Source organism: Cyclobacterium sp. L-R (assembly GCF_056859355.1).
In genome coordinates this window covers 1-230,686 of the sequence record NZ_JBSXOH010000095.1, presented here as the reverse complement: position 1 = coordinate 230,686, position 230,686 = coordinate 1, and the positions used below count along the sequence as shown (strand labels likewise).

Sequence of the window (230,686 nt, the reverse complement as noted above, 5' to 3'; positions counted from 1 at the left end):
TTGAAAGTAGACCTGATAATATTATTGGCCGAAAATGATTATCCTCCTGTGGACAGGGATGAGGTATACAAAGAGATCTTTGAGCAGGCGGAGAATTTTAAGAAGTATCAGAGGTGAGCCTAAATTGGGTATTATAAAACAGTGTTAAAAACAATCTCAAATATCAAAGGCCAATATTTCCTCCATATTATATCATTCCCTCATTCCAAAGAAACCCGATAGCGGTAAATGACATTGTAATCTTTTTCTGATGTTTCTTTTCAAAAATGCTAAGCCTTTTCAAACCTTTTCAATTTTGGGTTGTTTCGCTCGAATTCTTTGATGGCTAGCGCCATGTCATATTTGTGCTGCATTTTAGTCCATATTTCGGCGCTTCCACCAAATACGGTCTGAATTCGGAGTGCGATATTGGGTGAGATGCCGCTTTTTTCATTAACAATTTTTGGTGTAAAAAACTTATATAAACGGCATGGAACATCTAAAATCAAGGAAATTTTTGTTTACCAATGATCCTAACTATTCTGACCTGATCCTCTACTGTGAAGTATATGGTATGTGAGCTATGAACACAATATCTATAACCTTTACGAATTGAAGTTAAAGGGTACATTTCAGGATTTTCGGAAATCCTAATAAACGTATTCTCTAGCGATCCATGATATTTTTCAGCTTGGGTTGGACCAAAAACTGCTTGACCATAAAGATAAATTTGAATAAGGTCTTCTTCTGCTTGGCGGGTAAGAATACAATTCATTGGCCATTTTTTACTCTTTGTTTAGCCTCTGCAAGAATTTCAGCCATAGATTTATTGGATATGCCACTATTTTCACCCTTTATAAGCTCATTCCTTAACCATAATCGCTCTTCTTCTTGTTCTCTTTGTCTACGAATAAGGTCGTTGATCAATTCACTTTTACTGGAGAATTCATTCTCTTCAATTTTTTGTTTCATCCAACGGTCGTTCGGTTCATTAACAGAGATAGTTTGTCTAGCCATTTTTTTTGTGTGTTTATGGTGTAATAATACACCATATTTAACGAGTATACAAAGCATCTTGTTTATTTTGTACGGGTTTATTGCAATGGCATATTATATCATTCCCTCATTCCAAAGAAACCCGAAAGCGGTAAAAGACATTGTAATCTTTTTCTGATGTTTCTTCTCAAAAATGCTATGCTTTTTCAAACCTTTTCAATTTTGGGTTGTTTCGCTCGAATTCTTTGATGGCTAGCGCCATGTCATATTTGTGCTGCATTTTAGTCCACATTTCGGCGCTTCCACCAAAAACGGTCTGAATTCGGAGTGCGATATTGGGTGAGATGCCGCTTTTTTCATTAACAATTTTTGATACTGTTAGCCTCGAAACCTGCAAGAGTTCTGCGACTTCACCAAGTTTTAGGTGATTTGGTTTAATTACCTCCTCTAAGAAAATTCTTCCTGGGTGAATGTATGTTGCAATATGTCTTTCCATTTTACTTAAATTTTAGTGATAATCTTCTAAATCCAAATCGTATGCAGCACCAGTTTGATTGTTGTAGTTGAATGTAATACGCCAATTACCTGAAATCTCAAGGGACCAATCTCCTTTTCTATTTCCTTTTAGTGGGTGAGGTTTTAATTCAGGGAATGGGTATAGGTCATCAGGTACCTTTTCGATACTATCGATAATCTCCATTACCATCTCAATTTTCCGGCTCATGGTTGACGGAAGTTTACTTCTATCACCCTTGACCCAATAGTTTTTTAGGGCTTTATTCTTGATACTTTTTATCATTAGTACATGTATAGTGTAAATATACAGTATACGTTTTTGAAAATCAACCTACATTTTAAAAATCAATTTATTTTGATTAATGGCTCCAATTTTAATTGCTCTAGAATCCCGAACATTTAAACATGTCTTATTGCCGTTAAAATTGGGTCGATTATGTCTGGTAAAACCTTTCTTGAAATAGATATAAAAAAAGTGAATCAGGTAATTACCCATTTGCTAAGGAAGGCATATCCACCATCAACCTTTACTTTTCCATAATCGAACGCAGGTTCTCTAAAAATATTTTGATCTGCCGAATAGACAAAAGGAATTTCTGAAACCTGAAATTCCTTTTTCCAAAAGTCCTTCTATTAAAAGAGACCAAAATAGTTTTGATTTTAAAAATCTATACCTAGGTTTGTGCCACAATCATGTCAAAGGCTTTCAAAATAGACGCCTTGATTTATAAAGAAGTAGCGAGAGACTGGCTCTATGACCTACTGGCAACCTTCATCAAATGAAAAGGTGCCAATTCCAGACTCTTAAATAAGAGGACTATAAAACAGACGTAATGAAAACAATTCAAAGCCCCATCATTTACACCTTTTCAAAGGAACTTTTTCGCCACAAGACGATTCATTTGTGTTGCTGTTTGCAGCATAATAGGGATAAGTCTATGTCTGGCCGCATGTAAATTTCATTTTCCAATTTCCGATACTAAGACGATTCAGTCTATGGAGTGATTGCTTCAGCATCACCCTATATAACCCTATTTATTATTTATTAACTTTTAATTTAAATAACCATGTCAGAATTAGTACAGCGAACATTTCAAGGAATTATTGAAGCTACCAACAAAGATGCGAGCCTTATAAAAGGAGTTTTTAGAGTCACTTCCGAAATGGATGAGCATGTCCGAGTTAAAAATACGGCGAGAGATTTTGAGTTTATCGCAGATGAACCAGAAGCTTTGGCAGGAACAAATTTAGGTCCTAATCCTGTAGAGTATTTACTGGCCTCTCTAGGCTCTTGCCAGGTGATTACCTATCAAGTTGTCGCTTCCTTAAAAGGGATTCAGTTAAACAATGTCAAGGTAGAAACCAAAGGGAATATAGACTGGAGGGGATTCCTTGGAATAGACGAAAATGTCCGTCCTGGATACCATAAAATAGAAGTGGAAACGATTATCGATTCTGACGAAAGTCCTGAAAGGATACAGGAACTTATTAAAGAGGTAGAGGCCCGTTGCCCTGTATTGGACAACCTGGTAAATACTGTAAAAGTAGAAAGCCAAATCTCTATTGTTAATGAGAAAAACCCTGTTGTCTAAATTCAGCAGCCATTAACCAAGCAATTGTATCCGGCGATGGGAGGAAAACAGCAAGGTTTTTTAATCCATTTTGAAAAGCGCTGCAGCCCTGGTCCGGATATAATTTTTTAATTTAAGGATTAGGAGAGGGTAAGAAGTTGAGTAGGTTGATGCTTTTTTCTACAACAATGTTGAAAAGGTCCTTAAATGCTTTTTCAATCGAGTGGTGCTTCTTTTCTGACTATATAGGTCTAAAATTTAAAGTCAATCACCGCAAAACCCAATTCATCTTCGACATTGACATAGGACCAGAGCTTGCCGTCTTTCCAAAAATAGCTTCCCGGAGCTTGTTTTAAGCCTTCAATTTTGGTTTCGCCCAAAACATTGAAGTCTTGGTCATAAGCGAAAAGAAAAACCTCCTAAGTAGATGGATCTCTTTTTTCCTGGCCCAAAAAATAATGCTTTGTATTGATGATCCAGTCTAGCTCTAATTCCTCTCAGGTATTGTGCTATTCAAATTGTTCAGCGGAGTAAGTTATTTAATAAATAAAAAATGTGGATTGCTTACCTTTTAATTGGAAGGGTAAAATAAAAAGTGCTTCCTTTTCCGGGTGCTGAGGTGACACCAATGGTGCCGCCATGTACTTCCACAATTCTTTTACAAGAGGAAAGGCCTATGCCTGTTCCCGATATTGCCTTAGAAGTATTCAGCCGCTCCATAAAACCGAAAATTTTATTTTCTTCTTTTTGCTCAAAGCCCATACCATTGTCTTTAATTCTGAAGGTGTAATAAGTATCCTTTTTTTCCCAAGAAACGGTTACAATTGGGTCTGCTTCTGATCGGTATTTTATCGCATTGGAAAATAAATTCTGGAATAGTCGTATCAACTGAATTTTTATTCCCGCTACCTCAGGAAGTTCCGGAATGTTGAATATTGCCTGATTTTTGCGCACCGCTTCATCCAAAGTTCCAAGAGCTTCCAAGCAAATTTCATTCAGATGAACCGGTTCAAATTTGCTTGAAGTATCCTCTATGCTGGAATATTCTAGCAAATCATTGATCATCATTTTCATGCGGTTGGTATTCACCGTAATTAAAGAAAATAACTCATCCCTATCCCCATCCGGCTCTACTAAATTTTCGTCTTTAATTAAGGCAACAATACTTTCAATTGTATTCAAAGGAGCTTTCAGGTCGTGAGAAGCAATATAAGCAAACCTTTCCAGGTCTATATTGATTCGTTTCAGTCGGTTAGCATTTTCTTCCGCTTCTTTTCTGGCTTTAATTAATTCCTTTTCAAAATTTTTCCGCTGAGTAATGTCAAGTACAGAAATTCTGTAAACGAGGGCATCGGTAGGTTTTCTCTGGATCTTTTTAAAATTGATTAATGCAGGAAAGCGCACGGTTCTTTTTCCTTTTAATTCAAGGTTGATTTCGGAAACCTCTCCCTGGATTTGCAATAATGGCAATACACGCGATTCAAAGAATATTTTTCCACCTACTCCCAATAAATCCTGAAAAAACATGGTTTTTAAGGCCTCATCCCGCTTAAAATTCAACCAGTTTAATAAGGTGTTATTAATATTGATAATTTCACCGGTTACCAAAATGGTTAAATAGCCGAAAGGAGCATTTTGATAAAGATCCTCGGTCTGCTCTGTATAATTATGCTGTTCCAATACTAAGACTTAAGGTACGATTTTATGGCCGCTATTGTTTTTTCAGGTGATGTAAGGTGTGGGCAATGACCGGAAGCTTCAAGCAGTATATAATCGCCATTTTGTAAGTTATCATATACATACTTGCCTACTCTCACGGGTGAAATACTATCTGGGTGACATTGAATAACTAACCCTGGAATGCTCATTTTGTTTAGATCCAGGCGATTATCTCCTAAAAAAGTTACCTTAGCAAAATGTTTGGCAATATCAGGATTCATGCTACAAAAACTATTGTGAAGTTCCTTTGAAAATTCAGGCTTATCAGGGTTTCCTACAATTATTGGCGTAATAAAACTCGACCAGCCAAGATAGTTGCTTTCAAGTGTTTCGATAAGTTCATCAATGTCACTTTTTGAAAACCCTCCAAAGTACACTTCATCATTAATATAACAAGGGGAAGGGCCGATCATTACCATGGATTTGAATAGATCAGGACGCTGCGTTGCTGCAAGTAATCCGATAATGCTACTTACAGAATGGCCTACAAAAATCACCTTTTCAAGCTCCAGGTTTTCAATCAATGAAATGACATCTTCGGCATACCCATTGAGAGAATTGTATTTTTGATAATCATAATGACTTTCATCGGAATTACCGGATCCAACATGATCAAAAAGTACTATGTCATATTCTTCTTCAAAGGCTGGAGTTATAAATCGCCACATATTCTGGTCGCAACCATATCCATGAGCAAATAATATGGTTTGGCTACCATTCCCCATTCGTTTTACGTTGTTCCTTTTAATTATGTCTTTTTCCATCTACCATTTAGTTACGAAAATCGGGCTATTTTATCCATTTAGGCCTATTTTGATAAAATAAATCTTTCTAACTTTATCAAAGAAAACGGACAAGTCTAAGGTGTTGGTTTTCCTAAGAAATTAGTAATTTAGCTACCTTCTTGAAAATCACCATCTATACAGCATTAATGGTTACTTAAGTACCTTAAATAAATTCTATTATTATTTACCGTTCCAATGAAAGCATGTTCAGATTGTCCTTGGATTTAGTGCTTAAGGAATTTCTTGCCTTACTTATGTCCGCCTAAAAAAGGGCATTTTGCCCCTACAATAAACAACCCGAAACCCACAACTAAATGCTTGAAGGCTGAGATAAATTTGGGTGTAAATAAAGCAAGAAAGATAAGGGACTATCTACCTCATAGAAGTAGCTTTTAATGATCAACTTAATAATTGTCCGGACTTAGGCTGTATATAATAGGCAAGACTTCAACAAGAAAATGAAATCCATGGAGTAATCGCTTTTACCTAAGTAATAATGGTTTTTAGAATGTACTTAAACATTATAAAAATAATCATAAATTATTGAAAATAAGCATTATAAATATTTTTATATAAAGTAAATTTGATGTATTTTTTTCGGTCTCTTCAATATACAATTTGTTATTTATTTGAATACTTAAATTGAAAATATTTACTTGAATACATTAAACTAAAGGAAAATTGTTGGCAAGCTTTTTAATCAAATGCCAAAATAAGGCAAAACCTTTTCCTCTATTTTAGCAATTGCCTCACTTACCGGAGTTTCTGATTTGCGCAAATGCAATGCCATATGATCCACGCCGATTTCTTCGTAGGTTTTAAGCAACTCCGTTAAATGATTCACACCAACCCCACCACCAAACCGATGTGGTCTAAATTCAGCATTGTCATCTTTTAATAGGTTTAAGTGGAATGCCGAAATGTATGGCTTGCAAGCTTGATCGGTATCATACAAAGCTTCGCACCATTTCTTTTGATTTAGATAGGTTTCTTCAGGTGTCCTGGGATAATTAAACCAACCATTCGCATTTTTGGCAATCCACTCCATACTTTGTCCCGAATGCCCTGCTATTACCATAGGAATTTTGTTTTTTGGTTTAGGGTAAACAGCTACATCTTGTTTTAAAAACGGATAAAATTGGGATAAATCACTTTCTGTTTTCCAAGCTTCTTGCATTATTTTCAGATGTGCTTTAAACAACTTTGGTCGCTCCTGGTAATTGATTCCATACATAGGAAACTCCACAGGTCTGTCTCCCAAACCTAATCCTAACAATAGTCTGCCATCACTTAAATTTTCGATGGTGGCAGCGGCTTTTGCTAATTTTATAGGTTGTTGTAATGGCAATACTATGGCAGCCGTACCCAACAAAATGTTTTTGGTAGCAGCAGCTAAATAACCCAAGTACGGTAAGGTGTCAAACAGCTGTGCACCATCACCAAAATTAGGGTCGTACACAGGAACATCACGCATCCATAAGGCTGCGAACCCTGCTTCGTCAATTTGTTGTGCTAAGGCTAAATGATTGGAGATATCTGGCACGCCAAAAGGTCTGTTGTCTTCCAAACGTTTGCGATTGCCTTCGGTTGACCAATCGTTATCTAAAGGAAACTCTATACCAAGTGTCATTTTACCTGGTTTGTATAGTTTATCAAATGGATTCATAGTGTGTGTTTAAATTCATCAGGTATCCGCTAAGACACCTGATGAATAGTGTGATTAAGCATTCCAGATACTATCTGTAGTGTATGGTCCGTTGTCAACTTCCCAAAATTTACCGTCAATAAAGCGGTGTGCTTTGTCTAAATCTTTCAACAACACCATATCTTCTTCGGTAAGCGTATGGTTTAATGTCTCTAAATTCTGAAGCAATCTCGCTTCATTTATAGATTTAGGAATTACCGCAATGCCTCGTTGCATCGTATACGCCAATGCTACTTGTGCAGGCGACATATGTCTTGCTTTGGCAATGTTTTTTATCGTATCATTTTCCAACAACCGTAGTGTGGAATTTTCATCAATAAGCGAACCTAAAGGTGCGTATGCAGTTAGTAGAATATTGTTTTGTACGCAGAATGATTGTAATGCGGCTTGCTGTAAAAACGGATGCATTTCCACCTGATTCATCTCTGGTTGATGCACTGCAGTCGCCATTATTTCTTTCAAGTGATTTTCATTGAAATTGCTCACGCCAATATGTTTTGCAAGTCCTTGCTCTAAAGCAGCTTCCATCCCTTTCCAAGTATTGGTTAAAAGCACCTCTGATAATGGAATAAAATCTGATGCTTTTTCTGGCATTTCCGTTCCTTTTTTAAGAGCCACAGGCCAGTGGATTAGATACAGGTCTAGGTAATCTAGTTGCAAATCTTCTAAAGTTTGATTCAACGCAGGAATCACATTCTCTTCACCGTGAGAAGCATTCCATAATTTGGAAGTAACCCATAAATCTTCACGCGTAACCAAACCTTGTTGTATAGCATCGGCAATTGCGTTACCTACTTCTTTTTCGTTTCCGTAAGCTGCAGCACAATCTATATGTCTGTATCCTATTTTAATAGCCGAAAGTATAGCATTGTACACTTCATTTGGTTCAGAACGAAACGTTCCTAAACCTAAAATTGGCATTTCGTCGTTATTTCTAAATTTTAATGCAGTCATTAATTATATTTTTTCTTTTTTAAATAGGACAAGTGTCAATAAGAACCCTACGATTACTAGAATACCACCTACCCAAGGAGTAGCTTCAATACCTAGGCTCGATTCTACAACTATTCCGCCTACATAAGCACCAATAGCAATCCCTACATTAAAAGCGGCAATATTTAAAGCAGAAGCTACATCTTCGGTTCCGGGCAAGTACTTTTCCGCCATTTTTACTACATATAATTGCAATGCAGGCACGTTTGAAAACGCTAATATTCCCATAAAAAACAAGGTTACTATGGCAAAAATCTGACTGGAAGCCGTGAAGTATAACACAAACAACACTATGGCTTGTAAAGCAAACATTACCAATAAGGCTTTGCCTGGTTTGTTGTTAGAGACTTTACCACCTATGATATTCCCAATCGCGATGGCAATACCATAAATTAAAAGGAATACACTAGTCATGTTTGAAGAGAAACCGGTTACTTCTTCCAACAAAGGTGTTAAGTAGGTAAAGGTGACAAATGTACCACCATAACCAAATGCGGTAATGGCCAATACCAATAAAATAGACGGATTTTTAATCACCTTTAATTGGTCTATTAGTCGTAATGGAGCCGATTGTTTGATGTTTTTAGGAACCAAAGCTAAACTAGCTACTGCACCTACTAATCCTAAAAGGGCAACACCTATAAAAGTAGCTCTCCATCCAAAATTTTGACCGATATATGTTCCTAAAGGCACACCGGTTACAATGGCAACCGTTAGACCTGCAAACATTATAGAAATAGCTGTTGCTCGCTTATCTTTTGGAACCAAACTAGCCGCAATGGTAGACCCGATAGAAAAGAATACACCGTGAGCAAAACCTGTTACCACTCTTGATAATAGCAACAACTCAAAACTTGGTGCAATTGCTGCTAATCCGTTACCAATTATAAATAGTAACATTATACCCATTAGTAATTGTTTTCTAGGAATTTTACCTGTTAAGGCAGTTAAAATGGGTGCACCAATGGCAACACCAATGGCGTACAGACTTACTAATAATCCTGCTGATGTTAATGAGGTGCCTAGGTCGTTTGCAACTGTAGACAATAAACCTACAATTACAAACTCTGTAGTACCTATGGCAAATGCACTTATAGTCAATGCCCATAATGCTGCTGGTAGACTCTTCTTTTTTGCTACCGTAGTATCTCTATGTATTGTTGATGTTTCCATAGTTTCTAATCGTTTTTTGTTGTTGTTATTTAATGGCAACAGGGTTTATTTGTACTTGCGTAGAGCCTTCATATAAAGGATGACCTAATACAAAAAGGAATTCCCAAGCTTTATCCTCAACCAACTCATCTACAAGGATATTTTCTAATACTTGCACACCGTATTCAGTTGCCATCATTTGATTTACAGGGAAAGACAATGTGCTATTTTCGTGTGGCACTGCTTCAAAAGACCAGTTGTCTGCACCTGCTGCTACAATTCCTTTTTTACCTAAATAATGTGCAGCTTCAGTACCAATTCCAGGTCCGCCAGCTAAATAGCGTTTATCATCTTTACCCATTAATTTGGTCCATCCTGTATAAAACAAAACCACATCTCCTTTACGGATTTCAACACCTTGTTTTTTGGCTACTTTTTCAATGTCTTCCACTGTAAAAACAGTACCTTCTTTTACAATATCTTGATTGTAATACGAGCGCATATCTAGCACAATACCTCTAGTTACGATTGGAGGTAATTTTTCTAGCCCTAATTTTTTTACACCAGAAACGGTTAAAAAATCTTCAACTTTATGTCCGTTATAATGCACATTGTCTCTACCGTAATGTGCCAATCCGTTTATTTGAGACCCAACACCTGTCCAACCAATTAATTGGTCATCTACGTAGGTGAATTTATTAGAACCTGCAGCAGCAGTTTCTGGTTGTAAAGTTTCAATATGAAAGTATCTGTGACGGAAAGCTGCGGTTTCTGCATTAACCACCATTCCTAAGCGGTATACTTTTCCTTTTTTAACCAATTTTACGGCATCTAAAACCGTTTCTTCATTTAAAAGGTTTAGTGCGCCAATTTCATCATCTGCACCATAAGGTGACGTTGGGACTTGTTGTGCGTTTGTATTTAAAGCAGTAAAAAGTGTAGCTGCTAACGCCATTGTTTTTAATGTATTTACTATTGTTTTCATTTTAATATGTTTTTTAATTTCTGATACAAATTTCCGATTAAAGCTAGGTGTGTGCGAGGATGTACATCACCATTTTAAAGTGATGAATGTCACATTCAACACTGCTCATACATCACCTTATTATTAATTTTATTTAATCTTGAAGCTTCATTTTTAATACCAAATAAGGCGGTTTACTAGCATCTTTTCCTTCATTTAACAAAGGCAGATTATGAAGCTGATTTGCTACGATGTACAAGTAGTTTCCGTGTATGGCAACCCCATCGGGCCAAGACAGGTCTTTTTTTGATTGCGCAATGGTTTTCATTCCAGAAGGTGTGCTTTCTACGATGGCTGAATTTTCAACATCGGTGACATACAATTTACCGTTTGTACCCACTTTAAATCCGTCAGATTTTGGTTTATTGGCATAAAACTCGATGTACTTATTAAGGTCGCTATCTTGCTTACTTTCATCTGCTAATACGGCAGACGGAATACGGTAAATTTTGGTATTTCCCATTGCACCATAGTAGATATACTTGTTTTCGTCATCTATGGAAATTGGGTTTAACGGATATCTTGGCTCAATGGTAGTACCGTTTTTTCTTTTGTGGGATACTAATCTACCGTGAATTTTCACTGGTTCATCTGCAGACAAAAATGAAGCATTCCCTTCTAGAACTCGTCTTATATAACCTGTTTCTAAGTTTATTACTACAAAAGCTGGCGCAATTGGCGGATTTAAAGCATCGGTCATATCTGCAATGACAGCAGTATTGTTCTTAACATCAATCACAAAATCCTGTAAAAAAGGTTTTGATGACAATACCGTATTTGGAATAGGAAAAACCTTTGTGACATTACTGGTAACCAAATCAAACCCAACTAATTTTGGAGCTTGATTTTGTTTTACATTACCCATATCCAAGACCCAAAGAATTCCATTAGCATCGGCTTGAATTCCGATGGTTGAATTGATACCTTTTATGCTTCCATTTTCAGGTTTTACTATCCACTCTTTATCTCCAAACGGAATGGCTTCTCCATTAGGCAAAATTTCTTTCACCATATATTTAGAAGCACTTAAGGCACTCATTGTTACAAATATTCTTCCGTCGTTTGACACCGTTATATTCCCTGGTCTTGATTCTGGAAATGTTGCTATAGTTTCTAATTGTGTTTGTGCTAATAGTGTAAAATTCATTACAAATGCGAACAAGGCTGTTTTTATAATTATTATAGTTTTCATAATTATTGTTTTTTAAAATTGAATGTGATTTGATTAGTTGCCTAAAAATTTCTTTTGCATTGTAGGGTCTACCCAGATTACATCGCTTGGGTCTCTAGCAATGGCATCAAAAACGAGTACATCTAACGGACCTTCTAAAATTTTTCCGTTTCCGTGTGCTGTGCCTTTACCCCAAAATAATAGGTCGCCTTTTCCTGCAACAACAGGACCTTTATCGGCTACATAAAATTCTGCTTTGCCATTTAAAATGTAGAGGTAGGCATCAGACTTTGCGTGGTAGTGCATAGGCACTTCGTCGTACAACCTAAAAATTCTAACACCTGCCTGTTCGCGATCTAATAATCTGATGTCTTTAATGATTCCCTTATGATTTTTAGGGAGTAGCGTTAGGTATTCATCAATATTGATAATACCGTAGGAGTTACCCATTAACGGTCTCTTTTCTTCTTGCGCATAGGCGTTAAAACCAATAGCAATTACCGTAAATAATAGAAAAAGTGTTCTTGTAGTTTTCATAGTACATTGTATTTAATTGTTCGATACAAAATTCTATGAAAACCGAGAGGTGTGCGAGGACATACATCACCAATTTAATGTGATGTAGATCAATTTTAATTAGGGATAGGATTTACGCTTAATTATTAAAGCGACTTAAAGTTTCTCGGGAAACGCCCAAATAAGCAGCGATTAATTTTTTAGGAACCCGTTGAACCAATTGGGGTAGTTTATTTAATAGGTAAGCATACCTGCTTTCGGCAGTCATGGTAAGCAAAGAAAGGATCCTTTGTTGCAAGTTAATATAACCATGGTTTGATTTAATCCTGAAAAAATTGGCCATTGCGGGCACTTTAAAGCAAATCTTTTCCCTATTCTCTAAAGACAAACAGAAGAACTCAGAATCTTCAAGACAATCCACAAAAATAGTCCCCGGTTCTTGATGCTGAAAAGCGCAATGATCACTTACCCAATAGTTTTCCATGGCAAATTGAAGAATATGCTCTTTGCCTTTATCGTCTATGGAATATGCTTTTACCAAACCTTTTATAATCCAATACTCAAAATCTACCGCCTGTCCTGCTTGGATTAAAAACTGATGCTTTTTATAGCTTTTAAATTCAAAATGAGATTTGACAAAATGCCATTCCTCATCAGTTATCGAGACAATTTCTTCAATATGTTGCCTTAAAAGGGAGTACTTGTCTTGCATTGGGTAAAATTATACAAAAATATCAAAGGAAGGAGCCTTAAGATTGAAGGTTTTTATGAATTGTCAATGACTATGAATCAATCAAGCAAATCAAATTTAGGGTATTTGCTAGTTTAAAACCATTATTTAAGACAATAGTTAAATTGGGTTTCCAAAATACGCAAGATAGAACGGTGAGGGTTTACTTATAGGCATCTTAACAGGCAGAGTATTACTAGTGCTGAAATAAAAATTTAATTTCAAAAGTTAAAAAATAAATAGGTATTTGAGTTTAATAAACTGATAAATAGAAGCATGAGTCTGTAGGTTTAAACTCCTAAAACGATAGAAGCTTCAATATCAAGTTTTCGGCTTATCTCACGAGCCACTTTTAGTGTAGGTTCACTTTTTCCATTGAGATATTCGCTAATTCTTGAACTGCTTATGCCTAAGAAATTAGAAAGGGCTTTTTGGTTTAAGCCACGCTCATGCATTCTTAATTTAATGGCTTCTGCAAGGTTAGGTGGTGATACAGGAAAATTCGCTTCTTCATAATCTGCAACTAAATCTGAGAGTATATTTAATTTAATAAACCCCTTAGCTTCAGTATTTTCTATATTATCTGGATTAGAAAGCAATTCTTCAATTCTTTCTAATATGGCATTGTATTCTTTTTTTGATTTGATCATACTTAGATATTTTGGATGTCTTTAATTTTGTCATATTCTGTATGGATGGTTAAAGTAATCTCAAAAAAAAATCATGAAAATTTGTTAATTAGATGTTTAAATATATATGATTAAAGTGATTTTAAACTTAATTTAACCTTACTTCCCAATACAGTAAGTGTTAACTATTTTAAATTCAGTGTTTTTAAGGGGGAAGTTTTACAGGAGTTGTACAAAATAGAATCTTATAAGGTCAATTAAATCAATTCTTTACAATTTCGATTGATATTTTAATAATCTCCTTAAATTTTACGGTTTTCTCCCTATTAATATACGATGATTATTAAAGGATTGGTTAGTTACTTAATCTGCCTTAATATCACGATCACGGGTATGTCCTTTTAGCTCAGTTCGTACAAATTCTTTACCCGCATTTTTTTCACCTTTCCAAAATAGGTTTCTCTTATGCTTTCGTAAATGTTTGGCCCATTCACCGGAAACAGTTAGATGTCCTTTTTTCTTATGTGCCATAGTCTTGAGTTTTAGAATTCTGTTTTAATTGACTATCCCAATCAAGTACGGTTCCTATTCAGTACACTGATCACCAATTTTTCACCGTATCCATTTCCTCTGGTTTGCTTGATGCAATAAACAAAGTTAAACTGGCTAAGGCATCATTACTGATGATCGGGTTGCCGCCTCTGTTATGAAGCAGCTTATTTTGCTGCAAAAAGAGAAGAAAGCAGGCTGCGGCAATTCTTTTATTGCCATCCACAAATCCATGGTTTTTCACAATCAGGTAAAGAAGGGTAGCGGCTTTTTCTTCCAGGGTAGGGTAGAAGTCTTCTTTTCCGAAGCCTTTACTGATTTGTGCGATTGCATTCTCAAAGCTTCCGTCTTTTTCTTTACCAAATACACCAGATTCAAAATCTGATCTCATGGATTTTATTACCTCTTGATAATCTGATAATTCAGGGTAGGTTGCTTTTCTATTTCTTAGTCCTTTTTTATCCAGGTTTTCATGATCATAATCATCAAGCAATTCCAAACCTTTTGCAAAGTAATTCAGCCATTCAAAATCCAAGTATTGTCTTTCTTCTTTTTGCTGAATTGCTCTGCTTAAAATTCGTATTCCATCTTTTAGGGTTTGTACTTCTTTTTGCTTCTGGGCAAGTCTATTTTCATTGTTTGCATAGCCTTGAATTAGGTAGTCCTTTAACCGTTTTGTTGCCCATTGTCGGAATTGAACACCTCTTTTGGAATTGACTCTATAACCAATTGAGATAATTGCATCTAGGTTATAGAATTTTATTGTCCGCTTGACCTTTCGTTTGCCTTCTATTCAACTACCGAGGAATCCTCGGTAGTTGAAATTTCATCCAATTCTTCATCTTTGTAAATATTTTTTAAGTGGAGACTGATGGTGTCTGAATCTTTATCAAAAAGTTCAGCCATTTGCTTTTGGTTCAGCCAAACAGTGTCCTGTTCAAACTTTACCTCAATTTGAGTCTGACCGTCAGTTCCTTGGTATATTTCAATTTGGTTTTCCATTCTAAACTCTAAAATTTACTATTACTCGCATTTTTGCATTCTCGACTCACCATCATCTTCTTTTATTTAACTAGCTTACTATCTTTTTCACCAATGGGTGTCAATATATACCCAAACAGGCTTAATACCTGATTTATCTTTGACAAGTTTAGATTTTCTATGCCTTGCTCGATTTTTCTGATCACAGTAAGCGCTACTCCGGCTTTGTCAGCAAATTCTTCTTGAGTTAAGCCTAGTTGCTTTTTTTTGGCTGTTACAAATTCAACTATATGGTTCATTTTGTGTGCATTTTCATATAAAATATATAATTTATATGCTTTTTTCATACTTAATATTCAATTGAAATTAAAATGTTTTTTTTCAAATGTTGTGGCAGAATTGAAATATGAGCTATAGCATGTTATTCTATAACTCATTTATTTCGTATTATTGAGCTATAGAATAAAGTTTTATAACTTATGAAATGGGTTTGGGAGAGACCGAATTGGCCAAATTTCACATTTGACGCATCGGCATTCATACATTTGGAACGCGAATTTCATCGAAATACGGGTTTGATTTTAGGTGCTCTTAGTTCAGTGTCGAATATAGATTCAGCCGAACTACAAGTGACACTTTTGAGTAATGAAGCGCTGGATACCTCAAAAATTGAAGGAGAAATATTGGACAGAGATTCTGTTCAGTCATCCATCCGGGGTCAGCTAGGATTAAAAACTGATGGAAGAAGGATAGGTCCCAAAGAAACAGGAGCTTCCCGAATGATGGTGGATCTCTACAAAAGTTACAGTGAACCACTTGAAAAAGAGCGTTTATTTACCTGGCATCAAATGATTATGAACGGGAGGATCGATTTGGAAATTGTTGGAGGTTACCGAATTCATGAAGATCCGATGCAGATTGTATCTGGGAGATTGGATTTGCCCAAAGTTTTCTATGAGGCTCCACCATCTCACAGGGTGCCAAACGAAATGAAAAATTATCTTCTTTGGTTCAATCGAGCTTTTAGCGAAGAAATGCCTACGCTGATTCATGCAGGTTTGGCACATCTGTATTTTGAATTAATTCACCCTTTTGAAGACGGAAATGGGCGAATAGGGCGCGCCATTGCAGAAAAAGCCTTGGCTATGGGAGCCAAACATTCCTTGATCACTTCACTGTCCAGTACTATAGAGCGAAAGAAAAAGGCTTATTATCAGGCATTGGAGCGTGCCAATGGCTCTTTGGAGGTTACAGACTGGTTAGTTTATTTTTCTGAAGAGGTATTGGAAGCCCAAACCAATGTGCAGAAGTTAATTCTATTTATCGTGGAAAAAGCCAGATACTTTGAGCACTTCCGAAATAAACTGAATGAGCGTCAGTCCAAAGTGGCATTACGGTTGTTTCAAGAAGGACCGGAGGGTTTCAAAGGGGGGCTAAGTGCCCAGAACTACATTCGTATTAGCAAAACTTCTGCCGCTACTGCAACCAGGGATTTAGCAGAAATGGTCACCCTCGGAGCCCTAAAAAAGACTGGAAAATTGAGGCACACACGCTACTATCTCCCGATGGTGGAAATCTCACATTGATTTTATTTCACTATATATTTCTTGCCGTCTGCCTCCAGCTGTTTCAAAATTGAAATGGTCAATTCTAATTCTTTTGACTTGTAGCTATTATTTATGTATTTAACTACAGCAGGTTGTTGAACATCAAAAATTAAAGCCTAATAGTGCGCATCAAAACTAACATTCTCTACTTTAAACCTCACCTCAATCTGAATCTTGCCCTTTTTTCATTGATATATTTCGCTTATCCTACTTTACTGAAAAACAAGGTATTTTGAAAAGAAAGAAAGAGCTTTGGTTTCAAAGTGTTCGGCAATGCGGTTGAGGTGGTAACCTTCGTAGCTTTCATACAGGTGCTCGATCTGGTAAGCACCAATACCACATGCAGCTTTTTGGTGCTTAGCTATAACACTATCCTCTCTGCCGGCATTCATTCCTATGGCATTTAGCTTTTTCAGGTTTGGGATATATTGATCAATTGTGGTGAGTGTTCGATTTGCGATGATCTTATAGATAATTTCCTGCCTGGGCAAGTACAGGGAAGTTTCTGTCAGGATCCGTTTGATAAGAAGCAGGGAGATAGACTGTCACATCTCGGTCTGCAGGATCACCGATCAGGTTTCCCTCTAGTGCGCGACTATGTACTTTGACTCGTTCTTTGTTTCCTTTTTGTGTCTGGGTCTCAGTAAATCCAAGGCATAGGAGTAGGGTAAATAAATTTAGTGTTTTTCATAAGTTAATGGGTTTAGGTTATTTGTGAAAATAGGTCAAAATGAGTTGTTGCCTAACCAATCCAAGAAAAATTAAGCTTCAATTGGCATGACACTAGCCACTTTTGAAAGTTTAAGTTGTAACCTGGTATATTGCTTTAAAAAATGCGATTTGTCACCTTAAGTCCTTACTTCCCGATACAAAACTTGCTAAAAATATTCGCAAGTAAATCGTCTGTGGTGATTTCTCCGGTGATCTCACCAAGGAAATGTAAAGAACGACGGATGTCCATGGCCAAGAAATCATTGGTTACTTCTTCGTCAAGTCCTGTCAAAACATCCAGTAGGGATTGGCGGGTTCTAGTCAATGAATCGTAGTGGCGAATATTGGTGACAATGGTGTTTCCCGTCCTGAACTTGTCCAGATTTACCAGTTCCAGTATCCGGCTCGTTAAGCTTTCCAAGTTTTCTTTTTTTCCTGCAGAAATGAAAATAGTGTCCGGGTAAGCCTTCTTTAATTCATTGATAAATAATGGATTGGCCTTGTCTACTTTATTGGCTACTTTAAGGAAAGGGATTCCTAGATTTTCTAATTTATTAATGTCTTTGCTGATTTCCACCATGTCCGTATCTCCCAAATCAAATAGATAGAGGATCAGTGATGCGGCTTTCATCTTCTCATGCGTTCGACTTACACCCATGGCTTCAAGCACATCAGTGGTTTCTCGGATTCCGGCAGTATCTGTAAACCTAAAAATCACGCCGCCAATATTGATTTCGTCTTCGATAAAGTCACGAGTGGTTCCGGCTATATCCGAAACAATGGCTTTTTCTTCTTTGAGTAAAGCGTTGAGTAGGGTGGACTTACCTGCATTTGGTTTTCCTGCAATTACGGTTGGTACCCCATTTTTTATCACATTTCCCAAGTCAAAGCTGCTGATCAATTGCTCCACAACACGGAGTAATTTTTCTACAAGAATTCGCAAATCATCTCTGCTGGCAAATTCTACATCCTCCTCTGTGAAGTCCAGTTCCAATTCTATCATAGAAGCAAAATGAATCAACTCTGTACGAAGACTGGCAATTTCACCAGAAAACCCACCACGCATTTGATTCATGGCAGCTTGGTGAGAAGCTTCGGAATCACTGTGAATTAAATCTGCTACCGCTTCTGCCTGTGCCAGGTCAAACTGTCCATTTAAAAAAGCCCTTTGCGTAAATTCACCCGGTAGGGCAGGGCGGGCCCCCTTTCTGACCAGCAATTTTATTACTTGGTTGATAATATAAGAAGAGCCGTGAGTAGAGATTTCTACCACGTTTTCTTTGGTAAAAGACTTAGGCGCAACAAATAAGGAAACTAGCACTTCATCGATTACTCGCTTTTCATCCCGAATGGTTCCAAAATGAATGGTGTGACTTTCCTGCTTCTCCAGGTCCTTGCCATAAAAAACCTGATTGGCCATTTTTATGGCATTGTTTCCGGAAAGGCGGATAACTGCGATTGCACCTACACCTTGAGGTGTGGCCAAAGCGATGATGGTATCTTCTTTTTGACTAAAATGCAAGGCCATTAATGATCGAAATTTTCGAGTAAAATTTTAAGTGAGCTGATAAAATTATCCGGTTCCCTATAGCCGGGAAGCTGAGTGATATTTTCCATGGCAGCATCCATAACTACAAAATTTGGATAAGACCTTACCCTCATATTATAAGCCATCATTTGTTCGGTGTATTCTTTTCCTTTGAATTCAAACTTCCTTTTCCTGTCTTCAGCATTTAGCTTAACAGCATAAAAGTTTTCGTTGACGTATTCGATGACTTTGGAATCAGTAAAAGTATTTCTATCCATTTTTTTGCACCAGCCACACCAATCGGTGTAAACATCCACTAAAACCATTTTTGGTTTTTCGGCTGTCTTTTCTATTGCCTCCTCAAAGCTGTACCAAGTGATCTCATTTTTTTGTGCGGTAGCTAGTTGTTGAACAAAAACCAGCAACACCAGAAGTCCTACTACTTTTTTCATGTCTGTGTTTTATAATATTTTCTTAAAGCTGTTCATTTCAGATTGACAAAAATTAATAAATTTTATCAAGTAAACCTTGTTGTTAATTTGAGGTCTTTATTACTATAGTTAATTTTCAAGTCAAGATTTTAAAGAACCTTTTAATTTTCAAATCGGTTCCATTCCATTAAAGAGGATGAAGCATTACCTGAATATTGGCAGCGACTTCCTTAGATACAAACACCTTTTTCTGATTGTCAATAAATAATTCCAGAGAACCATCGTAGTCTACTTTTTCCAAGACAAGAACTTTTGCACCTATATAGATACCTACCTTGTCAAGGTATTTTAAAAAGGCAGCACTTGTGTCACTTACCGAAACAATTTTCCCACTTTGTCCTACAGGAACTTCCTGAAGGATTATTCTTGGCTTGGTGCTTAACTCCCCAAATTCATCCGGGATAGGATCTCCATGTGGATCAAATTTGGGAAATCCCAGGTATTCATCCAGGCGACGGACGAGAAGGGGAGCCTTTACATGTTCCAATTCTTCTGCAATTGCATTGACCTCATCCCAGCTAAATTTTAATTTGTCTACCAAAAATACTTGCCATAAGCGGTGCCTTCTTATGATATGAAGTGCTGTTTTTCTACCCTCATCAGTTAAGCTTACACCATAGTATTTCCTATAATCAATCAATTGTTTTTCCGCCAATTTTTTTAGCATATCGCTCACTGAGGCGGCCTTCGTATTGACCGCTGCAGCAATCTCATTTGTGGATACTTTCTCCAGACCTTCCGCTACAAGGTTGTAAATGGTTCGCAAATAATTCTCTTCCGCTTGACTCAGGCTTATCATAAAAACTAAATTTCTGCAAATTTATAATTTAGACTGGTCTAAAAAAATATTTAATTTATGTCTAAATCAACTGTGGATAACTGTGTTCTTATCTTTTTCGTTAATTTAGTTTACCCAATAAATTAATTTAGACAGGTCTAAAAAATTGATAAAGCATTGTTTATCAATGATTTACAAATACAAATTTTAATAAATTTGAAAAATTAGACCTTAAAAAGGTATATTGGAAAAGTACAAATGGGGAGTTTTGCTCAGGTTATTGACCCGCTAATTCACCTATTAATTGTTGGAATTTTATTCCTTCTATTGACCAATCAACGTTTTCATCGGGTAAAAACCGGTAAAAATCAATGCTTAAGAGCGTTTTCCACACCATAAAAGCATTCTCAATAGCTAAAAAATCTACACACATTCCTGCCGGATACTTATCCACAATCTCTTTCCACACTGGATTATCGGTAATTAAAATCACTTTCTGATGGGCTATTCCTTCATAAAGTTTGGTTGGAACCTTATCCTTTATACTTGGTAGCAAATGATAGGGCAATAACAGCACATCTGCCTGGTCTATCTTCTCTTGAATAAAGACTGCTGGTAAGGGGCTTGAAGAAAGAAATAGATTTACCCCTGCTTTTGATTGGTAACGTGTTTGTAATTCATTTGAAAAGCTTTCCATAGGACAATGGCCAACAATGGTTAACTTTGCATGAGGGAGTTGTTCTTGTAGCTTTAGGAACCATTTAATGGCCTCTAGCACGCCGTAAACGGGTGTGATGGTGCCACTGATTATAAAATGAACCGCATTGGCATTGGTTATTCTAAAAGAGCCCTTTGTTATTGGAGGAATTGAAGCCTTATTTTCTACTATTGTGTAGTTCTTAATGGCAGACATTTCCTTGGCGTAACATTTCTCCGCAAAAATATAGTGATCAATGGCTGGCTGACTGAATTTTTCAGCAGTTTTGACCAAGAGAATAGCTAAATTTCGAACCAAAAAGGGTAATGTTTGGTTGCAGGATATATTTTTGGAATAGTTTTCCTGAACATCATAGATCAAGCGGTAGCCAAGCATCCATTTCCCTATTGTAGCCATTGGTAGTAATTCGTAGGTGGTGACAATGACTATTGCAGGTTTAATTTTGAAAAGCTGCTGAAGGAACCTAAATGGGACAAATAGTCGGGAAATATGAGTTCGTGGGCCAGAAAAAATCTCTATTAGGCGTATATTTTTGACCTTAGGCGTTTTTTTTGTTGAAAACCCTATGATGTTAAGGTCGTATTTATTTGTTTCACGAATTGAAAATCCCAGCTTATACAACACTCTGGAATCATCCACTGGTTTGAGGACAGAAGCGAATATAATGGGGATTTTTTGAGGCATAAAATTGAAAAATCAAACTAAGCTAATATTAAATTTATGGATTTACAGCATATTATTGAAAAAGCCTGGGACAACAGGGAGCAATTGAATGAAAAAGATGTCCAAATCGCGATTAAAACTGTTATAGCGGACCTTGACAATGGTAAACTTAGGGTGGCTGAGCCTGAAGGCGATGGTACTTGGAAGGTAAATGATTGGGTAAAGAAAGCTGTAATCCTTTATTTTCCCATTCAAAAAATGAGAACTATTGAGGTTGGACCTTTTGAATTTCATGATAAAATGGCGCTTAAAACCAATTATGCCAAGCAAGGAATCAGAGTAGTTCCTCATGCTGTGGCAAGATATGGCGCGTTTCTTGCTAGTGGTGTAGTGATGATGCCTTCTTATGTCAATATCGGTGCTTATGTAGACAGTGGAACCATGGTTGATACTTGGGCTACTGTAGGATCATGTGCACAGATAGGAAAGAACGTTCACCTTAGTGGTGGAGTAGGCATAGGAGGCGTTTTGGAACCCATTCAAGCAGCACCTGTCATTGTTGAAGATGGTGCTTTTATAGGATCCAGAGCTATCATAGTAGAGGGAGTAAGAATTGGTAAAGAGGCCGTTATTGGTGCAGGTGTTACTCTTACTGCAAGTTCTAAAATCATCGATGTAACTGGCGATAAACCAGTAGAGTACAAAGGGTATGTTCCTGATAGATCAGTAGTTATACCAGGAACATTAAATAAAAAGTTTAATGCTGGTGAATACCAGGTTCCTTGTGCACTTATCATCGGTCAAAGAAAAGCTTCGACAGATTTAAAGACTTCTCTCAATGATGCTCTCAGAGATAACAGTGTAGCAGTCTAATTTCAATTTAATATATGATTTCAATTAAAAACCTATTAAGCATATTTCTATTGGCTTCCTTTTTTGTGGCTTGTGGAAACAATTCGTCCAATAAAGGGGATGCCTTTTACAGTGAAGGACAGTACAAAGAAGCAATTATGGCTTATGCCAGTTACCTGGAAAATAAGCCTAATCATGTTAAAGTTCTTTACAATAAAGGAAGGGCACATGAAGAGTTGGATGAATTTAAATTGGCAGAGCAAAGTTTTAAGCAGGCCTTGAAACATGATTCAAAGAATACTCAGATCTTGCTTAGCCTTTCAAATTTGTACCATAACAATGGAAAACCTGAATTGGCGCTAATGTATGCCGACAATGCAGTATCTGTCTCCGGTGCACCAGCAATGGCTTATTTTCTAAAGGCCAGGTCCATGCATAGTTTAGGCAATGTAAAGGAAGCACTGAGAGAATACAATACAGCTATAAAAATGAGTCCTACCAATGGTCAGGCCTATTATTACAGAGGAATGCTGTATGCAGCTACTGATCAGATAGGAAATGCTTGTAAGGATTTTAAAGCGGCAGTAAAGAATGATTATGCTCCTGCAAAGGAATCGATTAAAAAGTATTGTAAATAATAAGAGTTTGTCTCTTACTTATATGATTTAAAAGGCCTGATTAATTCAGGCCTTTTTTTATACCCAAAAAACGATTCTATTGATTGTAGCTAAATTTAGGTCAACTGAATTAAATTGTATTTAATTATAGACAATGTAATATTTATCAATGAGTTATGATAGTTGATATTCTTCTTCAATAATCTTTTTTAGCCTAATACTTGAACTGGTATTAATCGACCTTGGACTATTATTGGCAGCTCTCCGCTTAAGAATATTGAAAATGCTAAAGCTCTTTTACTAAGGTCTGAAAAATGAACTCTTAAATAATTATATGGTAGTAACCGTGGATAGCCCTAGGCTTGAATAGTTTCTCTTTTAATGATAGTTGAATCATTATTCTGACTCAAGTTTAATTAAACTGAATTGTAGTTAGATGTTTACTAATGTTTGGTATTCAGTTGTTTAAGGTTGTTTTGAATCTAGCTTACCATTTGCTTTCGGATTATTTGACCAAGTTTATTTCTTCTAAGGGAAAAGAAGTTTATTCCTGAGTTATGCTTTACTTATTTATCTGGTAGATGCTAAAAGTATCTGTTGCTCTTAAAAGAATTTGTTACTTAATCTTTAAATTACGTCAAAAGGAATTATTGAACTTTATTCAGTTAGATTGACCTTAAGTTGGTGTGTGGTAACGCTTTGTAATTAAGTAAGTTATAGTTTAATATTAGATTCAATCCTCAAGCCTATAACATGGAATTTTAAAAGTCTAATGTTCCTGTGCTAACAAGAATTATTGTTTCAGGTTTATCTTGTTAATCTAAAAACCTAAGCAATAGAGATAAATGAAATTGCTATCAAAATTGCCTTATTACACTTTCCCAAGAAGGGGGAAGGATTCAAGATAATTGTTTGTTTCTGTTAAATATTGTTCAAATAAATTAAACTTCAACCAATGTTACGGAAAAACTTGGTTATCATTAATATAGCTTAATTTATTTAACCCGGATTAAGTAATAGGATTTCTCCGCCCTGACAATGGTCAGGGGTGAAGCCTGTCCCGTGTTTACGGGAAGTGTTGCAATCGCAAGAAAATCAGGCTGTTTGGAGATTTTAGGATAGCACCGCTATGGTGAAATTGAAAACAGCAACGAAGTGGCTGATTTTAAAGCTATTTCAGCACGTAGTAGAATGTCTATTGCATATTTCGGGTTTAAGCCTTCTCTTTAGCAAAACATCAAAAAGTTACACCCTTTAGAAAGAGGAACTCTTAATACTTACTTAGATAAAAATGCATTGTTTAACCCTTAATGATAAATTCAATAAGGCAAGTTTGAAAGAGGGGTAAATAAGGGATTACTTTTCAGGAGCAGTGTGGTCGCATAATTCTTCTGTCAGGATATGTCCCGAACCTTCACATACCAGGCAAAAATCAGTTTCCACTAAAGTGCCATGACAAGATGTACAGGTTAGTCTCCCTTTGCCGGAGCATCGCTCGCATTCAAAGTATTCTACTATATTAAAGACATTCTTTTTGGTGACAAGACCATCTCCAGCACATCTGCTACAGCCAATGACACCTCTACCTCTACAAAGGGAGCAGGATTGCTCTGATTTACCTTCTCCATGACAGGTGGTGCAAGTACCATATCTATAACCTCTGGCATCACAATACTCGCAAGAAGCGATTTCTTCCAAAGGATGGGCCAATTCAGCTTGTAAAGCTTTTGCCTGTCTGTAATAACTACCTTTAAAACCATTGAGATCAAGGTATTTGTTAACAAAGCTTTGTGCGTTGTGGTATTGCCTTAATTCAAATAGTGTTTTAGAAAACAAATAAGGCATTTCAGGTGGAATGGGCTGGTTGCTTTCGATGATATCTCTAAAAATCCCATTGGCTTTTTTAAAGTCTCCATTGTCCATTGCAGACGAGGCCTTTTCTAACATGGCTGAGGTAGTACCTAAATTAGGGCTTATTTGTGCATAGGAGCTAAAGGAATGAAATAGACCAAAGGATAAAAACAGGAGTAAAAGTAAGAGATAAGGGCGTTTTTTCATTTTTATTGATTCTTCTGGATGGCAAAGTAAATACCTTTCAGGAAATATTCAATTATCATTGAAAACTTTAATGTTTTTTAACCAAGATTCTATGGCAACCGCCAAATGTTAATTTTTAGCCTATAATTTCTTACAAATAAACAGCTATACCCAAGTTGAATTTTAAATTGTACCGCCCAAAGTATATCTTTTTTTTAAGTGGAAGGGAATTAGAAGCCCTAAGGCATTTTAATTTCACAATTTTTTTTTGTAAATTTTAAAAGGAATTAGGCGAGATAGGAAAGTTTTTAAAGCCATAAAAATGCAGTATATAAGGTTATATCAAAGATTTATGTGGAAATTTGGTTCAAAATTGTACTATTTTAGGTTTAATAATTAGGTATTTATCATTTTTGATTTAAACAAGATAATTCATTGCTTTAAAATAGTATTATTTCGTTTGGATTATGTTGAAAAAATAAATTACGTTATTAGGTCTATGCTATTCTAACCTATATTTAGTTGAATTATATTGTGCTCAGATTAGTAAGTAGTAAATATCCTAATTATGCGTTTACAATTTAAATAAAAATGATTTTATGAGAGATTTTACCTATTAACGGCTTGAATTGTACCATTTTCTGCCTTTTATCAATCAATAATGTTTATAAAGTGGAACGGTTATTGTTTACTGAAGAAAATGAAATAAGAATCGTTTTATTTAAGTATATGAAATATTAACTGGTAGTTATTCAATAACTGCTTACAAAAATTACCTTTATTTTTGAAGTACGAAATAAACTTATAAATTACAGATTCAAATACTAATCCATATAAAAATAATTCATATGATTTCATCACTATTAGAAAACCTGTCTCCAGAATTGATTTCAGGCTTGACAGAAAAGTTTGGTCTTGATCAAAGTAAGGCTTCAGAAGCAGTAAGTACCACTAAAAGTAGTTTGTTTGAAAGTTTGACAAAAGAGGCAGCTGGAGGAAATTTTGATGGAATTCTTGGTATGCTGAATACTGGAAGTGGACTAACCTCAAATCCCTTGTTTAAAAGCATCTTAGGGAACCTTACTGGTAGTTATGCTTCTAAGCTAGGACTCTCTCCAGAAATGGCGATGTCTATTGCTTCCTTTGTTTTGCCTAAAATCATATCTGCTATTTCTGGCTCAAAAAGTGGGAACATAGAAAAAACGGATTTGGTCAAAATGTTGGGTCAATCTTCAGGAAAAGCAATTGCTGATAAGGCCTCAGACTTACTTAAAGGTGGTCTAGGGGGTTTGTTCAAATAATACTTTAATTCATTAAACTTAATTATATCAAAATGTCAAATTCTATTAGTAAAATTGAGGGAATAGGCCCTGTAAACAAAGAAAAACTATCAGCAGCAGGTATAGTAACCGTTGAGAATTTACTCGAAAAAGGTGCAGGTAAAAGCGGTAGAAAAGAAATAGCTGCTGCAAGTGGTATTGACGAGAAAGTAATTTTGGACTGGGTCAATATGGCTGATTTGTTCAGAATCAAAGGTATAGCCAGTCAATTTGCTGAGTTGCTTAAGGCAGCAGGGGTGGATACTGTTAAAGAATTGAGGACTAGAAATGCAGAGAATTTGCATCAGGCCCTTATTGCTACCAATGAAGCGAAAAACCTGACCAATGCTGTGCCGGCGCTTTCTAAGGTTACAGATTTTATAGAACAAGCTAAAAACCTGGATCCTGTAGTGACCCACTAATACATAAAAATTTATTCTTTTATTAGAAGGTAAGACTACAATTAGCAGCCTTGGTTGCCAATTGTGTAATAATGACACGCTTTATAGGAAAGAAATATGCAAATTCTACATGATTTGTAATAACTTACATCAGCGAAAAAAAAGTACTTACTTCTCTTAAGGTTAAGGCCTTAATGTAATCCATGGGATTGCATTAAGGTTTTTTTATATTAATGACAAATTGATGGAACATTCAGATAAGTTCAAAGAGCATATAAACCTTGGCTATACCTTTAAAAAGGATTCCTTTATCATAGGTACAGGTATGCTTGAAAAAGAAGCCCTTACTGGGGCTCAGGTAAAAATTCCTTTAAAAACTCTTAATAGGCATGGGCTGATTGCTGGTTCCACAGGGACGGGTAAAACCAAAACCCTTCAGGTCATTGCAGAGCAACTTTCATTGAAAGGCATACCATCAGTTCTTATGGACCTTAAAGGTGATCTGACTGGACTTGCTTGTCCAGGAACCAATAATGAACACATTGAAAAAAGGTCTGCGAGTATTGGTATTCCTTATGAAGCTACAGGCCTGCCCGTGGAATTAATGTCTATCAGTCAGGAGAAAGGCGTCAAACTAAAAGCCACCGTTTCCGAATTTGGACCTGTATTGATGGCACAAATTTTAGACTTAAATGATACGCAGTCTGGGATCTTGTCTTTGGTTTTTAGGTATTGCGATATGAAACATCTTCCTTTATTGGACTTGATGGACCTTAGGAGTATTCTGAAATATGTCATTAACGAAGGTAAAGCCGAAATAACTAAGGAGTTTGGGGCTGTTTCCTCAAGTTCCGTCAATACCATTCTCCGCAAGATTATTGAGCTAGAACAGCAAGGAGCGGAAAATTTTTATGGTGAACGCTCTTTTGAGGTTGAAGATTTTGTTAGGCAAGAATCCGGTAGAGGAGTAATATCTATTATAAGACTTACAGATATTCAGAACCGGCCCAAGCTTTTCAGTACTTTTATGCTGAGTCTGCTGTCTGAAATCTATGAAACATTTCCTGAACAAGGTGATCAGGATGTTCCTAAGCTTTGTCTTTTCATCGATGAAGCACATTTGGTTTTTTCAAATGCCAGCAAGGACCTTTTAGAAAAAATTGAGGCAATCGTTAAACTTATACGGTCTAAAGGTGTAGGTATCTTTTTCTGTACCCAAAGTCCAACAGATGTGCCCGATGAGATTTTGGGGCAATTGGGTTTAAAAGTTCAACATTCATTGCGTGCCTTTACGGCCAAGGACCGAAAAGCCATTAAAAAAGCGGCTGAAAATTATCCAATATCACCATTTTATGATACCTCAGAAGTTTTGACAGCCATGGGTATAGGTGAGGCATTGATAACCGTATTGAATGAAAAAGGTATCCCAACCCCTCTTGTTCATACGCTTTTAAGAGCGCCGGTTTCCAGAATGGGTATTTTAAGTACTGAAGAAATTGACTTACAGGTAGGAAAGTCCAATTTGACAAAAAAATACAATGAACCTATCAATAGAGAAAGTGCTTTTGAAATTTTAGAAGAAAAAATCAACAATGCGGCTCCTGAAAAGGAAGAAATGGAGGCCCCTTCTAAAAGTCAAAGGAAAGCTTCGGCTGCTAAAGATGTTGGATTTTTTGAATCGTTGAGTAAGAATACCATGGTACGACAACTAGGAAGAACATTTTTCAGGGAATTGACCAGAGGAATTATGGGTTCATTGACCAATAAAAAAAGATAAACAGGAGGCTGAATTAATATAGTGAGAAAATTACAGGTTGGAATAATAGGAGGAGGTGCCTCTGGTTTTTTTGCTGCAATTCAGGCAGCTAAAAATGGTGCAGAAGTTTTTTTATTTGAGAAAAGCAATAAAGTACTGTCTAAAGTATTGATTTCAGGGGGAGGAAGGTGCAATGTTACCAATGGCACCAGCTCTCCTTCTGAGTTTCTGAAAGGTTACCCCAGAGGCAATAAGTTCATGAAAAAAGTGTTCAAAAGCTTTAATCCTAAAGATACTTTGTCCTGGTTTGAAGGTAGAGATGTTCCTTTAAAAATGGAGCAAGATGGTCGTGTGTTTCCTGTAAGTGACAAGTCTACCAGTATCGCCAATGTTTTACAAAAGGAGGCTCATTCTTTTGGAGTTAAAGTGCTCTACCAATCTGGAATACAAGAAGTAAAACAGGTTGATGGGAAGTTTTTTCTTAAGAGTGCTGATAACAATTGGTCAGTAGATAGATTGATTATCTGTACAGGAGGAAAACCTAAAAAAGAAGGGTACACCTTGGTAGAACAACTTGGTCACAGTATTCAGCCACCTATACCTTCTCTTTTTACTTTCAATTCTCCCTCTTCTCAAATAATAGAACTCAAAGGTTTAAGTGTTCCAAATGGGCACATTCGTTTTGAAGGAAGTCAGCTACAATATTCAGGTCCTATATTGATTACGCATTGGGGTATTAGTGGTCCTGCTGTTTTAAAATTATCCGCCTTCGGTGCAAAATGGTTACATGAAAAGGAATATGAAGCTGTAGCATTAATAAAATGGCAAGCCGATTTCACGGAAGAAGGATTAAGGACTGAATTGCTGGCTTATAAAAAAGAACACCCACTTAAGAAAATTTCTCGAAACCCGCTTTATGGTTTGCCCGCTAGACTATGGGAATTTTTGACAGATAAAGCTGAAATCGAACATGAATTAAGATGGGAGGCTGTTAATAAGAAAAAAATTAATAAATTAATCGAAAAATTATTTAAATTTTCCTTAATAGTCTCAGGAAAAACTATCTTTAAGGAAGAATTTGTAACTGCTGGTGGAGTAGAATTAAATGAGATTGATGCCAACACCATGGAGAGCAAATTGGTTAAGGGGCTTTATTTTGCAGGAGAGGTTATTGATGTAGATGGAATAACAGGAGGATACAATTTCCAGGCAGCTTGGAGTACAGGTTTTTTGGCCGGAAATGCTTCAACTAATTGACAAATATGGAAGGTAATTTAGAAAATATAGATTTTATTAAGATTGAAGAAATGGTAGAGGATGATTTGGACTTCCGAAACCAATTATTGGATGCAATAGAAATTGCTGTTGAAGAATTAGAGAGTGTCTATCTAAAAGGTATTGATGCAGAAGATCTAGAATTAATTAAGCAAGCCAGGCATAAAATTAAACCAACCTTAGCACTTTTTGGACTGAAACGTATTTCTCATATATTGGCCTTGGGCAAGGGTAAGATGCTAGATGATGGTTTTGGCCCTTGGATAGAGGCTCATAGACTTGAATTTAAGGAAGCTGCCTTAGCTATCCTTACTGAGGTAAGAAACTACCGATAAAATTTATATTGGAACATAACTTTTTAGTTATTCCCCTAAATTGGCAATTGACCTTCTCAAATTGATGGAATAGTGTCTGTTTGAAGATCTCACCCTAGTGGAGCTAGTTTAACCCGAAATATGCAATAGACAATCTATTACGTGCTGAAATCTCCAAACAGCCTGATTTTCTTGCGATTGCAACACTTCCCGTAAACACGGGACAGGCTTCACCCCTGACTATTATCAGGACGGAGAAATGATATTACATAATCCGGCTTTAAAATCCCCAAACAAAATTGTTTTTGATTTTTAGCTTTTAGATAGAAATTGAGCTAGCTTACCTCTAAACCCAATACTTTAACCGATTTAAACTTTTTGTAAGGCAATCTCGCTGATTTTATCTGCTATGGAAAGTGCACTTGTGGCTGCTGGAGATGGAGCATTGATTACATGCACCGCTTTAGCTGTTTCCTGGATTGCAAAGTCATCCAATAATCCTCCATCTTTGTCACATGCTTGGGCCCGAACACCTGCACCACCCGATACTAGATCTGAGGAAGTAATGTCTGGAATTAATTCTTGCAAAGCAGTAGTGAAGGCTGCCTTAAAAAAGGACCTTTTGTATTCTCCTAATCCTGTTTTCCAAAATTTACCTGCCACTTTCTGTAAGCCTGGCCAAGTAACGGCATCCATAAACTCTTTGAGGTCAAAATCAGTTTTTTTGTAGCCCTCTTTTTTAAATGCCAATACAGCATTTGGACCAGCTTCCACACCTCCCTTTTTCATCCTGGTAAAGTGGACGCCCAGGAAGGGGAAGTTTGGGTCGGGAACTGGATATATTAAATTCTTAACCAGGTATTCTCTTTCTTTTTTGATCTTAAAATATTCTCCTCTGAAGGGGATTATCCTTATTGGTAGAGGGTCCTTTTCAAGCATGCCTGCTACCTTGTCTGCATACAGTCCAGCACAATTAATTACGATTTTAGTGCTGATTTCCTCGCTTGAAGTGTTAATGGTGATGGTATTGTTTAAATCTTTAATATTCAATACCTTATGTTTGGACAAAACTACTCCTCCAAGAGCTTTAAAGTTTTTTTCATAGGCCAAAGCAACTCGCTTATAATCAACAATTCCGGTTTGGGGAACATGCAATGCGCCGAGACCTTGGCAGTAGGGCTCAAGTTCCTTAAGCTCTTCCATGCTTATGGATCGAACACCTTCAAGCCCATTTTGTAAACCTCTTTCAAGTAATCGATAAAGTTGTGGAAGTTGATCCTCTTTGGTAGCGACAACCACCTTTCCTGTTATTTCAAAAGGTATTTCGTTTTCTTCACAGAATTTCACCAATTGATGGTAACCATTGATACAATTTTTAGCTTTGAGACTTCCGGGTGCATAATACAATCCAGAGTGGATGACCCCACTATTATTTCCCGTTTGGTGGCTGGCCACTTCGGCTTCCTTTTCCAAAACAACCACCTTTAGTTCTGGTCTTTGTGTTTTTATCTTTAACCCAGTGGCCAATCCAACGATTCCACCTCCAATAATTGTAATATCGTAAAGCATATTTCTATTTTCTAATGCAACAAATATACACAGTAGATTGATAAATTTTTTCCTGTAAGGTCTTTACTTTTACCAAAAGTCTGCCTTCATGCTTTCTAAATTATAGAGCCATTTTGTCAATTTCAGTTAAAGAAAGTAAGGATTATAGCTTATTGTGGCAGATGGTTTCAGAAGAAAAATAATGGTTATTCTCTATTTCGGATTCTGCTTACCAATCGTCATTGTCTTCTTGTTCTGGACTTTCAATGTCGATATAACTTGAAAAATAATCTGGATATTTTTCTTCAATGACCAAGTTTGAGCATTGGAGGAAATCATTGATCTTTAGCAGTTTTTCATATCCGGGTTCCTGAACATGCTGGGGCACCTTGTACAATCTTGGGTCGTCTTTTTTAAAGCTTCCTTCTGCTGAAAACAGAAAAGGCCATAAGGTTTTGGAGCAGGAATAAGCAATATAATCTATGGGATAATTATTGAGGTATTGGGAAATTTTATTGTTGATATCTTCAAAGAACTTTTCCGAAGCACCGAGTCTTACCCTTGAACCAGCCCGTGATTTTCCTTTGGTTTTCAAATATTTAATCTGGCTTTTGCCTTGTTTTTTTCTCACCATATAGGCCCGGAATACTTTATGCTCCGTATTAATGCCTTCTTCAAAATAACCCACTGCAGCAGTTCCTGCTCTGACCAACAAGACAATCCAGTTCTTTTCTGCCTTGGTGACTTTATTGGCTATTGGGTCAAAGCTAAGGTTGAAAGGAAGCCATAAATCGCCTATTATTTCTTCTTTATCATGTATCCTCAACTTATGCTTTGAAGCAATATAGCTCAGGCTAAGTTGTTTAGTAAGAACCCAGTCTAAAAATTTTTCAATATTGTTAATAACCATTTATTGGAATTTGCAAATCTGTATTTTACCAAATCATATCTCGTATAAATTATAAATAAAGATTACTTATAAGGTTTATTATGTTCAGTGATTTTGGTACATTTAGTATTTTAAAACACGAATATACAATTGGTTTGCCATTGTTTCCGGCACCGAATGACTTCATTATAACTTATTGTTGATTTAACCCAAAATAGATACTATGAATATTGCTATGCTTGGTTCAGGCTTCATCGCCCGTTTTTATGCAGATACATTACATGCCCAACGCAGATTGGACAGAATAATTAGCGTTTATTCCAGGAATGCTGATAATGCAGAAAGATTTGCTCAGGATTATGGGCTGGATAGCTTTAGTACGTCCATGGAGGAAACAATCAACAGCGAAAAGGTGGATGTAGTGATTATTTCCATGCCCAATCATTTACATGAAGAAGCTGTTATGGCTTGTGCGGAAGCCGGAAAAGCTGTGCTATGTACCAAGCCATTAGGGAGAACAGCAGCAGAAGCCAAAAGAATGCTTGATGCTGTAGAGAGTGCAGGGATCTTTGCCGGCTATTTGGAGGACCTTTGTTATACTCCGAAATTTTTAAAGTCCGTCGAAAGTGTCAATGCCGGAAGTCTAGGTAAAATTTTATGGACCAAGTCCAGGGAGGCGCATCCTGGTCCGCACAGTGATTGGTTTTGGGACAAGGAGCAGTCCGGAGGAGGAGCCATTATTGACCTTGGCTGTCATTGTGTAGAGATTGGGAGAAATTTTATAGGCAAATCCGTTCGTCCTGTGGAAGTAATGTGTTGGGCGGATACCCAAGTTCATCCCATAGATGCTGAAGATCATGCCATTGCTTTGGTGAAATATGAAAATGGAGCCATAGGGCAATTTGAGGTGAGTTGGACCTTTAGGGGAGGGATGGATTTAAGAGATGAAGTAATGGGTACAGAAGGAACGATTTGGTTGAATAGCTTTCTTCGGACTGGTTTTGATATGTTTACTACAGGAAAAGGAGCAAAATATGTAGCAGAAAAAGCAGAGTCAGATTCAGGCTGGTTGTTCCCAGTAGGTGATGAAGCCCATGAATTGGGTTATCCACATATGTTTACGGATATGTTTGATGCCATGGACAAAGGCAAGGAGCCCAGAGAGACTTTTTACGATGGATACATTGTCAACGCAATTTTGGATGCGGCCTTTTTATCAGCCGAAAGTAAATTATGGGAACCAATAAAAATCGATGATTGGAGGGGGGATCATATCAGCGAAAAAGAAACAAATTACATTAGTCATGATGCTGAATACTATCTTATAAAGAAAGAGACCTTACCCAACGGGGATGAAAAGCTAATTTTGAAAAGCAAGGCAACTGGTAAGGTGATTCAAAAAACAACAAGGAACTAACCATTTATAAACTCATTTCGCAATCGGTATAATCATCAGGGGTAAATGAAAAAAACACCCCAGTTATATCCTAGTTTTTATATAATTTAAGTTATTATTGCGCTTTAAATTAATTATTTTATTTATTACCTGTCAAAGGCTCTATTTTTAGTTTTGGCGGTAAGGTGAATTTGTCATGCGGAAAAGTATAGTTTTATTATTAGTGACCCTTCTCGCCATTCCTGGAATGGCTCAAAAGATCAATGAAGATTACAGGTTAAATATAAAGAGAGCCAGTTCTCCAGTTTTGATTGATGGTATTGTGGATGAGCAGGCTTGGGCTGATGCCGATGTAGCCAAAGACTTCTTTATGATTCTTCCTATGGACACCAGCTATGCTGATGTGAAGACGGAAGTGATGATGACTTATGATGATAAACAAATTTATCTTTTGGTAATCAATCATCATGGGGAAGAAGGTCCCTATTATGTAGAGTCTTTGCGACGTGACTTTGCATTCGGTAAGAATGATAATTTTCTACTTTTCATGGATCCCTTTGATGACCAAACCAATGGTTTTTCTTTTGGTGCCAATGCTGCCGGAGCCCAATGGGATGGAATCATGTACGGCGGAGGAAGTGTGGATTTAAGTTGGGACAACAAATGGGTTTCCAAGGTTCAGAATTATCCAGACAAATGGGTTTTTGAGGCAGCCATTCCTTTTAAGTCTATAAGATATAAAAAAGGAATCAAGGAATGGGGCATTAACTTTAGCCGTAAAGACCTAAAGTCAACTGAAAAATCATCCTGGGCACCTGTTCCCAGACAATTTCCTTCAGCCTCATTGGCTTATACTGGTACCTTGGTTTGGGATGAAGCTCCACCAGAGGCAGGAATGAATGTTTCTGTGATTCCCTATGTGATGGGAGGTATGGTAAAAGACAATGACAGGGAGTTGCCTTCAGATTATCAAAACAGGGTAGGTGTGGATGCTAAAATAGCCGTTAGCTCCTCTTTGAATCTTGATTTGACAGTTAATCCAGACTTCTCCCAAGTAGAAGTTGATAGGCAGATTACCAATCTAGACCGCTTTGAATTGTTCTATCCTGAAAGACGACAGTTTTTCCTGGAAAATGGTGACCTCTTTGCAAGTTTTGGATACGAAACCATTCGTCCTTTCTTTTCAAGAAGAATCGGATTGAATGCCCCCATACAATTTGGTGCAAGATTGAGTGGTAAAATCAATAAGGATTGGCGAATTGGCGCCATGAATATGCAGACTGGAAAAGTAAATGAAACCAATACTCCTGCACAAAATTTCACCGTTTTGGCCGGACAAAGAAGGGTAGGTCAAAGGTCAAATATCGGAGTGATTTTTGTCAATAGAACAAATGTTGGTTCAATGCCTTTAGATGGAGATAACCCTGGAGACCCGATTTTTAGCTATAACAGAAACGCAGGTGTTGAATATAATTTGGCTTCTTCCAATGGAAAATGGGCAGGTAAAGCTTTTGTTCTTAAATCCTTTAGTCCTTTAAAAGAAAATGAAAGCATGGTCCATGCGGCCAATATCAGGTACTTGGGTGGTAATTTGATTTGGGAATGGAAACATGAGTATGTTGCCCCAAATTACTTGGCAGAAGTAGGTTATGTGCCTAGAAATGGCTATTACAGAATTAACCCTAATGCTTCTTATTTGTTTTTCCCTAAGAGTAGACTGATCCTGAACCATGGGCCTACGGTCAACACTTCCTTATTTTACGATATGGAAATGGAACAAACTGATAATATCACTGAATTTTCCTATGGCTTGAAGTTTAGAAGTCAAAGTATTTTGACTGCAAAATATGCTTACAACCATATTATACTACAAAGGCCTTTTGACCCTACCAATTACAGCCAGTTTACCCTTGATGCATTTACAGAACATCAGTGGAACTCCTTTGGACTAGAATACATTTCCAAACCTCAAAGTTTATTTACCTACACGCTTTCTTCTCAATATGGAGGGTATTTTGCTGAAGGCGAACGTTTCAATCTGAATGGTGAGGTAGGTTATCGCTTCCAACCTTACGTTGGATTATCTATTACAGGTAATTACAATCAAATCGATTTACCTGAGCCTTGGGGGAACAATAAATTCTGGCTTGTTGGGCCTAGAGTTGATGTTACATTTACCAATACCCTGTTCTTTACTGCCTTTGGCCAGTACAATGAGCAAATAAACAATATTAACCTAAATACCAGGTTCCAATGGAGGTTTAAACCAGCCTCTGACCTTTACTTGGTTTATACAGACAATTATTTGCCTGCACCATTCTATGTGAAAAACAGAACATTGGCACTAAAATTCACCTATTGGTGGACTTTATAAATCCTTTTGGGGCTTACCAAGAAGTAAGTCCCAAAAGTTTTTTTCCCAGAGGACTGAGTTCAGCCTGTGGGTATTTTATTTGTTCCCATTTTCTTGGGTCTCCGGGAAAAGCATAGCCTTCGGGAGCAATTTTATTTTTCCAGGATGATATCCTCCAGTTTCTCATTTCCTCATTGTCTTCTTCAGCCGGCATCATGGATATATATTGAGCCATACGGACTTTGTTTTCGCTGAGGTTTGGTCGTATACCATGAGGAAGTTTACTATTGAAAATCAATAAATCTCCCTCCTGTAATTTTACTTTTGTCAATTCAAAACCACTGATGTCAGGTTTAAAATGATCTCGGTCTATTGGTTGGCTTTTCTTCCAGGTAGCATAGGTTCGGTAGAGTTCAGGGATACATTGAAATCCACCAACAGCTGTGTCAAGCTGGTCATTTAATGCCACAAACCCCTGAACATTTTGAGGATTTGTCTCGGGATCATAATCCCAATGGATAAACCCCTTAAATTCAAAACCCGGTCTTGAAGGAAGGTTAAGGTTTGCCCTGTCAATGGTCACCCATAAATTTTCCAAGCCCCAAATATCTGAGAATGCTTCATACACTTTTGGATGCTGTCGGATATTCCACAGGTACTGGTGGTTGTAAATCTCCACCATTCCACTGTTGGTAAGTTCCTTCATTTCCATTTCTTTGGATTCCTTAGCGTACCATGTGGAAATATCATTGGGATCTTTCTCTTCAAATTCCCATAACAAATTGGATAATCTTGAAGTCATGGATTTTGGAACTGCTTGTCTAATGATCACATAACCATTTTCTTTCCAGAAGTTCCAATCTGAGTCTGACATTACTTTTAAAGGTAAGCCATTGGACCTATCGTTCAATGTAAATTTGCTCGAATAAGCGGTCGAAGGATTGCCTGGAATGTCTTTGTGGTTTTTATTAACGGCCATTTTGGATTTATTTACTTTACAGACCTTTATAAGTTACTATTTTAAATTAAATTCTACAAAACCCTAACTGAGGGAATTAAATTCTTAGGCTTGTCTGCCTATATTTCCATTAATATAATTTAGTTTTAGGTTAATTATCACAATGCTTACTTTTAACTATGACACCTAAATTAACCAAGCGAATCTACCAAGTCTTTATAAGTACATGTTTGTTTTTACTGGTTCTGGTATTTTCCTATCTTCCCCTACATGCCCAAAGTAGTGCAGAAATCTACCATGGGCTTTTGAAACTTAAAGAAACCAAAAGGGTGCTTTATGTAGCAGCGCACCCTGACGATGAAAACACTAGATTAATAGCCTATTTGGCCAATGAAGAAATGGCTGAAGTCGCTTACCTTTCACTCACCAGAGGAGATGGAGGACAGAATCTTATAGGTAAAGAACTGGGCATTGAACTTGGGATGATACGAACCCAAGAATTATTAAAAGCGAGAGAAACTGATGGAGGAAAGCAGTTTTTTTCCAGGGCCATCGACTTTGGCTACAGTAGAAACCCTACCGAAACACTTAATAACTGGGATCGACAAAAACTATTGTCCGATGCGGTTTGGGTGATCCGTAATTTTCAGCCGGATATCATAATCACCAGATTCAATACCATACCTGGAATTACCCATGGACACCATACTACTTCTGCTATTATAGCCAGTGAAGCCTTTAAAATATCCGGAGATCCCACTGTCTTTCCCGAGCAATTGTCTCAGGTAAAACCCTGGTCTGCAAAAAGGATCTTCTGGAATGCATATAACTGGGGCGGGGTGTACGAACCAAAGCCTGATAAACAGTACCATGAATTCCAAGTTGGGAAGTTCAATCCAATACTAGGAATGAGCTATTCCCAAATAGCAGCCAATAGTCGTACAATGCATAAATCCCAAGGTTTTGGGTCTACTGCAGCAATAGGAGAAGGTACAGATTTTATTGAGTTTGTGGATGGACAGACTTACAGTGAATCTCCATTTGAGGATTTGAAGAATCGATGGACACTTTTGCCTAATGGTAAAGTGATAAGTAGTAAAATTGATGCCTTGATTGCAAGTTTTGATTTCGTAAAGCCAGCCAATAATATTGGTAAACTGATTGAAATCAGAAAAGAATTAAATAAAGTCCAAGGAAATTTACCTTGGGTCAATGATAAGAAATCGCTTATCAATCAATTGATTATGAAAACGATAGGGTGGAAGGCATTGTTTCTATCTGATACGGAACTGAATTACCCTTCATCCAGTATTCAAGGTAAGGTTATCCTTAACCAGGTTACTGAAAACCCCATTAAGCTTGTTTCCTTTAGGGTATTCGATAAAACCTTGGATTTTGACACAAACCTGGCTAACAATAAGTCTGTCCAGAAGGAAATCGTCTTTGCAATTCCTTCCAACCATTTGAATTCTCAACCTTATTGGCTTAGAAATGAACCTGAAAACAACCTGTATACTGTAAAGGATCAAGCCATGATCGGAAAACCATACAATGCACCTACTGTTGAAGGAACATTGTCGTTTTCTTTAGAAGGAGAACATTTTGAATTGGCAATGCCCCTACAATACCGATACAACGATCCGGTCAATGGAGAAATTATCCAGCCTTTTAAAGTAGTTCCTGAGATTTCTGTGAGTGTGTCCCAAAGCAATGTCTTTTTGTTAAACAATATCCCGGCAAACTTGGATGCGGAAGTGTACTTCGGCAAAGAAATAAGGGAAGGGAAGCTAAAAATTGAAAGCCTAAAGGAAAGTGAGTTTTCTATTGTAGGTCAATCTATCGACGAGAAAAATAAAACGATTCGATACCAAATTCAACTTAAAAATTCGAATGGAGAGGAAAAATCAGCTCACAAGGTGTATTATGAAACGGCGGATGGTGAAATCTTTCAAGAGAATACCAAACGCATTTTGTACCCACATATTCCTAATCTCACCTATTTTCCTGAAGCCTCCTTTAACCTGATCAGGCTTAATATGAAATTGAGCAATCAAACCATAGGATATATTTCTGGGGCTGGAGATGATATTCCCGGAATATTGAATAACCTTGGTTATTCTGTTGAGCGTATTGAGGAGGTACAGTTGGGGGCGGATTTATCAAAATATTCCACCATTATTACTGGGATTAGGGCTTTCAATGTAAACCAGGGATTGGCTTCTCATACCGATGCTTTGATGGAATATGTGAACAATGGCGGAAACCTTATAGTACAATACAATACAAGTTCATCCCTTCTGAGTAAAGAATTTGGCCCTTATCCATTGACTTTGTCCAGAGACAGGGTCACCGTTGAAAACTCCCCGGTAAAGGTTTTGCTTGAAAATCACCCAGTGCTTAATCAACCTAATAAAATCAGTGCAAAGGATTTTGATGGATGGGTACAGGAGAGAGGCTTGTATTTTCCTGGTGAATGGGACCCACATTATAAAACACCACTATTAATGCAGGACCCAGGTGAATCTGCCTCAAAAGGAAGTCTCCTGGTAACCAATTACGGTAATGGAACTTATACCTATTCAGGTATATCATGGTTTCGTTTACTACCTGCTGGTGTCCCAGGTGCGATCAAACTTTTTGTTAATTTAATTGAACAAGGAAATGAAGAATAGCAAAGAGTATGAAAATTGGAACCGATTGTATTGGCTTCAAATAATTGTTTTAGGGATTTTAATAGGTCTATTGTATTGGCTAACTAAGTATTATTCATGAGTTACCTGGATTGGACTATTTTATTTGGAACCCTGTTGGTCATAGCAGGATATGGAATTTATAAAACTTATGGGCCTAAGGATATGGACAAATATATCCGTGGTGGCAATGACATGAATTGGCTGACCATTGGCTTGTCCATAATGGCTACGCAAGCTTCTGCCATTACCTTCTTGAGTACGCCTGGTCAGGCTTATTCTGATGGCATGCGCTTCATTCAATTTTATTTTGGTCTACCCGTGGCCATGATATTTATATGCGTTTTTTTCCTACCAATATACTACAAGCTAAAGGTTTATACAGCCTATGAGTTTCTCGAACAAAGATTTGACCTAAAGACAAGAACTTTGACTGCTGGTCTATTCTTGATTCAGAGAGGTTTGGCTGCAGGTATCACCATTTATGCTCCAGCCATAATATTGTCAACCCTATTGGGCTGGAACCTGACTTTTACGAATATTTTTATAGGAGTAATAGTAGTGATCTATACCGTTTCCGGAGGTACTAAAGCTGTTTCAGTTACCCAAAAGCAGCAAATGACAGTAATGATGGGAGGGATGATTTTGGCAGGAATTATTGTGGTACAAATGATACCAGTCAGTTTTACGGAAGCATTGCATGTGGCAGGTAAAATGGACAAGCTCAATATTGTCAATTTTGAATTTGATTTATCTGATAGGTATAACTTTTGGTCAGGATTTACTGGGGCATTGTTTCTTTTCCTTTCTTATTTTGGCACGGATCAATCCCAGGTACAACGTTACCTCAGTGGTAAGACCTTGACTGAGAGTAGAATGGGCTTAATGATGAACGGATTCCTAAAAGTACCCATGCAGTTTATCATCCTTTTTATAGGGGTGATGGTATTTGTCTTTTACCAATTTTATCAACCTCCAGTTTTCTTTAATACCATTCAGCTCGATAAATTGAAAGAGAGTGAATACTTGCATGATTTTAATGATCTGGAACAAACGTATACCAATATTTTTGAAAGTAAGGGAGAAAGTATAAATGGGCTATTGGGAGCCATCGAAAATGAAGATCAAGAAGCCATAGACCAGTATAAATCTGCTATCAGTGACCATACCAAGGCACAGGAAGATGTAAGGGACCAGGTAAAAGAACTGATTGTAAAAAATGATCCATTGGCAGAAACCAGGGATACGGATTATGTGTTTATGCGCTTTGTGATGGACTACCTTCCACAAGGAGTCATTGGGTTGCTCTTCGCTGTTATATTTAGTGCGGCCATGTCATCTACCGCCTCAGAGTTGAATGCATTGTCTTCCACTACCACGATTGACATTTACAGGAGATCAATAAATAAGGAACAAAGTTCAAATCATTATATGAAATCATCCAGGTGGTTTACTGTATTGTGGGGAGTATTTGCCATTCTTTTTGCCACTTATGCGACGCTGTTTGAAAACCTTATACAGGCCGTTAATTTGTTAGGTTCCTTGTTTTATGGAAGTATATTGGGAATATTTATGGTAGCGTTTTTTATGAAGTGGGTAGGAGGGAAAGCTGTTTTCTTGGCAGCCATAGTTACTGAAATACTTATCCTTACCCTTCACTATTACAATGGCAAAACTATTGGAGATTTAAGTATTGACATTGGCTTTTTATGGTACAATGCCATAGGCTGTTTATTGGTAATGGCAATTTCGGCATTGCTTAGCCTATTTATCCCTAAGCCTAAAAAGCCAACAGTAAGCAAAGGCTAGCACTTCTCAAAATGGGAAAAAAGCTAAGGAATTTGAATTAAATATAAAAATCCGAAATAGGTAAAATTTATAAGTTGCCTATTTCGGATTTTTATTTACTAAGGCCCTTATTTTTTGATTGCGTTAATTAATCGCTGATTTAGGGCTACATAGTCAGGGTTTCCGGCTTCTTCGGCCATTTCCATTGATTTCTGAGCCGCTGCGATGGCTTCACTTGTATTACCCAATGCAGCTTGAATTTTTGCTTGGAGGTGAACCGTGTAATATTTGGGATCTGTTTCAACTGATTTTGCTACCCATTCACTTGCTAAACTAAGGTCTTTACCTTGGGTATAGTAATAATTGGCAGCCTGAAATAACAATCCCGGATCATTGCTTTCTTTATCGATAAGCAGGCTTCTTATTTGACTCATAACCACACGATCCACTTCCATTTCTATTTTGAAGCTTACTGTGGTCTTGTCCCATGAGAGATTAAATTGAGCTCCGGAATCTGTCAGGTCAGAAAAATGAATTTCCATTGACTCAACAGGCTTTTTAAGCTTATTAACTTGGACATTTATTCTCAGTGCATCATCAGATGGATCATACCCCATAGCACCCCATAATTCTGTATTGTTAGAAAAGATAATTGTCCACTCTTTTTTCTCAGGAATGGAGTAAATGGCATATTTACCAGCTTTCAATGTTCTTCCATTTACCTTAATATCCTTATCAAATTCTAGTGTGGTAGGATTATTTGCTCCTGTTCTCCATACCTTACCAAAGGGGACCAATTCCCCAAATATCTTTCTGTCTTTCTTACTTGGACGAGAATATTCGAGATGTAGTGTAGTGAGTCCTACTTGCTGAGTTATTTCACTATTTGGGCTTGCCTGAGGCATTTTTATCTGAGCAAAAAGATTCAAATTAACAAGCGAAAAAAGTCCAATTAGACAAATGATATTCTTTGTTTTCATAGATATTATAATTAGATTGTACTAAAGCTTATCTGTGAGTAAAAAGGGCTTACTGAACAGGTAATAATTTTATTTAAGCGGTTAAATCACCTATTTGTAAAGATAAGGAATTTGTTAGGAAATATTTATCAACCCCCATTATGTTGCTTGGCGTATCCACCTCCTGATACATCATATACAAAGCGTATATAAAAGCATTAGTTAAATTCAACAATCCAAAACCAATTAACTCTTTATATGGCATTAGCAATTGTTGCGCCAAATAAATCTGCAAAAGAGCTTAATGCCTGGAAGGGCATTTTTCTTGAACTAGCACCAGATATCGATCTTCAAATTTATCCAGAGATAAAAGACAAGGCGCTTGTGGAAGTAGTTGTATTGTGGCAACATCCTAAAAATATTCTCAAGGAATTTCCAAACCTAAAATTAATTTGTTCAATGGGTTCCGGTGTAGATCATATCATGTCGGATTATTTCCCTGAAAATGTTCCTATTACAAGAATTGTTGATCCCCGACTTACCTTTTCCATGACCAATTATGTAGTGATGGGAATTCTCAACTATCACCGGCAATTTAAAAGATACTTGATAGATAAAAAGACCAAGACCTGGGACATGACCCAACCGGAAATTCCCATTTCGGTGGGAGTAATGGGAGTAGGTGAACTGGGAGGCGATGTGTTGGATAAGGTCAATGCTCTTGGGTTTCCATGTTTTGGATATGGTAATTCACCCAAAGCATCTTTTAGGTATCCCTACTACTATGGGGACCAAATTCAGGATTTTTTGGATCAGGTAAATATCGTCGTTTGCCTTTTGCCTCTTACATCGAAAACAGAAGGGTTTTTGAATGCGGATCTTTTTGCCAAGTTTAAAGAAGGTACTTACCTTATTAATGTGGCAAGAGGGAGTCATCTGGTGGAAGAGGATTTAATCCCTGCCATTAAATCAGGACGTATCTCAGGTGTTTTACTGGATGTTTTCAGGAAAGAGCCTTTGGATAAAAATCACCCATTTTGGGAACAAGATGAGATCATGATCACTCCCCATATTGCCAGCATTACTAATTATAAAGCTGCTGCTCCTCAGATAATTACCAATTATAGAAACCTAAGTAAAAATATGCCTTTAATTAATGAGGTAAGTGCAGAACAAGGTTATTAAAATTAATTTTTGACTATGAAAAATTATACCATTCTTTGTCCAATAGACTTTTCAGAATCTGCCTTAAACGCAATTGAATATTCGGCCAAATTAGGAGAGAAGTTGGGCGCAGAATTAATTATCTTCCACGTCCCTGACAAGGAAGATTATCAAAAATTATTTCCATCCAAAGCACTTGAAGACAGCTTGCCTGCTGCAAGAAAAAAACTTGAAAACCTGGTTAAAGTTGTACAGGAAGAAAGTATTGACAAGGGCTTAGTTTCTTGTCGATCACTTATTATGGAAGGAAAAACTGTAAAAACCATCCTTGATTATTCAGAAAACAATAAAATAGACCTCATAGTAATGGGGACAGAGGGGATCAATGAATTCAAGAATAATTTCATTGGAACCAATTCCAGCAGGGTAGTACAAAATGCCAGTTGTGATGTGTTTATTATTCCTAGAAAGGTTTTCTTTAAACCTCCCAGAAAACTTGTGTACGCCACTGATTATCTGGAAGAAGATAAGCTAGCTATACAGAAAGTAGTACAAATTGCTCAGTGTTATTCTGCCGAAATTGACGTGGTCCACGTAAGCTCGAAATCAAATATAATAGACAAAGCCCAATACGAGTATTTAAAGGAAGAATTGGCTCCTTTTATCAGTTATGAAAAGGTGAATTATGTTTTAAAATCCTACCGTGATGAACCTGCATTGGGCTTGGAAAATTATTTGATTACTTCCAGAGGAAATATATTATTTACCCTAAGCAAAAAGAAAAGTTGGTTTGAGAAACTCTTCACCAATAATCTTTCGAAAAAAATGTCCTATTTTATTAATAAACCCCTTTATGTAATCAAGAGCGTTTAAATTTTGTCTTTATAAAAGATATAAACTCAGCTCTGGTTTCTTTATCTGTAAATACGTTTGTTAATACCTTAAAATAGGCTTTTAAGTTGAGCCCTTCTTGTTTTTTAACTGGCTCTTCGATAGTGTTTTGCGGAGCATTATCAATTTTGGGAAGCGCCGATTCATTGCTTTCAGGGGCTTGGTAACCAGTAAGTTTGTCTGCTATGGAATAACTTTGCTTGGATTGCTCTTTATACCCAAGTTTTTCTTCTACAATTCCTTTATTGTTATGCGCCACGGCATCTTCTGGATCTAGTTCTATGGCTTTTTCATAGTCGGCTATTGCTCCGTTGAGATCGCCAATTCTATCCCTAAAATAGGCCCTGCTTGAATAGCGGTAGGGATTGTTTGGATCAAGGTTTAAGGCCTGGTCAAACGCTTCCTTGGCTTCATGGTTGCGATCCAATAAGTGTAATACTACTGCTTTATCTGAAATATAGGTGGTATTGTAAGTGTCTAATTCAAGCAGTGTATCAAAATCCATTAAAGCTTCTTCCAAAGCACCAAGTCTGGATTGAATACGCGCTCGGTAATGCAGGTAGGCAGGAACTTTCCCTTCCTTTACGATTAGCTGGTTAAATACAGCCAAGGCTGCGTCAAATTTTCCTTCCTTGTAGAATGAGATGCCTGTTTCTATAGTTTCCACCTTAAATTTGCTTTAGTGACATAATACATACAAAAGTAATGAAGGTATTGTTTCAATCAACAGTTAATAATCCTTTATTCTTTTTATATTTGGCCTGTTTTAGTTTCATTTTTAAACCAGGTATGCCCAGTAAACCGGAAAGTATTTTAAAAGATCTGGAAGCAAATAAATTTGCACCTATTTATTTCCTTCAGGGTGAAGAGCCTTATTTCATTGATAAAATTACGGGTTTTATTGAAAACAACGCTTTGGCTCCTCAAGATCGTAGTTTTAACCAAACGATAATGTATGGAAAAGATGCTACAGTAGCATCCATTCTCAATAATGCCAAGCGCTTTCCTATGATGGCTGATAGGCAGGTCGTAATCGTTAAAGAAGCCCAAAACATTCCAGACCTTGGAAAAGAACTAGGGGATCAGCAGTTAATCGCCTATATTAAAAATCCGTTACCTAGTACAATTCTGGTTTTTGCCCATAAATACAAAGTTCTGGACGGACGTAAAGCCCTTGCAAAAGAGCTGGACAAAAAAGCCATTCTGGTAAAGTCAGATAAAATCCCTGAATACAAATTGGCTCCTTATATAGACCAATATGTGAAATCAAAGGGACATACCATCGAAACCAAGGCTTGCCAGATTCTAGCCGAATCCATTGGGAACAATATGGAGGTACTGACCAATGAAATTGATAAAATGATTATTAATTTTAATGAACCTGAGAAAATTAACGCAGGGCACATTCAGCAATTCATTGGCATTAGCAAAGACTTTAATAATTTCGAGTTGACAAAAGCCATTAGCTATAAAGACATATTGAAGGCGAATACCATCATTAACTATTTTGGTCAAAACACCAAGTCCCATCCCTTAATACCCATACTGTCACTTCTTTACATCCATTTTTCCCGACTTTTATTAGTCAAAGCCAATAAAAACTTAGGTGAACGGGAGCTTGCAGGAGTTATTAAGGTAAACCCTTATTTTGTTAAAGAATACACCATTGCAGCTAAAAATTATTCTTTAGGCAAGATTATTGATGTTATTGGATACCTTAAGGAGGCGGACTTACGTTCCAAAGGGGTAACGACTACCAACTCTGTCGATGATAGTCAGATATTAAAAGAACTAATTTTTAAAATTCTTCATTGAGCGCAAATTGAGAATGAGAAAAACATTTCTATTTTATGGTTTAACCTTACTAATGATAGGTCAGGTTTATTCCCAATCCAGTTTATATCAAACCAGTCTGGAAGCTAAATTTCAGGATGCACTTGAACTGTTTCAAAAGGACCAATTTTCCTCCTCTAGAGAAGCTTTTGACAGGTTGTCTACGCATCCGGATATCAATGAGAATAGCCGGGCAGTAGCTGTTGCCTATTATAAAGCTTTGTCCTCACTTCGAGGGGATTTTCCTGAAGGTACCTCTCTGATGGATGCTTTTATCCTTGACTATCCCAATGAATCTCTAAGAAATGAAGCAGCTTGGATTCTAGGAAATCATTATTTTGTCAATAGGAATTACAAAAAAGCCATTAGCAATTTTGACTTGCTACGCAATGTGCCGCTTACCACAGATCGACATCCTGAATTTTTTTTTAAGACAGGGTACAGTTATTTTCAGTTAAAGAATTACACCCAAGCTAAAAGTTATTTTGAACGGGCAAAAACCTATAGGAGTCCCTTTTTGGCCAGTGCTTATTTCTATGCAGGATACAGTTCATTTGAACAAGGCGATTTTGAAGCGGCAGCCAAAGACTTTAAGGAAGCAGAAAAATCCAGTGAGTACAGTCTGAAAGTACCTTATATGTTGGCTGGTATTTATTACAGACAACAAAAACTAGATACCTTGATTGAATATGCAGCACCTATAATTAATAATAAGGGGCTCGAAAACAGCGAACAAATTCACCTGCTATTGGCAGAAGCCTATTACGACAAAAATAACTTTAGTCAGGCAGCAGTTCACTACATGGCTTTTTGGACTGCCAAGAAAGGAAAGCTATCTAGAGACCAACAATATAAGGCTGGTGTTGCCCATTATGAAAATAAACAATTCGCTGAAGCAAGCCAGTTTTTTAAAGAAGTGGCTTTAGTAAACGATGAATTGGGACATCTTGCCAGTTACTTTTTGGGCTATGCCTATATTCAGCAGAAAAACTTACCCTTCGCTGCCAATAGTTTTAATGCGGCTTATAAATTAGACTTTAGACCTGAAATTAAGGAAGAAGCCTTGTTTAATTATGCCAAAGTAAGTTTGGAACTAGGTAAATTTCAGGAAGCGATTACAGCTTTGGATACCTACCTGAATGAATACCCTCAGGGTAGTCAAAAAACAGCCGCTGAGAATTTACTTAGTGATGCCTTAGTCAATACCAATAATTATCTCCGTGCAATAAGTCACATGGAGAAAATGAATAATAAATCGGATAGGATTAAATCTGCTTACCAGAAAGTCACCTTTTATCAGGCAATGACCTATTATAGGGACAATAACCTCAATGGGACACTTAGGTTATTAGACAAGTCACTTCAATACCCCATAGACAAGTCCTTGCAATACCAGGCGCAATACTGGAAAGGTGAAGCCAATGCAGCTAGTAATAAGGATAAAGTAGCGATTCAAGCTTATGAAAAGTTGATTAGCATGAATCCACCTTCTATGGACCCAAGTCTTATCCGAACTCATTATGGATTAGGCTATGCCTATTTCAATGACGGCCAATATGACAAAGCTGAAAGACAATTCAAGAGCTATACTGACAAATTAAAGAATAGTAGTGACAAGCAGCATTATGATGATGCTTTTATAAGACTTGGAGATACTTATTACGTGCAGAAAAAATTCACTGATGCTGCCAACGTTTTCCGAAGAGCGGTAGCTGAAAATAATGCTTACAGCGATTATGCCTATTTCAGAGGAGGAGTAGTGGCAAATTTTCAGAACAATAACCGAGAGGCAATCAGGCAATTGGATCAAGTGATAAACAATTTTCCAAATAGCTTGTACATGGAAGATGCCTTGTACCAAAAGGCTCAAATTCACATGGAAGAGTTGAATTATAGCCAAGGTAGAGATGTCTTTTCAAAACTAATTAGTAATAAACCTAACAGTCCTTTCATACCTTTTGCCTTGGAAGGGAGAGCCGTTGCTAATTATTCTCTAAAAGACTACGACAAAGCCATAGAAGATTATAAAATGATCTTGGATAAATATCCGAATGCTGAGAATGGAGAAACCGCCTTGGTTGGTTTGCAGGAAAGTTTGTCCTTACAAGGAAGGTCACAAGAGTTTTCCACCTATTTGTCGGGATACCGCAAGTCCAACCCTAGTAATAATAACCTACAAAATGTAGAGTTTGAAGCTGCAAAAAGTTTGGTATTCAATCAGTCATACAGTCAAGCACTTACTGCCTTACAAAATTTCATCAGGAACTATCCCAACTCAGCTCAACTTCCTGAAGCCAAGTATTATTTAGGCGATGCTTATTTTAGACTGGGAGACAATGCCAAGGCCTTGTCTATTTACTACGAGTTAGAAAATACTAGTGATAACAACCTAAAAAGTAGGGTATTCCAAAAGCTTGCGCATATTGAATTTGGCAATGGCAACTATTCCAAAGCCATACCTTATTATCAGTTTACGGCCCAAAATGCCCGAAGTAAAGCGGAGGAATACGAGGCTACCTTCGGATTGATGCAAGCTTATTTTGAAACCAAAGCTTATAAGGAAGCCATCAGGAGTGCAGACAAGATTCTTGAATTAGGGAACATCACTGTTGATTCTGAATCCAATGCTTTATTGATCAAAGCTAAATCCCTTGAAAACACCAATGCAGTTGACAAGGCCATGCTGGTGTACAAGCAGCTGATGGAAAACCATAAAACTGAACAAGGAGCAGAAGCACTTTATAAATTGGCTTTGAGACACCATGAAAAGGGTGAATTTTCGCTCTCTAATGAGTTGATTTTTAATAATTCACAACCTTTTACCCAATACGCCTATTGGTATGGAAAGCAGTTTATTGTGCTAGCTCAAAATTACATTTCCATGAATGAAAAATTTCAAGCAAAAGCTACTTTAGAATCCATTATAGAAAATGCTACGGATGACACTGTCAAGCAGGAAGCAGAATCTTTATTAAAAACCATCAACTTAGCCAATTAATGAAGCCTATAAAATATTTATTAACTGGATTGATGATAATTTCTGGGGCTGTCCAGGGAATTTCTCAAGAAACCGCAGCGCCCCAAAGAGGTGAAATCAGGGACACTGAATTTATTATCAGGAAAGACAGGGTATTAAGCCTACCTCGTCAATTGAGGGTATTTGAAAAAAGTCCTGCACTTCCTCCTGTATCTACTTCAATCAATTACAATTATCAGGTTAAAAACTTTGATGCCACATTGGCTCCAGTTGACATCAAATTTCAACCATATGAGAAATCTTTTCCTAAGCCAAATAATGACCAAACCCAGGCAATAGTAAAACTAGGTTATGGAAATTATTCTTCACCATTGATTCAGGCAGATTACCATAACATGAGCAATGATGATTATACCTATGGGGCTCATTTTAAACATCAGGGATTCTATACAGGCCCTGTAGATGGTATCAATTCAGCGGAAGACCATACGGATCTATTACTTAATGGAAGTCTTTACAGGGATGATTTTGAGGTTTATGGTAGGTTGGGTTATGAACGAGACATGCATCATTTTTATGGGTATACAGTAGATCCAGAAAATTTGGTAATGCAAGATTCTATCCGTCAGGTTTTTGGGACAATCAAAGCCATGGCAGGTTTAAGAAGAGTGGAAAGGACTGAGCCTTTCGATTATGAGGCCAATGTTGCATTGCGCTTGTTCAATGACCGGTTTGATGCCAAAGAAAGTGAAGTAGTTGTAAGAGCAAATGCAGGTTTTAGGGCCAACGATTTTCTTAAGGGAGGGATAAACAGTCTATTGGCATTTACTTCTCCAAGTGATATTTATTATGATGATATTCAAAGAAATTACTTTAAGCTTCAGCCGTATGTGCAATATGCCAAAGATGCTTTTAAGATTAAAGTAGGAGCCAATGTTATCCAGGAAAACGATATAGTTCCTAATAAAACCAAGGAATTTCATGTTTATCCTTTATTGAACTTGTCCTATCATGTTGTTCCTGAGTTGGGGATTTATGGTTCTTATGAAGGAGATGTTATAAGAAATACCTATTACGATTTTATTCAAGAAAATCCATTTTTGGGGCCTTCTGAAAACCTGAAGAACACAATTAAGAATTTTCAGATTGATGCAGGGATTACAGGAAAAGCCAATGACCAGGCCAATTATAAGGTAGGGTTTAAATATGGAGACTTTACGAATATGCATTTCTATGGCAACAATGAAATGGACAGTACGAGGTTTCAACTTATTTATGACAATAATTCCAAAGTATTGGAATACCATGCCTCTCTCGATTATACTTTTGATGAGTGGTATCAACTTGATGCTTCTGCGCATTTTTACCAGTATACTTTGGATGAAATTGATGCAGCATGGCACCGTCCTGAGTGGGAGGCCAAGTTAAACAACACCTTTACACCGGATGAGAAGTGGCTTATTCATGCGAATATTAATGCAATGGGTGGAATAGATGTAATAAATTTAGCTTCGGATAGCCAAAGAAAACTTGGAACAATAGTGGATCTTCAAATAGGAGCAGACTATTCGTTTACCAATAGGATTTCTTCTTTTATTTATGGCAATAATTTACTCAATCAGAAATACCAGCGATTTAACAACTATCAAGTACGTGCCATTCAAGTAATAGGCGGCGTTGGGTTTAAATTTTAAAAAATGGTAAAAACCAATAAGAAAATATTGGTGCTAGATTTTGAAATTTTATAAAAGGATTGGCGGAATTATTGGTAGCAATATTGGCGATTTGCTGGTTTTGCTTTAGCTTAGTGGATTAAAATAACAATTTTTAAGATGTCTGAGAAAAATTCCAAGGATCAAAATAGCCAATCCGATAATGATGAGGACTTTGGACTGCCTCCGGTCAATGTAACGCCATTGGAAGGTGGTGCAGCTGCGAAGGCTGGTTCAGGTACAGTTGGTCAAAAACCTGCAGGTGAATCAAAAAATAATCCACCTGCAGAAAAGGAAAAAGACAACACCCTGCCTGTCTTTCTTATCATTCTTTTGTTTATACTTGGTTTAGGTTTTGGCCTTTATTATTACGGCGTATTTGATACCTTTAATAAAGAGGCTACTCCTCAAAAAGCAAAAACTGAATTGCCCACTAATCCTGTACCAGTCATGCCCGAACCTGAGGCGGAAGCTGTAGTCGAGGAACCGGTGGCAGAACAGGAAAATACCCCTACACTTTTGGAGATCAACTCCAGAGAAAACGCACCGAGATATTTTTTGGTTGTTGGAAGCTTTATAGATGATGATCTAGCAAGAGATTATTCCAATAAACTCAATAAAGATGGAAAGAGTACGTTTCTCATACATCCCTATGGAAAGATCCATTATTATCGACTGGCAGTAGGTCAGTTTGAAAATGTAGACCTTGCTTTAGAAGCTATGGAGGAGGTCCAGGGAAATTATGAAGAAAACTTATGGGTTTTGAAATACTAATATGATCTTACTACAAACTTTGTCAACTAATGACGGCCTTCAGGCTGTAGATTCTCTTGCCCTCATGGAAGGGGCAGGTACCAACGATATTGGTCTGTTGGATTTAATGATCAAGGGTGGCTATATGATGATCCCCCTTTATTTACTTTTTATCCTAGCCATTTTTATCTTTATTGAACGGATGATCACCCTAAAAAAGGCTTCAAAAACGCCTAAAGGGATGATAGATCAGGTGAAAATGATGGTACAGAGTGGCAATATAGAACAAGCCAAAATGGTTTGTCAGGGTGAAGAAACACCTGTTGCCCACATGATCTCAAAAGGTTTGGAAAGGATAGGTAGTCCGCTCAAAAATATAGAGGTGGCCATAGAAAATGTAGGGAAAATTGAAATATATAAACTGGAGAAAAACCTTAGCCTAATGGCTACCGTATCTGGAGCTGCACCTATGATAGGTTTCTTAGGTACTGTAGCAGGTATGATTCGGGCATTTATTGGAGTGGCTCAAGAGGAGGGAATGGTTTCACCAAAACTTCTTTCTACCGGTATTTATGAAGCCATGATTACCACTGCCACAGGTTTAGTGGTAGGTATAATTGCTTACCTAGGTTATAATTACCTGGTTACTAGGGTTTCAAAACTCATCCATAATATGGAGTATACCACAATTGAGTTTATAGATCTTTTACAGGATAAAAAATAATATGGCACTGCAGTCTAAAAATAAAATAGAAGCTAGTTTCAGCATGTCCTCCATGACTGATATTATATTTCTGTTGCTTATATTTTTTATGCTTACTTCTTCTTTTATTACGCCATCGGGGCTTCCTGTTAACCTACCTTCCAGCGAAAGCTCAGACATAGTAATGCAGGAAGTTACTGTAAGTGTAACTAAGGATCTCAGGTTTGCAGTAAATGACAAGCAAGTTTCTAGGGATGCCATTAAAGGTGAATTGACTGCCTTATTGAAGGAAAACAAGGGGTATGTTGTTCTGCATATAGACAAAGAAGTACCTGTGGAATATTTGGTGGAAATAGGAGGCATTGCTGCCAGCCTTGATGCCAATGTAACCATAGCAACACAACCGTTTAAGTAAGCGATGGAAATTTGGGAAGACCATAAAGCAACAGCTGAAAATAATCGAAAAGCAATACTCATTACGCTTATTATTAATGTGTTGCTTTTGATTGGTTTCTATTTTATTATGGTGTGGAAGCAGCCAGTACCTCCCATGTCTCAATTTGGGCTTGAATTGAATCTTGGTTTTTCTGACGTTGGTTCGGATTCGAAGCAGACCGAAACGCCACCTTCTCCAAGTCAAGAGCAAACTACTGAGGCAGCAGCACCAGGTGATCCTGCACCGCAAGTGACTGAAAATGTAGCACCTGTAACACCTCCAAAGTCCAATCCTGCACCCTCTGAACCCAAAAAGACACAGCCTAAGATTGAGGCAGTTGCCAAAACACCCAGTCCTGTAAAAGCAGAGAAAAAAGTGGTGGAGAAGGTAGAAAGTCCCAAAGAAACAACGCCAAAGGAGACTGTACCTGTTAAGAGTCAGCCTGAAAAAGAACCAAAGCCTGAAAAGGTAGAAAAACCTCAACCTACAGTAGACCCTAGAGCCATTTTTGGTGCAGGAGGTACTAAAGGGACAGCCCAGCAACCTAATGCAGGGAGTAGTCAAGGAAATAGCTCACAGGCTGGGGATGAAGGCAATCCACAAGGCACCATAGATGGAAGGTCTATTTTGCAGTCAGGTAAAGGCAATACCGGTGATGGTGGTGGATATAATCTGGACCTCGCAGGTTGGGATTTTGCTTCCAAACCCAATATCCAGGATAGGCTTTCCAATAGAAATGGGAGAATCGTTTTTAGAATCACAGTGAACGACAATGGCAGAATTGTGCAAGCCATTCCCCTTGAATACAATGTAAGCAACGAAGTGCTAAATTATTACCGAACGGTAGTGAATGGATTGTCCTTCAAGCGTCAAAGTGGTAACTCTACCGCAGAATATTCTCAAGGAAGAATCACCTTTATCATCCGAGTAGATTAATTGACTTCAATGAACTATCAGTCCTCTCTGGAATTTTTGTTTCAGGCTCTTCCTATGTTTCAGCGTGTTGGTGCTTCTGCTTTTAAAAAAGACCTCAGCAATACCTTAAAGCTTTGTGCACACCTTGGCAATCCTCAAAATAAATTCAAAAGCATTCATATAGCAGGTACCAATGGTAAAGGAAGTACAGCTCATGCCTTGGCTTCCGTTTTGCAAGAAGCGAGGTATGTTACGGGTTTATATACTTCACCACATCTAAAATCATTTAGGGAAAGGATAAAAATAAATGGTATAGAAATACCTGAAAGTGAGATCGTAAATTTCGTAAAGGCCCATAAAGACTATTTGTTGGAATTGAAGCCTAGTTTTTTTGAAATGACTGTAGCACTTTCTTTTGATTATTTTGCCAGGATGGGCATTGATTATGCAGTGATTGAAACCGGAATGGGAGGAAGGTTCGATAGTACCAATGTCATAAATCCCATTTTGAGCATCATTACCAATATTGGATTTGATCATGAACAGTTTCTAGGTGATAGCCTTGACAAAATTGCATTTGAGAAAGCAGGGATAATTAAAGAAAAGGTTCCCGTAATAATTGGACAAAGTCAGGCCGCTACCACAGAAGTATTTCAGAATAAAGCATTGGAAAAAGTAGCTCCTATCACCTTTGCTGATCAATCTATTCATGCCCGGTTCAATGGATACAGCGAGGATTCAGATGGGAAAAATCGGGTAGTTTATGAGATTGAAGGGACTTCTTCCTATATTAAAAAAGTACATTTGGATCTGTTAGGAAATTATCAATCCAAAAACTTGCCAGGTATATTGGCTTCCATAAACATTTTGAAATCACAGGGTTTGCTCATTGATCAAAAACAGCTGTTTGCTGGCTTGGCCAACATTGTCGCCAATACGGGATTAAAAGGAAGATGGCAAACCTTGTCCACAAATCCATTAACGATCTGTGATACAGGTCATAATATAGATGGGATCCAAGACATTGTTGCACAATTATTGACATTGAAAAATGATCAGCAACTTTATATGGTCCTCGGAATGGTTAAAGACAAAGCCCATGATAAAGTTTTTGAAAAATTACCGAAAGAGGCAAGGTATGTATTTTGCGAAGCCGATCAACCTCGATCAATGCCTGCAGAAGCGCTAAAAAACCTAGCTGCTGGTTTTGGATTAAAAGGAACGGTGGTAAAAGAGGTCAATGCAGCATTGGCTTATGCTAGAGGAAAAGCAAAACCAGAGGATCTAATTTTTATTGGAGGAAGCACCTTTGTGGTTGCGGAAATAAACGAATTATAGAAAATGGGAAGAAATAAACTTGAACGGTTCAGGCAAATCGAAGAAAACACCAATGTGATTCAGCCTGGCAAAGAAATCTTTGAAAAAATCAAGGGGAATTGGAAAGCTGTTCAGTTTCAAAATGAAGCACCTTTGGTGGTTGAGTTGGCCTGTGGCCGTGGGGAATTTACGGTAGGTCAGGCCAGGGTTGAGCCTGAAAAAAATTATGTAGGAGTAGATATCAAAGGAGGTAGAATCTGGAAAGGCAGTAGTATAGCCATTGCCGAAGGTTTGAAAAATGTGGCCTTTTTGAGGACTCAGATAGAACTGATTGAGGCTTCTTTCGAAGTAGATGAAATTGACGAACTATGGATTACCTTTCCTGATCCCAGGCCAAAAGATAGGGATGAGAGAAAAAGGCTTACCGCACCGAAATTTTTGGAAATGTATAAAAAAATCATGACCCCGGGAGGCCATGTTCATTTCAAAACGGACAATACTGGTTTATATGAATATACTTTTGAGCTTTTGAATAGCAGAGAGGACATAGTCATTTTCAAAAACACCAGGGACTTTTACATGTCAGAATGGAAAGAAGATCACCACGGCATCATGACTCGTTATGAGAAAATGTTTATGGAGAAAGGGGAGACCATCAAGTACATTGAGTTTGGTTTTAAATAATGCTATCCCTCCAATTCGAGGGTTTCTAAAATATCGGCCAACTCATCAAAATCCTTTATTCCTGGCCTGATTTCATGCCCGGCTTTCATACTTATACCTTTCAAAGGTGTACTGTCTAATAACTGCTCAATGTTTTTGTCATCAAAACCAAAACCAAGTAGTAGCTCACATTTTGCAGCTATATTTTTGATCTTTTCTTGGACCACAGGGGTGATTTCCATTGCTGATTCTGCCTCAAGATTAAGCATTACATTGTTTTCTTTTAAGGTAATGGCATAGTCAAGAAGCTCATCCAGTTCATCCTCATTTGTTAAGGTATATTTATAAATTAAAGCGTAACTGGTATTTTTAAGCATAGGAAGGTGAAGGCGTTCTTCTATTTGGATAAAAGAAAACCCTTCGTATTGTGCCAAAGTTTCTAAAATTTGAGCGGGATGACTATTTGAGAATTCAGCAACATATTCCAAGCCTGATAGCCAATCTGTAATTTCTTTAAAAGCTGTTGGGTTGACATAATATTCATTGTCCTTTTCAAGGGAGAAACCCATAAGGTTTACATACATTCCAGAACAATAGCGAGCATCGCTCAAGTTGTTGACATTACTTATCTTTACAAAAGTTTTTAAAGCCATTTTATTTTAGTGGATTATTTGCGTAATTTTCAATTGAATTCAAAGATAGAAAATGAAAATTTTTAATAAAAGGTATTGGCTGCTACCTCTCCTTATTTTTATGGGTAGCTGTGCAGAAGAGCGGGAAGATCCTGAATTGATTACTTCAACTTATTACCCCTTGCTTATTGGGAATTACTGGGATTACAGTGTTGATGAGACGATCTATTTCGGAGAAGAAGATTTTGAGACAGGAAATTATTTTTTCAGAGATGAAATAGCTGACTTCTACCTGAATGATGCCAAAGAACTGGTTTATCTGGTTCATAGGAAAAAATCTACAGATAGAAATGCCTGGGAAAATGAACAGGTTTATACGCTTACCCTTAGTAATAACCGCATCATTAAAAATTTCAATAACCAGCAAAAAATATTGCTTGTTTATCCATTAAGTCAGGATTTTAGCTGGAATGGAAATGCATTAAATAACGAAGTAGAAGAAAGTTTTTTCGTTGAGAGTACCGGGAGCTATATATTGGATCAATTTGCTTTCCCAGATGCAGTAAAGGTTAGAATCAATGAAGAAGATGATCTAATTACCATCAGGGACAACAGGTACGAGGTATATGCAAATAATATTGGCCTGGTTGAAAGTTATTATGAAGTATTTCGTTATTGCTCAAGAAATGATTGTTTAGGTGAACAAATTATTCAGGAAGGGCGTTTTACTCATTTGAGGCTTATAAACTATGGTAAATTATAGTGCTGCAATAGCTTTTGTGTTTTGTTTAATTGCAGCCAATGTAATTGCTCAAGACAGGTATGCCATTCATTACAAATACAAAGCTGATACCACCTATAGCTTGGATCAGCCTGAAAAATTGCTTTCCCAAAAATCGCTCAACCGAAGAAGTAGGGACCAAATTTCCCTTGACAGTACTGATTTTCCTGTTTCAGAAAAGTACATAGAGTCCATCAGACCATATGTTAATAATTTTATTTATCATTCAAAATGGCTCAATGCGTCCATTGTCCAGGCCTCTTCAGAGGAAATAAAAGATATTGCCTCCTTTGATTTTGTGAGTGAAATTGTACTGGTAGCCAAAGGTGGGCCAAGTCAATTGGAAAATAGTACCAAAGGGTACCAATTAAAAAGAAAGAAAAAGCGTTCTAAGAAAGCCAAAGGAAGTGCCAACTTCACATTTCAAAACAGCCTCATAGGTATTTCAGATATGCATGATGCTGGGTACACTGGAGATGGGGTAGTGGTTGCTATTTTTGATGCTGGGTTTTTAAATGCAGACAAAATCCCAGCCTTTGATCATTTATTTAAAGGAACAGGTATATTGGCTACCAGAGATTTTGTATTGCCTGGTTCCGGCTCTGTTTATCGGTCAGATACACATGGGACGGGTACTTTATCCCTGATGGCTGCTTATGATCCTGAGCAACTCATCGCTGGCGCATATGGTGCTGATTATATTTTATGCATCACAGAGGATGTGGATTCAGAATATAGGATTGAGGAATACAATTGGGTCAGAGCTGCCGAATTTGCGGATAGTCTTGGTGTAGATATAATTAACAGTTCACTAGGGTATAATTTTTTTGATGACTCCGAAATGAATTATACCAAGGAGGATTTGGATGGTCAAACAGCTGTAATCACTAAAGGAGCCAATATGGCTGCAGAGAAAGGGATTATAGTGGTCAGTAGTGCTGGAAATGAAGGAAACATTAGCTGGAAGACGATCACCGTACCAGCGGATGCTAATGGTATTATAGCTGTAGGGGCTGTAAACAGTGAATTTAAAAAAGCGGGCTTTAGTTCTGTGGGGCCTAGTACCGATGACAGGATAAAGCCAGAGTTGGTTGCCTATGGAACAAGTGTTACTTTATGGCGACAAGAACAAGGAACAAGTAATTCTAGTGGGACTTCTTTTTCAGCTCCACAAATCGCTGCTTTGGCGGCAGGCTTAAGAGAAGCCAACCCTGAATGGACAAGTAAAGAATTAAGAGATCAATTAATATTTAGTGGTTCTCAATACAATGAACCTGACAATGAACTAGGCTATGGAATTCCGGATTTCACTAGAGCGATGTTTGGTATAATTGACAAGGAAAAAGATCCAGAAAAGGTTAATATTGCCCGAATCTATCCCAATCCTTTGATTGAAAATCAGTTACTCATAGAATTTGGTGACAGTACAAATTGTACATTAAGCTTGTACTCAAGCGATGGCAAGGTGGTAGGAGTCCATGATTTAGAGCGGATAGGAAATAATTACCCTTACAGCATTAGCATGGAATTATTGAATCCCGGAATATATCTTGTTGAATTACAAGATAATTGGTCCGCGACAAAGGTGAAGTTGTGGAAGAAATAAGGAATTGACCTTAAAATTCGCTTTTTTTGTATATCTATCAACTATTAATTTTAACCTAAACCCCATTCCTTATGAATCCATTAATAGCGCCCTCAATTTTGGCAGCCGATTTTGCTAATCTTCAGAAGGAAGTAGAAATGATTAATGATTCTGTTGCCGATTACATTCATGTAGACATCATGGATGGCGTCTTTGTGCCAAATATATCATTTGGTCTACCAGTGGTAGAGGCTGTAAATAGGCATGCGAAAAAGCCACTGGACGTACATTTGATGATTGTAGAACCAGACAAGTACTTAGAAGCATTTCATAAGGCAGGTGCTTCTCAGATTACCGTACACCTAGAAGCTTGTCCTCATTTACACCGAACGATTCAAGCGATCAAGGCATTGGATTGTAAGGCAGGAGTAGCCGTAAATCCGCACACACCTGTCAGGCATTTACAAGATATCATCAGAGAGGTTGACACCGTTTTAATTATGTCTGTTAATCCAGGTTTTGGTGGACAGGAATTTATAGAAAACACTTACAAAAAGATTCAGGCATTAGGAGAGTTGATTGTAGAAACGGGATCCCATGCGAAAATTGAAATTGATGGTGGTGTGAGTATTGGCAATGCCAAAAAGCTTTTTGAAGCTGGGGCAAATGTTCTGGTTGCAGGGAATTTTGTGTTTTCCTCTGAAAATCCTATAGAAACAATTAATAACCTTAAATTTATTGTTTAAATTCAATAATTATTCCTTTCCTATAATTTTTAGCATATTTTTTGATCCATTGTTTGTTAAATTGGTTGATTCTGATTTAATTCGAGGGTAGATAGCGTTTAATAAATTGAGAAAAAATTATGAAAAAATTATTTGGATTGACCTTTTTAATCTTTGGTTTAATAGGTTTTACTGCACAAGCACAAGATGAAGCTGCAGAAGAAATTACTGATGAAGAAATTGCAAAATTTGCTGCAATGGAAGATTCTGTGATGGCTTTTTATGAACAAAAGAATGTAGAGTTAGTGTCCATGATTAAGGACAATGAGGTCATAGATGGCGCTGGTCGATACAATGAAATAAAAGGCGCATGGGACGATGAAGCCAAGCTTGCTGAAATTGAAATCACAGATGATGAAAAAGCAGCTTACGAGGAAATTTTGGAATTTATGGGTTCATTGAGCACAGAAGTTAGAGAATTGAAAATCGGCCTAATCAAAAATGATGACGTTTTAGGAATTGCTACTTACAATAAGGTAAACAAGGCAATGAAAGCAAATCCTGAGGTCAAAGAAAAAGTAGATAGCTTAATGGCTGAGTTAAAAGAAAAAAGAACTCCAGATGAAGACGAAAGTGCTTCTGATAACGGTTAATAGCTGATTTCTTAAGAGATAAGAAAAAAAACCCTCATAATTTGAGGGTTTTTTTGTTTTATTGCGTTAATAAATAAAAGACTATCCAAAATATGGAATTGAAGAAGCGATTGGCGTGTTTGACCTGTCTGTTTGCAGTCCTAATGTTAAGTATTACTTATCAAAGTAAGGCACAAGAGGATATTTTTGGTATTGACAGGAAAATTAAGAGCAAAAAAAGCGATAGTGAAGTAGGGAACGCGTTTAGAAATGCAGTGAGTAATTTTTCATTTGAGATAGCCACTGGTTCAAGTTACCATGCACACCGGCTTACTTTCAATAGTGAAATGCCTGAAAACTATCCGATCACAGACCTGAGTACAAATCAAGCTGCAGATATTTCCGAAATGGACACGATCCAGTTTAAAAACTCAAATTTCGCCTATCCTGTAAACCTGGGGGTTCGGTTGAAATTATTTGATTTAATTATTGTAGGTGCAGGTTATGGAAGAGAATGGGGTAAGTTTGATAAATTCTATGGAGAAGGAAATAGCTATACATTTACAATGGAAGAAGAACGCTATACCTATGATAAACTTTATGGAACAGTAGGTTTGGTACTTTGGGATGCCAATAAAAGAAATGCTTTTTTGAGATGGAGGTATAGAAAATATTCAGAGACCAACCTATCCATTCAAAACCAACTGAAACAAAGGGCTAGAATGCATTATCCCTGGAGAGTGGTGGTAGAGGGAGAGTTTGGCTCAATGAAATTAAAGAAATCTTTAGATCCGAATATTTCTACAAATACAGGGTATTATGGAGTGGGATTTAGAGTTGAAAGAGATTTATCAGAATATTCTAAATTTTTTATCAAACCCTCAGCAGAGTTTAGACCCTATGAGTATAATATGGCGAACCCTATAGAGGTCCAGACCATTGAGCAAACCTTATACACTCTACAGGTAGGAGTGTCTATGAGTCTTCCAGGCTCAAAAAGATGTAAAATAGCAGGTTGTAAGGTAGTAATGAAGCATTTACATAATGGAGTTGAATACCGAGGTAGTTCTATTTGGAAAAGGCAGAATAGAAAAGTAGGGCAGTGGTATGGCAACTGATTTTAGGGTTTTTTAGGCTTCTTTTCCAAATAAATTCCTGTAAAATTAAAAATTAACTCCATGAATATAAAAAGGATACCTAATTATTGAATTGTAAGAAATATAATATTTTTCTAAACCTTTACTTTTTGCTATCTTGCAGGTTATAAGCGAGAAAATTTAAATATGGCTCAAGGAGAAAACGAGAACATCATCCCGATTAATATTGAGGACGAAATGCGTGGAGCTTACATCGATTATTCGATGTCGGTAATTGTTTCCAGGGCATTGCCGGACGTAAGAGACGGTTTAAAGCCTGTACACCGCAGAATCCTTTATGGAATGCAGGAATTGGGGGTTTCCCACAACAAGCCTTATAAAAAATCTGCCAGAATAGTTGGGGAAGTATTGGGTAAATACCATCCACATGGTGATTCGGCTGTCTATGAAACTTTGGTTAGAATGGCTCAAACATGGTCATTGCGGTATCCATTGGTAGATCCACAAGGAAACTTTGGATCAATTGATGGTGATAACCCTGCAGCCATGAGGTATACAGAAGCCAGGTTGAGAAGGATTGCTGAAGAATTGTTGACAGATATCAATAAGGAAACCGTCGACTTTCAGTTAAATTTTGATGATACCTTAAAGGAACCTATTGTTTTACCTGCTAAAATACCGGCCTTGCTACTTAATGGTGCTTCTGGTATAGCAGTAGGTATGGCTACCAATATGGCTCCTCACAACTTAGGAGAGGTGATTGATGGGATTCATGCCTACATTGATAACAATGACATTACCATTCCGGAATTAATGGAGCACATTGTGGCGCCTGATTTTCCAACAGGAGGTATCATTTATGGATACAATGGGGTTAAAGCCGCCTTCGAAACAGGAAGAGGAAGAGTCATTCTTAGAGGTAAAGCTACCATTGAGACCAAGTCCTCAGGAAAGGAAATGATCATTATCAATGAAATTCCTTACCAAGTCAACAAAGCTTCCATGGTTGAGAAAACAGCTCAATTGATAAATGAGAAGAAAATTGATGGAATTTCTGCCATTAGGGATGAATCTGATAGGCAAGGTATGCGCATTGTATATGAGCTGAAAAAAGATGCCGTTCCAAATGTAGTGCTAAATAACCTTTACAAGCATACACAACTTCAAACTTCCTTTAGTGTTAACAATGTGGCCCTGGTTAAGGGCAGACCTTATACATTGAACCTGAAAGACCTTATTCTGCACTATGTGAACCATAGGCATGAAGTGGTGGTCAGAAGAACAGAGTATGAACTAAGAGAAGCGGAGAAAAGAGCCCATATCCTCGAAGGATATCTGGTTGCTTTGGATAATATTGATGCAGTTATCCAATTAATTCGAGATTCAAGAGATCCGGAAACAGCCAGAAATGGTTTGATGGAGAAATTTGATCTGACCGAAATACAGGCAAGAGCAATTCTTGACATGAGGCTGCAACGTCTTACTGGCATGGAAAGGGCCAAGATTCAGCAGGAATATGATGAGCTGATGAAACTTATCGAAGAATTAAAAGATATTCTTGCAGATAAGGACAGAAGAATGCAAATCATTAAGGACGAATTGCAAGAAATAAAAACCCGCTACAATGACGATAGAAGAACAACTATCGAGCATAATGCTGAAGATTTCAACTATGAGGACATGATTCCTAATGAGGAAGTGGTAATTACCGTTTCCAATCAGGGATATATTAAGAGAACTGTACTTACAGAGTACAAATCGCAAAGTAGAGGAGGAGTAGGTTCAAGAGGAGTAAGTACCAAGGAGGATGATTATACCGTCTATCTATTTACTGCCTTAACGCATAACTATTTGTTGATCTTTACTGATCAAGGTAAATTATTCTGGCTTAAAACTTACGCCATTCCTGAAGGTAGTAAAACATCCAAAGGCAGACCTATCCAAAATCTCATTAATATTGAAAGTAGTGACCGTATTAGGTCTATTATTCAGGTCAAAGACCTGGGAGATATAGACTATATCAATAACAACAATATCGTGATGGTGACTAAAAAAGGCATCATCAAGAAAACCACCTTGGAGCAATACTCTAGACCAAGAACAAATGGTATCATTGCCTTGAATATCAGAGAAGATGACCAACTCTTGAATGTAGAATTGACCAATGGTGATGCCAACATCGTAATCGCGTCAAGCTCTGGTAGGGCAGTTCATTTCCATGAATCCACTGTTAGACCTATGGGGCGAACAGCTACTGGAGTTAAAGCCATTAACCTTGGCGGAGACGAAAATCACGTTATTGGCATGGTTTGTGTTCAAAGAGAAGATGCCACCCTACTTGTCGTAACAGACAAAGGGTATGGTAAACGTTCTTACTTGTCTGAATACAGGATCACCAATAGAGGTGGAAAAGGAGTGAAAGCGATGAATATTACCGAGAAAACCGGTGGATTAGTCGCAATTAAAGAAGTGGTTGATACTGATGATTTGATGATTATCAACCGTTCTGGTATTACCATTCGAACTCCAGCTGAGGGAATCAGAGTAATGGGTCGAGCTACCCAGGGTGTAAGGTTAATTAGATTAAATGAAACTGACGAAATTTCATCAGTTGAGAAAATTGAAAACCTTGAAGGAGACGAACCAGAAAATACCACAGAAGAAACAGACACTCCAATAGATCCTGAAAATGATCAGACGGAGGACAATAAAGAAAATCCTAAAAACGAATAGTAATTGAAACCAATAAAGAACCGCACTAGTAACATGAAAAAGTTAATTTTATCGTTGGCTTTGGTGGGCATCGCCTCAACTGTTGCCTTTGGCCAGAAAAAGGTAGTTAAATCTGCTGAAAAAAACTTTAGTAGAGGAAATCTCGAGGAAGCATACACCGAAATAAAATCCGCTCTAGCGGATGAGGAAACAGGAGCACAATCTGAAACTTATTTTATCAAAGGTAAAATAGAAACACAGATGTTTGAATCTGATTCTTCCAATACGGAAAACACTGTAGCTTTAGGGCGACAAGCTCAAGAAAGTTTTACCAAAACCTTTGAGATGGAGAGCAATGACTCTACTTCTAAAGTAAGTAAAGACTTATTTAAGGAAGTTCTTCCTGACATGCCTGCCAACTTTCAGGGACAAGGTGTTTATAGGTTAAAGAATGCTTCTTTCAACAAAGCAATTGCAAAATATGAAGAGGAAGATATGGAGTTGTCTCATGAATTCTTCTCATTGGCAGCTGACCTTGATCCTAATGATACTTCCATCGTTTTCAATGCTGGCTATACTGCCAATATGGTCGGCAATACAGAAGCTGCAAAAAAATATTTCACCAATTTGCTAGATGTACCAGAATATAATAAGTTGAATGCTTATTATTTCTTAATACAAATAGCTAGTGCTGAAGACAATGACCCGGAAGAAGCTTACCGTGTAGTGACGGAAGCTAGAGAAGAGTATCCTGATGACAAAGGTTTAGCAGAATTCGAAATTCAATTGTTACTTCAATTGGATAAAATGGAGGAAGCTATGACTTCAATCGAAAAAGCTTTGGTTACCGATCCAAATAATCCAGCAATTAGATTGAGATATGGATACTTGAAAGAAAAATCCGGAGACATGGAAGGTGCTTTGCAAGAATACATTAAAACTGTTGAAGCTGATCCAGAATTTTTTGAAGGTAACTATTATGCCGGAGCGATTTATCTTGATAAAGCCAGAAACATTATTACAGAAGTAAACAACCTTTCTGATGATGAGTGGGAAGCTAAATCTGATTCCATGTTAAAAGAAGCAGATGGTTTGTATGAAGATGCTTTACCGTACTTTACCAAAGCTTCTGATTTGAAACCTGACAATACTGATATCATGGAAATTTTATTCCAAGTGCATACCAGGTTGAAAAATGAAGCTAAAGCAGAAGAATACAACAAGAAATTATCTGATAAACTTGGTCCAAATTGGTTGGAAAGGTAATATTGTAAAGAACATATAATTGAAAAGATCCAGGCTAATTGTCTGGGTCTTTTTTTTTGCTATTTATAAACCTTGTAGGCCAATAGTATTTATTCCACGATAATTTTTTCAATGGAAACTAAGCAAGCCATCTCTTATCTTCTTATAAGTAGGTGTTAACCTATTATACAAATATTAAAGTCAGTATTCTTTGTTCTCTAATAAGATATTGATGTGTGTGACCTACAACATTCTCAAAGCTAAGACTGGCTGGGTTATTATCAATTGGATTGTTTATTCCATTGTTAATTTTGATTAGATTTAGTTTGATTCCTGAAGGAACATATTAGGGGTAGTAATTATAAAATGCTGAAAAACAACTTATTGACTTAGGTTTAATAAAATTGACTTTAATTTAAAACTTCCTTTTTGATTAATCTTCATCAGTTTCTGTCATTTTATCTCCATTCATCAGGGAAATTCATCAAATTAAAATCCCATACAAAAGGAAGGTAGAAGAAGGTAACTAGAAGTATCAGTGCAATGGAAAGTAGATTAAGGAAAAAACCTGCCCTCATCATTACTGGGATAGTAAGATAGCCTGAGCCAAAAACTACAGCATTTGGAGGGGTAGCTACAGGAAGCATAAAAGCACATGAGGCGGCCATGGTTGCGCCTATCATTAATCCAAATGGATGTACGCCCATTGCCAAAGCCACAGCTGAGAGGATAGGCAGCAACATGGAAGCAGTGGCCACATTAGATGTAATTTCTGTTAGGAAGTTTACAGCAGCTATTATAATCAATAAAAACAGCCAAAAAGGCACATTTTTCAGTAAGACAAATTGTTCTCCTATCCAGCTTGCAAGACCAGTATCCTTAAAGCCTTCTGCCAAGGCCAATCCACCACCGAATAAAATTAGAATGCCCCAGGGAATTTTTTCAGCCACTTTCCAATCCAGCAATTGTTCTTTTCGCTCATTTCCAGCGGGAATTACAAATAGAAGCAAAACGCCCATTAAGGCAATAATCGTGTCATTAAGAACAGGAATATAGGGCTGGATTAAGAAACTACGGGTGATCCAGGAGAAACTTACCCCAATAAAAACCCACATGACTTTCTTTTCTTGTAAGCTCATTCTTCCTAAAGCTTGAAGCTGACGGCTGATCTCCTCTTTTCCACCGGCCAGCTGTAAAGTTTTTGGAAATTTAAAGGCATAATTTACCAGGTAGTACCAACACATAATTAACAATGCAGAAGCTATGGGAAGACCAACAAGCATCCATTCTCCAAAGCTAATTTCTACCCCATAAATATTTTTTACCACAGCGGTCAAAATAATATTGGTAGGCGTTCCAATTATTGTTGCCATCCCTCCAATGGATGCACTATAGGCTATACCAAGCATTAGCGATGGACCTAACGTTTTCTTAATGCCTTTGTTGGAATTTGACATTTGAACGACTACTGCTATGGCAATGGGCAACATCATAAGAGAAGTAGCAGTATTTGAGATCCACATGGATAGAAATGCTGTAGCTACCATAAAACCTAGAATTATACGCTTTAGGTCAGTGCCAAGGTATGAAATGATCTTTAGTGCAATGCGTTTGTGAAGATTCCATTTTTCAATGCTTACTGCGATCATAAATCCACCCATATACAATAAAACCATAGGATCTGAATAGGGTATAGAGGTAGATTTCAAATCCATGACACCGGTTAGTGGAAAGAGAACCAAAGGAAGTAAGGCGGTGGCAGCAATAGGAATGGCTTCAGTGATCCACCAAATAGCTATCCAAAAAGTAACAGCCAATAAGGAAACACCTTCGGAGGACAATCCTTCAGGAGAAATGCCGAAATATAAACCAAGAAAAACGATGGGGCCTAAGAATAGACCTATTTTTTGTGTACGCATAAATTCAAATAAAACTTAAGATTAATTAAAATTGAGCGAATACGAAAGCTTTCTTAACAGTAATGGTTGTAGGGAGTATATAATTTTTGTGTTCCAGATTTTATAAATAACCTTTTATATACCTTTCTTACTGATTAAATCAGTTTCAAGATGTTTATGTACAATTGTTAAAAAAAAATGAAAAAAATTACTAATATTGAGATTGGCCAATTGTCAATTGACGTAAATAATCATTACTAGCGTGTTAGAAATGAAAATATAACCCTATGATCCAATCCAAGTCTAAATTTATGAATAGAATTAAAACCCAATTACTAATAGGGGTGCTGGCATTTTTTGCCTTTCAATGTGGTCAGGATGGCCCAAGATTAACCTTAAATAAAGGTGATCATATCATTTTGATCGGTAATAACCTGGGATCAAGAATGATGAATTATGGATATTTTGAAACTGAAATGCATGTTCGGTATCCGGATTCTTTGTTATATATAAGGAACATGAGTGATGGTGGAGACACACCAGGCTTTAGACCTCATGCAGGTAGAGTTTCACCTTGGGCTTTCCCTGGAGCTGAAGAATTTCAGGATGAATTGGCGACCAATTCAGGAAGTGAAGGACATTTTGAGACTCCTGATGAATGGATCAAACGTCACGAAGCAGATATAATCATTGCCTTTTTTGGTTATAATGAGTCTTTCGAAGGTGAAGAAGGGCTAGAAATGTATAAACAAGAACTTGAAGCTTTTATCAAGCATACCAAAAACACTATTTACAATGGGGAAGCGCCGCCACAATTGGCTCTTGTATCGCCTATTGCTTTCGAAAATCTAAGTGGAGATTTTGATTTACCCAATGGAGAAAAGGAAAATAAGAACCTGAAAATGTACACTGCTGCTATGAAAGAAATTGCAGAAAGAAATCAGGTGTTTTTTGTAGATGCTTTCGAACCTTCTTCTTCGTGGTTTTCTTCTGCCGATGAATACCTTACTATCGATGGGTTTCAATTGACAGATGATGGTTACAAGAAGTTTTCAACTTTTATCACTGATAAAATTTTCGGTAATGACCAGGCGGTAGCTGAAGAGAACAGAGCAGCCATCCATGCGGCTGTAAAGGAAAAGAACTGGATGTGGCACAATGACTACAAAATACCAAATGGTGTACATGTCTTTGGTCGTAGGTACAATCCATTTGGCCCTGACAATTATCCTTTTGAATTGAAAAAAATCCGCCAAATGACGGACAATAGGGATCAGGCTATCTGGAAAGCCAATAAAGGCGAGCAATTTGATCTGGCTAAAGCTGATAAAAGCACCATTGAATTGCCACAAGTGGAAACCAATTATAATCCAGAAAAGAATGGAGATTTGGAATACCTCTATGGTCAGGACGCTCTAGATAAATTTGAAGTAGCGGAAGGTTATAAAGTTGAATTATTTGCTTCAGAAAAGGAGTTTCCTGACCTGGCCAATCCTGTTCAAATGACTTTTGATACCAAAGGAAGACTATGGGTATCCGTAATGCCTAGTTATCCTCATTATAAACCTGGAGATCCCAAACCAAATGATAAAATCCTTATTCTGGAAGATACCGATAATGATGGGAAAGCAGACAAGCAGATTGTTTTTGCGGATAGCCTTCATCTTCCTATTGGCATGGAAATTACTCCTGAAGGCGTGTACCTTTCACAAGGTACTAATTTCATCATTTTGAAAGATGAAGATGGAGATGACTATGCAGAAAAGAGAGAAATTTTATTAAGTGGTTTTGATGACCATGATACCCACCATAATATCTCCGCATTTGTAGCTGATCCATCGGGAGCCATGTATATGGGCGAAGGTGTTTTCCTTCATACCAATGTGGAAACCCCATATGGACCTGTTAGGGCAACAAATGGAGGCTTTTATAGGTACAATCCAGCCAGAAGAAGACTGGAAAGAACAGCTCAGCTTCCTATTCCGAATCCTTGGGGAATTGCCTTTGACGATTGGGGACAAAATTTCTTCGCTGAGACTTCCGGTCCAGACGTACGTTGGATGATGCCTGGTTCTGTAAAATCCAGGTATGGTGAAGGAAATCACAAAGGACCAAACTTGATTGAAGATGCCCATAGGGTAAGACCTACTTCAGGCTTGGAGTTTGTCTCTAGTAGACATTTTCCTGAAGAAGTGCAAGGTGATTTGTTGATCAACAATACCATTGGTTTTTTAGGGATGAAAATGCACAGGATGGTAGAAGATGGAACTGGTTATGACAGTGAACACAGAGTTGACTTAATCAGAAGTGATGATCGTAATTTCCGACCTGTAGACATGGAATTTGCACCTGATGGCTCACTTTATTTTGTGGATTGGCACAATATATTGGTAGGTCACATGCAACACAATGCCAGGGATCCACTAAGGGATCACGTACATGGAAGGATATATAGAATCACTTATCCATCTAGACCACTTGTCACTCCTCCAACCATCGATGGCGCTTCAATTGAAACCTTGTTGGACAATTTGAAATTACCTGAATTCAGGGCAAGGTATGCAACTAGAACCGAATTGAGAGGCAGAGACAAAAATGAAGTATTGTCTAAAATGAAAATCTGGATGGCTAATCTTGATAAAAACGATCCAAGGTATGAGCATCATCTATTGGAAGGTTTATGGGTTAGCTGGGGACTTAATGCAGTAGACCAAGAATTGTTGAAAAAACTAATGGATTCTGAAGACCACAGGGTGAGAGCCGCTGTGGCTAGGATATTGCGCTATACAGGTCATCAGATTCCTGATCAGGTAGACTTACTTAAAAAAGCTGCTGCTGATCCGCACGGACGTGTAAGGTTGGAGGCCATTGTTGCTGCTTCTTGGCTTAATAAAGAAGATGGCTTGGCCATTTTAGAGGTTGCCAATGAACATCCAAAAGATGACTGGATGCAAAAACCATTTGAAACTTCTTTGGCTCATTTGAATGGAATGTCTGTTAAGAATATGGTGGTCAACCCTGATGGAAGTGTTGTTTTCCAGGAAGCAGCTAAGGAAGCGAAGGCTTCAAATTCCAGATTAAAAGGGGAAGAATTGACACTGTTTCAAATGGGTAAAGCCATATATAGCAGAGAAGGATTTTGTATCACTTGTCACCAACCTGATGGTAAAGGACTAAGTGCTTCAGGCTTCCCACCTTTGGCTGGTACCAAATGGGTCAATGGCAATGAAGAAAGGTTTATAAAAATTGTTCTGAATGGCTTGATGGGTCCGATAGAAGTATTAGGCAAAGACTATCCAGGACAGGTTCCTATGACTCCTTATGGAGGAATGCTCAATGACAAGGAAGTTGCAGCAGTGATCACCTATGTAAGAAATAGCTTTGGAAATGAATCCTCGGCAGTAAGTCCCGATAAGGTAAAAGCAGTAAGGGCTGCTATCAAGGACAAAACAGGATTCTATTCTCCAACAGAGTTGTTACAAGAGCATCCTATGGAAGAATAGAAATAATTTGAAGATAGATTTGGAATTATAAGAGCCAGATATTACTCCAAATTAAATAAATATTAAAAGGCCAGTTCATTGTTTATGGACTGGCCTTTTTTGTCCTACTGAAGATAAAATGCCAAAGGTAAAGGCCGAAAAAGCAACTTATGCTAATTTCAAATCTGGATTAAACCCGAAATATGCAATAGACAAATCTATTATGTGCTAAAATAACTTCAAAATCAGTTACTTCGTTGCTGTTTTCAATCCTGCCTGTCCGCAGACAGAGTCACCATAGCGATGCTATGCTAAAGTTTCCAAGCAGACTGATTTTCTAATGATGGCAACACTTCCCATAAATACACGACAGGATTTACCCTTGTCAAAAGTCAGGCCGGAGAACTACTATTACAAAATCCGGGTAAAAAGATATAATTAGGCTTGAAAAGCTAGATTAAAAATAAATTTTACTCTAATTATTCTTACTTTAGTATTGTGTAAGTAACAAGAACATTCTCTAGGGACTATTTTAACTTTGGGGCTTAATTTTATTGGTTGTCAATTGAGAACTATTACCTACCTCTTAACTATAAATGGGTCAATAAATCATTAGGAAATTAAGGATAGGGATCGATAAAGTAGATTTAATAATAAATTAAATACGAGTAATGTTAATTGCAATTTTTATATAGTTTCATTGTTTTTTGGTCTTTTTCTATAATAAAGGTAGTCAGGTTATTTTAGTTTTTGAATTGTAATTTTTACGGTAAATCCATTATGAGTAAATATTTATGTGTAATACCAGCAAGGGGAGGAAGTAAAAGAATTCCACAAAAAAATATTAAAGATTTTTTAGGTAAACCAATAATATCCTATAGCATTAAAACCTCAATTTCATCTGATTTATTCGATGAAATAATGGTTTCAACAGAAGATCCTGAAATTGCAGAAGTGGCAAAATCCTATGGAGCAAAAGTACCGTTCCTGCGTTCTGTAATAAATTCAGATGACTTTTCCCCTACCGTTGATGTGTTGTTGGAGGTAATAGAACAATATGAGAAAATTGGGAAACGATTTGATTATTTATGCTGTATTTATCCCACAGCACCTCTTATCTCTTTAGACAATTTAAAATTAGGTAAGGAGAAATTAATAGCCGAAAAAAGAACTAGTGTCTTTCCAGTAGTTGGCTTTAATTATCCAATATGGAGAGGATTACGAGAAACAGAAAAAGGAACAGTTGAATTGGTTTGGCCAGAACACGTCCATACCCGCTCCCAAGATTTAGAAGAAATTTATCATGATGCCGGTCAATGGTATTGGTGTAATGTTAGTGATTTAAAAAGAGATAAAAAATTGTTCTCTGAAAACACCGCTGTAATCAAATTAAATCAAACTGAGGTGCAGGACATTGATAATTTAACTGATTGGGAAATGGCTAAATTAAAATATGAACTTCTTCAGGGCAATAAATAAATAGAAAAATTGAAGAAATTTATCTATTTTCAAAACTATGAGTTTTACAAAAAATCAGCATAGGACAAGCTCACGGGGATAAGATGATCTTCAATTTGTACCTGATGTCGTTCTACCTTATTGATTCGGTTTTTGTTGACCACAAAGGACCTGTGGGTACGCACAAAATAGGAGGGAAGTAGCCTTTCCAGTTCTTTCAAGGTCATTCTGCTGATTACTTTATCATTTTCCAACTGTAGGGTCACGTAGTTGCCGGTTGCTTCACAGTACAGGAGCTCAGTGAAATTTACACGTTGTTGGCTGTCGGTAGTTTTGATAAAAATAAATTCTGGTTCCTCTGATGGTTGCAAAGCTTTCCAATCACGTGCTTTTTGACAAGCTTTCAAAAATCGGCTCAAGGGAAATGGCTTTAATAGGTAATCCAGTGCATTGAGTTCAAAACCTTTCACCGCATATTCAGAATAAGCGGTGGTGAAAATTACCATGGTAGATGCTGGAAGCATGGCCATCAGGTCAATGCCTGAAATATCAGGCATGTTGATGTCCAGGAAAATAAGGTCTACCGGTTGTTGGCTTTGGAATTCAAGCCCTTGTATGCCATCAGAAAAAACGGCTTCTAAAGAAATAAACGGAACCTTGGAAGCGTGGGACTTAATCACCTCCAAGGCCATTCGCTCATCATCAATTGCTATTGCTTTTAACATAAAGTTAAATTTGTACTAAGTAAAAGAAGGTCTTCAGGTTCAATCAATCTAATTGTAAGGAGAAATGTACGAAATATTCGCTTTCATTCGAAATAGTAGATAAACTGTATTTTCCAGGATAGTAGTGTTCCAGTCTATTGCGTACATTATGCAGTCCAATTCCGGATTCGTCTTTAGGGTCATCCGTCAGCTTTTTGGGGTGAATGCTATTGACCAGATCAAGGTGCACTGTTCCTTTCATGCAGCGTAAGTTGATCCTTATCCAAGACTTGTTTTTGGTGCTAATTCCATGCTTAAAGGCATTTTCCACAAAAGGTATCAGCAACATGGGGGCTATATTTCCATCACATTCAGTAGTAGGAAGCTTAAAATCCACTGATAGGTTCTCCTCATTCTCAAAGCGTAGCATTTGCAGGTCCAGGTAATTATTAACATATTCAATTTCTCGTTTTAAAGGGATTTTATCCTGTTGGTTTTCATGAATCATAAAGCGCATCATGTCTCCAAGTTTTTGAATCCCATCGGCCGTTTTCTCTGCATTTTCCATCAATGCAGTACCGTAAAGGGTATTCAGGGCATTGAACAAAAAATGCGGATTGATTTGAGATTTCAGGAAGCTTAAATTGGCCGAGCCTACTTCTACTCTGTGACTCAGGTTTTTAATTTGACCTACCATCCCAAGATATTTATCAAAAGAAAGGTTGGATATGGGGATGATTACCAATTGGATAAGCAATCCAATACCCAGGCCAATCAAGAGGGGAATCTCATCTCCTTCCGCCATGGCTATAAGTAGGAAAAAACCTGGAAAGAGTACCATTAAAAGTACATTATAAAAATTGGCCAACTTCGACTTGCCAGATAGCCGCTTTTTATAGATTAGAAAGTAATTGTAAATCAATACCAAAAGGATGGAAGGCAAAGCAAACGCCAATATAAAGGCAATACTCCTGTGGACCAATTGATCAATTTGAAGTAGAAATAAGGTCAGGAAAAAGAAAATGCTACCCAAACGGATTGAGTTGTAGGATTGATAATCCTTCATTTTGGGTGGAGTTAGTACCTGCTTTAAAAAAATCACCCAAACCAAATAGCCCATATAAATGGCCATAATTTTTAAATAAAATGCTGTGAATGGGGATTCTGTTATTTTGGAACCAATAGAAAATAAGGTAATGATGACATAAGAGAAAATGGCAATAAGTAAGCTTAAAAAAATTAAGGGGCCTATTTTTCTATTCTTTAGGTATTTTGGAATCAGTAAAATATGAAAAAGGTAAAACACCAAAAATAGAATAAGAGGGATAAATATTTTAGCAAAATAGCCAACCATTTCATGATTTGCTCCACGGTGGTTTATATTACCTGCGCTAAGAATATTGACCAAAACGATGATCAGGAAGACCAGGGTAACGATCCACCATTCTATTTGTCGAAATGTTAATGATTTGGTTTTCATAAAGTGTTCAAGTTAAAAATTAAAGTTTAAACCGAATACCTTCCACTCGGTTTGTGTTGGATGATTGGGGTTAATTATATAAAATGAATGACATTCTAAGTAGATATTGTATAGCAAACCTGCCAGGGTAAGGACAATATAAGTTCTTCTGTTAGCTTTGGTCATGGTCATTCAATGTTGATAGCATCCGGAATTTCCCTTAGCTGCTTGGCTTTTATCGGACTGATAAATATTTACACAAGAATATCGCTGAGGAGGCTTTCAATCAAATTAATGTGACGAAATGGGGGAATGGAGGGATGGAAATGTTCCATAACGCTCTGTGCTTTTCTTTCGGGGGCTATTGGCTTTTATACCGGTGGCAGAGCCTGTCGAAGCCATAGGGTAACGGGCTCAGCAATATCTACTCTTTCGGCACTGCAGGAGATCCGGATGAAATGCCAGTCAAAAGGGAGTTAGGACAAACTGAGTGAGCTGTCTAAAATGATCAAACTCAGGTAATATCTTTATTTTCAATGTTTTTCTTTTGTATTAAAGCAGGGTTGAAAGGACTGATTAACAATATTCGGCGTGTTACACTCACCCTAGCTAAACCTACTTCCATCTGGTTTAGATGAGCAAATAATACCAAAATTAAATTGTTAAATGCTGCATTCTCTTTCTTTTTGTCTTGAAACAAAAAGAAACAAAAAATTCAAGACAAAAAAATCCTTCTCCCCACAATCCCTACGCCCCCTCGGTTTTTTGTCAGCCTGCCCGCTTTTTAAAATCCAATACTTAAGAACTATGGTAACGATTCTTAATAACTAAGAGTAATAAACTGTGGACGGTAAAATACTTACATTCCTAACCATAAGGTAACTATTATCTAATCCTTAAAAGTGAGTAGTTTATGAAAAACTGATTTATTTCCGTAGAGTTCAAGCAGTAGATTATGGCGAAATTTTTATAGTCTCGGGATATTCATCAATGATTTTCCCGTTTTCATTGATCATCAGGAAATGCTGATGTGGACCATGTAAAGTGGTGATAATGGCTGAGTTTTCTTCTGCAGATTTGGACAAATACCAGACTTCTTCGGGAGTTTTGGGTTTCTTTTTTTCTACGCCCCAGGAACCATCACCCAGGTACACAACTCCATTGGGGTGAATGGCATTGTTTTTCAAAGGATGACTTCGCTTATAGGTATGGTCATCATTCTCAAAAGCCACGCGAACACCATATTTTTCAAAAAGAGGGATCCAATTGTCCAAAACTTCTTCAGACCAGAATTGAATGCGCTTTCCTCCTGGCTCAACTCTACCGGAAGGGTAGCCCGGTTTGTGGTAAACAGGGATAACATGAGGGATTTCTGTACGATTGAACAACTGCTTTTCTAACCATTTTGTCTGCGTACCACTGATGAGGTTGCTATGGGAACTGTCCAATATAAGCAGGCTTAGGTAATCCCCAAAATCCAGAACGCTATATCCAGGTTGTCCCGGAAAAGCAAATAGAGGGTAAAAGAAGGGAGCTTTTGCCAATCGCATTTCGTCCGTTGGCTCTTCCATTTCACCTTTCTTTACCTTTGAAATAAAAGTCGGCATTCCGATCCGTTTGTTGATATTGGTTTCGGAAGCAGGGTAGTGGTGGTTGATCACATCATGATTGCCAATGCCAAGTACCAGTGGAATCACTCGGCCTTCAGGCGTGATCAGGTCCCTTTTGATACCATCAAACCATTGGTGCCAGAGACCTACATTCTCTTTTAGACCATTGGCATAGGCCAGGTCACCACCCCAAACAATAAAATCAAGGTCGTACCGCATGACAGCACGGTTCATTTTCCCAAACATTTCTCCATGTGAAGTGTCTCCACCAGCGGCAAAACGGATAGGTTTATCATTCTTTTTAGGCATGGTACGAAAAGAGTAAGTACGGGTAAATTCCCCTACATTAAATTCATAGTTTGAATTTGGTTCTAATCTTGTGATCTCTACTCTTTGTATTTTTCGGTCAGAATAGGGAAATTCATGTTCTGTGGCATAAACCTCCAGCCATATTGGTTCACCTTTTTTTCTGAAATTTAATTTATGATCAGCTTTATCTGATGGCAAGGTATGCCAGTCAATCGTCATGGTGGTAGTAGGATCCTGTTGCCAGGTAAGGAGAATACCGGCAGGTTCTGTTTGGGCAAGAGCTGCTGCAAATAAGCAGAGTGCCAGTACTTGTGTAAAAAATAGGCGTAGGTAAATGTTGGATGAATAGCTGCTTGTCATTTCTTTCTGGTTTTATTAAATATACCAGAATTTTTTAAAAAGGTCTATTGATAGCTTAGTAAGGACGCTAAACTTTGGTTCAGGAGCGAAGAGTAAGAATTGACCAAACTCAGGGACAAATTTAATCTATTTAACATAATATAAATTATATAACATACAGAGTGATTTTCGGTCAGACGCGCAGCGGATGAATAAAATAACATCAGTTTTAGAATGGAGTTCTATAACTGATGTTATTTTAAAAGAAATCACGGTTAGCTTTTACAATAGTTAGTGATTTGTACGCAATCCTGCAACAATAAGTGCTTCTAATAAATAGCTGCGCAAAGTTTTCCAATAGTCAGGTCAGGCACGCAAACCTTTGCGCAGCTATTTTTAATTTTCTCACCAGTTTTCCTATTGACTTTTGGAAAGTTGCAATCTGAATCTGGAGGTTTATCAGCAGCCTAGCAATGCTCGGTTTTATCTAAAATTAGAGATACTCAGCGATTAGAAATTAACCAGTGCAACTCTCACTCACTAAGCACTTTGTCCAAGCGTTGGTTGATAAGTGAATAATAAATAAAAACCCAGCTAGCTATTTATAGGTCTTCCCTGACATTTTCAAAACATACCGTACCAAACTTATTCCACCGCCTACAGCCATTCCTGTGCTGATCCAAAATGTAAGCTGGCTATTCATGTCTATTTTTAGGATGCCAAGCATGGTGATGCCTATGCTTAAACCAATGGCGATACCAATAGCGGTTCCTATGGCTACTCCTATTGTTGTTCCGATTTGTATATTTCTGTCTGTTGTCATTGGATTACTATTTAATTGATGGATGGATTGTACTTTATTGGTTAAAATTAATCTTTTAGGTCTTTATATTCCTCTGGATCTAAAATTTCATGCCTATGTAGATATTGGGTTCAAAGAGGAAATAATTTCTCCATTTGTCATCCAGGGCCTTAAAATCTTCCGGCGTATTGGTGTCAAATACCCAAAACTGGGAATGTACCTGAGGTTCTATAAAGAAGCGTTTGCTTTTACCAAATCCAATATGATAGCCAAGGTGAAAAGAATTGTACAGCTTAAAGCCATTGTCAATTTTTTCATTGTTCTCATCCAGATAGGTTTTGAACTGAGGCAAAACTTCTACTGTGGCAAACAGTCCTTTCCATAACATGCGCTGATAGCTAAACCCTATGCCGGTTTCTCGCACATGTCCGGGATAAAATTCGCTTCCCGAATCCACCTTGTCCAAAAGCCCGTCCCACCACAATATGCCCATAGGTTGAAACAATCTCCAGCTGGCTAGCTTTAGGCCAATGATGTTTTTGTTGTCTAAGTTGCGTTTAACATGAAGTTCTATATGTTGCGTATGAGTTTGATCGGTCCAGGAATCCTGTACCAATTGAGGTAAAATAATTCCGGGAAGACTTACCCGATATTTATATTTTACTGCGGATCCTATGGCTTTTTCATTGTTGGTCTGAGCAAAGCTGGTAAAAATTTGAAAGCTGAAAACGAGAATAAGTAACTTTTTCATGATTAAGATGGTTAAATTTTTGAATATTTTTTTTTTTGATTATCAGTGGACATTTGTGCCTATTGACAGTTCAAAATTGTTAAAGAAAACAAGGTCAATCGTCCTGATATGAAATTCTGGACGCTTTGGTGAATTTCCGTACTTTTAAATCCGGATTATGTAATAGGATTTGTGATGAGTGTTGCAATCGCAAGAAAATCAGTCTGTTTGAAGATTTTAGCATAGCACCACTATGGTGAAATTGAAAACAGCAATGATTGGGTATTTTGAAGCGATTTCAACACGTAATAGATTGTCTATTGCATATTTCGGGTTAATACTATGCTTCGGATTTGACTTTATCCAATAGAGAACAAAGCCGTAATAATGATGATATCCTGCAAAAAATGGATTAGCCAGGCCCAAAAGATGCCTTTAGTCTCAAGCATGGATTTGGCCAGAAACCAACCAAGAAACCCAGAGACAATGGCTCCTGTAAAACCTCCCGGTGTGCCAAAATAATGCACTGATCCAAACAGCAATCCGGAGACAATGGCGATTTTTCCATCCTCATAGACTCCTTTTAAGGCGACAATTACCCCTACTCTACAGATACTTTCTTCCACAAATGAATTCACCAATGCTACCAATATGGACAAAGGAAGTACTTCAACAATTCCTACTAATGAGGGGGTTGACTTCTCCCCGAAAAGCTGGAAATAGATCACAATTATAGTTACCAAGGAAATGACCACAGCCCATTCTATTCCGGCTTTTTTCCAGGTTTCATCCGGCTTTGGCTTGATTCCGAAATATGGAGCTGGTTGGAATCTTTTATTCGAATCTCCCTTTTGGAAATAAGTTTTGAATACCTTTTTCCTTGAGTAGCTATAGACCATCAGCATCACCACAGCGAGCAAGAGTGTCACCAATTGATAGCTTAGCTGCTGGTTGATAATTGGGGAAAAATTTTGCAATAATTCAATCCCTCGCAGATGAAAGGCAATGGTTGGTAAGGCCAAAGTGGCCAGGATGGTTTGAAGCAATAACCAATAGTTTTTCGCGTGTTTCATAGATTTTAGGTGTTAATTTCCATGAATAAGACTTTGATATATAGCGGATTAACGCTTTTACATTCCATTAAAACTTTTACCATCAACATTACCGCATCTTTTGAAGCCTCCAATTGATTGAGGGTACCCACCAAATACATATTCAGATCCGGACAATAATACATTGATGTACCATTCATTCCTGAGTGTCCGATGACCTCCCAATTGGGTAAGATGGGAAAGAGTTGTTTAAAGGAAATTTTCCGTAAACCATAGCCATAGGTCATGCCTTTGGTTTCTTTGACCCACTTTTGCATCTCTTTAAAAGTTTCGGCAGAGAGCAAATCTCCTTCTCTTAGGGCTATTTGAAAACGGATCAAATCTTTACCTGTAGAAACAATGGCACCGCCGGCCCAATCTGCACTTAAACTTTTAATAGTGCTAATTTCGTGTGTTCCGGCATACATTTCAGCCATCTGCGTGGTAGGTTGAATGGGTTTAGACCTTAAATTGAGGTAGGTATGATCCATCTGTAGGGGTGTAAAAATATGCTTAAGGAAAAACTCGTGAAGCTTCATTGCTCCTATTTTTTCAATAATTAAACCCAGTAAAACGTATTCTGTATCAGTGTAATTATAGTCAGTGCCCGGAGCAAAAGTAGGTTTAAAATGGTCCTTTGAAAAGCCAACTAATTCTTCCGGTTCCCAAAAGCGGTTGGGCTCAGTTAAAATCAAATCAAGTATGCTCGGTGAACCGTCTATGGGGTCCTCAAGATAATCGGGAATTCCGGAGGTATGTTGCAGCAAATGCGAAACCTTGATTGAATTCCCATAATCTACTCCGTCCATAATATGCAAACCTTTCATTAATTCAGGAGATAAATATTTCGCTATTGGATCTTCAAAGCTAATTTTTCCTTGATCTACCAGTATCCCGATGGCAGTTGCCGTAAAGGTTTTGCCAATGCTGGCTGTATAAAAAGGGTTTTGAATGCTCACTTCCCTCCCATCCTTAAATGTTCCTTTGGCCACATGCCATTCAAAATCATCTGTAGGAGAATAAAGGGAGAGGAAAACATTGTGTACATTTTTCTTTTTCAATTCCTTTTCCAATAATCGGTCAATCCTTTGAATTACCTTGTCCTGATTTTCTTGTGCCAGCAAGGCAATGGCACTTGTCAAGTAAATAAGTATTGTAGCTAACTTTTTCATTTTCTTTTGATTTTGTACGCTACAAAGGTCTTCTCCACTTGAGGGAATATCGTTCTGAATGTCTCTTCCGGTGAAATCCCGCACTTATTCAGCCTTAATAATTGAAAATAATTACTAAAATTCTTGTTGAGGGCTCTAACATTCTTTTTTGACATCATTGAAGCCCTGAAATAGTCCTGAATTTCATAAGCCGGTCCCATTATACATTTTGAGACGATCGTAACACCCCTTCCGGCTAATTTTGAATCATCTTAAAACTTTGAAAACAAAACGAAATGACAATGCTAATGGGAAAATTAAAAGTAATGCTGGCAATGGCCTTCTTGATAAGTTTAGCTTCTTGTATTGAGGAGGATGGTAACACTCCTACCGATGCTAATTCTGAATATGATTCTGCGGAAGCCTATTTGGAAGAATTAGGATTTACGGGAAGTGTATTGATCAGCAAAGGAGATGAATATTTATTGAAAAGGGGATTTGGCATGGCTGATCAATCCTATAATATCCCAAATGATCCCGAGCTTATCTACCGCATAGGCTCTATTACCAAATCCTTTACCGCCGCAGCGGTGGTAAAGCTCAAAAGGGATGGCTATATCAATAGTTTGGATCAACCTTTAAGTGATTTTGCAGCGGATATCCCTTATGGAGACCAAATAACAATCAAACATCTTATGAATCATCAGTCCGGTATTCCTGATTATGTGGGGCCGGTTGAGGACTATGCTGAAGAAAACAATTACCACTTTGACCCCGAGGAAATTTTTGAGATCATCATTGAATCCATTGAAGAGGATGGCTTGGACTTTACCCCAGGTGAATTCTTCGCTTACTCCAACTCCAACTATTTGATTCTGGGTCTACTTATAGAAGAACTTACAGACCTGTCTTACCAGGAGTATTTGAACCAAAATATTTATATGCCACTTAATTTAAACCATACGGGCAAAGGTCCTGATACCATAAGTGGAGAAGAAAGGGCCAAAGGCTATGACAATGGGCAGGAAGTAGGTCCATATCAAATGCAGATTGCCTACAGTGCAGGAGAGATAGAAAGCAATATTGAGGACCTTGAAAAATGGGGAAAAGCATTGCTTTCCGATTTTTTTACCCAAGGTGAAAAGGAATTAATATTTGCTCCGCCACTGGAGCAAAACGATATCAATGTCCCCGGGGCTGGATTTTTTACCCTAAAAATTAATGATCAGGTCATTTATCACCATGGAGGAGACATCGCCGGGTTTACCAGTCTGTTGGTATTGATACCGGAGTCTGAGGGATTGATTATCCTGCTTAGCAATGAACAAGATAAAAGCGAAGAACGCTACCAAATCATGGAGGCCATTATCAAAAATGAATTTTAATCCGGAGGATGTAATAGGATTTACTAAACCATACCAAAATTAAAGAGGTACTTAGGGTAACCTCTTTAATTTTACTCCAAAAATAAATTCTCGTTTATCTCTTTATGGTTTTTTAAGTTAACCCGATGAAAATCAAAAAAGCCTTTGTTTCCTCCAAACCACTCTAGAACTTCGGCTTTATCCAATTTCGTATTCTTCTCCATTTCGCAATATGATTGGTAAGTAGCATATGGATAATTTTCCTCATAGGCTTTGTTTCCAGGTTAAAAGGTCCTAAACTTTCCAATACCATAGTCATTAAAGCATCACTATCGGGAGTAGTGCAGTGGCCTGCCAGAGAACGAGGCAGCGACCAGCCTTGCAGGGAGGAGATTTCTGCTGGCTTGATTTTTCTTTGCTTTGTTTCTTTTTATCTAACCTGCCCTGAAGTAAAGCAACTCAGGGGAAAAAGAAATGAAGAGGCTAAAAGATCTTTTGCCGAACAATAGCAAAATTTTCACCTTCCAATTAAGTTAGCCCAATTTTATTTAACTTATTGTAATATTCAGGTTGATGGTTATTAAAGTAATCCAATCAAACTTAATTGATCCGCTAAGGTGTTCAGGGAGTACTTGATGAGAAAACGAGTCAAAAAAATCAAGGCGGTCAAACCTTATTTATTATGAGGGGTTTACTAAAACCTAATGCCAACCCTTCACCTCACTACTCCTCCGATTTCCCGACTCATCTACCCAATAGATATACCAAAGTTTGGCATCTGAAGGTACAGTGACCTTGCCTTTCGCTTTATCAAGTGGTATCAAATCCCATTTTCTTTCAGGACTACGTTTGGTATCGGCAGTGTAAGCCAGGTAAACCTCTTCCGAAGCATGGGAAATGGAATACTTCGCCTTATCCCCTTTTTCCTTTAATTTAATTGAACTAATAAATTTGGACTTGTTTTCTAATGTAGTACTGATAAATCGGTAAATCTCACCGGGTGCTGCGCCATGAAGGTGGCTGTGTTTCATTTCATGGATTAGCGTAAACTGTGTATGCTTGGCCAGATTGGCTGTTTTTTGCCAGTTTTCAACGAAATAAGCAAAATCATTGGTGCCGTTAACAAATAGCATAGATGCTGCTGCATTTCCCACATAACTGGAAGGGTCCCAAAGTTTTACCCAACGTTCGGTTTCAGCGACCCCAAGGGAATCAAATTGTTTGTCCCAGGCACTGCCTTCTTGTAAAAAGCCACAGCCATATACAGGCACTGCCGCAGCAAAGCGCTGGTCCACTCCTGCTACCAGATTAGTCAGGTACCCACCCCAACTAATACCTGTAATGGCTGTCCTTTTGGAATCTACATCAGGAAAAGACCGGATAAGAGAATGTGCGCGGATAATATTGGATACTGAATGGTATTGCCATTGTTCCGTAAAATCTTCACCTAGCTTATAAAACTTGTAAACGTCGTTCTGTTTGGGGCCGCCAGTTTCCATGGGGCTGCGCTTCGAACCCCATGGATTGTCTTGTTGATCTGTGGGCAAAGGCTGGTCTCCACCAAGATCCATGGCGATGGCCGCATAGCCTCTTTCAGCCCATTCCAGTGCCCAAATTCGAAAAGCCGTTCCTCCCCCACCGTGCACCAGTACAATTCCCGGAAAGTCCCCAGATCCTACATTCTCCGCTTCAATTGTAGCCGGACTGGCATAGTAAGCAAATACTTGGGTCACCTGGCCTTCATATTCCTCACCGGTATAGGTCAAGGACCAAACAGAATCCGATTGGTCCAACCATTCAAAGTCGGGCGCTTGGGATAATACCTTTAAATCCCAGGGAATTTCTCCCTCCAGTGCCGGAGGCAGAGAAAGTCCCGTTTGTGCCATAACAAGCCCTTGTAAAAAAATTAGCGCTAACCCTATTAAAATAGTTTTTTTCATGCCGATGGTTTTTGGAATATTTTGTTCCAAAATAAGAATAATATTGCTGAAATCATGAAGAACCTAAATTCCGCACCCTATTTATTTAATTAATTAGTTTTTATAGCGATAAAACCTTCCAGGTTTAAATTGCCGAATTTTAACATCAGACTGATTTTCAACAAAACCTGGAAGGTTTGTGGATTTAAGGAAGAATTATTATGGGTTTTTCCACTCCTACAAAGTTTAATTTTAAAATATTAACCAATGATAAATAGAAAGATTTTTTCGTTTTCATTCAAAACGATATCTTTAGAAAAGGAACAGCGATGAAGAATTGATTGAATTAAGTAAACATTGAAATAACATGGCGATTTTTAGACAATTCACAGCGAATAGCATTTCTATGAAACCCTACCCTTTCTGGAAGGAATTGGCTATGGAGGCTTATTTTTTGGAGAATGAGGATATTTTAAAGTTGGATGAGCAAAATTTCTCAGAAGTAGAAGTCTTGGATGCAGAAATAGCTTTAAAAAGTGGAAGAAAAACAGGAGACGGACGAATAGATATTCTTGCTAAATACGGTGGAGAGTATTTGGGAATTGTGGAAATCAAATTGAATGAAATCGATGAGTTAAGTCTTAATCAACTTGAAGATTACCTTTCGGTTCGTGCCCAGATATTGAATTTGGGAGAATACTGGCAGGAAGATGCAGAACCAAAATGGGTTGGGCTTCTTGTGGGATCTTCTATAAGTGCCGGGCTACAGGAGCGTTTATCCCAAGGTTATCAATTTCATAGAATCCCAATAGCTGGAATGACAGTTAAGCGATTTCGCAGTGAAAAAAATGAGGTTTTTGTGATTTCAGATACCTATTTCAATTTTTCTTACTCTAACAAGGATTTTTCAAAATTCATTTTCAACGGAAAAGAATATAATAAAGGCAGGCTTGTGAATGCAGTGGTTAGAGCGCATGTAGAAAGGAATCCTAAAATCACTTATTCAGAATTAAAACATGATTTCCCTGATTATATTCAAGGAAGCTTCGGAGTAGTGGATTTGACGAGTAATGCTGAAGATATATATCAACGTTGGGGGCATAAGAGACATTATATTAAGGAAGATGAGGTGATCCAGCTTCAGGATCAGGCTATTTCAACCTGTAACCAATGGCATCTTGAAAATATCAAGTCATTCATAAAACAGGCCGAGAAATTAGAATGGAGGATAGAGTTAAAATAAGTTATCTCGGAGTCTAAAATTTCGATAAGTGATTTTGTCAGTATTGTTGCAGAAAAAAATGGCAACAATACCGCCAAAATCGTGTTGTTCTCATTGTTTTACCATGGCCTGACGGCCATGGCTATAAATATTTCACCCCTTTAGGGTGTTTTGGATTTAAAAGCTTCACAATTATCATCATCATAGGGAATTAAATTAAACTATAAAGAATTAGATGGAATTCTAAGACATTGGGAAAAATGTAACGTAAGACAGCTAACTTGAATTTACTATATTTTTTTTCCGGCCTTATGCAAATTAGTAAAATGGATTGCTCAATGGCGTTAAGAACAAAAAAACTGTCTGACGCCTTTTCGGCGGAGTTTTTTTTTGTTTAGCCAGTGAGTATTCATTTTGCGTTAAGATTTACATACAGCCTTGACTTTTTTGGTTCGTTTTTGTGTCAAGACAAAAATGAACAAGAAGAGATAAGGATAACCAGTAGCTTAAACTTTTAAAGCATATTAGGCGGTTAATTTATACCTATTATTTTATGAGTTAGATGAAATTCTAAGACATGCGCAATACCTATTATCCTACAATCTTTCCCCAATTAAACCTCTAATACAACCCCGCCCTAAGGTAATTTGTAAAAGGTTGTTGTTGCAATAGCTCTGAATACGAGAGATAATCAATATAGGCCATGTAGATTTCCTTTTTTATGCGGGCAACCATACTTTTTGATTTGATCAAACTTCCTCTTAGTTTGATCATGGTAATGGGATTACTGTCTTCTATTTTTTGAAGATTGGAGGCTAGCGCTGGAATATTTAAACTGTCCAAGCGATTTTGTAAGTTATTGTAGCGTATGGATAAGTTTTGCAAATTTTTCTTTACCATTTCCACCCCAACTTGTTGTTCAGTTTTTGCTACCAATAGATCGTTTTCTGCCTCTATGATTTCCAGCTTTCTTTTGGTCATATTGTCTTTATTGGGATTGGTAATAGGAATGGCTATCCCAACCCCTATACTCCATGGCTTTCTTTCCTGTTCTATGCGGTAGCCCTGGTACTGGGCTTTTACATAGCCTATGTTGATATTTGATTTGTCTAGTTTCCATTCCGATAAGGCCAAATCAATTTTCTTCTGTCGATAGGCCAATTCGCCTACTCTACTAAAGATGGGTTTGCTGCTAACCAAATACTGAATTTGCTCAATGGGGATTAACTCACTGAGTGTCCAGGAAATAGTCTGATTTCTAGCCAAAGGATACAGTGCTTCGATATTGCTTCGCTGTGCATCTTCTCCAAAGGTTAACTCTTCTAACTCCACCATTTTTTCTATCTGCTCAATTTTTAGATCCGCATAATCATTGGCATCAAAATAACTCGAAAACTTCTGAGCTGCTAAAATATCAATTGAGGTTTTTATTATTTCTTGTTCTTCCTTTTTTAACTTTTTTAATTCGTCCAGGTAGGCCCAATTGATGATCGTTTCATAATGGATCTTCATGACTTCTTTTAATTCACGCTGCCGATCCAGTTGTAATAGCTGCTGGTAATTTTTAAAATATTCGTTGTTGCGTTTCACTTCCCAGGGGTTGGCAGGGTTTAACCTTACGGTATAATCCTGACGGTCATTGTCGAGCTGATTGCTTTCGGTGCGAAACTCCAGGCCACGAATTAAGGAGAGTTTATAAGGGTTTTCGTCCAAAAAATCATCCTGGGTGTCAAATACCTTCACGGCAGATGACTGTAAGGCCGATTGTAGAAAATCTTCCATGGTCAACTGGGCATAGCCCATAAAAGGCAAGAACAGGAAACAACTAATAATTAATATCCGCATGGCTTATCGTATCAAAACTTTTTCCCCATTAGAAAATGTGTTTTCAGCAGGGATCTCAATAAACACTTGTTGGCCAAAGGCTTGATTGGCCGTAGACTTTTGCAGGATTTCAGGCAATTTACTGACCGAACCATAGCCAATTATCTCCCCCTGAACGGAGTTTCTAAGCTGGTCATAAGAGGAGACGCCGACGATTTTCCCAATATTAAACTGAGTGGATTTCTTTCCTATAAGGTAAGCTACTACGGTGGTCGGATGTAAGGGATTTATCTCCAATAGAGAGCTAAAGGACTCCACTTGTTCTCCAGCTTTTACATAAACATTTTTTACTACCCCAGAAGCAGTAGCATATTTATTCAAGTTGCTCTTTTGGGTTTCTAACAGCTTCAATTCACTTTCCCAAAGGTTAATTTGATTTTCAAGCAACTGCAACTCGGTGGTGCTTTCCTGCTTTACATCCTCAATTTTAATGTTTAAAGCTTCGATATGCTTTTGCTTTTGTTGTTGCAGTGACCTAATTCTGAAAGCCATGGGAGAACTGGCATCAGCCGATGCTTCAATGGAAAATTCTTTTGTAATTCCTTCATTCATCTTCATCTCACTTTCCATTTCAAGAATCTTTGCATCAAGCTCTTCGATATCGATTCCCACCTGGGCTTTGATATAGGATATCTCAGCATTGACAAGCTTTGCTTTTTCCGCTCGTTCTGATTTACGAATGGTTATCTGGTTCCTGAGTTTGGTGATGTCAATTTCCAATTCATCGCTGGTAAGTTCCACCAAAAGCTCTCCAGCCTTCACCTCCATCCCAGGTACAATGTGAATGGCCTTCACCAAAGCTGCTTTTTCTATTTTTACCTTGTATTCAGCCGTTTGGGCGATTCCGACGGAGGACTCCCCGCTCCCTTTAAAATACCTTCCACTGATAAACAACATCGCAACCAGCATTATTGCTATCAATACATAAAACCAATTCAAATTTTTAGCCATTAGTCTGGAAGGTTTTCGTTAGAAGACAACTTAATTTGTGATATACCTTCGATTGCTTTGATGTCATTAATGAAATCATCTTTTAATACACCATTATTTAAGGTTATTGCATATTGATACCGGGTTGCCATTTCTTTATTGACTTGTATGGTCAACATGCGAAAGCCCTGACAATGGTTTTCAAAAAGCCCGGTAATGCTTTTGAGCTTATCGCTATCCTCTATGGTAAAATGCAATTGATTGTGGTACTTGAAACTTCGGAAGGGTGAGGCGTGAAGCAGTAAAGCCACCAGGCAAAAAAGAATAGCCCCAACAAAAGAGATGGTGAAGCCATAAACCCCAATGGCCAAACCGGTACTTAAAGCAGCGAACAGGAACAATACATCCCTTGGATCATCGATGCGGGTACGAAAGCGAATGATGGCCATCGCGCCAAAAACCCCTAAGCCTCGGGCCAGACTGTCTCCTATTGCCATCATCACCAAAGAGGTTACGAGGGCTCCTAAAATCAATGACTGGAAAAAGTTTTTAGGATAAACATCACCCGTAAATGTGAGTTTATGGGTGATAGCGATCAAGGAAGACAAGACAAATGCCCATATAAAAGAGTAGGTAATGTTTACCAATTGTGGGTATTCATAAACCGGTTGATCAGGAAATAATTCAAACATATTTTCAGTTGATTAATTATTGGTTTGGCCAGGTGTCGGGTTTTCCATTGCTGCCCAAGTAGTACCACCATCTATGGTTCTTCCCCAGGATATATCTTTTTCCTGGGCCTCGAAAGTATAGGTATCTATGGTTCGTCCATCGATATAGAATAAGCCAATGTCTTCCCCATCTGCACTCAAACTGAAATTAAGATGCAGCACACCTTCATCGGTTGATCCATCGGCCCAAAGCACCAGGTATCCACCAGCGGGAATAGTGGTGGCATCAGCATCATCAGAGGAAATTTTATCCGCAAATGGGTGCTCTTTATTGTCTGAAAGATACATTCCTGCAATGTTTACAGCAGTAGTTCCAGTATTGTGAATTTCTATCCAATCGTCAAACTCTTCTTCCCCACTATCGGTATCTGGACAGCAAGTGGTATTGCTGGCCATAAACTCGTTGATGACGAGTTGTGGTAAAGGATCTGTATTTAATAAGTAGTCTTCCAAGTTTTCCGGTGCAGTTGCTGGCTTAAAGGTCGAAAGCCCATTGCTACCCACTGCTTCAACATAATAGGCCACCGTTCCTACAGTACTCATTCCTGGGATAGTTCCGGTATAAGCAGTTCCACTTTTGTACGACATGGTAACTTCTGAAAAGGCACCACCATTGAATTGGTAAAACAAGCTTACGGAGGCAACACCAGCAGTTGAAATCAGTTCGGCGGTTACAATTACCTCCTCATTCAGTGCCGGAACGGAGGGAGTACGTGATAGGGAATTAATGGCAGGAGCGCTATCGTCCCCATTGGACTCCCCTTGGGAGGTAGTACCAGTAATTTCCCAAAAATCGGAACCGTCAGGAAATCTTGAGTAGGACTGTCCATTGTCAAGGTTTGGGTAGGCAATATTGTCGATAAGTGTACCAGCTGCGCTCTCCAATGAAATGACTTCCCCATCTCCCGACAGTTTAAAATTGGTATTAAGTCCTGATCCTAAATCATTGCAAAGCAGCACGAGAAAGCCAGAACCGGGAATGGTAGTACCAGCAGGAAGGCTGTAAGCATTGCTTTCATCGGAAATGACATAGCCCCCTATATCCTGACTGCTTGCTAATGCATTGTACAGTTCGATCCAATCTTCACCGGAAGCAAATATTTCATTGATAAAAATACCTTTAGCTTGGGGGACTATTTCTTCCTCTTCCTCACATGCAGCGGTAAATAGCAGGCCAAATAAGAGACATGAAAAAGGATTGAAATTCCTTTTTCTAAAGGGTGCAAATTTTCTAAATAGTGCCATAAAATGCTTTTTTCAATATCAGGTGATTAAGAGAACAACCTATTGTCTCAATTTTAAGATTAGACGAGATACCGCTATAAATCCCTCGCTGTAGATCAAAAATAATTTCAATTATTAGGTTGAAGGGTGTGTTTATGAACCATTCTGGTTTCTTTTTGATTAACCATTTTAGGTTATATGTGTTAGTATTCTGATACTTGGGGGTAATAATTGATAGGTGATCCTGATTGGAAAAAAAACTAAAATTATTCACCTATTTCCTTAAAAATATGAGAAGTTAGGATTTACTTAATACCAAGGAATTTTATTTTTGTGTAATAAATCACCTATCGTATTTACAGAAGATCATTCTTTGAATTTTAGAAATTACAGCTTATTACTTCACTGTATTCATCTAAAAATTAAGTTTTCTTACTCAAAAGATTTTTTCGTTTTCAATCAAAACGATATATTTAGAAAAGGAATTGTACCTGAAATTTTTCTTATGAATAAAAGGCCGAGTTAAAGAGGTTTTTGTACCCTGACTATCGTGAAAGGGTGATTAAAATATTCAATACAAATTTCGCCACTAAGTGTTTTAAAATTTAAATCCATCCTAATAAAAAATTAAAATTCAAATATCAATAATAAGTATTGGCAATACAACTCATGTAGTTGCTATCAAATTATTTGATAAAATTGAACCAAATTGTAAACCTTAAGGTTGACACTATGAGAATTGTTAGTATATTTGAGCATAGAAAGAATTGTCTCTACGCAGTATTGTATGAAGACAACGACTTTGATGCGCTGGAAATACTACAGGAACAATGGTCTGATCCAGAGGAATTACGAAAAGTATTCAAACAATTTAATAAGGATTATGAAGCCTTTTATGGTAAAACAAAAATTAGCCTAATCGTAGAAAAAGCAATTGAGGATGCTGACCTTCTATTTGAAAAGTTATTTGAATTGGCCGAAGATGAATCAGGAAAAAATCTAAACGAATTTTTCAAACCCCTTTACAATAAGGAAGCTGGGAATCTATATGATTTACAGCAACTAAAAGGGTATGGAATGCTTTGGAATTCATTTTTGAGGATTTATGCCATTCGATATGGGAAATCTTATGTGATTACAGGTGGTGCCATTAAGTTGACCGAAAAAATGAATGATAGGTCTCATACTAAAACCGAGTTATATAAATTGAATTTGGTGAGAGACTACCTAAAAGAATTTGGAGAAGAAGCAGAGTTCGTTTTTTTAGATATATAAAGTTATGAACAAGACAGAAGAAAAATTAAAATCCCAGGCAGCTAAAAGCCCTGCTTCCAACTGGAAGGAGAAAGTTGCTTTTAGAAAAGAAAATAAAGCTTGGCTCAAGAAGTCAACAAGGGTTGCATTGCGTGTGTTAGATGCGCTGGAGGAAAAAGGGTGGAGCCAATCTGATTTGGCAAGAGAATTGGGAGTTACCAGACAGCAAGTAAGCAAACTAGTAAAAGGGCAAAGTGATTTTAAACTTTCTACTGTTTCCCAGTTGGAGAAAGTTTTAAATATCCAATTACAAGTGATATTATTGGATAATGAGGAAGTGATGACAGAGGAATTGATTCAAGAAAGACTTAACGAAGAAATTATTGATTATCATCGTAAATGGGCCTATACCCAACAATATTTAAAATTAAAAAATAAAAGTACCAATCCTCAAGTGGTGATGGCTATAGATGTACCCTTAGAGAAAGATTTCCCAATGGCAGGATGAAAGCAAAATTTTCACCATTACAATTACTGGACTTCAAGCTTTTGGAGTCACACTTTGAATTTCTTGCACCTGAATCTAGTGATATTGACCACAAAAAATTGTTTTTTTCATATCCTGTTGAAATAGATTTTGATATAAATTCTACAGAGGATAATAAAGAAATCCAGTTGATTACCAGAATTAAAGTAAATGCAGACGAGGAGTATAAACTCCGGGGCTATAAAATTTTAGTAGAAGGTGGTGGAACTTTTAGCATTAACGAATCCGAGAAAATGGATGAAGGATTGAAGACTAATTTATTGAAGTTTTCTCCCTTGAACATGATGATTAATAATCTTCGAAATATAATGTATCAAATTACTAACTTAGGGCCGCTGGGTGGGTATTTATTGCCTCCAATAGATATATCGAAACTACTTCAGGACAAAATTGAAGAGCAGGAAGCCAATTAAGTCATCCGTTTGGGTTTTGATAAAATTTCAGTCAAACCAATTTCCGATTCATCTCAATAATCATCTCCCTAATCCTTATATCCGACGCATAAACCACTCCCTGCTGATTCATAAAGGTAGTTTCAGGAGAATTTAGGTGTAAATTTTCTCTTTTACCATTGGTTACAGGAAATGCCAATTCTTCAAAAATCAACCGTGTGGCTGCAAAATCCCAAATGCTGCCCCCTCCTTTTTCCTTTCTTGGGAATTTAAAATAGCAGGCATTACTATGGGACAAAACGGACATGGCATTCCGCACTGCTCCATAACCAACATGGTAAAACACATTGGTATAATTCTGACCTTCTGCCCATTGTTGTGTCCTGTCTTTTAGTTCTTTAAAATAACTCGCGCCCTGCATGCTTCTGTCCATGTAGACATGTAATGAATCATCATCGGCAGGGTTGGTAAGGCTAAAAGATTCACCATTTAGAGAAATGCCTTCCCCTTTGACAGCACTGTAACATAAATCCTCATCAGGTATATAGACAGCTCCGACCACAGGATCTCCAGATCGAGAAATAAGGGCAATGGAAACCGCATAACCCGGACGCTGCTCGGTAAAAGGCAAAGTGCCATCCAAGGGGTCAATGCACCAGAAATAATCATTAATTAAGCGGGATTCATCATCTGCAGCTTCCTCTGTGAGTAAACCCAGATCATGCTTGGCTATACTGGGAGCCAAATGTTTTAATATAATGGCCTGGGCCTTGAAATCAACTTCGGTCACTACCTGAGAAGCCTTGGAATACCCTCCCTTCTTTCTTTGTTGACTGTAAGCTTGATCTACCTGGGATTGAATCAATTTCCCGGCTTCTATGCTTGCGTTTATGGCGCTTTGGCAAAGTGTGGTTAGGCTGTTTTTGTTGAGCATTTATACGTAATTTAATTCTTTCAATACGGACTGAGTAAGTCTCTTGCTGTACCCATGCATCTTCCAGTGACCATCACTCCATCCATCGAGGAAGCGGTAAAGGTCCGCCCATGCATATTTATAAAGTGCCGACCATTCTTGTTTAACCAATTGGAAATCAATTGGGTTAGCCATCGCTAATTCAAGTTCATTAAAATAATGTCTTAACAGCTCCTCCTCGTAGTGTTGGCAGTCTTCCTCTGCAAAACAACTGCTAATAAAGTAAGCTACATCCTTTATGCCACATCCTCTGCCCACATATTGAAAATCCACAGCTGCCACCTGATTTTCGGAACCAAAACAGAAATTCGCCACCTTGGCATCTCCGTGTAACAAGGTCTGAAACTTGGCTTCATTAAGCCTCCGATCAATGGCTGAAGCCATCTGCTTTAGGGATTTGTTTTTCATTTTTGCCAACTCATCTGGCCTTGTATCCAGGTACCAATAACTGCCTATTTCCCAAAGTCCATTTGATTGAACCTGCATAAATTTCCCATGGAAATGTGCCAGCCAGGTCAAGCAATTTTTGGCAGCCGAAATTGAAACGGTTTCTGGCGTTAGTCGGATAGGAAAACCTGAAACATTGAGGTCTTCCATTATAAGCAATCGCATGCTTCCTTCAGCTTCCGCATGTAGCAGTTGTGGCACACGGCAATTCGGATTGGTTAAAGGAGCATAATGTTGGTACCAGTAACTTTCCACTGCATAGGATCTGACTTTTCGCTGATGGGACAAATCCGTATTCCACCCTCTGGGATGCTTGCCGGATTCGGGAAGTAAAATATGCTTCACAATAACGGACCTGTGCTTCCCTCCTTCTAATGTATAGCGTTTAATGGTGCCATAACCACTCCATAAGGTTTGCACATGTGCAGCATTTTCAATGGCTTTGGCTTCTGTACATTGGAGGATTTGGTATTCGATTGAAGGCATGGACTGTATAGGATTTTAAATTTATGGAGTTGTTGTACTTTTGAAAAATGAGCGAGCTGTCTTCTACTAGATTAACATAGGCTATGGAAAACCAAATTACCGAAATTTTCTTCTTATAGGCGAATTCTGTTTGGAATTATACATGTCTGGTATATTCTCTTCATACGGACACAAATCCCTCCTTTAAGGAGGAAAAAGGGATTTTCGTAAATGGCTATCTTATGCTTATTTCCTATTATTCATCGGGCTGATAAAGTTAGCAAGTAGACCGCATCCGCTAAATATAACGTGCACAAATCCCCCTTAAGGGGGCAGGGGGATTTTTTTCAATTAAATCACTAATAAAATAGCCGGAGGATTTTCCAACAAAATAGAGTTGTCAATGCATTTTAACAAGGTGAAATCCACTACTGGAACGACTAAAATCTCCATCCCCCATAAAAGATTGTATAAAAATGGCAAGACTGATGCCGATTTTTAGGTTCAGTAAGGTTAAATTACCCCTTCAAAATGCTAACAACCTTTTAAAGACTAAACAAACCATGTCCCGCTTACAAAGATTACCCAAATTAGTTTATACGAATTTTTCCACTTGCTATAGGCATTGGAATTACATCATCTTCATCGTTTTACTAATCAGCTTTTCTTGTGAAAATAAGCAAGATAAATTGCCTGCTGGTGACCTAGATAATGGTGGATTAATCATTCCGGGGGGATTTGAAGCCTTGGTGGTCATCGACAGTGTGGGGCCAACGCGTCATATCACAGTCAACGACAATGGGGACATTTATGCTAAACTTCGCTTTTCCAGGGACAAACAGGGAGGCACCATTGGACTTCGAGACCTCGATGGGGATGGAAAAGCAGATTCCGTAGTCCGCTTCGGTGACTATGAAAGTGTAGGCGGTTCTGCTGTCGGGGTTACCATACATAATGGCTATCTTTATACCAGTACTGTAAATCAGGTTTTAAGAAATAAACTAAGTCCTGGGGAATTAGTACCCAGCAGCAGAACGGAAATTATTCTCACAGATACGCATCCCAATGTTGCCAGAAATTGGCACACCACTAAACCTGCAGCTTTTGACGGGAAAGGAAATATGTATATCCCATTCGGGTCTCCTTCTGATGCAGGACAAGATATTGAGGTATATGGACCAACGGGTACTCCTGAAGGAAAGGGCTTGGACCCCAGTCCGGAACGCGAGATGAATGCAGGCGTCTGGAAGTTTGACGCTAATAAGGAGGGGCAATTCCAATCAGACGGTGTTAAATATGCCACCGGCCTACGTAGCATTGTCGGCATGACCTGGAGTCCACTGGATGACCAACTTTATGGAGTAGTCAATGGAATAGACAATTTTCACACCCTCTATCCAAAGCTTTATTCCTCCTGGCAGGCAGCAGTACTACCATCTGAAAAATTGGTGAAAATAACCGATGGAGCTGATTTTGGTTGGCCATACGCCTATTATGATCAGTTACAAGCCAAAAATGTCTTATCGCCCGGATACGGTGGTGATGGCAAGATCATCGGCAGAGCAGCCGATTTTGATAATCCAGTGGTTGGGTTTCCTGGTCATTGGGCCCCAATGGATTTGCATTTTTACCAAGGAAGCCAATTTCCAGAAAGATACAAGCAAGGTGTATTCATTGCTTTTCACGGTTCCACGGATCGATCTCCCTATCCACAAGCTGGATTCATCGTCTGCTTTGTTCCTTTAGAGGATGGGATAGCTGGTGATTGGGAAGTCTTTGCAGATGGGTTTGCCGGAATAGATACAGTAGAAAACACTGGTGATGCCAAGTACAGGCCTATGGGATTGGCCGAAGGCCCAGATGGCTCCCTTTATATATCCGATTCAAACAAAGGAAAAATTTGGAGGGTCATGTACAAGGGGAACAAAAAGGTATTTGGAGAAAAGCAATTGGATGAAATGAACCAATTGACCACGAACAAAACCTATATCAAAACACCGGTAGAGGGAGTTGACAATTTGGATAAAGGCTCATTGCTTGAAGGAGGAATCCTTTACAATACTTATTGTGCTACCTGCCATCAAAGAAATGGGCAAGGAGACAACAACAGGTTTCCTCCCCTAGCCCAATCTGAGCGCGTTGTTGGGGATCCTGAAATACTTGTTGAATCAATTCTAAACGGCATTCAAGGCGAGATTACTGTTCGGGGAAAAGCATTCAATGGGTATATGCCACCACACGCCAATATCCTGGATGATCTTGCGGTAGCTTCTATAACCACTTATATTCGAAGCAGGTGGGGAAATAAAGCCAGTGCCATCACTCCAAGTGAAGTGACCAAAATCAGGGCAAAAGTGGTAAAGTAACCTAGAAAACCCTCCTCAATCGTAATATTATTGATTTACAAGTTGTTCATGCTATTTAACTGTAATATGAAAGATATCATCTTAAAAAAGGCCAAAAAACAAAGAGGCTTGTTAACCTATGGAATGATACTCTGTATCCCCCTTCTATTAGGGAATGGAAGCTGTTCCGAAAAGCAGGATATCTATTCCAATTGGGGAATTTACAAAGCAGACGGGGAAAGCACTAGCTATTCTCCTCTTGATCAAATCAACAAGGAAAACGTATCTAAACTTGCTCTGGCATGGGTTTTTGAACCGAATGATACCATTGCAGGGGCCAGACCACAAAATAGCGAAAGCAACCCGATTATTATTGAAGATGTACTATACACCACCTCTGCCCGCGGACGGCTATTCGCAGTAGATGCAGGAACAGGCGCATTGAAGTGGAGTTTTGACCCTTTTAACGGGGAACGAGGAGGTGGAATCAAACGGGGAGTAACGTACTGGGAGGACGGTTTGGACAAACGCATTCTGTTTACCGGGGGCGATAAACTTTTTGCCATTGATGCATCCACCGGAATGCCAATCCCTGAATTTGGAAACGTAGGTAAGGTGGACTTAAACGAAGGCATGCGTGGCGATCCAGATAAAATCTCGGTAATACCCACTTCACCAGGAATTATTTTCGAAGATTTGTTGATTTTGGGTACAGAGGTTTCCGAGCTTTATGGTGCAGAACCAGGTCACATAAGGGCTTATAATGTGCGTACAGGAGAATTAACCTGGACTTTCCACACTATCCCTTTGCCAGGCGAAGTGGGTTATGAATCATGGCCAAAGGATGCATGGAAGTATGCTGGAGGTGCCAACAGTTGGGGAGGATTTAGTTTGGATGCATCTCGGGGAGTGGTCTATTTTTCTACAGGATCCCCTGCCTACGATTATTATGGTGCAGACCGCAAAGGAATGAACCTATTTGGCAACTCTGTAGTAGCGGTGAATGCCCGAACCGGAGCGTACATCTGGCACTTTCAAACTGTACATCACGACCTATGGGATTATGATTTGCCTGCGCCACCAAACCTGGTTACGGTAGAACACGAAGGTCGAAAAATTGATGCTGTAGCCCAAACTTCCAAAGTAGGATTTATTTATTTATTGGATAGAGAAACGGGGGAACCATTGTTTCCCATTGAAGAAAGACCTGTTCCCCCCTCGGATATACCTGGCGAAGAGGCTTGGCCAACCCAGCCTTTTCCGCTAAAACCCGCTCCCTATGCCAGGCAATATTTAGACGAATCTGACCTAGCACATTACTCTCCTGAATCTCGGGATTCTCTGATACAGGTATTTCGCTCTCTTCGCTATGAAGGGATTTTCACTCCGCCTTCCGTAAAGGGAACCTTGCAGTTTCCCGGTTCACGCGGAGGATCAAGCTGGGGAGGTGCTGCCTTCGATGCGGCTACTGGTCTCCTTTATGTGAGGTCAAATGATTCACCAGAAATCATGCGCATGAAAAAAGTGGAGCCTGAAAATGCCATCACCAACCTATCCGTTTTCAAACAGGGAGAGTCGATCTATTCCACTTATTGTGTTAGCTGTCATGGGCGGGACAAAAATGGAGACGAACAGGGTAATCCTTCCCTGGTTGGATTAAAAGGCAGAATTAGTGAAGGAGATGTGCTAACCAAAATTAAACAAGGAGGAGGTAAAATGCCAAGCTTTTCCAGTGTCATTAATGACAAAGCAAAGGAAGAAGCTATTCTGGCCTACCTCTTCGAGAATAAAAGTATAGGAAGCCCGCAGCAGGAAAAATCTTTGTTGGATGAAATCAATAACAATCAAAATGCATCTATAGAGACCCAAGCCGTAGAAGGACTAAATCGATACCTGAACCTTACCGCTTATGGATATTTCAGGGACTCAAAAGGAAGACCGGGAATTAAACCTCCCTGGAGTTTGCTTCATGCTATCAATTTAAATACAGGTGAATATGCCTGGAGCGTGCCATTAGGAAATAAGCCTGAGTTGCAGGAAGGGATGCAGGAGACTGGCGATACGGGTTCCGCCGGACCCACGGTTACCGCAGGCGGACTGGTTTTTATAGCTGGCACTCGAGACAATAAATTTAGGGCCTTTGACAAGGATACAGGAGAAAAGCACTGGGAAATTGATTTACCGGGATTTGCCAATGCCAACCCAAGTACCTATAAAGTAAATGGCAAGCAATACATAGTACTTTCTGTGGGAGGGAATTCGGAAAATACGGCCGGATCGGTAATGGCGTTTTCATTGCCGGATTAATGCCCCTCAATAAACCTTTGTAGGCCTATCCGTTTAATTGAAATTAAAGGGTTACAAAGTAAATTGGGTGGTATTTTTGCTTTTTTTTCTGCAAGAATACCACCCAATTCTCTATCTCAATAGGTTTCAAGACTTTTAAAGAAATTGTAGTGTAGGGATAAAAAGTTTATTGGTTTTCTACTAGAAAAAACTTTCACTCCGGTACATAAATAATTTCACCATTGTCTAATTCATAGGCTGTTCCTACTCTTTTGCCTTTATTTCCCTCACTCTTGGAATCCTTATTGGACTTGTAGCGGGTGATCTCCTCCCCTTTTTTGGTGATAATTTCCATGTTCTCTTTTCCCGGGTTTTTTACCATAGTAAAATCTTCCTGTGTAAATATTTCGGACATATTAAAGCGAGTAACCAAGGCCACCATCAGTGCTACAGCAAATACCATGGCAACGTCAAAAAGGTTGGCGACCAAGGAAACGAGATCATCGCCTGCTTTTTGATTTAAAAAACTATTTCTTCTCTGTCTCATTCTCTTCTGTGATTAGATCTGAAATATAAATGAGTTGGGATAGGTCTTTGGCAAACCAACGCTGTTTCACTTCAGTTAGCAGAAAGCCAATAGCCCCTACGATTAGTCCTACAACTGTTGTAGAAAAAGCTACTTGCATGTTTTCTGCCATGGAGGCAATATCACCGGAAGCCAAACCTACCAAAGCAGGTCCCATAGGTATTAATGTCCCCATTAAACCTAATACAGGTCCCAACTTGGACATGGTCTTTGTTGTCCACAATTGTTTGGTCATCTCCAACTCAAAATCTGCTAAGGTTTTTTCACGGTTTACCGCAGAATGCCTTGAGGCAAGCAGGTTTTTTAAATAGACAAATTGACGTAATTTACCTTCAGGAATGACTTTCCCCTCAAGACTTGTAGTCGCTACTTCATTGATAAAAGGAGTCAATGTATTAAAGGCCTTTAATCGAGCAACATAGTCTCCATAAAATCCACCGAGGGCAAGCAAGGATTTTAAAAACAAAAAGAGCAAAACGACGATTACCGGAAGCATGAGTCCGGTAGAAATCCAGTACAATAGTTTATTTAGTATTTCCATTTATTTTTTATTTGTTCTCCTAAACGGGACCATATCCAGCCCAGAAAGACCATTAAAGTGGCCGAGGCTAAAACGATCAGAAAGGAAGTTAAATCATAATTGTTTTGTTGGGGTTTATAAGGCAAATCCTGGCAGAATATGGTGATGATGATGCTGCCGAGAATTTGCCCAAAGCTTAAGATATAGCGCAATTCCAACCTAAGATAATGCTCAGGAAGAATGGATTTTATTGTAATAGGAACCGCTATAAAACAAGCTATCAAACCAAGGGAGAAATAGATGGCCAATGTTTCAAAGTCAATTCCTGAAAAGAAATAGAAACTGACCATTTGGGTATGCAACACCGCTGAAATCCAAAAAAGACCGGGAAAATAGCTTGCATATTTTAGGTATCTGTTTACCGGCTGACCAAAATGTCTTTTTAATATCGATAAGTCGATGCCGATAAACAGCAACGATTCCATTACCTGAATAACTGCTAAATTCTGCATAATTATAGGGTTTTGCATCCATGTATTCAATTGCTCTTTACTTTGGGCAACCGTCCATGGGTACAGGAGATAAGCAATTAATCCTATAGCAAATGCCACAAGCAAAATCCCTGGTGTTTTCCATTGACTAATCTGAAATAGGACGTTTAGCAAAGCCAATGCAAAAAGCAACTGAAGGACTAAATCCATTTTAATCTTGTTTTCTTCTTTTGATAATCAATGCCATAAATACCAGGAATATTAGTCCAATAAGTCCGTATACAATTAAGGTTCTGTCTTCATTTAAGGATTCTTCTTCTGCACGTTCAGCGATTGTTTCTTTTTCCATTACCATTCCCTCTTCCATCTCCTGAGCTGTTTTCACCGATTGTAGAGCGGCTTCATATTCAGCCGTGTCTTCTTTCGAAAGGCTTTCTGTGATGAAGGCCTGTAAGGCTTCATTATTACATACAAATCCACTGCATCCGGCTTTGTATTCGCTGATCAACTCGGTATGGAGCCTAATGAGTGATTCAAGTTGCTCTTCGGAAGCATTCCAATATCCTTTTCGAATGGTTTCTAGCATCACAGCCGTCATTTCTTGTAAAGCATAGGGGTTTTCACGTTCAAAAAAGTCTTGTACGTTCAATTCCAACTCGTCCTTGATATATACGTCATGAAGATTGTTCCAAAGGGCATCGTCAACGTCTGCGGGCTTCATCACATTCCATCCGTAAGTATTCCGAAATGTTTCTGCAAATGTCTCTGCAGAACTTGCTCCTCCTTTCATGTATTCCCTTATGTACTTGGGATTGAGAAGCGTAGATCTTGCTTCTACCCAAATGGCTTCCTTTAAACCTTGAACTTTTGCCTTTGAAGGGTTCCTGAAATCGTTAAAATAAGCATCTGGGTCATTTCCGGTTACAGACCTGACGGCCATACTTAAACCTCCCATAAATTCATACACATGGTCTAGGCTAAGGCCTCCCCATGTATTGCTTTCCCGAGGTTGCACCACCACGTCTGTATTTTGTAAAGCAGCTTCAAAAACCCCTTTCTGAAAGGCACCCCAATTTTCTCCTTCATCGTAAATGGCACCCATATTGTTAATATAGGTATCTGCAACTTGCTGCTCGTCATCCCAAACATTGCCCTGTTCTACCATTCCCATGATATTGGTGCCATAGTTACCATTCACGCCACCAAATACCCGTTGTGTTGACCATTCGCGTGCTTGTTTTGGAGACATGCCTTTCTCTTTCATGACTTGCTCTGCAGCGAGCACACCTGCTTTCACGTAGTTTTGTTCGGAGTCTTCCGCTCCAGCTGCCATTTTTACCGCTTTATTGATCAGAAACATTCTTGAAGCAGCCAAATCACGAAACTGGCCTGAGGTCTGAACAATAACATCAATTCTGGGCCTTCCGAGTTCTTCCAAAGGAATCAATCGAATATCAACCACCCGTTTGAAGGGATCCCTCACTGGCTCAACACCTAATAAATAAAATATTTGTGCGACCATGGCTCCCTCAGTATCGATGAAATCTCCTGACCAGAGTGTAAAGCTTACTTTTTGTGGAAATTTACCATGCTTTTCCTGATGCGCCTCCAACAAGGTTTTGGCTAATCCAACACCTAGGTTCCAGACTTCAGGGGAAGGTGTTTTTTCCGCATCAATGGAAAATAAATTGCGCCCCGTGGGAACGGTTGAAGGGTTGGTTATAGGATCCCCTCCGGGAGAGGGAGCAATATAGCCACCCTTTAAACCTGTAAGGATTGCTTGTAATTCAGCACTTGTACTTTCTGTAAGCTCCTTATGGTAGTTTCCAACCGAACGAACAGCCTGTTCAATATTCAATACTGCCCTGGCATATTCTTCTTCATGCCTATCCCTTGCCAAAAGCTCCAATTCCAGCTTGTCCATTGTACCCCTTAGATTGTCTTCAAAGTCTGCTTGGGACCAGTATGAAATCAATTCTTCCGGCTTTTTCTCTTTTATCAGTTGCCAATTTTCTAAGTAAGTTTTCAACTGTATCAGATGGGTTTGAAGCACGTTACGAGATGATTTTTTTAATTCATAGGTTTTGGTAACTAGCTTCAATGAATTGATGTAATCCTTTTTCGTTAGCTGAGCAATACGATCATTATCAGCACGCTCCTTTTCTATGGCTACCTGTTCGGCAAGTCCATCGTCTTGAAGAAGTTCAAAGGTCAATTGCCTTAGTTCTTCTTTTTGCATCAATTTGAGCAAAGCATAGACCTCCTCTTTTTGCCCTATCTCCAAAGCTTTTGCCATAGCAGGTATTGCCTTAGCTATTGTTTTGGCTTTTTCCAGACTTTGTGGATCCAGTATGGAAGAACTTTGCTTAAACTGTTTGTCGGAAGTTAAATTCATGATGAAATCTACCCGATCCGGATGCGGCGAAATGGCTATTACCAAGCGCTGAAGCTCTTTCATCTCTTTTTCAGTAGGCCCTTTTGCATCACTTTTCCCTTTATATCCAGGATTTCCTTTGCTGGTTTTTTCGTCCACCATACTTATAAAATCCTTCACAATGTCAGCATCAGACATACCTTGGTTTCCGTTTTTCCAGGCCTTTGCTAAAGCCAAATCACTTGGTTTAACCAAGCTTGCCAAAACCTCGTCCACCTCATGATTATTGCGCAATTTAGCTATTACAGCTTTTGCGCGTTTGCGGTAGTTTTGGTCAAAAAACAACTGATTATCAAGTTGTTTTTGGCTTACTTTACCATTTAGCTTGTCTAAAAAGGACAAACTATAAGCAATTGGATCCAGGGCCATCAATTCTGTGGTATTGTCCAATTGTTCAGTGGTATAGCTTTTACCAATGGTGTACAATCCACCAGTGACTTTGGAATTTCGCACCTCCTCTATATGATTTGAAAGTTGGAAAATGCCTTCATCATCAAAATCATCAATACTGTCCAATCCCAGATCAGTATGCAGATCGAGGGCAATGGCTAAATCACTAATTGAAGCTCTGTATTGTTCCCTTACGGGTCCTTTAGCCCCTACAAAGGCACTGAGTTTGTCTCCTAATTGCTTGAGATCTCCCCTAACCTCCGATTCCATAAAAGGCGGAGTAAGGTAACTTAAGGTAGTTGCATAGCTCCTTCTTTTGGCAATAATCCCTTCACCTACATTGCTAATTGTGTATACATAAAAATGAGGAGTCACGCCAATTAGAACATCTGTCCAGTCAAATCCGGATAAAGCAACCTGTTTACCGGGAGTAAATTCCAAACTACCGTGTGTGCCCCAATGGATGATCGCATCTGCTTGAAATGCATTGCGTGTCCATAGGTAGGAAGCAATATATGGATGCGGAGGAGGGCTGTCTGTTCCATGAACGATTTGGAAGGTATCTTCTCCTAATCCAGCCAAGGGTTGAGGTAACAGTACAATATTTCCAAACTGTAATTTTGCTATAGCAAGGTACTCATTGTCCCCATTACGGCTTGAAAGGTATTCTCCTGGTGCTTCTCCATATTTTTGCTTTACTGCCTGGTAACTTTCTGTTTTTAGGTCTTTTGCCACCCACTGCTCATAAAGCGATTTTTCTACCAATGCGGGGTTTCCATTTTTTAGAAAATCATCAATGGCCCCTTTTGCATAGGGGCCGAGCACCGAACCTTGGGTTTTAATCATTTCCCAAAGCTCATCGGCTGATTCAGGCAGATTTTCTACTGTATAGCCTTCTTCTTTAAGTTTGACAAGGGCATTGTAGATCGAGGGAACTACCTCCATATTTGCGGCAACCATCGCGTTTAGTCCAGGGCCCTTAAAGTAATAAATGGCTACTTTTTTATCCTTGTTTAATTTTTCTCTTAAGGCCAGCCATTTTTCTACCATATCACCAAATTTTTCAAGCCTATCAGGAATGGCTTGAAAGGATAAAAAGCCCATTTCATCTTCATATTGAGCTATAATTGCATATGGATTTATGCCTCCATCCAATTCAGGCAATACCACACTCATGGAAAGTAATCCACCTTCAAAACCCTGTGGGTCATCCACCCATTCTTCATATGGCTGAAAAACACTCAAAGGAGTGAGCAAAGGGATATTCTTTTCCTTGAGCCAAGAGATGGCTTCTTTTTCCTGACCCAATGTGAGTCTTCCATGCGGCATCAAAATGACGATATCCGGATTTACTTCTTTCAGGAAATCTAATCTTTTGGTAGCAGCACTGATGGTAAAAACATTCAAGTTTCTACTTTCCATCATTCGGATTAAATCATCAATGTGTTCTCTATTGGCATTGAAGGGTCCCGGAACGCTTGTGAGCAGGGCTACCTTTGGTTGCTCAATTTTAATTGCTCCTATTTCAGTGAGGTATTGATGGTACTTTCCAAAATCTTCGAAAACAACGTATTCATCCAGGTGAATGAATACATCTCGAGGAATAGGTTTTGGGGCTTCAGGATCATCTACAAACCAGGTTTTACCATCCATTTCTTTGCGCACATAGGACAAAAGATTGGAATAGTTAGAAGTACCTCCATATTTAAAATAATCCGTTACCTTATCCAAGACATCTCCTTTTAGATTGGTTACATCCACATTTGGGTTCGTAGCGGATTCCACAAATAGGTTTACTCCGGCATAGCCGGCAGCTTTAAGCTGTTCCATCTTTTCAGGGGACATCTGGAATCCTCGACCAAATATAAATACTGCCGAATAGTCCCGAACTTTGTCTAGTTCGTTCATTCCAAGTACATCAATTTTAATCCAGCTGTTTTTATTTGACCTACTTATTCGGGAGAGTTGAAACTCCTGGTAGTTGATAAAGGCTATTTTAGTTGTACTTACCTTTTTATCATACATCCTGTATCCTGTGTAGGTCAAAATGGCTAATACAATGGCAAATAATATTTTCTTGAGTAGTGGTTTCATTGGTGATGAAGTTAAGCCCCAATAGCTAGGCTATCAGGGCCAATTGAAACTTGTCTTATTCTTCTAAGCGGGCATACTCAAAAGTTGGATTGCCATTTTCTGCATTGTCACCTCCTTTATAGGCCAGAAAACGGACTTTATAGTAGTTCCCATCCTGATCCTTTATCAAATAAGTGATGAAATCATAGACCTTGTATACACCGGAGCTATGGGGTGTTAAAATATTTAACCAGGATCTTCCCATCGCATCTCCAGCGTTCGAGCTTCCAAGGGAGTGATAGTCACTTAGCCTAAGCTGCTCATAATTGCTGTCCTCAATGGTTTTTAGATTTTTTTCTGATGTAGGGTCATCATTCTGCTCCAGATCAGCAAAAGGATCATCCACAGCCAATTCCACTCCATTGTAATGGTTTATAATTGCTGTTGTGGACAAACGATATACATCACAATTGATTCCCGGTAGTGCTCCCGGACCCAAAGCAGCACAAGGAGCTCCTGTTCTAAGAGAAACACCTGTAAGAACAAAGTCCCAATTATCAGGCTCTACGGTAACAATTTGTTTAGAAATTAAAGAATAAAAGGTAAAGTCTCCCTCATCAAAAACAATGGTGTCAGTTACTAAATCTGATCCATCTAAATTGGCATATTGGATAGAAAGTTCGGTTGAGGTATGCGCTGTAATCATTAATTTTTTCTTACCCAAACTGTTGCCATTTTGGTCTATGCCCAAATCTAAGATATAAGGGACATTGTGCTCCCAGCCGGCCAATGCCGTTTTTGATAAATCACTATCTTCAGCATCATAAACATATACCAGGCCTTGATCAGATGTCACTTCATCAAATGATTCTTCGGAAGGTACGGTTACGGCAACTTTTTTGGCTGAGTTTGTTCTTATGGCCACTCCATCGTTTTCAAAAGCCAGTTCCCAGGTATTGACCGCAACTTTGGTTATCAAAGCTTCGGATAAATTGACATAAACCTGTGTTGAAAGATCAGAACCCATAGATGCGGTAAGAGTTGCTCCCAATTCAATGGTTTTAAAATCAGCATCTGGTTCATCTTCCACACAATTGGTAAAGGATAGGCTAGTCAAAATAGCCAAAGATAATAATTGTAAAGACTTCATTTTTAATTGATTAAATAGTTGATTTTAATAAATATTGTGCGGCCCCAACTAATGGGGTAAAAGGCTTCTCGTCCCGTTTGGAGAACCAGTCCTTTGGATCCTTCTCCAGACAAGCCGATATCAGTAACATCAAATAGGTTTTTAGCTCCCAAGGTGGAGAATACCCGTCCGTTTAAGAAGGGCTTTGAAAGGCTTAAATCCATGGTGTGGTAAGTGTCCAAAGTAAGCACTCCTATACTGCCATCCTGGTTGCGAGAGAATTCAGATATTGCGCCATTGTACTTGTAAAACAGATTAATTTTGGTATCCCATTTTTTCAGGTAGTGGCTTGCATATACATTGGCTTCAATGCTATTGTAAAATCGATCGTTTGCCTCGCTTCCTGAACGAGCAAGTAATCCCAAACCTGGATTCAAGCGAAAGCCATTGGACCAAGCCATCTCTGCAGTTAGGTTAATGCCATGAGATTTGAAATTGGGTATGTTTTCATAAACCCTGGCCACGGGAACGGTTTTGGGAACTTCATCAGGTAGATCCTCTCTGTCTGCTATTTGAATAAGGTCAATTTTATTGTCTATTTTGGAAAAAAATAGCGAAGTGGTAAATGAAGTCTTTGCACCCAGAAAATCTTTTCTTATGGTTCCTGAGGCGTTGAGATTGCTGCCCACTTCAGGCTTTAGGTCTTTGTTTCCAACGATATAATGGTTGGCATCAATAAATTCATAATACAATTCACGAACGGAAGGTGTCCGGTATCCTTGACCATAAGAAAATCGAAAATCAAGATTTTCTCCACCTTTGTACATTACATTCAGGGAAGGAAGCAAAGGAAGGCGGGCATTTAAAAAATCAATTTCTCGGGTATCGTAACTATTGCTATAAGTATAACGAAATGAAGGTTGTATTTTAAACTTTGGACTCAATGGAATTTCTAAGGCAGAAAACAAGCCATATTCATTGACGTTCCCTTTGGCATTGGCACTTATCCTTCCTCCTGTGGCATAATTTAAAGAAGCTTCATAACCTGTAGTGAGATAAAGCCCTTGTTTATTTTCAGTATTTCCATAAACATAAGTTCCTCTAAAAGTCCATGTATCAAAGCGAGTAGTATCATGGTCTTCTGCATCGGTACTTAACCATTTTATGTTGTCAATAATATCCTGAAGGTATTTTCGGCTGGATTGTTCAAATAAAGAAACTCCGTTTACCAGGTTAAGATAACCCTTATCAGAGAGTTTTCCTTCCAGCACCAAGGAAGCATTCAGCCGTTCGGTATTGTTATAATTATCATTGGCAATGTCTGATATTTTATTGGTTCTGTTGTTAAAGGCAGGTGTGGCATTACCATGGCTTGTGGAATTTTGCCATAATTTGTCCACTGCTGATGTCAGATTAAGCCCTTTAACATTGGTTTTCACTTTTACATTTGCAAGGTATTGGGTTCTTGGAATCCAATTTTCTTTTCGTTCTCCTGTTGAAGAGAAACCATTGAATTGGTTCCTTGATCCCCCTATACTTATGGAAGTATTTTTCCAACCTTTAGCCAGGCTAAGATCTGTATTGTATTGCCCTACACTTTCATAATAAACACTACTGTTTATATTCAAGGTTTCTTCCGTAGGGTCTTTAGTGATTACATTAATGGTACCGGCCAGTGCATTGGTGCCATATTGAACGGAAAGGGGGCCTTCCACAATTTCGACCCTTTCCACATTGTTCATATTGATCTGACTAAGGTCAAATTCACCGCCGGATCCATTCACAAGAGGTATACCATCTATCAGAATCTTAACATTGGGGCCGGAGATGCCTTGCATTACAATCCGTGTTCCTAGTACGTCATCCTGAATTGTTTTGAGGTTTAACTGGGTTTGCAATACATCACTTAGATTAACCGCTCCCCTGGCTTCTATCAAAGCAGCATCAAACTTTCTCACCTGATAGAGTGAATTCTTCATGGTGGTTGGGGAAAAGGCTCCTGTCACCACCACTTCATTTAAGCCAAGTAAATCTTCTTCCAGGGATATGATAATTTCAGATCCTGGTTTTACAATTCTATTTACTTCAATGAAACCCAGATAATTGATATTGATTTCAGTCCTTTTTAATAATGGCAAGACAGCAGTTCCCGCAGCATCGGTTACCCATCCTTTAGGAGATTCCTGATCAGTAAGTTGAATGGTGGCACCAATTATAGGCAATTGATCACTTGCTGAAATCACTTTTATCGAAGTCGGTGTTCCCTGACCAAGAAGGTCTGGGGGAGCCAAATGGGCGAACAGCAACAAGCTGTATAACACTCTAATAGTAAAGATTTTAATCATACTTTGTTAAATTAATTTGTTTGGTGGTTAATATTATATCCGGCTTAATGTCTGCATCATTTATTGGTATTGTAAAAGCCTACTGTTGGTGATTTGTAGCCTCATATAGGCCAGTTATCTGTATTTTGAACATTCGACTTCATTTCGGCTATCTCCAAATCGGTTAGCAGGCAATTGTCCAAGTCAGTGGTAATTTGTGTGATGTCTAATTCCTGTCCGATAAAGACAAGTTCAATCAGTCGATCTCCCCATTTACGGTCCCATTTTTCCCGGATAAAAGCTTGATTCTCTATAAACATTGGATTTGATTCTCTCTCTAAGGTTGGGAGCGCAGCCCACCACCTGCCATATATTTCAGCTTTGAGTGAGCCTCCTGCCTGACTCCACAAAATGGCTTGATCGGGACGAGAACTCATCCAAAAAATACCTTTGCTTCGAATAATATTGGCTGGAAAATCTTCTCCGATATAATCAAGAAATCGTTGGGGATGAAAGGGCTTGGCCTTTCTATACACAAAAGAACCTATACCATATTCTTCCGTTTCAGGCTGGTGCGTAATTCCTTCTTTTGCAAGGTCCAGTTCCACTTGCCAGCCTGCAGCCTGTTCCGCAGACTCATAGTCAAAGAGCCCAGTATTAAGGATTTCTTTTGGAGGTATTTTTCCAAATGTTGTTCGGATAATTTTGGCTGATGGATTAAGTTTATGCAGCGCATGTTCCAACAATCCCAATTGACTTTCTTCTACGAGGTCTGTCTTATTTATAACCAACACATTCGCAAATTCTACCTGATCGGTTAGCAGGTTAACAATAGACCTAGTATCCTCATCATCATCTGTCATTTCTCGCTGATAGATGGTTTCTGCACTACCAAAATCTTTAAAAAAATTAAAGGCATCTACCACCGTAACCATGGTATCCAGCTGGCTAAATGCCGTAAGGTCCAATAGGTCTTCACCACTGGCAAAAGAAAATGTTTGCGCTACCGGAATAGGCTCAGAAATACCAGTACTTTCGATAAGCAAATAGTCAAACTTATTCATCTTTGCCAGTTTTTCTACCTCAATCATCAGGTCTTCTCGCAGTGTACAGCAAATGCAGCCATTGCTCATTTCCACCAATTTTTCTTCTGTTCTGGAAAGTTTGGTTCCATTTGCTATGATTTTCTCGTCAATATTTACTTCGCTCATGTCATTGACGATAACGGCTACTTTCAACCCATCTCTATTATTTAGTATATGGTTAAGCAAGGTGGTCTTTCCTGAACCAAGGAAGCCACTAAGCACTGTTACTGGTATTTTTTTATACTGATTTGACATGTTTGGCTTTTTTTCTAAAATTGAAATAATGGGTTCCAATGATCATCACAGTTCCGATGATTATTGCTAAGGATTTTAACCAAATATTGGTAAATGCATCACCTACCTCCAGTACAATAAATCCTAGAAGGAATAATCCTATTAACTCGTAGTTTTTGTGAATTATTAAAGTGGGAAGCAGGGCAATGACACCAATCAGTATAATTGCTAGAGACATTAAATTATCTACTTTATGGTGCAGCAGAAGGTAGCTTAATTCACTGATACCAAGAGAAATTAAGAAAACAGTAACAAGGCAATGGATACCACAGCAGAAAGACAAACAGATACCTAGTTTATCTATCCAAAGGTTTTTATTTATCATTTTTTGAGAAAATGTTTAACGACTTCATACATGTTTTTAACTGGAAGGCTGTCTCTAGTATGATCACATTAAAAGCTAATTGATTGATTTAGGAATAGGATTGGGTGGATATTCCAAATAAAATAAGAGGTCAATACACATCGACTTACCCTAGTTTTGTGCCTAGGAGGGCATAGTTATTCATTGTTTTAACCCAGAATATATAATAGAATTTCTCCGCCCTGCCAATAGTCAGGGGTGATAGCCTTTCCCCAGATTAGGGGAAGTATTGCAATCGTTAGAAATTCAGGCTGTTTGGAGATTTTAGCATTGCAACCCTATTGTGAAATTGAAAACAGCAACGATTGGGTATTTTGAAGCGATTTCAGGACGTAATAGATTGTCTATTTTAAGTAAGAACACTTCTTAAAACCAAGACCCAAGCATTTATTATATGAGTAAATTGATGGCTTCGGAGAAAAATAGAATGCCCTATCCTAAAAAAGCCATTGATATAGAAGGAGGTCCACGAAGACAATTAAAATAGCCAGCTATACTAATTAAATTAGTAGTATCAACTGAAAAAATTGGGGGATTTGGTAATTCAAGAGCCTGAAAATAGGTGGTGAAAATAACAGCCGTTTGGTGATCATATAAATCACATAGAGAACAATCTACCGAAGATTCAATTTGTATTGTATCTTCTCTATCCTTTAATGAATAATGTTTGTGACCATACGAAAACATACCAAATAGTAGCGGTAGCGCAATAAAATAGGCTGCCAGGTATTTGGAAACGATATGGTTGTTGATTTTCACATCAGTAAAAGTAGGATAAATTTTAATTTTATGCAACATTATTGCATAAATAAAAATAAAAAAAATGTTTTATCAATTGGTTTATAGGCTTTATGTAAAGTGAAAGGATTTATTTTAAACCGAACATGAATATCCCTCGGAATATTTTGATTCAAGCTTTTGCAATATTTATTTCGTAAATTCAAATTCTAAAAACCGCAATTATGAAAAAGAATATTTTAATTGGAGTCGGAGTTATATTTATACTCTTTGTTGTCTGGGTTGTTTATGGCTTATTTATTGCAACTCCTGTTAGTCCACCAAGCACTACGGCATATAGCGAAGGTGGTTTGGAAATCACCATTGATTATAGTCAACCTTCAAAAAAAGGCAGACTTATATTTGGTGAGGAAGCGGATGATGCACTTCAACCTTACGGGAAATACTGGAGGCTAGGCGCCAACGCTGCTACCGAAATCACTTTTAACAAGGACGTTACCTTTGGAGGTAAGCCTGTAAAAGCAGGGACATACAGCATGTATGCTGTTCCTGGAGCGGATGCCTTTAAAGTGACCTTAAACAGTGAAACAAATATTTTCTTTGGTGTGGCAGAGCCTGATCATGAATTGGATGTGGTGACGGTCGATGCCCCAGTGCAAAAAACTCCTTCAGAAGTGGAGACCTTTACCATAGACGTTGTTACATCAGAAAACGGTGCTACCATCAATTATAGCTGGGATCAAACGCTATTTACCGTACCTGTAGCCCTACAATAACCAATGGCCTCCTCTAAAAAGAAATGGGTTTTACTACCCCTATCCATTTTGATTTTCTTGGGTATTGCCTATTGGTTGATAGGTAAAATCCAATACCGGAATAACGTAATGGATGTAGAAGAATATGAACCCATTTCTACACTTAAAGTACAAGAACACCTACTGACCAAAGCCAAATTCCCATTTATTGACGTTCACAATCATCAGATCACCATGCCCATTCAAAACCTGGACGATTTGGTAGAGGAAATGGATGAATTGAATATGGCGGTTATGGTCAATTTAAGTGGTTTTAGAGGGAAATACCTGGAATGGTCGCTGGACAATGTCAATGAAAAGTACAGCGATCGATTCACTCTTTTTATGAACATCGATTTTGAAAAAGTGGATGATGAAGCTTGGCCCAATGAAACCCTAGAGATGATGGAAAAGGCTGTGGAGTTGGGTGTAAAAGGCTTGAAAGTATATAAAAGTTTAGGCCTCACAGATAAGGACAAGGCAGGAAATAGAATTAAAGTTGACGATCCACGATTGGACCCTATCTGGGCAAAATGTGGGGAGTTGGGCATCCCCGTTTTGATACATACTGGTGAACCTGCAGCATTTTGGTTGCCTAAAGACAAGAATAATGAACGCTGGCTGGAACTCAAACAATACCCCAGCAGGTACAAAGACCCGGAAAAGAACCCTTCTTTTGAGGAAGTCATGGCCGAGCAGCACAATGTCTTTAGGAAACACCCTAATACCAAGTTTATTTCTGCCCATCTGGGTTGGTTTGGCAATGACCTTGAGCGATTGGGGAATTTGCTAGATGAAATGCCCAATATGTATACGGAATTAGGCGCTGTTTTAGCCGAATTGGGCAGGCAACCTGTAACTGCGCGGGCTTGGTTGATTGATTACCAAGACAGGGTGTTAATGGGAAAAGACAGCTATAAAAAAGAAGAGTACTACACCTATTTCAGGGTACTGGAGACCAGCGATGAGTATTTCGATTATTACAGAAAACGACATGCCCATTGGAAAATGTACGGTCTGGCCCTCCCTGACTCCGTCCTACAAAAAATCTATTACAAAAACGCCTTACAATTGATACCGGGAATTGACGAATCTTTGTTTGAGTAAAAAGACAAATAATTTAGTTTTTAAAAATTAAGTTGATTGCACCAATTGCCAGATTTTTAACAATGCAGTTCTTTTTATTAATCGCAAAGTCATCTATTTTAAGTCCAACTAGATTATACAATAATTTATTGAAAGAATTTCTATTTGTATTTACAAGTTATATAAATAATTAGCTTAATCGTTACCCTAGTATGTAAGAAAGAACATAGCTATTATAATGAATGATTCATTATATGGAAAAAATTCCGTTTTAAATGATGGTTATTTTTTAAGCACAAAATTGGTATACCCTCTCCTCTTTCTCCTCCATTATTTGTAAAAAAAATGTTGATAATTAGATAGTTAGGTTCAAAGTACTTCAATAATATTTGAACAAGTTGTTAGCACAGTGGTTATACTGTTAAATTAAGTCAACTAATACCAATAACTATGAAAAAATCAAATTATTTATTCGTCGTGAGTTTATTTTTAATGCTCAATTTAAATGTTGGAGCTACTGTAATTAATGATCCGGAAAGTAATGACCCAATAGCAAAAGAGATACAAGTTTCGGCTGAAGTGGCTAAAGACATTGTAGGGTTAGCAATAGAAACTGAGTCGCTATCTACGTTAGTAGCTGCATTAAAAGCCGCTGATTTGGTTTCCATTTTGCAAGGTGATGGACCTTTTACCGTCTTTGCCCCCACCGATGAGGCATTTGCTGCTTTACCCGAAGGGACTTTAGAAAATCTATTAAAACCTGAGAATAAGGATCAGTTAGTAGGTATTTTAACTTACCATGTGGTAGCAGGAAAAGTAATGTCAACAGACCTTTCTGATGGAATGATGGCTGAAACGGTTAACGGAGCCAAAATAACCTTTACGACTGCTGATGGAGCTAAAGTGAATGGATCAAATGTTGTCACTGCAGATGTGGAAGCAACCAATGGAGTAGTGCACATTATTGATTCCGTTATTTTGCCTCCTTCAGAATAAAAATTCCCTACTAGTAAAATTTAAAAAGCCCCTATTTGGGGCTTTTTTTATACCTATATCGTCTTATTTTCTAAACCAGAGGTCTAGAAAATTGACTTAAAATTAGTTAATTCATCGTTTTGATAGAAAGAATTATCCTTAAAACTTAAAGTCACCTTTTAATGTTGAGTTTTAAATCTTAAATTTTTTGCAATAAAGAAATCAGGGGATGTAAACAAATTAAACTTTAAATTTTTCATACTGGTCTAAATCCTGATGGATGGATTGTCAGTTTTTTATCAAAGTAAATAGTTTTGCACCATGTTTCTTTTGCACGAGAAAATAACCTACGTCAAAGAAAAAAAGAAATCCTCCCTGCAGCAATAATGATTCACCATAACCTTGAAAGCGGTCGGTTTTATCATTCGTGTTTTTTGCCTTTTCCTTTAAGTAAAAACCAGTAGCAATATAGGCCAGATCTAGCCCCGCTTTAAAAACAAGGGCTTTTTCCATTTTGTGCTGTGATTCAATAATTTGACTATTGGTCATATTATTTGAATCTATTTTAATCGATTTGTATTAGCCTAAACCTGCTATAGCCAAATTAATCCCATTCCAATAGACATTCATTTGATGAAAATACCGAGTACTTCCAGAGGTAGAATTGGCCATAATGGGACTCAATACAATATTGGATACTGCCCATGATCCGAGTACCAATATCCCTTTTTTGTTCAATCTTATTCGATCCTTAATAAAACGATCAAGATTTTGAGTATTGAGGATGTTAAGACTTGTAATAATAAGAAAAATCAGAATAGTATATTTTTTCATTTTTATTAAACCCACCAGCTTAAACAATGGTTTTATTGGTGTAATTAAACTTTTTCACCGGTATCTTCAACTATATTCAATTAAGACTGTCTGATTTTAGAAAATGAGCTTATTTTTTTAGTATCCTGATTAAATTAAAAACCTTAATAAAATGTCATCTTTCATCATAAATATCTCCCTGAAAGTTGTCTGTATCAAAAACAAATGTACTTTCCGGAAGTCCCAGATCTGTTTTGATGTTTGTATAGGCGTAAGTAGTAATGGTTTGTTTTTTGTTGACAAGGACAACTTTCTCCTGGATTTTTGAAGTTTCATTGATCCATAGCCTGACCTGATGATACTCCAGTTCCGGATTGGAAAATTGAAGATAAACTTGATCATAAGTTACTCCATTTACCGATTTTTTACCTTCATATATCGACTTGGTCGCCGTTTCATACATTGGAGAAAAAATGAGGTCAAAATTAAAGCTTTCTTCCGGATCATAATTCATAATGGTAACTTCTGAATTTTCCTCACCGGGTAAATGTATCCACAGATACTTACCATCACTGTATATTTCCTGGTCCTCCATAATTACCACAAATTTACCTTTGGCATAATGAAATTTTCCATTTTTAGAGACCCGGGTTGGATTAGTCTTGACTTCAATGCTGTAGGTAAAATCTGCAGAAAAATCACTTATTCGTTCCAATTTGGCTTTTGATTCTTCAAGAATTTCAGTCACAGATCTCTCCTGTGTGAATCCAGGAAGCCAGCCAATAAAGAGAATCAAAAGGCCAAAGATATTTTTTTTCATGATTATATCGATTGCATTGTTGCTACAAGCTACATAATCGCAGCTTCATTTTAAAAAAATTGTTTCTATTTGGCTGATCAGCTTGGCTTAATTTATCAAAGAGTAGTTAATAGATATAAAATTTATTATTGATTGATAATAATTTCTCTCCATTTGTCTGATTCAGCAAATTCTCTTATCGTTTCATTTCTCTTGATCAAAAGGTTTCTCATGTATTTTTTTAGAATTACAGCGTTTACAAATCTCCCAATAATCCCCATTGGTGATTTAAATTCAAATCGATCGATCATAAGTGTAACGTATTCAGTCCACTCAAAATAGTGATAATGTTTAAAACTCTTAAAGGAACCTTTAACCATCTCATCAATAAAATAAGAAGGCCTTTGAAATTCAGTGATTTTGGAAGTAAGTTTTTGACTTATGCCAAAATGTACTGCTCTCCAAGTTACATACTCTCCCAAGTTGATTAAACCTGTTGTAACCCCATCAATCGCCTCTTCCTTGGTGTGGGCTGTGGATACCTTGTGGAGATCAATGCTTCTTGACAAATCAAAACATCTTTCAATGGGAGGATTGATTTTTGTATGTAGAATGATGATGGGCATAAAATTTTAATGTTGTTAATTTAAGAAATTAACTTGCACATAATAAAGAGTATACAAAGTTAAATATTATTTTCCCTCAACAAGTTGGAACCACAAGGTTGTATACCAAACTATGTTTTTAAATTAAAACAAAAAAACACCAGCACCTTGAAAAAGCTTTCCCTTAAGAAAAGACTACTCTGGGTACTGATGCAAACAAACAACTCAAACCTAAATTCTTTTGGCAGGTTTCAAAAAGCCATATCAAACTTCGCTACAAATGATACCTAGTTGTTAAGGTAACTGCTAACCGCACTGGCTCTTGAAGTCGTATGGGACATCAAAGTATTGACAGCATTTTGAAAATCTCCACTGTTATTCAAAAAGGTGTAGCCATTTAATTCTGTTGTGGCATAAGGCGCTATTAAGGCTGAATAAGCACTGTATTTTGCTTGGACGATACTTGTGCTAAAAGGACCTGAGATCACTTCCGCAACATAAGCGTCATATTTTGCTTTGTATACCTCATCTGCGTATAAATACCCTATCAAAGGCCAGCTGGATGAACTTAATCCTGAGAAATTCAAAGGCAGGCTACCTTGCTGATTTCCATTTTGTAAGGCTTCATTATTGTCCCATGGAATCCATGTCAATTTATGGGTGTCTGGATTGTTGTACAAGAAGTAGTTGTGTGTCATTCTACCATAGGTATCCCAGTTTTGAATGATGGTATTTACAGCCAGGTATTTCAAAAATACATCCGTATCCAAGATTTCTTCAAGGTTTGATCTCCAGGCCTCTGGATCACTTGTCCTTGATCCATCATGCAATATGGCCAGGAGGCTTGCTACATCAGAGAAATCAGCTTCATCCTCGTTGTTTTTCTTCACATATTCATCCTCATCATAAGTTCCTGTTGCAAAACTAGCCGCATCACCATCTGGTTTGTATAAGTTTCCATTGTCATCAGAAAACTGGGTGTCCAATACGGTATCGTCTACTTCTTCAACTAAGGTGTACAGTCCAAAATAGACTGGTCCATCCCCATGGTCTACATACACGGTATAAAAGGCGGTATGCGAAGCAGCCAAGCCAGCATCTCTGAAAATTTCAGTGGCCACTTTTTCTCGCAGCATGGACTTGTCATTGTAATTGTTTTTGAGGCTCAGCTTTTTAAAGCCAAAAAATCTTTGGTTTTTAATCTGTGGGTAATCGTCCTCAAACTCATCAAAATCAAGTTTAAAAGACAACTTTAAAATACCTGACTGCCAGCTACTTTGTAAGCTCGAATTTCCTTTAAATCGAACACCTACTCTGTACCATTCTTTGTCCTCGTAAAATACCTCGGCAGGTACAAATAAAGGGTCTTCGTCAGTAAAAGTAGCGGCTCCACCTGGGCCACCACCGCCTCCAGGTCTGCCACCGCCGCCCCTACTAGCACCGAAGGTGCCATACAAATCAGTCATGTCATCAAGCATTGCCTGCCAACGGTCTTCAGCAATGACAATATCCAATCTTTTTACTGCCAAGTCTTCAAAAACTTCATCAAAATCGGGATCAGCATCATTGCTATGCGTAGCCTCTGTCCAATCAATGGGGTCAAAATCGGTATCATCGAAGATTACCTGTTCTTCATCATCGTACTCTTCGATTATATCTTCAACTTCATCCATACAGGATGCCATCGTGAAAATGAAAAATAATAGGTACAGGTATTTGGAATACCTTATCAAAGAAAGTTTTTCTCGCTTAATCATAATAGTATTAATTAACGTTATAGTATTTGGAGGAAATAGAAAAAATTGTCAATTGCCCGATGACCTATTTTTTTTTTCTAGTCCTATCTAATTATTGTCTTGGTCCTCTTTGTGGTCTGTTGCCACGTTTCTTTCTGTTCTCAATGTATTTCTCCAATTGGTTTTCGGTTAAAGTGGCTTCCAATTCTTCTTCCATTTTTTTTCTGGTTTCCTGAGCCGAAGAACGATCCTTTAGGGCATCTGCATATTTTTCATGTATGGCTTCCCAATCACTTACCTGCTCTTTGGATAGACTCAATTCTTTGGTGGCTATTTTGATCATTTCTTCTACGGAAGGTGGTTCTGGCATTTGGCCTCTTTGCCCTTGAGCATAAGACAATGAAGTAAGGGCTACCATGGCAATCATTATTAGTATCTTTTTCATAAAAATGTTGTTTTCGTTTTCTCTTTAGACGCAAGTATTGCGGCGATCCCTCTTAGAGGGAGTATTTTATTTAATTTGACTCCAATTCTATAGTAGAAGGGGGTAAAAAAGAGGTAAATTATCTGGTATAACTATTTGAATATATATGAGTTATGATTTATGGAAACCAGGTTAAAAAGATTTTGCAAAAGACCAAAAAAAATTAAGGGACTTATAGGAAGGGGTATTTCAACGGGTATATTATTTTGTTCGAATAATATATATTTTTAAAAAGGACATCAGGGGTACCGGCTCCTAAGCGAAGCCAAAGGAATAGGTATGATGGATAAGTTATCCGCTGGGCTTATGGGTTTAGCTATAAAAATGATAATAGGCTTATAGTTTACGTTAAAATCCCCCTATTTCCCCCTTAAGGGGGATTTCGTATTTTCATGCCTGATGAGTTCTAAACGCAATACTGAACTTTTGCTATTAGTTACCTGCTTTGATATAGGCCCAACCTTGTTCTTGTTTTATAATGATTTCTGCAAGGCCAGATGGAACGGTAATGGCTCCGTCAACCAAGTCTTCTTTGCTCGCCTTGGCCCTGCGCATGGTGTTTTCACAAGCGGCAAAAACTACTCCCCTGCTTTGTAGTTTAACTATACCCTCTAATACCTGGCTCTTTTCTTTCAAAACCATTGGCAGCGCACCACTGTGGCAAACCACCTCTATTTCAGCATTCGGCAAAGCTTTCAATATATTGTTAAGCTGAGCTATGGCTTTATTTTGGTCAGCAACTTCTCCTTTGGTGACTTGAAAAACGACGAGATGAACTTTTTGATCTACCACTTGTGCCTGAACTAAGAATGAGCTACTCATCAAAAGTACAAATAGCGTTAAATGAATGACTTGTTTCATGATTTTCCTATTTGTTCAAATATAAGGTTTTTTACATTTGAATTTATGCACTCACTTTCTTTTTAGGCTTTACGGCTTCTACCAAATCCTCGAAAATCATGTATAAACAAGGTACAATTACCAAAATAATTGCGGTAGCGAAAATGATACCAAAGCCCAAAGAAATGGCCATAGGAATTAATTGGAAAGCCTGACTGGATGTTTCTAGAATTATAGGTGTTAGGCCACCAAAGGTAGTCAGCGTTGTCAATACTATAGGGCGAAAACGCCTTACCCCTGCTTCGTGGATGGCTTCATAAGCCGATAAATCCCTCCTGTTTTTATTGGCATAGTCGATCATGATCAAAGAGTCATTTACAACCACACCAGACAAGGCAATTACTCCCATTAAACTTACTAAGGACAAATCATAGCCCAATAGAATATGTCCGATTACAGCTCCTACAATGCCAAAAGGAATGGCAAGCATGATTATAATGGGTTGCGAATAACTACCCAAAGCAATGGTCAAAAGACAAAAGATCAATAGCATGGCAATAATAAATCCAGACCACAAAGCATCCGTGGATTCCCGCATTTCCGCTTGACTTCCTTCATAAGTCCAGGCAATACCTGGAAAATCAGCACGCAATTGTGGCAAAACTCGCTCATTTAAAGCCTTTAGCACTCGAGTTTGTGCTGCTGCAGGTTCCACATCCATGCCCACATTGACCACTCTTTTGCCATCTCTCCGGTTAATATTTGTAAAGGTTTCTCCTTCTTTAATGCGCACTACATCCAATAAGGGAACAGCAGTACCATCAGGTGCCTGTATTATAAAATCCTCCAAATAATTGATGTCTTTTCTCTCCTCTAAAGGCAATTTCACCCTTACTTCAAATTCATTGATACCCCGAAGTTGCCGCATGGCCAAGGCACCAAAAAAGGCATCACGAATTTGTTGGCCTACAATATTGGGTGTAAGTCCAAGGTTTCGACCCTCGGGTAGCAATTCAAAGCCCAACTGCAGTTTGCCTTTGTTATAGTTGTCACTCACATCTCTTGTTTCTGTAAAGGTTTGCACCCGTTCCAAAAATGCCTGGCTTGCCCGCTCTAAAACGTCGATGTTGGGATGGCTCAAATCTACACTTATATCTTGTCGGGCACCGCCAGGACCTCTTTCCGCCTCAAAATTGATTTGGTCAACGCCCTTAATGTCTCCAATATTTTCGCGCCAAAGTGCGATAAGTTCTTTTGGACTCATGTCCCGCTGGTCTGGTGGTTTCATCACTATTTCCACGTCAATAAAATCCTTTCCCCGTACATTGGTTTTGACCCCATAAGCCACTTCGTAGAGGTTATAAATTTCAAACATTTTGTGGGTATTGTTAGTGATTTCTACGGCCACCTTTGCTGCCTGATCATTCGTAGTCCCTACAGGAAGTCTTACTGCGGCCTCAATCTCATCAGCAGCCACTTCAGGCATTAGCACCATGCCCATGTGATCACTGTAACCAAAACCTCCTACTAGAATCAATAGTGAGACGGCCCCAGAAAATGTGAGATAACGATTTCGCAGGCATAGGTCAAGAAAAGGCTTGTAATAGGTATTGATAAAACGGTTAAACCCAGATGCAATAGCTCCCTGCCATGTTTCTAACTTTTTAACCCAAGGATGCTTCTTTTCTTTGGGTGGCTTGGTTACATGAGAGGGTAAAATAAATAGGGCTTCGAATAAGGAAACAAAAAGTACTACTATTACCACTACAGGTAATGGCCACCAATATTTTCCTGTTTCTCCTGGTATGAAAAGTAGCGGCACAAATGCCATAATGGTGGTTAGCACACTTACGATAACGGGTTTAGAAACATCTTTGGCCCCTAAAATAGCCGCATCCATATGCGAATAACCTTTTTGTCGGTACTCATAAATGTTTTCTCCCACAACAATGGCATCATCTACCACAATTCCCATAACAATCAAAAAGCCAAACATGGAAATCATGTTGACACTAATTCCTACGGCTGGAAGAAAAATCATGGCTCCTACAAAGGATATGGTCATGCCCATCATTACCCAAAAAGCCAAGCGATACTCCAAAAACAAACCTAGAATAACAAGTACTATTATTATAGCCATGAGCCCATTTTCAGTAAGCAAAGAGAGTCTTTCCCGAAAATCTTCTGCTCTATTGCTTTCGATTCGTACTTGTACGCCTGGAGGCAAACTAGGCCTAAACTCCTCTAGTATATCTTTTACGGTAGCCTCTATATCCAGAGGCGATTGATTACCAATCCGAAAGACTTCCAGGTCTACCGTATTTTGCTGTTCAAATTGACCGTTAAACCCCACTTCCTCAAAGCCATCTCGTATACTGGCAATATCTCCTAAAGTAACTGTAGAGCCGGATTCGGAAGATATGATATCTATGGTTGAAAATTCCTCAGCCACCAGTTTCCGCTCTTCCATTCTTAAGAGAATTTCCCCAGAAAGCGTCTCTATAGATCCAGCCGGAATGTCTCGACTTGAATTTTCAATCAAGTCGGCCACCTGCCCCAAAGTGAGGTTGTATTTTAACAGTGTATTTCTTGGGATCTCCACATGTGTTACAAAATCAGGCACATTGCCGATTTCAACTTGGGTGATCTGATCATCACTAAGAAGCCTTGTTCGCAATCTTTCGGCTAAAATCCTAAGCGTCCATACATCCACATTGCCATAAATCCCTACCTGCATCACGTCCATTTGTTGATTTTGAAGGACAATTTGAGGTCTTTCAATGTCATCGGGAAAAGTCTGAATTCTGCTTACCGCTTGATTAATATCCTGAAGTGCCTTCATGCGGTCTGTACCAGGTATTAGCCAGATTTCTACAGTTCCTGAACCCTCATCAGCCTGGGAAATAATTTCTTTAATGCCTTGAACTTCTCTGACCTTTTCTTCAACCGGCAAGACAATACCTTGTTCCACCTCCTCTGGGGCAGCTCCAGGGTATACCACAGATACTTCCACTATGTCCAGTTGAAACTGTGGGAAAACTTCTTTTTGGATGGAATACATGGTGTAAACTCCTCCAAACAGTAAGATTACCATCAGCAAATTGGTGATGATTGGTCTTCTGGCCATAAAGGCAATGGCGCCTGTTTCAGTTTCTAGGTTTTTAGGTTCCTGCATGGTTTTAACTATTTATCAGGGTCCAAACGAAGCGGTGAACCATCAACTACAGTGGCAAGATCTGTTGCCACCACTTGGTCGTTGGCGGACAAGCCTTCATTGATATAAGCAAAATCCTGGTCCTCAAAGAGGATATTGACATTACGTATGTTCAATTTACCTTCTTGAATAACCCAAACGGTATTTCCAGGTCGTATGTATTGACGTTCAAGTCGGGTGACATCTACTAATTCGCGGGCTTCAATTTGTACTTCTACAAAGGTTCCAATGATCAAGGGAGGTTTATCTGGATTGGGTTTTCTTCGCAATAATGGATCAGCAATGCGAATAATTACTCGGGCTAATCGAGTTTGATTGTCCAAGGCTCCAACCAATCTTGATACATGCCCTTCGCGAAATTGTCCTGGCTCCCAAGCCGCTGGGTGTACAATTAATACTGGGGAACCTGTTCCACCAACCTCTTCTCCTATAGACAACCAGTTTACCTTGGAAAGAGGTATATTGGCCATTACCCAATATTCATCAATCCCTACCAAACGCCCCAAGTCTGAGCCAGGAGTGATTTGAGATCCTAGATTTACATTTCGTGACAATATATGCGCATCAAAGGGTGCCCTAATTCCCGCTCGCTCTAAATTTAATTCCGCTTGGTTTACCGCAGCTTCAGCAGCTTCCACATTGGCTTTTGCAGCTAACAGTTGAGGTTTCCTAAGAACCAGGTTCTGATTTTTGGAAGTCAACTCATCTCCAATTAATTCATAATCTTTTAGCGCTACATCCTGACGGCCCAGCTCAACTTCGTAATCCGATTGGGCCAAGGATAAATCACTTTTCCTCAATAGCAGTGTATTTTTATAATCAGCAGGATTGATTTGTAATAACAGCTCACCCTTTTTCACATAGGCACCAGGAAGGAACTGTTTAGCAATGCCTGTGATTTCTCCACCTACCTGATTGCTTAAGGAAATGTCGGTAGCTGGTTGAACAATGCCGGTTGCCACGATGGTAGGTGTAAAATCACCCTGCTCTGCTTGTACCACATCCACTAACATGGCAGTAGTTTTTGAGGCTCCTTCCATTTCAGCCTCTGGTGCTGTCCAGAAAAAGAGCATAGCGATTAGGACACAACCAATCAATAATCCCAGGCTTATAAATATGGTTTTTTTCTTAGTCATTTTGTCGGGATTGTGTTTTCATTCATGCTAAATTCCTCCTCGTTTTCAATGGGAGTTTGGAATCCCCCTGCAAGGGAGCGGTAAAGGGAAACCCTGTACAAAAGCAAGTTCAATTTTTCTGTGACCATTTCTCTTTTCAATTGCTGCATCTGATCCAATGTGACCAGCACATCAAGGTAGGCAATGGACCCATTGAGATATTCAACCCGCAGTTGTTGAAATGTCCGTTCGGCAAGGTTCAGTTGCTTTTCAAGGTTTTTGATAATTTCTTTTTGAAGACTTTCACGAACCATTGCATCTTCCACCTCCTGAAGGGCTTGTAAAATGGTTTGACCATACTCTTGAACCTGTTGTTCTCTAAAAGCTTCTGCTTGTTTCTTTTCGGCATTTAATCTTCCACCGTAAAAAAGTGGCATCAATAAGCTACCTGTTAAAGATGCTGCCTGAGATTCCACCAAGTTGGTAAGTGTATTGGATCTTAAGGCCCCGGTAAGGTTGAAAGAAAGTCTTGGATAAGTATTGCTAATCGCTACTGCAACCTCCCTGTCGGCAGCCTGCATGCGATTGAAACTGCTTTGAATGTCAGGGCGTCTATTGATCAATTCCATGGGTAAACCAGCGTCAGGAATGGAATTTAGATTCGGTAATTTGCTGTCCGGAGCGACTAAAAGCTTGCCTGGCGCGATGCCAAGCAATACTGCAAGCCTGTTTCTTAATGTTTTCACCTCCATTTGTACAGAAAGCGCTTCTTCTTTGGTGTTTTCAATCAGCTGTTCCTGACGAAGAATGTCCACACCTCTTACCTGCCCGCTCGCAAACCGCGCTCGGATCAGTGCCAACACTTGTTGGTTGTATTTTGTTTGTTCTTGAATCAATTTCAGTTGTTCTTGAAAAGCTTTAATGGAAAACCAAGTCAACGAAACTTCTCCAGCTATGGTAATGGCAAGGGTTTGGTAATCTAGGTAACTTGCCATTAAACGATTTTCTGCTGCTAGCTTACTTTGCTTTACTCTTCCCCAAAGATCTACCTCGTAACTTGTTCGCAAAGACAATTGAGTGTTTTCTCCCCCTACAAAATCAGGAGCAGGTCTACTTGCGCCTCCCTGTAGTTCTAAAAACACTTGAGGAACTCTCTGAGAAGAAATTATGGCAACATTACTGGCTTCTTGTGCGACCTGAAACCAAGAGCTTTTCAATTCTAGATTGTGAGCTATAGCAGTATCTATCAATGCATTTAATTGGTTATCCTTAAAAGCAGCCCACCAGTCGGTTTCAAGTTCAGAAACTCCTGTTGGAAGAGAAAAACTTTCCGGGAGCTCCACAGGAACATCTCTTGTAGTGACTTTATTTCCACATGACAAGGTTAGCCAAATTATCCCAATGCAGCACATGATAAAGGGATAGGAAGACTTTTTGAAGGCACCTGAAGTACTATTAAAAGGAAAGTTTAATGATTGATTACAATTCAAAAGGTATTGGGTTTTTTTTGAAGATAACAAAAAACAGTTGGTATGCAAAGGCAACTATTTCTTTTAACTATATAACTATTTACAATTAAAAATGTTTTATGGCCAATAGTTAACCTAAATGTCCTATTATTGGATCTAAAATGCTTTTCACTTCTTTATTGTGAACTAATCTTTACAAACCAGGTTACCAAAAAAATAGTATAAAACCACTTCCCGTAAAAATGAAAATACTTTACCCCTGGCTACAGTCAGTACGGAGAAATCCTATAACATTATTCGGGATTAAAACATTTTTGGAAAAACACAAGTCATTAACTTCAATGCAAGCCAGTACACAAAGCATTTAATTCTTCAGCAAGTTTTCAATAAAAATTCCGCATTGCTGGTTTGATGCACAAGCCAAATCTCAGCATGGAAGTATATTGATTATAATCATAAAGGTTTTCTCCATAGCCATTGTACCATTGCAGGAAAAGGTATTGGTTGGCTGAGGGAACAGGTTTGAAGTTTAACTCTACAATGGTGTTGACGGCATTGAATTTTTTGGTTGGATTGAGCACCAGGCTTGCCCAAAAATTATCATTGTAACTGCGGTAATTGAGTGCCAATAATCCATATCCCCTATATCGAAAAAGATCTTTGTTTTCATCTCCCAAAACTCCAGCCCATATTTTTCCTTGAAGAGAAATACTAGGATTGTAAAAATACACTCCTGAAAGCGTAATGAAATTCCAACTTCTGGAATATATGGAATCCAGCCCATTTGATTCATGTTCAAAAGAAAGCGCAACACCTCCCCTTAACTCTTTATTACTTAATACAGGCCTGATCAAGGTTATACCTGGATTGTAATTGTTATCAGCGAAAGGAGAAGAATTTTCATAAATATCCCAAAATGATTTCTGGGTATATGTGAGCAACAAGGAAGTTCGGAAGGGCAATCTGGACTTGGTCAGTCGCTGACTAATACTAATCTGGTATTTGGCATCCGCTGTTTGCTTGTTGATTTCCTTATTTGTTGGCACCCCTGTAATAAAATAATTGTCCCTGAACATCCCAAAGCTAGGTTGAGCATCATAAAGGTCTAAAAACTCCTCTTCTGATATTTTAAGGTAATTAATCCTCCTGAAATCATAACTACCAGTATCAATTTGTTCTTCCCACATGGATTGTAGTTCCCTGATTTGGGCGTTGGTGGTCAGGGAAAATGAGAATAGAAAAAATAGAAGGACGAACCCATTTTTGGTTGACATCCTACAGTTTATGAATTCAATCAAATTTAATATAGGTTTGGTGAAAAATGGATTTTAAATGCTTGCCCATTAATTGCTTAGTAGCCTTTTACCAAACTTAAGCAAAACCTGTGGTATGAAAATCAAATAATAAGGATTTTAGAGATTTTGCTTAAATTCTTCACATTTTTAATTGAATGTTTAAAGATTAGCACCTTGATTGAGAGCGCACGCTTTTGGAAGAAAGTAAGAAGCAATATCATTATTAAAAATCTGACCTTTAAACCCGAAAAATGCAATAGGCATTCTATTACATGCTGAAATCGCTTTAAAATCAGCCCTTCCTTGCTGTTTTCAATTTCACCATAACGGTGCTATGCTAAAATCTCCAAACAGTCTGATTTTCTTGCGATTGCAACACTTCCCGTAAACACGGGACGGGCTTCACCCCTGACTATTGTCAGGACGGAGAAATCCTAATACATAATCCGGGTTAAAGCTTAAAGAATGCTTATAATCATTTATCATTCAAAAAAAAAAAAAAGCCTTGCCAATAATAAAGGCAAGGCTAATGATTGTATTTATAGTTTAATTCTTAATTATTCCAAGGCTTGGCATTTTTAGCCTTTGGGCCTGTAGTTCTAGGTTTATTTGAAACCAATTCTATTTGTTGGAAATTCTGGTTCTCTTCTTTCCAAACTTTACTGTTTTTTGCACTTGGTCCTTGAAGTTTATTTGAAGTATGCAAAGTGTATACTTTTTTTGGACTGGCATTGTCGGATTTTTGCCAAGGCTTGTAATTTTTTGCAGCGGGACCTTTTAGGTCATTTCTATCCTGAGCAAAACTAAACGTAGCAATTGTCATAAAAGCGAAGGCTAGCAGTATACTTTTCATTTGTATGTCGTTTTTTGTTAATTTCTATTGTCTAGTAAAATTAACGCCAAACAAGGGGCTTAGATACTCTAAGAAAATTGGTAAATTGTAGTAATGCTAAATACTGAGATAAAACATCCGTATTAATACGTATATTTTATAATAACTTTAGTTGAGAGGCCTTATTGATCAGTTCAGGAGTATTTTTAACTTCAATCTTTTTCATCATATTGTTCCGATGGGTCTCGACGGTACGGGTACTTATGAAGAGGTTTTGGGCGATTTCTTTGGTTGTATGTCCCTCTGCGATCAGTTTTAGAATTTCCATTTCTTTGGGAGACAGTTTCTTGGGGCTGACCCCTTCAAGAGACATGATATTGATCATTTTTTGAGAAATCTCTTGATTAAAGTATTTGTTACCATTAAGCACAGTATCAATTGCTTTTAGCAATTCTTCCTCATCAGCATTTTTAAGCAAATAGCCATAAGCACCTGCTCTTATTGACTGCATAATATAGTTCCCATCATCATGCATAGATATAGCAATGGCCTTGATATTGGGATACTTTTTTTTAAGCTTAATAAGCACCTCAAAACCATTCATTTCAGGCATAGTAAGGTCTAGAAGTACGATTTCGGGGAGGTTTCCAGATTTTAGTTTATCAAAAAAATCCTTTCCATTTTCTGAACTGATTAAAATTTCAAAATCATCATTTTTTGACAAAAGAGAGTGGATTCCATCTCTGAATAACTGATGATCGTCAACAATGGCAATTTTAATTATATTCATCCTTTATAGGTATTTCTACTTCCACTTCTGTACCGTCCTCATCAGATTTGATATGTAGGTACCCGTTAAAAATTTCTATTCGTTCCCTAATATTCCTCAACCCAGACCCATATTTAACACTATCTTGATCAAATCCCTTACCATTGTCAAGATAATAAAAGGAAAGCTTGTCACTAAATTCTGTTAAAGATATTGTGATTTTATTTGCCCCGGAATGTTTAAGGGAATTATTGATTAATTCCTGGCAAACTCTAAAAATACAAATGTCAAGGTCAATGTTCCATTTTCCAGTGTTTCCCTTGGTCGCATCTTCATAAACTATTTCTATTCCACTAGATTTTTTAATTACATCAATAAAGCTTGCCAATGCCTTGCCAACCCCAAAGTCAACCAAAACCGTGGGCATTAAATTATAAGTCATTCTTCGAATTTCATCAATGGTACCATCTACCACCAAATTGATTTTCTTTTTGTCACTTAAAGGTAAATCTGAGGTTTGAACCATTAATTTTAAGCTGGTTAGCAAAGGACCAAGTCCATCATGCAAATCCTTGGACAATCGCTTGCGTTCATTTTCTTGTCCTTCAATCAAGGATTTTTTGGCCATCAAACGACTTAGGTTTTCAGCATTTTCATATTCCTTTAATTTTTCTTGCATGAGCATCAATGATTTCCCCAATAAATCCCCTTCACCAGACAATTCATACTTTGCCTTCATGTTCATATTGCCTATTTCTGAGGAGAATTGAATGGCCTCACGAATGGATTTTTGTAGTTTTTCTAAGGCCACAAACATTTCATTGATCTCTTTGGTCGGATAGGTATTGACAATTTTAAAATCATAATTCCCTCTTGTCATATTATTGAGGAAGAACCTCATTTTCAGAAGGGGCTTTGTCAATACAACTGTAATAAAAAAGGAAAATGTAAGCGCAAAAATCAGCACTAAAATAGAGATTAAGATAAGCTTGTTTCTCATCTTTAGAAGTGGTGTGGTCACTTCTTCCACATCCATTTCAGATAATATGGCCCAATCAAAATATGGAATATCCAATTTATGATAAGAACTATACACAGGTATACCACGGTAGTCGTTAAAGACACCAAAGCCATCTACACCTGCAAGTGCTTGCTCCGCTCCTATTGTTTTGGCCAGAATTTGACCCGGAGCTATATCTGGAAAAAACCTTGAAACAGACCTCAATCGATAATCAGGGCCAACTAAATAGGTTTCACCACTTTCACCCATCCCGGTTCGCTCCATTAATATTTCCTGAATGGCATCCGTCTTTAAAAATTCAATTTTCCGGATTTCATTTTTTACTTTCTTTACCATTGCGATCAGTACATTGCCATCTGTAGAACAAGAGCTTAGGTCTGTTAATACTTGTTCATTTGGGAGCGAATTAACCTTATTCTTCAAGCATTCAATGTCCACCTTATCCGAATATTGAGTATAGGGATCTATAATCTCATCCTCTACTATTGCATGGTTTTCACTAAGAAAAGTACCTACTTCGGTTTTTAAGAAGGCTTCCAACTGAATTCTTTTTAGTCTTTTAATAGAAGTCAGCTGTAAAATAACTCTTTCATCAAGCGCATTCTTAAATTCTTTGTAAGAAAAAATAGAAAGGATCACCACTACCAGTATTACCAGAGAATTGATTAACAAGATTATCCATGACCTTATACTTTTCATTGTACGCTTCTTGTTTCTTTTACTCCCTATTGGCATTGTAAACTTTGAAACTTAAAATCTGAGGCTCTTCAACAGAAGCATTGACCTTTAGTCTTAAAGCTGTAAATTCCTGATTATCAAATTGATATATAAACTTGTGTCCTATTACACTACCTTGAAAAATCTTTTCCCATTTACCTCCTGTTTTCCCCTCTACCGTAAATGCCCTAACCCGTTCCCCAAAGGTAATGTCTTCCATCAAAACAAGTTGATTAACGGTTTGTTTTGATGGTAAATTTAATTTAAAAATTTTACCCGTTCCGGAGGTTTCAGCGATAGGATTAGAAAACCTTTTCTTGATTTCATCTCCCCATTCCTTTAACCTTTTCACGTCAGGTTCGGGTAGCAAGCCATCAGGGTTTGGGGTTAAACCTATAATCAAAGTGGAATTCCTTCCAACGGATTTATAATACATGTTCATTAGCTCAGCCAATGGGTAAATATGGCCTTCATCCCCTGGTTCCCAAAACCACTCATGCCTTCCATTATAACCCCTCAGTGGTGCATCACTCATTGCAGGGATATAATAATCTCCATCAGGATAACCATGTTTCAGTGGTTTGAAGTTGTCTTTATCGCCCCTATTGTTAAACCAGGAGGGGGTTATGTAAGTACCCCAGCATGGATAAGGCACTGTTCCGGTTTCACTTCCTCCCCAGCGAATATCCGCTCTTTGTAGGTTATGATAAAAAAGCCCATTGGGTTGGTGTTTTTCAAAAATGGACAGTACGTCCGGACCGCCTTGTTCAGGTCCATGGGCACCGCCATCAAACCATACTATGGCCAGTTCCCCATACCTGGACATCAACTCTTCGACCATGCCTTCACAAATTCGATTGTAATGAGCTTGTCTTTCTTTGGCAAATTCATTGTCTCCATTTACCTTAAAGTCATGAACACCATAAAAGGAATTCCAACGAATCCCTATATAAATCCCAGGTTGTACACCATACTTCCTACATGATGCTACAAAGTCCCTAACAATGTCTCCCTTTCCATCTTGCCATTTAACAGCCTTTAGAGAATAAGGGTTAACATCACTTTGGTACAAGGCAAAACCTGTTTCATGGGTGGCTGTTAGAATGGCAATTTTACAGCCTGCATCTTTGGCTGCTTTTATCCACTGGTCCGTATCAAGTTTTTCGGGATTGAAAATATTGTAATCTGCAATAGGTGTAATTCTATTCTTTGCCTGATTGTATTTAATTCCGTCAAAAACATGCAAGTCATAATGAAACACAGCTACTTGTTCCGAATTTTGCCAGGCCAATTGTGCTTCTGTGGGCAATGGAATTTGTGCAAAAAGTGAATTCGATAATAAAATTAATAATAGGGCAATTACATGAAATGGATTTGATTTGAGCATCTGTTGTTTTGACAGTAAACTAAATTTTAGACCGGAATAGGAATTAGGTTTATTGTAATTTCCCTTTTAAAGCATCTACCGGATCCATAGATACAATTTTACGGGTAGGAATAAAGCTAACTATTGTTGCAGAAAATATCACTATCGAGGCAGAAGAAATCAAAAGCGCAGGGCTAAATGAAGGGTAAATCCTGTCTCCCAAACCTATTCCCATGTCTGCAGTGACGGATCCAAAGGAAATCCCAGTACCTGCCAGGTACCAAAACAAGGGAACACCGATAAGCGCTCCTACAAACATAGAGAAAAGGCTGTACATGCTACCTTCAATCGTAAAAAGCCCTGTAACCTGAGTCCTTGTCATTCCCAAAGCGATATAGGTGCCAATCTCTTTCTGTCTACGAAAAACAGAAAGTACTTGAGTATCGAAAATGGCCAACAGTGCAATAGCCAATAACATAAAATAAATTATACGGGCACTTGCTCTTTCCACCTCAATGACATCGTTAATGTTTTGCAGCAGTTTTTCTTGACTTAAGTACTTCCAGTCTCCAAAGTCAGTTTCGTTAAAATGTTCGTCAGCAATCAATATGGTGGCTTCATTTTCCAGTCCTGTAATGCTCCATAAATCCTCCAAAGTCATCCAAATCTGGCCTTGATCTACAGTGCTGATTGTGGTATTGAAAATGGTTGCTACCACCACGTTTGTAGCATCGAAAGTACCGTTTTTGTCTCTCCAACGAAGGGTGATTTCATCCCCCTTGGAAAGGTTGGCAGCTTTTGCCATCCTTTTACCTATGGCCACAGGAATGGCTCCCTGCTGTTTGTCCAAATTACTCATAGGAATCTTTAGCAGTTTCTGACTTTTAGGAAGCCCATTTAAATTGACGGATAGCATTCTGCCATTGGGGTAAATAGAAGCCTGCCTAATCAGTAGTGGTGTTAAGCCTTTGGTTTCGCTTTTATTGAATTTACTGTGTGCATCCTGAATCGTAAATGGGTTGTAAGGCTCATAATCCTTGTGTTGAAACTGTCCATTACCAAATTCCCAATTGATGGCATCTCTTTTTGCTTGTTGATTCCATCCATCCAAGAGGCCATTGTAAAAGAGAATAACCAAAAAAGTAAAGGTCAGAATACCAACATTTAGCCAAGTTCTTAATCCAGCTCCAATAAGGTTTCTATACGCAAGTTGGAAGGAAAGCTTCATAGTAATAGGACATTGAGAAAACACATCATTTTTTTAAGGAGGCTTTGGTGAAAATATAATCTGGAATGGGCGGATTAAACTGTACTTTTTTGAGGATGAAATCTGTTCCTTCCCCAGCCTTTAAAACATCCTTGAAATTGATTTTTTTGGGATACCATCGACCGTCAATTTGTTCTATTTCAGACATCACTGTTCTCTTCAATAATTGTCCACTTTTGGCAAATAACTCTTCTTGAAGGGGAATGTACCGTTCCTGATCTATCCATATTTTCCGTTTATGGTAACTTACATTTTCTACAGAAGCAATCAATTCCAAAGTCCATACCTTTCTCCCAGCAATGGTCTCTTCTCCTATAACTTTCCCATCATAAATTTCTGAAAGTTTTCTATCTTCCATCATGTCTTCATAGGACAAGTCTGAGCCCATAACGGATTGCCTTAACATATGCCCTGAAAGTTGAATGGTACGGTCTGTAGATGGGGAATAGATCCACAAGCGGTCGCCAAGTTTTAGCATTTTAGTACCTCTTTCCCTTTCTGGATAGAGGTATTCGGTAAAGGATTTTTGATTGCCCTCGGTAAAGGATTTTGAACCGATGGTTTGAACATTTCTTTTGCCTCTGATAACCATCTCAGATTCGGTGATTTCTGTTTTAGAGACCATGTTTTTGTCCACTTTTTCCAAAATGTCCTTGGCATCTTGGGCCTTGGCCTGAAGGGTCCAGAGGGACAAAAGACAAGCTATAATCAATCGTTTTTTCATGATTTTATTTATTTATAATCAATTGAAAATCATATTTAGGTAAGTAATTTAATCCTGATAATTTAAACCTCTAATTCCTTGAACAAAGTGGCGGTTTCTCTTTTGTAAATACCTATTCCTGAGAGCATATTGCCAAAAACCATGGCAAAAACACCAGGGATAAAGCCTATATAGTAAAGGTCTGGAGTTACTTTAGCTCGCATTACTGTGGGCATCATCATGGATGAATTGTCCACCATGCCTTCTATATTGATCCCATAGTTTTGCAAATAAAATGCGCCAAGAAGCCCTAAACTCGTTCCCACCAAGGAACCTATAATGCCTATTAAGGTAGCTTCTAAAACCAAGGAGCGGTAAATTTTACCTTTAGACTCCCCAAGCGCCAAGCGAATACCAAACTCCTGGTACCGCCTTAATCCACCAATTAGGCCAGTATTCCACAGCACCACCGACATGGCTCCCACAAAGATGATCACAAAAATGGCTGACATATTATTGGCATAATCCAGAAGATCTCCCAGGTTATTTTGTGCACGAAGGGTAAACATTTCCGGAGCATATTCGTCGGGATTGTCTTTCATTTTTTCGTTAAACGCTGTTTCCAAGGCAATTGCAGCCTTGTCATCGTAGACCCCATTGTTGTAAAAGCCCAGTATTCCTCCGGTTCCATCTTCCATGTCCAGCATTTCCTGAGCAGCAGTGATATCCAGGAGAATGGCACCCCTGTCCATTGCAGCAAGTCCAAAGCGAATGGTTCCACTTATTATAAAGTTTTGGAATGTCATACTGCCATTCATCGTAGTACCAAAGTAGGTCACTTCATCTCCTATTTTGAGATTCAATTTGTTGGCAAATTCATCTCCAATTAAGGCTTCTTTGGCATTTTTAGGGAGATTTCCAGACACAATCGAATTGGTAATATTCATTCGCTCCACTTCCCCGCTTGATGCATCCAAAAGTTTTATGGCTATTCCGGCAGCAGGTCCCTGACCTTTGGATTCCCCACTTCCATCGGGAGCATCCAGTAATCCCCCAAATCGAATTCTTTTAACCCATTGCAAATCAGGATAATTTACCTGAAGAGCTGTTATCAGGCTGTCTACGCCTAGTAAGGCCAGGTCGTTAGGAAGCTGGTCCTTGTTCTCTGCATAAGCCCGAGACATGATTTTAACATGACCTGTATCAAATTTCGCGTTCTGGTCGACCATATCTGTCATGGCACCACTTAGAAAACCACTTAAAACTATCGTGAGGGACACCCCTAGGGAGATGACGATAATTGGGAGCATGCTCCTGCTTTTGTCCCTGATAATTCCTTTAAATAAAAATTTTATCATTGTAACTTTCCTTTTAATGCTTCAACTGGGTTCATATAAGCTATTTTTTTGGCTGGCAAAAAGCTGACAATGGTCGCTGAGACAATCACCAATACCATGGTACCTAAAATAAGTTGTATTCCGAAAACAGGAAATATTCTTGAAGCCATGGTTACTCCCATGTCTTGAGTTACATTTGGAAATGATATTCCATTTATGGCCAAATAAGCAAAAATAGGTAGGCCAACAAGCCCTCCTACCAGCATGGCCAAGATACTATACATGCTTCCTTCCATAGTAAATAAAACTACAACCTGACCGGGGGTCATTCCCATAGCCACATAAGTACCTATTTCTTTTTGCCTGCGAAATACAGACAATACTTGGGTATCAAAAATGGCCAATAAAGCGATGGCCAATAACATTAAGTACATAATAGATCCTGAAATCTTTTTTGATGCAATGATCTCGTTAATGTTTTGAAGCAATTCCTCCTGGCTTACAAATATCCACCCATCTATTTCTTGGTGGGAATATGCTTTATTTGCAACGAAATAAGTAGCCTCTTCTTTAAGTCCTGTCATGGCCTGAAGCTGTTCAAGGTTTATCCATATTTGTCCAGCATCAATATTGCCTACATCCGAGTCGAAAATTTTGACTATGCTGATGTTCATCGCATCAAATGTTCCATTTTTATCTCTCCAGCGCAATAGCACTTCCTCCCCTTCTTTCAATTTGGCCGCATCTGCCATTCTCTTCCCTATAATTGCTTGGATGGTCTCTTTTTGCGAGCTCAGATAAGTTGTAGGAAGTTCCAACTGAGTTTGATCCGCTGGTATTCCTTTTAAAGCAATTGAAAGCATCCTGCCATGTGGGTAGATGGATGCCTGCCTGATTAAAATTGGCGTCAACATAGGAAATTCTTCTGGCGTGTAGGGCTTATGGGCATCTTGAATGGAAAATGGATCAAAGGGATCGTAATTGTCTGTTCTCAATTCCCCATATCCAATTTCCCAATTGATGGTATCCAACTTGGCCTGATGATTCCACCCATCCAACAAGCCATTATAGAAGATGATGAGAATGAAAGAAAAGGCCAAAATACCGACATTCAGCCAGGTTCTCAATCCAGCACCTATAAGGTTTTTGTAGGCGAGTATAAAGGCCAGTTTCATGCTTGTACCTGCTGGTTTTTGTTCTTTACATCAGACACGACTTTTCCATCTTTTAAAGAAACGGTTCGGTCCAGATAAGCCATGACTTTTTCGTCATGAGTAGAGAAAAGGAAAGTAGTTCCCAATTCCTTGTTCAGGGTTTTCATGGTTTTCAATATGGCATGCGCATTGGCAGAATCCAGGTTAGCGGTTGGTTCATCGGCCAACAATATCTTTGGGCGTTTTACCATGGCTCTTGCTATGGCCACCCTTTGGCCTTCTCCACCAGACAGTTTATCTGGCCTTTTATTGGCCATACTTTCCAAACCTACCCATTCCAATGCTTCCATTACGGCCTTCTTTCTTTCCTCTTTGGCTATATCTTGGAGAAGCAAAGCAAATTCTACATTTTCAAAGACCGTATAAACCGGGAGAAGGTTGAAAACTTGAAAAATAAAGCCAATATGCAGATTCCTTAATTTAGCGGAATCCTTATGACTGAGTTTGGCTATGTCTTTCACCATGACCAATGCTTCTCCTTCCGTGGGACTGTCCAAAGACCCTATAATATTTAACAATGTGGTTTTCCCTGAACCACTAGGTCCCACAAATCCGGCAAACTCACCTGCATTAAAAGACAAGGAGACATCATTTAGGGCAGTGAAATAACCGTCCCCTACTTCAAATTTCTTGGTAACATGTGACAATGAAATTATTTTTTCCATAGTGCTTCTATTAATGGTTGTAGACCAACATCAGCCTTAAACCAGGGCCTTTAAACTGGTTGACAAATTCGTTTTGTTGAATACCTTGTTGTATAGATTCAGGATTGTAATACCCCATCACGTATCCTGTTAAATTTTTAAATTGGTGAGAATAGTTAAGAAAGAAGCTGGTATTGTAACTGCTCCAATCGTAATACATGACAGTGGTTATGTTATCAAAAAAGCTCAAGGGATACATTAGGGTAGCTGCAGTAATATGCATGGCATTGTTGACAGCAAAATTCTTCTCGTCAAAATTGATTTGCATGTGTTCCATAACGACATTTAGCCCTGTGCCTACAGGAAAGGTATAATCAACCCCTATATTTAGTAAAGTTTGGTTGGTAAGATTTCCAAGGTCCTTGTTTCGATGAACATAAACCGATTCAAACCATAAGCCTACGCCTAAATCCCATTTCCCATCTAAGCCAAATCTGTTTTCAGGAATTTTATTTAAAGTATTGACTTGATCGATAGTCATAGAGCTGGCAGTACGATAGTGGTAGGAAAAGGCCAATTCACCTTTGGGTACTGGATTTTGAATTCTCCCGCCAAATTCCGGAATTCTTTTATTGGTAGGCACCACGTCAAAGCCTCTCGCTTTCTCATTGCCATAAAGTCCCCAAAGCCTAATATTGGCATTGTTCAAAAAAGTATATCGGCCCATGATTCCATAAACCCCATTGGTCAGTTGAAGTGGATCTCTGGGGTCTATCTGATTAAACCATTGTAAGGGACGCAAAATAACGGCTGAACCAAAATCTATTTTCTGTAATCCCAGTCTAATTTCAAATTGACTGGAACTGTACCTCATCCATATCCTATAAGGGTTAATATTGATAGCTGACTCGCCCGTGTTAAAATCAGAAAAGAGTACTGTACTGGATAGGTTCGCTGAAGCTACCAGGTCAATGTTTTTTATTGAATCCAGAGAAGTTTTCAACCTAAACTCAGGAATATATCTAGCCCCAAAGAAAACTGGAAGGTCATTTTTCGGGCTATAACTACTAACAATAGATGCCTGACCATGGAAAAAGTCCTTCTGAGCAAAAGATTGCTGGATTGAATAAATAGATAAAAGCAATATTAAGACCAAGGCTTTCATTTTAACTTTTCAGGAGACACAATGCCATAAAAAAAGAAATTTACCATTTCCATTATCAAATCCTCAGTGCTATCATACATGGCCATTAGTTTTTCATCCCTTAGTTTTTTATTGATGTCATTCATCATATAGGTTAAAAAAGGAAAATGGAGGTCCTTCCTTACCCATCCCTCCTTTTGTGCAGCTTTCAGGTGTTCAATAAATTTTTCCTGACCATTTTTGTTGGCTTCAAGTATCAGTTGCTGCAATTCCTCTTCTTCATTATTCATTATGTCAGCTATAAATTCCTGACTTATGCCTCGAGAAAATTCATGTTCTAATAATACCACTTCCTTCATCTTTTGAGGAAAGTCAATTTCCTTTGCCATTATGGTATCGTATAATTGCTCACTCCTGTTAATTACATCCTTCAATACCATGACTGCCACTACTTTTTTATTGGCAAAACTCCTATAATAGGTCATTTTGCTAACGCCGGCTTTTTCGCATATTTCTTCTACTGTGACCTTATTGATCCCATATTTCCAGAAACAATCTTTGGCAGCCTTTAAAATGGCCAATTGGCTTTTGGTTTTCTTTGTCAAATTAATGTTACTTATTTTCTTACAATATACGATTTTAGTAACATTTATCAAATTTAGTAACAATAAAAATATAAATTGAATGTTATTGTAAAGCTCTGATTTGGGGTAAATGGAAGATTCTACTATAGGTTAAACCCGAAATATGCAATAGACATTCTATTACGTGCTGAAATCACTTCAAAACCCCCAATCGTTGCTGTTTTCAATTTCACCATAGCAGTGCTATGCTAAAATATCTAAACAGCCTGATTTTCTTGCGATTGCAACACTTCCCGTAAACACGGGACAGGCATACCCCTGTCCTGGTCAGGGCGGAGAAATTCTATTACATAATTCGGGTTAAAAAAGTTGGAACCCTACGAGATGGATACGTTAAGATTTTGTCATTATTGTTGCAGAAAAATGGCAACAATAACGCCAAAATCAATGCGTAAGAATCATTTAACCATGGGATAGATACTCGTGGGTATATTAATTTACCCCTTGGGGTTTTCGATTTGTATTATACACTTTGGTATATCATTTTATATTACTCCTCTAAAATACCTTTGAATACTTTATTTGCTCCTCTATTGGCTAAACTGCTTGTAATAAAAGTGACTTTATTCCCATCAAAGGAAAATTTAAGTGTTTCGGTATGGGGACTTTCGATGTATTTAATTTCAATAACGAGTGTTTGAAAATCTTCCCAATAATAATTGGAAAAGACCTTGTATGGGGCAAGTCCGTTCAAGGCCTTTTTTGCATGGGCCACTAAATAGGGTTGCTTTCTGTCTGTCATGCCAGAAACCCACTGTTCCTTACCAACGATTAATTTATAGTTCTTTTGCTCCTCAACTACATTCAACTCCAAATTATTGGATTGAAAATCAATATGAAAATTCACCTTTTCGTCTTCAGCTACCAAGGCAATGTTTTTCCCATTTAATCTATTTTCCATCCATTCATTTTCAACCCCTATTGCAGGATCATGACTAAGGTTATCTAGCTTTTCCTTCAATACCAAATCTTTGGTACTATTACTTTCCCTATCAAAAGCAGGCAGTATATGTTCCCAAACTTCACTAAGAAGACCTTGAAGATTGGCCGTTTCAGAGGTAATGACAATGACAGCTTCCTGTTTCGGTAAAACTAAAATGTATTGTCCATAAGCCCCGTCGGCACGATAAGAATCATGGCGACTTCTCCACATTTGATATCCATATCCCTGAAGCCAATCACTTTTCGCCTTTTCCTCTACACTAGCATTGGGGTTTTGTAGGATTTTTAGGCTTCTGGCTTCATTTATCCAACTTTCTGGCAATATTTGTTTCCCATTCCAATTGCCATTCTGCAAAAAGAGTTGGCCCAACTTAGCCATATCTTCTGTTTTAACCCTTAGCCCATAGCCTCCGGTGTTAATCCCTTGCGGACTTTTTTCCCAATCTACTCCACTGATTCCCAAAGGTTCAAATAGCCTCGGCCTTAGGTAGTCAAAAAGGGTTTGCCCAGTTACTTTTTGGACAATGGCAGACAACATATAGGTAGCTGCTGTATTGTACACGAATTGGCTTCCTGGTTGATTTACTATGGGTACACCCAAAAATGATTTTGCCCAGTCCTCCGTTCTTACAATAGAAAAAGTATAGTCCCTTGGATGTCCCACACTCATTGTAAGCAGGTGTTTAATCTTCAATTGTTTCAGGTTTTCACTAACCACTGAGGGAAGGGATTCAGGGAAAAATTTAATCACCTGGTCTTCCACGGAGATAAGTCCCTCGCTTACTGCAAAACCAACTCCTGAAGCAGTATAGGTTTTGCTTACAGAATACATGGTATGCTTTAAATTTGGGCCATAAGGATCCCACCAACCTTCAGCGATTACTTTGCCTCTCCTCAAGACCATCAGGCTATGGAGTTCGTGTTCACTATCACCTACTTTATCAATGAAGGATAAAATTCCTTGCGCATCTACATTTTCAGCTGATGGTGTACTGTAGGCAAAATCAGTAGCTCTTTCCTGCCCTATTGCCGGAAATGTAAGGAAAAAGAATAAAATTAATTTATAAACTGATTTCATAGAATTGGTTATTTATTGGCTGGGATGTAGGAACTTTATCTGACGTATTTTTGAAAATTATTCAATGTTTCCTGGTAATCAAATTGTAGGTCTTCATGTAGGGCTTCAATCAGTTTCTCAATCTTCCTTACCTGCGAAGCATATAAATTATCGATTACAGGATGATGGAATTTGAGGTAACCATATTCAATAATTTTCTCACAGAAAAAGAAAAGTAACTCAATGATGGTCACCTTGTCCTTCGTCAGTTTCAAACTTTTATTCATCATTCTCCTGATGGCCTGAGCAGATTTTTTAGCCGTAAAATAACTTTTTAAATTTGCATTTTCGAAAGCCTCTTCCAGTTCATCTTTCACCATGGTCAAATACAATTCATGGTTATCGGATTCAAAAAGTTTGAAGTACACAAAAGCCTTATTGTCACGGCTTAATTTACTTAGTTGCAATACCAAATCAACCAATTCGGATTCATCCCTTTGTTTCAGTTCCTTTTTAATATTAGCCAGGCTTGGAATCTTCATTTTGAAAAATATTTATTTAACAGTTAAGTAGTATAGGATAGAATCGCTTTAATTATTTTTTTAACGCTGACTTTTACTTTCCTCTCCATTACTGAGTAGGTAAGCAAATGCATCTGCACCGGGTGTTTCACGAAGGACCACAGTAATAATGGCAATTATAGGTATAGATAAAACCATTCCTATGATACCCCAAATGGCATTACCGATAATAACCGCTAAAATAATAAAAAAGGGATGCACATCTACTTTATTCCCCAGTATAATGGGTTGAAAAATATAAGAGTCAAGAAATTGAACAATCAAAAATGTGGCTGAAATTCCCACCAAAGTATAGAATTCCCCTCCTGATAACAAGCCTATAAAGAGAGCCAAAACATAACCTGCCATATTGCCTATAAAAGGAATCAAAGAAAGAAAGGCCGCAATAAAGCTAATCAACAAAAAGTCTTCTGCACCTGAAATCCACATCCCTAAACTGTAAAGTACCACCAAAATAACCATTAAAATCAACCGTCCATTAAGGTAATGTCTAACCACCAAAGCAGAATCGTGGGTCACTCTTTTTACTTTTTCTTTGCTATCATCAGAGAATAACTTCAAGATAAAGGTGTAAAACATATGTCTAAAGTGAATGAGGAAAAAGAGGTAAACAAACATTAAGAGAAAGTCAGCTGCTGTACCCATGACTTTTCCCAACATCGAAAATGCTTCTTCCTGTTTTACTTCTGAAGGTTTTTCTTCTTCATTCAGTTTTTCACCATTTAGGCCATAAGTAGTTTTATAAGCCTCTAACTTGCTTCGTTCCAGAGGGGTATGAGCCAGAACAAATAGCTCCACTTTTTGTGCAACCGGGCTCAATCGCTCTTTCATAACTTCCGCATCCTCCAAAAAAGACCTTACTTGTAAAGAGATAATAGCAGAAATGCCTATAAAACCTACAAAAACTATCCCTACTACAAAAGAGGTACTTACTATTCTATGCAACCCTCTTTTTTCCAAAACCTGCGCGATAGGATAGACCAATAAAGCCAGCACCAGAGCCAAAACTAGCGGTGCCAATACTTTCTGTGAGGCTACGAGTCCTATAACTAAAAAATACAATGCAATGATTATTAAAGCAGAAAGAACTATTGGGCCGGATCGGGAAAGGAATTTCTTCATGTGTATATTTTAAACCAAATTTCTTTCTCCCAAAACACAATAAATGTGCTAAGTTTATTTCCTATCGAATTGTAGGTTTATTCTAACTACTTTTGGATTGTGTTTGTCCGAAAGATTTTAGTGGTGAATTTCTTTAAAATATATAATTTTTTAGCCAAAAGAACCCAATTAATAATTTTAAAAGCGTTAGCTAAGCAGTCTGATTTTCTTTTGTTTATATAAATTCATTTTTAACTCTTCTTAGAAAAACATCTAAATGCATAAGTAGAATCGGTATTAAAGGTATTGTAAGGAAAAAGATAATAACTAAATTGAAATTCTGTAAATTAAAATGAAAATCTAATTTAATGTTTGAAGAAGAGGAAAACAGCCTGTTTTTAGTGGTCATCAATCATGAAGAACAGTATAGTATTTGGCCCAAAGAAAGAGAGGTTCCAAAAGGATGGGAAGCAGAAGGCAAAGTAGGTACTAGGCAAAAATGCCTTGAACATATAGAGAAAGTATGGACAGACATGCGGCCTTTAAGTTTAAGGAAAAGTACGGAAGAAGCTGAAAATCATAAAAACTCAGATTAGAAATAGCAGGATTAATTATTCGAAATAATGACAATCGACAATTTACCCAAAAAACCTATATTAATTTTACTTTTAACCCTAGGTACATTCCTAAGCAGCAGTTTGTTAGCACAGGTCAATGAAATAGCCCTGATAAGGGAAAGAGTGGTTCAACAATTAAAATCCGGCAAAGTAGAATCAAATGAAATAGGCTCTATATTGAATAAGGTAAAAGCGGATGGTAGTTTTAAGAACATCAAATACGATGACTTAAGCAGAACAGCAGGTTTCCCTCAAAGGAGGCATTTATTGAGACTTGTCACTCTGGCCAAAGCCTATCATTCAGAAGGTTCTACCTATTTTCATAATCGACAATTGCTTGAGAAAATTACTCTGGCTACTAAATTTTGGATGGACAATGATTTTATAGGTGACAATTGGCATAACAACCAAATAACAACCCCTGAAAACCTGGTAAACCTGATGTTGTTAATGGGAGATGTGCTTCCTAAAGAACTGGTGGAAAAAAGTCAACCTATGATTGGACGAGCGAATATGAATGCCTCTGGGGCTAGACCAAGTGGTGATAGAATAGTAATCGCTGGAATTTTAGCCAAAAACCTGCTATTCAACGATGATAAAGCTGGTTTTGATGAAGTGATCAAGATAATTGCCAATGAAATCAAATTTAATAATGGAAGCCGTGGGATGCAGCAAGATTATAGTTTCCATCATAGAGAAGACCGAGTAAACAATACCACCTCCTATGGCTATGGTAAATACGCCAATGCTTTTGGTGAGTGGTCAGACTATGTGTCGGGAACTTCATATGCTTTTGAAGTTGACAAAATAAATCAATTGGTGGATTATTACCTAGATGGTGTTTACAAACAACTGGTATATGGAATCTATGAGGATATAAGTGTAAAAAATCGGTCTATTGCTACTGGGGCTACTTTCATACCTAAAGGTACACTTGAAATAGAGCGATTACTTCGTAGTACAGATTACAGAAAGAAGGAGTTGGAAGAGATTATTAGACTAAGAAAAGGAGAAGCCTCTCCTTCCCTGTCCTTTGCAAAGTTCTTTTGGCAAACGGAGCATTTTGTGGTACAACGACCTAATTATTATACTACTGTTCGGATGTTTTCCAGCCGAAATAAAAACATGGAAAAACCCTATAATGGACCAGGGATAACCACTCATCATCGGGCAGATGGTACCAACTACCTAATGCTTAAAGGAAATGAATACCATGACATTTGGCCAGTTTATGATTGGCAAAAAATCTCTGGAACTACTATCATGCAGAAGCCAAACTTACTGGGAGGAGATGTCATCCAAAAAGCTGGTAAAATGGACTTTGTTGGCGCGGTGGAAGATGGCCAAAAAGGTGCAGTAGGATTCGATTTTATCAGCCCTCATGATGGTACCAAAGCCAAAAAGTCCTGGTTTTTCTTTGACCAAAGCTATGTTTGTCTAGGTACTGACATTCAAGGAAGCCGAAAATTACCCATTGCAACTACAATTGATCAGGTGATAATGAGATCTCCTGTAAGTACATTGAAGTCAGGAAAAACAGCCAAAATACTTCCCGAAGGAAGCCATAAAATAGATCAACTGAAGTATTTGTATCATGGGAATATTGGTTATATTTTTCCCAATGAAGAAACTGTTCATGTCTCAAATAAAACAGAAACAGGACGCTGGTCTGATATAACGGATCAAAAGAACGCTTCCACAAAAGTAGTTTCAAAAGAGGTATTAAAAGTGTGGTTTGAGCATGGAGTAAAACCTAAGAATGGTAGTTATGCCTATATGGTTTTTCCATCCATTTCAGAAATTGAGCTGAAAACCATTTATGAAGCAGGAACACCTTATGAAATTCTTTCCAATACCAAGGATCTACAGGCGGTAAAGAACAAGGATGAGAATGTAGTACAGGCAGTATTTTACCAATCTGGAAATTTATCACTGGAGAAGAAACTGGATTTGCAGATGGAAAATGCTGGAATCATAATGCTGAAACTGAAAAGAGGGAAAGTAGAATCTTTTTCTATTTCAGACCCTACCAGGAAATTGACGGAGCTTAAGTTTACTTTGGAGGGGCTTTACAGTCTGAAAGATCCTGATATTAAAGTAATTAAAAACAGGAAAACAAAAACCTCCCAGTTTATTGTTCAAATGCCTAAAGGAGTATTTTCTGGAAAAAGTCTTAATTTCAAACTTTAAGTAATTGATTATAAACACTTAAAAATCAATAAAATAAATACATTCTCAAGACATTAACCCTCTTAATTAACATGAAATACCCTTTCTTAATTATATGCCTTTACTTCCTGTCATTTCAAGGCGTCTTTTCACAGGAACAGCCCAATATTATATTGATTATGGCTGATGATCTGGGTTATGAAGCATTGGCAGCTTATGGTAATAACTACAACCAAACACCCCATCTGGATAAGATGATTGCTGGAGGCATGAAGTTTGAAAACGCGCATTCCATGCCCTTGTGTACCCCTTCAAGGGTACAATTAATGACAGGCAAATATAATTTTAGAAATTATAAGGGGTTTGGAATACTGGATCCAAAGGAAACTACTTTTGGACATCTTTTAAAAGCACAGGGCTATGCTACATGTGTTGTTGGAAAATGGCAATTGTATGGGAATGCCAAGCAAAGGGAATTGGCTGCTGGTCAAGGGGGAAGTTTGCCTCTAGAGGCAGGTTTTGATAATTACAGGCTTTGGCAGGTTAAGGAGCTTGGTTCCAGGTATAAAGACCCCCTATTGGATACAAGGGAGACGAGTGTAGAAATGTTCGAGGGAAAATATGGGCCGGATCTTTTTGTAGATTATCTGGAGACTTTTATGGAAAAGAATACAACCAATCCTTTCTTTGCTTATTTCCCAATGGTCTTGACACATGATCCATTTGAACCTATACCTAGCTCAGTGGCATTCTCAGATTATGACCCAAAGACACGCTTAAATGATCCTGAATTATTTCCGGATATGGTAAAGCATATGGACCATTTGGTAGGCCGTATCATTAAGAAGATAACTGATCTTGGAATAGCTGAAAATACGCTGATCCTTTTTATAGGTGACAATGGTACGGATAGAGATGTGACCTCAACTGTAAATGGGGTATTGTTGCAAGGAAACAAAGGCTATACCAATGATTTGGGCACCCATGTTCCCATGATCGCTTATTGGCCAGGTAAAATTAAGGCAGGGAGTATCAATCCAAACCTAATAGATTTCACTGATTTTGTACCTACTTTGATGGAAGCTTCTGGGGCAGAAATGAAAGGTGACAAATTCTTTACGGATGGCATAAGCTTTTACCCCCAACTTTTGGGAAATGAAAATCCTAAAAATAAAAGGGAATGGATTTTCTGCCATTACGCTCCAAATTGGGGGAAATTTGAACCAAGAACATTTATACACAATACCGAATTAAAGTTGTATAAAAATGGAGAAATCTACCAGTTGAAAGAGGATTTGTATGAAAAAAAGGCAGTGAAAAAAGCTGACCTAGATAAAAAATCACAAAAAGTCATCAGGAGTTTCGAGAAGGTTTTAAAGAAAATGGACAGCTAATTTTTGACCTATTCTTATTGATCTTCTGGTCAGTTCCTATAATAGAATTGGCTAAAACAATAAACAGTCAATAGCCATCCTAATAAACGTTAGGATGGTTATTGACTCTTTTGTTCGAAACTCTTAGAACTAATGAAATTAATAATCAGGTAACTATCATAAAAATAGAAACCTTAATTTTGGTGCTGAAGAAAATACTGAATTAAATCTTCAGGTCTCCTTAAGGATTGCACAATTTCATCTTCCAATTCCATTTGAAGGACAGTTTCAACATCGAAAATCAATCCGTTCAAAAAAACCTTGTCAAAACCAAGGTCATTCACAAAATCAGCTCGCTTAACCTTAGCCACGGGAGCAATCCCATATTGACCAAATACCTCAACAATCGCTTTCAATCTTGTATAATTATTCATTTTTAAGGATTTAAATTTCCCGTTTTAAGGAAGCTTTAAGCTACTCATTTTTAAACGGTTACAACTATATATTTATTTTAAATAAGAATGGAAATATGGAAGTTGGCAGTAATTAAATTCAAATACTGCCAACCTCTTTTCCTTTTTAATACTGTACTTTTATTGATTTCAAATAGCCAATTGATTTAGATATAAGCCGCTACCTCTGAATCAGTTTCAGACAATTCGGTTTCTTCTATCACTATTTCATTTTTCTTATCCTTACCAAACTTGGCCAGTATACGATCAAATACATAATAGATAACAGGAACAATTACCATGGTAAGGAACATGGAAGAAATCAAGCCTCCAATAAGTGCCCAAGCCAAACCATTTTTCCATTCTGCACCTGCTCCAGAAGCAAGGGCAATTGGTAACATACCAAAGACCATGGCTAGCGTTGTCATCAAAATAGGTCTGAACCTAATCTCTACAGCTTTAAAAAGGGCAGCTTTGACTTCTATTCCTGCAGCCTTTAGCTGATTGGCAAAATCCACCAATAAAATTGCATTTTTTGCAACCAATCCCATTAGCATAATCAAGCCTAGAATACTAAAGATACTCAGTGAAGATCCAGACATGGCCAAAGCCAATAAGGCTCCAATGATGGCTAATGGTAGGGAAAACATCACTACCAACGGATATACGTAATTGTCGTACAAAGCGACCATAATCAAATAAATCAGCAGTATGGAAGCCAATAAGGCAATTCCCAAGCTACCAAACCCTTCTTCCTGCATTTTAAGGTCTCCCTCATAAGCTATCGTCACTTCATTTGGTAAATCAAGTTTGGCAATCCTTGCCTTTATTTCTTCACCCACTGTTCCAGTAGGCCGTCCAGAAACCTGAGAATTTATAGACACAGATGTGATCCTATTTTGACGAGTAAGTTTACTTGGTCCTTCTGAAGGACTAGCAGTGGCAAATTGTTTTAGTAGGATGGTCTCTCCCCTTGTGTTGATAAAGGCTAGATTTTCTATATCTGTAACAGATCTTCTGTCAAACTCATCTAACCTGATATTGATGTCGTATTCAAAATCTCCATCTCTGTATTTAGTATCTGTATTCCCATTGAATGCTACCTGCATGGTACTTCCTACCATGGCCATATCCAAACCAAGATCAGCCATTTTGGCCCGGTCTACTTCTACACTAATCTCAGGGTTTCCATCTTCCAGAGAGGTCTCAACTTTCCTTGTTCCTGGAACTTGGATCACCTCTTCCAATACCTGATCGGAAAACGATTTTAAAGTGGCCAAATCAGGGCCTGATAACAATATTTGAATGGGAGCATCGCTAGCTGTCCCGGTTATGGCAATTGGAACAGCAGTGAATTCAGCACCAACAATGTTTTCTTCCAATGCGATTTCCATCTCTCTTGCAAACTCAGGCGCAGTACTTGTACGCTCCTCAGAAGGAACCATTTTCACGGTCAATTCCGCAGCATAAGGCGTGGATGTGGCACTGGAAAACCCACCTGTAGTTTGTCCAATAGTAGTAAAGACACCTGTTATTTCTGGAAAAGTTCTTAAGAAATGCTCGGCTTCCATTGTGGTGAAATTGGTTTCTTCTATGGTAGATGATTTTGGCAATTCTATCCTAATGATAAATTCCCCTTTATCCCCTTGCCCAACAAATTCACTTCCAATAAAGCCATTGCTTACAAGCATAAAAGAAGATACAAATAATGCAAATGTTGCAATCAAAGTGACGGCCTTGTGGTTGAAAGCCCATTTAAGAATACCTGTCAACCAATTGACAATACTGTCCAAGATCTTTTCAAAACCATTGATTATTTTCCCGAATATGCTCTTAGGATTGATGTGTTCCAATTTTGAAAACCTGGAGGTCAATAAAGGAATTAAGGTAAAAGCCACCAATAAACTGATTAAGGTAGCCACAGCTACGGTGATACTAAATTGGGTCAAGATACCGGCAATTAATCCACCAGTAAGTGACAAAGGCACAAATACTACCACGATCACAAGGGTAATGGAAACCACGGTACCTCCAATTTCTCGGATTCCATCATAAGATGCCTGCACAGCTGATTTCCCTTTTTCCATGTGACGGTAAATGTTTTCAATCACCACAATGGCATCATCCACCAGAATACCAACAACCAGAGAAAGTGCAAGCAAACTCATAAGGTTTAAGGTAAAACCGGCCAAATACATTATAGTAAAAGTAGCCACTATGGAAGCGGGTACTGCGATCATAACAATCACAGCATTTCTAATACTGTGCAAAAACAATAACATGATAATTGCCACAAGTACAACGGCAATAATCAAATCATGGATTACTGCATTGGCAGCTTCCAAGGTAAAGGTTGAACTGTCTTGTGATACCTCAAATTTAAGGTCATTGCCACCGTAAGTTTTTTCCAAACCAGCCAGGGCCAGGTTTACATTTTCAGCCACATCTACTGCATTCGCATCTGATTGTTTTTGAATGGATACCCCTATGGCAGAATTGCCATTCAGTCTACTCAAAATTTCCTCATCCTTTTTTGAATCCACTACTTCGGCAAGGTCCTTTATTCTAATCGTAGATGGACCTTTTTGGGTAACGACAAGATTTCTAATTTCATCCACAGAACTAAACTTCCCAGACAAACGAATCAAGATCTGCTCCTCATCGCTCTTAAGTTTTCCTGTTGGAAAATCCAAATTTGCTGAAGCTATAGCACGGTTAACTTCCAAAGGAGATATTCCAAGAGCTTCAAGCTTGTTTTGGTTAAGATTGACCTTGATTTCTCTTTCAGTGCCACCTAACAAATTAACCTGAGCGACCCCATCAATCTGAGCCAAGGTAGGCTGAATACGCTGATCCATCAAATCATAAAATTCCGTGGCATTCAGGCTGGAATAGGCTCCCAACTGCATGATAGGCATGTCATCAAGGCTGAACTTGCCTAAGGAAGGAGGATCTGCATCCTCAGGTAGGTCACCCAAAATCGCATCAATTTTTCGTTGTGCATCTTGTAAAATGACATCAACATCCACATCATCTTTAAGCTCAATGGTGATAATGGAAAAGCTTTCCAGAGAAGTAGATTTCATAACATCAATCCCTTCAAGAGATGCCAATGCATCTTCCAATTTTCGGGTAACCGAATTCTCTACCTCCGTAGGAGCTGATCCTGGATAAAGGGTAGATACAGTGACTACATTTGGACTGAACTTGGGTAATAGTTCATAGGACATTTGACTGTAGGAGAATATCCCCAAGGAAGTCAGAATGGTAAAAAGCACCACCACTATGGTGGACCTTTGAATAGCTATTTTAGTAATTTGCATCTTCTTTCTATTGTAGTTCGGTTACAGCCATTCCATCCTTAAGATTGATCAAACCAGAAGTGATCACCTTGTCGCCAATGGACAATCCTTCCAAAAGCACCAATTTGCTATCACCCAACTGAGAGATTTTAATTTTCTTCAAAGTCGCTTTTCCGTCTTCCAGAGTATAGACTTCCGGATTTTTCACTCCTCTTACCAAAGAAGTTCTTTCTATCAATATTGCATCTTGAGCAGGGTAGTCAAAGGTCGCATAAGCAAACATCCCTGGCTTGATTTTATCAGAACTGTCCTCCAATTCAATTTCAACCTGGTATTTTAAAGAAGCATCACCTTTACTACTGGTAAAAGAAACTTTCCCTGTGAATTCTTGGTCAGGGATCACTCCTACCTTAACCTGAACTTCATCTCCCACCTTGATATTGGCGATTTCCATTTCTGCTACCTGGACCACCAATTTCAAAGGCATCACGTTTACAATCTCTACTACATCCATTCCTGGGTTCATTAAAGTACCGATTTCAATATAGTCTTCATTGATGTAGCCTGAGATAGGGGCAGTGATTACAGTATTGGTCAACCTTCTTTTGATCATCTTAATTTCAGAAGCCCCCATTTTATGAGCGTTCTGAATTTCTTCAAGTTGCTTTTCGGTTATGGCTTCTGTTCCAGCTAGATTTTCATACCTACGCAGATCTCTGGTGTATTGCTGAAATTTTGTTTCTGCTATTGAAAGCTCAGCTTGTAACAATTCATCGTCAAGTCTGGCTATTACATCTCCTTTGGAGACATAATCTCCTTTGTCTTTCAATATTCTTACAACTTTACCACTGCCTTCAGATTTTAGGATTAGCTCTTGGCTAGGTATAAAAGTACCATTGGTGGTAAATGAAATAGAATTCGATGTTTTTGTAATCAATTGGGTTCTCACTGGTATGAATTCACTGGTCTTCATCGCTTGCTCAGCTTTGACTCCCATTTCTTCCTTGTTTTTATAAAGTGTAAAGCCGATTACTCCAGCGAGGAATACAATTACTATAGGTGTGATTAATTTTTTCATAATTATTTGTGACAATATCTTTAAGTTCTTTTTAATTTATTGGGCAATCTTCTCTATCTGACCTGTTGATTGGTAGAGGTCTGCTTCTGCAGTTTTAACATTGATTATCTGACTAAAGTAAGCTGCCCTAGCTTCTCTTAAGGCTGTTTCAGAATCCAATACATCTGTTAAAGGAGATAAGCCTTCTCGATAAAGCTGGTTGGTTTCATCAAATACTGTTTCAGAAAGAATCAGATTCGATTGTTGAGCTTCCAGACTTTTCAGGCTATTTTTCATTTTTTTAACGGCATTTAAATAAGAGGCTTCTGCATTTTGTTCTGCTAAATACTGGTCATGTCTCAATTTTTCACTTTGAATCTTGGCTTGTGCAATTTTGTTTTTGCGTTGAAATCCATCGAAAATCGGAATGTTCAATTGTATGCCAACCAAAGAGCCCCTATACCATTGGTGACTACTGGATAAAAAATCAAAAGAATTTGAAAAGGCATTGTAATTCAAATCAGCAAAGGCAGCAATCGTTGGATAATATCCGGATTGGATATTTTTGATGTTTAGAGCATGCAATTCCTGTTGCTTGTCCAATACCTGCAAATCATACCGGTTGCTTAAATCCGGATCCATAGTCAAAACTTGTAATGAATTGCTATTTTGATCAAAATCATAAGCAGTCAGTTTTAATTCTGATGCTACAGGGAGACCCATTACCAACTTTAAGTAATTGCTTCTTTGTTCAATCAGGGTTTCCAGATTGTCCATTTCAGTTTCCAATCTTGTTAGGTTAACCTTCACCCTATTATAATCCACCTTCCTGGCAAGGTCATTTTCATATTGGGCTTTTAGAATCCCTTCCAACTTAACGAGCTTATCATGGTTCGCCTCGAGCTTGATTTTTTGAAGTTCAGTAGCAATAACACTATAATAATTAAGGGCTATATCATAAATGATGTCCTCAGAAGTCATGGCGGTCATCAATCGATAAAACTCTTCAGAAGTTCTGGCTGCCTTCAATCCTATAAGGTAAGACTGACTGAAAACAAGTTGATTAACTTTAAATCCTCCCTTGAGGCTTTGAGGTACTCCAAAGGAAATTACATCTACCCCATTTGGGTCTGAATTTGGGTTTAGCACTCCTCCCGGAATACCTTGAGGATAGACATCTATAAAATTATTATAGGTGCCATATGCTTCTAGTTGGGGCAATCCGGAACCTGTAATTTCTTTCCTTTGAAAACCAGCTTCCTGCTCATCCAACATTGATTTTTTGATTTCAATATTGTTTTTTAATCCTAATTCGATACACTCTTTTAGAGTATATCCATTGTCCCTTGCTTCCTGAGCATTGGCCACGCCCCCCAAGAAAAGCGTTAATATAAGGGGAATCCAGTTTTGTTTTTTCATTTTATTAAATTATATTATATTCAGTAAATAATAGTTTGTTCAGTATTTTATGAACCAAATAGATAAAAAAATATTATTTCAGTTGATTTTTATACCTTTCTACCAATTTTGGTAATTCAGCTTCCATGAATTTCATGAAATTGGAAACTTCAATTAAATAAGAATTAAATTCCATATTAGAATCAGATCTCATAGAAATGATCTCTTCTACTATATTATTAAACTTAAATACTCCCTTCATATCTTCTTGAATATCCACTTTCCAATTGCGGATTTTCAATCTGAAATACCTTTTTCTTTCACCAGGTTTAGTGATGTATTCCACTTTATTTTGACTTTGTAGAAGTGTTAAAGCTTGACTAACAGCACTTTTACTTACAAATAAGGCATTCTGAATATCCTCAAATGTGGCTTCAGCTTCCTCAATAACCATCAATAAGCCTATGATTCTACCAAGAATTGGTTGATTTCCTTTCTTCTCGAAAAAAACCCCAATTTTTTCTATAATCTGTTGTTGATCTGTGGTCAGTGTCATATTGTATTCGTTATTTGAGTCTATTAACGCCACAAAGATACAAAAGGTTTTGTTGGTTCATAATTTAATGAACCAAAATTTAGAATAATTTTTTAGCCCATTCATGGTGTAAGCCCAAGCATCATGTAGTCCTTAAAATGAAATCAATACCAATTGATTTCTGATTTTTTCCCTGAAACAAATTGCATTTTAAATTGTACATCCCATAAATAAGTAATTTTTGTTATTAATTAGATTTATTCTAAATAAAATTAATAAATTCTTGGCACCTTAAATTTTTGCTTATACTTTTGCCACTGTCAAGAACAATTCTAAATAATAAGCAATGAAATATATTTTACCATTCGTTTTACTATGGTTTACAAGCCTACCTTTATTGGCACAGACAGGAGAAATAACTGGCTCTGTGAAAGATACAAAAGGAAAACCAATTGAATTTATTAATGTAATGGTTGTGGACTCACAATTGGGCACAATCACAGATTTTAATGGTGATTTCATTATTAAAGCAGTTCCATCAGGTCACCTTAAATTGTCATTTAGTTCACTTGGCTATATTAAACAAGTAAAGGACCTGACATTAAAACCTGGACAAATAATCCATTTGGAAGTGAATTTAAAAGAAAGTGAAGTAACGTTACAGACGGTTGAAATTCTTGGCCGATCAGAGACTTCTTATAGAAATAATTCCTCCTTTATTGGTACAAAATCAGCAACAGCGTTAAAAGATGTTCCACAATCTATAGGCTATGTTACCAAAGAACTGGCATTAGATCAGGGTGCTTTCAGGGTGAATGATGTGGTCAAAAATATAAGTGGGGTGAATCAATTCACTTTCTACAATGACATCACAATTCGTGGTCACAGAATTCAAGGTCAAAAAACATCTGGCAACCTAGTCAATGGCATGCGAGCCATGACAAGTTTTTGGAAACAACAACTTATTCCTCATATAGAACGCGTGGAAGTGATAAAAGGCCCTGCCTCTGCGCTTTTTGGCAATGCCTCTGCAGGTGGTACCATCAATAGGGTAACAAAAAAACCTCTAAAAGAATCACGACAATCGGTTAGTTCAACACTAGGTAGTTTCAATACTTTCCGTGTAGTAGGCGATTTTACAGGGCCCATGACTGAAGATCAAACTTTACTTTATCGACTCAATTTGGGATATGAGAATTCTGGAAGTTTCAGAGATTTACAGTATGTTAAGAATTTGGTTGTAGCTCCCTCCTTTTCATTCTTGCCTTCTGATAAAACGAGGTTAAACCTGGACATTGTGTACCAACAATCTGATGGAAGATTGGACCGAGGGCAGGCTGTATTTGGTAATGGAGACCTTTTTTCTGTTCCAATTACCAAAGCTTTAAATGCGGTGGATGATTACCTCAAAGAAGAAAGTGTAAATGCCACCATCTCCTTGAATCACCAATTTACTCCAAATATTAGCTTTAATTCGGTATATATGCGATCCAACTATGCAGAAGACCTTCTGGAACACCGTTCCAATAATGTTTTTGCTGTTTTGGGAGATGGAAGTATTGACCCTGAAAAAGTGGGCATGCGGGTAGGCATTAGAAAAAGAAATTGGAGCAATAATAACTTCAGCAACTATTTTAATTTTGATTTCGAAACTTCTATAATTGAACACCAACTGTTGGTAGGATATGATTACTTTCAGCAGGTTTTGTTACCAGGAGGTTCTCAATTAGCAGCAAGAGGTTATTACAGTGCTGATGGACAAAGCTCAATCAATTCATACAATCCTGAGAACAAAGAAGCTTATTTGTTAGATGGACAAGGAAATCCAGTTCCAATTGTAGCTCATTTTGACCTTACCGACCCTTTTGCCAATCAAATGAGGGACATGAGTAAGTATATTTACACTACCAGTAATTTTGCGCCCTCAAAATTAAATTCACATGGCTTTTATATTCAAGAGCAAGCTACCATTGGTGATTTCAAAATTTTACTAGGCCTAAGGCAGGAGTACTACCGGGATGTATTGGATTATAAAGTAGGCACTGAGGACAATGTTACCCAAAATGCGTTGATTCCAAGGGTGGGATTGGTTTACACCATTAATCCTCATTTAAATGTGTATGGTACTTATGTGCAAGGTTACCAACCTCAGACAGCCACAGTGATCAATGATCCTAATGCGGGTGGTCCCTTTGATCCTTTGACGAGTGAACTGAATGAAATAGGAGCCAAATCAGACTGGTTTGATGGCAAATTAAGTGGTAGTTTGGCCTTGTACCACCTTACTGAATGGGGTTCCTTATTCAATGCAAATGAGCCCGGACAGCCTGATTTACTTATTCAGAACGGTGAAGAAGTTTCTAAAGGTTTTGAAATAGACTTGGCAGGTAATATTACACCAAATTGGAGTTTGACTGCTAGCTATGCTTTTAATGATGCCGTAATTACACAAAATGAAGATGAAAACCTGATCGGCAGACAAAAGCCCAATGCACCAAGAAATACAGGAAACATCTGGACCAAATACCTGATCAAAGAAGGGCAATTCAAAGGACTTGGCTTTGGTTTTGGTGCCAATTTTGTTTCCGAGCGATTTGGTTCTTTGGGAGCTACAGATAACCCACCAATATTTCCAGGATATGAGTTGTTTGATGCCGCTGTGTATTACAAGATGAATAGGTTCCAGATTCAGATGAATGTCAATAATCTATTTGATAAAACCCATTGGGTAGGCGGATATGATTACCTGAGAGCATTTCCAGGAGCCCCAAGAAATGCAATGACAACGATTTCCTATATATTTTAATTGACCATGGTAACCTTTCCTGATACCTTTCAGGGAAGGTTTTATTATTTAAAAATGAATAAGAATCTACTCTGGAAAATACACAATTGGCTGGGCCTGTATACAGGAATAATAATCGTATTCCTAAGTATTACAGGTGCCGCAGCTTTGTTCCGACCAGAAATTGACCGCTTGCTTAACCCTGAACTCACCAAGATAGCAGACAGTACTGAAAAGGCTTCTCTGACAGCGGCGGTGAACAAAGTATTACCTTCTCATTCCGACAAATACCTTTTTGAAGTGGAGATGCCAAAAGGCAATTTAGACAGTTGGATTATCCGGATGATGCCCAAGGAAAAAAGCAGCCTAAACCCAATGATTTGGGAGGTTTTTGTGAATCCACACACGGGAGAAATTCTAGGAGAACGCAATTACTTTAAATCGTTCAGCTACTTTTTAAGAAACATACATGTACGGTTTTATGAAGCCTATTACGGTAGGCAAATCGTAGGCCTAGCTGGGATAGCCCTATTTTTGTCTACCATCACCGGTCTTTTGATATATGGGAAGTTTATGAAAAAGCAACCTTTTGGCAAGATTAGGAAAAGCAAGCTTAGAATCACACAGGCAGATATTCATAAATTGGTGGGCATTAGTACACTTGCCTTTAACTTGATGATAGGCATCACTGGTGCCTGGTTAGGCCTTCAGGCCTATTTGATGGTGGGACTAAATATTGAGCAACCAAATAGCTTTACCCGTTCTGAAAAAGTTTTAGATGCCGAGGATGACCTCAACTACCAATTGGACTTTGATGCGATCTATGAGAATTCCAGAATAGCATTTCCAAACATGATCCCTTGGTTTATCCGACCCACAACGAATGGAGAAGGGATTGTTCAGGTTCTAGGCAACGTTCCAGGTCAGGCTTATGAAAGGCGATCTAACAAGCTTGTATTTGATAAACAAGACCACAGTCTTCTTTTCAAGTACAATATTGATGATCAGGATTTTGGTTCAAAACTATATTTCGTTCAAGAATCCTTTCATTTTGGCGATTTCGCAGGTTTACCTTTAAAGTTTCTCTATTGTCTTTTGGCTTTAAGTTCCGGCTTTCTCTCCCTTAGCGGATTCATTATTTATTTGGAACGAACCAGAAAATCAAAATCTCAAATGGGCGAAGTCATTCCTTTAAAACCACTACTGATAAAATGGACCTTAGGTATATTTGGAACCATTATTCTCATTGGGATTATGAGTACTCAAATAGGTTTAGGTATTCCATCTATACTTGTAGGTTTGGCCTTCTATGGTTTTATTATCTTCATCATAATCAAAAAGCTAATCTCAGTTTCCAGGAAGAAACCTACAAGAAATCAACCTGCATGAAACATAAAATAGATAAAGTAACCGAACATTACCTTATACCATTGCTTTTGGCCTTTGGGTCTTTCTTCCTTATTGTCAGTGTATTTTATTGGAATGAATGGAGAAATGTCGCCACTGAAAACTTTATATATCCCTACTACAACATCAGTGGTGAAAGTACAGATAATTTCCTGGCGGCTACGAGGAAAAGTGGCTTGGGATATTTTGGCATTACGGTTTGCTGTTTTTTGGCGGTAATTTTAAAAAGAAGGATATTTTGTCTTATTATCGCAAGTTTATCGGCAATAGGGCTCTTTCTTTTGTTCTAACCCCAATCCCAAATTCTGTACTTAGCAAAGTTAGGTAATAAATTGAGGACTGTATTTGGTGGTATTGCTTAAGAAAAAAGCCAACAATACTACCAAATTCTCTCAAATTTGCTTAAAAACATTACTTATTCCAAATGCCAACTAATCCTATTAATCTTTCCATTGGGTATGGTGGGCTTTATCTGGGTCTCCATCATTTCTCCTATAGGTATGAGCGCCAAAATAATCCCTTTGTGCCTGAATCAAACTGGCAGCTGAATTGGCTGTAGTTACACCCAGGAAATAGTTAATCGCATTGGATAATATTGGCACTGGAAATCCATTTTGCAAAGCCTGCCCTACCACATAAGACAAATCACCTTGGTAACTTTTTAAGGCAGTTATCGCTTCATAGTTAAGCAAAATGTGGTTGCTTTCTTTAAATATATCCACCAACTCTTCCATCAGTTTAGACCTGATGATACAGCCACTTGTCCAAATTCTTGCAATTTCAGAGAAGTTAAGTGCCCAATTGTTCTTTTCTGAAACTTCCAACATCAAAGAAAATCCAACTTCATGATTTATAATTCTGGTTGCCTGGTAAGCCGCTTGTAGTTTGTCTAGAAAATTCTCTAAATCTTCAATTCCAGTAAATCTTTCTAAGTTATACAAGCCTGAAGAAATCATTCGAAGTCCTTTTCTGGCAGAAAGATTCCTGGCCATAACCGCTTCAGAAAGCACTCCATAAGGTACTCCAAATTCCAGAGCAGTATTTACTGACCATCCACCAGTTCCTTTTTGTGCCGCCTGGTCTAGGATTTTGTCTATTAATGGTTCTCCATCTTCGTATTTTCTTAGGATGTCAATGGTGATTTCCAATAAATAACTGGCAAGGTCGCTGTCCATCCATTTCTCAAAAATATCCGCAATTTGAAGAGGAGAAATCGCCAAATAATTACGCATCAGGTAAAACACTTCCGAAATGGCCTGCATTTCTCCGTATTCTATACTATTGTGCACCATTTTCACAAAATGCCCTGCTCCTCCTGGGCCTGTGTAAGTTACACAGGGTTTACCTTGATAGTCTTTGGCAGCAATTTTCTCCAAATAAGGTGCAATTTTAGTGAAGCCGTCTTTGTCTCCACCTGGCATAATTGAAGGACCTCTTCTTGCCCCTTCTTCACCACCTGATACACCAGTACCTACAAATAGAATACCTTTTTCCTTTAATAATTCGGCTCTTCTGATTGTGTCTTTATAAAATGAATTCCCTCCATCTACCAGAATATCACCAGGGTTCAATAAGGGAATCAGCTCATTGATCTGCAAATCTACCGCAGTGCCTGCTGGTATCATTAACAATATTGATTTCGGTGAGGAAAGTGAAAAGATAAAAGGTTTGATTTCTTCAAAGGCCTGAATATTATCGTAGTCAGGGTTTTCTTCAAGGACTTTCTCAGCAACACGCTCTTCTTTTCCTTCCACATACCTATTATAAATAGATAGGTTTACGCCCTTGTCGGCTAGGTTTAAGGCCAGACTTTTCCCCATTACACCCATTCCAATCACACCAAAATCAGCCAAATTTTCCATTGTTTTGATATCTTTCATTATGTTTTTTACAATAAGTTCGGGAGCATTATCAATAGCTACCTTTCTCCCATATTCAGGCACCTCCAATGCAGCCATTTGAGAATCCAATAAGGCAGGGTTCATAAAATGTCCAACCCTAGCCCCCAATCTTTTCTCAACGAGCGATTTACTTCCTTCCAAAAGTACCCAATGTATATTTGGCACCACTTTTAGAATGGTTCGGTATTTTTCATTCAATGCAGAACAGGCCAAAACAGCCCCTTTATCCTGAGAACAAAGTTTTAGCTTTTCCGCGACATTGTTTAGCCATGGAATCCTGTCTTCGTCTTCTAATGGCGTACCCGCATTCATTTTGGTTTTATTGGCTTTGGGATGGAAATCATCTGCATCTAAAAATGGTACTCCCATTTTATTTGCCAATAATTGACCAATAGTACTTTTTCCGCAACCCGTAACCCCATAAACAATTATAATCATAGACGAAAATATGAAATTCAGCCGGATCAAACCATTTTAAATGGCTAATTTTGTTAATTGAACCATATCAATAATGTTGAATGTTATAGATGGAATTTGCGTTCATGGAAAAACAGAATATGACTCAACGAAAGAAAAGAGTAGTAGTGGGTCTCTCCGGAGGGGTAGATAGCTCTGTAACCGCCTACTTATTGAAAGAACAGGGCTATGAGGTGATAGGCATGTTTATGAAAAATTGGCATGACGAATCGGTTACGATTTCCAATGAATGCCCTTGGGTAGAAGACAGTACTGATGCCATGTTGGTAGCCCAAAAGTTGGGAATACCTTTTCAGGCCATTGACCTTAGTGAAGACTATAAAACAAGAATTGTTGAATACATGTTTGCTGAATACAAAGCTGGTAGAACCCCTAATCCAGACATACTTTGCAATCGAGAAATAAAATTTGACATTTTCTTAAAGGCTGCCACTAAACTTAAAGCTGATTTTGTGGCCACTGGACATTATTGCCAAAAAGAAGAGCTAAGTATAGACGGTAATCCTATGTACAGACTCCTTGCCGGGGCAGATCCTAACAAAGACCAAAGTTATTTCTTGTGTCAATTGAACCAAGAGCAGTTGAGCAAGGCACTGTTTCCTATTGGCCATTTGCAAAAAGCTGAGGTCAGGGCAATTGCCAAAGAGCAAGAATTGATCACTGCCGAGAAAAAAGACAGTCAGGGTTTGTGCTTTATTGGAAAGGTAAAACTTCCCGATTTTTTGCAACAACAATTGAAACCTAAAAAAGGAAATATATTGTCCATTCCAGCCAATGCTGAAGTATATGCCGGACATGGTGTTCCTGCAGGCATTGAGTATGAAGACCTGGACAATGCTCAATTGGAAGAAATCTGTTGGCCACTACAATATACTGCCGACATGGGTGAAAAAGTTGGTGAGCACAATGGGGCTCATTACTACACCATAGGGCAGCGCAAAGGTTTGAATGTGGGTGGAACGGGTAAACCGCTGTTTGTTATAGCCACTGACACTACTGAAAATATAATTTATACTGGCTTGGGTGAGGATCATCCTGGTCTTCTGCGACATGGACTTCATGTTAAAAAAGAAGATATCCACTGGATCCGACCAGATAAAACATTAATAGTTGGTGAATCAGCTACTTACCTTGCCCGCATTAGGTACAGACAGCCTTTGTCTAAAGCTACATTGCTAATGAGAGAAGATGGCTTGTATGTATTGTTTGACAATGCTCAGAGAGGAATAGCTTCAGGTCAATTTGTAGCCTGGTATGAAGGAGAAGAAGCCATTGGATCTGGTGTAATTTATTAGGATGGTTCAACTCCCGATTATTTTCGAAGACGAAGAATACATAGCCATTAATAAACCTGCTGGAGTATTGGTTCACAAAACACCTCTTGAGAAAGATCCTGAGGCCCTATTTGCTGTGCAATTGCTGGAAGAACAAGTTGGCTATAAGGTTTATCCTATGCATAGAATTGACCGGCCAACTACCGGTGTTTTACTCTTTGGCAAAAGCTCTAGAGCAGCTTCAATGCTTCAACCTCAATTCTTTGACAACAGCATTAAAAAATATTATCTGGCAATACTAAGAGGGTATTTACCTGAATCACATGGGGTTATTGACCATCCTTTAGCCAAGGACATGGAATTTGTGCTTCAGGAGGCACGTACTGAATACTGGGAATTAGGGAGTTCTGAGATCCCCTATGCTTCTTCTGGAAGGTACAGTACAAGCAGGTATTCTTTGGCGAAAATTTACCCTCATACAGGTAGGATGCATCAAATCCGTAGGCATTTTGCTCATTTTAGACATTATATCATAGGAGACACTACCCATGGGGACAATAGGCAGAATAAGTTCTTTGCAAGCCAATTTGATCTTGCCAATATGCTATTGCATGCCTGGCAACTGGACTTTACCCAGCCTTTTACCAAACAGGCACTGACTATTTCAGCCGTGGTTCCTGTACATTTTGAAAAAACCATGAACCAGCTCAATTGGTCCATAAAAGAATTGAGGAGTACCACTATTTAATAATGTATAAATTTAACTTAAACATAAATGAATAAGATGAACCCAAATCCTTTATCTCTTTTAGTTATGCTAATAACTTTTGCCTTATCAAGCACTTTAGTTTTGGCTCAAAAAGAAGGAATAGATAAGGCCATAGAACGAGCTGAAGCACTTTCTCATTTTAAATTCCTTGCTTCAGATGAATTGAAAGGAAGGGATCCTGCTCGTCCTGAAATTGACATTGCGGCCTACTATATCGCGAATCAGTTTGAAAAGTATGGGGCAAGTCCCTTGAATTCCCTAAATGCCTATTACCAGTATGTTCCATTTGTGGCTTCTTCTCCTCCTGCCGTTGGCTCAATGAAATGGAAGGGTTCCAAGTTTAAGCATGGGCAAGACCTTTTAGTATTGGGTGGTGATGATATTTCAGGTGAATTTGAAATGGTTGTTGCAGGCTACGGATTTGAAGAGGATTATGCCAATAAAGATGTTAAAGGTAAATGGGTGATCGTCAGAGTTGGAGCACCTAACAAAATGACCCCAACCGAGCTTTTTAAGGCCGGAAGAGAGAAACTTGCTATTGCCAAATCCAAGGGAGCTATTGGTCTGGTAGAAATGTACAATGTACCAACCACTCCATGGGGCTTATTGGTGAATTATTTAAATAAATCCCAACTGACCATAGATATTGATCCTGAGAATGATGATACTTTACCTTATTTATGGTTGAAAGACTTGAAGGGTGACATTATTAAAACCATTGCCAATGGAAAAAATGAAATGGAGATTGATATTAAAGGCAAAATCAATAGAAAAATTAGGGGAAGAAATGTTGTAGCTGTAATTGAAGGAACAGACCCTCAATTAAAGGATGAGTATGTAATGCTTTCTGCACATTACGATCATTTGGGAATAGGCAAACCCAATGCGGAAGGTGATTCCATTTACAATGGTGCAAGAGACAATGCAGTAGGAACATCAGCCTTGCTTCAAGCGGCCAATTATTTTGGTAAAAATCCTCCGAAAAGATCGATTCTACTCTGTGCCTGGACTGCTGAAGAAAAAGGGCTACTTGGTTCTTCTTACTTTGCAGACAATCCTCCTTTGCCATTGAAACAAATTGTTTTCAACCTTAATATTGACAATGGAGGCTATAACGACACAAGTCTAGTTACGGTAATTGGTATGGGTAGGTCTTCGGTAGATCATCATATCTCGGAAGCAGCTAAGGCTTATGGGCTTAAAGCAATTTCAGATCCTGCCCCTGAACAAGGATTGTACGATCGTTCTGACAATGTTAGTTTTGCCAAAAAAGGCATCCCCGCTCCTACTTTTAGTTTGGGATTTACCGCATTCGACGCAGAAATAGGAAAGTATTACCATCAAGTTACTGATCATGTAGACAACTTTGATTTGGACTATGCGCTAAAGTACTGGAAGTCTTATATACTTTCTGCTGAAAGTATAGCCAATGACCCGAAAAAGCCACTTTGGGTAGAAGGGGACAAATATGAAAATGCAGCAAAAGAATTGTATGGGAAAGATTACTGATCAAGTAAATTAGAAACTACTTAATCGTACTTCCTTTAAAAAAAATAAGCCCTGTTTTCTGAAAAACAGGGCTTATTTTATAGCTATATACATTCACTTTACTTACTGCAAGTCAAATAATTTAATACAAAATCGGATAAATTTTAAATCCAATTTTGTATTTGTCCTCGAAATGCCTTCTGAAGGACTTTTTACTCTTCATCCAAATGTTTCAATTTTTGATCTAATTTTGCTCTATCGAAATAATTTCCTTGCTTGATTAATCCGCATGGTATTTTTAATATCCTCTAATGGATTAGCATCCAAAATAACCAAATCAGCCCACTTACCTTCCTTAATTGTTCCCTAATTATATTCCATATCAAAGTATTTTGCAGGGTAAAGTGTAGCAGTTTTTATTTCCTCTAGTGGAGATAATCCAGCTTCAACCAATACAACTAATTCCTGATGTAAACTTCTTCCAGTTGTTAAATAGAAATTTGGGCAGTCAGTGCCGGCCATAATATTAATTCCCGCTTGATAGGTGGCTTAAATTGTGAATATAGGTCAAAAATTTGACAGATCAAGTAGCTAAAAATCAGTATTACGAACCTACATTAATAATTGCCTGATAGGAATATATTGGCATTTATACCATTCCATTTTTAGTGTAAAATTCCCTCATTGCTTTATATACCTCCTCGGGTTTTTCAACTGCTGCAGAATGACCAGCGTTAGGGATTGAGTAATAATCAGCATTAGGAATCCTATCAGCTATTTTTTTACTTGATTCTGTAGGAGTGGGCACATCCTGTTCACCTACAATTACGGCAGTAGGAATGTTTACATCAACTAATTTACCAAGCACACTATCACGTTCAAAAATCATCTTTCCAAATGGAATAAGTCCCCTCTTGTCTTGACTCATCAAAATTTTCCGCCACTTTTTGACCTCCATTTGACGCGATTTATCAAGGAGAAATGATTTATGGAATAACATTGACATTGCTTTACCAATTACCGGATACCAGCCAATATTTTTTACTATCCATAAAAGTAAATAATCTTTCTTCTTTGAATTTTTATCCTCTTCTTCAGCAGAAGTGTCCATTAAAATTAAGGATTTCAATAATTCGGGCTTTCGAATAGCCAGTCGCATCCCTACGAATCCGCCTGTAGACATACCTACAAAATGAACTGAATCTAATTTCAATTCTTCAATTAGGCAGATTACATCGGTTACAAGATTATCTAATGTATAACCATTTGTAGCAATTTCACTTTTGCCATGTCCACGATGATCAAAGGCTATACATCGAAAATTAGCTTTGAGTTTATCGATTTGACCTTTAAACATGGTATTGTTCATTAAATAACCATGTGAAAAAAGAATTACCTCCTTTCCTTTGCCGAATTCATCATAATGTAATTCAATATTATTTACTCTAGCTTTTGCCATAAGTACGTTTATTCAATGGAAGATTATAAACAGGTATTCAAGTTCTTGAAATAAACCTTCCTAAAGACAAATTGCTGACCCCTGATCTTATACGTGTATAGATGGTTTATTTGGTTGATAGGCCAAGATAAAGAATATTAAAGTCATCTGGATTAAATTCTAAAAGGAAATGTGTAAATAAATCTTCAATATTTAGTGATAAATTCTTAAACCTTTATCACCTATTATTACCTAAAATAGATTTGGGCTCCGCAAAGGCACTCAAAATGCAATAAAAAATATTTGACTTTTTTATATCAAAAAACCGAAGTGGAAATTCGAGGTAGTTGTTATTTATAAATTTTGAAACCCTAATTTTCTGAAACATCATTTCTATTGTCCGAATTAACTTTGTGGGAATTTTAACCCGGATTAGGTAATAGGATTTCTCCGCCCTGACAAGGTCAGGGGTGATGCCTGTCCCGTGTTTACGGGAAGTGTTGCAATCACAAGACAATCAGGCTGTTTGGAGATTTTAGCATAGCACCGCTATGGTGAAATTGAATACAGCAACGAAGTGGCTGATTTTGAAGCGATTTCAGCACGTAATAGATTGTCTATTGCATATTTCGGGTTAAAACCAATCTGCTTCAGGGTCTCCTGGGAAGAAGGCATCTTGCAAAGAAAGCATTAAGCCCCCTACCTTGTAATTCGGATAAAGCAATAGCAATTCATCCACTACCTCTTGTTGTGTTGTGGGGCTTCCACCATTGGTAAGCTGTTGGTTTCCCTTGATGATGGCTTGTGCATTCATTAAATAGTCTATGTTCTCCTCTATAACTACGGTTACATCTGAGCGGGAACCGCTATGGCCAACAAAAAGATGGTTATAAGTTGAAAATTCTGTTTTTAACATGTTCAAGCCTGCTATCCAGTTGTCTATTTCGTCCTCCCCATCATTCGGAGTATACTCTCTGAGATAAATGTGGGTCAGATTATAAACCAAATCCCCTGGAAATACGATTTTATGTTCTTCATTGAAAAAGTAACCATTCTCTCCAGTTTCTGCATTGGACACTTTATTAAAGGAAAACTCAAGCTCTCCAATAATTTGATTACCAGAAACGCCAATTACGTTATTTGGATATACATTGGTAAAATCTTCAGTACCGTTTAACTGGTTTGCTACTGCAGTTTCTGCATAAAGATCCCAATCGGTGAAGCTTCCTGCGTCTCCATAATGATCACCATAATTGTGAGTGATGATTACAGCTCCTGCTTTGTTGATTTCATCGATATAATTTTTAAGCTCAGCTACAAAAACTGGTGCAGGTCCCAAGTCAACAATGACCACTTCATTTTTAGTCTCTACTATGGTTACGGTTTAAGGAGCTACATCAAAGTTAAAAGTATGAAAACGTGCAGTGTTTTCAGTAATCACACTTACTTCACCAGTGGTAATTAATGAAGCAGATGGTGATGCACCAAAATCTACAATTTCAACACCTGGACTTTTGTCTTCATCATCTTTGTCACAAGCAGTAAACAGGGCCAAGGCAAGCAGTGCCAATCCCCATAAGTTTAATTTTAAATACTTCATCTTTGTTTGTTTTAATTTGATGAAGCAAAGGTGAGAAAAACAGCAATACCGATTTTTTATCAAAATGGATTTAAAAATGGTAAATGTGTAACCGGTTGAATTAAATGTTGGTTTTTAATTCCTTTGGGGATAGGCCGGTATGTTTTTTAAAAAACTTGGTAAAATTGGTCACTTCTTCAAAGCCAATACTAAATGCCACCTCTTTCAAACTGTTGTCGGTACTCAAAATACTGCGTTTAATTTCCAGTATCACATATTGGTCAATAAAGGTTTTGGCTGTGTTCAAAGTGACTTCTCTTACGACATGGTTTAAGTGCTTGGGAGAAATGTGCAACCAGTCTGCATAGTCTTTTACATTGCGTGTTTCGGTGTAATTTTTTTCTACTAAATTTTTGAAATTGGTAAAAATCTGATGAAACTCATTTTTAATTATACGCGTAAATGCCCCTTGTGTTTGTTGGTCTAATCGTAGCAAATAAAGTTCCAATAGCTTGGCAAGAATGTCCATTTGCGCATACTGATTCTCCGATTTAAGCGCTGCCAAGGAATCAAAAAGAAAAGATTCATTGTACGAACTCTTTTCTACTAAGGGTAGTGAGACATGGTAATTGTAGAGATGAGAAAGAAACTCAATCGATGATCTTGAAAAGTATTTAAGAACAAATTCTTCGGTAAATACAACCAAATAACCTTGGTAATTCAGGTCGTCATGAAAAGCGTGAACTTGATTCTTTGCGATTTTTAAAACCGATCCTTTTTGAAGAGGGTACTTTTTTAAATCTACCTGATGGGTTCCTGTACCCTCTGTAACAATTAACAAGGCAAAAAAATCTAATCTATGTGGCCTTTTAGGGTCGTAATCAGGGTCTTCTTGAATCCGGCTAAAAAGTTCTGAAAGTTTCAGAAATTCAATTTTAGTAGCGCCCTCCGCGCTTTGAAATGATATATTAGGGATATTTTTCAAGCGAAATTATTAGCTTATTGGGTGGAATAGCGATTTTTACAATCAAGAAGCCTCTTTTAATAGAATTTTGTAAAGGTAGAATTGTTTAAGTAGCCTAATCCATTATTTCACCATCAGCTCCTTTATCTTATCATCAAGGGCTTCAAACATTAACGTATGGCCTTCGGAATTAGGATGCAGAAAATCCGGCATCAGTTCTTTAATAACTTTGCCATTGGCATCATAATAGACATCACTTATATCTATGTAATGGACAAATGGTAGCTCTTCAGGGAATTTGGAAACGATATTGTTTGTTGCTTTATTGATGTTATCTCTATGGTTTGGCTTGTAACCATAAGGTAAAATGCCCATGATAAGGATTTCGGTATCGGGAAGTTTTTCGTTAAGGATGGTACAGATCTTTTTAATCCCTCCGGCCAATTCTTCAGCAGTACTCACAGTAAGAAAATGATTGCCATCGGTATTGTTGGTTCCAATCAAGAGAAGGGCCACTTTAGGATTTATATTTTCTAGTGAACCATTCTCAAGCCTCCAAATCACATTTTCCGTTCTGTCCGCAGATATTCCCATATTTATGGTTTTGTAGGGATTGAGGTACTTTTCCCAAACCGCATTGCGGTCTTCATTGTCCAAGGAATGAAAAATTGAATTGCCTACAAGAATCAATTCAGCCTCCTGATTGAGCCTGCCCAATATTGTTTCATGCCGCTTAATCCATCCCTCGTCCTCTTTTTTCACTGCCATTGCAGCGGGGTTTTCTATTGTTTCAGAGATCTCTATAATTTCAACTTCGGTGCTATTTTCTTTGGTTTCACAACTGAATATTATAAAGACAGCTACCAGGTAAAGTAAAAATTTGTTCATGGTTTGTTTAAGATTAAAATGATGTGTTTAAGGTCGTTTTCTTTATGTTTTTTGGGTGCTTGAGTTTTTACAATCATATTTTCCAGAAAGCGGGTAATTATTTACCAGGACAGTGGCTGAAATCTATAGTTTTCGCTCCAGTTCTCTTACCATATCGACGGTTAATTTTTTCTTTTTGTTCATAATCTCCGATACACGGCTTTTTCCGCCAATGATTCCGACAAGGTCCCTTTGACGCATATTCAGCTCCTCCATTCGTATTTTTATAGCTTAAATAGGGTCTGGTGATTCAATCGGATAATGCTCTTTTTCATAATTTTCAAGGAGCAATGAAAGTATTTCGGCTTCGTCTCCTTCTTTGGTCTCAATTGGCGCATCAAAAATTACCTCCAATCGTTCAAGTCCATTTCGGTAGTCTTTTTCAGATTTTATTGGCTTTAATTCCATGATTTCATTATTTAATCGTGTCAGCATCAATATTGTCATATTCAGCATGTGTGCCAATAAAACGAATAAATGCCCATTGCTCTTCGTAAATGAACTTAACTATCAAGCGATAAGTATTTCTATTCATGTTGAAAACTATCTGACTGTTCTTCAGATTGCTCGGGTTGATAAAAGTTTGTTTTACCTCATTCTGTGAAAACCAATTTGCACTTTTTACCGTATCGTACCAAGTTTTTAAATATTGTTCGGCATCTGAATGCTTTTCCCAATATTCCGAAGCGTACTTTTTGCAATTGTTCGTTTCATTCGTTCACTTAATAAACAAAAATACAGAAAGTTCTCCTATGAAGAACTACTGTATTTTATAAATTAGGATAGGACCTGTACTCTCACTACATCACTCGATCACTATATCACCAAATCACCCCATCACCTTTTCACCCCATCACCCGATCACCTTTTCACTCTCTCACTACATCACCAAATCACTACATCACCAAATCACTCTCTCGCCCCATCCCCCCTCCCATACCTTTAAAACCCAATCTGATATTTCGAAAGATTTCCCATTTTATAAACATGATCAATATTTTTTATATTTTGCATAGCCAATAATGCCTCATCCCCAAAATTAAAACCAGAAAGAACATGGACAATGATCACTATTTTTCAAAACACAAACTCATCGCCATTTCTTACCTGTTTTTATACTTAACTGCCTGCACACAAACCCCACCAGAAGGTGCAGGAGCTGACTGGGCAACTTACCTCGGCCACCCTAGCAGCAATCAGTACTCAACGCTGGACCAAATAAATAAAAGTAATGTATCTCAATTGGAATTGGCTTGGACGTATTTGACCGGTGATAGTGCGAATTACCAAACGAATAACCTAATTGTAGATGGTTGGCTGTACACAGCTACCCCAAACAGTCGTGTTGTTGCTTTGGATGGCGCGACAGGGAAGGAACTTTGGACCTTTGATCCTTCCAAGGTTCATGAATCGCTCGCTGATGGGGACCAACGGGGACTAATGTATTGGCATGATGGTGAAGCGGGTCGCATACTCACCATGAAAGGAAACCGACTTTATGCATTGAATGCCAAAAGTGGTGAACTCATTCCTTCTTTTGGAGAAAATGGTTCGATTCATCTTGGAGAGGAAATGGACGTTCCAGGTAAACCAAATGTAGCGCTCAATACACCTGGGCAGATTTACAAGGACATGTTTATTATTGGGGCCAATGTAGGTGAGGATTTACCTGGTGCAGTGCGGGCATTTGATATTCGAACTGGAAAGCGAAAGTGGATTTTTCACACCTTGCCTAGGCCTGGTGAATTTGGATCAGATACCTGGCCGGAAAACTATTTAGAGAGAACAGGAGGAGCATCTGACTGGTCAGGTATGGCAATTGATATACCTCGAGGCATCGTCTATTTATCAACTGAGACAGCCGGACCGGATTTTTTTGGAGGTAACCGTTATGGGGAAAATTTATTTGCCAACTCCCTCATTGCGCTTGATGCGAATACAGGTAAACGACTTTGGCACCACCAACTGGTGCATCATGATCTTTGGGATTTGGACATTCCTCAACCACCGACTTTGCTTACGGTAAAGCACGAAGGAAAAGAGGTAGATATTGTTGCTGTAGGTACAAAAATGGGGTTGTTGTTCGTATATGATAGGCTTACAGGAGAACCGCTTTGGCCCATTGAGGAACGACCTAGAGCAGCCTCTAAAATTGATGAAATCCAAACCTGGCCAACGCAGCCTTTTCCAACCAAGCCAGCTCCATTAATGAGGCAGGAATATACTGAGGATGACTTTTCCAATATTTCTTCCAGAGCACAGCAAATAAGCAAGGAGGTATTCAGTCAATCGGGAAATTATGGGGGATACCCTCCTCCAAGTACCGATCAAACGATCATGTTTCCCGGATACGATGGAGGCATGGAATGGGGTGGTGCTGCAGCAGATCCCGAAGGAATACTGTATGTGAATGTAAATGAGATTCCCTGGTTTTACCAGATGGTTCCTACACAAAAGGCAGATGGCAGTGCATTGCCTTTCGGGGAAAAACAATACCTGATCCATTGCGCATCCTGTCATGGTTCCGATCGTAAAGGTAATCCTACGGGCGGTTTTCCTTCCCTAGAAAACATCTCCAAGCGATTAGACAAGGAAATGGTAATGCAGGTCATAAAAAAGGGAGGAGGACGTATGCCCGCTTTTGATCAGGTTTCGCAAGCACGTCGGGAAGCCATCATTTCCTTCCTCTTTAATGAAGAAACTATTGGTAATTCAAAAAACGAACGGGATGACAATGCGCCACCTTATGTCTTCCGAGGTTTCCAACGTTGGCAGGATGATGAAGGATATCCTGCTATTAAACCACCCTGGGGCACACTGAATGCTGTCGATCTTAATACAGGTACCATAAAATGGAAGGTGCCTCTAGGAGAATATGAAGAGCTAACCAAACGAGGAATTCCGGTCACAGGCACTGAGAATTATGGTGGTCCTGTCGTTACAGCCGGTGGGCTACTATTCATTGCTGCTACTTCTGATTCCAAAATCAGGGCTTTTGACACAGAGAATGGAGAAATACTATGGGAATATGAGCTACCTTCTGACGGCCACGCTACCCCAAGTGTATATTCCGTGAACGGCAAGCAATACATTGCCATCTCTGCTGGAGGTTCAAAAATGAAACCCCACCCTGGAGGTGCTGTAATGGTTTTTAGCCTTCCCGATTGATGCAGTTCTGATTAGATGGCTTTCGGGAATGCTACTACCTCTAAACCTATTGAGTAAAAAACACTCTGGCTTTTAGAATAAAGTACAAAATTGGCAACTTAAAAATAAAAGCAATAAAAAAAGCTTTAATCACATACATAAATCCCCAACCTTGATCACTAAATCACCCTCCTCATCCTATCACAAAATCACTACATCACTCGATCACTCCTTCCACCTCTGACTAGCCAAAGCCTCCGAAAACATCAAAGCCCGATCAAAAAACCTCACATAACTCAGTTCTCCTTTTATACTTGAACCTAGTAGTAGAGTCTTTGAGGCTTCTGGCGATTTGAAGTAGGGACTGAACCTGCCCCAACCAAATTGCCTGTGCGCTCCCCCATCATTTAATTGGCCATCTGTAACAAAAGCGATGATATTTGGGCCTCCGTCTATAAGGATACTTACCTGATGTTGGGTATTTGGTTGTATGGTACTAGGATCAGAGCTCCATCCGACCTCGGTTTGGCCATCGTTCATCTGAAACGTAAGGTTGTTCTTATCTGAAACGCTTACCCACCAACCTTTGCCTGAAGCATCTCTGGTATCCGCCAAAACCTGCCCTTCTTTCACTTCATAAAGCAAAAATCCCAGTTCTATGGTAAAGCCTGCATTGGTGCTTTTTCCTCTGTAATCAGCGGTATTGGTATCTCTAACCCGAAAGTTTGGAACAGCCGGAGCCGGAAGTTTTTGCGGTAAACTTTTGCCCTTTCCTGACCAATTGATCAGCAAGCCATCTCGAACCGGTATAGGTTCCTCAAATTGGCCCCAAAGCCGCTCTAGAAAGGCGTTATCAATCTGATGGACACGTGCAATGTCCTTTTGTGTTTCGGTAATAAAATAATTGCCCCCCTCTTCCATCAGGTCAGGATAACTCATGCGAACCAAAGGGTCTTCATCGTATAGTAAAATCTCCGGTTGACTCCATTGAATCACTTTACCATCTTTCCCATCCACTTCCACGCCTCCTGCCATCCATACCGGATTGCGGTCATTGTAACCGATAGAACCCGGATTGGAATGTTCTCTGATAAACCTGCCTCCATGGTTGTGAAACCAATAGAGGAATTTACCATTGTCACATTTCCAGGCAAAATTGGCTGCCCTAGGGTGTTTCATCAATCGCCCATCTGCATACCTCATGTACTGCGGTGCATCCCAGGTTCTCCCCTGATCTCGGCTATAACTGTAGACTGGATGCCCATCCAATGAACGGTAAACCACAAAGAAAGAGCCATCGCTTAGTATGGAATAGCTATGTTCGGCGGCAATTGGACCGCCATTCTCAGGCGTTCTCAAGCCTATGTCTCCGTCAGGCAAGGTGTTCCAATTGGCATCAGCTGGGTCGGCTACATCGAAGAGATTGTCACTTTTTAGTAAAACACCTTCATTTGAGGTGAAAAACCCATTTCCGAATCCTCCCACTTTGGTGAAGGGAACAAAAGCACTTCCTTCATAAGCAAATGCCTTCCCAACATTCCAAAAGAACCTTTTATCACCTTTATAAGGGTTGTTTCTGTCGATTTCAAATTCCCTAACTGGGATAGTATACCTTTGATCAGACCAGGATTTCCCGTTGTCATCTGAGTATTTGAACACATAATAGCCCTGGCTATCCACCCTTTTTACAATTCCATTTTTATAAGGAGGATCGTCTCCTTTTACTTCTCTTAGGTTGTCGGTATTATGGTTGTAGAACACAAATACCCGTCCCGAAGGGGCTTTCAAAATCACCGCATAAGATGCCTCAGGGCCGTCTGCGGGCTCTATTTCTACCATTTCTTCCCAGGTTTCACCCTGGTCAAAACTGCGCTGACCAATAATATGCTGTCCAGTAGCTCCTTCATGGCCGGATCCGGTGGTAATCACGCACAACCAAGCTCCATCATCCGTTTTTACGATATAAGGCTGATCACTATAGCTTTTGTCAGGAATAATTAGGCCATTTTTAATATTTCTCCAATCGTTCGACTGGGCTATAACCGGATCTATTTTGCCAGCAAAGGTCCAAAATACTACGCTAAATAGAAGGAAATGGCTTGGCCTTAAAGTAAATTTTATTCTCATGGGTCTAAAAACAAAGAAGATGAGATACATCAATAAATATCTTATTTTTTTAAGGTAAAAACAGGTTTAAGGAGAAATTAATGCGGTAAAAAAATAAAAACACACGGATTGAGTACAAATCCTCCTTGGAAAGTGGATTTGGATACCTGTGCGTACTGGTAACAGTATTGACGAGTAGTTTTTTCAGTCCGTTTAAATGGCACCTACTCGGCTTCAATCATGCATTTCAGCTAATTCCCCCCTTTTAGGGGGATTTCGTTTACAGTCGGATTTCTAGGTGCGAAAATTCCAGCTAACTGCCATTCATGTGGGAAGAACTAGCCTTCTCCAATTCAACTGTAAAGAAATCGAAAGCGCAAATCTCCCTTGGAAGGAGGAGTAGCTGAAAATGAATGTTAAGTTGATTATAAGGTGGTTGTGCTTTTCTGGCAATTTCACATTTCGCTTTGGAAAGCATTACCGCCAAAAACCGTGCTTTTTTCAATCGAATTCGTGCTAGTAGTCTTATTATGCCACAGAGTCAATTCAAAATCAGGCAAGAATATCCTTCACCACATGCCCCGAAACATCTGTCAACCTGAACCTTCTGCCCAGGTGTTTATATACCAATTTTTCATGATCCAATCCCAATTGATGTAAAAGCGTAGCCTGAAAATCATGCACATGAACAGGATTTTTAACAATATTGTACCCAAACTCATCCGTTTCTCCATAAACGATCCCAGGTTTGACCCCTCCTCCTGCCATCCAGATGCTAAAACACCTTGGATGGTGGTCTCTTCCGTAATTGTCTTTGGTTATTTCTCCCTGACTGAAGTTGGTCCGCCCAAATTCGCCTCCCCAAACAACCAGTGTTTCATCCAATAAGCCTCTTTGCTTAAGGTCTTTTACCAAGGCAGCAGATGCCTGGTCCACATCCATCGCCTGGCCGGTGATTTCTTTCGGTAAATTGACATGCTGGTCCCAACCCTGGTGATAGAGTTGAACAAAGCGTACCCCATTTTCTGATAATTTTCTAGCCAGCAAACAATTGGCAGCAAAAGTACCTGGCTTTTTACAGTCTTCCCCATACATGTCTATGATGCTTTGGGGTTCTTTGGAAATGTCCAATGTCTCAGGCACGGTAGTTTGCATACGGTAAGCCATTTCATATTGCTGAATTTTGGTATTGATCTCGGGGTCATGAATGTCCTCATAAGACCACTGATTCAATTGGGCCAGCTTGTCCAGCATGTCACGCCTGTCTGAACGGTTTAACCCTTTGGGATCTTTAAGGTACAAAACAGGGTCTTCCCCACTACTGAACTGTACGCCCTGATGGATGGAATCCAGAAATCCATTGGACCACAATTTGGAGTAAACACCTTGACTATTGCCTTCTCCTCTGGATATCAATACCGTAAAAGAAGGCAAGTTTTGGTTTTCACTTCCAAGGCCATAACTAAGCCAGGAGCCCATACTGGGTCTATTGCCTTGTTGTGCTCCAGTTTGAAAAAAGGTAAGGGCGGGGTCATGGTTGATGGCCTCCGTATGCATGGATTTGATAATGCAAATGTCATCTACAATTTCTGCGGTTTTAGGGAAAAGATCGCTTACCCAGGCCCTGGATTCGCCGTACTGCTTAAAATCCACAAAAGAGCCTACCAATGGAAGGGAAGACTGGTTGGCCGTAAAGCCCGTCAGTCTTTGGTCTCCACGGATAGAGGCAGGTAAATCCTGGCCTTGCATGTCTCTGAGTTTGGGTTTGTAATCAAAAGATTCCAATTGCGAGGGTGCTCCATTTTGAAAGAGGTAAATGACCCGTTTGGCTTTTGGTGCAAAGTCAGGCAAGCCTGGAATGGCCATCTCTAATTCCTTATTCCCCCCTACCCGATCAAAAAGGTCTGGCATAAGCAATGAACCTAAAGCCACACTTCCAAGGCCTAAACTCAATTTTGACAAAAACCTTCTTCTGTTTCTATTCAGCCCGTATTCTAATATCTCTTTCTCCATTTGTTTAAGATCTGCTTATGGATTCCTCCATATTGTACATTGTAGAAATTACTTGCATAAGTGCCGCTACTGATTGCCTATCCACGTTTTCCTCCTGAGGATATTCACCAATTGATGCCAATTCGAGGGCATTCTCCTCCGTAATGGTCGCTAGCTTGTCCTTATAATACATTACCAATAAATCCAGCTCTTTGGCTTTGGGTTTTCTACAAAGAATTAATCGAAATGCTTTATTTATCTTTTCCTTTTCGGTGGATTTTTCGCTGATCAATCTGGAAGCCAAAACCCTAGAAGCCTCAAGAACCGTAGGATCGTTAAGCATTACCAATGCCTGCAATGGCGTATTGGTAAAAGAGCGTTCCGTTTCACATTGATCGCGATTGCTGGCATCAAATATTAGCATGGAAGGCGCAGGAACTGTTCTTTTCATAAAGGTATACAAGCCTCTTCTGTAAAGATTGTCTCCATGGTCCTGGGTATATTCTGCTAAAGTAGAACCTCCAGCGGTCGCAGCTTCCCAAAGTCCATCTGGTTGGTAAGGTTTAACACTTCTACCGCCAATTTCCGGCACCAAAAGACCACTTGAAGACAAAACCATGTTTCTTATAAACTCAGCCTTCAAATGGTTGCGGGAAGCATAGGTATAGTACTTGTTTTCCGAATCAAGGTTCCTTTCTTCCTGACTTACAGTAACTGATTGCCTGTAGGTCGCAGACATCACTATTTGCTTTACTAATCGTTTCATATCCCAACCATTTCCCATAAAATCAATGGCCATCCAATCCAACAAGCCCGGATGACTCGGCAATTCACCTTGCATGCCAAAATCCCCGGTAGTATTGACTATTCCTCTCCCAAAAAACTCCTTCCAGATTTTGTTCACAAAAACCCTGGAAGTGAGTGGGTTTTTTCATCAAACAACCACCTGGCCAGCCCTAGTCTGCTTTTGGGGTATTTGGTATCGAAACCTAAAATGGATTCAGGAGTAGCAGGAAATACTTCTTCACCAAAAGCATTGAAAACGCCCCTTTCTAAAATATAATTGTTCCTTAAGGTATCCAGTTCACCCATTACAGAGACAATTAAAGTGCTGGTATCCTTTTTGTTTACAAAGGATAAAATGCCTTCTGCATCTTCATCTGTAATTTCAATAAAAGGCTTTTTGGCATAAGACTTAGGTGTACCAGCCAATGGATCAATAGGGCTTGTAGAAGTCCTTAACTCGTCGATATTGTTGAAGAATGAAAACATTTCATAATAATTCTTCTGTGAGATAGGGTCGAATTTATGATCATGGCAGGCAGCACATTCAAAGGTGATGCCCAAGAGCGCTTTGCCAACAGTATTGGTCCTGTCCGTCACATAGGTTATCCGGTATTCCTCCTCATCCACAGCTCCTTCCTCCGTGATTTTATGGTTTCTATTAAAGCCTGTTGCTAAAATTTGTTCCTTGGTTGGATTTTCCAGAAGGTCTCCTGCCAGTTGCCAGGTAATGAAATCTTTATAGGATAAATTATTATTAAAAGCATGGATAACCCAATCTCTCCATGCCCATTGGGTTCTAAAATTGTCCAGTTGATAGCCATAGGAATCGGCATACCTGGCGATATCCATCCAATAAACAGCCATGCGCTCACCATAAGCGTTTTGATCCAAGAGGTAATCCACCATGCCCTCATAGGCATTCGGGTCCTCATTCCTATTAAACTTGTCCATCATTTCCAGCGTAGGCGGAAGGCCTGTAAGGTCAAAGCTCAAACGCTTTAATAGGTTTTCTTTAGAAGCAGGTTCATTGGGAATAAGTCCAATGTCTTCCTGCCTTTTAAGGACAAAGTAATCAATCTCATTGATCGGCCACTTCTTGTTTTTTACCGCAGGAAGTTCATGGTATTTAGGAGGCTCAAAAGCCCAGTGTTTCTCATAAACGGCCCCCTCTTTGATCCAGGTTTTAATTAGCTCAATTTCTCTATTGGTCAATTTGAGGTTGGAATCCGGAGGAGGCATCATTTCGTTCTCATCCTCCGAATTGATCCGAAGGTAAACCTCTGATTGATGGGGTTTTCCGGGAACAAGAGCATAGGTACCAGGATTTTCTGCCAGGGCTTTATAAGCCTCACTTTCAAGGTCCAACCTTAATCCTGCCTCCCTTGCATTGGCATCAGGACCATGACAAGCATAGCAATTGTCAGAAAGAATGGGTCGAATATGAAAATTATAACTGACTACATCAGGAAATGGCTCCAGACTGGCTTCTCCCACCTCTTCATTTGCACAGCCAATTAGGCATAGGAAAAAACTGCCTAAAAATAGCTTAATAAATGAGTTGGTTTGCTTAATCTTTTTCATGGTATCACGATACTCTTCATTTTCAATTTTTCCTTCGCCAGGTCAAGCTGAGAAGAGTGCAAGTTGAATATAATAAGAACAGAAGGCCCTTCAAAATTAATTTTTTTTAAAGGGCTAATTTTATAAAACAATCAACCTACTAATCTCATAATTCAAAATATTGATTATTCTCAGGAATTAATCATGAAATAGAATTTTTTAATTCAATAGAATCACAAATAGGATTAAAGCAAAACCTAAACAGTTAATTCTAAACTTTACATTATAAAATATTATACAATATAATAACTCCTATATTGTATAAATACCAATAATAAATATATATATGAAAATTTACACTTATTAATTTTAAGTATACCAAATTATTTATATATATTATTCTTAAATAATATTTAAATAGAACCCTGAATTGTAAGGGCAATAAACAGGTTCAAAACTGACTTTTCTCAGGTTTCTATAAAGACAAATGGCTTATTTTTGATTACCAATTAAAGCGAAGGCTATGAAGGTCAATATCAAGCGTTTTTTATTTAAATATAGTCTGGTTCCTCCCAAGCAATGGAGGACCGGAGCTACATTTTTGGTAGCATTGATCGTTGGTTTAGGGTTTTTCTTGTTGGACATTAGCAATGCCACCTCTTATTTATCGGATGACCCTCAGGCCTGCGTCAATTGCCATATTATGGGTCCACAATACATTACCTGGACGCACAGTTCCCATAGGGAGGTAGCCCATTGTAATGACTGCCATGTTCCTCATGACAATGTTTTCAACAAATACTTTTTCAAGGCAAAGGATGGGCTTTATCATGCTTCAGTATTTACAGCCAGGGCCGAACCTGAGGTGATCAGGGCTTTGCCCCCCTCCATAGCTGTAATTCAAGACAATTGTATAAGGTGCCATCAAGACCAGGTTACAGATGCTAAAACTGCAGCATTTGTAGACAACCACCAGGAAAATAGAACGGACCGAACCTGCTGGGAATGTCATCGTGAAGTGCCTCATGGTAGAGTAAGAAGTCTCTCCGCAGTTGGTGCACAAATAGAACCCATCAAAGAATACAGTCCTTCGGATCTTAGCATTGTTCCTGAATGGCTTAAAAAATCAATGAAATCATCGAAGGATAAATAACTTAAAGTGTCATGAAAAACTGGATTCTCTTTTTAGCAACGGCAGTAATTGTATTCCTTTTGGCCTATTTGGCCGTAAATATTTTAGACCGTAAATCTGAAGCCAGGTTTGCCTATCAACCAAAGGTTGAAATTGAAGGAATAGAACCCCGAGATTCCGTTTGGGGATTAAATTTCCCAAGGCAATACCAATCCTATATGAAAACCAAGGACACCACTTTTCGCAGCATGTTCAATACCAGTGGACATAAGGACATGCTCAGGGCTGAGCCGGAAATGGTCATTCTATGGGCAGGTTATGGATTCAGTAAAGATTATAATTCACCTAAGGGGCACAATCATGCCATTTCTGACATCAATGAAACCCTCAGGACAGGAGCTCCTATGAATGCAGGTGAAGGTCCAATGCCAAGTACTTGCTGGACATGTAAAAGCCCTGATGTACCCCGGCTAATGAAAGAAATAGGTGTAACGGAGTATTACAGTCAAAAATTTTCTGACTTGGGAGCAGAAGTAATCAATCCTATTGGCTGCGCCGATTGTCACAATCCAGAAACGATGAAACTTACAGTGACAAGGCCAGCGCTTATAGAAGCTTATGAGGCCATGGGAAAAGACATCAACGAAGCCTCTCACCAGGAAATGCGTTCCTTGGTTTGTGCCCAATGCCATGTGGAATATTATTTCGACAAGAAGAAGCCTGGGGCGGAAAATGCCAATTACCTTACCTTTCCATGGAAAGACGGCATGGACGTGGAAAGTGCCGAAGCCTATTACGATGAAGCTGGATTCTCTGATTGGACTCACCCTTTAAGTAAAACACCAATGTTAAAAGCACAACATCCTGATTATGAGATCTACAAAATGGGAGTGCATAGCAAAAGAGGTGTAAGTTGTGCAGACTGTCACATGCCCTACCAATCTGAAGGAGGTCAGAAATTCACCAACCACAATATAGGCTCTCCCTTGAGCAATGTGGAGAACAGTTGTTTTGTGTGTCATAGGGAAAAGGTAGATGATTTGATCACAGATGTCTATGAGCGACAACGAAAAGTAAAAGAGGGTACTTCCAAATTACAAAGACTAATAGCCATGGCCCATATAGAAGCAGCAAAAGCTTGGGAATTGGGTGCCACACAGGATCAAATGAGTACTATTCAGCAAGGCATCAGACATGCACAATGGAGATGGGATTATTCTGTAGCCTCCCATGGTGCAGCTTTTCATGCCCCACTTGAAACAAGTAGAATAGTTACCTCTGCCACAGGAATCGTCCAAGAAACCAGGATTGAGCTTGCCAGACTATTGGCTGATTTAGGCCATAATAAACCGGTAGAAATGCCTGATTTCACTTCAAAAGACGCCCTACAAGCCTATATAGGCTTTGACATAGAAAAAGATTTGGCTGCTAAGGAGGATTTCCTTGAACAAGTTGTCCCTAAATGGCTCAAGGAAGGGAAAGCCAGAGAAGCAAAAAAAGAAGTTCAAACAGTCAGTATCAAGTAAAATGCTGACTTAATCCAAGCTTTATGAAGAAGTTTATTATTATTACCGGAGCAGCATTATTATTGTTCTGTTCCCAACAGCACAGCTTTGCCCAATTTTCAATTGATGGGCAAATGCTTGTCAGGAGTGAATACCGACATGGATACAATAAGTTATTGAATGAAAATGCAGACCCTGCCGGTTTTATAGCCCACAGGGCCCGAATTCAGGCAAATTATAAAGTAGACCGGCTCAATTTTTTCATGAGTATTCAGGATGTTCGTACTTGGGGAAGCAGTCCTACTGCCAATATTTCAGATGGATATTTATCTGTTCACGAAGCATGGGCGGAAGTGGAGTTTTGTGATCATTGGAAATTAAAACTTGGAAGGCAAGAATTAAATTATGATAATGCAAGATTCTTGGGCAACCTGGATTGGGCCCTACAGGCCAGATCGCATGAGTTTGCTTTGATGAAGTATGAAAAAGAAAAAGCTAAATTGCATTTTGGTTTTGGTTTTAACCAAGATGGCCAAAAAATTAGCGACAATCTATTCACAACACCCAATCAATACAAAGCAGCACAGTTTGCCCGATATGAAAACACCGTTGGTAAGTTCAACTATGGCCTACTCTTTTGGAACGATGGCAGACAGTATCAGGAAACAAATAATATCAACTATACTAGTCAAGGAATTCGTTACTTACAAACTTTGGCCTTGCCAACCCTAAAATACAACCTTCCCACAACAAAGCTTTCTGCTTATTTATATTATCAGTTTGGTAAAGATGTTTTAAACAGGTCTACCTCTGCGTACGATATAAGTGCACATATAACCCAGACTTTAACCGAAAACAAGGAGACAGGCTCAAAATACACTGCCACTGCTGGCTTTGAGCTATTAAGTGGAACAGCTACAAATAGCCAACAAAAAAACAAATCATTTTCTCCCCTATATGGTACCAATCATGCCTTCAATGGTTTTATGGATTTGTTCTATGTAGGCAACCACTTTAACTCACTGGGGTTGCGGGACATATACTTAAGAACCAGATACAATTTTGATGCTGGATTTTGGATACAGGGGGATTATCACCATTTTGCAAGTACTGCAACCATTCTTCAGGAAGGCTATACTGGTACAGAGCTAAATAAAGGATTTGGATCAGAGATTGACCTATCGATTGGTAAGGTAATAAGTGAATCCATTTCCCTTCAAGCAGGTTACAGTCAGTTCATTGCATCTGACACCTTCAAACATGTTCAGGACAATGGAAGCCTTAAAACCAATCAGAATTGGGCCTATATAATGTTTGTATTCAGACCAAACAATAAAGCTAAATTTATTGGTGTACCCCTTTAAAATAACCCTATGAAATTCCTTCTTTCCACCAAAGTATCCGTACTACTCCTTTTTATACTTGCTGTAGCTATGGGTATTGCCACTTTTGTAGAAAATGATCACGGTACTGCTGTTGCCAGGGCATTGTTTTATGAAGTCTGGTGGTTTGAATTAATAATGATCTGGCTATGTATTAATTTCATAGCCCATATTGGACAATACAAATTATTAAGCAAAGAAAAGCTACCATTAGGGATTTTTCATCTGGCATTTATCGTCATCATTATTGGTGCTGGAGTCACCAGATTATTCAGTAAAGAAGGCGTAATTCATATTCGAACTGGAAATTCGGAGAATATATATTACACCAGTAACAATTACTTGCAAATAGAGAGTGGAATTGGTGTTCATTTCAGCCATGAAGCTGAATTCACTTCCAAAACATTCGATCCAAGCACTTATGATATTTCCTTAGAAGGTCAAGATTTTGAATTGGTACTGGAGGAATACGTTCCTTCTGCCAAGCAAGTATTTGCACCTGGAAATGAAACAATTTTAGAACTTTCCTATATAAAAGAAGGAACAAGAAAAGAACAGATATTGAGAAGCGGTGAATCTTTGCTTCTAGGTGATCTGAGTCTAGAAATAAATGAAAATGGAATTGCACCGTTAAAAATTTATAGAAGTGATTCAGGCTGGATGCTTGCTACAAATGTGCATCTGCAAGTGATGGAAATGGCCAGTCAACAAATTGGTGTAATGCATGCCAATACAGCAGAAAGGTTGAAACTTAGATCCCTTTATCAATGGGAAAAAGGTGCTTTAGTGGTAAGGGGTATAAAGGAGAATGTAAGCCTAAACTATGTACCTGAGGAAGATTTGGAAGTGGCGAAAAACTATGCAGATGGTTTAAAGATGAGCCTTTTTGATAGCGAGAAGAATAAGTTGGCTTCAGGCTTTTTTCCAAAAGTAAGTTACAAACCTTCTTGGGTAGCTTTTGATATTGGGGAGAACACTTACCACATGACCTATGGACCTAAAGCCCAAATGCTTCCCTTTTCTCTACACCTCAACACTTTTGAACTCAAGCGCTATCCGGGTTCCCAAAGCCCTGAAAGTTATGCCAGTGAAGTAATGGTTCAGGACAATGGGGAATCATGGCCTTATCGGATTTTTATGAACAACGTCCTGGATCATAGGGGTTATAGGTTTTATCAAAGTTCCTACGACGCTGATGAACAAGGAACAGTCCTCACTATCAATCAGGACAGGCCAGGAACTTACCTGACCTATTTGGGTTATTTGTTTTTAGGTATAGGAATGTTACTAACCCTTTTTGCAAAAAACAGCAGATTCAATATTATGCAGCGACGACTAGGTAAGCTATCAGCAGGGAGCAACTTACTTGTCCTTTTAAGTATATTCTCATTTGCTGCTGTGGGTCAGGAAAATGTTTCTCCAGAGGATTTTGTGGTTCCAAAGGAGAAAGCAGAAGCATATGGAAGACTTATTGTTCAGGACTTAGACGGACGCATGAAACCGTTGAATACTTTGGCCAATGAAATCACTCGTAAACTTAGTGGCAAAGCTGAAATTACAATTAGGGACAAAGATAAAACGCTAAGTCTTAGCCCCGAACAATTTTTACTAGCCGTACAATTACAACCAGAATATTTTAGTCGCTTATCCTTAATAAAAATTGACCAAAAAAAGTCCTTGCCTGTTTTTAAGGCACTGAAAAAATCACCTGTTGATCAGCTTAGTTTTATGGATTTTATTGATGAGGAGGGCAATTACCTACTGTCAGACTTGGTAGAAAATGCCAATTTACTCAAACCTTCGGAAAGAAATGAAGGCCATAAAGAACTCCTTAAAACCGATGAAAGGTTTAATATTTTTTATGCGGTATTAATTGGAGATTTTCTGAAACTATACCCGAACCGTTTGGATGATAACCAAACCTGGTACACCAGTTCACAATTTACCAGTGGCTTTGAAGAAGAGGACGCCATTTTCGTACAAAACATTGGAAAGTTGTACTTAAGTAATTTAAAAGAAGGCTTACTAACCGGAAATTGGGAAAAGGCAGACGAGACATTTGGCTACATAGACTTGTATCAAAGGGAGGCCGGCAAGGCTGTTTATCCCAGTGAGGCAGAAATCGAAGGCGAGTTGCTATTTAATAAACTCAAACTAGGAAATCGCCTGTTTGGGTATTTTTGGTTGCTTGGATTAATGATGTTAGGCCTTGCGATTACAGCCTTGTTTTATTCAGGTAAAAGTCTGAAAGCTAGCTGGAAAGTAGGAGTTGTTTTGGCTTGGATAGGCTGGGTGATATTTACCTTTCATCTGTCTCTTCGTTGGTACATTGCTAAGCACCCACCTTGGAGTGATGGATTCGAAATGTTGGTTTTTGTAGCTTGGGGGGTACTCCTATTTGGATTAGTGTTTGGCAAAAAATCCCACTTTACTGTTCCTCTGGGACTATTGTTTTCTGGCACTTTACTCTTCGTTAGTTTCTTGGATTGGCTCAATCCAGAAATCACCAACCTTATGCCAGTACTCCACTCCTACTGGCTAAAGATCCATGTGGCCATCATTGTTAGTGGCTATGCACCATTGGCACTTTCAGCAATTATTGCCTTACTAAGTTTATGTTTACTTGTGTTCAAACCCAAAAGTCCTAACCCTAGGTGGTGGCTTTCCATGAAAGAGCTCATTGTGGTCAATGAATTGTCTATCACTGTAGGTTTGTTCCTTTTGACAATAGGTACTTTTCTTGGGGGTGTATGGGCAAATGAGAGTTGGGGAAGGTATTGGGCTTGGGATCCTAAGGAAACTTGGGCGCTTATCTCCGTTTTAATATATGCTGTGGTACTTCACTTAAGACTAATTCCTGGAAGTAGAAATGCCATAATTTATAATCTGGCAAGTTTATGGGCATTTAGTGCTATAATTATGACCTCATTTGGAGTGAATTATTACCTCTCAGGTTTGCATTCTTACGCCAAAGGAGATCCTGTTCCCGTTCCTTACTGGGTTTATGTAGTAACGATTGTCTTGCTTATTGTATCAATAATTGCTTACCTGAGGTTTAGTAAGTTAACAGAAGCAGAAAAGCGACAATTGATGATTTGATACAAATTTTTAAGCCCTGTATAGTAACTACATATTTGAAGCTAACTTAGATTGAGTTAATTTTCAATTTTAACCCGGATTATGTAATAGAATGTCTATTGCATATTTCGGGTTTAACTTAAGATAAAATGAAACTGCCCTTTATTATCTACTTGCTTTCCCTTAATTTTTTATCTTTTGGCCAGGAAATAATCATTCCAAATGGTTATGAATTGCTTGCTGAAACAGAGGGAGATTTGGACAAAGATAAGGTTTGTGAAAAAGTACTTGTATTTGAAACCTCTGAACCCTCTGAATATGGGAAAATTAGGGAAATTCAAGTACTGAAATATTCAAATGGACAATGGGTGATCTGGAGAAAATCAACCAAAGCCATTTTAAAAAGTCAAGAAGGTGGCATTATGGGTGACCCTTTTGAAGAAATTTCTATTGAAAATGGAATTTTGACAATTGGCTTTTCTGGGGGCAGCAGTTGGAAATGGTTTTACAAAGACAAATACAGGTTTCAAAACGATGAGTTTGAACTTATAGGTCATACAAGCATTTATGGTAAATTATGCGAATACTGGGCTAACTTTGATTTCAATATCTCTACAGGAAAAATAATCTTCAAGAAGGAGTACGAAGATTGTGAAAATGATCAGGATATCTATAAAACTGAAGCGGAAGAGTTCTTTTATAAAGGGTTAAAAATTAACCTTAACAATAGAAATTTGGATAAAGTTAAACTCACCACACCAAAGTACCAGGAAGACCTGTATTTATAAAAAATTGAGGTATAAGTTCGTAAAAGCTAAAAATATAAATGCTTTTGAAGGGAAAACAAATAAAAAGGTAATAAAAAAGCAGTTTTTAGAATCTGAATTTTTATAATAATTCAGCTAAAAACTGCTTTTTCTAATGCTTATTTGATTAGAGGCTCTTCAATAACAGCCTTCATAAATGATACCTCTCCGGTATCGACATCGTAATAACCTCCTGTCATTCCAATTTCTCCAATTTCATACAACTCTTTTAAAACCGGACTTTCTTGTAGAATCAAGTCCATGGTAGAAATAACATTTTGTTTTTCTACAGCCCTAATGAACTCAGGGTCTGTTTTATTTGACTTAGGCATATTGTCTGAAACTTCATCAATAGCAGGATGAACCTTTTCCAATAACCCAGTTAAATTTCCGATTTTCACTCCAGCACAGGCTCCTTTTATCGCTCCGCATTTGCTATGTCCTAGGACTACGATTTGTTTGGATCCAGCAAGTTTACAAGCAAATTCCATGCTTCCTAAAATGTCTTTATTAATTACATTCCCAGCTATTCTAACGCTAAATATATCACCTAACCCTTGATCGAAAATCAATTCAGCAGAAGTCCTACTGTCTATACAGCTCAAGACAACAGCAAAAGGAAACTGTCCATCTTTAGTGTCATTTACTTGCTCTAGTAAATTTCTATTAATTTTAAGATTGCTTACAAAACGTTGGTTTCCTTCCTTTAATATAGTCAAGGCCTTAGCTGGCGTCATTGTGGCCTGTGTTTCTGCAGTATGTGCTTTCATTTTTTATAACTATTTTTTTTAAATATAGGTATCTATAATTATTTAATTATGGAAAAGTTGGCTAATTCTTTCTTCTGACAAAAGGTTTTTGTCGATATGAACTTTATTGTTGGTATCGATATCATTGTCTAATCGATAAGCATCTTTAAAACCTACTAATTTAACCTTAATTCCTTTTTCTTTTGCATTTACCATTTTAAATTCATGAATCAAATCAAGTACATCTTGAGCTATATACACTGTATCTGAAGCATTTATTATTACGTTTGAATTCTCTGGGAGTTTGTTCAGAGTAAGCTTAATTGCAGCTTTGTTAAGAAATGAAACTTCCTGGGCTAAATCTACATGGATTACATCACCACTTGTGTATTCTTCTTTTCTAAAGAAGTAGGCTTTTTTGATATTACCTCTTAGAATGAAAATCACACTTACAATCATTCCTAAAGCTACTCCATTTAACAAGCCAAGGAATACCACCGCCAACAACGTTAAAATAAATGGAATAAATTGGTATTTACCTCGCTCCCAAAAATGTTTAAATGTAGCAGGATTTGCCAATTTATATCCAATGGTTAATAAAATGGCGGCAAGGGTTGCCATTGGAATCATATTTAGAAAAGCAGGAATACTTAATACGCAAATAAATAAAAGAAAACCGTGGATTATTGCCGACATCTTGGTTTTAGCACCTGAATTTGCATTTGCTGAGGACCTAACCACAACCGATGTCATTGGTAAGCCACCCAATACGCCACTGATCATATTACCAACTCCCTGTGCTTTTAATTCTACGTTGGTATTAACAAATCGTTTTAATGGGTCCAATCTTTCCGTGGCTTCTATGCATAGTAATGTCTCTATTGAAGCAACAATGGTAATGGTAATGGCTACAATCCATACGCCAGGATTAAAAATTGCTTCATAAGATGGAGAAACAAATATCCCTTTAAATTCTTCAATATTCTTAGGAACTGGTAGGCTAACCAAATATTCCGAGGTGACGGCAAAAGCACTGTCTGTTAAGATAAAGATTCCGTTGATTACAATTCCTGTAATTACAGCAACCAAAGCGCCAGGTACCAACTTTAACTTTTTCAAAGCAGGTGTTTTTTGCCAGGTAATAAGTACTGCCAAAGAAGCAACTGTTATAATTAGAATTCCAGGTTGAATGTCTTGAAAGGCAGCAAATATATCAACAAAAATCCCCAATCCAGAGCTTATTTCTACGTCAGAACCCAAAGCCAAGGGAATTTGCTGAATAAAGATAATAACGCCTATACCTGCTAGCATTCCCTCAATAACATTGGAAGGAAAATAATTGGATATTGTTCCTGCTTTCATCAAACCCAAGACCAATTGCATAGCCCCAGCTAAAATTACCGCTACTAGGAAAGATTCATAGCCAAGATCTGCTATTGCAACAAAAACAATTGCCGTCAAACCAGCTGCAGGGCCTGAGACACTAATATGAGATTGACTTAAGAACCCAACGACGATACCGCCTATGATGCCTGTAATGATTCCTGAGAATAAGGGTGCGCCAGATGCCAAGGCAATTCCCAAGCATAAAGGTAGTGCTACCAGAAATACTACCAAACCTGATGCAACATCTGATTTTAGATGCGCAAATAGATTATTACTTTTCATGTAAAATTATTATGAGTTTAAAATTTCTTACCCCTGTAAAGAGCATTAAATACTCTTAGAGATAGATAAAAATCCAATGACTGCAAGATTTACAATGTCATTGACAGAAAGAAAAATTATTTAAACTCTGGAGGTGGAACTATTATTCCTGGATCATAGAGGCTATTCAAGAAATTATCGATGTTAATTCTACGCGAAATATCGTTATCAAACGATCTGGCTAACAAGAAATAATTCGTAGGAAAAAAATCATCAACATCCAACTCGCATTTTACTTCATGCTCTTTAGTTTCTTCTTCTGTAAATGAAAAAAACATGGATATATTCACCTCATCATCTATCGCTGCCACCACAATGCTGGGCATAAACAATAGCGAAAGGAAAAGGGTCAAAAACCCAAATGCTATACCTCGATATGTTGATTTATTAAAAGCCAATCTTAAATATTTGTGAATGCAATATAGTGAATAACATAAAATTTAACGTCCTCTAATTGAAAATGTTTAGAATTTTTCGTCAATTTTATGCTTTTAGCTTGAAAAACAGCACTTAATTAAAGAATTGAAAAAGCAACTTTAGTTGATATTTTACTTAGCTCAGGGCCATAAAGTCAAGATTTTTCCATTCTACCATCCAACAGGTGAATTACTTTTTTACCATAAGTAGCATTCTTTTCTGAATGTGTTACCTGTATAATGGTGACCCCTTCCTCATTTAATTTCTTAAACAATTCCATAATTTCTTGGCCTTGCTTTGAATTTAGATTACCAGTTGGTTCATCAGCTAAAATTAACTTAGGCTTTCCTATCAAAGCACGAGCCACTCCAACAAGCTGCTGTTGTCCCCCACTTAGTTGAGTTGGAAACAAGTCTTTTTTTCCTACAATATTAAAACGATCCAACATATCAGCAACAAGGGCTTTGCGTTCAGATCCGGAATGCTTTTTATAGAGCAAAGGCATTTCCAGGTTCTCATAGACCGTCAACTCATCAATTAAATGATAAGCCTGAAAAACAAAACCAATGTATTGTTTGTAGAGCTCAGCACGGTGTTTTTCTTTCAATTGGTGAACAGGTTCATCCATAAAATTGTATTTACCTTCATCAAAGACATCCAACATACCAATTACATTGAGCAAGGTAGACTTTCCTGAACCGGAAGGTCCCATAATGGAAATAAAAGCGCCTTCCTCAACTTCAAGATTGATGTCTTTAAGCAAAAAAACCCTTCTTCCGCCCTGTTGGACCCATTTAAAAATATTATTTAATTGTATGAGCATGGTATAATATTAGTGTTAAATATTTTAATTTTCAGTTCTATTCTTCCTTTAAAGCATCTACAGGATTGGCCATGGCAGCATTGAGACTTTGATAACTAACAGTCAAAAGGGCAATGCCAATGGCAAGTACTCCCGCCAAACCAAATACCCACCAACTGATCGTTGTTTTATAAGCAAATCCTTCCAACCAATGATGCATACCGTACCAAGCTATTGGCACGGCAATGATAAAAGACATCAATACCCATTTTAGAAAGTCTTGGTTAAGTAAAATTATAATTTCGGAAACTTTGGCGCCATTTACTTTTCTAATGCCAATTTCTTTGGTCCTTTTTGCCATAGAATACGAAGCCAAGGCAAACAAACCCATGCAGGAAAGCAAAACAGCAAGTATAGAAAAACAAGCCACCAAGGTGTTGATTTTTATGTACTCTTTGTACTGTTCGTTAAGTTTTTCATCTGCAAAATAAAATTTGGGTGCTATTCCTGAAAAAGCAGCACTCCATTTTTCTTTCAATTGATCAAGCACCTGAAGGCTTGCTCCTTTCTTTGCTTTGATGGAAAAATATCCCCAATTGGTAAAATCCTCCTGATCAGCAAAAATATGTACCAATGGTTGGGCTTTGTGTTGAACTCCTTGATAGCTGAAATTATCCACAATACCCACCAACTTCCGAATTTCCCCACTTGTTGAGCTTTCATTAAGAATCTGCCCATTTGCTTCCCTATAACCCAACACTTGTGTAGCAGCCTTATTGAGAACAATCGCATTTTCAAAATCTACGCTTCCTTTTTCAAAGCCATGACCTGACAATATTTTTATTCCAAAGGTTTTAAAATAGTTTTCTCCAACATAGGCTTTTCGAAGGTGTATCGATTCTGGCAAGTTTTCTCCCTGAGGGTAAAAACCATTGTAATTTTCACCATAGTAACCTGGGAAACACTGAGAGAAGCTTAGGGCCTCAACCAATGGACTTTCTTCTATCTCAGCAGCTATTCGTTTGTATTGGTTGCTTGTCTTTTCCAAGTCAGGAAATTGCCAGGGTTGTAATTCTGTAATGATTACATTTTCCGTGTCAAAAAGAGGGTCTTTCTCCATCATGGCCTTGACTTGTTTTCTGACCAAAACTGTACCTGAAATCAATACAATAGCTATGGCAAACTGAATCACAATTAGGGAGTGTCTTGCAGCAGAAGACCTGCTTCCTGAATAAGCATTTCCTTTTAGACTTTCTGTCAATGTACCCCTTGCCCAGAAAAAGGAGGGTATAATACCAGATAATATGCCCACTACCGCCAATATAAGCAATGGTATCCAAATAAAAACAGGATTTTGGAAAGGTGCAAAATGTAATTTGGTTTCAAAGAGTGAATTGAAGCTTGGAAGAAATACAGCCATTAAGCCTAACCCTAAAAACAGGGCAACAAAGCTAACTGCAAAGGATTCTGTCAATATTTGCCCAAAAAGCTCACTCCTCCTGGCACCATGTACTTTCTTAATGCCTATTTCCTTAATGCGAGAAAGTACACTGGTAATTGTTAGATTTATAAAATTAACAATAGCGATACTTATAATGCCTAAAGCAATTATGCTGAGGATGACAATTAGCGTTTGGTTGGATTCCTCAGCAGCATGGTATTCACTTAAAGACAATAGGTTAAGGTCTGTTTCATTTTGACCTACCGGTAAGTAATTTTCTTTAACAATTTGCTTAAGTTTTTCATCAAGTGCTTCGGGGTTTATTCCATCTTTTAGTTGAATATAAGTAATTGAAAAGGTGTTGTACCAGTCATGTATACCCTTCATCCAAGGGGAAATCTCCTCCCCTGTATCATAGGAGGAAACAATATCAAATTTTATGGAAGAATTTGAAGGAATGGCTACCACCCCTTTAACTTCCAAGAACACATCCTCAAATTTTATTTGCAGTTTTTTACCCAAAGCAGGTTCATCACCAAAGTACTTTTTAGCAAAATCTGAGCTGATTACTACCCCATATTTTTCCTGAATGGCATTTTTTGCAGATCCTTCGGTAAAAGGAAAACTAAAGACAGAGAAAAAACCTTCATCTACGTATATTATATTTTCCTGGAAGGCTACATCTTCATAACTTATGCGAAAACCTTCCCAATCGAAAATTCGCGTACCATTTTCAATTTCAGGTATCTCTTCCAATAGCTTCGGCAATAAAGGCCCTTTGGTCTGAACAGATTCTCCATCCCTTACCCTGTAGATATTTTCATAATTATCATGAAATTGATTGTAGGTCAGGTCGTTGTGGACATAAAGTGCCAAAAGCAAAAAAGATGCAATCCCAATGCCTAATCCAAAGGTATTGATCAAAAAGGTTCCCTTGTTGTTCTTTATATTTCTAAAGAAAAGTTTTAAGTTATTTCGCAGCATTGTTTCATAAATTATAAATGTCAATTTCCTTCAATCTTTTTTACGATCTTTATGCCATAAATATAATGTACTTATAATCAGAACATTGTATTGCATTCAATCTGGATCAGAATACGAAATGTAAAATATTTTGACAAATTATGTCTAATAAATTTACACTTTGAAGTCGCTTATTCCGTACTCAAGCTTTTCACAGGATTGGTATTGGCTGCCGCAAATATTTTGATACTGATAACGGCCAAAGCAATTATTGAAATACCTAAGCCACCAAGTAGAAAGACCCACCAACTCATGGCCGTATGGTTTGCGAATTCCTGCAACCAGTTACTTATGCCCCGATAGGCTATAGGAACAGCAATAACAAAAGCAATGCCTACCAGCACCATGAACTCTTTACCCAGTAAGAGGTTAAGTTGCATGATGGAGGCCCCCAGGACTTTTCTAATACCGATTTCTTTGGTGCGCCTTTCGGTGGTATGGATTACCAAACCAAGAAGGCCAAGGCAACTGATGAGTATGGCCAATCCGGTAGACCATTTTAAAAGCGTGGCCGTACTTTGCTCCTCGCTATAAAATTTCTTGACATCCTCATCCACAAAATTAATTTTAAACGTTTCGTCAGGAAAGAACTCCTTCCACTGCGATTCTATTTTATTTATTGCCAAAGGCCAATTTTCTATATCGTTAGCCTCAAAGGAAAAGTGTAGGGTTCTATTTTGACTATCCTGAAGAAATGCCATAGGCTCTATTTCCTCCCTTAAGGAACTTTGGTTAAAGTCTTCCATAACCCCTACAATAGGTATATTTTTATTGTTTACTTTGAATTGCTGGCCAATGACCTCTTCCGGTTTTTGAAATCCAATTTGGCGCATCAATGTTTCATTGATTACATATTCCGAAATAGAATCCTTGAGAGGTAAACGACCCGTCAAAAGGTCTATTCCATATAAATCGAGGTAATTTTCATCCCCATAGAGCAATTGTATTTGAACATGGGTTTCCTCTCCCTCAGAAAAATAGCTCACTCCTCTTCCTGAATAGCTTTGGGATGCGGGAGGATCTCCAGCAATACTTAAATTTTTCACCTCAGGGACTGCTTCAAGTACCTCCTTAAACGCTTCATATTTTTCAAGCGAAGCTTCACCCCTCGGAGCTTTAATATAGGCGATAGACTCCGTCTTAAATCCCATGTCCTTATTTATCAGGTAGTTTATCTGTTTGCCTACCAATAGCGTGGCTATAATAAAGACCTGGGCAATAACAAATTGGAAAACGGTTAGGAATTTTCTTATACTCCCCTTGTCCCCATCCAAAACCGATTGATTTTTGAGTACGGATACTGGTTTAAAATGAGACAACACAAGGCCTGGATAAAATCCCGCCAAAAAGGTAATGAGGATTAGTAACAGCAATAAAGAAAAAATAAGCACCGGGTTTTGCATTAAATCCAAGCTAAGCCCAGGAGGTATAAAGTCGGCGAATACACGAAGCAGTAAAGAAGCCAAGAATAGGGACAAAATAGCTGCCGCAAGGGTCAAAATGAAAGTTTCACCCAGGTATTGAATCACCAACTGCTTTTTGGAACTTCCTAAAGTTTTCCGAATACCAATCTCCTTGGCCCGTTTGGCAGATTGAGCTGTATTGAGATTAATAAAATTAATGCACCCTAAAAGCAATAGAAAAAGGGCAATAAAACCCAAACCAAATAAAATATCAGCGCTTGCCCGGTAACTGCTGTTGTCAAATACACCGTAATTATCGTTAAGGTGTAGGGCTTTCAAAGGTTGCAAATTGAAGGACCTGAAATAGCCCAAAGCAGCCATTTCTTCATTCTTGTACTCTTCAGCCAATGCATTCAGTTGGGCTTGCACGGCTTCTTTATTATTAATTTTATCTGTTTTAATAAACAATTGGGTTGATGAACTGATACTTCCCCAACTAGTATCATAGATATAACCATACTTCTCTGAATTTTGAACCGAGCTTCGGGATAAAAACTCCTTGAATGTAAAGTCACTACGGTCTTCAAATTCAGCCACAATTCCTGTCACTTTTACGATTAAAGAATCCTCATAAATCAAGGTATTGCCAATGACTTCTTCGGGTAATTTGCCAGGAAAGTATTTTTCCGCCCTACTTTTGCTCAATACTACTTCATACGGATTTTCTAGTGCTGCATTGGAGGATCCCGCAAGCCATTGGTAATTGAAAATCTTAAAGTATTCCTGGTCAGCAATCACTATATCTCCAGGCCAGTCAAATTCCTCTTGACTAGAAGCTACAGTTACTTTATCAAAACCAAAAAGGAAAAATGGACTGACATGGTCAATTCCTGTACTATTGGCTTGTAAGACATCAATTAGCGGTACCGGAACACCTCTCGAATGGCCTTCCTGATCAGGTCCTTGGGTATCTACTACTACTCGGAAAATCCGCTCCCTATCCTCATGAAATTTATCAAAAGTAAGGTCATAATAAATCATGATACCAATCACAAAAGCGGCACTCAAACCTATGGATAGGCCAATTACATTGATCGAAGAGAAGGTTTTGTTTTTCCAGATACTTCGAAAAGCAATTTTTAGATAATTTCTGTACATGGGCTCTTTTGTTTATTCAGTTCTTAAACTCTTCACTGGATTTACATTTGCCGCTTTGATGGCTTGAAAGCTTACTGTTAATAAAGTAATGAGTAATGCCCCAGCAATGGCCCAGCCAAAAGTCCAAGCAGATATTTCCATCCGGTAATCATAATTCTGTAACCACTGACTCATATAGTAATAGACGATAGGAATCGCAATCAGGCAGGAAATTAAAACAAGGATCACAAAATCTTTGGAAAGCATCTGCCATAAATTTAAAACTGATGCTCCCAACACTTTTCGTACCCCTATTTCTTTGGTACGTTGCTCTGCCACAAAGGAAGCCAAACCAAAAAGTCCTAAACAGCTAATAAGTATGGCCAAAAGTGTAAAAATTCCAGCCAAATTCCCCAGGCGTTCTTCGGATTCAAACTTCTGACCAAAAGCTTCATCTACAAATCCATAATCAAATTGGGCAGAAGGAACAACCTTGGCAAATACGGATTCTATTTTGGCGATGGCATTACTAGTAATTTCATCGGGCTTAATTTTGATATTTATATAGTCTACCCTATCGTAATCAATATAGAAAAAGGCCTGTTTTACTGGTTGATAAGGGGACTGCATTACCATGTCTTTCGTAACACCGATGATCTCTGCCCGGTCGTCATTCCCAAATGTAATGAAGCTCCCTACCGGATTTTCCAGGCCCATGTATTTGACAGCTGTTTCATTTAAGATAATGGTCGAAGAGTCCGAAGCATAGTCCCTGGAAAAGTCCCTGCCATCCACAAACTGCCAACCAACGGTATTCCCATAATCATGCGTTACCCGCAAAATACCAAAGTCAGGTGACATTTCAGGATCTTTGCCTTCCCAACTGATACTACCACCTCCATTGCTATATACCCCCATTAATGGAGAAGAAGACTGGGTCATGTCTTCCACAACTCCTGTGTATATCAATTCATTCCTCAATAGGTTGTACTTTCCATTGTACTCGGGATTGTTCATTTGTATCGAAATAAGGTTGCTTCGGTCATAGCCAATCGGCCGGTCCTTGGTGAACTCTATTTGGTTAAAAACGATCACTGTTCCCACTGCCAACATTATTGATACAGCAAACTGAAAGACTACCAATACCTTTCTGGGAACTGCGGAATAGGGTCCAGCCTTAAATGTTCCTTTCAATACCATGATCGGACTAAAGGAGGAAAGGTACAAGGCCGGATAACTACCAGCCAACATCCCAGTAAGCAAGGTCACCCCCAATATAGATGCCCAGAAGGTCAGGTTGGCCCAGGGTATCTGCATATTTTTGCCCGCCAATTCATTGAACCATGGAATGGTGAGCAATACCATTGCCAATGCGAAAAGTAGGGCAATACCTGAAATCAATATAGATTCGCTTAGGAACTGGAAGACCAATTGCTGCTTATTGGAGCCAACTGTTTTTCTAATGCCTACTTCTTTGGAACGCTTTTCAGAGCGAGCTGTACTGAGGTTCATAAAGTTAATACAGGCCAGAATCAATACAAATAAACCTATGGCTATAAATAACCACACAAAAGTGATCCTACCTTCTGTAGGCTCCCCTTGAGCATCAAATTGGGAATACAAATGCCATTTGTCCATGGGATAAGCAAAAGGATGTAGACCACGTTTCTCGAAACCCTCTAATGATTCCGCGGGTCCGTATTGAAAATACAAATCCTTCAAAGCAGCATTGGCTGTTTCAAAATCAATTTCTGGCCTTAATTGCACATAAAATTGGAAAGACCAATCATCCCAAACTGTTTTTATTCGTTCGAATCTTTCGGGCTCATTGGCCTCTGTCAATTTCCAATTGGCAAAAAATTTCACATTGGCAAAACTGTTGTTTTTGGGGAGTTCCTTGTAAACGCCATTTACGACGGCATTCATCTCATTATTGATCTTTATAGATTTACCTATTGGATTTTTTTCTCCAAAAATGGCTGCAGCAGCAGTTTCTGACAAAACCACGGCATTGACCTCTTCTAAACTCGAATAAGAGCCTTGTAACATTTCCAAAGAGAGCATTTCCAGCCCCTCACTTTCAATAAACTGCCCTGTTTGGGTGTGATTTTCTCCCCCATTCGTCAATACATAATTCCCTACCCAGGTGGCACGTATTGCATGCGTAAAATAATCTGAATAATTGTCTTTTATAACGCTACCCATGATGTAAACCGTAGAGGGAAAAGACTCAATTTCACTTGTATCCAGATTTTTGGATCTATTGTAAATCTGTGCAATCTTATCATGGTTATTATGGTAGGTATTGAAAGTAAATTCATCCAGGACCCATAGACCGATTATGATGACAACAGCCATTCCCAGTGCCAATCCCCCGATATTAATTGCAGAGTAGCCCCTGTTGCGGTTAAGGTTTCGCCAGGCAATTTTTAGATAATTTTTATACATGATTCTATGATTTATTCGGTTCTTAAACTTTTAACTGGGTTCTCATTCGCTGCTTTTATTGCATGAAAACCTACTGTCAACAGCGCGATAGTCAAAACCATAGCACCTGCCATGACAAAAACCCACCATTGAATTTCTATTTGATAAGCAAAATCCTCCAGCCAATAATTCATGATAAGCCAGGCCAAAGGAGACGCCACTATAATTGCAAATACTACTAGTTTTAAAAATTCTTTAGACAAAAGTTTTACGATGCCCATTACAGATGCGCCGATCACTTTCCGTATGCCTATTTCCCTCCATCGCTGAACAGTACTATAAGCTACCAGGCCAAATAAGCCCAGACAGGAAATAATAATGGCCAGCATAGAGAAATTAAAAATAAGGTATCCGAATCGCTCGTCAGCTCGGTATTGACGGTCAAAGAATTCATCAAGAAAATAGTAATCGAAGGGTTCGTTTGGTAGAACGGTCTTCCATTTTTCCTCAATGGAGGCTACTGTATTTGTTAAATCATTTGGGGATAATTTAACCGTCAGAAGCCCTTTTCTACCTCTGTCCACCCGCATGGTAAGGGGGTCAATGTTTTCCTTTAAGGACTTAAAATGAAAATCTTGTACTACCCCGACAACCCGGCCTGAACGCCCCCATTGCTTAAATTTGGCCTCCAAAGCATCCTTTGGAGAAGCAAAGCCCAGCAATTTCACAGCACTTTCGTTAATTACCATGGCTTCTAAAGTGTCTGTTGGAAATTGGCTGGAAAAACCTCTTCCTGCAACTACCTTCATATCAAATTGCGTAATGGCATCAAAATCCACAAAATAGGCATCAACATCTACTATTTGTTGGTCATGGTTTACATTTTGAATCCTTGAATAGGCCAAAGGATTGTCTCCTCCTGGAATGCTTGATACCAAACTCGTTGAGACTACTCCAGGTAAAGCCTCAAGTCCATCCTTTAGCTCAGTATTACTGGAGTTCAATATTACCATCCGCTCTTTATCAAACCCCAAATCTTGGTTTCGCATAAAACTCATCTGGTGATAAATGACAATGGTACCAATTATTAATGCTATGGAAATTGAGAATTGGGTAACGACCAGCCCTTTTCGCAATAGAATCCCTTTCGTTCCATTGGAAAAACTGCCTTTCAATACATTTACAGGCTTAAATGAAGACAAAATGAATGCAGGATAGCTTCCTGCTAATATTCCTATAAGTATTGCGATCCCTAATAAAGACAAGACATGATAGGGATTCGACAAAATACCCTCAGCAATGGTTTTACCCGCCATATCGTTAAAAGCAGGTAGAATCAGCGAAGTAATGGCAAGGGTTAAGGAAAATGCCAGTAAACAAATGAGGGTAGACTCCCCGATAAACTGGAGGCCCAGTTGTCTTTTTTCAGCACCAATTACCTTGCGTATTCCCACTTCTCTGGCCCTTTCCGTGGACCTTGCAGTAGTAAGGTTGATGAAATTAATACTGGCAATCAGCAAAATAAACAGGGCAACAATTGATAGGGTATATACATTGTTAATGTTTCCACTTATCGTTCTGTATCGGTCTGATCTCAGATAAACCTCCTTAAAAGGTTCCAGGTACAATGTGACGTAGGCCTGGAGTTTTTTCATCCCTTCCCCATCATTTCTTTCTAAGAATTCCGGGAATTTAGATTCCAATACCTTGGCATTTACCTTTGGCTTGAGCAATATATAGGCATCCGGCTCATACCCTTCCCAATTGTTATTCAAATTGGGACTATAATTTTCAGTAAAAAATGTGGTTAAAGAGATTAAAATATCTGCCCTTAAATGGGAATTTACAGGGATATCTTCCATCACAGCTGTTACATTGCCTACAAAACCATAATCCTCAATATCCAAAGACTCGCCAATGGGGTCCAGATCTCCAAAATACTTTTTTGCCATTGATTCAGAGAGTACAATGCTGAAAGGAGCTAGAAGTGCATTTTCCTTATTTCCTGATAAAAGTTTAAAGTCAAACATTTTGAAAAAATCCGGATCAACTGCCAAACCATTGTTTTCGTTGTATCTTTTACCATCGCGATGAACCAATAGACGGGTTTCCTGAATTCTTACTGCTGATTCAACTTCTTCAAATGCTGTTTGCAAGTGAGGTGGCACAGCCCAGGCAGGTTCACTATTTTTTATGGTACTTGTTGGTGTTTCAATATCCGATACCACCCGATAGATCCTGTCTGCCTTGCTGTGAAATTGATCATAACTGAGTTCAAAGCTCACATAAAGAAGAATCAGGAAACCAGCACTAAGCCCAATTGCCAGCCCTGCAATATTCAAGAACGAAAAGCCCCGATGTCTCCAAAGATTTCGAAAAGCGATTTTTAGATAGTTTTTGTACATGGTTTTATCTTTTGAAGACAGCCTAAGAGGTAAGTACTTGTGAAATCATCGGTATATTATTCTGACCGTAAACTATTTACGGGGTTTGTTAAGGCAGCTTTAAATGCCTGAAAGCTTACTGTTGTCATGGCAATTGCAACCGCAATGGCCCCTGATATCAAAAACATCCACCATTTAATTTCAATGTGGTAGGCAAAATCCTGTAACCATCTATCCATGCCAAACCAAGCAATGGGAAAGGCGATTAAGGAGGCTATGGCGACTAATTTCCCGAAATCTTTGCTCAGCATCAGGGTAACAGAGAAAATCGAAGCACCAAGGACTTTTCTTAAACCAATTTCCTTTCTACGCTGAGTAGTGACAAAAATCACCAGACCCAACAGTCCCAGACCAGAAATGATAAAGGCCAGGATCGTAAAGACCAGAGATAATTTTCCCTGTTTTTGCTGGGCCAGGTATTGCTGGTTAAAGTTTTCATTGAGAAAATGGACGTTTGCTTGATTTTGGGAATCGAATTGTTCCATTGTACTTTTTACATATGCAATCCCTGCAACCGCTTTACCTTTTGAGATTTTTATATAAAGATTGTCTCTTTCCCTATCATTTGGTGGCATCAACAGTACCATAGGTTCGATTTTATGCTGTAAAGAAGTTGAATGAAAATCTTTAATAACCCCGATAACCTGCCGATTTACCAGGCTGTCATTTCCGGATTTATAATTGATTTTCTTTCCAATGGCATCTGTATAGCCAAGGGAATTCATCAATGTTTCGTTAATGATTACGGTGCCCTCTTTATCTGTGGGCATATCAGCTGAGAAATTTCTACCCTGTAATAATGCCATTCCATTGGTTGGCAGAAAATCCTCATCGATGTAGAGGAAATTTGCCGTAGTGGCAGTGGTTTGCATTTTTCCATTTACCTCAAAAAAGAAACTAAATTTACCAAGGTAATTGGTACCTAGTGGATTACCAGCTGTTGCCACACTTTCTACCAAGGGGTTTTGCAGGAGTGTTGCTTTCAATGTTGGTATTTTGCTACGTACTTTTACATCATCGATATGGCTTATCAGCACCTGAGTTTTGTCAAATCCAAGGTCTTTTTGAGAGACAAATTGCATCTGTCTGTAAATAATGTAGGAGCCACTAATCAGGCAAACTGTAATGACAAACTGGACTACTACCAGTGATTTCCGTAAGAAAACACTAGTACCCATATTGATCATTTGCCCTTTGAGTGAAGGAATCATTTTAAGCCTTGACAAAAACAAGGCAGGATAACTCCCACATAAAACCCCTGTCAAAGCCGTAAAAAGAACAATTGCCCCAATGGTTATAAAAGCTCCGAAATGCAGGAGTGTCAAATCTTTTTCAGCAAATTGATTAAATACAGGAAGCGTTAATTGAACTATAAAACAGGCTAAAAGTGAAGCAATAAAGGTGACCAAAATTGCCTCACTTAAAAACAACCCTACGAGGTGTTTTATTTCAGATCCAACCACCTTCCGGATACCGATCTCCTTCACCCGTATGGTGGCGCGTGCTGTAGATAGGTTCATGTAATTGATTACCGCAATCAACAATACTAGCAGTCCAATTATAATAAATAAGTAGACCAATCCGGCATTTCCATTGGCACTTAATTCATAATCCAGATGAGAATGCAGATGAATAGCCGTAAGTGCTTGTAATTCTATCTTAAAATCAGAAAAATTCATTCGGCTGGCTAGTTCCTTTTCAAAGGGAACAAGCTTGTTTGCAAATGAATCTGGGTCAGTCCCTTTCTTTAAAAGAAGGTAAGTATATAGATATGCTGCATTCCAATTTTCACTTTTCAGGTCTTCCGTTGCAAATGAACGGATTGCACTGAATTTCAAGTGGGAGTTTTGAGGAAAATCCTTTATTACTCCCGTTATTTTGATTGGCTGTTTTTGATTGCCCAGGGCAATTGTTTTATTGATTGCTTTTGAGGCATCCCCAAAAATTTTAATTGCAAGGCTTTCTGTAATGACGATGGTTCCCGGATTTACCAAGGCAATTGCGCCATTTCCATAAAGAAACGAATAATCAAAAAGCTCAAAGAAAGCATTTTCTGCAAACCAAATGCCCTCTTGGTTGATACTTTTATTGCCGTAATTGATTAGGTCACCACCTTCAATATTGATTCTTACTGCCTCTTCCACTTCAGGGAATTCATTTTTAAAAGCGACTGCAAAAGGTGGAGAGGTAAGGGCAATGTCCATTTTTCCATTGTCCCAATTCGCATGCTGAGCGACCCTGAAAATTTGCTCCGAATTGGTAAAGGATCGATCATAGCTAAGTTCATCGGCTACATACAATGCTATCAACCAAAAAGCCGCGAGACCTATGGCAATACCGCTAACATTTAGAAAGCTGTAGCCTTTGTTACGTTTTATATTTCGCCAGGCGATTTTAAGGTTATTCTTAAGCATAAATACTTATTTAAAGCCTTCACCAGCTTTTTAGGCCAGATATGACTATTCTAATTTATTCCGATCGTATACTATTTACCGGATTAGCTATCGCTGCCTTAATACTTTGATAACTTACCGTAAGAATGGCTATGGCTACAGCCATAAAGGCAGCAATAGCCAAAACCCACCAACTGATTTCTATTTTATAAGAAAAATCTTCAAGCCATTTGTTCATGACGTACCAGCCTAATGGTAAGGAAATTAGCACCGAAATAGCTACCAACTTTAAAAAGTCAACAGATAACCTAAAGGATATTTGCCCCACACTGGCTCCCAAAACCTTTCTTATTCCAATTTCCTTGGTTCGTTTTTCTGCATTAAATGCTGCCAAGCCGAAAAGTCCAAGGCAAGCGACCAGAATTGAAAGGACCGTGAAAATGACAAATAACTTACCTAACCTTTGGTCTGCTTGATAGGTATCGTCAAAGGATGCATCCATAAAATAATAGTTAAAAGGGAGTTCAGGGGCCAACTGGGTCCAAGTAGCCTCAATTTGAGTAATCGTTTGTGCAAAATCACCTGCATTAAGTTTTATGGCCAAACTTCCTAGGTTTTTACCGATTACCAAGCTTAATGGGGTAATGGTTTCCCTCAGGGATTCAAAATGGAAATCGTTGATGACTCCAATTACTGTATAGTATTCATAGTCCGTTTCTACCATATTGGAAGAAAACCTTTTTCCTAAAACCTCTTCAGCCGATATTCCTAAAACTTTTAACGTACTTTCGTTGATAAGCATGGCAGAAGAATCAGAGTAAATAGTGGGATCAAAATCACGACCTGCAAGGATTTTCAGATTAAAAGTAGATACATAATCATGGTCAACATCCCAGGTTTGCATGCTAAGCGCCTTTTCCTGATCGGAGATACCTTCCTCAAAAAATGAATTGTCACTTCTACTTGAAGGGGTGGGAAAATAGGCACTTAAGGTCGAATTACTTACTTGAGGTAAATCAGTTATTTTTTCCTTTAATAGCCTTGTCTTTGCTCCAAGCGCATATACATCATTTATGATTAATACCTGCTCTTTTTCATATCCCAAGTCCTTCTGCTGAATAAACTGTAACTGCCCATAAACTACCAATGTTGCTACGATAAGGAATACGGATATGGCAAATTGAAAAATAACAAGCCCATTTCTCAATTTACCCCCACCTACAGCAGTACTGCCACTACCTGAAAGAACCTTGGTAGGAGCAAAACGCGAAAGGAAAAATGCAGGATAACTACCTGAAAACAATCCTAAAATGACAGTAAAAACAATGATGATCAACCAAAAATAAGGTTCTAATAAAGGCACAGACAACTGCTTATCAGATAAATCATTGAAGTAAGGCATTAACAACATGCTCAGAACCAAAGCCCCTAACAATGAAGCAAAACTGATCAAACCAGATTCGGTAAGAAATTGCCCAATTAAAGTAAACTGATTGGACCCTAAGGTTTTTCGAATCCCTACTTCTTTGGCTCTTTTTAAGGAACTAGCTGTACTAAGGTTCATAAAATTAACACTAGCCAAAACAATTAAAAACAAGGCTATAAAAGAAAGAATGTAAATATTTTGAATGCTATTGTTGGCATTCATTTCACCTTTACGATGAGAGTGAAGGTGAATATCAGTCAATGGAAGGGCACTGTACCGAATATAATTTCCGGAAGCATCAAACTGCTCCTTTGTCATGCCTGGAAAGACCGTTTGTGCCCAAGTAAGTACATAAGTATCTACTATATAAGGAAGGGATGACTCAAAATCGGCCCTTTCAGAAAGTGGGGAAAGTTTTACAAAGGTATTGTAATTGTGGGAACCCCAGTTTGGTATTTTAGCATCAGCATAGCCTGCCATGGCTATAAAAAGTGTATAATCACCCAAAAATGAGTTTCGTGGAAGATCATCTATTACTCCGGATACAGTATAAGTTTCTCCAGAATCAAAAATTAGGGTTTGACCTACCGCCTCATTTATAGGAAAGAACTTCTCAGCAGCGGATTTGGTAAGCACTACTGTATTTGGATCCTTCAAAACCGTTTGCTTGTCTCCAAAAAGAAGGTCAATACCGAAAAAACCTAAAAATGAGGGATCAGCATAGGTAGTTCCAGTCAATTTGACATTACGTAAAGTCCCGCTTTTCTTTAACAGGCTGCTACCAATAGTTCTAAATCTAGTTGTAGCTTCTACTTGTGGAAAATCGCTTTCCAATACTTCAGCCATTGGTGCAGGTACTACGGCGGTTGAATTTTCCGCCCCACCAAACTTTATATCAGCATTTAAACGATAGATTTGTTCTGAGTTAGGAAACATCTTATCGTAACTCAACTCATCATAGATGTACAATGCGATTAGAAGGCCACCTGCCATGCCAACTGTAAGTCCGAAGATGTTGAGAAAAGTAAAAAAGGGTTGCTTTTTTAAGCTTCTCCAAGCTATTTTAAGATGATTTCTAAACATGACAAATATTTTAATTGATAATAACCTTCTTTTGTCTTCACTAACTATCCTATATGGTTTAGCCAGATTTGTAATTCGATTGTATTTCTAAATATTAATCTTCCTTAATTGCTTTTACGGGATCTAAATTTGCCGCCATAAGGCTCTTGTAGCCTATTGTGGAAAAGGCAATAAAAAGCGTAATCAAGGCAGCCAAGCCATATATCCACCAATAAATCTCTATTCGGAAGGCAAATCCCTGTAACCAATTCTCCATCAGATAATACCCGATAGGAAAGGCGAAGAAGAAAGAGATCCCCACCAAAAGAAGAAAATCTTTGGTAAGCATGGATACAATCTGAAAAACAGTAGCACCCAAAACTTTTCTAATCCCAATTTCCCTAAAGCGTTGTTCGGCGGTAAAAGTGACCAGCCCAAATAGTCCCAAACACGCAACAGCAATGGTCAATAGCGCAAAACCATTTAAAACTTTTCCCATATTTTGTTCGGTCTGATAAGCCCTTTGGTAGGAATCATCCATAAGGGAAAAGCCAAAAGATTCTGCAGTACCGAAAGAATTCCACAACGATTGCGTCTCATCAATGAGAGCGGTCATGTTCAATGATTTGGCTTTCACGATCAGGCCACCATACGGCCTGTAATACATCAACAAAGGTTCTATTGGTTGATGCAAAGATTTAAAGTGAAAGTCTTTTACTACGCCTATTACCGTACTTGTATGGATTCCATCTGAGATGGTTTTTCCTATAGGATCATCATCAAAGCCTAAAATCTTAGCGGCCGTTTGGTTAAGAATCACATTTGATGAATCAGCGCCGAAATCTCTTGAAAAATTTCTTCCTGCAACCATTTCCATTTCCATTGTAGGAATATAGTTTTCGTCAATATTGAACACTGGCATCCGCCGATTGAATTGACCATTGATGTAAATCTGTGTCACATTATTGTCCGAAGGGCCTGCTGGTACAAAGGAAGACTGGGTCACAGCGCTTACTTTAGGATTTTTTATCAACTCATTTTTAAAGGCCTCCTGATTATTTTCCAACAGATAAGCATCCCTAATGACCAGAATTTGGTCTCTATTATAACCCAGGACTTTGTTTTGAATATAGTTCATTTGCTGATTGACCACCAAGGTCGCCAATATTAGCCCTGCCGAAATCACAAATTGAAACACCACCAATCCACTTCGAAAACTTTTATTTGATCCCCCTGACGTACTATTGGTTAAACCCTGAATGGCTCGAAAGGAAGACAAATAAATGGCTGGATAGCTTCCTGCCAAAAGACTTATCAGAAAAGTAAATACGGGCAGAGTCAATAGCAGCTGTGGCTGCAAAAAGTAGGATAGTTTAAGTGCTTTCCCCGAAAACTCCACATAAAAAGGTAGGATAACAATTACGAAAACAACCGCCAGAAGCATGGCTGCAGTACTTGCTATAAAGGATTCGGAGATAAACTGGTAGAAAAGCATTTTCTTATCGGCTCCCAATACTTTGCGAATGCCGACCTCTTTGGCTCTCTTGGCAGCAGTTGCTGTTGCCAGGTTTATAAAATTGACACAAGCAATCAAAAGCATAAACAGGGCTATTGCACTGAAAATATAGACATATTTTATGTCCCCACCTTCTTCTAATTCGCTGTAGGAGGCATTGTCGGAGCGCAAATGAATGTCAGTCAAGGGTTGTAAGATAAAACCAAGTTGGTTGTCTTTGGTAAACTCCTCAAAGGACAGGCCCATTTCTTCCTGCATGGAAGGTCCCATGTATTTCCCAATCAAATCCGGCAGTTTCCCTTCCAATTGTTGGTGATCAAATCCCTTTTCTAGCAAGAGATAGGTGAAAAAATCACCTTTGAACCAAGAATTACTGTTGGCTTCAGGGAACCCTTTCATTGAAGCAAAGAGGTCAAAATGAAAATGGGCATTTTCAGGCATCTCCTCAATAACTCCCGTAATGGTATAGGGTTGTTCCTGACTTTCCAGATAAAACAATTTCCCTGTTGCATCTTTGGTTCCAAAATACTTTAATGCCAATGTTGTAGTTATAACGGCAGTGTTTGGCTGGTCCAGCGGATTTACAGCATTTCCCTTTATTATTGGCAGGCTAAAGATGTCGAAGAAATTTGGATCTACGTAAGCAAATCTCCCATCTCTGTAAGACTGGTTGTCAATAGTAATTTTCGGTGTCCCAACCCTTCGAATCCTAGTTGCATCAAGCACTTCGGGGTATTCCTCCTTAAGCGTCTGTGCAACAGGGGCCATCACCACTCCTTCTTTTATCTCCTCACCATTTACCTTGGCTCTAAAAACAATCCTTGAAATTTGATCGGCCTTCAAATTGAACTGGTCATAACTCAATTCATCCAGGACAAAATGAGATATGATGACGCAAGAAGCTATGCCCAATGCCAAACCTAGGGTATTGATGGAAAACAGCACCTTGTTTTTAAGTAGGCTTCTCCAAGCTATTTTTAGGTAGTTTTTGATCATTATTGCCAGTATCTAAAATGTTGCGAGTATTTTGGATCGTTTATAATTCGGCTCCTATGGCTCTATTTTGACTTTCTGTCACAATTTGACCATCAAATAAATTAACTACACGGTGTGCGAAATGAGAGTCATGCTCTGAGTGGGTTACCATCACGATGGTCGTTCCTTCTTGATTTAGTTCGGTCAACAAGTTCATTACTTGCATTCCATTTTTCGAATCCAAGTTACCTGTAGGTTCATCAGCCAGGATCAACTTGGGCTTGGTGACTACTGCCCTGGCTATGGCTACACGTTGTTGCTGTCCTCCGGACAATTGATGCGGAAAATGTTTTTCACGGTGAGCAATTTTCATCCGCTCCAAAACCTGCATTACCTTTTCTCTGCGTTCTGCTTTGCCCATTTTCAAATAAATAAGAGGCAGCTCCACATTTTCAAAAACGGTCAATTCATCTATTAAATTAAAGCTTTGAAAAACAAAACCCAGGTTTCCTTTTCGGAGCTGTGTTCTCTGATTCTCCCGGAGTCCTGCTACCTCATTTGAAGCAAAATTGTAACTGCCTTCAGTTGGATTGTCCAACATGCCTATAATGTTGAGCAAAGTGGATTTTCCGCAGCCTGATGGGCCCATAATGGCTACAAACTCTCCTGCTTCAACTTTGAGATTTACTTTATTTAGTGCGAGGGTTTCTACTTCCTCTGTACGAAAGCTTTTTACTAAATCCTTGATGGTTATCATATCTTATTTATTTTTTTCTATTGCTTAGTTAAGCTATCTATTTCGTATGTATTTGCTTTAGAAGTAGATCAGTTCAAAACTATTCTATCGGCCTCACCAAAATTGTCATAGTTACTTGTTATTACTTTTTCTCCTGGCTGCAAGCCTTCCAGTATTTCATAATACCTAGCATTTTGCTTACCAATTCTAATGTTTCGTTTGATAGCTTCATCCCCTTCTGGATTTACTACAAAAACCCATTGACCTCCTGTACTCTGGAAAAAACTTCCTTTTGGCAGCAACATGGCATCGGAGGACTCTCCTAGTTGTAATTTGATATTATAGCTTTGTCCGGTTCTTATGTTTTCAGGTTTGTCCTCTGTGAAAACCAGGTCAACCCTAAATTTTCCACTTCTAACCTCTGGGTATACTTTCCTAAGGCGCAAGCTGAAATCCTTGCCATTCCGCTCCAATACAGCCATCAAATCTCTTTGTACCCTGTCGATATAATGCTCATCAATGTCCGCTTCGATTTTGTAATCAGTCAATACATTGATCTGACCTATGCGCTCTCCCTGAGCGATGCTCTGCCCAATTTCCGCATCCAAAAATCCCAATTGCCCGTCAGCCGGTGCACGCACATTTAAATGATCCAGTCGCTCATATACCATAGACAAGGTCTTTTCCATCCGCTCTAGATCGGTATCTAGGCCAGTCAGTGAAGTTTCACGCAATTCTTTGTCCTGTTCGGTCTGAAGTTTTACGATTTCATATTGCTTTTCAGAAAGTTCATAATTCTCTTTAGCGATCAGGTATTCTTCTCTGGAAATTAATTCTTCTTCATACAGCGCTTTGTTTTGCTCATAATTTCTTTTAAACCTTTGAAGGTTGGTACTTGCTGTTGCCAGAGATTTCCTTCCTTCCACCTGCCTTGAATCAAACGTTAATTTTGTAGAACGCAAATCATTTTGCTTAAGGGCCAGGTTACTTTCGCTGGCGAGTATTTGCTCGTAAAGGCTTCTGTTTTCCAAAACTAGAATAATGTCGCCCTTTTTAACAATAGCCCCTTCTTCTATTAATTTTTCGGTAACCCGACCCCCTTCATAGGCATCCATATAAATGGTGGCAATGGGCGCAACACTTCCATTGATGGTGATATAGTCATCGAATTTCCCTTCAACTACCTCGGCTATGGATAATTTGCCCTTTTCCGTACGGAAAGTAGAGACAGAACTGGTAAACCATAGCTGATAACCTGCATAGATCAACAGCGCTGCCAGAGCTATGTATCCGTAATGTTTTGGCCTTAGCCCTTTTTTCTTTTCAAGTATAATATCCATAAGTTATTGAATGTTAAAAAGGGATACTCCCCTATAAAAATCGATGGTACTGTTATTTACTTCAAGGCGCAAGCCTACTTCCAAGTTCTCATTTTGGGCAGCAGAAAATAGATTTTTTGCACTTGTTAGCTCTAAAATACTAATAAGCCCTTTTTCATATCGTCTTTGAGCAATAAGAAATGCAAGTTCTTGAGCTTTTACTTTCTGCAGGCTTTGAGCATATTCATTCTGCAGGGCTTTGTTTTCTACTACCAATTGCTGAATATCATTATAGACAGTCTGTTTTTGAATTTCAAAATTATTTTCTACCCTAAGCAGATCAATTTTACTTTGTTTGATTCGGGATCTTGTGGACCATCCCCTGCTAATTGGAATATTTAAACTCAAACCAACCGCTCTGTAGGTATTGTCCCTGATCTGATTCCTGAATTCTATTGTATTCCCTAAAGTATCTCTTGTTGTTTGAAAATACCCCGTTCCAATATTGGCATAAAGTGAAAGTGACGGATACAGGTAAGCCCTGTTTACATCGATCTGTTTTCTGGCAGCATTTACGCGAAATTCCTGTGCTTTAAGCAAGGGCAGGAAGCTTTCTGCCTGTTGGTAGATGGAATCAGTATGAATGGCTTGGAAAACCTGCTGAAAACCATCCTCTTGCTTTTTCCTTGCGACGTAGAAATTATCTCTATCCTCTAAGTTCATCTCTTGCATCAATTGAAGCTTTGCTAGTTCCAACTTGTTTTCACTTTGGGTAAGGTTAAGCTTGTCTGACAGTAAAAGTGATTCTGATTCATAAAGGTCAGCACCTGCTTTTAAACCTAACTCAATTTGTCTTTTTACCAAATTATAATTTGCCTGAGAAACCTCTGTTTGTCCTTTGGCAACTTCTACCAATTCCTCATAAAAGCGAACGTCATAAAATGCACGCATCACCCTAAAGGCAAGTAAATATTTTTGTTGTAAGGTTTCCTGTAGATTTGCCTCATATATAAATCGAGAGGTTTTAATGGCATTCATTTTAAGAAATCCCTGAAACAAATCAATTGAGGAACTTAGAGAATATCCATTGGAAAAGAATTCATTGGTAACCACATCATTGGTGAATGGATCAGTACTTCTACCATAATTTATGTTGTATCCCGTAGACGCATCTATTCGGGGAAGTAGGTTTCTAATTGATTGCCTATAGTTCTCCTTGCCTGATTGGGAGACATATTCAAAATCCTTTACTTCCAGGTTATGTACCATTGCATAGGCCACACATTCTTCCAAAGACCAGGATGATTGTGCTTGTACCTTCAAGGTAAAAAAACTTAGTAGAAGTAGAAATGCTTTTAATCTTAGTGCCATACGTTAATAATTCTGTGAAACACTTATACCAGCCTCATGCCAGAATTATTATTGTGCTGATATACAGTTATTTATGACTACTTATCTATTAAATTCAAGGTGAGTTGTAAAATAATTGTACGTGATTTGTCAAAAAATTTGACACTTTTTAGCAGGTTATCCAGAGGAATAGTAGTTTTAACCCAGTACTAATTGAATACAAAGATGATCGATGCTAAAATTCTGGTGATTGATGACAACAAAAGCATGTTGAGTGCTTTGGAGATCTTATTACAGTTTGAATACAAACATGTAGCAACACTAAACAATCCTAAGCAGATACCATCTTATCCAGGATTTTCTGATATAGACATTGTATTGTTGGACATGAATTTTTCCGCGGGAGTCAATTCTGGAAATGAGGGGCTTTTTTGGCTCAATCAGATCAAAGAAAAAGCTCCTTACATCTCTGTAATAATGATGACTGCCTATGGCTCCATAGACCTTGCCGTAAAGGCAATAAAGAATGGTGCGGTAGATTTTATTTTAAAACCCTGGAGCAATGAACGCATGCTGGCAACTGTCAGATCAGCATACCAACTCAAAAAGTCCCAAAAGCAAGTCATCCAACTTCAAAAAAAAGAACACAACCTCAAGCAAGTCATAAACCAACATAACCATGCTATAATAGGGCAATCTGAAGCCATTAAAAACGCTTTAAAACTGACTAGGAAAGTAGCTCAGACAGATGTCAATGTTTTGGTAACGGGAGAAAATGGTACGGGTAAAGAGTTAATAGCAAGAGAAATTCACAGGTGTTCGCAAAGAAGTAATGAAATATTTATAGGCGTGGATATGGGGTCCATTTCAGAAACTCTGTTTGAAAGTGAGCTGTTTGGTCACTCAAAAGGAGCCTTTACAGATGCCAAAGAAGAACGTATAGGTAAATTTGAGGCGGCTGATGGTGGTACCTTATTTCTGGATGAGATTGGAAATCTTTCTTTGAAAATGCAAACCAAATTACTTTCCGCCATTCAAAACAGAACCATAGTAAGAGTAGGCTCAAATAAGCCAGTGCCAGTGGATATAAGGCTTATATGTGCGACCAATTGTGATCTTGAAAAAATGGTTAGTGATGGGCTTTTCAGGGAGGATTTAATGTATAGAATCAACACCATTCATGTAGATGTCCCTCCTTTAAGAAAAAGAGGAGATGACATTCTGGTTTTGTGCCAGTATTTCTTGGAAAAATTTATGCACAAATATGGTAAACCAGGTCTGCGTATGAACCAATCTTCTGAGGAAAAGCTGCTGAAATACAAATGGCCAGGAAATGTTAGGGAATTGCAACATACCATGGAAAGAGCCGTGATCCTAAGTGAAGGAAATGTGTTAAAACCATCCGACTTTTTCCTAAATTCAGCAGCCATCTCTTCATTTGACTCTTTCCCCGGTTCATTAGAAGAAATGGAAGCCTTGATGATAGAAAACACACTCAAAAAATGTGATGGAAATTATACGCTAGCAGCTGAACGATTGGGAATATCAAGGCAAACTTTATACAATAAAATAAAAAAAATCAGAGACTGATGGCCAGCCGAAATTTCTATTTTCAATTGATCATCAGGGTACTTTTGATCACAGTATCAGCTTTAGGTTCGGCCTATTTTATTGTGACTCAATGGTACAGTTTGGGTGTTGCATTGTTATTAAGCATAGGTTTTCAAACTTACGTCCTAATCACTTATATAAATAAGACCAATAGAAAAATAGCCTATTTTTTCGACGCCATTAGAAATGAAGATTTTACCCTACGTTTTCCAGAAAAAGTCTCCATTCAATCTTTTAAAGAACTGAACAGCAGTTTAAACCGGGTAAACCAACTGATTCAGGATGTACAATTACAACTTCAGGCGAGGGAAAGGTATTACCAGGAAATTTTAAAGCAGATAGACATAGGCATTATGACCATTGATGAGAAAGGACATATTCTTTTTTCAAATCCCTTTTTGGAAAAACTTCTCAACTTCAGACCACTTTTGCATGTCAAACAACTGCAACAAATTGATCAAAAATTATTTGAGTTAATTGAAAACCTTGGTCCTTTTGAACAGAAGTATTACCAATTGGTAAATGAGCGCGAAAAAAACCAATTGTTTTTCAAGGCTGTACCCATACAAATGGAAGGCAAAGCATTGCTCCTAGTGACCGTACAAGATCTCCACAAAGAATTGGACGAAAAAGAAACCGATTCATGGGTACGCCTGATTAGGGTGCTTACCCATGAAATCATGAATACCATAACTCCTATCACCTCAATTTCAGAATCTTTATCAAATTACTATAAGATTGATGAAACTGGAGAGTTGAGATGGGAAAATTTAAATGAAGATCAAATAAAAAACACCGTTAAAGGATTAAATGTAATTCGTATTCAGGGAGAAGATTTAATGGACTTTGTTAAGTCTTATAGAAGCTTCCTTGATCTCCCAAGTCCGGACAAATCATTGGTACAAATAAAATCATTACTTGATCGATTGAAAGTATTGATGCGAATGGAAAATAGTAAGCAAAAGGTCCTAATTAACCTTTTGGTAGAACCTGAGGATTTAGAGTTTTTCTTGGATGAAAAACAAATTGCACAGGTATTGATCAACCTTTCCAAAAATGCCATTCAATCAATGCAAGCCAAAGAAGATGGTATACTGACAATAAAAGCAGCCATCAATGCCCAAGGCAGAAAATACATAGAAGTTAAAGACAATGGACCAGGTATTTTAGCGGATCAAATTGATGAAATATTTGTACCCTTTTTTACTACCAAGGAAGGTGGAACAGGAATTGGCTTAAGTTTGTCCAAGCAAATAATGCATTTGCATGGAGGGAGCATTAGGGTACATTCCACTCCTGGTAAAGAAACTTCTTTTGTACTGACCTTCTAAACCAAAATGGACAAGAACACCTCTATTTTGCCCATAAAAATTAGTCCATCAACCACTAAAAACAACCATCTTCGCTCATTTATTTACTAGACCTTTTTCCAAAGTCTTCGAGCATGAGAAGAAGCCATAAGTAAATCGCTTCCATGTATTCTTATTGATTGATATAGATTTACCAGCAATTGATTGCCTTATTCGGTGATATCATGTATAATTGCATCTCAAATTAGGTCGTTAGCTCAGTTGGTTCAGAGCGCTGCCTTGACAGGGCAGAGGTCACCAGTTCGAGCCTGGTACGACCTACTTTTTTGACATTATTGATGTCTGTCTAGTTTTCTAGATAAGGACCTTACTTCTTCCTTTAAACTTTCGATTTTTTCCTGTAGATGAGCGATAGCATATAAACCCTCCATGTTTATTTCCATATCATAATGTAGCCTAGAAAGTCTTTCTAACAGTGGTAAATCCTCTTGTAAAACATAGGTTTTTTCTTCGATAAAAATGATTTCACACAAGTCTTGCTCTGCTAAAGAATATACAAAGGTCGTTTCTATATTGCAGGATCGGCAAAACTGTTCCAATGAAACATGTTCTTCACTTAAATTATTCATGGTTTCTAAGATTAGCCAATTGTTCAAATAATTTTTTCTCCTCGGAGGTAAGTGTACTAGGTATTTTGACCACATAGGTCAAATACAAATCCCCAAAAGCTCCCTCCTTATTATAAACGGGAAAACCTTTACCTTTGAGCTTCACCTTAGTACCATTCTGAGTTCCTGGAGCCACTTTCAATTTCACCTTTCCAGTTAAGGTGGAAACGATGATATCCCCTCCTAATATGGCTTTGTATAAATCTACGGGTACTTCTTTGTGTAAATCTGAACCCTCTCTTTTAAATTCTGGGTCTGGGGCTATTTTAAAAGTGATGTACAAATCCCCTTTTGGCCCTCCATTTACACCTTCTCCCCCATGATTTTTAATTTTTATGGTTTGTCCATCTTCAACACCAGCCTTGATGGTAAGCCTGATCATTTTGCCATTGATATCCAGGGTTCTTTTGTCCGCTTCCAGGACATCCCGCAATTGAAGTTCAAGCGTGGCATGAAGATCCTGCCCTTTAAATTTTATACTAGATCCTGATGACCTCCTGCCAGCGCCCCCACCAAACATGGAGTCAAAGAAATCTGAAAAACCTCCTTGTCCAAAGGCTTCCTCGAAATCAGCATTGCTGTATTGTTGCTGTTGGCCACCCCTTCTTCCCGCATTACCAGAACTTTGATGGGCTTCCTGATTTTTCCAATTTTCACCGTATTGATCATATTTCTTTCGCTTCTCAGGATCGCTAAGCACTTCATTGGCCTCATTTACGGCCTGAAAATGCTTTTTCGCTTCCTTATCATCCGGATTTAGATCAGGATGGTATTTCCTAGCCATTTTCCGATAAGCTTTCTTTATTTCTTCTTGGGTGGCAGTCTTATTTATACCCAACAATTTATAATAATCAATAAAATTCATGCTTTATAAATACAGTAGGTTACAATATTAAAAATTTTCTAAAATTTCAATGCGTTTTTCTATTGGAGGATGAGTAGCAAATAGCCCAGAAATAGCCGATAAAATGCCTGATGATTTATCGGGTCTGTTTTCTATAAACAATTCAGCAACATCATCACTTTTCACTCCCTTCACCTGATAGTTGCCTGCTATTTTTCGCAATGCAGATGCCAAAGCAAGTGGGTTTCTCGTCATTTCAGCAGCCCCACTATCTGCCATATACTCCCTTTTTCTGGAAATAGCAAAACGAAATAGCATACTTAGAAGATAAGCGACAAAGGCAATGGCCATGGCAATAAGTACGGCGCGACCGTCATTTTTACCCCTCCTTCTTGCCCCACCAAAAAGCATATTACGAAACAGTATTTGAGCAACAAAAGAAAAAATACCAACGAAAATGATAGATATAATCAAGAGCCGTACATCCTTATTCCTAATGTGCATCAATTCATGGGCAATTACCCCTTCAAGTTCTTCATCAGTGAGTGCTTCAATTATACCCCTGGTAAGTGTTACGGTATAAGTTTTCTCATTGATGCCACTTGCAAAGGCATTGAAAGCCGGGTCTTCAATGATATTTACCTTGGGCATTTTCATTCCCTTACTGATACATAGGTTTTCTACCAAATTGTATACACGCATATTTTCCTTTCTCTCCAAAGGCTTTGAACCTGCTGCCCCTTGTATCATACGAGAATGGAAAAAAAAGGCAATAACAAACCATATTGCCACGGCAATGAGCACCCCAGGTATAGTGCTAGCAAACAATTCATTTATTGACACATTGTATTCATCCTGAGGAATGGTAAGGTATAAAAAAGCATATACCGAAGCCAAAATCAATAGCGGAAAACCTATTAGTAGTAAGACAGAACGTGTATTGTTTCTCCTAATTTGGGTTTGTATTCCAATGTATCCTGCCATTTACATTTTAAAATTTAATGTCAGGAGCCTTGTCGAGACGTTCTCTTTCTACCTCTCCCACGTCAAACATTTTTTCAGTATGGAAGCCAAACATTCCAGCGATCAAGTTGGAAGGAAAACTTTGAACGGCCACATTGAATTCTCGGGTGGCAGAGTTGAAGTATCTTCTTGCAGCTGCAAGTTTGTTTTCAACATCTGAAATTTCATTTTGCAATTGCAAGAAGTTTGAACTTGCTTTAAGATCTGGATAGGCTTCTACCTGAATTTGCAAGCCCTGTAAGGCTGCTCCTAATTCCTGTTCAGCGGCAATTTTCCCATCAATTGAAGTTGCATTGATTGCTTTTGACCTTGCTTCGGTGACACGAGTCAAGACCCCAGCCTCATGATCCATATAGCCTTTTACGCTACTTACAAGCTGTGGAATCAAATCATGCCTTTGCTTCAATTGAACATCAATATCAGCAAAAGCATTTTCTCTGTTGTTCTTATACGCAACAAGCTTGTTGTATAATGAAACTAAAAAGAAGCCAATAACGACGGCAACTATTATAATAATCAGCATAGTACTCATATAATTTTGGGTTTGTACATATAATGTTTGAATATACAAAATTTGTGATTTATTAGTATCTTTGACGAGGCTTAACTTCAAGTAAAATCAAAATGAAAAAATTTATTGGTCCAGTTTCGGTATTGGTGTTAATCATCCTTGTGGGTGTATTCTGGTGGAGGTATTATTTTGTATTTGCTGAAGGTGTTAAAGCTGGTAATCTGAACTACTTCGAAAAGAAAGGCTTTATATTTAAAACCTGGGAAGGAAGGTTGGTACAAGATGGATTTCAAAGTCCAAATCCTGGAGCCCTTCAAAGTAATGAATTTCGGTTTAGCGCTGATGGAGACTCCTTGGCTTCCGTATTGGAAAGAGCAGGAGGAAAATTTGTAGAATTACGGTATAAAGAATTCCTCAACCCAATCCCATGGCGTGGTGCTAGTGAATATGTGGTCACTGAGATAATAAGAGTAGAAAACACCAAGAATAATGAGAATTTCCCAATCAAATAAATTAAAAAAGCGCAGTAATATCACTGCCCTTTTTTTACTTTAACTTTGAGTTTATCCTGAATTTCATATAATTTTTTCCTTATCCCTTTAAGCAAATTTGCACTTTTAAGTTGTTTAAACGCTTGTAGTATATTTTACTTAGCCATCTCTCTTTTAAAATTAGGTGCTGTATTTTTTTATTTCCATAGGGATTCTTTGGTATTACTATTAGAAAAAAAACACCAATATTAAAGTTTATAAATTGAAAGCCATGAATGGATCGAAAACAGCTGTCTTAAGCTAATCCTTCAGCCTAGGGGCCTCTTTATACCAACAGCATATTCACATCTAGTTATTAATGTATTTTATCATTAAAAAAAGGGTGAAAATTAAATACCTTATTAATTAATTTTTGATATACTTTTCACGTAATAAAATTAAAAGTGTCCAAAATACTATATTTATTACAAAAAATGTTTAATTAGTTACTATGTTGAATATAGAAACAATTTATGAAGGCTAAACCTATCATGCCAAATTAAGGTTCTATAATTCGATCAAGATTAATAGGTTTAATCTTAAAGGAGGACTAATTATTTAATCCAATTATAAACCATATAGTGTAGTAGGATAAATCCTGACCTAACAATAATATTATGAATAATTTATATATTCAGAAGGTTTTGGTGATAGTGGGTGTATTGGAGGATTACATGCTTTTAAAAGAGAAGTTTGAAGAGATAGGTATTGATAAAACCCAACTTAACTGGTATAAAACCATTGGAGAAGTTACTTCAAATCATTATGATTTAGTCATTTGTGATTTAAATTTACCTCAATCCAATAGAAATGAAATTTTAGCTGAAATAAAGCTAAAATTAGGCCAAACCCCAATAATAGCACTAACCTCTAATTCTGAACTAAACTTTTATATTAAATTAATTCAGGAGGGAATACAGGACGTACTTATAAAAGAAACTTTTGATAAAGTACAATTATACAAAGCCTTAAGGTTCTCCATGAATAGCCAAAAGTTAGGGTTAAAGCCCTTGAAGTCTGAAAACCGAGTAGAAAAAAAACCATTAAAGCAGGACGAGGTTACTTACAAAAAAAAGGAAAATGAATTAAAGGAAATATTTCAAAGAATGGCTTTGGCTGTAAGTCAACCTAAAGATTTTGGAGGAAGATTCGAAGCATTACTGAAGATAATTTTAGTATACACAGATCTAAAACTTGCAGAAGGTTGGATAATGAATATTGACAATAGTAGGCTCAATAAAGTTATTTCTTGTGCACAAAACTTTGATTTTGGTGACAATTCTGATGGAAAAAATGTCTTTAGTGAAGTAAAAATCGGTGTAGGCTTGCCAGGGTTAGCTTGGGAAAAAGGTGAAATCATTATCTGGGAAGATTTAAAAAATCATCCAGGGTTTACCGATAATAAATCCTTTCTAAAATATAAATTAAAAACTGCCGTAGCGATTCCTGTTTACCATGATAAATTCCTGGTTGGGGTAATTACATTATTTTCTCAAAAAAAGAAAATAAAATTAACCTCACATTTTATGCTCTTCGAAAAAATAAGTCTTCAATTGGGTGCCGAATTGAAGCGAATGAAAACAGAGGATGAATTAAAGACTTTTTTCGATCTAACACCAAACCTGCTGTTTATTACCAATTATAAAGGAGAAATTAAAAAAGGAAACTTACAAACTGCTAAAACACTCAATTGCACTGAAAAAGATTTAATTGACAAATCTTTTCGTAAAATGATTCCTCAGGATTATCAAGCTGAATTTGATCAATTTTTAGCAAATTTAAACAAGACTAAAACAATTGAAGATGTAGATGTACCTCTATTGATCAATGACCAATTAAAATGGATTAATATTTCAGCTACCCTTCTTTTTTCTGGGTTTTATATTTATTTCGTAGGCAAGGACATAACTAAACAGAAAGGTTCAGAGGAATTATTAAAAAGAACTCATGAAATAGTTCGAATGGGAACCTGGGAAGTAAACATTGCTAACAACAGCGTTTATTGGTCACACATGACAAGAGTAATCCATGAATTGGATGATGCCTATGAACCAGAACTACAAACAGCTATAAATTTTTATAAGGAAGGATATTCAAGAGACCTAATCGAAGAAAAAGTAGGCAAAGCCATAAAAGGTGAAATAAAGCATTTTGAAGTTGATGCTCAAATAGTCACGTTTTTAGGGAATTCATTATGGGTAAGGATTCACGCTGAATCGGAATGGTTAGATGGCAAGCTTTTTCGAATTTACGGTAGCATTCAGGACATCAATGAACGAAAAAAGGTAGAGGAAAAATTAGAAGATGCAAATATTCGCTATAAACTAGCTTCCAAAGCTGCTTCGATAGGTATCTATGACTGGAATATTCAGGAGAATATTGTTATATGGAATGATACCATGAAAAGTCTATATGGTTTAAAGGAAAATAATTTAAGGATAGATTATCAAACGTGGCAAAATTTTTTACTTCCTGATGAGGTGGAAAAGCATATTAAAATTATACAAGAAGCTCTTGAAGATAAAGTCGAATACAATACTCAATATAAAATAAAATTGCCAAAGACAGGTGAAATTAGAATTATGAAGGCCATGGCCAAAATTTTGCGAGATGATGCTGGCACTCCTAGTAGAATGGTAGGTATTAATTACGACATCACTAATGAAGAAATGTATAAATTAAGGCTAGAAAAATCCAACAGGGACCGGGAAGACATACTTGAAAGCATCACAGATGGTTTTTTTGCTGTTGATAAAAACTGGATTGTTACCTATTGGAATAAAGCTGCTGAAAAAATACTTCTTAAATGCCGGGAGAATATTGTTGGAAAAAACCTATGGGAGGTTTACAGTGATGCAATTGATCTTAAGTTATTTAATGAATATGTTATCTCCATGGAAACTCGCGAGGAAAGGAAATTTGTTGATTATTATCCTGGTATGGACATCTGGCTTGAAATATCTTCGTTTCCGAAGGAGAATGGCATTGCAGTATATTTTAAAGATATTACCTCAAGAATAAAACATCAGCAAAAATTGGCTGAGGTTCAGTTACTTCAAGAGCATGTTATCAACAGTACAAAAGACCTTATTTGGGCCATAGATGATCAATATAAACTGATAATGGCTAATAAGGCCTATTTTGATGAAATGGAAAGGTCTACTGGGCACAGGTTTAAACTGGGTGAACCATTTAATATACCTTCTAACAAGAAGTATATAAATTATTGGCAGGGTATATTTGATCAAGTTTTAGCTGGTTTTCAGCAAAACCTTACTTTTTCACCCAAAGGAATAGGGCTAGAACCTAAAACATTTCAAATTGGACTCTATCCTATAATAGATATGGTGGAAGGTAAGAAGTTTGTATCTGGTGCAGCTTGTTTTGCCAAGGATATTACTGATAAGGTTAATCATATTGCTGAAATAGAAATGCAAAATAAGAAATTAAGGGAAATTGCCTGGAAACAATCTCACGTAGTACGAGCTCCTGTAGCAAGGATTATGGGTTTAATAAATCTCCAAAATAGTATGAATTATTCGGGCGATGAACTCCAAGAAATTTTAGATTATATCATGGACTCTTCTAAAGAATTGGACAGAATTATTAGGGACATCTCAGATAGGTCAAATCAGAAATAACTAACTACTAATTGATTTAGAGAGGGTTAAACCCGAAATATGCAATAGACAATCTATTACGTGCTGAAATCGCTTCAAAATACCCAATCGTTGCTATTTTCAATTTCACCATAGCGGTGCTATGCTAAAATCTCCAAACAGCCTGATTTTCTTGCGATTGCAACACTTCCCGTAAACACGGGACAGGCTTCACCCCTGACATTGGTCAGGACGGAGAAATCCTATTACATAATCCGGATTAAACTACTGAAGGGCATAAATCATGCGGGAATTAATTCCACTACACTGTAATTATCTTAATTAGTTTATCTTGTCTTAAACATTAGTCATGTAAATTGACTAATGTTTAAAAACCTAGAAAAATATAAGCCCTCCTTTGATTTTCAAGGGAGGGCTTTCAATTGGTTTACCAGTTTCTATCCTTCAAGTAGGCATCAAGTTCAGCCTTACTCATAGGTAGATCATTTTTACTGTTTAGCCAATTCATAAAATCACTTTTGATTTTTTCACTCCATCGGCTATCAATTTCTCCGGCAGTATATTTTTTCTCCTGTAGTCTAAGGTGACCAAATTGATCCCTAAGCGCAGTGAATTCTGCATTGATCACAAGATCTGCAACCAAATGAGCTGGAATGAATATTACTCCCCATTTATTAGCCAAAACTGCATCGCCAGGCAATACAGTAGCCCTTCCCATTCTAATTGGATAGTTAATAGTAGTTAACATCATTTCCTGGATGTAGGACGGATCATGACCTTTTATCCAAAGATTGAAACCTTCAATCTTGTCCAAACCAGCCATATCTCTCACTGCACCATTAAATATAACACCTCTTTTTGAGTTGGTATATATAGCGATTCCAAGATTGTCTCCAATCAAAGTTCCATCTGCAATTTTACCATAGCTATCAGCAACATAAATATCACCTTCAACTAATCCATCGATTGGCCAGGAATTGGTACCTCCGGATTGGGCTCTCCCCTCCTCTTTACCAACTTTCTTAACCATGTTATTTACATCCTCTCTAAAAGGCATATATTGGGCAGTAACTGCCCGACCAGTCATAACTTCATTGTCATCTAAAATTATCCAATCGTTTTCAAACTGATTGTTATAACCTTTGTTTCTTAAAATTCCCCAGGCTTCTTCCATGGATATGGCTTTAAGTCTTTCAAGGTATTCATCAGAAACTTTTGGTCTTCCATCAGGAAATCTTTCTCCCTCCCATTCTACAGTCAAAGCTTTGATTTGATCTGGTGTAGGTGAAATTTGTTGGGCAAAACTCTCTAGCGTAAATGTCGATAGACATACGAGGCAAGCAAGCGTAATCTTATTCATCATAATCAGGTTTTATACTATTTAAATGTGAATTTCTTGAAAAGAAAGTAATAAAACAACCAGTCTCCAATCTAAATTATTTGAACCTACATAAACGGAGACTAGGTTTTAACTCCACCACCTGTCATTTGATCGATCAGTATTCCAATCATCAGTAGGCGCAAAGTACTCAGTACCTTCTTGTAAGTGTTGCTTAATCACCTCTTCATTCAATTCAATTCCTAAGCCCGGACCTTCCGGTACTTTGGCAAACCCATCAATTACCAATGGTTTGGGGATATTTTTCACCATGTCTTCCCACCAGGGAATATCCACAGAATGATGTTCCAGTGCTATAAAATTCTCCGTAGCAGCCGCACAATGAATATTTGCCATAAAAGAAACTGGGGTGCCAGCAAAATGCATGGCCATAGGTATGCCCTGTTCTTCCGCGTAATCTCCAATCTTCTTTGTTTCTAAAATGCCTCCTGAGGATGCCAAATCAGGTTGTATCATATCGATAGCACGAGCTTCAATCAACTTGATAAACTCCTCCTTGAGAAATATATCTTCACCTGTTAAGGTGGGCGTTTTAATGGCATTTGTTATTTGCTTCCATTTTTCTGTATAAAACCAAGGAACCATGTCTTCTAGCCAAGCCAACCGATATGGCTCTAAGGCTTCTCCTAAGCGGATACATTCTTTATAATCAAAATGACCAAAATGATCCGCCGCTAAGGGGATATCATAACCAACTTTATTTCTTACTGCAGCAACAAATTCAACCATTTCTGCAATCCCTTTATCTGTTATTTGGACTCCTGTAAATGGGTGTCCTGTTCTACCATAGCTACCATATTCTGAATCCCATGATTTGCCTTTTTCAAAGGCTCTGGTATTGACAACAGATCCCTCATTGTCTTTTACCATCTCCACACCAAAATCCATTTTAAGAAAGGTATAGCCTTTGTCTTTTCGGGCTTTTAACCTATCGGCAAATACTTCAGGATCATTGGACTTGGTGGTATCTGAATAAAGACGAATTGAATCTCGGTATTTACCTCCCAACATTTGATAAATTGGTACATTATAGGCTTTACCTGCCAAATCCCATAAAGCCATTTCAATACCACAAACACCACCAGCTTGTCTGGCATGGTTTCCAAAAAGTTTAATTTTCTTAAATAATCGCTCTACTTGACATGGATTCTCACCAAGAATTCTACTTTTCAAAACTAGCGCATATCTTGCACTCGCCCCATCTCTAACTTCCCCCAAACCATAAATCCCTTGGTTGGTATCGATTCGGATAATTGGACAACGCATAGGTGCGCCTGCCACTTCTGCAATTCTCAAATCCGTAATTCTCAAATCTGAGGGATTAGAATTTCGATTGACATTTTGCATGGAATGAGCAAGCGTATCCTCAATTGGCAAGGACATGAATGCACCAAGTCCCAATCCTCCTAGAGCCGCTTTCTGAAGGAAGGATCTTCGATCAGGAATTCCTGTCTCTTGAGGCGCTATTGTTTTTTGAGGTTCCTCCTTTTTAAATGAGTTAGGTAAATTGAAAAGGTTACTAAATTTTGGGTTATCTATTGGTTTCATAGTTATTGGTTTAAGTAATTTTATTATTCAAAAAAAGGTACATCTTTGACTGCATATTTTCTCATCCCCTCCTCATTGATTTCTACTCCAATTCCGGGCTTTTCAGAGAGTTTAATGAATCCGTCAGAAGTTCTTTCACCATCGTAAGTCACTATGTCCTGCCACATCTGATCTGTATCCATATAAATCTGCCATTCCATAATCTGAAAATTAGGAACAGAGGCACATACATGGCAAGATGCCATGGCTCCTAAAAAGGAGGCCACCATATGAGGACTAAAAGGCACATAAAATAAATTGGAAAGGTTTGCGATTCGCTGAGCTTCTCCTAATCCCCCAGCTTTCTGAATATCTGGCATGACAATGTCAGCACCCCCCTCTTTTAGTATATTGACAAAACCATAAGCCAGGTAAACATTTTCACCCGTGCAAATAGGTGTACTGGTCTGTTGGGTGAGTTTTTGGTAGAGATTAGGGTTGTCAGCTGGTATTGGTTCCTCCAACCACATTAAATCAAGGTCTTCATACATTCGGGCCATTTTAACACCCGTTATATAATCATACCTGCCGTGCATGTCCACACAAATATCGATGCCCCTGCCGACTTCTTCTCTCACCGCAGCAATGGCATTGTACATCCTATCTATCTCCGCGGGGCTTGCGGTCCAATTGAAGCGATCGTATTTGTTGGGATCCCTCCCATCGTCTACATCAAACTTTACTGCGGTATATCCCCTATCCACCGCCCCTCTGGCAGCTTTCGCATAATCTTCAGGACTTGGGTTTCTAGAGGTGTACAGGGCAGTATCACAATACACCCTGATTTTATCTCTAAACTTACCTCCTAATAACTGGTAAACAGGAACACCAAAGACTTTGCCTGTAATGTCCCAAAGGGCAGTTTCTATAGCCGTAAGAACCGCCACAAATACCCCAGATTGGGCTCCACCAAAAAAGGCTCCCTTTCTTAATTGTTCTGCAAGACGGTTAGGGTTGAGTGGATTTTCTCCTTTGATTTGCCCGCCAAGCCTTTTGACCAAGTGATAGGTTCCATGTATGGCATCCACTGCTTCACCACAGCCAAAGATGTCCTGATTGGTGTAGACTTTAACATATAAGGCTCCCCTAACGAATCCGCATTTGACATCAGTGATTTTAAGTGTAGAAGGATTCGAGTGCCTGGGCATTATTTCCACTGCTGCAGAGAGCGCTGTACCATAATTAGAAAAAAAGGCCGATCCAGTAAGGCCCGTTAAGGCGGCTTTGGAAAGAAAAGACCTTCGGTGTATGCTTTTAGTCATGCTTATCTATTTTGGGTTTAAATCGATCTATTAAAATTCAGTCAATAAACTTAAAAGTGAGTCAATAACTGAGGCGTTTAATTCAATTCAGCTAGGTTTATCACACTTATTTTAAATGTATTAACACAAGACTATTCAATTAATATTTTAGTATCCGGGAATTGAAAAAACCATTTTACCAGGTCCTTTCTTTTAATATTTCACGAATCTGTTCTTCTGGAATTAATAAGTCATCAATATGATCATTGAGCCATTTAGAAAAATCCTTTTCTATTTCCGGAGACCAACGCGTATCAATTTGTCCTGCAGTATATATTCCCTCTCTAATTCTACTGTGGCCAAACATGTCTCGAAGGCGGACTACTTCTGAGGTAACAACCACTTTTTCCGCCAAATGGGGTGGAATAAACGTAACTGCTCCATCTCTGCCCAATACCACATCCCCAGCCATTACCGTTACTTGTCTGATTTTGGTAGGTTTGTTGATTCCAATTAACATGGTATTTAGATCCCCTGATTGGTTGTGATGGGAAGGGTGGTAACTACTAAAATAAGATGCAAATCCAGCTATGGCTTTCAAGCCGTTGATATCTCTAATGGCTCCATCATAGACGATACCATTTCCGGATTTTGCATAGATGGCATTCCCTACATTATCTCCTATGGTAGGACCTCCAACATGCAAACCAAATTGGTCAGCTACATAAACATCTCCAGGTACCAAAAGGTCTACGGGCCAACTGTTTTGACCACGTTTTCCTTCAGCCTTGCCTCTTTTGTCAATGGCATCATGGATATCTGGCCTTCCTGGCATAAAAGTAGCTGTAAGTGCCCTACCCACCAGGACACTATCCGGATGAATAGTTTCCCAGTGTTCGGCATATTGGTATTTGTAGCCTTCATTCTTTAAAACAGCCCAGGCTTCTTCGTGGGTTACCATCTTCATCCTTTCCAATAGTGAATCGGAAACCTTAGGGCGACCATCTTCAAAACGTTCACCTTTCCATTGAGGGGTGAGGAAAAGCATTTCTTCTTTACTTATCTGTTGTCCTTCACTATGAATTATTACAATTAAGAAAAATGATAGTGCAAACAATGCTTTTCTTCTTATCCATTTTTGCATACTGAATCAGCTAATTAATAAAAACTTTATTTGAAAACTATCTTAGAAGAAATTGGTAATGCCTTATCCATAATTATTTTACCATCTTACTTTTTGAAAAGTCCAACCTGGCTGCACTTTTCTCATTTCTATCTGATCGTCTCTTTTAGACAAACCGCAATCAAGGTATTGCTGATGAAGTACTTTCAAGGCTTCCCGATCTAACTCTACCCCTAAACCCGGGCCTTTCGGTACCTCTACAGCCCCATTTTCAAATGATATACTTCCTCCAAGTATCACTTCTTCAGACTGCCAAGGATAATGCGTATCTAGCGCATAGGGAACTTCAGGCAATGCAGCACCTAAGTGAACCATAGCAGCCAATGAAATGCCTAGATGACTATTGGAATGCATGGACAGTTTTCTATCAAAAGTGCTACAGAGTTTTGCCAATTCCATAGAAGCTTTTAAACCTCCCCAAAAATGATGATCACTAAGAATAATATCTTCCGCACCCAATCGAATACTTGATGGAATTTCATCGAAGGAGGTGGTACACATATTGGTCGCCAAAGGTGTTTTTATTAATTTCCTTAACTTGGCCATTTCCTCCTGTCCACGAACAGGATCTTCTAAATATTCCAAGATTGGCACCATTTTTTTACCATATTTCAAGGCGGTTTCCGGCTTCCAAATGGCATTGGGATCAAACCTTAATGGCATGTCTTCACCAAATTCTTTGTGCAAAGCAAACATGGCATCCACCTCAAGTTCAGGCTCAAAAGCCCCACCTTTTAGTTTTATGGATTGGAAGCCGTAGTTTTTACACATGGCCTTTGCCTGAGCAACGATTCCTTTAGGATCTATAGCTGCTTCTTGTCTTGCAGCATCCCATCCGCTCGCGTTTGGTGCTTTTCCAAAACCGAGCTCTCCTCCAGAACCTTCGTATTTGAAAAACAGGTAAGCGGCAAAAGGGACGGCATCCCGCATTTTCCCTCCCAAAAGATACACTATTGGTCTGTTAACCACCTTTCCTATAATGTCAAGGCAGGCCACTTCAAGGGCTGAAAAAACATGTACAAGTTTTCTTTGATCCCATGGGGCATCTCCCCTGTCTTTGCTAGTGTCGGTGCCAAAATGAGCATTCAATGCCTGCTGTAGTTTGCCAAATTGGTAGACATCTCTACCAATAATAATTTTGGCAGCCTCAGCCAGAGAACTATTAATGGCGTCGTTTCCTGGTATTTCGCTAATTCCAACAATTCCATCCTCTGTCACTAACTCTACTATGGTTCTCAATGCATATGGTGCATGTAATCCTGCCGCGTTCAATAGCGGTGGATCCTTAATCGCGATAGGGGTTATGATCATTTCCTTAATGATCGGTCCCCTACCTGCTGTATTTTTATTCATAGTGTTTAGAATGAAGGTTTAGTCTACATTGGATAATTTTTCCATTAACAATGCCAAGGCGCTATGGTCTTTCTCATCCCATCCAGCAGCCAATACGGCATCCATATGACTGGCTACCAAGGCAGAGCCATAAAGAGGCACCTTAAATTCTTTACCCGCCATTAAGGCTATGTTCATGTCTTTACGGTGCAATTTTATTTTAAACCCCGGTTCAAAATTCCGGTCAATTATCCTTTGACCATGTAAATCAAGTATTCTACTTTGGGCGAAACCTCCTAAAAGAGCTTCACGCATTTTTTCAAGGTTAACACCAGCCTTTTTAGCCAATGTGAAAGATTCAGCTACCGCCTGAATGGTCATTCCCACAATCATTTGGTTACAGGCTTTGGTTAATTGTCCAGCGCCGGCATCTCCAATGAGAACTGCACTTTTACCCATCACTTCAAACAATGGCTTTACTGCATCGAAAGCAGATTGCTTCCCTCCAACCATAATCGAAAGGTTTCCGGACTCTGCTCCTACCTGACCTCCTGATACAGGAGCATCCAATGCATCCACACCTTTCAAAAGCATGGCTTCTGCAACCTCCCTAGCTGTGGATGGTGCAATGGTTGACATATCTACGAAAATACTCCCTGATTTGACTCCTGCTAAAACACCCTTATCACTAAAAACCACCTCATTTACTTCTGGAGAATCCGGAAGCATGGTAATAATGATTTCTGAATTTTCCGCTACTTCTTTACAAGAGTGATAGGCAGTTGCTCCTTTAGGCGTCAAGTCAGCAGCGGCTTTGCTACTATTTAAAATATTAATTTCGTAGCCAGCATTGATTAAGTTGATAGCCATGGGTTTACCCATAATTCCCAATCCTATAAATCCTACTTTCTTCATAATAGTTGCTCTTTGTTAATTATTATTTGGTCACTTATTTATTGATAGTTATTTTTTTGAAATCAGGCCTCATCTTTTAATGCTTGGAGTATACCTATAATGTGTCCATAAGCAAATGAAAATGCTTGGGAACTAGCTCCTTCTGCCTCATGTGTAGGCACGTGATCTGGCATTACCATGCCATCAAATTCCACATCTCTTAAGGCCCGCATTACATGGAAGAAATTCATTTCACCATTGTCGGGAAATACCTCTTGAAAATTGTTGTAATTGCCTTTAATATTTCTAAGGTGAACATTGAATATCTGTTTACTCTTTCCAAAATATTCTATGATTGGAAAGATATCATTTTTCGGATCCCTTAGCCCTTCAGCTATAGACCCTATGCAAAAATTAAAACCATGATAGGGACTATCTGACAATTTAGCAAACCTCTTCATACCTTCAAAAACTTCAGGGCTATTCCATCTCATTATCCCTTTATATTTATCTGGAACCGGTGGATCAGCAATGTGATTTCCCAATTGCACTTTGTATTCCTCAGCCACTGGAACAATCCTATCCAATAAATAGGCAATTCTTTCAAAGATTTCATCAGCATCTACATCTCCTGCAACGGTAAGCGGCTGCTCCCGCTTTAGGGCTTCTTCATAATTCCAGGTACTGTAGGAAGCATTACCTCTCATTGGGTCAATGGTTCTACCCGTTCGCAGCACAGGTAAAATAGTGGTATTGTAATTCAACAATTTCACACCTGTTTTTGCAGAAACCTGAATCATTTGTTGGATCATTTCTATTTCCTTATCTCTTTCAGGACTTTTTCCCAGCATGATATTGGGTACTACCACACGATCGATCCCGGCGGAAGTCAAAGGCAGATGATAAGCATCCAAACTAATTCCGAATTTTTCACATGCTTCTCTTTTCCTTAAGGAGTCTTCCAGGTCCCAACCTTTACCTGGAACGAATTTAGGCATTCCACCGTCCATGTTATAAACACCATGCCTGGCTTTAAAAGCAAGGTTTTCTTCGGAAGTACCTCCCGATTGACAGCCTACTTTCATCAATACTTTTTTTGCTGCTTGGGCTTTTATAGAAGAAGGTCTGGAGGCTGATCTATCCGCACCAATGGCTACTGTAGCCGTAGTCAATGCTCCTGCTGTACCAGAAGCAAAAAGTTTCATAAATTTCCTTCTTTGAAGGGTTTTAAGGAAGTTTTTCATAATACTTTGGGTTTATAATCAACTTTAAATTAAAGGGAAAATTTTAGCTGCAATCATTATGGTTATTAAGCCTACAATGCCCATGATGGTAAGCAATGGGGAAAAGGTTCTCAAGGCTTCTTTTTCCGTAAGATTACTCATTTTACATACAATCCAAAATCCACTGTCATTCATCCATGGAACGAGCTTGGAACCACAAGCAATAGCTAGTCCAAGGTACAAATGATGAAAATCCAAGCCTGTGGTAGACATACCTGACAGGATTCCCGAAGCAGTGATCATGGCAACAGTGGCTGATCCTTGAGCTGTTCTTACAAGTGCTGTTATAAAGAATGCCAATGGAATCAAGGCCATTTGGTAACCTGAAGTTAGGTCTGCAATGCGTAAACTAATACCAGTTTGCTGTAACATAGCACCAAAAGCTCCACCTGCAGCCGTTATTAGTATAATTACTCCACCACTGGTTAAGGCAGATTGAACAGCTCCTTTCATTCCATCATTGGATTTATTTCTTTGGAGAAATAAAGTCAGCAATGCAGCCATAGCCCCCATAATCAAGGCCATATTTTTCTCGCCAAAAAACTTAAGTAAAACCAAGAGAATATTTTCGCTACCTGCTTCATTAACATCCATGAAAGTGTTTATGGTAGCACTTCCTGTAATTAGCAATAGGGGTACAAGGATCGGAGACAAGGAAATGGAAAGTGAAGGTAACTGCGAAGCATCTTTATTAGCCAAAGCCTCAATTTCACTTAGGGGAGCATCTAGGGATTCCCTTAATGGAATAGGATTCCGCTTGTTAACCCATACTGCAAAGAAATATCCCGCTATAATGGTAACTGTTCCCACTAGAAAGCCACCAACCATCATCATTCCTATAGGAATATTCATTTCTGCAATTAGAAACAAGGGGCCAGGAGTAGGTGGTACAAGAGAATTTGCCATTGCTGCCCCTGCCGTAATGCACAAGACCAACAATAAATAACTCTGCTTCAATCGCATGGCCATGGCTTTCGCCAAAGGGATCATCAGATAAAAGACAGTGTCAAAGAATACGGGGATTCCAAGAAAGAAACTTCCACTTAAAAAGGCCAAAGGTGCATTTTTCTCACCAGTTAGCCCCAGAATTGACCTAACAATTCTTTCCGCCGCCCCACTCATTAGCATGGCCTTGCCTATAATTGCCGCCATAGCTATCAGAATACCAATTTTACCAACAGTACTTCCAAAAGCAGCAGCAATACGCTCTCCAATAGAAGTATTTGCCAAGGCATTAGCTGCCGTTTCAGATTGACCTTTGCTTAAAGCAAATTCTACAATTGCTGTAGCAGGGGTCAACCAAGCTACTACTAAGGCTGCCAATATTAATGCAATAAAAGGATTTAATTTCCCACCAATTATGCCACCTACAACGATGACCATGCCAATCACTAAAATAATTAAAGGATCCTGTAACATGTGTTTATTCCTTTTTTATCTTAGCCGAATTCAACTGACTGGCAAGCGCCCTTGCACCATTGGCAACAAAAGTGGCATCAGCACCACAGGCAATAAGCTGTATCCCCATTTCATTGTATTTTGCAAAATCATTGGGATCAAAAATTAATATACCAACTGCCTTACCTGCATTTTTTGCTGCTGCTATGATTTTATCTACGGCATCAATAAATAAGGGATGAGATAAATCTCCATCAATACCTAAAGCCATTGTAAGATCTGCTGGGCCAATAAATAGTACATCAACTCCAGGTAATGAAGCAATTTCATCCAATTCATCAAGTGCTTCCACCGTTTCGATTTGAATTACTCCTAGCAAGTTATCCAGGGTCCCTTCTTTATAGGCATCAAAATTTTTCCCAAAACCAGTGGCCCTGACCATTTTGGCTACTCCCCTCACTCCTAGAGGTGGATAATGTATACCAGCAATGGCTGATTTGGCCTCTGTGGCCGATTTAATGCGGGGCACCATTACTCCATTGGCTCCCAAATCTAGAACGCGATGGATTCTTTCCTTTTGATAGCTTTCAACACGGACCAATGAAGCCGCCGGTGTATGTTCCAAAGCCTGAAGTTGGTGTAAGAGATCTGTTTGTTCTCCAGCTCCATGTTCTAGGTCAATCAGAACCCAGTCGTAACCTGATAAGCCAACAATTTCGGCCGTTACAGAACTACCAAGATTGAGCCAGCACCCGGCCAAAGTTTCACCCGCCTTAATTCGTTTTTTGATTTTTTTCATTAAAATTTATAGTATGGTATTAAGTTGATTTTCTTCTATTCCTTTCACGAAACACGATTCTCATTTTCACAATTAGGGAACCTATCAGGCCTTGTAAACTTTTCTAAATCATAGGATTAGTTAAACCCGAAATATGCAATAGACAATCTATTACGTGCTGAAATCGCTTTAAAATCAGCCACTTCGTTGCTGTTTTCAATTTCACCATAGCGGTGCTATGCTAAAATCTCCAAACAGCCTGATTTTCTTGCGATTGCAACACTTCCCGTAAACAC

At 38.3% G+C, this 230,686-nt stretch carries 183 protein-coding genes, 1 tRNA gene, 4 pseudogenes and 1 riboswitch (1 of these 189 cut by a window edge); of the genes and pseudogenes, 65 read left to right on the top strand and 123 right to left on the bottom strand.

Annotation, left to right across the window (positions count from 1 at the left end; translation table 11 throughout):
- On the top strand, nt 1–117 hold the 3' portion of the coding sequence (locus AC13EX_RS21045; RefSeq protein WP_482894215.1) for a type I restriction endonuclease subunit R. It extends 3,054 nt beyond the left edge of the window; only the last 117 of its 3,171 coding nucleotides appear in the window; the start codon falls outside the window, past its left edge; the stop codon is at nt 115–117.
- A 367-nt stretch (nt 118–484) separates the two neighbouring features.
- On the opposite strand, the gene AC13EX_RS21040 is transcribed toward AC13EX_RS21045, so the two are convergent.
- From AC13EX_RS21040 to AC13EX_RS21025, 4 genes are all read right to left on the bottom strand, one after another.
- The gene (locus AC13EX_RS21040) at nt 485–754 is read right to left on the bottom strand and encodes a type II toxin-antitoxin system RelE/ParE family toxin (protein ID WP_482894214.1); all 270 of its coding nucleotides are present in this window, start codon (nt 752–754) and stop codon (nt 485–487) included.
- The gene (locus AC13EX_RS21035; protein ID WP_048643695.1) at nt 751–996 is read right to left on the bottom strand and encodes a ribbon-helix-helix domain-containing protein; all 246 of its coding nucleotides are present in this window, start codon (nt 994–996) and stop codon (nt 751–753) included. The genes AC13EX_RS21040 and AC13EX_RS21035 overlap by 4 nt, the downstream gene beginning before the upstream one ends.
- Nucleotides 997–1,171: 175 nt before the next feature.
- The gene (locus AC13EX_RS21030) at nt 1,172–1,471 is read right to left on the bottom strand and encodes a HigA family addiction module antitoxin (RefSeq protein ID WP_482894213.1); all 300 of its coding nucleotides are present in this window, start codon (nt 1,469–1,471) and stop codon (nt 1,172–1,174) included.
- Between the two features lie 12 nt (nt 1,472–1,483).
- Nucleotides 1,484–1,774, bottom strand: coding sequence for a type II toxin-antitoxin system RelE/ParE family toxin (locus AC13EX_RS21025; protein ID WP_482894212.1), 291 nt, complete (start codon nt 1,772–1,774; stop codon nt 1,484–1,486).
- A gap of 439 nt (nt 1,775–2,213) precedes the next feature.
- Nucleotides 2,214–2,317: riboswitch (SAM riboswitch) on the top strand.
- A gap of 241 nt (nt 2,318–2,558) precedes the next feature.
- On the opposite strand from AC13EX_RS21025, the gene AC13EX_RS21020 reads away from it, so the two are divergent.
- On the top strand, nt 2,559–3,083 hold the full coding sequence (locus AC13EX_RS21020; protein ID WP_482894211.1) for an OsmC family protein: 525 nt from the start codon (nt 2,559–2,561) through the stop codon (nt 3,081–3,083).
- A 543-nt stretch (nt 3,084–3,626) separates the two neighbouring features.
- On the opposite strand, the gene AC13EX_RS21015 is transcribed toward AC13EX_RS21020, so the two are convergent.
- The 15 genes and pseudogenes from AC13EX_RS21015 to AC13EX_RS20945 all read right to left on the bottom strand — a co-directional run bounded on the left by AC13EX_RS21015 (nt 3,627) and on the right by AC13EX_RS20945 (nt 15,363).
- Nucleotides 3,627–4,742, bottom strand: coding sequence for a sensor histidine kinase (locus AC13EX_RS21015; protein WP_482894210.1), 1,116 nt, complete (start codon nt 4,740–4,742; stop codon nt 3,627–3,629).
- Between the two features lie 2 nt (nt 4,743–4,744).
- Entirely contained in the window at nt 4,745–5,545 is an 801-nt protein-coding gene (locus tag AC13EX_RS21010; RefSeq protein ID WP_482894209.1) for an alpha/beta fold hydrolase, read from the bottom strand.
- A gap of 721 nt (nt 5,546–6,266) precedes the next feature.
- Entirely contained in the window at nt 6,267–7,232 is a 966-nt protein-coding gene (locus AC13EX_RS21005) for a TIGR03571 family LLM class oxidoreductase (RefSeq protein WP_482894208.1), read from the bottom strand.
- A gap of 54 nt (nt 7,233–7,286) precedes the next feature.
- Nucleotides 7,287–8,225: an aldo/keto reductase gene (locus AC13EX_RS21000; RefSeq protein ID WP_482894207.1), complete on the bottom strand. Its 939-nt coding sequence runs from the start codon at nt 8,223–8,225 to the stop codon at nt 7,287–7,289.
- Nucleotides 8,226–8,228: 3 nt separating this feature from the next.
- Nucleotides 8,229–9,437: an MFS transporter gene (locus AC13EX_RS20995; RefSeq protein WP_482894206.1), complete on the bottom strand. Its 1,209-nt coding sequence runs from the start codon at nt 9,435–9,437 to the stop codon at nt 8,229–8,231.
- Nucleotides 9,438–9,462: 25 nt separating this feature from the next.
- Nucleotides 9,463–10,401 (bottom strand): cyclase family protein, encoded by a 939-nt coding sequence (locus AC13EX_RS20990; RefSeq protein WP_482894205.1) that lies wholly within the window; start codon nt 10,399–10,401, stop codon nt 9,463–9,465.
- A 133-nt stretch (nt 10,402–10,534) separates the two neighbouring features.
- Nucleotides 10,535–11,632 carry an L-dopachrome tautomerase-related protein gene (locus AC13EX_RS20985; RefSeq protein ID WP_482894204.1) on the bottom strand — a complete coding sequence of 366 codons (1,098 nt, stop codon included), beginning with the start codon at nt 11,630–11,632 and terminating at the stop codon, nt 10,535–10,537.
- Between the two features lie 33 nt (nt 11,633–11,665).
- Nucleotides 11,666–12,148 (bottom strand): cupin domain-containing protein, encoded by a 483-nt coding sequence (locus AC13EX_RS20980; RefSeq protein WP_482894203.1) that lies wholly within the window; start codon nt 12,146–12,148, stop codon nt 11,666–11,668.
- A gap of 118 nt (nt 12,149–12,266) precedes the next feature.
- Nucleotides 12,267–12,839, bottom strand: coding sequence for a Crp/Fnr family transcriptional regulator (locus AC13EX_RS20975; RefSeq protein WP_482894202.1), 573 nt, complete (start codon nt 12,837–12,839; stop codon nt 12,267–12,269).
- Between the two features lie 308 nt (nt 12,840–13,147).
- Entirely contained in the window at nt 13,148–13,507 is a 360-nt protein-coding gene (locus tag AC13EX_RS20970) for a helix-turn-helix domain-containing protein (protein ID WP_482894201.1), read from the bottom strand.
- A 342-nt stretch (nt 13,508–13,849) separates the two neighbouring features.
- Entirely contained in the window at nt 13,850–14,017 is a 168-nt protein-coding gene (locus AC13EX_RS20965) for a hypothetical protein (RefSeq protein ID WP_482894200.1), read from the bottom strand.
- 70 nt (nt 14,018–14,087) lie between these two features.
- A complete protein-coding gene (locus tag AC13EX_RS20960) occupies nt 14,088–14,570 on the bottom strand; it encodes a type II toxin-antitoxin system death-on-curing family toxin (RefSeq protein WP_482894199.1) in 483 nt (160 codons plus the stop codon).
- A 57-nt stretch (nt 14,571–14,627) separates the two neighbouring features.
- A pseudogene (gene rhuM / locus AC13EX_RS20955) lies at nt 14,628–14,765 on the bottom strand (RhuM family protein); the annotation flags it as partial.
- Nucleotides 14,766–14,824: 59 nt separating this feature from the next.
- Nucleotides 14,825–15,037 (bottom strand): virulence RhuM family protein, encoded by a 213-nt coding sequence (locus AC13EX_RS20950; RefSeq protein WP_482894198.1) that lies wholly within the window; start codon nt 15,035–15,037, stop codon nt 14,825–14,827.
- 62 nt (nt 15,038–15,099) lie between these two features.
- Entirely contained in the window at nt 15,100–15,363 is a 264-nt protein-coding gene (locus AC13EX_RS20945; protein ID WP_482894197.1) for a helix-turn-helix domain-containing protein, read from the bottom strand.
- 132 nt (nt 15,364–15,495) lie between these two features.
- Between AC13EX_RS20945 and AC13EX_RS20940 the strand changes: the two genes are divergently transcribed.
- Nucleotides 15,496–16,602 (top strand): Fic family protein, encoded by a 1,107-nt coding sequence (locus AC13EX_RS20940; protein ID WP_482894196.1) that lies wholly within the window; start codon nt 15,496–15,498, stop codon nt 16,600–16,602.
- Nucleotides 16,603–16,835: 233 nt separating this feature from the next.
- Here the strand turns inward: AC13EX_RS20940 and AC13EX_RS20935 are convergent, their stop codons facing one another.
- The 5 genes from AC13EX_RS20935 to AC13EX_RS20915 all read right to left on the bottom strand — a co-directional run bounded on the left by AC13EX_RS20935 (nt 16,836) and on the right by AC13EX_RS20915 (nt 21,533).
- On the bottom strand, nt 16,836–17,114 hold the full coding sequence (locus tag AC13EX_RS20935; protein WP_482894195.1) for a hypothetical protein: 279 nt from the start codon (nt 17,112–17,114) through the stop codon (nt 16,836–16,838).
- Between the two features lie 365 nt (nt 17,115–17,479).
- Entirely contained in the window at nt 17,480–18,862 is a 1,383-nt protein-coding gene (mnmE, locus tag AC13EX_RS20930) for a tRNA uridine-5-carboxymethylaminomethyl(34) synthesis GTPase MnmE (protein WP_482894194.1), read from the bottom strand.
- Nucleotides 18,862–19,314: a thioredoxin family protein gene (locus AC13EX_RS20925; protein WP_048643688.1), complete on the bottom strand. Its 453-nt coding sequence runs from the start codon at nt 19,312–19,314 to the stop codon at nt 18,862–18,864. Before AC13EX_RS20925 ends, mnmE begins: the two co-directional genes overlap by 1 nt.
- A 166-nt stretch (nt 19,315–19,480) precedes the next feature.
- Nucleotides 19,481–20,152: a metal-dependent transcriptional regulator gene (locus AC13EX_RS20920; protein WP_339715288.1), complete on the bottom strand. Its 672-nt coding sequence runs from the start codon at nt 20,150–20,152 to the stop codon at nt 19,481–19,483.
- A gap of 256 nt (nt 20,153–20,408) precedes the next feature.
- Nucleotides 20,409–21,533 carry a glycosyltransferase gene (locus AC13EX_RS20915; protein ID WP_482894193.1) on the bottom strand — a complete coding sequence of 375 codons (1,125 nt, stop codon included), beginning with the start codon at nt 21,531–21,533 and terminating at the stop codon, nt 20,409–20,411.
- Between the two features lie 36 nt (nt 21,534–21,569).
- On the opposite strand from AC13EX_RS20915, the gene AC13EX_RS20910 reads away from it, so the two are divergent.
- Both AC13EX_RS20910 and AC13EX_RS20905 read left to right on the top strand, forming a co-directional pair.
- Entirely contained in the window at nt 21,570–22,385 is an 816-nt protein-coding gene (locus tag AC13EX_RS20910; RefSeq protein WP_482894192.1) for a 2,3,4,5-tetrahydropyridine-2,6-dicarboxylate N-succinyltransferase, read from the top strand.
- A gap of 14 nt (nt 22,386–22,399) precedes the next feature.
- Nucleotides 22,400–23,002: a tetratricopeptide repeat protein gene (locus tag AC13EX_RS20905; RefSeq protein ID WP_048643684.1), complete on the top strand. Its 603-nt coding sequence runs from the start codon at nt 22,400–22,402 to the stop codon at nt 23,000–23,002.
- Nucleotides 23,003–24,337: 1,335 nt separating this feature from the next.
- Here the strand turns inward: AC13EX_RS20905 and AC13EX_RS20900 are convergent.
- The gene (locus AC13EX_RS20900) at nt 24,338–25,039 is read right to left on the bottom strand and encodes a molecular chaperone DnaJ (RefSeq protein ID WP_482894191.1); all 702 of its coding nucleotides are present in this window, start codon (nt 25,037–25,039) and stop codon (nt 24,338–24,340) included.
- An 827-nt stretch (nt 25,040–25,866) separates the two neighbouring features.
- Here AC13EX_RS20900 and AC13EX_RS20895 point away from each other — a divergent pair.
- The 5 genes from AC13EX_RS20895 to AC13EX_RS20875 all read left to right on the top strand — a co-directional run bounded on the left by AC13EX_RS20895 (nt 25,867) and on the right by AC13EX_RS20875 (nt 30,104).
- A complete protein-coding gene (locus AC13EX_RS20895) occupies nt 25,867–26,319 on the top strand; it encodes a DUF937 domain-containing protein (RefSeq protein ID WP_482894190.1) in 453 nt (150 codons plus the stop codon).
- 32 nt (nt 26,320–26,351) lie between these two features.
- Nucleotides 26,352–26,759, top strand: coding sequence for a DUF4332 domain-containing protein (locus tag AC13EX_RS20890; protein ID WP_482894189.1), 408 nt, complete (start codon nt 26,352–26,354; stop codon nt 26,757–26,759).
- A gap of 223 nt (nt 26,760–26,982) precedes the next feature.
- Nucleotides 26,983–28,515, top strand: a complete 1,533-nt coding sequence (locus AC13EX_RS20885; RefSeq protein ID WP_482894188.1) for a helicase HerA-like domain-containing protein — start codon at nt 26,983–26,985, stop codon at nt 28,513–28,515.
- 21 nt (nt 28,516–28,536) lie between these two features.
- Complete coding sequence (locus tag AC13EX_RS20880) at nt 28,537–29,751, top strand: BaiN/RdsA family NAD(P)/FAD-dependent oxidoreductase (protein WP_482894187.1); 1,215 nt, start codon at nt 28,537–28,539, stop codon at nt 29,749–29,751.
- Nucleotides 29,752–29,756: 5 nt separating this feature from the next.
- Nucleotides 29,757–30,104, top strand: coding sequence for a hypothetical protein (locus tag AC13EX_RS20875; RefSeq protein WP_482894186.1), 348 nt, complete (start codon nt 29,757–29,759; stop codon nt 30,102–30,104).
- 348 nt (nt 30,105–30,452) lie between these two features.
- On the opposite strand, the gene lhgO is transcribed toward AC13EX_RS20875, so the two are convergent.
- Nucleotides 30,453–31,652, bottom strand: coding sequence for an L-2-hydroxyglutarate oxidase (lhgO, locus tag AC13EX_RS20870; protein ID WP_482894185.1), 1,200 nt, complete (start codon nt 31,650–31,652; stop codon nt 30,453–30,455).
- Between the two features lie 208 nt (nt 31,653–31,860).
- Nucleotides 31,861–32,541 carry a hypothetical protein gene (locus AC13EX_RS20865; protein ID WP_482894184.1) on the bottom strand — a complete coding sequence of 227 codons (681 nt, stop codon included), beginning with the start codon at nt 32,539–32,541 and terminating at the stop codon, nt 31,861–31,863.
- Between the two features lie 202 nt (nt 32,542–32,743).
- Here AC13EX_RS20865 and AC13EX_RS20860 point away from each other — a divergent pair, with 202 nt between their 5' ends.
- On the top strand, nt 32,744–33,937 hold the full coding sequence (locus tag AC13EX_RS20860; protein WP_482894183.1) for a Gfo/Idh/MocA family protein: 1,194 nt from the start codon (nt 32,744–32,746) through the stop codon (nt 33,935–33,937).
- A 175-nt stretch (nt 33,938–34,112) separates the two neighbouring features.
- Nucleotides 34,113–36,290, top strand: a complete 2,178-nt coding sequence (locus tag AC13EX_RS20855; protein ID WP_482894182.1) for a DUF5916 domain-containing protein — start codon at nt 34,113–34,115, stop codon at nt 36,288–36,290.
- A gap of 13 nt (nt 36,291–36,303) precedes the next feature.
- Here AC13EX_RS20855 and AC13EX_RS20850 read toward each other — a convergent pair whose 3' ends face one another.
- The gene (locus tag AC13EX_RS20850; protein ID WP_482894181.1) at nt 36,304–37,248 is read right to left on the bottom strand and encodes a phytanoyl-CoA dioxygenase family protein; all 945 of its coding nucleotides are present in this window, start codon (nt 37,246–37,248) and stop codon (nt 36,304–36,306) included.
- 158 nt (nt 37,249–37,406) lie between these two features.
- Between AC13EX_RS20850 and AC13EX_RS20845 the strand changes: the two genes are divergently transcribed.
- Both AC13EX_RS20845 and AC13EX_RS20840 read left to right on the top strand, forming a co-directional pair.
- Entirely contained in the window at nt 37,407–39,899 is a 2,493-nt protein-coding gene (locus AC13EX_RS20845; protein WP_482894180.1) for a PIG-L family deacetylase, read from the top strand.
- Nucleotides 39,900–39,995: 96 nt separating this feature from the next.
- Nucleotides 39,996–41,726 carry a sodium:solute symporter family protein gene (locus AC13EX_RS20840; protein ID WP_482894179.1) on the top strand — a complete coding sequence of 577 codons (1,731 nt, stop codon included), beginning with the start codon at nt 39,996–39,998 and terminating at the stop codon, nt 41,724–41,726.
- 107 nt (nt 41,727–41,833) lie between these two features.
- Here the strand turns inward: AC13EX_RS20840 and AC13EX_RS20835 are convergent, their stop codons facing one another.
- Nucleotides 41,834–42,685: a DUF2911 domain-containing protein gene (locus AC13EX_RS20835; RefSeq protein ID WP_482894178.1), complete on the bottom strand. Its 852-nt coding sequence runs from the start codon at nt 42,683–42,685 to the stop codon at nt 41,834–41,836.
- A gap of 237 nt (nt 42,686–42,922) precedes the next feature.
- On the opposite strand from AC13EX_RS20835, the gene AC13EX_RS20830 reads away from it, so the two are divergent.
- Together AC13EX_RS20830 and AC13EX_RS20825 are read left to right on the top strand one after the other, a co-directional pair.
- Nucleotides 42,923–43,849, top strand: coding sequence for a 2-hydroxyacid dehydrogenase (locus AC13EX_RS20830; protein WP_482894177.1), 927 nt, complete (start codon nt 42,923–42,925; stop codon nt 43,847–43,849).
- A gap of 15 nt (nt 43,850–43,864) precedes the next feature.
- On the top strand, nt 43,865–44,701 hold the full coding sequence (locus tag AC13EX_RS20825) for a universal stress protein (protein ID WP_482894176.1): 837 nt from the start codon (nt 43,865–43,867) through the stop codon (nt 44,699–44,701).
- Here the strand turns inward: AC13EX_RS20825 and AC13EX_RS20820 are convergent.
- Nucleotides 44,688–45,386 carry a tetratricopeptide repeat protein gene (locus AC13EX_RS20820; protein WP_482894175.1) on the bottom strand — a complete coding sequence of 233 codons (699 nt, stop codon included), beginning with the start codon at nt 45,384–45,386 and terminating at the stop codon, nt 44,688–44,690. The two genes, AC13EX_RS20825 and AC13EX_RS20820, sit on opposite strands and share 14 nt — an antisense overlap.
- 122 nt (nt 45,387–45,508) lie before the next feature.
- On the opposite strand from AC13EX_RS20820, the gene holA reads away from it, so the two are divergent.
- The 9 genes from holA to trmB all read left to right on the top strand — a co-directional run bounded on the left by holA (nt 45,509) and on the right by trmB (nt 56,049).
- On the top strand, nt 45,509–46,534 hold the full coding sequence (gene holA / locus AC13EX_RS20815; protein WP_482894174.1) for a DNA polymerase III subunit delta: 1,026 nt from the start codon (nt 45,509–45,511) through the stop codon (nt 46,532–46,534).
- 13 nt (nt 46,535–46,547) lie between these two features.
- Complete coding sequence (locus AC13EX_RS20810; RefSeq protein ID WP_482894173.1) at nt 46,548–49,550, top strand: tetratricopeptide repeat protein; 3,003 nt, start codon at nt 46,548–46,550, stop codon at nt 49,548–49,550.
- Complete coding sequence (locus AC13EX_RS20805; protein WP_482894172.1) at nt 49,550–51,223, top strand: TonB-dependent receptor; 1,674 nt, start codon at nt 49,550–49,552, stop codon at nt 51,221–51,223. Before AC13EX_RS20810 ends, AC13EX_RS20805 begins: the two co-directional genes overlap by 1 nt.
- Before the next feature lie 138 nt (nt 51,224–51,361).
- On the top strand, nt 51,362–52,015 hold the full coding sequence (locus AC13EX_RS20800; RefSeq protein ID WP_482894171.1) for an SPOR domain-containing protein: 654 nt from the start codon (nt 51,362–51,364) through the stop codon (nt 52,013–52,015).
- Between the two features lies 1 nt (nt 52,016).
- The gene (locus tag AC13EX_RS20795) at nt 52,017–52,718 is read left to right on the top strand and encodes a MotA/TolQ/ExbB proton channel family protein (RefSeq protein ID WP_048643664.1); all 702 of its coding nucleotides are present in this window, start codon (nt 52,017–52,019) and stop codon (nt 52,716–52,718) included.
- Between the two features lies 1 nt (nt 52,719).
- Nucleotides 52,720–53,112 carry an ExbD/TolR family protein gene (locus AC13EX_RS20790; RefSeq protein WP_048643663.1) on the top strand — a complete coding sequence of 131 codons (393 nt, stop codon included), beginning with the start codon at nt 52,720–52,722 and terminating at the stop codon, nt 53,110–53,112.
- 3 nt (nt 53,113–53,115) lie between these two features.
- A complete protein-coding gene (locus AC13EX_RS20785; RefSeq protein ID WP_482894170.1) occupies nt 53,116–54,069 on the top strand; it encodes an energy transducer TonB in 954 nt (317 codons plus the stop codon).
- Nucleotides 54,070–54,078: 9 nt separating this feature from the next.
- A complete protein-coding gene (locus tag AC13EX_RS20780; RefSeq protein ID WP_482894169.1) occupies nt 54,079–55,386 on the top strand; it encodes a bifunctional folylpolyglutamate synthase/dihydrofolate synthase in 1,308 nt (435 codons plus the stop codon).
- Nucleotides 55,387–55,389: 3 nt separating this feature from the next.
- Nucleotides 55,390–56,049 carry a tRNA (guanosine(46)-N7)-methyltransferase TrmB gene (gene trmB / locus AC13EX_RS20775; RefSeq protein WP_482894168.1) on the top strand — a complete coding sequence of 220 codons (660 nt, stop codon included), beginning with the start codon at nt 55,390–55,392 and terminating at the stop codon, nt 56,047–56,049.
- A gap of 2 nt (nt 56,050–56,051) precedes the next feature.
- Here the strand turns inward: trmB and AC13EX_RS20770 are convergent, their stop codons facing one another.
- Complete coding sequence (locus tag AC13EX_RS20770; RefSeq protein ID WP_048643659.1) at nt 56,052–56,681, bottom strand: phosphoribosylanthranilate isomerase; 630 nt, start codon at nt 56,679–56,681, stop codon at nt 56,052–56,054.
- A gap of 52 nt (nt 56,682–56,733) precedes the next feature.
- On the opposite strand from AC13EX_RS20770, the gene AC13EX_RS20765 reads away from it, so the two are divergent.
- The 7 genes from AC13EX_RS20765 to AC13EX_RS20735 all read left to right on the top strand — a co-directional run bounded on the left by AC13EX_RS20765 (nt 56,734) and on the right by AC13EX_RS20735 (nt 65,458).
- A complete protein-coding gene (locus AC13EX_RS20765; RefSeq protein WP_482894167.1) occupies nt 56,734–57,423 on the top strand; it encodes a hypothetical protein in 690 nt (229 codons plus the stop codon).
- On the top strand, nt 57,410–59,047 hold the full coding sequence (locus tag AC13EX_RS20760) for a S8 family serine peptidase (protein WP_482894166.1): 1,638 nt from the start codon (nt 57,410–57,412) through the stop codon (nt 59,045–59,047). Before AC13EX_RS20765 ends, AC13EX_RS20760 begins: the two co-directional genes overlap by 14 nt.
- A gap of 71 nt (nt 59,048–59,118) precedes the next feature.
- On the top strand, nt 59,119–59,772 hold the full coding sequence (gene rpe / locus AC13EX_RS20755; protein WP_048643656.1) for a ribulose-phosphate 3-epimerase: 654 nt from the start codon (nt 59,119–59,121) through the stop codon (nt 59,770–59,772).
- Between the two features lie 119 nt (nt 59,773–59,891).
- Nucleotides 59,892–60,404 carry a hypothetical protein gene (locus AC13EX_RS20750; protein ID WP_482894165.1) on the top strand — a complete coding sequence of 171 codons (513 nt, stop codon included), beginning with the start codon at nt 59,892–59,894 and terminating at the stop codon, nt 60,402–60,404.
- Between the two features lie 92 nt (nt 60,405–60,496).
- Nucleotides 60,497–61,501 carry a hypothetical protein gene (locus tag AC13EX_RS20745; protein WP_482894164.1) on the top strand — a complete coding sequence of 335 codons (1,005 nt, stop codon included), beginning with the start codon at nt 60,497–60,499 and terminating at the stop codon, nt 61,499–61,501.
- Nucleotides 61,502–61,666: 165 nt separating this feature from the next.
- A complete protein-coding gene (gyrA, locus tag AC13EX_RS20740; protein WP_048643653.1) occupies nt 61,667–64,213 on the top strand; it encodes a DNA gyrase subunit A in 2,547 nt (848 codons plus the stop codon).
- A 33-nt stretch (nt 64,214–64,246) separates the two neighbouring features.
- Complete coding sequence (locus AC13EX_RS20735; RefSeq protein WP_482894163.1) at nt 64,247–65,458, top strand: tetratricopeptide repeat protein; 1,212 nt, start codon at nt 64,247–64,249, stop codon at nt 65,456–65,458.
- A 437-nt stretch (nt 65,459–65,895) separates the two neighbouring features.
- Here AC13EX_RS20735 and AC13EX_RS20730 read toward each other — a convergent pair whose 3' ends face one another.
- Nucleotides 65,896–67,356 (bottom strand): SLC13 family permease, encoded by a 1,461-nt coding sequence (locus AC13EX_RS20730; protein WP_482894162.1) that lies wholly within the window; start codon nt 67,354–67,356, stop codon nt 65,896–65,898.
- A 266-nt stretch (nt 67,357–67,622) separates the two neighbouring features.
- On the opposite strand from AC13EX_RS20730, the gene AC13EX_RS20725 reads away from it, so the two are divergent.
- Nucleotides 67,623–70,838: a PVC-type heme-binding CxxCH protein gene (locus AC13EX_RS20725; protein ID WP_482894161.1), complete on the top strand. Its 3,216-nt coding sequence runs from the start codon at nt 67,623–67,625 to the stop codon at nt 70,836–70,838.
- Between the two features lie 759 nt (nt 70,839–71,597).
- On the top strand, nt 71,598–72,296 hold the full coding sequence (gene pseF / locus AC13EX_RS20720) for a pseudaminic acid cytidylyltransferase (protein WP_482894160.1): 699 nt from the start codon (nt 71,598–71,600) through the stop codon (nt 72,294–72,296).
- Nucleotides 72,297–72,340: 44 nt separating this feature from the next.
- On the opposite strand, the gene AC13EX_RS20715 is transcribed toward pseF, so the two are convergent.
- The 7 genes from AC13EX_RS20715 to AC13EX_RS20685 all read right to left on the bottom strand — a co-directional run bounded on the left by AC13EX_RS20715 (nt 72,341) and on the right by AC13EX_RS20685 (nt 80,491).
- On the bottom strand, nt 72,341–73,000 hold the full coding sequence (locus tag AC13EX_RS20715; protein ID WP_482894159.1) for a LytR/AlgR family response regulator transcription factor: 660 nt from the start codon (nt 72,998–73,000) through the stop codon (nt 72,341–72,343).
- 43 nt (nt 73,001–73,043) lie between these two features.
- A complete protein-coding gene (locus AC13EX_RS20710; protein WP_482894158.1) occupies nt 73,044–74,459 on the bottom strand; it encodes a sensor histidine kinase in 1,416 nt (471 codons plus the stop codon).
- A gap of 932 nt (nt 74,460–75,391) precedes the next feature.
- Nucleotides 75,392–76,717, bottom strand: coding sequence for a fibronectin type III domain-containing protein (locus tag AC13EX_RS20705; RefSeq protein ID WP_482894157.1), 1,326 nt, complete (start codon nt 76,715–76,717; stop codon nt 75,392–75,394).
- Between the two features lie 577 nt (nt 76,718–77,294).
- Nucleotides 77,295–77,519, bottom strand: coding sequence for a hypothetical protein (locus tag AC13EX_RS20700; protein ID WP_482894156.1), 225 nt, complete (start codon nt 77,517–77,519; stop codon nt 77,295–77,297).
- A gap of 79 nt (nt 77,520–77,598) precedes the next feature.
- Nucleotides 77,599–78,249, bottom strand: coding sequence for a hypothetical protein (locus AC13EX_RS20695; protein WP_482894155.1), 651 nt, complete (start codon nt 78,247–78,249; stop codon nt 77,599–77,601).
- A 338-nt stretch (nt 78,250–78,587) separates the two neighbouring features.
- Entirely contained in the window at nt 78,588–79,301 is a 714-nt protein-coding gene (locus AC13EX_RS20690; protein ID WP_482894154.1) for a CPBP family intramembrane glutamic endopeptidase, read from the bottom strand.
- A gap of 5 nt (nt 79,302–79,306) precedes the next feature.
- On the bottom strand, nt 79,307–80,491 hold the full coding sequence (locus tag AC13EX_RS20685; RefSeq protein ID WP_482894153.1) for a serine hydrolase domain-containing protein: 1,185 nt from the start codon (nt 80,489–80,491) through the stop codon (nt 79,307–79,309).
- 287 nt (nt 80,492–80,778) lie between these two features.
- On the opposite strand from AC13EX_RS20685, the gene AC13EX_RS20680 reads away from it, so the two are divergent.
- Entirely contained in the window at nt 80,779–81,855 is a 1,077-nt protein-coding gene (locus tag AC13EX_RS20680) for a serine hydrolase domain-containing protein (protein WP_482894152.1), read from the top strand.
- A gap of 71 nt (nt 81,856–81,926) precedes the next feature.
- On the opposite strand, the gene AC13EX_RS20675 is transcribed toward AC13EX_RS20680, so the two are convergent.
- Nucleotides 81,927–82,058: a hypothetical protein gene (locus tag AC13EX_RS20675; protein ID WP_482894151.1), complete on the bottom strand. Its 132-nt coding sequence runs from the start codon at nt 82,056–82,058 to the stop codon at nt 81,927–81,929.
- Between the two features lie 12 nt (nt 82,059–82,070).
- On the opposite strand from AC13EX_RS20675, the gene AC13EX_RS20670 reads away from it, so the two are divergent.
- Complete coding sequence (locus AC13EX_RS20670) at nt 82,071–82,343, top strand: hypothetical protein (protein ID WP_482894150.1); 273 nt, start codon at nt 82,071–82,073, stop codon at nt 82,341–82,343.
- A gap of 192 nt (nt 82,344–82,535) precedes the next feature.
- Here AC13EX_RS20670 and AC13EX_RS20665 read toward each other — a convergent pair whose 3' ends face one another.
- Nucleotides 82,536–83,774, bottom strand: a complete 1,239-nt coding sequence (locus AC13EX_RS20665) for an alpha/beta hydrolase family protein (protein ID WP_482894149.1) — start codon at nt 83,772–83,774, stop codon at nt 82,536–82,538.
- Between the two features lie 346 nt (nt 83,775–84,120).
- Here AC13EX_RS20665 and AC13EX_RS20660 point away from each other — a divergent pair, with 346 nt between their 5' ends.
- Complete coding sequence (locus AC13EX_RS20660) at nt 84,121–84,996, top strand: hypothetical protein (protein ID WP_482894148.1); 876 nt, start codon at nt 84,121–84,123, stop codon at nt 84,994–84,996.
- Nucleotides 84,997–85,596: 600 nt separating this feature from the next.
- Here the strand turns inward: AC13EX_RS20660 and AC13EX_RS20655 are convergent.
- Genes AC13EX_RS20655 through AC13EX_RS20640 form a run of 4 tightly spaced genes read right to left on the bottom strand, consistent with a single transcriptional unit; the run spans nt 85,597 to nt 89,765 of the window.
- Nucleotides 85,597–86,820: a TolC family protein gene (locus AC13EX_RS20655; RefSeq protein WP_482894147.1), complete on the bottom strand. Its 1,224-nt coding sequence runs from the start codon at nt 86,818–86,820 to the stop codon at nt 85,597–85,599.
- A 3-nt stretch (nt 86,821–86,823) separates the two neighbouring features.
- Nucleotides 86,824–87,810, bottom strand: a complete 987-nt coding sequence (locus AC13EX_RS20650) for an HlyD family secretion protein (RefSeq protein ID WP_482894146.1) — start codon at nt 87,808–87,810, stop codon at nt 86,824–86,826.
- The gene (locus AC13EX_RS20645) at nt 87,810–88,481 is read right to left on the bottom strand and encodes a DUF4956 domain-containing protein (protein WP_473343330.1); all 672 of its coding nucleotides are present in this window, start codon (nt 88,479–88,481) and stop codon (nt 87,810–87,812) included. The genes AC13EX_RS20650 and AC13EX_RS20645 overlap by 1 nt, the downstream gene beginning before the upstream one ends.
- Nucleotides 88,482–88,493: 12 nt before the next feature.
- A complete protein-coding gene (locus AC13EX_RS20640) occupies nt 88,494–89,765 on the bottom strand; it encodes a lamin tail domain-containing protein (protein WP_482894145.1) in 1,272 nt (423 codons plus the stop codon).
- 711 nt (nt 89,766–90,476) lie between these two features.
- Here AC13EX_RS20640 and AC13EX_RS20635 point away from each other — a divergent pair.
- Genes AC13EX_RS20635 through AC13EX_RS20625 form a run of 3 tightly spaced genes read left to right on the top strand, consistent with a single transcriptional unit; the run spans nt 90,477 to nt 91,958 of the window.
- Nucleotides 90,477–91,019, top strand: coding sequence for a hypothetical protein (locus AC13EX_RS20635; RefSeq protein ID WP_482894144.1), 543 nt, complete (start codon nt 90,477–90,479; stop codon nt 91,017–91,019).
- Nucleotides 91,020–91,023: 4 nt separating this feature from the next.
- Nucleotides 91,024–91,506, top strand: coding sequence for a helix-turn-helix transcriptional regulator (locus tag AC13EX_RS20630; protein WP_339710878.1), 483 nt, complete (start codon nt 91,024–91,026; stop codon nt 91,504–91,506).
- Nucleotides 91,503–91,958, top strand: a complete 456-nt coding sequence (locus AC13EX_RS20625) for a preprotein translocase subunit SecB (protein WP_048643631.1) — start codon at nt 91,503–91,505, stop codon at nt 91,956–91,958. The genes AC13EX_RS20630 and AC13EX_RS20625 overlap by 4 nt, the downstream gene beginning before the upstream one ends.
- Before the next feature lie 31 nt (nt 91,959–91,989).
- Here AC13EX_RS20625 and AC13EX_RS20620 read toward each other — a convergent pair whose 3' ends face one another.
- The gene (locus tag AC13EX_RS20620; protein WP_482894143.1) at nt 91,990–92,871 is read right to left on the bottom strand and encodes a 3'(2'),5'-bisphosphate nucleotidase CysQ family protein; all 882 of its coding nucleotides are present in this window, start codon (nt 92,869–92,871) and stop codon (nt 91,990–91,992) included.
- Nucleotides 92,872–93,843, bottom strand: coding sequence for a phosphotransferase (locus AC13EX_RS20615; protein ID WP_482894142.1), 972 nt, complete (start codon nt 93,841–93,843; stop codon nt 92,872–92,874).
- A 542-nt stretch (nt 93,844–94,385) separates the two neighbouring features.
- Here AC13EX_RS20615 and AC13EX_RS20610 point away from each other — a divergent pair.
- Together AC13EX_RS20610 and AC13EX_RS20605 are read left to right on the top strand one after the other, a co-directional pair.
- Nucleotides 94,386–96,188 carry a PQQ-dependent sugar dehydrogenase gene (locus AC13EX_RS20610; RefSeq protein ID WP_482894141.1) on the top strand — a complete coding sequence of 601 codons (1,803 nt, stop codon included), beginning with the start codon at nt 94,386–94,388 and terminating at the stop codon, nt 96,186–96,188.
- Nucleotides 96,189–96,254: 66 nt separating this feature from the next.
- Nucleotides 96,255–98,474, top strand: a complete 2,220-nt coding sequence (locus AC13EX_RS20605; protein ID WP_482894140.1) for an outer membrane protein assembly factor BamB family protein — start codon at nt 96,255–96,257, stop codon at nt 98,472–98,474.
- A gap of 193 nt (nt 98,475–98,667) precedes the next feature.
- Here the strand turns inward: AC13EX_RS20605 and AC13EX_RS20600 are convergent, their stop codons facing one another.
- The 9 genes from AC13EX_RS20600 to AC13EX_RS20560 form a co-directional block, all read right to left on the bottom strand.
- On the bottom strand, nt 98,668–99,000 hold the full coding sequence (locus AC13EX_RS20600; RefSeq protein WP_482894139.1) for a DUF2149 domain-containing protein: 333 nt from the start codon (nt 98,998–99,000) through the stop codon (nt 98,668–98,670).
- Nucleotides 98,981–99,580 (bottom strand): MotA/TolQ/ExbB proton channel family protein, encoded by a 600-nt coding sequence (locus AC13EX_RS20595; RefSeq protein WP_482894138.1) that lies wholly within the window; start codon nt 99,578–99,580, stop codon nt 98,981–98,983. Before AC13EX_RS20595 ends, AC13EX_RS20600 begins: the two co-directional genes overlap by 20 nt.
- Nucleotides 99,568–100,260, bottom strand: coding sequence for a hypothetical protein (locus tag AC13EX_RS20590; RefSeq protein ID WP_482894137.1), 693 nt, complete (start codon nt 100,258–100,260; stop codon nt 99,568–99,570). Before AC13EX_RS20590 ends, AC13EX_RS20595 begins: the two co-directional genes overlap by 13 nt.
- Before the next feature lies 1 nt (nt 100,261).
- Nucleotides 100,262–104,968 carry a cobaltochelatase subunit CobN gene (locus tag AC13EX_RS20585; RefSeq protein WP_482894136.1) on the bottom strand — a complete coding sequence of 1,569 codons (4,707 nt, stop codon included), beginning with the start codon at nt 104,966–104,968 and terminating at the stop codon, nt 100,262–100,264.
- Nucleotides 104,969–105,023: 55 nt separating this feature from the next.
- Nucleotides 105,024–106,097, bottom strand: coding sequence for an HmuY family protein (locus AC13EX_RS20580; RefSeq protein ID WP_482894135.1), 1,074 nt, complete (start codon nt 106,095–106,097; stop codon nt 105,024–105,026).
- Nucleotides 106,098–106,099: 2 nt separating this feature from the next.
- Nucleotides 106,100–108,421, bottom strand: a complete 2,322-nt coding sequence (locus tag AC13EX_RS20575) for a TonB-dependent receptor (protein ID WP_482894134.1) — start codon at nt 108,419–108,421, stop codon at nt 106,100–106,102.
- A gap of 101 nt (nt 108,422–108,522) precedes the next feature.
- Nucleotides 108,523–109,740, bottom strand: coding sequence for a GTP-binding protein (locus AC13EX_RS20570; RefSeq protein WP_482894133.1), 1,218 nt, complete (start codon nt 109,738–109,740; stop codon nt 108,523–108,525).
- The gene (locus AC13EX_RS20565; protein WP_482894132.1) at nt 109,724–110,104 is read right to left on the bottom strand and encodes a MerC domain-containing protein; all 381 of its coding nucleotides are present in this window, start codon (nt 110,102–110,104) and stop codon (nt 109,724–109,726) included. The genes AC13EX_RS20570 and AC13EX_RS20565 overlap by 17 nt, the downstream gene beginning before the upstream one ends.
- Before the next feature lie 471 nt (nt 110,105–110,575).
- On the bottom strand, nt 110,576–110,941 hold the full coding sequence (locus tag AC13EX_RS20560) for a hypothetical protein (RefSeq protein ID WP_482894131.1): 366 nt from the start codon (nt 110,939–110,941) through the stop codon (nt 110,576–110,578).
- Nucleotides 110,942–111,105: 164 nt separating this feature from the next.
- On the opposite strand from AC13EX_RS20560, the gene AC13EX_RS20555 reads away from it, so the two are divergent.
- The 3 genes from AC13EX_RS20555 to AC13EX_RS20545 all read left to right on the top strand — a co-directional run bounded on the left by AC13EX_RS20555 (nt 111,106) and on the right by AC13EX_RS20545 (nt 113,757).
- Nucleotides 111,106–111,657 (top strand): DUF2911 domain-containing protein, encoded by a 552-nt coding sequence (locus AC13EX_RS20555; RefSeq protein ID WP_482894130.1) that lies wholly within the window; start codon nt 111,106–111,108, stop codon nt 111,655–111,657.
- A gap of 3 nt (nt 111,658–111,660) precedes the next feature.
- Entirely contained in the window at nt 111,661–112,782 is a 1,122-nt protein-coding gene (locus AC13EX_RS20550; RefSeq protein ID WP_482894129.1) for an amidohydrolase family protein, read from the top strand.
- A gap of 429 nt (nt 112,783–113,211) precedes the next feature.
- Entirely contained in the window at nt 113,212–113,757 is a 546-nt protein-coding gene (locus tag AC13EX_RS20545) for a fasciclin domain-containing protein (protein ID WP_482894128.1), read from the top strand.
- Nucleotides 113,758–114,024: 267 nt separating this feature from the next.
- Here the strand turns inward: AC13EX_RS20545 and AC13EX_RS20540 are convergent.
- From AC13EX_RS20540 to AC13EX_RS20425, 24 genes and pseudogenes are all read right to left on the bottom strand, one after another.
- Nucleotides 114,025–114,570, bottom strand: a pseudogene (locus tag AC13EX_RS20540) (DUF6992 family protein).
- Between the two features lie 154 nt (nt 114,571–114,724).
- Nucleotides 114,725–115,369 (bottom strand): LolA family protein, encoded by a 645-nt coding sequence (locus AC13EX_RS20535; RefSeq protein ID WP_482894127.1) that lies wholly within the window; start codon nt 115,367–115,369, stop codon nt 114,725–114,727.
- A gap of 125 nt (nt 115,370–115,494) precedes the next feature.
- A complete protein-coding gene (locus AC13EX_RS20530; protein ID WP_482894126.1) occupies nt 115,495–115,974 on the bottom strand; it encodes an SRPBCC family protein in 480 nt (159 codons plus the stop codon).
- Nucleotides 115,975–116,240: 266 nt separating this feature from the next.
- Nucleotides 116,241–117,710: a CotH kinase family protein gene (locus tag AC13EX_RS20525; RefSeq protein ID WP_482894125.1), complete on the bottom strand. Its 1,470-nt coding sequence runs from the start codon at nt 117,708–117,710 to the stop codon at nt 116,241–116,243.
- Between the two features lie 91 nt (nt 117,711–117,801).
- Nucleotides 117,802–118,134, bottom strand: a complete 333-nt coding sequence (locus AC13EX_RS20520; protein ID WP_482894124.1) for a hypothetical protein — start codon at nt 118,132–118,134, stop codon at nt 117,802–117,804.
- Between the two features lie 471 nt (nt 118,135–118,605).
- On the bottom strand, nt 118,606–119,034 hold the full coding sequence (locus AC13EX_RS20515) for a DsrE family protein (RefSeq protein WP_482894123.1): 429 nt from the start codon (nt 119,032–119,034) through the stop codon (nt 118,606–118,608).
- Nucleotides 119,035–119,077: 43 nt separating this feature from the next.
- Nucleotides 119,078–122,188, bottom strand: coding sequence for an efflux RND transporter permease subunit (locus AC13EX_RS20510; RefSeq protein ID WP_482894122.1), 3,111 nt, complete (start codon nt 122,186–122,188; stop codon nt 119,078–119,080).
- Nucleotides 122,189–122,196: 8 nt separating this feature from the next.
- Complete coding sequence (locus tag AC13EX_RS20505) at nt 122,197–123,363, bottom strand: efflux RND transporter periplasmic adaptor subunit (RefSeq protein ID WP_482894121.1); 1,167 nt, start codon at nt 123,361–123,363, stop codon at nt 122,197–122,199.
- The gene (locus tag AC13EX_RS20500; RefSeq protein WP_482894120.1) at nt 123,360–124,832 is read right to left on the bottom strand and encodes a TolC family protein; all 1,473 of its coding nucleotides are present in this window, start codon (nt 124,830–124,832) and stop codon (nt 123,360–123,362) included. The genes AC13EX_RS20505 and AC13EX_RS20500 overlap by 4 nt, the downstream gene beginning before the upstream one ends.
- 362 nt (nt 124,833–125,194) lie before the next feature.
- A complete protein-coding gene (locus AC13EX_RS20495; protein ID WP_482894119.1) occupies nt 125,195–126,085 on the bottom strand; it encodes a phospholipase A in 891 nt (296 codons plus the stop codon).
- Between the two features lie 574 nt (nt 126,086–126,659).
- The gene (locus AC13EX_RS20490; RefSeq protein WP_482894118.1) at nt 126,660–126,959 is read right to left on the bottom strand and encodes a hypothetical protein; all 300 of its coding nucleotides are present in this window, start codon (nt 126,957–126,959) and stop codon (nt 126,660–126,662) included.
- 136 nt (nt 126,960–127,095) lie between these two features.
- Nucleotides 127,096–127,728 carry a response regulator gene (locus AC13EX_RS20485; RefSeq protein WP_482894117.1) on the bottom strand — a complete coding sequence of 211 codons (633 nt, stop codon included), beginning with the start codon at nt 127,726–127,728 and terminating at the stop codon, nt 127,096–127,098.
- Entirely contained in the window at nt 127,715–129,427 is a 1,713-nt protein-coding gene (locus AC13EX_RS20480) for an ATP-binding protein (protein ID WP_482894116.1), read from the bottom strand. The genes AC13EX_RS20485 and AC13EX_RS20480 overlap by 14 nt, the downstream gene beginning before the upstream one ends.
- Nucleotides 129,428–129,446: 19 nt before the next feature.
- Nucleotides 129,447–130,832, bottom strand: coding sequence for an alpha-L-fucosidase (locus tag AC13EX_RS20475; protein ID WP_482894115.1), 1,386 nt, complete (start codon nt 130,830–130,832; stop codon nt 129,447–129,449).
- 49 nt (nt 130,833–130,881) lie between these two features.
- On the bottom strand, nt 130,882–132,039 hold the full coding sequence (locus AC13EX_RS20470) for an ABC transporter permease (protein WP_048643613.1): 1,158 nt from the start codon (nt 132,037–132,039) through the stop codon (nt 130,882–130,884).
- 25 nt (nt 132,040–132,064) lie between these two features.
- Nucleotides 132,065–132,802, bottom strand: coding sequence for an outer membrane lipoprotein-sorting protein (locus tag AC13EX_RS20465; RefSeq protein ID WP_048643612.1), 738 nt, complete (start codon nt 132,800–132,802; stop codon nt 132,065–132,067).
- A gap of 62 nt (nt 132,803–132,864) precedes the next feature.
- A complete protein-coding gene (locus AC13EX_RS20460; protein WP_482894114.1) occupies nt 132,865–134,139 on the bottom strand; it encodes an ABC transporter permease in 1,275 nt (424 codons plus the stop codon).
- A complete protein-coding gene (locus tag AC13EX_RS20455) occupies nt 134,136–135,293 on the bottom strand; it encodes an ABC transporter permease (RefSeq protein WP_482894113.1) in 1,158 nt (385 codons plus the stop codon). Before AC13EX_RS20455 ends, AC13EX_RS20460 begins: the two co-directional genes overlap by 4 nt.
- Entirely contained in the window at nt 135,290–135,997 is a 708-nt protein-coding gene (locus AC13EX_RS20450) for an ABC transporter ATP-binding protein (protein WP_482894112.1), read from the bottom strand. Before AC13EX_RS20450 ends, AC13EX_RS20455 begins: the two co-directional genes overlap by 4 nt.
- A gap of 10 nt (nt 135,998–136,007) precedes the next feature.
- A complete protein-coding gene (locus tag AC13EX_RS20445) occupies nt 136,008–137,141 on the bottom strand; it encodes a hypothetical protein (protein ID WP_482894111.1) in 1,134 nt (377 codons plus the stop codon).
- Complete coding sequence (locus AC13EX_RS20440; protein WP_482894110.1) at nt 137,138–137,725, bottom strand: TetR/AcrR family transcriptional regulator; 588 nt, start codon at nt 137,723–137,725, stop codon at nt 137,138–137,140. Before AC13EX_RS20440 ends, AC13EX_RS20445 begins: the two co-directional genes overlap by 4 nt.
- A gap of 529 nt (nt 137,726–138,254) precedes the next feature.
- Nucleotides 138,255–139,784: a serine hydrolase domain-containing protein gene (locus AC13EX_RS20435; RefSeq protein ID WP_482894109.1), complete on the bottom strand. Its 1,530-nt coding sequence runs from the start codon at nt 139,782–139,784 to the stop codon at nt 138,255–138,257.
- Nucleotides 139,785–139,819: 35 nt separating this feature from the next.
- Nucleotides 139,820–140,305 (bottom strand): hypothetical protein, encoded by a 486-nt coding sequence (locus AC13EX_RS20430; RefSeq protein WP_482894108.1) that lies wholly within the window; start codon nt 140,303–140,305, stop codon nt 139,820–139,822.
- 60 nt (nt 140,306–140,365) lie between these two features.
- Complete coding sequence (locus AC13EX_RS20425; protein ID WP_482894107.1) at nt 140,366–141,466, bottom strand: AI-2E family transporter; 1,101 nt, start codon at nt 141,464–141,466, stop codon at nt 140,366–140,368.
- A gap of 347 nt (nt 141,467–141,813) precedes the next feature.
- On the opposite strand from AC13EX_RS20425, the gene AC13EX_RS20420 reads away from it, so the two are divergent.
- The 3 genes from AC13EX_RS20420 to AC13EX_RS20410 all read left to right on the top strand — a co-directional run bounded on the left by AC13EX_RS20420 (nt 141,814) and on the right by AC13EX_RS20410 (nt 145,625).
- Complete coding sequence (locus AC13EX_RS20420) at nt 141,814–142,041, top strand: MbtH family protein (protein ID WP_048643603.1); 228 nt, start codon at nt 141,814–141,816, stop codon at nt 142,039–142,041.
- 27 nt (nt 142,042–142,068) lie between these two features.
- Nucleotides 142,069–144,252 (top strand): polysaccharide lyase family 8 super-sandwich domain-containing protein, encoded by a 2,184-nt coding sequence (locus tag AC13EX_RS20415; protein ID WP_482894106.1) that lies wholly within the window; start codon nt 142,069–142,071, stop codon nt 144,250–144,252.
- A gap of 71 nt (nt 144,253–144,323) precedes the next feature.
- Nucleotides 144,324–145,625: a sulfatase family protein gene (locus AC13EX_RS20410; protein WP_482894105.1), complete on the top strand. Its 1,302-nt coding sequence runs from the start codon at nt 144,324–144,326 to the stop codon at nt 145,623–145,625.
- Nucleotides 145,626–145,798: 173 nt separating this feature from the next.
- Here the strand turns inward: AC13EX_RS20410 and AC13EX_RS20405 are convergent, their stop codons facing one another.
- The 5 genes from AC13EX_RS20405 to AC13EX_RS20385 all read right to left on the bottom strand — a co-directional run bounded on the left by AC13EX_RS20405 (nt 145,799) and on the right by AC13EX_RS20385 (nt 152,369).
- Complete coding sequence (locus AC13EX_RS20405) at nt 145,799–146,038, bottom strand: hypothetical protein (protein ID WP_048643600.1); 240 nt, start codon at nt 146,036–146,038, stop codon at nt 145,799–145,801.
- Between the two features lie 185 nt (nt 146,039–146,223).
- Nucleotides 146,224–149,379, bottom strand: coding sequence for an efflux RND transporter permease subunit (locus AC13EX_RS20400; protein ID WP_482894104.1), 3,156 nt, complete (start codon nt 149,377–149,379; stop codon nt 146,224–146,226).
- Between the two features lie 7 nt (nt 149,380–149,386).
- Complete coding sequence (locus tag AC13EX_RS20395) at nt 149,387–150,436, bottom strand: efflux RND transporter periplasmic adaptor subunit (RefSeq protein ID WP_048643598.1); 1,050 nt, start codon at nt 150,434–150,436, stop codon at nt 149,387–149,389.
- Nucleotides 150,437–150,472: 36 nt separating this feature from the next.
- Nucleotides 150,473–151,834, bottom strand: a complete 1,362-nt coding sequence (locus AC13EX_RS20390; RefSeq protein WP_482894103.1) for a TolC family protein — start codon at nt 151,832–151,834, stop codon at nt 150,473–150,475.
- A gap of 73 nt (nt 151,835–151,907) precedes the next feature.
- A complete protein-coding gene (locus tag AC13EX_RS20385) occupies nt 151,908–152,369 on the bottom strand; it encodes a GbsR/MarR family transcriptional regulator (RefSeq protein ID WP_339716712.1) in 462 nt (153 codons plus the stop codon).
- 325 nt (nt 152,370–152,694) lie between these two features.
- Between AC13EX_RS20385 and AC13EX_RS20380 the strand changes: the two genes are divergently transcribed.
- From AC13EX_RS20380 to AC13EX_RS20370, 3 genes are read left to right on the top strand one after another with little or no spacing between them, the layout of a single operon-like run.
- A complete protein-coding gene (locus tag AC13EX_RS20380; protein WP_482894102.1) occupies nt 152,695–155,154 on the top strand; it encodes a TonB-dependent siderophore receptor in 2,460 nt (819 codons plus the stop codon).
- A 54-nt stretch (nt 155,155–155,208) separates the two neighbouring features.
- A complete protein-coding gene (locus AC13EX_RS20375) occupies nt 155,209–156,522 on the top strand; it encodes a PepSY-associated TM helix domain-containing protein (RefSeq protein WP_482894101.1) in 1,314 nt (437 codons plus the stop codon).
- Entirely contained in the window at nt 156,519–156,830 is a 312-nt protein-coding gene (locus tag AC13EX_RS20370) for a hypothetical protein (RefSeq protein WP_482894100.1), read from the top strand. Before AC13EX_RS20375 ends, AC13EX_RS20370 begins: the two co-directional genes overlap by 4 nt.
- Nucleotides 156,831–156,980: 150 nt before the next feature.
- Here the strand turns inward: AC13EX_RS20370 and gndA are convergent, their stop codons facing one another.
- Nucleotides 156,981–158,879 carry an NADP-dependent phosphogluconate dehydrogenase gene (gndA, locus tag AC13EX_RS20365; protein ID WP_482894099.1) on the bottom strand — a complete coding sequence of 633 codons (1,899 nt, stop codon included), beginning with the start codon at nt 158,877–158,879 and terminating at the stop codon, nt 156,981–156,983.
- Nucleotides 158,880–158,983: 104 nt separating this feature from the next.
- Between gndA and mnmA the strand changes: the two genes are divergently transcribed.
- Genes mnmA through AC13EX_RS20350 form a run of 3 tightly spaced genes read left to right on the top strand, consistent with a single transcriptional unit; the run spans nt 158,984 to nt 162,470 of the window.
- The gene (gene mnmA, locus AC13EX_RS20360) at nt 158,984–160,213 is read left to right on the top strand and encodes a tRNA 2-thiouridine(34) synthase MnmA (protein ID WP_482894098.1); all 1,230 of its coding nucleotides are present in this window, start codon (nt 158,984–158,986) and stop codon (nt 160,211–160,213) included.
- Nucleotide 160,214: 1 nt separating this feature from the next.
- Nucleotides 160,215–160,940 carry a pseudouridine synthase gene (locus tag AC13EX_RS20355; RefSeq protein WP_482894097.1) on the top strand — a complete coding sequence of 242 codons (726 nt, stop codon included), beginning with the start codon at nt 160,215–160,217 and terminating at the stop codon, nt 160,938–160,940.
- A gap of 36 nt (nt 160,941–160,976) precedes the next feature.
- A complete protein-coding gene (locus AC13EX_RS20350) occupies nt 160,977–162,470 on the top strand; it encodes a M28 family peptidase (protein WP_482894258.1) in 1,494 nt (497 codons plus the stop codon).
- Nucleotides 162,471–163,098: 628 nt separating this feature from the next.
- Here the strand turns inward: AC13EX_RS20350 and AC13EX_RS20345 are convergent.
- From AC13EX_RS20345 to AC13EX_RS20315, 7 genes and pseudogenes are all read right to left on the bottom strand, one after another.
- Nucleotides 163,099–163,908, bottom strand: a complete 810-nt coding sequence (locus AC13EX_RS20345) for an alpha/beta fold hydrolase (protein WP_482894096.1) — start codon at nt 163,906–163,908, stop codon at nt 163,099–163,101.
- A gap of 613 nt (nt 163,909–164,521) precedes the next feature.
- Nucleotides 164,522–165,241 carry an MBL fold metallo-hydrolase gene (locus AC13EX_RS20340; RefSeq protein WP_482894095.1) on the bottom strand — a complete coding sequence of 240 codons (720 nt, stop codon included), beginning with the start codon at nt 165,239–165,241 and terminating at the stop codon, nt 164,522–164,524.
- Nucleotides 165,242–165,271: 30 nt separating this feature from the next.
- Nucleotides 165,272–165,487: a hypothetical protein gene (locus AC13EX_RS20335; protein ID WP_482894094.1), complete on the bottom strand. Its 216-nt coding sequence runs from the start codon at nt 165,485–165,487 to the stop codon at nt 165,272–165,274.
- A gap of 100 nt (nt 165,488–165,587) precedes the next feature.
- Nucleotides 165,588–166,451 carry an AraC family transcriptional regulator gene (locus AC13EX_RS20330; protein ID WP_482894093.1) on the bottom strand — a complete coding sequence of 288 codons (864 nt, stop codon included), beginning with the start codon at nt 166,449–166,451 and terminating at the stop codon, nt 165,588–165,590.
- Between the two features lie 102 nt (nt 166,452–166,553).
- The gene (locus tag AC13EX_RS20325) at nt 166,554–167,318 is read right to left on the bottom strand and encodes a GDSL-type esterase/lipase family protein (protein WP_482894092.1); all 765 of its coding nucleotides are present in this window, start codon (nt 167,316–167,318) and stop codon (nt 166,554–166,556) included.
- Between the two features lie 270 nt (nt 167,319–167,588).
- A complete protein-coding gene (locus AC13EX_RS20320) occupies nt 167,589–167,765 on the bottom strand; it encodes a hypothetical protein (RefSeq protein WP_482894091.1) in 177 nt (58 codons plus the stop codon).
- A 7-nt stretch (nt 167,766–167,772) separates the two neighbouring features.
- Nucleotides 167,773–167,955 (bottom strand): annotated as a pseudogene (locus AC13EX_RS20315) (type II toxin-antitoxin system HigB family toxin); the annotation flags it as partial.
- A 458-nt stretch (nt 167,956–168,413) separates the two neighbouring features.
- Here AC13EX_RS20315 and AC13EX_RS20310 point away from each other — a divergent pair.
- On the top strand, nt 168,414–170,525 hold the full coding sequence (locus AC13EX_RS20310; RefSeq protein WP_482894090.1) for an outer membrane protein assembly factor BamB family protein: 2,112 nt from the start codon (nt 168,414–168,416) through the stop codon (nt 170,523–170,525).
- 204 nt (nt 170,526–170,729) lie between these two features.
- On the opposite strand, the gene AC13EX_RS20305 is transcribed toward AC13EX_RS20310, so the two are convergent.
- The 3 genes and pseudogenes from AC13EX_RS20305 to AC13EX_RS20295 all read right to left on the bottom strand — a co-directional run bounded on the left by AC13EX_RS20305 (nt 170,730) and on the right by AC13EX_RS20295 (nt 176,969).
- On the bottom strand, nt 170,730–172,631 hold the full coding sequence (locus tag AC13EX_RS20305) for an exo-alpha-sialidase (protein ID WP_482894089.1): 1,902 nt from the start codon (nt 172,629–172,631) through the stop codon (nt 170,730–170,732).
- A gap of 531 nt (nt 172,632–173,162) precedes the next feature.
- Complete coding sequence (locus AC13EX_RS20300) at nt 173,163–174,623, bottom strand: DUF1501 domain-containing protein (RefSeq protein ID WP_482894088.1); 1,461 nt, start codon at nt 174,621–174,623, stop codon at nt 173,163–173,165.
- 4 nt (nt 174,624–174,627) lie between these two features.
- A pseudogene (locus AC13EX_RS20295) lies at nt 174,628–176,969 on the bottom strand (PSD1 and planctomycete cytochrome C domain-containing protein).
- A gap of 502 nt (nt 176,970–177,471) precedes the next feature.
- Between AC13EX_RS20295 and nrfH the strand changes: the two are divergent.
- The 5 genes from nrfH to AC13EX_RS20270 all read left to right on the top strand — a co-directional run bounded on the left by nrfH (nt 177,472) and on the right by AC13EX_RS20270 (nt 184,833).
- The gene (nrfH, locus tag AC13EX_RS20290; RefSeq protein ID WP_482894087.1) at nt 177,472–178,101 is read left to right on the top strand and encodes a cytochrome c nitrite reductase small subunit; all 630 of its coding nucleotides are present in this window, start codon (nt 177,472–177,474) and stop codon (nt 178,099–178,101) included.
- Nucleotides 178,102–178,112: 11 nt separating this feature from the next.
- Entirely contained in the window at nt 178,113–179,606 is a 1,494-nt protein-coding gene (gene nrfA, locus AC13EX_RS20285) for an ammonia-forming cytochrome c nitrite reductase (protein ID WP_482894086.1), read from the top strand.
- Between the two features lie 23 nt (nt 179,607–179,629).
- Nucleotides 179,630–180,949, top strand: coding sequence for an alginate export family protein (locus tag AC13EX_RS20280; RefSeq protein ID WP_482894085.1), 1,320 nt, complete (start codon nt 179,630–179,632; stop codon nt 180,947–180,949).
- A gap of 9 nt (nt 180,950–180,958) precedes the next feature.
- Nucleotides 180,959–184,066 carry a cytochrome c biogenesis protein gene (locus AC13EX_RS20275; RefSeq protein ID WP_482894084.1) on the top strand — a complete coding sequence of 1,036 codons (3,108 nt, stop codon included), beginning with the start codon at nt 180,959–180,961 and terminating at the stop codon, nt 184,064–184,066.
- Between the two features lie 128 nt (nt 184,067–184,194).
- Nucleotides 184,195–184,833 carry a hypothetical protein gene (locus AC13EX_RS20270; protein ID WP_482894083.1) on the top strand — a complete coding sequence of 213 codons (639 nt, stop codon included), beginning with the start codon at nt 184,195–184,197 and terminating at the stop codon, nt 184,831–184,833.
- A gap of 137 nt (nt 184,834–184,970) precedes the next feature.
- On the opposite strand, the gene AC13EX_RS20265 is transcribed toward AC13EX_RS20270, so the two are convergent.
- The 14 genes from AC13EX_RS20265 to AC13EX_RS20200 form a co-directional block, all read right to left on the bottom strand.
- Nucleotides 184,971–185,621, bottom strand: coding sequence for a carbonic anhydrase family protein (locus tag AC13EX_RS20265; protein WP_482894082.1), 651 nt, complete (start codon nt 185,619–185,621; stop codon nt 184,971–184,973).
- 42 nt (nt 185,622–185,663) lie between these two features.
- Nucleotides 185,664–187,268 (bottom strand): SulP family inorganic anion transporter, encoded by a 1,605-nt coding sequence (locus AC13EX_RS20260; RefSeq protein WP_482894081.1) that lies wholly within the window; start codon nt 187,266–187,268, stop codon nt 185,664–185,666.
- Between the two features lie 116 nt (nt 187,269–187,384).
- Nucleotides 187,385–187,633: a hypothetical protein gene (locus AC13EX_RS20255; RefSeq protein ID WP_048643572.1), complete on the bottom strand. Its 249-nt coding sequence runs from the start codon at nt 187,631–187,633 to the stop codon at nt 187,385–187,387.
- A gap of 245 nt (nt 187,634–187,878) precedes the next feature.
- The gene (locus AC13EX_RS20250; protein WP_048643571.1) at nt 187,879–188,547 is read right to left on the bottom strand and encodes an ABC transporter ATP-binding protein; all 669 of its coding nucleotides are present in this window, start codon (nt 188,545–188,547) and stop codon (nt 187,879–187,881) included.
- Between the two features lie 37 nt (nt 188,548–188,584).
- Nucleotides 188,585–190,951, bottom strand: a complete 2,367-nt coding sequence (locus AC13EX_RS20245) for an ABC transporter permease (protein ID WP_482894080.1) — start codon at nt 190,949–190,951, stop codon at nt 188,585–188,587.
- A gap of 170 nt (nt 190,952–191,121) precedes the next feature.
- Nucleotides 191,122–193,551: an ABC transporter permease gene (locus AC13EX_RS20240; protein WP_482894079.1), complete on the bottom strand. Its 2,430-nt coding sequence runs from the start codon at nt 193,549–193,551 to the stop codon at nt 191,122–191,124.
- Between the two features lie 12 nt (nt 193,552–193,563).
- On the bottom strand, nt 193,564–195,978 hold the full coding sequence (locus AC13EX_RS20235) for an ABC transporter permease (RefSeq protein ID WP_482894078.1): 2,415 nt from the start codon (nt 195,976–195,978) through the stop codon (nt 193,564–193,566).
- Between the two features lie 11 nt (nt 195,979–195,989).
- On the bottom strand, nt 195,990–198,362 hold the full coding sequence (locus AC13EX_RS20230; RefSeq protein ID WP_482894077.1) for an ABC transporter permease: 2,373 nt from the start codon (nt 198,360–198,362) through the stop codon (nt 195,990–195,992).
- Nucleotides 198,363–198,418: 56 nt separating this feature from the next.
- Entirely contained in the window at nt 198,419–200,815 is a 2,397-nt protein-coding gene (locus AC13EX_RS20225) for an ABC transporter permease (protein ID WP_482894076.1), read from the bottom strand.
- 55 nt (nt 200,816–200,870) lie between these two features.
- Nucleotides 200,871–203,303 carry an ABC transporter permease gene (locus tag AC13EX_RS20220; RefSeq protein WP_482894075.1) on the bottom strand — a complete coding sequence of 811 codons (2,433 nt, stop codon included), beginning with the start codon at nt 203,301–203,303 and terminating at the stop codon, nt 200,871–200,873.
- Between the two features lie 94 nt (nt 203,304–203,397).
- Nucleotides 203,398–205,794, bottom strand: a complete 2,397-nt coding sequence (locus AC13EX_RS20215) for an ABC transporter permease (RefSeq protein ID WP_482894074.1) — start codon at nt 205,792–205,794, stop codon at nt 203,398–203,400.
- 40 nt (nt 205,795–205,834) lie between these two features.
- A complete protein-coding gene (locus tag AC13EX_RS20210; protein ID WP_014022135.1) occupies nt 205,835–206,530 on the bottom strand; it encodes an ABC transporter ATP-binding protein in 696 nt (231 codons plus the stop codon).
- A 68-nt stretch (nt 206,531–206,598) separates the two neighbouring features.
- A complete protein-coding gene (locus tag AC13EX_RS20205; protein WP_482894073.1) occupies nt 206,599–207,849 on the bottom strand; it encodes an efflux RND transporter periplasmic adaptor subunit in 1,251 nt (416 codons plus the stop codon).
- 3 nt (nt 207,850–207,852) lie between these two features.
- Entirely contained in the window at nt 207,853–209,199 is a 1,347-nt protein-coding gene (locus tag AC13EX_RS20200) for a TolC family protein (protein ID WP_482894072.1), read from the bottom strand.
- Between the two features lie 204 nt (nt 209,200–209,403).
- Between AC13EX_RS20200 and AC13EX_RS20195 the strand changes: the two genes are divergently transcribed.
- The 3 genes from AC13EX_RS20195 (at nt 209,404) to AC13EX_RS20185 (ending at nt 212,420) form a co-directional block, all read left to right on the top strand.
- A complete protein-coding gene (locus tag AC13EX_RS20195; RefSeq protein WP_482894071.1) occupies nt 209,404–210,768 on the top strand; it encodes a sigma-54-dependent transcriptional regulator in 1,365 nt (454 codons plus the stop codon).
- Nucleotides 210,768–212,120 (top strand): sensor histidine kinase, encoded by a 1,353-nt coding sequence (locus tag AC13EX_RS20190; RefSeq protein WP_482894070.1) that lies wholly within the window; start codon nt 210,768–210,770, stop codon nt 212,118–212,120. Before AC13EX_RS20195 ends, AC13EX_RS20190 begins: the two co-directional genes overlap by 1 nt.
- A gap of 225 nt (nt 212,121–212,345) precedes the next feature.
- Nucleotides 212,346–212,420: transfer RNA gene (locus AC13EX_RS20185), tRNA-Val, on the top strand.
- A gap of 11 nt (nt 212,421–212,431) precedes the next feature.
- On the opposite strand, the gene AC13EX_RS20180 is transcribed toward AC13EX_RS20185, so the two are convergent.
- From AC13EX_RS20180 to AC13EX_RS20165, 4 genes are read right to left on the bottom strand one after another with little or no spacing between them, the layout of a single operon-like run.
- Nucleotides 212,432–212,728: a chaperone modulator CbpM gene (locus AC13EX_RS20180; RefSeq protein ID WP_482894069.1), complete on the bottom strand. Its 297-nt coding sequence runs from the start codon at nt 212,726–212,728 to the stop codon at nt 212,432–212,434.
- A complete protein-coding gene (locus AC13EX_RS20175) occupies nt 212,721–213,632 on the bottom strand; it encodes a DnaJ C-terminal domain-containing protein (protein ID WP_482894068.1) in 912 nt (303 codons plus the stop codon). Before AC13EX_RS20175 ends, AC13EX_RS20180 begins: the two co-directional genes overlap by 8 nt.
- A 27-nt stretch (nt 213,633–213,659) precedes the next feature.
- Nucleotides 213,660–214,595: a M48 family metallopeptidase gene (locus AC13EX_RS20170; protein ID WP_048643554.1), complete on the bottom strand. Its 936-nt coding sequence runs from the start codon at nt 214,593–214,595 to the stop codon at nt 213,660–213,662.
- A gap of 7 nt (nt 214,596–214,602) precedes the next feature.
- On the bottom strand, nt 214,603–215,166 hold the full coding sequence (locus tag AC13EX_RS20165) for a LemA family protein (RefSeq protein WP_048643553.1): 564 nt from the start codon (nt 215,164–215,166) through the stop codon (nt 214,603–214,605).
- 92 nt (nt 215,167–215,258) lie between these two features.
- Here AC13EX_RS20165 and AC13EX_RS20160 point away from each other — a divergent pair, with 92 nt between their 5' ends.
- Entirely contained in the window at nt 215,259–215,657 is a 399-nt protein-coding gene (locus tag AC13EX_RS20160) for a hypothetical protein (protein ID WP_048643552.1), read from the top strand.
- Nucleotides 215,658–216,292: 635 nt separating this feature from the next.
- Nucleotides 216,293–219,316, top strand: a complete 3,024-nt coding sequence (locus AC13EX_RS20155; RefSeq protein WP_482894067.1) for a PAS domain S-box protein — start codon at nt 216,293–216,295, stop codon at nt 219,314–219,316.
- A 406-nt stretch (nt 219,317–219,722) separates the two neighbouring features.
- Here AC13EX_RS20155 and AC13EX_RS20150 read toward each other — a convergent pair whose 3' ends face one another.
- The 9 genes from AC13EX_RS20150 to AC13EX_RS20110 all read right to left on the bottom strand — a co-directional run bounded on the left by AC13EX_RS20150 (nt 219,723) and on the right by AC13EX_RS20110 (nt 230,411).
- Nucleotides 219,723–220,658 (bottom strand): RraA family protein, encoded by a 936-nt coding sequence (locus tag AC13EX_RS20150; RefSeq protein WP_048643550.1) that lies wholly within the window; start codon nt 220,656–220,658, stop codon nt 219,723–219,725.
- 105 nt (nt 220,659–220,763) lie between these two features.
- Entirely contained in the window at nt 220,764–222,242 is a 1,479-nt protein-coding gene (locus tag AC13EX_RS20145) for a mandelate racemase/muconate lactonizing enzyme family protein (protein WP_482894066.1), read from the bottom strand.
- 23 nt (nt 222,243–222,265) lie between these two features.
- Nucleotides 222,266–223,543, bottom strand: a complete 1,278-nt coding sequence (locus AC13EX_RS20140) for a mandelate racemase/muconate lactonizing enzyme family protein (protein ID WP_482894065.1) — start codon at nt 223,541–223,543, stop codon at nt 222,266–222,268.
- Nucleotides 223,544–223,718: 175 nt separating this feature from the next.
- Nucleotides 223,719–224,666 (bottom strand): RraA family protein, encoded by a 948-nt coding sequence (locus AC13EX_RS20135; protein ID WP_482894064.1) that lies wholly within the window; start codon nt 224,664–224,666, stop codon nt 223,719–223,721.
- Between the two features lie 78 nt (nt 224,667–224,744).
- On the bottom strand, nt 224,745–226,058 hold the full coding sequence (locus AC13EX_RS20130; protein ID WP_482894063.1) for an enolase C-terminal domain-like protein: 1,314 nt from the start codon (nt 226,056–226,058) through the stop codon (nt 224,745–224,747).
- An 18-nt stretch (nt 226,059–226,076) separates the two neighbouring features.
- Nucleotides 226,077–226,952: a 2-hydroxy-3-oxopropionate reductase gene (locus tag AC13EX_RS20125; protein WP_048643546.1), complete on the bottom strand. Its 876-nt coding sequence runs from the start codon at nt 226,950–226,952 to the stop codon at nt 226,077–226,079.
- A 62-nt stretch (nt 226,953–227,014) separates the two neighbouring features.
- Nucleotides 227,015–228,175, bottom strand: coding sequence for a mannonate dehydratase (locus tag AC13EX_RS20120; protein WP_482894062.1), 1,161 nt, complete (start codon nt 228,173–228,175; stop codon nt 227,015–227,017).
- A 24-nt stretch (nt 228,176–228,199) separates the two neighbouring features.
- Nucleotides 228,200–229,633, bottom strand: a complete 1,434-nt coding sequence (locus AC13EX_RS20115) for a GntP family permease (RefSeq protein WP_048643544.1) — start codon at nt 229,631–229,633, stop codon at nt 228,200–228,202.
- 4 nt (nt 229,634–229,637) lie between these two features.
- Nucleotides 229,638–230,411, bottom strand: a complete 774-nt coding sequence (locus AC13EX_RS20110) for an HpcH/HpaI aldolase family protein (RefSeq protein ID WP_048643543.1) — start codon at nt 230,409–230,411, stop codon at nt 229,638–229,640.
- Nucleotides 230,412–230,686: the final 275 nt, after the last annotated feature.

What these genes read in the sequence shown, in the direction of transcription:
- AC13EX_RS20810 (WP_482894173.1), top strand. Translation starts at nt 46,548, where the DNA reads ATGAGAAAAACATTTCTATTTTATGGTTTAACCTTACTAATGATAGGT.
- AC13EX_RS20750 (WP_482894165.1), top strand. Translation starts at nt 59,892, where the DNA reads ATGAAAAAATTATTTGGATTGACCTTTTTAATCTTTGGTTTAATAGGT.
- AC13EX_RS20390 (WP_482894103.1), bottom strand. Translation starts at nt 151,834, where the DNA reads ATGAAAAAACAAAACTGGATTCCCCTTATATTAACGCTTTTCTTGGGG.
- AC13EX_RS20865 (WP_482894184.1), bottom strand. Translation starts at nt 32,541, where the DNA reads ATGGTTATTAACAATATTGAAAAATTTTTAGACTGGGTTCTTACTAAA.
- AC13EX_RS20735 (WP_482894163.1), top strand. Translation starts at nt 64,247, where the DNA reads ATGAAAAAGTTAATTTTATCGTTGGCTTTGGTGGGCATCGCCTCAACT.
- AC13EX_RS21030 (WP_482894213.1), bottom strand. Translation starts at nt 1,471, where the DNA reads ATGGAAAGACATATTGCAACATACATTCACCCAGGAAGAATTTTCTTA.
- AC13EX_RS20175 (WP_482894068.1), bottom strand. Translation starts at nt 213,632, where the DNA reads ATGAATTTTATTGATTATTATAAATTGTTGGGTATAAATAAGACTGCC.
- AC13EX_RS20110 (WP_048643543.1), bottom strand. Translation starts at nt 230,411, where the DNA reads ATGAAAAAAATCAAAAAACGAATTAAGGCGGGTGAAACTTTGGCCGGG.
- AC13EX_RS20455 (WP_482894113.1), bottom strand. Translation starts at nt 135,293, where the DNA reads ATGAAACTGGCCTTTATACTCGCCTACAAAAACCTTATAGGTGCTGGA.
- lhgO (WP_482894185.1), bottom strand. Translation starts at nt 31,652, where the DNA reads ATGCTTTACGATATTACAATTATTGGAGGTGGAATCGTTGGATTGGCC.
- AC13EX_RS20660 (WP_482894148.1), top strand. Translation starts at nt 84,121, where the DNA reads ATGGCGATTTTTAGACAATTCACAGCGAATAGCATTTCTATGAAACCC.
- AC13EX_RS20950 (WP_482894198.1), bottom strand. Translation starts at nt 15,037, where the DNA reads ATGGAAAACCAAATTGAAATATACCAAGGAACTGACGGTCAGACTCAA.
- AC13EX_RS20885 (WP_482894188.1), top strand. Translation starts at nt 26,983, where the DNA reads ATGGAACATTCAGATAAGTTCAAAGAGCATATAAACCTTGGCTATACC.
- AC13EX_RS20225 (WP_482894076.1), bottom strand. Translation starts at nt 200,815, where the DNA reads ATGCTTAAGAATAACCTTAAAATCGCCTGGCGAAATATAAAACGTAAC.
- rpe (WP_048643656.1), top strand. Translation starts at nt 59,119, where the DNA reads ATGAATCCATTAATAGCGCCCTCAATTTTGGCAGCCGATTTTGCTAAT.
- mnmE (WP_482894194.1), bottom strand. Translation starts at nt 18,862, where the DNA reads ATGGCCTTGCATTTTAGTCAAAAAGAAGATACCATCATCGCTTTGGCC.
- AC13EX_RS20965 (WP_482894200.1), bottom strand. Translation starts at nt 14,017, where the DNA reads ATGGCACATAAGAAAAAAGGACATCTAACTGTTTCCGGTGAATGGGCC.
- AC13EX_RS20595 (WP_482894138.1), bottom strand. Translation starts at nt 99,580, where the DNA reads ATGGAAATACTAAATAAACTATTGTACTGGATTTCTACCGGACTCATG.
- AC13EX_RS20875 (WP_482894186.1), top strand. Translation starts at nt 29,757, where the DNA reads ATGGAAGGTAATTTAGAAAATATAGATTTTATTAAGATTGAAGAAATG.
- AC13EX_RS20230 (WP_482894077.1), bottom strand. Translation starts at nt 198,362, where the DNA reads ATGTACAAAAACTATCTAAAAATCGCTTTTCGAAATCTTTGGAGACAT.
- AC13EX_RS20415 (WP_482894106.1), top strand. Translation starts at nt 142,069, where the DNA reads ATGACAATCGACAATTTACCCAAAAAACCTATATTAATTTTACTTTTA.
- AC13EX_RS20505 (WP_482894121.1), bottom strand. Translation starts at nt 123,363, where the DNA reads ATGACTAAGAAAAAAACCATATTTATAAGCCTGGGATTATTGATTGGT.
- AC13EX_RS20310 (WP_482894090.1), top strand. Translation starts at nt 168,414, where the DNA reads ATGGACAATGATCACTATTTTTCAAAACACAAACTCATCGCCATTTCT.
- AC13EX_RS20465 (WP_048643612.1), bottom strand. Translation starts at nt 132,802, where the DNA reads ATGAAAAAACGATTGATTATAGCTTGTCTTTTGTCCCTCTGGACCCTT.
- AC13EX_RS20220 (WP_482894075.1), bottom strand. Translation starts at nt 203,303, where the DNA reads ATGTTTAGAAATCATCTTAAAATAGCTTGGAGAAGCTTAAAAAAGCAA.
- AC13EX_RS20635 (WP_482894144.1), top strand. Translation starts at nt 90,477, where the DNA reads ATGAGAATTGTTAGTATATTTGAGCATAGAAAGAATTGTCTCTACGCA.
- AC13EX_RS20760 (WP_482894166.1), top strand. Translation starts at nt 57,410, where the DNA reads ATGGTAAATTATAGTGCTGCAATAGCTTTTGTGTTTTGTTTAATTGCA.
- AC13EX_RS20840 (WP_482894179.1), top strand. Translation starts at nt 39,996, where the DNA reads ATGAGTTACCTGGATTGGACTATTTTATTTGGAACCCTGTTGGTCATA.
- AC13EX_RS20435 (WP_482894109.1), bottom strand. Translation starts at nt 139,784, where the DNA reads ATGAAATCAGTTTATAAATTAATTTTATTCTTTTTCCTTACATTTCCG.
- pseF (WP_482894160.1), top strand. Translation starts at nt 71,598, where the DNA reads ATGAGTAAATATTTATGTGTAATACCAGCAAGGGGAGGAAGTAAAAGA.
- AC13EX_RS20655 (WP_482894147.1), bottom strand. Translation starts at nt 86,820, where the DNA reads ATGCGGATATTAATTATTAGTTGTTTCCTGTTCTTGCCTTTTATGGGC.
- AC13EX_RS20855 (WP_482894182.1), top strand. Translation starts at nt 34,113, where the DNA reads ATGCGGAAAAGTATAGTTTTATTATTAGTGACCCTTCTCGCCATTCCT.
- AC13EX_RS20530 (WP_482894126.1), bottom strand. Translation starts at nt 115,974, where the DNA reads ATGCCCATCATCATTCTACATACAAAAATCAATCCTCCCATTGAAAGA.
- AC13EX_RS20705 (WP_482894157.1), bottom strand. Translation starts at nt 76,717, where the DNA reads ATGACAAGCAGCTATTCATCCAACATTTACCTACGCCTATTTTTTACA.
- AC13EX_RS20190 (WP_482894070.1), top strand. Translation starts at nt 210,768, where the DNA reads ATGGCCAGCCGAAATTTCTATTTTCAATTGATCATCAGGGTACTTTTG.
- AC13EX_RS20335 (WP_482894094.1), bottom strand. Translation starts at nt 165,487, where the DNA reads ATGAAGTATTTAAAATTAAACTTATGGGGATTGGCACTGCTTGCCTTG.
- AC13EX_RS20715 (WP_482894159.1), bottom strand. Translation starts at nt 73,000, where the DNA reads ATGTTAAAAGCAATAGCAATTGATGATGAGCGAATGGCCTTGGAGGTG.
- AC13EX_RS20560 (WP_482894131.1), bottom strand. Translation starts at nt 110,941, where the DNA reads ATGTTGCATAAAATTAAAATTTATCCTACTTTTACTGATGTGAAAATC.
- AC13EX_RS20165 (WP_048643553.1), bottom strand. Translation starts at nt 215,166, where the DNA reads ATGAGTACTATGCTGATTATTATAATAGTTGCCGTCGTTATTGGCTTC.
- AC13EX_RS21035 (WP_048643695.1), bottom strand. Translation starts at nt 996, where the DNA reads ATGGCTAGACAAACTATCTCTGTTAATGAACCGAACGACCGTTGGATG.
- AC13EX_RS20610 (WP_482894141.1), top strand. Translation starts at nt 94,386, where the DNA reads ATGTCCCGCTTACAAAGATTACCCAAATTAGTTTATACGAATTTTTCC.
- AC13EX_RS20215 (WP_482894074.1), bottom strand. Translation starts at nt 205,794, where the DNA reads ATGATCAAAAACTACCTAAAAATAGCTTGGAGAAGCCTACTTAAAAAC.
- AC13EX_RS20695 (WP_482894155.1), bottom strand. Translation starts at nt 78,249, where the DNA reads ATGAAAAAGTTACTTATTCTCGTTTTCAGCTTTCAAATTTTTACCAGC.
- AC13EX_RS20685 (WP_482894153.1), bottom strand. Translation starts at nt 80,491, where the DNA reads ATGAAAAAGTTAGCTACAATACTTATTTACTTGACAAGTGCCATTGCC.
- AC13EX_RS20200 (WP_482894072.1), bottom strand. Translation starts at nt 209,199, where the DNA reads ATGGCACTAAGATTAAAAGCATTTCTACTTCTACTAAGTTTTTTTACC.
- AC13EX_RS20370 (WP_482894100.1), top strand. Translation starts at nt 156,519, where the DNA reads ATGAAACATAAAATAGATAAAGTAACCGAACATTACCTTATACCATTG.
- AC13EX_RS20710 (WP_482894158.1), bottom strand. Translation starts at nt 74,459, where the DNA reads ATGAAAACCAAATCATTAACATTTCGACAAATAGAATGGTGGATCGTT.
- AC13EX_RS20545 (WP_482894128.1), top strand. Translation starts at nt 113,212, where the DNA reads ATGAAAAAATCAAATTATTTATTCGTCGTGAGTTTATTTTTAATGCTC.
- trmB (WP_482894168.1), top strand. Translation starts at nt 55,390, where the DNA reads ATGGGAAGAAATAAACTTGAACGGTTCAGGCAAATCGAAGAAAACACC.
- gndA (WP_482894099.1), bottom strand. Translation starts at nt 158,879, where the DNA reads ATGATTATAATTGTTTATGGGGTTACGGGTTGCGGAAAAAGTACTATT.
- AC13EX_RS20745 (WP_482894164.1), top strand. Translation starts at nt 60,497, where the DNA reads ATGGAATTGAAGAAGCGATTGGCGTGTTTGACCTGTCTGTTTGCAGTC.
- AC13EX_RS20265 (WP_482894082.1), bottom strand. Translation starts at nt 185,621, where the DNA reads ATGAAAGCACATACTGCAGAAACACAGGCCACAATGACGCCAGCTAAG.
- AC13EX_RS20130 (WP_482894063.1), bottom strand. Translation starts at nt 226,058, where the DNA reads ATGAATAAAAATACAGCAGGTAGGGGACCGATCATTAAGGAAATGATC.
- AC13EX_RS20920 (WP_339715288.1), bottom strand. Translation starts at nt 20,152, where the DNA reads ATGATAAGCCTGAGTCAAGCGGAAGAGAATTATTTGCGAACCATTTAC.
- AC13EX_RS21020 (WP_482894211.1), top strand. Translation starts at nt 2,559, where the DNA reads ATGTCAGAATTAGTACAGCGAACATTTCAAGGAATTATTGAAGCTACC.
- AC13EX_RS20150 (WP_048643550.1), bottom strand. Translation starts at nt 220,658, where the DNA reads ATGATGAATAAGATTACGCTTGCTTGCCTCGTATGTCTATCGACATTT.
- AC13EX_RS20125 (WP_048643546.1), bottom strand. Translation starts at nt 226,952, where the DNA reads ATGAAGAAAGTAGGATTTATAGGATTGGGAATTATGGGTAAACCCATG.
- AC13EX_RS20490 (WP_482894118.1), bottom strand. Translation starts at nt 126,959, where the DNA reads ATGAAAAGTATACTGCTAGCCTTCGCTTTTATGACAATTGCTACGTTT.
- AC13EX_RS20730 (WP_482894162.1), bottom strand. Translation starts at nt 67,356, where the DNA reads ATGCGTACACAAAAAATAGGTCTATTCTTAGGCCCCATCGTTTTTCTT.
- AC13EX_RS20990 (WP_482894205.1), bottom strand. Translation starts at nt 10,401, where the DNA reads ATGAAAACAATAGTAAATACATTAAAAACAATGGCGTTAGCAGCTACA.
- AC13EX_RS21010 (WP_482894209.1), bottom strand. Translation starts at nt 5,545, where the DNA reads ATGGAAAAAGACATAATTAAAAGGAACAACGTAAAACGAATGGGGAAT.
- AC13EX_RS20460 (WP_482894114.1), bottom strand. Translation starts at nt 134,139, where the DNA reads ATGATAAAATTTTTATTTAAAGGAATTATCAGGGACAAAAGCAGGAGC.
- AC13EX_RS20910 (WP_482894192.1), top strand. Translation starts at nt 21,570, where the DNA reads ATGGATTTACAGCATATTATTGAAAAAGCCTGGGACAACAGGGAGCAA.
- AC13EX_RS20495 (WP_482894119.1), bottom strand. Translation starts at nt 126,085, where the DNA reads ATGTCAACCAAAAATGGGTTCGTCCTTCTATTTTTTCTATTCTCATTT.
- AC13EX_RS20985 (WP_482894204.1), bottom strand. Translation starts at nt 11,632, where the DNA reads ATGAAAACTATAATAATTATAAAAACAGCCTTGTTCGCATTTGTAATG.
- AC13EX_RS20420 (WP_048643603.1), top strand. Translation starts at nt 141,814, where the DNA reads ATGTTTGAAGAAGAGGAAAACAGCCTGTTTTTAGTGGTCATCAATCAT.
- AC13EX_RS20385 (WP_339716712.1), bottom strand. Translation starts at nt 152,369, where the DNA reads ATGACACTGACCACAGATCAACAACAGATTATAGAAAAAATTGGGGTT.
- AC13EX_RS20915 (WP_482894193.1), bottom strand. Translation starts at nt 21,533, where the DNA reads ATGCCTCAAAAAATCCCCATTATATTCGCTTCTGTCCTCAAACCAGTG.
- AC13EX_RS20895 (WP_482894190.1), top strand. Translation starts at nt 25,867, where the DNA reads ATGATTTCATCACTATTAGAAAACCTGTCTCCAGAATTGATTTCAGGC.
- AC13EX_RS20355 (WP_482894097.1), top strand. Translation starts at nt 160,215, where the DNA reads ATGGTTCAACTCCCGATTATTTTCGAAGACGAAGAATACATAGCCATT.
- AC13EX_RS20770 (WP_048643659.1), bottom strand. Translation starts at nt 56,681, where the DNA reads ATGGCTTTAAAAACTTTTGTAAAGATAAGTAATGTCAACAACTTGAGC.
- AC13EX_RS20795 (WP_048643664.1), top strand. Translation starts at nt 52,017, where the DNA reads ATGATCTTACTACAAACTTTGTCAACTAATGACGGCCTTCAGGCTGTA.
- AC13EX_RS20835 (WP_482894178.1), bottom strand. Translation starts at nt 42,685, where the DNA reads ATGAAAACAAAGAATATCATTTGTCTAATTGGACTTTTTTCGCTTGTT.
- AC13EX_RS20550 (WP_482894129.1), top strand. Translation starts at nt 111,661, where the DNA reads ATGGCCTCCTCTAAAAAGAAATGGGTTTTACTACCCCTATCCATTTTG.
- AC13EX_RS20375 (WP_482894101.1), top strand. Translation starts at nt 155,209, where the DNA reads ATGAATAAGAATCTACTCTGGAAAATACACAATTGGCTGGGCCTGTAT.
- AC13EX_RS20525 (WP_482894125.1), bottom strand. Translation starts at nt 117,710, where the DNA reads ATGATTAAGCGAGAAAAACTTTCTTTGATAAGGTATTCCAAATACCTG.
- AC13EX_RS20475 (WP_482894115.1), bottom strand. Translation starts at nt 130,832, where the DNA reads ATGCTCAAATCAAATCCATTTCATGTAATTGCCCTATTATTAATTTTA.
- AC13EX_RS20240 (WP_482894079.1), bottom strand. Translation starts at nt 193,551, where the DNA reads ATGTACAGAAATTATCTAAAAATTGCTTTTCGAAGTATCTGGAAAAAC.
- AC13EX_RS20790 (WP_048643663.1), top strand. Translation starts at nt 52,720, where the DNA reads ATGGCACTGCAGTCTAAAAATAAAATAGAAGCTAGTTTCAGCATGTCC.
- nrfH (WP_482894087.1), top strand. Translation starts at nt 177,472, where the DNA reads ATGAAGGTCAATATCAAGCGTTTTTTATTTAAATATAGTCTGGTTCCT.
- AC13EX_RS20890 (WP_482894189.1), top strand. Translation starts at nt 26,352, where the DNA reads ATGTCAAATTCTATTAGTAAAATTGAGGGAATAGGCCCTGTAAACAAA.
- AC13EX_RS20995 (WP_482894206.1), bottom strand. Translation starts at nt 9,437, where the DNA reads ATGGAAACATCAACAATACATAGAGATACTACGGTAGCAAAAAAGAAG.
- AC13EX_RS20980 (WP_482894203.1), bottom strand. Translation starts at nt 12,148, where the DNA reads ATGAAAACTACAAGAACACTTTTTCTATTATTTACGGTAATTGCTATT.
- AC13EX_RS20305 (WP_482894089.1), bottom strand. Translation starts at nt 172,631, where the DNA reads ATGAGAATAAAATTTACTTTAAGGCCAAGCCATTTCCTTCTATTTAGC.
- mnmA (WP_482894098.1), top strand. Translation starts at nt 158,984, where the DNA reads ATGGAAAAACAGAATATGACTCAACGAAAGAAAAGAGTAGTAGTGGGT.
- AC13EX_RS20480 (WP_482894116.1), bottom strand. Translation starts at nt 129,427, where the DNA reads ATGAAAAGTATAAGGTCATGGATAATCTTGTTAATCAATTCTCTGGTA.
- AC13EX_RS20400 (WP_482894104.1), bottom strand. Translation starts at nt 149,379, where the DNA reads ATGCAAATTACTAAAATAGCTATTCAAAGGTCCACCATAGTGGTGGTG.
- AC13EX_RS21000 (WP_482894207.1), bottom strand. Translation starts at nt 8,225, where the DNA reads ATGACTGCATTAAAATTTAGAAATAACGACGAAATGCCAATTTTAGGT.
- AC13EX_RS20300 (WP_482894088.1), bottom strand. Translation starts at nt 174,623, where the DNA reads ATGGAGAAAGAGATATTAGAATACGGGCTGAATAGAAACAGAAGAAGG.
- AC13EX_RS20585 (WP_482894136.1), bottom strand. Translation starts at nt 104,968, where the DNA reads ATGAAACCACTACTCAAGAAAATATTATTTGCCATTGTATTAGCCATT.
- AC13EX_RS20450 (WP_482894112.1), bottom strand. Translation starts at nt 135,997, where the DNA reads ATGGAAAAAATAATTTCATTGTCACATGTTACCAAGAAATTTGAAGTA.
- AC13EX_RS20700 (WP_482894156.1), bottom strand. Translation starts at nt 77,519, where the DNA reads ATGACAACAGACAGAAATATACAAATCGGAACAACAATAGGAGTAGCC.
- AC13EX_RS20780 (WP_482894169.1), top strand. Translation starts at nt 54,079, where the DNA reads ATGAACTATCAGTCCTCTCTGGAATTTTTGTTTCAGGCTCTTCCTATG.
- AC13EX_RS20680 (WP_482894152.1), top strand. Translation starts at nt 80,779, where the DNA reads ATGGGAAAATTAAAAGTAATGCTGGCAATGGCCTTCTTGATAAGTTTA.
- AC13EX_RS20620 (WP_482894143.1), bottom strand. Translation starts at nt 92,871, where the DNA reads ATGCTCAACAAAAACAGCCTAACCACACTTTGCCAAAGCGCCATAAAC.
- AC13EX_RS20925 (WP_048643688.1), bottom strand. Translation starts at nt 19,314, where the DNA reads ATGAAAAAAGTAGTAGGACTTCTGGTGTTGCTGGTTTTTGTTCAACAA.
- AC13EX_RS20115 (WP_048643544.1), bottom strand. Translation starts at nt 229,633, where the DNA reads ATGTTACAGGATCCTTTAATTATTTTAGTGATTGGCATGGTCATCGTT.
- AC13EX_RS20520 (WP_482894124.1), bottom strand. Translation starts at nt 118,134, where the DNA reads ATGAAAAAGATACTAATAATGATTGCCATGGTAGCCCTTACTTCATTG.
- AC13EX_RS20625 (WP_048643631.1), top strand. Translation starts at nt 91,503, where the DNA reads ATGAAAGCAAAATTTTCACCATTACAATTACTGGACTTCAAGCTTTTG.
- AC13EX_RS20845 (WP_482894180.1), top strand. Translation starts at nt 37,407, where the DNA reads ATGACACCTAAATTAACCAAGCGAATCTACCAAGTCTTTATAAGTACA.
- AC13EX_RS20145 (WP_482894066.1), bottom strand. Translation starts at nt 222,242, where the DNA reads ATGAAACCAATAGATAACCCAAAATTTAGTAACCTTTTCAATTTACCT.
- gyrA (WP_048643653.1), top strand. Translation starts at nt 61,667, where the DNA reads ATGGCTCAAGGAGAAAACGAGAACATCATCCCGATTAATATTGAGGAC.
- AC13EX_RS20205 (WP_482894073.1), bottom strand. Translation starts at nt 207,849, where the DNA reads ATGGATATTATACTTGAAAAGAAAAAAGGGCTAAGGCCAAAACATTAC.
- AC13EX_RS20470 (WP_048643613.1), bottom strand. Translation starts at nt 132,039, where the DNA reads ATGAAGCTTTCCTTCCAACTTGCGTATAGAAACCTTATTGGAGCTGGA.
- AC13EX_RS20580 (WP_482894135.1), bottom strand. Translation starts at nt 106,097, where the DNA reads ATGAAGTCTTTACAATTATTATCTTTGGCTATTTTGACTAGCCTATCC.
- AC13EX_RS20170 (WP_048643554.1), bottom strand. Translation starts at nt 214,595, where the DNA reads ATGGCAGGATACATTGGAATACAAACCCAAATTAGGAGAAACAATACA.
- AC13EX_RS20325 (WP_482894092.1), bottom strand. Translation starts at nt 167,318, where the DNA reads ATGAACAAATTTTTACTTTACCTGGTAGCTGTCTTTATAATATTCAGT.
- AC13EX_RS20485 (WP_482894117.1), bottom strand. Translation starts at nt 127,728, where the DNA reads ATGAATATAATTAAAATTGCCATTGTTGACGATCATCAGTTATTCAGA.
- AC13EX_RS20905 (WP_048643684.1), top strand. Translation starts at nt 22,400, where the DNA reads ATGATTTCAATTAAAAACCTATTAAGCATATTTCTATTGGCTTCCTTT.
- AC13EX_RS20800 (WP_482894171.1), top strand. Translation starts at nt 51,362, where the DNA reads ATGTCTGAGAAAAATTCCAAGGATCAAAATAGCCAATCCGATAATGAT.
- AC13EX_RS20245 (WP_482894080.1), bottom strand. Translation starts at nt 190,951, where the DNA reads ATGCTGCGAAATAACTTAAAACTTTTCTTTAGAAATATAAAGAACAAC.
- AC13EX_RS20255 (WP_048643572.1), bottom strand. Translation starts at nt 187,633, where the DNA reads ATGCCCAGCATTGTGGTGGCAGCGATAGATGATGAGGTGAATATATCC.
- AC13EX_RS20805 (WP_482894172.1), top strand. Translation starts at nt 49,550, where the DNA reads ATGAAGCCTATAAAATATTTATTAACTGGATTGATGATAATTTCTGGG.
- AC13EX_RS20430 (WP_482894108.1), bottom strand. Translation starts at nt 140,305, where the DNA reads ATGAAGATTCCAAGCCTGGCTAATATTAAAAAGGAACTGAAACAAAGG.
- nrfA (WP_482894086.1), top strand. Translation starts at nt 178,113, where the DNA reads ATGAAAAACTGGATTCTCTTTTTAGCAACGGCAGTAATTGTATTCCTT.
- AC13EX_RS20180 (WP_482894069.1), bottom strand. Translation starts at nt 212,728, where the DNA reads ATGAATAATTTAAGTGAAGAACATGTTTCATTGGAACAGTTTTGCCGA.
- AC13EX_RS20830 (WP_482894177.1), top strand. Translation starts at nt 42,923, where the DNA reads ATGGCATTAGCAATTGTTGCGCCAAATAAATCTGCAAAAGAGCTTAAT.
- AC13EX_RS20600 (WP_482894139.1), bottom strand. Translation starts at nt 99,000, where the DNA reads ATGAGACAGAGAAGAAATAGTTTTTTAAATCAAAAAGCAGGCGATGAT.
- AC13EX_RS20140 (WP_482894065.1), bottom strand. Translation starts at nt 223,543, where the DNA reads ATGACTAAAAGCATACACCGAAGGTCTTTTCTTTCCAAAGCCGCCTTA.
- AC13EX_RS20410 (WP_482894105.1), top strand. Translation starts at nt 144,324, where the DNA reads ATGAAATACCCTTTCTTAATTATATGCCTTTACTTCCTGTCATTTCAA.
- AC13EX_RS20940 (WP_482894196.1), top strand. Translation starts at nt 15,496, where the DNA reads ATGAAATGGGTTTGGGAGAGACCGAATTGGCCAAATTTCACATTTGAC.
- AC13EX_RS21005 (WP_482894208.1), bottom strand. Translation starts at nt 7,232, where the DNA reads ATGAATCCATTTGATAAACTATACAAACCAGGTAAAATGACACTTGGT.
- AC13EX_RS20320 (WP_482894091.1), bottom strand. Translation starts at nt 167,765, where the DNA reads ATGGAATTAAAGCCAATAAAATCTGAAAAAGACTACCGAAATGGACTT.
- AC13EX_RS20570 (WP_482894133.1), bottom strand. Translation starts at nt 109,740, where the DNA reads ATGTCAAATCAGTATAAAAAAATACCAGTAACAGTGCTTAGTGGCTTC.
- AC13EX_RS21025 (WP_482894212.1), bottom strand. Translation starts at nt 1,774, where the DNA reads ATGATAAAAAGTATCAAGAATAAAGCCCTAAAAAACTATTGGGTCAAG.
- AC13EX_RS20605 (WP_482894140.1), top strand. Translation starts at nt 96,255, where the DNA reads ATGAAAGATATCATCTTAAAAAAGGCCAAAAAACAAAGAGGCTTGTTA.
- AC13EX_RS20665 (WP_482894149.1), bottom strand. Translation starts at nt 83,774, where the DNA reads ATGAAAAAAACTATTTTAATAGGGTTAGCGCTAATTTTTTTACAAGGG.
- AC13EX_RS20630 (WP_339710878.1), top strand. Translation starts at nt 91,024, where the DNA reads ATGAACAAGACAGAAGAAAAATTAAAATCCCAGGCAGCTAAAAGCCCT.
- AC13EX_RS20785 (WP_482894170.1), top strand. Translation starts at nt 53,116, where the DNA reads ATGGAAATTTGGGAAGACCATAAAGCAACAGCTGAAAATAATCGAAAA.
- AC13EX_RS20120 (WP_482894062.1), bottom strand. Translation starts at nt 228,175, where the DNA reads ATGAAAAACTTCCTTAAAACCCTTCAAAGAAGGAAATTTATGAAACTT.
- AC13EX_RS20395 (WP_048643598.1), bottom strand. Translation starts at nt 150,436, where the DNA reads ATGAAAAAATTAATCACACCTATAGTAATTGTATTCCTCGCTGGAGTA.
- AC13EX_RS20860 (WP_482894183.1), top strand. Translation starts at nt 32,744, where the DNA reads ATGAATATTGCTATGCTTGGTTCAGGCTTCATCGCCCGTTTTTATGCA.
- AC13EX_RS20510 (WP_482894122.1), bottom strand. Translation starts at nt 122,188, where the DNA reads ATGCAGGAACCTAAAAACCTAGAAACTGAAACAGGCGCCATTGCCTTT.
- AC13EX_RS20555 (WP_482894130.1), top strand. Translation starts at nt 111,106, where the DNA reads ATGAAAAAGAATATTTTAATTGGAGTCGGAGTTATATTTATACTCTTT.
- AC13EX_RS20590 (WP_482894137.1), bottom strand. Translation starts at nt 100,260, where the DNA reads ATGGATTTAGTCCTTCAGTTGCTTTTTGCATTGGCTTTGCTAAACGTC.
- AC13EX_RS20135 (WP_482894064.1), bottom strand. Translation starts at nt 224,666, where the DNA reads ATGCAAAAATGGATAAGAAGAAAAGCATTGTTTGCACTATCATTTTTC.
- AC13EX_RS20160 (WP_048643552.1), top strand. Translation starts at nt 215,259, where the DNA reads ATGAAAAAATTTATTGGTCCAGTTTCGGTATTGGTGTTAATCATCCTT.
- AC13EX_RS20445 (WP_482894111.1), bottom strand. Translation starts at nt 137,141, where the DNA reads ATGAAAGCCTTGGTCTTAATATTGCTTTTATCTATTTATTCAATCCAG.
- AC13EX_RS20970 (WP_482894201.1), bottom strand. Translation starts at nt 13,507, where the DNA reads ATGATCAAATCAAAAAAAGAATACAATGCCATATTAGAAAGAATTGAA.
- AC13EX_RS20345 (WP_482894096.1), bottom strand. Translation starts at nt 163,908, where the DNA reads ATGGCAAAAGCTAGAGTAAATAATATTGAATTACATTATGATGAATTC.
- AC13EX_RS20825 (WP_482894176.1), top strand. Translation starts at nt 43,865, where the DNA reads ATGAAAAATTATACCATTCTTTGTCCAATAGACTTTTCAGAATCTGCC.
- AC13EX_RS20565 (WP_482894132.1), bottom strand. Translation starts at nt 110,104, where the DNA reads ATGATAAATAAAAACCTTTGGATAGATAAACTAGGTATCTGTTTGTCT.
- AC13EX_RS20575 (WP_482894134.1), bottom strand. Translation starts at nt 108,421, where the DNA reads ATGATTAAAATCTTTACTATTAGAGTGTTATACAGCTTGTTGCTGTTC.
- AC13EX_RS20235 (WP_482894078.1), bottom strand. Translation starts at nt 195,978, where the DNA reads ATGTATAAAAATTATCTAAAAATTGCCTGGCGAAACCTTAACCGCAAC.
- AC13EX_RS20195 (WP_482894071.1), top strand. Translation starts at nt 209,404, where the DNA reads ATGATCGATGCTAAAATTCTGGTGATTGATGACAACAAAAGCATGTTG.
- AC13EX_RS20270 (WP_482894083.1), top strand. Translation starts at nt 184,195, where the DNA reads ATGAAACTGCCCTTTATTATCTACTTGCTTTCCCTTAATTTTTTATCT.
- AC13EX_RS20850 (WP_482894181.1), bottom strand. Translation starts at nt 37,248, where the DNA reads ATGGCCGTTAATAAAAACCACAAAGACATTCCAGGCAATCCTTCGACC.
- AC13EX_RS20380 (WP_482894102.1), top strand. Translation starts at nt 152,695, where the DNA reads ATGAAATATATTTTACCATTCGTTTTACTATGGTTTACAAGCCTACCT.
- AC13EX_RS20675 (WP_482894151.1), bottom strand. Translation starts at nt 82,058, where the DNA reads ATGGAGAAGAATACGAAATTGGATAAAGCCGAAGTTCTAGAGTGGTTT.
- AC13EX_RS20535 (WP_482894127.1), bottom strand. Translation starts at nt 115,369, where the DNA reads ATGAAAAAAAATATCTTTGGCCTTTTGATTCTCTTTATTGGCTGGCTT.
- AC13EX_RS20425 (WP_482894107.1), bottom strand. Translation starts at nt 141,466, where the DNA reads ATGAAGAAATTCCTTTCCCGATCCGGCCCAATAGTTCTTTCTGCTTTA.
- AC13EX_RS20945 (WP_482894197.1), bottom strand. Translation starts at nt 15,363, where the DNA reads ATGAAAAAAGCATATAAATTATATATTTTATATGAAAATGCACACAAA.
- AC13EX_RS20275 (WP_482894084.1), top strand. Translation starts at nt 180,959, where the DNA reads ATGAAATTCCTTCTTTCCACCAAAGTATCCGTACTACTCCTTTTTATA.
- AC13EX_RS20260 (WP_482894081.1), bottom strand. Translation starts at nt 187,268, where the DNA reads ATGAAAAGTAATAATCTATTTGCGCATCTAAAATCAGATGTTGCATCA.
- AC13EX_RS20210 (WP_014022135.1), bottom strand. Translation starts at nt 206,530, where the DNA reads ATGATAACCATCAAGGATTTAGTAAAAAGCTTTCGTACAGAGGAAGTA.
- AC13EX_RS20645 (WP_473343330.1), bottom strand. Translation starts at nt 88,481, where the DNA reads ATGTTTGAATTATTTCCTGATCAACCGGTTTATGAATACCCACAATTG.
- AC13EX_RS20725 (WP_482894161.1), top strand. Translation starts at nt 67,623, where the DNA reads ATGATCCAATCCAAGTCTAAATTTATGAATAGAATTAAAACCCAATTA.
- AC13EX_RS20975 (WP_482894202.1), bottom strand. Translation starts at nt 12,839, where the DNA reads ATGCAAGACAAGTACTCCCTTTTAAGGCAACATATTGAAGAAATTGTC.
- AC13EX_RS20515 (WP_482894123.1), bottom strand. Translation starts at nt 119,034, where the DNA reads ATGAAACAAGTCATTCATTTAACGCTATTTGTACTTTTGATGAGTAGC.
- holA (WP_482894174.1), top strand. Translation starts at nt 45,509, where the DNA reads ATGCCCAGTAAACCGGAAAGTATTTTAAAAGATCTGGAAGCAAATAAA.
- AC13EX_RS20250 (WP_048643571.1), bottom strand. Translation starts at nt 188,547, where the DNA reads ATGCTCATACAATTAAATAATATTTTTAAATGGGTCCAACAGGGCGGA.
- AC13EX_RS20280 (WP_482894085.1), top strand. Translation starts at nt 179,630, where the DNA reads ATGAAGAAGTTTATTATTATTACCGGAGCAGCATTATTATTGTTCTGT.
- AC13EX_RS21040 (WP_482894214.1), bottom strand. Translation starts at nt 754, where the DNA reads ATGAATTGTATTCTTACCCGCCAAGCAGAAGAAGACCTTATTCAAATT.
- AC13EX_RS20155 (WP_482894067.1), top strand. Translation starts at nt 216,293, where the DNA reads ATGAATAATTTATATATTCAGAAGGTTTTGGTGATAGTGGGTGTATTG.
- AC13EX_RS20615 (WP_482894142.1), bottom strand. Translation starts at nt 93,843, where the DNA reads ATGCCTTCAATCGAATACCAAATCCTCCAATGTACAGAAGCCAAAGCC.
- AC13EX_RS20650 (WP_482894146.1), bottom strand. Translation starts at nt 87,810, where the DNA reads ATGGCTAAAAATTTGAATTGGTTTTATGTATTGATAGCAATAATGCTG.
- AC13EX_RS20765 (WP_482894167.1), top strand. Translation starts at nt 56,734, where the DNA reads ATGAAAATTTTTAATAAAAGGTATTGGCTGCTACCTCTCCTTATTTTT.
- AC13EX_RS20640 (WP_482894145.1), bottom strand. Translation starts at nt 89,765, where the DNA reads ATGGCACTATTTAGAAAATTTGCACCCTTTAGAAAAAGGAATTTCAAT.
- AC13EX_RS20405 (WP_048643600.1), bottom strand. Translation starts at nt 146,038, where the DNA reads ATGAATAATTATACAAGATTGAAAGCGATTGTTGAGGTATTTGGTCAA.
- AC13EX_RS20900 (WP_482894191.1), bottom strand. Translation starts at nt 25,039, where the DNA reads ATGAAAAAACGCCCTTATCTCTTACTTTTACTCCTGTTTTTATCCTTT.
- AC13EX_RS20690 (WP_482894154.1), bottom strand. Translation starts at nt 79,301, where the DNA reads ATGAAACACGCGAAAAACTATTGGTTATTGCTTCAAACCATCCTGGCC.
- AC13EX_RS20350 (WP_482894258.1), top strand. Translation starts at nt 160,977, where the DNA reads ATGAACCCAAATCCTTTATCTCTTTTAGTTATGCTAATAACTTTTGCC.